This window comes from Mesorhizobium sp. B3-1-8, from assembly GCF_006439495.1.
In the GTDB taxonomy this organism is placed as follows: Bacteria; Pseudomonadota; Alphaproteobacteria; order Rhizobiales; family Rhizobiaceae; genus Mesorhizobium.
Genome location: NZ_VFTK01000001.1, coordinates 112,996 through 339,206, shown reverse-complemented (window position 1 = coordinate 339,206; position 226,211 = coordinate 112,996). Strand labels below are relative to the sequence as shown.

The 226,211-nt window shown below is 64.2% G+C and carries 211 protein-coding genes, 1 tRNA gene and 2 pseudogenes (2 of these 214 only partly in view); 121 read left to right on the top strand and 93 right to left on the bottom strand.

The annotated features are described in order from the left end of the window. Positions 1-12 carry the 3' portion of a DUF680 domain-containing protein gene (locus tag FJ424_RS01595; protein WP_140650746.1) on the top strand. It extends 222 nt beyond the left edge of the window, so the window shows 12 of its 234 coding nt (coding positions 223-234); its start codon lies beyond the left edge, outside the window; the stop codon is at positions 10-12. A gap of 94 nt (positions 13-106) precedes the next feature. Here the strand turns inward: FJ424_RS01595 and ugpC (FJ424_RS01590) are convergent, their stop codons facing one another. The 5 genes from ugpC (FJ424_RS01590) to FJ424_RS01570 form a co-directional block, all read right to left on the bottom strand. Next, positions 107-1,219 carry a sn-glycerol-3-phosphate ABC transporter ATP-binding protein UgpC gene (gene ugpC / locus FJ424_RS01590; protein ID WP_140650743.1) on the bottom strand — a complete coding sequence of 371 codons (1,113 nt, stop codon included), beginning with the start codon at positions 1,217-1,219 and terminating at the stop codon, positions 107-109. Positions 1,220-1,252: 33 nt separating this feature from the next. Beyond that, positions 1,253-2,917: an alpha-glucosidase gene (locus tag FJ424_RS01585; RefSeq protein WP_140650740.1), complete on the bottom strand. Its 1,665-nt coding sequence runs from the start codon at positions 2,915-2,917 to the stop codon at positions 1,253-1,255. 4 nt (positions 2,918-2,921) lie between these two features. After that, complete coding sequence (locus FJ424_RS01580) at positions 2,922-4,076, bottom strand: carbohydrate ABC transporter permease (RefSeq protein WP_140650738.1); 1,155 nt, start codon at positions 4,074-4,076, stop codon at positions 2,922-2,924. A 1-nt stretch (position 4,077) separates the two neighbouring features. Next, on the bottom strand, positions 4,078-5,091 hold the full coding sequence (locus FJ424_RS01575; RefSeq protein ID WP_140647153.1) for a sugar ABC transporter permease: 1,014 nt from the start codon (positions 5,089-5,091) through the stop codon (positions 4,078-4,080). Positions 5,092-5,257: 166 nt separating this feature from the next. Next, positions 5,258-6,613 carry an ABC transporter substrate-binding protein gene (locus tag FJ424_RS01570; protein WP_140650735.1) on the bottom strand — a complete coding sequence of 452 codons (1,356 nt, stop codon included), beginning with the start codon at positions 6,611-6,613 and terminating at the stop codon, positions 5,258-5,260. A gap of 357 nt (positions 6,614-6,970) precedes the next feature. Here FJ424_RS01570 and FJ424_RS01565 point away from each other — a divergent pair, with 357 nt between their 5' ends. Both FJ424_RS01565 and FJ424_RS01560 read left to right on the top strand, forming a co-directional pair. After that, positions 6,971-7,993 (top strand): substrate-binding domain-containing protein, encoded by a 1,023-nt coding sequence (locus FJ424_RS01565; protein ID WP_140650732.1) that lies wholly within the window; start codon positions 6,971-6,973, stop codon positions 7,991-7,993. Between the two features lie 136 nt (positions 7,994-8,129). Continuing rightward, positions 8,130-9,476: an FAD-binding oxidoreductase gene (locus tag FJ424_RS01560; RefSeq protein WP_140650730.1), complete on the top strand. Its 1,347-nt coding sequence runs from the start codon at positions 8,130-8,132 to the stop codon at positions 9,474-9,476. Positions 9,477-9,519: 43 nt separating this feature from the next. On the opposite strand, the gene FJ424_RS01555 is transcribed toward FJ424_RS01560, so the two are convergent. The 10 genes from FJ424_RS01555 to FJ424_RS01510 form a co-directional block, all read right to left on the bottom strand. After that, a complete protein-coding gene (locus FJ424_RS01555; protein WP_140650727.1) occupies positions 9,520-10,980 on the bottom strand; it encodes a S8 family serine peptidase in 1,461 nt (486 codons plus the stop codon). Then, a complete protein-coding gene (locus tag FJ424_RS01550; RefSeq protein ID WP_140647147.1) occupies positions 10,970-11,638 on the bottom strand; it encodes an anti-sigma factor in 669 nt (222 codons plus the stop codon). The genes FJ424_RS01555 and FJ424_RS01550 overlap by 11 nt, the downstream gene beginning before the upstream one ends. Beyond that, entirely contained in the window at positions 11,635-12,201 is a 567-nt protein-coding gene (locus FJ424_RS01545; protein ID WP_140650725.1) for a sigma-70 family RNA polymerase sigma factor, read from the bottom strand. Before FJ424_RS01545 ends, FJ424_RS01550 begins: the two co-directional genes overlap by 4 nt. A gap of 394 nt (positions 12,202-12,595) precedes the next feature. Further along, positions 12,596-13,447: an alkaline phosphatase family protein gene (locus FJ424_RS01540; RefSeq protein WP_181181945.1), complete on the bottom strand. Its 852-nt coding sequence runs from the start codon at positions 13,445-13,447 to the stop codon at positions 12,596-12,598. A 69-nt stretch (positions 13,448-13,516) separates the two neighbouring features. Further along, positions 13,517-15,106: an ABC transporter substrate-binding protein gene (locus FJ424_RS01535; protein WP_140650722.1), complete on the bottom strand. Its 1,590-nt coding sequence runs from the start codon at positions 15,104-15,106 to the stop codon at positions 13,517-13,519. A 114-nt stretch (positions 15,107-15,220) separates the two neighbouring features. Further along, positions 15,221-16,906: an ABC transporter ATP-binding protein gene (locus FJ424_RS01530; RefSeq protein WP_140650719.1), complete on the bottom strand. Its 1,686-nt coding sequence runs from the start codon at positions 16,904-16,906 to the stop codon at positions 15,221-15,223. Further along, a complete protein-coding gene (locus tag FJ424_RS01525; protein ID WP_140647142.1) occupies positions 16,906-17,727 on the bottom strand; it encodes an ABC transporter permease in 822 nt (273 codons plus the stop codon). Before FJ424_RS01525 ends, FJ424_RS01530 begins: the two co-directional genes overlap by 1 nt. Before the next feature lie 58 nt (positions 17,728-17,785). Further along, a complete protein-coding gene (locus FJ424_RS01520; protein ID WP_140647141.1) occupies positions 17,786-18,745 on the bottom strand; it encodes an ABC transporter permease in 960 nt (319 codons plus the stop codon). A 100-nt stretch (positions 18,746-18,845) separates the two neighbouring features. Then, on the bottom strand, positions 18,846-20,435 hold the full coding sequence (locus FJ424_RS01515; protein ID WP_140650717.1) for an ABC transporter substrate-binding protein: 1,590 nt from the start codon (positions 20,433-20,435) through the stop codon (positions 18,846-18,848). A 147-nt stretch (positions 20,436-20,582) separates the two neighbouring features. Further along, positions 20,583-22,568: a CocE/NonD family hydrolase gene (locus FJ424_RS01510; protein ID WP_140650714.1), complete on the bottom strand. Its 1,986-nt coding sequence runs from the start codon at positions 22,566-22,568 to the stop codon at positions 20,583-20,585. A 186-nt stretch (positions 22,569-22,754) separates the two neighbouring features. Between FJ424_RS01510 and FJ424_RS01505 the strand changes: the two genes are divergently transcribed. Both FJ424_RS01505 and FJ424_RS01500 read left to right on the top strand, forming a co-directional pair. Next, positions 22,755-23,009: a BrnT family toxin gene (locus tag FJ424_RS01505; RefSeq protein ID WP_140647138.1), complete on the top strand. Its 255-nt coding sequence runs from the start codon at positions 22,755-22,757 to the stop codon at positions 23,007-23,009. Next, on the top strand, positions 22,996-23,307 hold the full coding sequence (locus tag FJ424_RS01500; protein ID WP_140647137.1) for a BrnA antitoxin family protein: 312 nt from the start codon (positions 22,996-22,998) through the stop codon (positions 23,305-23,307). The genes FJ424_RS01505 and FJ424_RS01500 overlap by 14 nt, the downstream gene beginning before the upstream one ends. A gap of 10 nt (positions 23,308-23,317) precedes the next feature. Here the strand turns inward: FJ424_RS01500 and FJ424_RS01495 are convergent, their stop codons facing one another. The 4 genes from FJ424_RS01495 to puuE are packed head-to-tail and all read right to left on the bottom strand — an operon-like array spanning position 23,318 to position 26,715. Next, complete coding sequence (locus FJ424_RS01495) at positions 23,318-23,911, bottom strand: nucleoside deaminase (protein WP_140650711.1); 594 nt, start codon at positions 23,909-23,911, stop codon at positions 23,318-23,320. Positions 23,912-23,921: 10 nt separating this feature from the next. After that, positions 23,922-24,413 (bottom strand): ureidoglycolate lyase, encoded by a 492-nt coding sequence (locus FJ424_RS01490; protein ID WP_140650709.1) that lies wholly within the window; start codon positions 24,411-24,413, stop codon positions 23,922-23,924. Continuing rightward, positions 24,410-25,270, bottom strand: a complete 861-nt coding sequence (locus tag FJ424_RS01485) for a bifunctional allantoicase/(S)-ureidoglycine aminohydrolase (RefSeq protein WP_140650707.1) — start codon at positions 25,268-25,270, stop codon at positions 24,410-24,412. The genes FJ424_RS01490 and FJ424_RS01485 overlap by 4 nt, the downstream gene beginning before the upstream one ends. A gap of 20 nt (positions 25,271-25,290) precedes the next feature. Then, the gene (gene puuE / locus FJ424_RS01480) at positions 25,291-26,715 is read right to left on the bottom strand and encodes an allantoinase PuuE (RefSeq protein WP_140650704.1); all 1,425 of its coding nucleotides are present in this window, start codon (positions 26,713-26,715) and stop codon (positions 25,291-25,293) included. A gap of 168 nt (positions 26,716-26,883) precedes the next feature. On the opposite strand from puuE, the gene uraH reads away from it, so the two are divergent. The 4 genes from uraH (at position 26,884) to xdhC (ending at position 32,157) form a co-directional block, all read left to right on the top strand. Further along, positions 26,884-27,258, top strand: a complete 375-nt coding sequence (gene uraH / locus FJ424_RS01475; protein WP_140647132.1) for a hydroxyisourate hydrolase — start codon at positions 26,884-26,886, stop codon at positions 27,256-27,258. A 3-nt stretch (positions 27,259-27,261) separates the two neighbouring features. Then, positions 27,262-28,737, top strand: a complete 1,476-nt coding sequence (gene xdhA, locus FJ424_RS01470) for a xanthine dehydrogenase small subunit (RefSeq protein ID WP_140650701.1) — start codon at positions 27,262-27,264, stop codon at positions 28,735-28,737. Next, positions 28,737-31,100 carry a xanthine dehydrogenase molybdopterin binding subunit gene (xdhB, locus tag FJ424_RS01465; RefSeq protein WP_140650698.1) on the top strand — a complete coding sequence of 788 codons (2,364 nt, stop codon included), beginning with the start codon at positions 28,737-28,739 and terminating at the stop codon, positions 31,098-31,100. Before xdhA ends, xdhB begins: the two co-directional genes overlap by 1 nt. A 154-nt stretch (positions 31,101-31,254) precedes the next feature. Next, positions 31,255-32,157 carry a xanthine dehydrogenase accessory protein XdhC gene (xdhC, locus tag FJ424_RS01460; RefSeq protein ID WP_140650695.1) on the top strand — a complete coding sequence of 301 codons (903 nt, stop codon included), beginning with the start codon at positions 31,255-31,257 and terminating at the stop codon, positions 32,155-32,157. Positions 32,158-32,187: 30 nt separating this feature from the next. Here the strand turns inward: xdhC and dps are convergent, their stop codons facing one another. Continuing rightward, complete coding sequence (dps, locus tag FJ424_RS01455) at positions 32,188-32,676, bottom strand: DNA starvation/stationary phase protection protein Dps (protein ID WP_140650693.1); 489 nt, start codon at positions 32,674-32,676, stop codon at positions 32,188-32,190. Between the two features lie 219 nt (positions 32,677-32,895). Between dps and FJ424_RS01450 the strand changes: the two genes are divergently transcribed. Continuing rightward, positions 32,896-33,726 carry a PhzF family phenazine biosynthesis protein gene (locus tag FJ424_RS01450; RefSeq protein WP_140650690.1) on the top strand — a complete coding sequence of 277 codons (831 nt, stop codon included), beginning with the start codon at positions 32,896-32,898 and terminating at the stop codon, positions 33,724-33,726. 94 nt (positions 33,727-33,820) lie between these two features. Here the strand turns inward: FJ424_RS01450 and FJ424_RS01445 are convergent, their stop codons facing one another. After that, on the bottom strand, positions 33,821-34,741 hold the full coding sequence (locus FJ424_RS01445; protein ID WP_140545059.1) for a LysR family transcriptional regulator: 921 nt from the start codon (positions 34,739-34,741) through the stop codon (positions 33,821-33,823). 138 nt (positions 34,742-34,879) lie between these two features. Between FJ424_RS01445 and FJ424_RS01440 the strand changes: the two genes are divergently transcribed. The 4 genes from FJ424_RS01440 to FJ424_RS01425 all read left to right on the top strand — a co-directional run bounded on the left by FJ424_RS01440 (position 34,880) and on the right by FJ424_RS01425 (position 39,272). Further along, on the top strand, positions 34,880-36,106 hold the full coding sequence (locus FJ424_RS01440; RefSeq protein ID WP_140650687.1) for a urate hydroxylase PuuD: 1,227 nt from the start codon (positions 34,880-34,882) through the stop codon (positions 36,104-36,106). Between the two features lie 2 nt (positions 36,107-36,108). Continuing rightward, positions 36,109-37,422, top strand: coding sequence for a guanine deaminase (gene guaD, locus FJ424_RS01435; protein ID WP_140650684.1), 1,314 nt, complete (start codon positions 36,109-36,111; stop codon positions 37,420-37,422). Positions 37,423-37,497: 75 nt separating this feature from the next. Beyond that, positions 37,498-38,001: a heme-degrading domain-containing protein gene (locus tag FJ424_RS01430; protein ID WP_140650681.1), complete on the top strand. Its 504-nt coding sequence runs from the start codon at positions 37,498-37,500 to the stop codon at positions 37,999-38,001. After that, the gene (locus FJ424_RS01425; protein ID WP_140650679.1) at positions 37,998-39,272 is read left to right on the top strand and encodes a glycerate kinase; all 1,275 of its coding nucleotides are present in this window, start codon (positions 37,998-38,000) and stop codon (positions 39,270-39,272) included. The genes FJ424_RS01430 and FJ424_RS01425 overlap by 4 nt, the downstream gene beginning before the upstream one ends. Here FJ424_RS01425 and FJ424_RS01420 read toward each other — a convergent pair. The 5 genes from FJ424_RS01420 to FJ424_RS01400 all read right to left on the bottom strand — a co-directional run bounded on the left by FJ424_RS01420 (position 39,269) and on the right by FJ424_RS01400 (position 45,340). After that, entirely contained in the window at positions 39,269-40,042 is a 774-nt protein-coding gene (locus FJ424_RS01420; RefSeq protein WP_181181944.1) for a UdgX family uracil-DNA binding protein, read from the bottom strand. The two genes, FJ424_RS01425 and FJ424_RS01420, sit on opposite strands and share 4 nt — an antisense overlap. Before the next feature lie 48 nt (positions 40,043-40,090). Next, positions 40,091-41,497, bottom strand: a complete 1,407-nt coding sequence (locus FJ424_RS01415) for a glutamine synthetase family protein (RefSeq protein WP_140650673.1) — start codon at positions 41,495-41,497, stop codon at positions 40,091-40,093. An 11-nt stretch (positions 41,498-41,508) separates the two neighbouring features. After that, positions 41,509-42,885, bottom strand: coding sequence for an aspartate aminotransferase family protein (locus tag FJ424_RS01410; RefSeq protein WP_140650671.1), 1,377 nt, complete (start codon positions 42,883-42,885; stop codon positions 41,509-41,511). 141 nt (positions 42,886-43,026) lie between these two features. After that, entirely contained in the window at positions 43,027-44,001 is a 975-nt protein-coding gene (locus tag FJ424_RS01405) for a WD40 repeat domain-containing protein (protein WP_140650668.1), read from the bottom strand. 307 nt (positions 44,002-44,308) lie between these two features. Then, the gene (locus FJ424_RS01400) at positions 44,309-45,340 is read right to left on the bottom strand and encodes a GTP-binding protein (protein WP_140650667.1); all 1,032 of its coding nucleotides are present in this window, start codon (positions 45,338-45,340) and stop codon (positions 44,309-44,311) included. A gap of 386 nt (positions 45,341-45,726) precedes the next feature. Between FJ424_RS01400 and FJ424_RS01395 the strand changes: the two genes are divergently transcribed. Further along, positions 45,727-46,200, top strand: a complete 474-nt coding sequence (locus FJ424_RS01395) for a MarR family transcriptional regulator (RefSeq protein ID WP_040988911.1) — start codon at positions 45,727-45,729, stop codon at positions 46,198-46,200. Positions 46,201-46,419: 219 nt separating this feature from the next. Here the strand turns inward: FJ424_RS01395 and FJ424_RS01390 are convergent, their stop codons facing one another. Next, a complete protein-coding gene (locus FJ424_RS01390; protein WP_140650664.1) occupies positions 46,420-47,277 on the bottom strand; it encodes an AraC family transcriptional regulator in 858 nt (285 codons plus the stop codon). A 44-nt stretch (positions 47,278-47,321) separates the two neighbouring features. Here FJ424_RS01390 and FJ424_RS01385 point away from each other — a divergent pair, with 44 nt between their 5' ends. The 6 genes from FJ424_RS01385 (at position 47,322) to FJ424_RS01360 (ending at position 52,226) form a co-directional block, all read left to right on the top strand. Next, positions 47,322-47,729, top strand: coding sequence for a DUF2000 family protein (locus FJ424_RS01385; protein WP_140650662.1), 408 nt, complete (start codon positions 47,322-47,324; stop codon positions 47,727-47,729). Positions 47,730-47,906: 177 nt separating this feature from the next. Continuing rightward, a complete protein-coding gene (locus FJ424_RS01380; RefSeq protein WP_140644838.1) occupies positions 47,907-48,791 on the top strand; it encodes a DMT family transporter in 885 nt (294 codons plus the stop codon). A gap of 81 nt (positions 48,792-48,872) precedes the next feature. Continuing rightward, positions 48,873-49,895: a LacI family DNA-binding transcriptional regulator gene (locus FJ424_RS01375; protein WP_140644706.1), complete on the top strand. Its 1,023-nt coding sequence runs from the start codon at positions 48,873-48,875 to the stop codon at positions 49,893-49,895. Then, entirely contained in the window at positions 49,892-50,875 is a 984-nt protein-coding gene (locus FJ424_RS01370; protein WP_140650659.1) for a 2-hydroxyacid dehydrogenase, read from the top strand. Before FJ424_RS01375 ends, FJ424_RS01370 begins: the two co-directional genes overlap by 4 nt. Positions 50,876-51,048: 173 nt before the next feature. After that, on the top strand, positions 51,049-51,438 hold the full coding sequence (locus FJ424_RS01365) for a hypothetical protein (protein WP_140644708.1): 390 nt from the start codon (positions 51,049-51,051) through the stop codon (positions 51,436-51,438). A gap of 149 nt (positions 51,439-51,587) precedes the next feature. Then, the gene (locus FJ424_RS01360) at positions 51,588-52,226 is read left to right on the top strand and encodes an outer membrane protein (RefSeq protein ID WP_181175211.1); all 639 of its coding nucleotides are present in this window, start codon (positions 51,588-51,590) and stop codon (positions 52,224-52,226) included. Positions 52,227-52,265: 39 nt separating this feature from the next. Here the strand turns inward: FJ424_RS01360 and FJ424_RS01355 are convergent, their stop codons facing one another. Continuing rightward, complete coding sequence (locus FJ424_RS01355; protein ID WP_140650654.1) at positions 52,266-53,039, bottom strand: gamma-glutamyl-gamma-aminobutyrate hydrolase family protein; 774 nt, start codon at positions 53,037-53,039, stop codon at positions 52,266-52,268. 266 nt (positions 53,040-53,305) lie between these two features. On the opposite strand from FJ424_RS01355, the gene FJ424_RS01350 reads away from it, so the two are divergent. Continuing rightward, positions 53,306-54,415 carry a TRAP transporter substrate-binding protein gene (locus FJ424_RS01350; RefSeq protein ID WP_140644711.1) on the top strand — a complete coding sequence of 370 codons (1,110 nt, stop codon included), beginning with the start codon at positions 53,306-53,308 and terminating at the stop codon, positions 54,413-54,415. Positions 54,416-54,547: 132 nt separating this feature from the next. Here the strand turns inward: FJ424_RS01350 and FJ424_RS01345 are convergent, their stop codons facing one another. The 4 genes from FJ424_RS01345 to FJ424_RS01330 form a co-directional block, all read right to left on the bottom strand. Beyond that, positions 54,548-55,576, bottom strand: a complete 1,029-nt coding sequence (locus tag FJ424_RS01345; RefSeq protein WP_140650651.1) for a zinc-dependent alcohol dehydrogenase family protein — start codon at positions 55,574-55,576, stop codon at positions 54,548-54,550. A gap of 10 nt (positions 55,577-55,586) precedes the next feature. Continuing rightward, positions 55,587-57,371, bottom strand: coding sequence for a TRAP transporter large permease subunit (locus tag FJ424_RS01340; protein ID WP_140650801.1), 1,785 nt, complete (start codon positions 57,369-57,371; stop codon positions 55,587-55,589). After that, positions 57,371-57,976: a TRAP transporter small permease subunit gene (locus FJ424_RS01335; RefSeq protein ID WP_140650649.1), complete on the bottom strand. Its 606-nt coding sequence runs from the start codon at positions 57,974-57,976 to the stop codon at positions 57,371-57,373. Before FJ424_RS01335 ends, FJ424_RS01340 begins: the two co-directional genes overlap by 1 nt. Before the next feature lie 174 nt (positions 57,977-58,150). Continuing rightward, on the bottom strand, positions 58,151-59,056 hold the full coding sequence (locus tag FJ424_RS01330; RefSeq protein WP_140650646.1) for a branched-chain amino acid ABC transporter permease: 906 nt from the start codon (positions 59,054-59,056) through the stop codon (positions 58,151-58,153). A gap of 95 nt (positions 59,057-59,151) precedes the next feature. Here FJ424_RS01330 and FJ424_RS01325 point away from each other — a divergent pair, with 95 nt between their 5' ends. The 10 genes and pseudogenes from FJ424_RS01325 (at position 59,152) to FJ424_RS01280 (ending at position 71,405) form a co-directional block, all read left to right on the top strand. After that, positions 59,152-59,760 (top strand): CGNR zinc finger domain-containing protein, encoded by a 609-nt coding sequence (locus FJ424_RS01325; RefSeq protein WP_140650643.1) that lies wholly within the window; start codon positions 59,152-59,154, stop codon positions 59,758-59,760. Then, entirely contained in the window at positions 59,753-60,283 is a 531-nt protein-coding gene (locus FJ424_RS01320) for a hypothetical protein (RefSeq protein ID WP_140650640.1), read from the top strand. The genes FJ424_RS01325 and FJ424_RS01320 overlap by 8 nt, the downstream gene beginning before the upstream one ends. A gap of 204 nt (positions 60,284-60,487) precedes the next feature. Next, a pseudogene (locus FJ424_RS01315) lies at positions 60,488-63,967 on the top strand (indolepyruvate ferredoxin oxidoreductase family protein); the annotation flags it as partial. Between the two features lie 149 nt (positions 63,968-64,116). Next, a complete protein-coding gene (locus FJ424_RS01310) occupies positions 64,117-66,432 on the top strand; it encodes an EAL domain-containing protein (protein WP_140650634.1) in 2,316 nt (771 codons plus the stop codon). Between the two features lie 436 nt (positions 66,433-66,868). Then, positions 66,869-67,630: a hypothetical protein gene (locus tag FJ424_RS01305; protein ID WP_140644719.1), complete on the top strand. Its 762-nt coding sequence runs from the start codon at positions 66,869-66,871 to the stop codon at positions 67,628-67,630. Positions 67,631-67,724: 94 nt separating this feature from the next. Continuing rightward, on the top strand, positions 67,725-67,874 hold the full coding sequence (locus tag FJ424_RS01300; protein WP_127866594.1) for a DUF3096 domain-containing protein: 150 nt from the start codon (positions 67,725-67,727) through the stop codon (positions 67,872-67,874). Between the two features lie 149 nt (positions 67,875-68,023). Next, entirely contained in the window at positions 68,024-68,248 is a 225-nt protein-coding gene (locus FJ424_RS01295; protein WP_140650631.1) for an aa3-type cytochrome c oxidase subunit IV, read from the top strand. Between the two features lie 85 nt (positions 68,249-68,333). Next, complete coding sequence (locus FJ424_RS01290) at positions 68,334-69,578, top strand: Re/Si-specific NAD(P)(+) transhydrogenase subunit alpha (RefSeq protein WP_140650628.1); 1,245 nt, start codon at positions 68,334-68,336, stop codon at positions 69,576-69,578. After that, a complete protein-coding gene (locus FJ424_RS01285; RefSeq protein WP_140644722.1) occupies positions 69,578-69,997 on the top strand; it encodes an NAD(P) transhydrogenase subunit alpha in 420 nt (139 codons plus the stop codon). Before FJ424_RS01290 ends, FJ424_RS01285 begins: the two co-directional genes overlap by 1 nt. 1 nt (position 69,998) lies before the next feature. Further along, entirely contained in the window at positions 69,999-71,405 is a 1,407-nt protein-coding gene (locus FJ424_RS01280; RefSeq protein ID WP_140644723.1) for an NAD(P)(+) transhydrogenase (Re/Si-specific) subunit beta, read from the top strand. Between the two features lie 172 nt (positions 71,406-71,577). Here the strand turns inward: FJ424_RS01280 and FJ424_RS01275 are convergent, their stop codons facing one another. Continuing rightward, the gene (locus tag FJ424_RS01275; protein ID WP_140650626.1) at positions 71,578-71,868 is read right to left on the bottom strand and encodes a hypothetical protein; all 291 of its coding nucleotides are present in this window, start codon (positions 71,866-71,868) and stop codon (positions 71,578-71,580) included. A 230-nt stretch (positions 71,869-72,098) separates the two neighbouring features. On the opposite strand from FJ424_RS01275, the gene FJ424_RS01270 reads away from it, so the two are divergent. Further along, a complete protein-coding gene (locus FJ424_RS01270; RefSeq protein WP_140650623.1) occupies positions 72,099-73,646 on the top strand; it encodes a winged helix-turn-helix domain-containing tetratricopeptide repeat protein in 1,548 nt (515 codons plus the stop codon). Between the two features lie 203 nt (positions 73,647-73,849). On the opposite strand, the gene gyrB is transcribed toward FJ424_RS01270, so the two are convergent. Beyond that, positions 73,850-76,321, bottom strand: coding sequence for a DNA topoisomerase (ATP-hydrolyzing) subunit B (gyrB, locus tag FJ424_RS01265; protein ID WP_140650620.1), 2,472 nt, complete (start codon positions 76,319-76,321; stop codon positions 73,850-73,852). Positions 76,322-76,561: 240 nt separating this feature from the next. Then, positions 76,562-77,134 carry an NADPH-dependent FMN reductase gene (locus FJ424_RS01260; protein ID WP_140650617.1) on the bottom strand — a complete coding sequence of 191 codons (573 nt, stop codon included), beginning with the start codon at positions 77,132-77,134 and terminating at the stop codon, positions 76,562-76,564. A 171-nt stretch (positions 77,135-77,305) separates the two neighbouring features. Here FJ424_RS01260 and FJ424_RS01255 point away from each other — a divergent pair, with 171 nt between their 5' ends. Then, positions 77,306-78,676 carry a cytochrome P450 gene (locus FJ424_RS01255; protein WP_140650614.1) on the top strand — a complete coding sequence of 457 codons (1,371 nt, stop codon included), beginning with the start codon at positions 77,306-77,308 and terminating at the stop codon, positions 78,674-78,676. Positions 78,677-78,683: 7 nt separating this feature from the next. Here FJ424_RS01255 and FJ424_RS01250 read toward each other — a convergent pair whose 3' ends face one another. The 6 genes from FJ424_RS01250 to FJ424_RS01225 form a co-directional block, all read right to left on the bottom strand. Beyond that, the gene (locus tag FJ424_RS01250; protein WP_140644729.1) at positions 78,684-79,667 is read right to left on the bottom strand and encodes a complex I NDUFA9 subunit family protein; all 984 of its coding nucleotides are present in this window, start codon (positions 79,665-79,667) and stop codon (positions 78,684-78,686) included. A 379-nt stretch (positions 79,668-80,046) separates the two neighbouring features. Continuing rightward, entirely contained in the window at positions 80,047-81,048 is a 1,002-nt protein-coding gene (locus tag FJ424_RS01245; RefSeq protein ID WP_181181943.1) for an Ldh family oxidoreductase, read from the bottom strand. Positions 81,049-81,144: 96 nt separating this feature from the next. After that, positions 81,145-81,954 carry an ABC transporter permease gene (locus tag FJ424_RS01240; RefSeq protein WP_140650611.1) on the bottom strand — a complete coding sequence of 270 codons (810 nt, stop codon included), beginning with the start codon at positions 81,952-81,954 and terminating at the stop codon, positions 81,145-81,147. Further along, a complete protein-coding gene (locus tag FJ424_RS01235; RefSeq protein WP_181164852.1) occupies positions 81,954-82,664 on the bottom strand; it encodes an ABC transporter permease subunit in 711 nt (236 codons plus the stop codon). Before FJ424_RS01235 ends, FJ424_RS01240 begins: the two co-directional genes overlap by 1 nt. 148 nt (positions 82,665-82,812) lie before the next feature. Then, entirely contained in the window at positions 82,813-83,610 is a 798-nt protein-coding gene (locus FJ424_RS01230) for a transporter substrate-binding domain-containing protein (protein WP_140650605.1), read from the bottom strand. 57 nt (positions 83,611-83,667) lie between these two features. Continuing rightward, complete coding sequence (locus tag FJ424_RS01225; RefSeq protein WP_140650603.1) at positions 83,668-84,483, bottom strand: ABC transporter ATP-binding protein; 816 nt, start codon at positions 84,481-84,483, stop codon at positions 83,668-83,670. 210 nt (positions 84,484-84,693) lie between these two features. Here FJ424_RS01225 and FJ424_RS01220 point away from each other — a divergent pair, with 210 nt between their 5' ends. The 4 genes from FJ424_RS01220 (at position 84,694) to FJ424_RS01205 (ending at position 88,765) form a co-directional block, all read left to right on the top strand. Further along, complete coding sequence (locus tag FJ424_RS01220) at positions 84,694-85,566, top strand: dimethylarginine dimethylaminohydrolase family protein (protein ID WP_140644734.1); 873 nt, start codon at positions 84,694-84,696, stop codon at positions 85,564-85,566. Next, entirely contained in the window at positions 85,536-86,207 is a 672-nt protein-coding gene (locus FJ424_RS01215) for a TetR family transcriptional regulator C-terminal domain-containing protein (RefSeq protein WP_140650600.1), read from the top strand. Before FJ424_RS01220 ends, FJ424_RS01215 begins: the two co-directional genes overlap by 31 nt. Positions 86,208-86,281: 74 nt before the next feature. Further along, entirely contained in the window at positions 86,282-87,862 is a 1,581-nt protein-coding gene (locus FJ424_RS01210; protein ID WP_140650597.1) for a 5-guanidino-2-oxopentanoate decarboxylase, read from the top strand. A gap of 195 nt (positions 87,863-88,057) precedes the next feature. Then, positions 88,058-88,765, top strand: a complete 708-nt coding sequence (locus tag FJ424_RS01205; protein WP_140650594.1) for an SDR family NAD(P)-dependent oxidoreductase — start codon at positions 88,058-88,060, stop codon at positions 88,763-88,765. Positions 88,766-88,844: 79 nt separating this feature from the next. On the opposite strand, the gene rpsA is transcribed toward FJ424_RS01205, so the two are convergent. The 4 genes and pseudogenes from rpsA to aroA form a co-directional block, all read right to left on the bottom strand. After that, on the bottom strand, positions 88,845-90,542 hold the full coding sequence (rpsA, locus tag FJ424_RS01200) for a 30S ribosomal protein S1 (RefSeq protein WP_140644738.1): 1,698 nt from the start codon (positions 90,540-90,542) through the stop codon (positions 88,845-88,847). A 195-nt stretch (positions 90,543-90,737) separates the two neighbouring features. Continuing rightward, complete coding sequence (gene cmk / locus FJ424_RS01195) at positions 90,738-91,388, bottom strand: (d)CMP kinase (protein ID WP_140644841.1); 651 nt, start codon at positions 91,386-91,388, stop codon at positions 90,738-90,740. A 27-nt stretch (positions 91,389-91,415) separates the two neighbouring features. Then, positions 91,416-91,697: pseudogene (locus tag FJ424_RS34425) on the bottom strand (hypothetical protein); the annotation flags it as partial. Beyond that, positions 91,694-93,052 carry a 3-phosphoshikimate 1-carboxyvinyltransferase gene (gene aroA / locus FJ424_RS01190; RefSeq protein ID WP_140650592.1) on the bottom strand — a complete coding sequence of 453 codons (1,359 nt, stop codon included), beginning with the start codon at positions 93,050-93,052 and terminating at the stop codon, positions 91,694-91,696. The gene aroA and the pseudogene FJ424_RS34425, both read right to left, overlap by 4 nt. A gap of 196 nt (positions 93,053-93,248) precedes the next feature. Here aroA and FJ424_RS01185 point away from each other — a divergent pair, with 196 nt between their 5' ends. From FJ424_RS01185 to FJ424_RS01175, 3 genes are all read left to right on the top strand, one after another. After that, the gene (locus FJ424_RS01185) at positions 93,249-93,644 is read left to right on the top strand and encodes a TIGR02300 family protein (RefSeq protein ID WP_140650589.1); all 396 of its coding nucleotides are present in this window, start codon (positions 93,249-93,251) and stop codon (positions 93,642-93,644) included. 161 nt (positions 93,645-93,805) lie between these two features. Beyond that, a tRNA-Ala gene (locus tag FJ424_RS01180) sits at positions 93,806-93,881 on the top strand. 135 nt (positions 93,882-94,016) lie between these two features. Then, positions 94,017-94,373: a hypothetical protein gene (locus FJ424_RS01175; protein WP_246677107.1), complete on the top strand. Its 357-nt coding sequence runs from the start codon at positions 94,017-94,019 to the stop codon at positions 94,371-94,373. 124 nt (positions 94,374-94,497) lie between these two features. On the opposite strand, the gene FJ424_RS01170 is transcribed toward FJ424_RS01175, so the two are convergent. Then, positions 94,498-95,604, bottom strand: coding sequence for a lactonase family protein (locus FJ424_RS01170; RefSeq protein ID WP_140650586.1), 1,107 nt, complete (start codon positions 95,602-95,604; stop codon positions 94,498-94,500). A gap of 204 nt (positions 95,605-95,808) precedes the next feature. Here FJ424_RS01170 and FJ424_RS01165 point away from each other — a divergent pair, with 204 nt between their 5' ends. The 10 genes from FJ424_RS01165 (at position 95,809) to FJ424_RS01120 (ending at position 104,272) form a co-directional block, all read left to right on the top strand. After that, on the top strand, positions 95,809-96,360 hold the full coding sequence (locus tag FJ424_RS01165) for a MaoC family dehydratase (protein ID WP_140650583.1): 552 nt from the start codon (positions 95,809-95,811) through the stop codon (positions 96,358-96,360). A gap of 3 nt (positions 96,361-96,363) precedes the next feature. Beyond that, positions 96,364-97,524 (top strand): CaiB/BaiF CoA-transferase family protein, encoded by a 1,161-nt coding sequence (locus FJ424_RS01160; RefSeq protein ID WP_140650580.1) that lies wholly within the window; start codon positions 96,364-96,366, stop codon positions 97,522-97,524. Positions 97,525-97,538: 14 nt separating this feature from the next. Next, positions 97,539-98,666 (top strand): extracellular solute-binding protein, encoded by a 1,128-nt coding sequence (locus tag FJ424_RS01155; protein WP_140650793.1) that lies wholly within the window; start codon positions 97,539-97,541, stop codon positions 98,664-98,666. 26 nt (positions 98,667-98,692) lie between these two features. After that, positions 98,693-99,877: a substrate-binding domain-containing protein gene (locus FJ424_RS01150; RefSeq protein ID WP_140650577.1), complete on the top strand. Its 1,185-nt coding sequence runs from the start codon at positions 98,693-98,695 to the stop codon at positions 99,875-99,877. A 158-nt stretch (positions 99,878-100,035) separates the two neighbouring features. Continuing rightward, positions 100,036-100,773, top strand: coding sequence for an ATP-binding cassette domain-containing protein (locus FJ424_RS01145; RefSeq protein WP_140650574.1), 738 nt, complete (start codon positions 100,036-100,038; stop codon positions 100,771-100,773). Then, complete coding sequence (locus tag FJ424_RS01140; protein ID WP_140650571.1) at positions 100,766-101,503, top strand: ATP-binding cassette domain-containing protein; 738 nt, start codon at positions 100,766-100,768, stop codon at positions 101,501-101,503. Before FJ424_RS01145 ends, FJ424_RS01140 begins: the two co-directional genes overlap by 8 nt. After that, positions 101,500-102,441 carry an ABC transporter permease gene (locus FJ424_RS01135; protein ID WP_140650569.1) on the top strand — a complete coding sequence of 314 codons (942 nt, stop codon included), beginning with the start codon at positions 101,500-101,502 and terminating at the stop codon, positions 102,439-102,441. The genes FJ424_RS01140 and FJ424_RS01135 overlap by 4 nt, the downstream gene beginning before the upstream one ends. A 5-nt stretch (positions 102,442-102,446) precedes the next feature. Further along, positions 102,447-103,412: an ABC transporter permease gene (locus tag FJ424_RS01130; RefSeq protein WP_140644760.1), complete on the top strand. Its 966-nt coding sequence runs from the start codon at positions 102,447-102,449 to the stop codon at positions 103,410-103,412. 183 nt (positions 103,413-103,595) lie between these two features. Next, entirely contained in the window at positions 103,596-103,838 is a 243-nt protein-coding gene (locus FJ424_RS01125; protein WP_140650566.1) for a type II toxin-antitoxin system Phd/YefM family antitoxin, read from the top strand. Then, positions 103,838-104,272, top strand: coding sequence for a type II toxin-antitoxin system VapC family toxin (locus FJ424_RS01120; RefSeq protein ID WP_140650564.1), 435 nt, complete (start codon positions 103,838-103,840; stop codon positions 104,270-104,272). The genes FJ424_RS01125 and FJ424_RS01120 overlap by 1 nt, the downstream gene beginning before the upstream one ends. Before the next feature lie 24 nt (positions 104,273-104,296). Here FJ424_RS01120 and FJ424_RS01115 read toward each other — a convergent pair whose 3' ends face one another. Together FJ424_RS01115 and FJ424_RS01110 are read right to left on the bottom strand one after the other, a co-directional pair. Further along, a complete protein-coding gene (locus FJ424_RS01115; RefSeq protein WP_140650561.1) occupies positions 104,297-105,136 on the bottom strand; it encodes an amidohydrolase in 840 nt (279 codons plus the stop codon). Positions 105,137-105,303: 167 nt separating this feature from the next. Then, positions 105,304-106,092, bottom strand: a complete 789-nt coding sequence (locus tag FJ424_RS01110; protein ID WP_140650558.1) for an IclR family transcriptional regulator — start codon at positions 106,090-106,092, stop codon at positions 105,304-105,306. Between the two features lie 165 nt (positions 106,093-106,257). Here FJ424_RS01110 and FJ424_RS01105 point away from each other — a divergent pair, with 165 nt between their 5' ends. The 11 genes from FJ424_RS01105 (at position 106,258) to FJ424_RS01055 (ending at position 116,356) form a co-directional block, all read left to right on the top strand. Further along, entirely contained in the window at positions 106,258-107,574 is a 1,317-nt protein-coding gene (locus FJ424_RS01105; protein ID WP_140650556.1) for a sugar ABC transporter substrate-binding protein, read from the top strand. Between the two features lie 119 nt (positions 107,575-107,693). After that, positions 107,694-108,590, top strand: coding sequence for a sugar ABC transporter permease (locus FJ424_RS01100; RefSeq protein ID WP_140650553.1), 897 nt, complete (start codon positions 107,694-107,696; stop codon positions 108,588-108,590). A gap of 2 nt (positions 108,591-108,592) precedes the next feature. Next, positions 108,593-109,459 (top strand): carbohydrate ABC transporter permease, encoded by an 867-nt coding sequence (locus tag FJ424_RS01095; RefSeq protein WP_140644767.1) that lies wholly within the window; start codon positions 108,593-108,595, stop codon positions 109,457-109,459. A gap of 4 nt (positions 109,460-109,463) precedes the next feature. Then, on the top strand, positions 109,464-110,561 hold the full coding sequence (gene ugpC / locus FJ424_RS01090; protein ID WP_140650550.1) for a sn-glycerol-3-phosphate ABC transporter ATP-binding protein UgpC: 1,098 nt from the start codon (positions 109,464-109,466) through the stop codon (positions 110,559-110,561). Between the two features lies 1 nt (position 110,562). Continuing rightward, on the top strand, positions 110,563-111,675 hold the full coding sequence (locus tag FJ424_RS01085) for a mandelate racemase/muconate lactonizing enzyme family protein (protein WP_140644769.1): 1,113 nt from the start codon (positions 110,563-110,565) through the stop codon (positions 111,673-111,675). A 10-nt stretch (positions 111,676-111,685) separates the two neighbouring features. Then, on the top strand, positions 111,686-112,015 hold the full coding sequence (locus FJ424_RS01080; RefSeq protein ID WP_140650547.1) for an L-rhamnose mutarotase: 330 nt from the start codon (positions 111,686-111,688) through the stop codon (positions 112,013-112,015). Beyond that, positions 112,008-113,081, top strand: a complete 1,074-nt coding sequence (locus FJ424_RS01075; protein ID WP_140650544.1) for a Gfo/Idh/MocA family oxidoreductase — start codon at positions 112,008-112,010, stop codon at positions 113,079-113,081. Before FJ424_RS01080 ends, FJ424_RS01075 begins: the two co-directional genes overlap by 8 nt. A gap of 9 nt (positions 113,082-113,090) precedes the next feature. After that, positions 113,091-113,537 (top strand): MaoC/PaaZ C-terminal domain-containing protein, encoded by a 447-nt coding sequence (locus tag FJ424_RS01070; RefSeq protein WP_140650541.1) that lies wholly within the window; start codon positions 113,091-113,093, stop codon positions 113,535-113,537. An 18-nt stretch (positions 113,538-113,555) separates the two neighbouring features. Next, positions 113,556-114,287: an SDR family oxidoreductase gene (locus FJ424_RS01065; protein ID WP_140650538.1), complete on the top strand. Its 732-nt coding sequence runs from the start codon at positions 113,556-113,558 to the stop codon at positions 114,285-114,287. A gap of 64 nt (positions 114,288-114,351) precedes the next feature. After that, positions 114,352-115,629: an L-fuconate dehydratase gene (locus tag FJ424_RS01060; protein WP_140650536.1), complete on the top strand. Its 1,278-nt coding sequence runs from the start codon at positions 114,352-114,354 to the stop codon at positions 115,627-115,629. Positions 115,630-115,696: 67 nt separating this feature from the next. After that, a complete protein-coding gene (locus tag FJ424_RS01055; RefSeq protein WP_140644775.1) occupies positions 115,697-116,356 on the top strand; it encodes a DUF2161 family putative PD-(D/E)XK-type phosphodiesterase in 660 nt (219 codons plus the stop codon). A 47-nt stretch (positions 116,357-116,403) separates the two neighbouring features. On the opposite strand, the gene dgoD is transcribed toward FJ424_RS01055, so the two are convergent. Next, the gene (gene dgoD, locus FJ424_RS01050) at positions 116,404-117,552 is read right to left on the bottom strand and encodes a galactonate dehydratase (RefSeq protein ID WP_140650533.1); all 1,149 of its coding nucleotides are present in this window, start codon (positions 117,550-117,552) and stop codon (positions 116,404-116,406) included. A gap of 14 nt (positions 117,553-117,566) precedes the next feature. Beyond that, positions 117,567-118,256, bottom strand: coding sequence for a FadR/GntR family transcriptional regulator (locus FJ424_RS01045; protein WP_140644844.1), 690 nt, complete (start codon positions 118,254-118,256; stop codon positions 117,567-117,569). A gap of 266 nt (positions 118,257-118,522) precedes the next feature. On the opposite strand from FJ424_RS01045, the gene FJ424_RS01040 reads away from it, so the two are divergent. The 13 genes from FJ424_RS01040 (at position 118,523) to FJ424_RS00980 (ending at position 132,328) form a co-directional block, all read left to right on the top strand. Further along, entirely contained in the window at positions 118,523-119,515 is a 993-nt protein-coding gene (locus FJ424_RS01040) for an arabinose ABC transporter substrate-binding protein (RefSeq protein ID WP_140650530.1), read from the top strand. Positions 119,516-119,582: 67 nt separating this feature from the next. Further along, positions 119,583-121,094 carry an L-arabinose ABC transporter ATP-binding protein AraG gene (araG, locus tag FJ424_RS01035; protein WP_140650527.1) on the top strand — a complete coding sequence of 504 codons (1,512 nt, stop codon included), beginning with the start codon at positions 119,583-119,585 and terminating at the stop codon, positions 121,092-121,094. 10 nt (positions 121,095-121,104) lie between these two features. Beyond that, positions 121,105-122,055, top strand: a complete 951-nt coding sequence (gene araH, locus FJ424_RS01030; RefSeq protein ID WP_140650524.1) for an L-arabinose ABC transporter permease AraH — start codon at positions 121,105-121,107, stop codon at positions 122,053-122,055. Then, positions 122,052-122,816: an SDR family oxidoreductase gene (locus tag FJ424_RS01025; protein ID WP_140650791.1), complete on the top strand. Its 765-nt coding sequence runs from the start codon at positions 122,052-122,054 to the stop codon at positions 122,814-122,816. Before araH ends, FJ424_RS01025 begins: the two co-directional genes overlap by 4 nt. Before the next feature lie 370 nt (positions 122,817-123,186). Then, entirely contained in the window at positions 123,187-123,918 is a 732-nt protein-coding gene (locus tag FJ424_RS01020) for a FadR/GntR family transcriptional regulator (protein WP_140650522.1), read from the top strand. Next, the gene (locus FJ424_RS01015) at positions 123,915-125,117 is read left to right on the top strand and encodes a PLP-dependent transferase (RefSeq protein WP_140650519.1); all 1,203 of its coding nucleotides are present in this window, start codon (positions 123,915-123,917) and stop codon (positions 125,115-125,117) included. Before FJ424_RS01020 ends, FJ424_RS01015 begins: the two co-directional genes overlap by 4 nt. 25 nt (positions 125,118-125,142) lie before the next feature. Continuing rightward, positions 125,143-126,420, top strand: coding sequence for a sugar ABC transporter substrate-binding protein (locus FJ424_RS01010; protein ID WP_140644782.1), 1,278 nt, complete (start codon positions 125,143-125,145; stop codon positions 126,418-126,420). A gap of 232 nt (positions 126,421-126,652) precedes the next feature. Continuing rightward, on the top strand, positions 126,653-127,576 hold the full coding sequence (locus tag FJ424_RS01005; RefSeq protein WP_140650516.1) for a sugar ABC transporter permease: 924 nt from the start codon (positions 126,653-126,655) through the stop codon (positions 127,574-127,576). After that, positions 127,576-128,424, top strand: coding sequence for a carbohydrate ABC transporter permease (locus tag FJ424_RS01000; RefSeq protein WP_140650513.1), 849 nt, complete (start codon positions 127,576-127,578; stop codon positions 128,422-128,424). Before FJ424_RS01005 ends, FJ424_RS01000 begins: the two co-directional genes overlap by 1 nt. A 3-nt stretch (positions 128,425-128,427) precedes the next feature. Then, the gene (gene ugpC, locus FJ424_RS00995) at positions 128,428-129,495 is read left to right on the top strand and encodes a sn-glycerol-3-phosphate ABC transporter ATP-binding protein UgpC (RefSeq protein ID WP_140650510.1); all 1,068 of its coding nucleotides are present in this window, start codon (positions 128,428-128,430) and stop codon (positions 129,493-129,495) included. A gap of 201 nt (positions 129,496-129,696) precedes the next feature. Next, on the top strand, positions 129,697-130,182 hold the full coding sequence (locus tag FJ424_RS00990; RefSeq protein ID WP_140650508.1) for a hypothetical protein: 486 nt from the start codon (positions 129,697-129,699) through the stop codon (positions 130,180-130,182). A 115-nt stretch (positions 130,183-130,297) separates the two neighbouring features. After that, a complete protein-coding gene (locus tag FJ424_RS00985; protein ID WP_140650505.1) occupies positions 130,298-131,737 on the top strand; it encodes an aldehyde dehydrogenase family protein in 1,440 nt (479 codons plus the stop codon). A gap of 9 nt (positions 131,738-131,746) precedes the next feature. Further along, positions 131,747-132,328 carry a DUF1349 domain-containing protein gene (locus tag FJ424_RS00980; protein WP_140650502.1) on the top strand — a complete coding sequence of 194 codons (582 nt, stop codon included), beginning with the start codon at positions 131,747-131,749 and terminating at the stop codon, positions 132,326-132,328. A 7-nt stretch (positions 132,329-132,335) separates the two neighbouring features. Here FJ424_RS00980 and FJ424_RS00975 read toward each other — a convergent pair whose 3' ends face one another. Beyond that, entirely contained in the window at positions 132,336-133,115 is a 780-nt protein-coding gene (locus FJ424_RS00975) for a helix-turn-helix transcriptional regulator (RefSeq protein WP_140650499.1), read from the bottom strand. Between the two features lie 110 nt (positions 133,116-133,225). On the opposite strand from FJ424_RS00975, the gene FJ424_RS00970 reads away from it, so the two are divergent. The 8 genes from FJ424_RS00970 (at position 133,226) to FJ424_RS00935 (ending at position 144,042) form a co-directional block, all read left to right on the top strand. After that, positions 133,226-135,367 carry a hydantoinase/oxoprolinase family protein gene (locus tag FJ424_RS00970; protein WP_140650497.1) on the top strand — a complete coding sequence of 714 codons (2,142 nt, stop codon included), beginning with the start codon at positions 133,226-133,228 and terminating at the stop codon, positions 135,365-135,367. Between the two features lie 14 nt (positions 135,368-135,381). Further along, positions 135,382-137,577, top strand: a complete 2,196-nt coding sequence (locus FJ424_RS00965) for a hydantoinase B/oxoprolinase family protein (RefSeq protein WP_140650495.1) — start codon at positions 135,382-135,384, stop codon at positions 137,575-137,577. Between the two features lie 5 nt (positions 137,578-137,582). Continuing rightward, the gene (locus FJ424_RS00960; RefSeq protein WP_140650492.1) at positions 137,583-138,101 is read left to right on the top strand and encodes an acetone carboxylase subunit gamma; all 519 of its coding nucleotides are present in this window, start codon (positions 137,583-137,585) and stop codon (positions 138,099-138,101) included. Between the two features lie 52 nt (positions 138,102-138,153). Beyond that, the gene (locus tag FJ424_RS00955) at positions 138,154-138,948 is read left to right on the top strand and encodes an SDR family NAD(P)-dependent oxidoreductase (RefSeq protein ID WP_246677106.1); all 795 of its coding nucleotides are present in this window, start codon (positions 138,154-138,156) and stop codon (positions 138,946-138,948) included. Continuing rightward, positions 138,945-139,772, top strand: coding sequence for an SDR family oxidoreductase (locus FJ424_RS00950; protein WP_140650489.1), 828 nt, complete (start codon positions 138,945-138,947; stop codon positions 139,770-139,772). The genes FJ424_RS00955 and FJ424_RS00950 overlap by 4 nt, the downstream gene beginning before the upstream one ends. A gap of 83 nt (positions 139,773-139,855) precedes the next feature. After that, positions 139,856-140,794: an ABC transporter substrate-binding protein gene (locus FJ424_RS00945; RefSeq protein ID WP_140650486.1), complete on the top strand. Its 939-nt coding sequence runs from the start codon at positions 139,856-139,858 to the stop codon at positions 140,792-140,794. A 93-nt stretch (positions 140,795-140,887) separates the two neighbouring features. Further along, on the top strand, positions 140,888-141,949 hold the full coding sequence (locus FJ424_RS00940; protein WP_140650484.1) for a betaine/proline/choline family ABC transporter ATP-binding protein: 1,062 nt from the start codon (positions 140,888-140,890) through the stop codon (positions 141,947-141,949). After that, on the top strand, positions 141,946-144,042 hold the full coding sequence (locus FJ424_RS00935) for an ABC transporter permease subunit (protein WP_140650481.1): 2,097 nt from the start codon (positions 141,946-141,948) through the stop codon (positions 144,040-144,042). Before FJ424_RS00940 ends, FJ424_RS00935 begins: the two co-directional genes overlap by 4 nt. On the opposite strand, the gene FJ424_RS00930 is transcribed toward FJ424_RS00935, so the two are convergent. From FJ424_RS00930 to FJ424_RS00915, 4 genes are all read right to left on the bottom strand, one after another. Further along, complete coding sequence (locus tag FJ424_RS00930; RefSeq protein WP_140650478.1) at positions 144,043-145,326, bottom strand: O-antigen ligase; 1,284 nt, start codon at positions 145,324-145,326, stop codon at positions 144,043-144,045. Between the two features lie 41 nt (positions 145,327-145,367). Beyond that, on the bottom strand, positions 145,368-146,459 hold the full coding sequence (locus tag FJ424_RS00925) for an acyltransferase (protein ID WP_140650475.1): 1,092 nt from the start codon (positions 146,457-146,459) through the stop codon (positions 145,368-145,370). A gap of 120 nt (positions 146,460-146,579) precedes the next feature. Next, complete coding sequence (locus tag FJ424_RS00920) at positions 146,580-147,761, bottom strand: polysaccharide biosynthesis/export family protein (RefSeq protein WP_140644846.1); 1,182 nt, start codon at positions 147,759-147,761, stop codon at positions 146,580-146,582. Between the two features lie 186 nt (positions 147,762-147,947). Next, positions 147,948-148,625 (bottom strand): sugar transferase, encoded by a 678-nt coding sequence (locus tag FJ424_RS00915; RefSeq protein WP_140650473.1) that lies wholly within the window; start codon positions 148,623-148,625, stop codon positions 147,948-147,950. Between the two features lie 607 nt (positions 148,626-149,232). Here FJ424_RS00915 and FJ424_RS00910 point away from each other — a divergent pair. Then, positions 149,233-149,505, top strand: a complete 273-nt coding sequence (locus tag FJ424_RS00910) for an exopolysaccharide production repressor exox (RefSeq protein ID WP_140650471.1) — start codon at positions 149,233-149,235, stop codon at positions 149,503-149,505. Here FJ424_RS00910 and FJ424_RS00905 read toward each other — a convergent pair. The 6 genes from FJ424_RS00905 to FJ424_RS00880 form a co-directional block, all read right to left on the bottom strand. Beyond that, entirely contained in the window at positions 149,479-151,374 is a 1,896-nt protein-coding gene (locus tag FJ424_RS00905) for an ABC transporter ATP-binding protein (protein ID WP_140650468.1), read from the bottom strand. The genes FJ424_RS00910 and FJ424_RS00905 overlap by 27 nt on opposite strands. An 8-nt stretch (positions 151,375-151,382) precedes the next feature. After that, positions 151,383-152,363, bottom strand: coding sequence for a serine kinase (locus tag FJ424_RS00900; RefSeq protein ID WP_348640099.1), 981 nt, complete (start codon positions 152,361-152,363; stop codon positions 151,383-151,385). Beyond that, positions 152,360-154,270 (bottom strand): lasso peptide isopeptide bond-forming cyclase, encoded by a 1,911-nt coding sequence (locus tag FJ424_RS00895; protein ID WP_140650466.1) that lies wholly within the window; start codon positions 154,268-154,270, stop codon positions 152,360-152,362. Before FJ424_RS00895 ends, FJ424_RS00900 begins: the two co-directional genes overlap by 4 nt. Before the next feature lie 3 nt (positions 154,271-154,273). Continuing rightward, a complete protein-coding gene (locus FJ424_RS00890) occupies positions 154,274-154,690 on the bottom strand; it encodes a lasso peptide biosynthesis B2 protein (RefSeq protein WP_246672384.1) in 417 nt (138 codons plus the stop codon). After that, positions 154,674-154,973, bottom strand: coding sequence for a PqqD family protein (locus FJ424_RS00885; RefSeq protein WP_140650463.1), 300 nt, complete (start codon positions 154,971-154,973; stop codon positions 154,674-154,676). Before FJ424_RS00885 ends, FJ424_RS00890 begins: the two co-directional genes overlap by 17 nt. A gap of 156 nt (positions 154,974-155,129) precedes the next feature. Next, on the bottom strand, positions 155,130-155,282 hold the full coding sequence (locus FJ424_RS00880; RefSeq protein ID WP_127229803.1) for a lasso RiPP family leader peptide-containing protein: 153 nt from the start codon (positions 155,280-155,282) through the stop codon (positions 155,130-155,132). A gap of 500 nt (positions 155,283-155,782) precedes the next feature. Between FJ424_RS00880 and FJ424_RS00875 the strand changes: the two genes are divergently transcribed. The 9 genes from FJ424_RS00875 (at position 155,783) to FJ424_RS00835 (ending at position 165,456) form a co-directional block, all read left to right on the top strand. Next, positions 155,783-157,057, top strand: coding sequence for a nucleotidyltransferase family protein (locus FJ424_RS00875; protein ID WP_140650460.1), 1,275 nt, complete (start codon positions 155,783-155,785; stop codon positions 157,055-157,057). A 4-nt stretch (positions 157,058-157,061) separates the two neighbouring features. After that, a complete protein-coding gene (locus FJ424_RS00870; protein ID WP_246677105.1) occupies positions 157,062-158,102 on the top strand; it encodes a glycosyltransferase family 2 protein in 1,041 nt (346 codons plus the stop codon). Between the two features lie 124 nt (positions 158,103-158,226). Next, positions 158,227-158,604, top strand: a complete 378-nt coding sequence (locus FJ424_RS00865; RefSeq protein WP_140644806.1) for a hypothetical protein — start codon at positions 158,227-158,229, stop codon at positions 158,602-158,604. Positions 158,605-158,734: 130 nt separating this feature from the next. Next, a complete protein-coding gene (locus FJ424_RS00860) occupies positions 158,735-159,619 on the top strand; it encodes a glycoside hydrolase family 16 protein (RefSeq protein ID WP_140650457.1) in 885 nt (294 codons plus the stop codon). 133 nt (positions 159,620-159,752) lie between these two features. Next, complete coding sequence (locus FJ424_RS00855; protein ID WP_140650454.1) at positions 159,753-161,084, top strand: UDP-glucose/GDP-mannose dehydrogenase family protein; 1,332 nt, start codon at positions 159,753-159,755, stop codon at positions 161,082-161,084. Positions 161,085-161,174: 90 nt separating this feature from the next. After that, the gene (locus tag FJ424_RS00850) at positions 161,175-162,623 is read left to right on the top strand and encodes a GMC family oxidoreductase (RefSeq protein WP_140650451.1); all 1,449 of its coding nucleotides are present in this window, start codon (positions 161,175-161,177) and stop codon (positions 162,621-162,623) included. Positions 162,624-162,634: 11 nt separating this feature from the next. Beyond that, on the top strand, positions 162,635-163,078 hold the full coding sequence (locus tag FJ424_RS00845; RefSeq protein WP_140644809.1) for a hypothetical protein: 444 nt from the start codon (positions 162,635-162,637) through the stop codon (positions 163,076-163,078). Positions 163,079-163,112: 34 nt separating this feature from the next. Continuing rightward, the gene (locus FJ424_RS00840) at positions 163,113-164,333 is read left to right on the top strand and encodes a glycosyltransferase family A protein (protein ID WP_181181941.1); all 1,221 of its coding nucleotides are present in this window, start codon (positions 163,113-163,115) and stop codon (positions 164,331-164,333) included. Positions 164,334-164,376: 43 nt separating this feature from the next. Continuing rightward, positions 164,377-165,456 carry a glycosyltransferase gene (locus FJ424_RS00835; protein WP_140650446.1) on the top strand — a complete coding sequence of 360 codons (1,080 nt, stop codon included), beginning with the start codon at positions 164,377-164,379 and terminating at the stop codon, positions 165,454-165,456. Between the two features lie 4 nt (positions 165,457-165,460). On the opposite strand, the gene FJ424_RS00830 is transcribed toward FJ424_RS00835, so the two are convergent. Together FJ424_RS00830 and FJ424_RS00825 are read right to left on the bottom strand one after the other, a co-directional pair. Further along, positions 165,461-166,483 carry a phosphoribosyltransferase gene (locus tag FJ424_RS00830; RefSeq protein WP_140650443.1) on the bottom strand — a complete coding sequence of 341 codons (1,023 nt, stop codon included), beginning with the start codon at positions 166,481-166,483 and terminating at the stop codon, positions 165,461-165,463. Positions 166,484-166,529: 46 nt separating this feature from the next. Then, entirely contained in the window at positions 166,530-168,026 is a 1,497-nt protein-coding gene (locus FJ424_RS00825; protein ID WP_140650441.1) for a lipopolysaccharide biosynthesis protein, read from the bottom strand. A gap of 195 nt (positions 168,027-168,221) precedes the next feature. Here FJ424_RS00825 and FJ424_RS00820 point away from each other — a divergent pair, with 195 nt between their 5' ends. From FJ424_RS00820 to FJ424_RS00795, 6 genes are all read left to right on the top strand, one after another. Continuing rightward, complete coding sequence (locus FJ424_RS00820; protein ID WP_140650438.1) at positions 168,222-169,394, top strand: glycosyltransferase; 1,173 nt, start codon at positions 168,222-168,224, stop codon at positions 169,392-169,394. 23 nt (positions 169,395-169,417) lie between these two features. Next, a complete protein-coding gene (locus FJ424_RS00815) occupies positions 169,418-170,407 on the top strand; it encodes a glycosyltransferase family 2 protein (protein WP_140650784.1) in 990 nt (329 codons plus the stop codon). Beyond that, positions 170,407-171,345 carry a glycosyltransferase gene (locus FJ424_RS00810; protein ID WP_140650435.1) on the top strand — a complete coding sequence of 313 codons (939 nt, stop codon included), beginning with the start codon at positions 170,407-170,409 and terminating at the stop codon, positions 171,343-171,345. The genes FJ424_RS00815 and FJ424_RS00810 overlap by 1 nt, the downstream gene beginning before the upstream one ends. Further along, a complete protein-coding gene (locus FJ424_RS00805) occupies positions 171,335-172,321 on the top strand; it encodes a glycosyltransferase family 2 protein (RefSeq protein WP_140650432.1) in 987 nt (328 codons plus the stop codon). The genes FJ424_RS00810 and FJ424_RS00805 overlap by 11 nt, the downstream gene beginning before the upstream one ends. A 28-nt stretch (positions 172,322-172,349) precedes the next feature. Next, complete coding sequence (gene galU, locus FJ424_RS00800) at positions 172,350-173,246, top strand: UTP--glucose-1-phosphate uridylyltransferase GalU (protein WP_140650430.1); 897 nt, start codon at positions 172,350-172,352, stop codon at positions 173,244-173,246. 167 nt (positions 173,247-173,413) lie between these two features. After that, complete coding sequence (locus FJ424_RS00795) at positions 173,414-175,795, top strand: polysaccharide biosynthesis tyrosine autokinase (protein WP_140650427.1); 2,382 nt, start codon at positions 173,414-173,416, stop codon at positions 175,793-175,795. Positions 175,796-175,805: 10 nt separating this feature from the next. On the opposite strand, the gene FJ424_RS00790 is transcribed toward FJ424_RS00795, so the two are convergent. The 3 genes from FJ424_RS00790 to FJ424_RS00780 all read right to left on the bottom strand — a co-directional run bounded on the left by FJ424_RS00790 (position 175,806) and on the right by FJ424_RS00780 (position 179,781). After that, entirely contained in the window at positions 175,806-176,519 is a 714-nt protein-coding gene (locus tag FJ424_RS00790) for a metallophosphoesterase (RefSeq protein ID WP_246677103.1), read from the bottom strand. A gap of 150 nt (positions 176,520-176,669) precedes the next feature. Continuing rightward, positions 176,670-177,749 (bottom strand): acyltransferase, encoded by a 1,080-nt coding sequence (locus FJ424_RS00785; protein ID WP_140650421.1) that lies wholly within the window; start codon positions 177,747-177,749, stop codon positions 176,670-176,672. Between the two features lie 124 nt (positions 177,750-177,873). Then, positions 177,874-179,781, bottom strand: coding sequence for a propionyl-CoA synthetase (locus FJ424_RS00780; protein ID WP_140650418.1), 1,908 nt, complete (start codon positions 179,779-179,781; stop codon positions 177,874-177,876). 152 nt (positions 179,782-179,933) lie between these two features. Between FJ424_RS00780 and FJ424_RS33370 the strand changes: the two genes are divergently transcribed. From FJ424_RS33370 to FJ424_RS00760, 4 genes are all read left to right on the top strand, one after another. Beyond that, on the top strand, positions 179,934-180,227 hold the full coding sequence (locus FJ424_RS33370; protein ID WP_181181940.1) for a hypothetical protein: 294 nt from the start codon (positions 179,934-179,936) through the stop codon (positions 180,225-180,227). A 406-nt stretch (positions 180,228-180,633) separates the two neighbouring features. Continuing rightward, positions 180,634-180,921, top strand: coding sequence for a PqqD family protein (locus FJ424_RS00770; RefSeq protein ID WP_140650415.1), 288 nt, complete (start codon positions 180,634-180,636; stop codon positions 180,919-180,921). Then, a complete protein-coding gene (locus tag FJ424_RS00765) occupies positions 180,921-181,352 on the top strand; it encodes a lasso peptide biosynthesis B2 protein (RefSeq protein ID WP_140650412.1) in 432 nt (143 codons plus the stop codon). The genes FJ424_RS00770 and FJ424_RS00765 overlap by 1 nt, the downstream gene beginning before the upstream one ends. Then, the gene (locus FJ424_RS00760; RefSeq protein ID WP_140650410.1) at positions 181,349-182,332 is read left to right on the top strand and encodes a serine kinase; all 984 of its coding nucleotides are present in this window, start codon (positions 181,349-181,351) and stop codon (positions 182,330-182,332) included. Before FJ424_RS00765 ends, FJ424_RS00760 begins: the two co-directional genes overlap by 4 nt. 113 nt (positions 182,333-182,445) lie before the next feature. On the opposite strand, the gene FJ424_RS00755 is transcribed toward FJ424_RS00760, so the two are convergent. Then, positions 182,446-183,429: a formyltransferase family protein gene (locus FJ424_RS00755; protein WP_181181939.1), complete on the bottom strand. Its 984-nt coding sequence runs from the start codon at positions 183,427-183,429 to the stop codon at positions 182,446-182,448. A gap of 7 nt (positions 183,430-183,436) precedes the next feature. Then, on the bottom strand, positions 183,437-184,462 hold the full coding sequence (locus FJ424_RS00750) for a nucleotidyltransferase family protein (RefSeq protein WP_181181947.1): 1,026 nt from the start codon (positions 184,460-184,462) through the stop codon (positions 183,437-183,439). Between the two features lie 47 nt (positions 184,463-184,509). Here FJ424_RS00750 and FJ424_RS00745 point away from each other — a divergent pair, with 47 nt between their 5' ends. Next, entirely contained in the window at positions 184,510-184,707 is a 198-nt protein-coding gene (locus FJ424_RS00745) for a hypothetical protein (protein WP_140650404.1), read from the top strand. A gap of 36 nt (positions 184,708-184,743) precedes the next feature. On the opposite strand, the gene dhaK is transcribed toward FJ424_RS00745, so the two are convergent. The 14 genes from dhaK to FJ424_RS00675 all read right to left on the bottom strand — a co-directional run bounded on the left by dhaK (position 184,744) and on the right by FJ424_RS00675 (position 197,724). Continuing rightward, complete coding sequence (gene dhaK, locus FJ424_RS00740) at positions 184,744-185,730, bottom strand: dihydroxyacetone kinase subunit DhaK (protein WP_140650401.1); 987 nt, start codon at positions 185,728-185,730, stop codon at positions 184,744-184,746. A gap of 79 nt (positions 185,731-185,809) precedes the next feature. Further along, the gene (locus FJ424_RS00735; protein WP_140650398.1) at positions 185,810-186,241 is read right to left on the bottom strand and encodes a hypothetical protein; all 432 of its coding nucleotides are present in this window, start codon (positions 186,239-186,241) and stop codon (positions 185,810-185,812) included. Positions 186,242-186,248: 7 nt separating this feature from the next. Next, entirely contained in the window at positions 186,249-187,823 is a 1,575-nt protein-coding gene (gene ptsP / locus FJ424_RS00730) for a phosphoenolpyruvate--protein phosphotransferase (RefSeq protein ID WP_181181938.1), read from the bottom strand. 41 nt (positions 187,824-187,864) lie between these two features. After that, positions 187,865-188,167, bottom strand: a complete 303-nt coding sequence (locus FJ424_RS00725; protein WP_095766133.1) for an HPr family phosphocarrier protein — start codon at positions 188,165-188,167, stop codon at positions 187,865-187,867. 19 nt (positions 188,168-188,186) lie between these two features. Continuing rightward, complete coding sequence (gene dhaM / locus FJ424_RS00720; RefSeq protein ID WP_140650393.1) at positions 188,187-188,576, bottom strand: dihydroxyacetone kinase phosphoryl donor subunit DhaM; 390 nt, start codon at positions 188,574-188,576, stop codon at positions 188,187-188,189. Then, the gene (dhaL, locus tag FJ424_RS00715; RefSeq protein ID WP_140650390.1) at positions 188,576-189,175 is read right to left on the bottom strand and encodes a dihydroxyacetone kinase subunit DhaL; all 600 of its coding nucleotides are present in this window, start codon (positions 189,173-189,175) and stop codon (positions 188,576-188,578) included. Before dhaL ends, dhaM begins: the two co-directional genes overlap by 1 nt. 11 nt (positions 189,176-189,186) lie before the next feature. Further along, positions 189,187-190,827: a dihydroxyacetone kinase subunit DhaK gene (locus FJ424_RS00710; protein ID WP_140650387.1), complete on the bottom strand. Its 1,641-nt coding sequence runs from the start codon at positions 190,825-190,827 to the stop codon at positions 189,187-189,189. Between the two features lie 77 nt (positions 190,828-190,904). Beyond that, entirely contained in the window at positions 190,905-191,918 is a 1,014-nt protein-coding gene (locus FJ424_RS00705) for an ABC transporter ATP-binding protein (RefSeq protein WP_140650384.1), read from the bottom strand. Then, entirely contained in the window at positions 191,911-193,017 is a 1,107-nt protein-coding gene (locus FJ424_RS00700) for an ABC transporter ATP-binding protein (protein ID WP_140650381.1), read from the bottom strand. Before FJ424_RS00700 ends, FJ424_RS00705 begins: the two co-directional genes overlap by 8 nt. A 2-nt stretch (positions 193,018-193,019) precedes the next feature. Continuing rightward, positions 193,020-193,223, bottom strand: coding sequence for a hypothetical protein (locus FJ424_RS00695; protein WP_140650379.1), 204 nt, complete (start codon positions 193,221-193,223; stop codon positions 193,020-193,022). 214 nt (positions 193,224-193,437) lie between these two features. Then, positions 193,438-194,388: a carbohydrate ABC transporter permease gene (locus tag FJ424_RS00690; protein ID WP_041001244.1), complete on the bottom strand. Its 951-nt coding sequence runs from the start codon at positions 194,386-194,388 to the stop codon at positions 193,438-193,440. Continuing rightward, positions 194,385-195,332 (bottom strand): sugar ABC transporter permease, encoded by a 948-nt coding sequence (locus tag FJ424_RS00685; RefSeq protein WP_041008375.1) that lies wholly within the window; start codon positions 195,330-195,332, stop codon positions 194,385-194,387. The genes FJ424_RS00690 and FJ424_RS00685 overlap by 4 nt, the downstream gene beginning before the upstream one ends. A 108-nt stretch (positions 195,333-195,440) precedes the next feature. Next, a complete protein-coding gene (locus tag FJ424_RS00680; protein WP_140650376.1) occupies positions 195,441-196,772 on the bottom strand; it encodes an ABC transporter substrate-binding protein in 1,332 nt (443 codons plus the stop codon). A 253-nt stretch (positions 196,773-197,025) separates the two neighbouring features. Further along, positions 197,026-197,724 (bottom strand): PIG-L deacetylase family protein, encoded by a 699-nt coding sequence (locus tag FJ424_RS00675; protein WP_140650373.1) that lies wholly within the window; start codon positions 197,722-197,724, stop codon positions 197,026-197,028. Positions 197,725-197,745: 21 nt separating this feature from the next. On the opposite strand from FJ424_RS00675, the gene FJ424_RS00670 reads away from it, so the two are divergent. From FJ424_RS00670 to nhaA, 5 genes are all read left to right on the top strand, one after another. After that, a complete protein-coding gene (locus FJ424_RS00670; protein ID WP_140650370.1) occupies positions 197,746-198,636 on the top strand; it encodes a DMT family transporter in 891 nt (296 codons plus the stop codon). A gap of 56 nt (positions 198,637-198,692) precedes the next feature. Then, positions 198,693-201,155 (top strand): ATP-dependent helicase HrpB, encoded by a 2,463-nt coding sequence (hrpB, locus tag FJ424_RS00665; protein ID WP_140650367.1) that lies wholly within the window; start codon positions 198,693-198,695, stop codon positions 201,153-201,155. A gap of 380 nt (positions 201,156-201,535) precedes the next feature. Then, the gene (locus FJ424_RS00660) at positions 201,536-202,861 is read left to right on the top strand and encodes an ActS/PrrB/RegB family redox-sensitive histidine kinase (protein ID WP_140650364.1); all 1,326 of its coding nucleotides are present in this window, start codon (positions 201,536-201,538) and stop codon (positions 202,859-202,861) included. Positions 202,862-203,153: 292 nt separating this feature from the next. After that, positions 203,154-203,717, top strand: a complete 564-nt coding sequence (locus tag FJ424_RS00655; protein WP_140647361.1) for an ActR/PrrA/RegA family redox response regulator transcription factor — start codon at positions 203,154-203,156, stop codon at positions 203,715-203,717. A 319-nt stretch (positions 203,718-204,036) separates the two neighbouring features. Then, positions 204,037-205,227 (top strand): Na+/H+ antiporter NhaA, encoded by a 1,191-nt coding sequence (gene nhaA / locus FJ424_RS00650; RefSeq protein WP_140650362.1) that lies wholly within the window; start codon positions 204,037-204,039, stop codon positions 205,225-205,227. Between the two features lie 52 nt (positions 205,228-205,279). Here the strand turns inward: nhaA and FJ424_RS00645 are convergent, their stop codons facing one another. After that, a complete protein-coding gene (locus FJ424_RS00645; protein ID WP_164772367.1) occupies positions 205,280-205,780 on the bottom strand; it encodes an MmcB family DNA repair protein in 501 nt (166 codons plus the stop codon). A 114-nt stretch (positions 205,781-205,894) separates the two neighbouring features. Here FJ424_RS00645 and FJ424_RS00640 point away from each other — a divergent pair, with 114 nt between their 5' ends. Genes FJ424_RS00640 through FJ424_RS00625 form a run of 5 tightly spaced genes read left to right on the top strand, consistent with a single transcriptional unit; the run spans position 205,895 to position 208,722 of the window. Beyond that, on the top strand, positions 205,895-206,818 hold the full coding sequence (locus FJ424_RS00640) for an IS1595 family transposase (RefSeq protein WP_140650359.1): 924 nt from the start codon (positions 205,895-205,897) through the stop codon (positions 206,816-206,818). Continuing rightward, a complete protein-coding gene (locus FJ424_RS00635) occupies positions 206,815-207,513 on the top strand; it encodes a DUF433 domain-containing protein (RefSeq protein WP_140650356.1) in 699 nt (232 codons plus the stop codon). Before FJ424_RS00640 ends, FJ424_RS00635 begins: the two co-directional genes overlap by 4 nt. Next, positions 207,510-208,100: a hypothetical protein gene (locus FJ424_RS00630; protein WP_140650353.1), complete on the top strand. Its 591-nt coding sequence runs from the start codon at positions 207,510-207,512 to the stop codon at positions 208,098-208,100. Before FJ424_RS00635 ends, FJ424_RS00630 begins: the two co-directional genes overlap by 4 nt. Next, a complete protein-coding gene (locus FJ424_RS33365; RefSeq protein ID WP_181167166.1) occupies positions 208,075-208,242 on the top strand; it encodes a hypothetical protein in 168 nt (55 codons plus the stop codon). Before FJ424_RS00630 ends, FJ424_RS33365 begins: the two co-directional genes overlap by 26 nt. Then, positions 208,243-208,722: a hypothetical protein gene (locus tag FJ424_RS00625; protein WP_140650350.1), complete on the top strand. Its 480-nt coding sequence runs from the start codon at positions 208,243-208,245 to the stop codon at positions 208,720-208,722. It abuts the gene before it with no gap. Between the two features lie 75 nt (positions 208,723-208,797). Here the strand turns inward: FJ424_RS00625 and FJ424_RS00620 are convergent, their stop codons facing one another. Then, on the bottom strand, positions 208,798-209,013 hold the full coding sequence (locus FJ424_RS00620; RefSeq protein ID WP_140650347.1) for a hypothetical protein: 216 nt from the start codon (positions 209,011-209,013) through the stop codon (positions 208,798-208,800). Positions 209,014-209,163: 150 nt separating this feature from the next. Between FJ424_RS00620 and FJ424_RS00615 the strand changes: the two genes are divergently transcribed. Beyond that, positions 209,164-209,634 (top strand): nucleoside deaminase, encoded by a 471-nt coding sequence (locus FJ424_RS00615; RefSeq protein ID WP_140650344.1) that lies wholly within the window; start codon positions 209,164-209,166, stop codon positions 209,632-209,634. A 13-nt stretch (positions 209,635-209,647) separates the two neighbouring features. Here the strand turns inward: FJ424_RS00615 and cueR are convergent, their stop codons facing one another. Continuing rightward, the gene (gene cueR, locus FJ424_RS00610; RefSeq protein ID WP_140650341.1) at positions 209,648-210,037 is read right to left on the bottom strand and encodes a Cu(I)-responsive transcriptional regulator; all 390 of its coding nucleotides are present in this window, start codon (positions 210,035-210,037) and stop codon (positions 209,648-209,650) included. 226 nt (positions 210,038-210,263) lie between these two features. Here cueR and FJ424_RS00605 point away from each other — a divergent pair, with 226 nt between their 5' ends. After that, positions 210,264-210,881, top strand: a complete 618-nt coding sequence (locus tag FJ424_RS00605) for a L,D-transpeptidase (RefSeq protein WP_140650338.1) — start codon at positions 210,264-210,266, stop codon at positions 210,879-210,881. Positions 210,882-211,039: 158 nt separating this feature from the next. Here the strand turns inward: FJ424_RS00605 and FJ424_RS00600 are convergent, their stop codons facing one another. The 3 genes from FJ424_RS00600 to trpS form a co-directional block, all read right to left on the bottom strand. Next, a complete protein-coding gene (locus tag FJ424_RS00600) occupies positions 211,040-211,609 on the bottom strand; it encodes a NifU family protein (RefSeq protein WP_140650336.1) in 570 nt (189 codons plus the stop codon). Positions 211,610-211,793: 184 nt separating this feature from the next. Next, a complete protein-coding gene (locus tag FJ424_RS00595; protein WP_140647347.1) occupies positions 211,794-212,285 on the bottom strand; it encodes a universal stress protein in 492 nt (163 codons plus the stop codon). 102 nt (positions 212,286-212,387) lie between these two features. Beyond that, on the bottom strand, positions 212,388-213,455 hold the full coding sequence (trpS, locus tag FJ424_RS00590; protein WP_140650333.1) for a tryptophan--tRNA ligase: 1,068 nt from the start codon (positions 213,453-213,455) through the stop codon (positions 212,388-212,390). Positions 213,456-213,689: 234 nt separating this feature from the next. On the opposite strand from trpS, the gene FJ424_RS00585 reads away from it, so the two are divergent. Further along, positions 213,690-213,935, top strand: coding sequence for a type II toxin-antitoxin system VapB family antitoxin (locus FJ424_RS00585; protein WP_095766111.1), 246 nt, complete (start codon positions 213,690-213,692; stop codon positions 213,933-213,935). Continuing rightward, a complete protein-coding gene (locus FJ424_RS00580) occupies positions 213,935-214,339 on the top strand; it encodes a type II toxin-antitoxin system VapC family toxin (protein WP_140650330.1) in 405 nt (134 codons plus the stop codon). The genes FJ424_RS00585 and FJ424_RS00580 overlap by 1 nt, the downstream gene beginning before the upstream one ends. Here the strand turns inward: FJ424_RS00580 and murJ are convergent. Then, positions 214,314-215,921: a murein biosynthesis integral membrane protein MurJ gene (gene murJ, locus FJ424_RS00575; RefSeq protein WP_140650327.1), complete on the bottom strand. Its 1,608-nt coding sequence runs from the start codon at positions 215,919-215,921 to the stop codon at positions 214,314-214,316. The genes FJ424_RS00580 and murJ overlap by 26 nt on opposite strands. A gap of 40 nt (positions 215,922-215,961) precedes the next feature. Then, positions 215,962-218,763, bottom strand: coding sequence for a [protein-PII] uridylyltransferase (locus tag FJ424_RS00570; RefSeq protein WP_140650326.1), 2,802 nt, complete (start codon positions 218,761-218,763; stop codon positions 215,962-215,964). Positions 218,764-218,950: 187 nt separating this feature from the next. On the opposite strand from FJ424_RS00570, the gene FJ424_RS00565 reads away from it, so the two are divergent. From FJ424_RS00565 to FJ424_RS00555, 3 genes are all read left to right on the top strand, one after another. After that, positions 218,951-221,455 carry a heavy metal translocating P-type ATPase gene (locus tag FJ424_RS00565; RefSeq protein WP_140650323.1) on the top strand — a complete coding sequence of 835 codons (2,505 nt, stop codon included), beginning with the start codon at positions 218,951-218,953 and terminating at the stop codon, positions 221,453-221,455. Positions 221,456-221,496: 41 nt separating this feature from the next. After that, positions 221,497-221,886 carry a DUF305 domain-containing protein gene (locus FJ424_RS00560; protein WP_140650320.1) on the top strand — a complete coding sequence of 130 codons (390 nt, stop codon included), beginning with the start codon at positions 221,497-221,499 and terminating at the stop codon, positions 221,884-221,886. 104 nt (positions 221,887-221,990) lie between these two features. Next, positions 221,991-222,851: an aldo/keto reductase gene (locus FJ424_RS00555; RefSeq protein ID WP_140650317.1), complete on the top strand. Its 861-nt coding sequence runs from the start codon at positions 221,991-221,993 to the stop codon at positions 222,849-222,851. Between the two features lie 384 nt (positions 222,852-223,235). Here FJ424_RS00555 and FJ424_RS00550 read toward each other — a convergent pair whose 3' ends face one another. The 3 genes from FJ424_RS00550 to mutS all read right to left on the bottom strand — a co-directional run. After that, positions 223,236-223,805 carry a TetR/AcrR family transcriptional regulator gene (locus FJ424_RS00550; RefSeq protein ID WP_140650314.1) on the bottom strand — a complete coding sequence of 190 codons (570 nt, stop codon included), beginning with the start codon at positions 223,803-223,805 and terminating at the stop codon, positions 223,236-223,238. A 122-nt stretch (positions 223,806-223,927) separates the two neighbouring features. Continuing rightward, complete coding sequence (locus tag FJ424_RS00545) at positions 223,928-224,392, bottom strand: nuclear transport factor 2 family protein (protein WP_140650312.1); 465 nt, start codon at positions 224,390-224,392, stop codon at positions 223,928-223,930. Positions 224,393-224,482: 90 nt separating this feature from the next. Then, a protein-coding gene (mutS, locus tag FJ424_RS00540) for a DNA mismatch repair protein MutS (protein ID WP_140650309.1) crosses the window boundary here: on the bottom strand, positions 224,483-226,211 show its 3' portion. The gene runs 1,010 nt beyond the window's last position; the window shows 1,729 of its 2,739 coding nt (coding positions 1,011-2,739); the start codon falls outside the window, past its right edge — the gene reads right to left on this strand; the stop codon is at positions 224,483-224,485.

The following is a 226,211-nucleotide window of genomic DNA, read 5'->3' as shown; positions in this document are numbered from 1 at the left end:
TTCGGCCGCTAACAACTTTAGACGATATACGAACGAAGAACGGCGGGCCTTGGCCCGCCGTTCTTCTTTTCCGCAACGGCTATGCGTCAGCCGGAGCGGCTAACCGTCAGGCAGCCTTTGCTTCCTCGCGATGCAGCGTGAAGGAATGGCCGTCGGCGTCGAAGATGTGCAGATCGCCGCCGCTGGCGTTGAGCCGCAGGGTCTCGCCGCGCTTGACCTCGACATTGCCCGGCAGCTTGGCCACCAGCGGCAGGTCGGTGCGGCCGATATCGACATAGACAAGCTGAACCTCGCCAAGCTGCTCGATATAGTCGACCTTGCCTTCGAACAGATAGTCCGTGCCGGTCGCGATCGCGAGATCCTCCGGCCGCACGCCGAAGCTGACCGCGGCGCCATTCGCCGAGGCCGGCGTCGCGATCGGCACGGTCGCCTTGCGGCCGCCGACATGGCTGACCACGGTCGGATTTCCGGCCTTCTCGATCTTTGCCGGCAATATGTTCATTGCCGGCGAGCCGATGAACTGGGCGACGAACAAATTGCCCGGACGCTTGTAGAGCTCCATCGGCGTGCCGACCTGTTCGATATAACCTTCCTTCAGCACCACGATGCGGTCCGCCAGCGTCATCGCCTCGACCTGGTCGTGCGTGACGTAGATCATGGTGGTGTTCGGCATCGATTCCTTGAGCTTGGCGATCTCGATGCGGGTGGCGACGCGAAGCGCGGCGTCGAGGTTCGACAGCGGCTCGTCGAACAGGAACACCTTCGGGTTGCGCACGATGGCGCGGCCGATGGCGACGCGCTGGCGCTGGCCGCCCGACATCGCCTTGGGCAGGCGGTCGAGATATTTGGTCAGCTGCAGGATCTCCGCCGCCTGGCGCACGCGCTTGTCGATCTCGGCCTTGCTTTCCTTGCCGATCTTCATCGAGAAGGCCATGTTGTCGTAGACCGTCATATGCGGATAGAGCGCATAGGACTGGAACACCATGGCGATGCCCCGCTTCGACGGCGGCACGTCGTTCACCACCTCGCCGTCGATCTTCAGCTCGCCCGAGGTGATCTCCTCGAGGCCGGCGATCGACCGCAGCAAGGTGGATTTGCCGCAACCCGACGGCCCGACGAAGACGATGAACTCGCCCGATTTGATGTCGAGGTCGATGCCATGGAGAATGTTGAGGTTGCCGTATGATTTCTTCACCTGGTTCAGCGTGACATCGGCCATGTTTTCTCCTCCCAATGATTTCCGTTGCAATGTTCAGTCGACACGCCCGAACCAGGCGCCATAACCGCCGAGGCGGACCGGCCCGGTGCCAGTCTGTCCCGAAAAGCCGTGCCCCGGCAAGGGCTGCAGCGAGCCACGGCCGAGATCGACCTCGGCGGGCTTGCCGCCGAGGTTGAAGGCGCAGACGATCCGCTCATTGCCCTCGCGGCGCGTGAAGGCGACGGTGTCGCCATCGCTTTCGATAAAGGCGATGTCGCCCTTGGCCAGTGCCGGATGCTGGCGCCGGAAGGCGAGGAAGCGGCGGTAATGTTCGAGCAGCGAGCTTGCGTCGCCCTGTTGCACGTTGACGGCCTGCGACAGGTGCTTGCCCGGCACCGGCAGCCACGGCTTGGCGGTCGAGAAACCGCCATTCTTGGCGGCCGCGTCCCACACCATCGGCGTGCGGCAGCCGTCGCGGCCCTTGAACTCCGGCCAGAACCGGATGCCGTAGGGATCTTGCAGGTCTTCGAACTTCAACTCCGCTTCGCCAAGGCCGAGCTCTTCGCCTTGATAGATGCACACCGAGCCGCGCAGCGACATCAGAAGCGCCGAGATCACCTTCAGATAGCCGGGCGGATCCGCCTCGTTGGCGGCCCAGCGCGAGGCGACCCGCATCACGTCATGATTGGAGAAGGCCCAGCACGACCAGCCGTCGCTGGCGACCGTGCCGAAGGCCTCCAGCACCGCGCGCACTTTCGCCGCGCTGATCTTCTCCGGCGCCAGGAAGTCGAAGGAATAGCACATATGCACCCGCTTGCCGTCGGCGGTGTAGGCGGCGACCACTTCCAGGCCGCGCTGGGAATCGCCCACCTCGCCGACGGCGGCCTGCGCCGGATATTCGTCGAGAAGCGCGCGGAAGCGCTCCAGGAAGCCGAGGTTCTCCGGTCGGCTCTTGTCGTAGAGATGGTCCTGGTAGTTGTAGGGATTGACCGCCGGCGCCGTCTGGTCGTTGCGCTGTTCCGGCGGCAGCGGCGGATTGTCCTCCAGCCCCTGGCTGTGGAAGTAGAAATTGATCGTGTCCAGCCGAAAGCCGTCGACGCCGCGCTCCAGCCAGAAGCGGGTGATATCGAGCAGCGCATCCTGGACTTGCCGGTTGTGGAAGTTGAGGTCCGGCTGCTCGGCCAGGAAATTGTGCATGTAATATTGCTGGCGGCTGGTGTCCCACTGCCAGGCCGAGCCGCCGAAGATCGACAGCCAGTTGTTGGGCGGCGTGCCGTCGGGTTTTGCGTCCGCCCACACATACCAGTCGGCTTTCGGATTGTTACGGCTGGAGCGGCTTTCCTTGAACCAGGGGTGGATGTCGGCGGTGTGCGACAGCACCTCGTCGATCATCACCTTGAGGCCCAGCCGATGGGCTTCCGTCACCAGCGCGTCGAAATCGGCGAGCGTTCCGAACATCGGGTCGACGTCGCAATAATCCGACACGTCGTAGCCGAAATCCTTCATCGGCGATTTGAAGAAGGGCGAGATCCAGATGGCATCGACGCCGAGCGAAGCGATGTAGGGCAGGCGCCGCACGATGCCCTTCAGGTCGCCGATGCCGTCGTCGTTGGAGTCCTGGTAGGAGCGCGGATAGATCTGGTAGATCACCGCGCCCCGCCACCAGTCGCGGTCGACGGCGGGGTCTGGTCTCGAAGTCGCCTTCAAAGCCGATTGCATGTCTTCAACCTCCTTTCACCGAGCCGGCAAGCAGCCCGCGGACGAAATAGCGCTGCAGCGAGAAGAACACGATCAGCGGCACGATGATGGTGATGAACGCCGATGTCGTCAGGATCTCCCAGTTGCCGCCGCGCGAGCCGAGCAGCGCGTTGAGCTTGGCCGTCAGCACGATCTGATCGGGCGCCGTGCCAAGGAAAACCATTGCCACCAGGAGATCGTTCCATACCCACAGGAACTGGAAGATGGCGAAGGAGGCAAGCACCGGGAAGGACAGCGGCAGCACGATCTTGACGAAGATCTCGAAGTCGCTGGCGCCGTCGATGCGCGCCGATTCCATGATCTCGCGCGGCAGGCCGGCAATGTAGCTCCTGAGCAGGTAGATGGCGAAGGGCAGGCCGAAGCCGGTATGCGCCAGCCAGATGCCGAGATAGGTCTTGGATGGCACGCCGAAGAAGGTGCCGACGCCGTTGTAGAGCTTGAGCAGCGGAATCAGCGACATCTGCAGCGGCACGACCAGCAGGCCGATGATGACGGCAATCAGCAGCGCGCGGCCCGGAAAGCGCATCCAGGCCAATGCATAGGCCGCGAAGGCTGCGATGAGGATCGGGATGATCGTTGCCGGGATGGTCACCGTCAGCGAGTTCATGAACGAGCGGCCGATGCCTTCGGAAAACAGCACGGCATCGTAGTTGTCCGTGGTGAATTTCGGCGGCGCGGAGGAGGCGAAATAGACGCGTTGGCCGCGGTCGCCCTCGAAGGCTTTCACCGAGGAAAGGATAAACGTGCCGTCGGCGTTCATCTGCAAGGTGGCGCCATCATTGAGCTCGGCAACCGTCCCGGCCTTGTACTGTGTCGGCGCGGACGACTTCACGCCGAAGGCGCTGATCTCACGCTTGGGCCCGTCGCCGAAGATGTTGCCCTCGATGACGTATTTGCCGTCCTTCTGGGTTTGCGCCGAGGCTGCGGGAAGCCGCCCGGCCTCGCTCTGGCTGGAACTGGCAAAGGAGTTCCACCAGCCGGCGGCGACGATCTGGTCCTTGTCGCGCAGCGACGAGACGAGAATGCCGAGCGTGGGAATGGTCCAGATCACCACGAAGACGAGCACGGCGATGTGGACGCCGAAGCGGCCGGCGAAGGATTTTCCGGTCTTGGCGGCCATCTCAGTGCCCTCCCGTCTCTTTGTTGGCCTGGCGGATGTTCCAGACCATGATCGGGATGACCGCGATCATGATGATGATGGCGATCGTGGCGCCGCGGCCGAAGTCGCCGCCGCCGCGGAACATCCAGTCGAACATCAGATTGGCGAGCACCTGGCTGTTCCATTGGCCGTTGGTCATGGTCAGCACGATGTCGAACACTTTCAGCACCAGGATGGTGATGGTGGTCCACACCACTGCGATCGTGCCCCAGATTTGCGGCACCATGATCTTCCAGAAGATCTGGAACGGGTTGGCGCCGTCGATCACGGCCGCTTCCAGCGTCTCTTCGGGAATGCCGCGCAGCGCCGACGACAGGATGACCATCGCAAAGCCGGTCTGGATCCAGACCAGGATGATCATCAGGAAGAAATTGTTCCAGAACGGCAGCGATATCCACACCTGCGGCTGGCCGCCGAAATACTGGATGATGGCGTTGAGCAGGCCGATCTGCACCTGGCCCTCGCCGCGATACTCGTAGATGAACTTCCAGATCACGCTGGCGCCGACGAAGGAGATGGCGAGAGGCAGGAAGATCAGGCTCTTGGCGATCGTGCCCCACCAGATCTTGTCGGTGAGCACGGCGATGATCAGCCCAAGGAAGGTGCAGGCCGCCGGCACCACTGCCAGCCAAAGCACATTGTTCAGGATCGAATTGCGGAAATCGTGATCGCCGAGCGCCCATTCATAATTGGCGAGGCCGACGAAATTCTCGCCGCCGCGATCGAGGAAGGAGAGCCTCAGCGTCTCGATGACCGGGTAGATCAGATAGATGGTAAGGATGATCATCGCCGGGCCGACGAACAGCCAGGGCCGCACCAGTCCCTGCCGGCGCAAATTGTCGACGGCGGCGGTGCCCGAGACGCCGCGTGACGGGAAGACGAGATCGAGCAGTTTGTTGGCGCCCCAGAAATAGGCGACACAGCCGCCGACGCCGATGATGATGACGAATATGGCCGAGAAAATCTGAGTCGCCATGGGTCCCTCTCCCTGCGCATGACCGGCCAGCCAGGGCTGGCGATCGGATGCACCGACTTTCGGTTATTCGGAACAATCGAAACGCGAAGGCTTCCGGCGTTGACCGCCGGTCGGATCCGGACCGAGGCCCGGATCCAGGTGGAGGATTAGGAGGATTTCAGGATGCTTACTTGATGGCATCCCAGCTTTTCTGGATGTCGGCGGCGACGTCCTGCGCGGACTTGCCGCCGACCAAGTCGATCATGCCGGTCCAGAACGAGCCCGCGCCGACCTTGCCGGGCATCAGGTCGGACCCGTCGAAGCGGACAGTCGTGGCGCCGACCAGGATCTCGCCCTGCTTCTTCAGCGCGTCGCTGCCATAGGCGTCCTTGTTGGCTGACTTGAAGGGGGTGACGAAGCTCTTCTGCGCCATCCACAATTCATGCGCGAGCGGCATCTCAAGGAATTTGATGAACTCGCGCGAGGCCTTGGAATCCTTGGTGATCATCACCAGCGTGCCGGCCACTTCCAGCGGCGTGCCCAGTTCCGGCTTGGAGGCGTAAGGCGGGTAGGGGAAGAAGTCCGCGTCCTGGCCGAGCTTCACGTTTTCCGGGAAGAAGGAGGGGATGAACGATGCCTGATGGTGCATGTAGCACTTGGGCGGCACGGTGAAGAGGCCCTTCGGGCTGTCGCGGAAGTCGGTCGCCGCGACCGCCTTGGCGCCGCCGTCCACCATCTTGTCGTCGGTGGCGATCTTGCCGAAGATGTCGATGGCGTTGACCACGGCCGGGTCGGTGAACGGGATCTCGTTCTTCACCCACTTGTCGTAGACTTCCGGCGGCTGGGTTCTCAGCATGATGTCCTCGACCCAGTCGGTCGCCGGCCAGCCGGTGGCGCCGCCGGAACCGAGCCCGATGCACCAGGGCTTGCCGCCGTCGGCGATGATCTTCTTTTCGAGGTCGGCGAGTTCTTCCTGGGTTTTCGGCACCTTGTAGCCGGCCTCGTCGAAATTGTCGGGCGAGTACCAGACCAGGCCCTTCACGTCGATCTTGTAGGGGAAGGCGTAGAAGCCGGGCTTGCCGTCCTTGCCATTATAGGTGCCGAGCTTGGCCCAGGAGTCGCCGGCGGCGTAATTTTCCTTGATCCAGGCGGCGACGTCGTCGCCCAGCGGGGTCAGCACGCCCTTGGAAGCAAGATCCTGTATGAGGCCGGGCTGCGGCAGGACGGCGATGTTGGGCGGGCTGCCGGCCTGGGTGTCGATGACGATCTGCTGCTCATAGTTCTCGGACGAGGAATATTTCACCTCCGCGCCGGTGGCCTCGGCGAAATAGTCGAGGACCGAACGCACAAGCGTCTCGTCCTCGCCGCGCCACGGCCCGAAGATCGTCAGCGTCTCGCCCTTGAGGTCGACCTTTTTGAGGTCGTCGTAGTTCGCCCAGTGAAACTTCGGATCCTCGCCCGGCTTGAACTTCAGTTCGGCTTGCGCCGGCAGGCTGAGGGTGAGTGCCGCAAACGCCGCACCCAAGAGAAGCATTTTCTTCATCGCAAGTCCTCCCAGTGGTCACAAACAGGACGAAACCTCCATTTCGTCCGCCGACGCGCGCGGAACTGTGACTCAGCGAAAGGGCAACCGCAACCTTTCGAAGAGACTTCCAAAGCGCTTTGGCTATTTTGATCTCGCCATTGAATTGCTCGAGAGTCAAGTGGGAGAGTTTATAAATCGATTTAAATCTCCCGGGATAGAGGGAGAAAAGTGCACTGCAGCATAGTTTTTGGGCCGCAGCAGCAATTTTTGCTTCAAACGGCGCCTAGGGCCCTCTAAGGTCATCATGCTTGGCGATCTCGCCAACAATCGTCGGATCGATTCAATTTGAAAGCGCTTTGAGGCTGGAGGCCTCCGATGAACCTCAAGCAACTCTCGCATATGCTGTCACTCTCGCAGACCACGGTGAGCCGGGCGCTGAACGGCTATCCGGAGGTCAATGAGGAAACCCGGCGCCGGGTGATGGACGCGGCCAAGCGCCATGGCTACCGGCCGAACCCCAGCGCGCGCCGGCTCGCCACCGGCAAGTCGGGGATGATCGGCTATGTGCTGCCGACGGGCGCCGCCGTCGACATCGATCCGCACTTCGTCGAATTCCTCTCCGGCCTTGGCGACTATGCCCGCGCGCACGAGCTCGACCTCGTGCTTTCGCCTGCCGATGCCGACGACGAAGAAACGACCTACCGGCGCATCGTCGCCAACCGCCAGGTCGACGCCGTCTACCTGTCCTCGCCGCGGCCGGCCGACAAGCGGCTGGCGCTGGTCAACACGCTGGGCATCCCTTTCCTCGTCCATGGCCGCAGCGAAGGCTTCGACTTCGACTATCCCTATCTCGACATCGACAATGAGGGCGCCTTCCACGAAGCGTCGAGACTGCTGATCCAACTCGGCCACAAGCGCCTGGCGCTGATCAACGGCAACGACCGCGAGACCTTCGCCATCCACCGCGAGCGCGGCGTGCGCCGGGCGCTTGCCGCAAGCGGGCTGACGCTCGGCGAGCGCCACATCCGTTCGGTGGCGATGACCGAGGAGAACGGCTATCGCGCCGCCCGCCGCCTGCTCGAGGAGGCTGAGCCGCCGACGGCGATCGTCTGCTCCAGCCTGATCATGGCGCTGGGCGTCGTGCGCGCCGTGCGCGATCTGGGTCTCATCATTCCGGGCGACCTGTCGCTGGTCGCCCATGACGACGTCTTCCCCTGGCTGCGGCCGGAGAATTTCCCGGTGCCGCTGTCGACCACGCGCTCCTCGATCCGGCTTGCCGGCGCGCGTGTCGCCGAGCGCCTGGCGGCGCGCATATCGGGGCTGGAGGAGGGCGCGCGGGGAGAGGTCTGGCCGGTCGATCTGGTGGTGCGGGGATCGGTGGCGGGGGCGCCGGTATAGGGCCTGATCCAACAGCTTCGCCGCTGCCTCCTTCCGGGCAACTGTCGTGGGACAACGGTCCGCCTTCGGCTGCTCCTGATGTTTGACGGCGACAACCAGTAAGCCAGACCGTCAACCAGTTCCTCAGAGTGCGCCATTGCCCACATTCCCGTTCACCGAAGCGGATCCAATCCAATACCCTGGTCCTCCGCCGAACACTTCAGAAGTGGTGATCGTCGGTGGCGGTATTATCGGCGTGACGACGGCCCTTTTCCTCGCGGCCCGGAACATTCCGGTGACGCTGCTGGAAAAAGGCCGCGTCGCGGCCGAGCAGTCTTCGCGAAACTGGGGGTGGATCAGAAAGCAGGGACGAGACGCGGATGAACTGCCGATTGTCATCGAGGCTTCCCGCCTGTGGCGGCAACTGGCCGAGGAATGCGGCGAAGACATCGGGTTGAACCAGACAGGCGTGACCTACCTGGCGAATGCCGACAAGGACATGGCCAAGTTCGAAGAATTCATGAGGATCGCCGCGATCCATGAGCTCGACACGCGCCTTCTGGACGCCGACGAAACCGCAAAACTCATCAGCGGCATGTCGCGCAGGTTCAAGGGCGCGATGACGACGCCCTCCGATATGCGCGCGGAACCTTGGTTGGCGGTGCCGGCGTTAGCGCGGCTTGCCGTTCGAAAAGGCGCCAGGATCGTCGAGAATTGCGCTGCGCGGACCCTCGAACTCTCGGCCGGCAGGGTCAAAGGCGTGTGGACCGAGGCGGGATATATCGGGGCCTCCACCGTGTTGGTCGCGGGCGGCGCCTGGTCATCCCTCTTCTTGCAAAGACACGGCGTGGCCATCCCCCAGCTCAGCGTCAGGGTGACCACAGCTGCCACAGAACCCATGCCTGAGGTCTATTCAGGTGCGGCGGCCGACGACCACATCGCTTTCCGGCGCAGGCAGGATGGCGGATACACGCTCGCCGCAGGCGGCAGCCACTTGCTTTACCTGGGGCCTGACGCATTCCGGCACGCCACCCAATATCTTCCCGCCCTCAGGGACAATCCGTTCGGAACGCGCTATTTCCCGTTCGCTCCATCGGGCTACCCCGATGGCTGGTCGACCCCGCGCGATTGGGCGCCGGATTCCGCAAGCCCTTTCGAAAGAATGCGCGTGCTCAACCCAGCCCCTGAGCCGGCAAAGCTTCGCTCGATCGAGCGCAATTTCAAACAGCTTTTCCCCCGGTTCGAGACGGTTCGCCTGAAGGCCGGCTGGGGCGGTATGATCGACGCCATGCCCGACGTCGTCCCCGTTGTCGATCGGGTCCAGGCAGTCGGCGGTCTTTTCGTCGCGACGGGAATGAGCGGCCACGGATTCGGCATCGGACCTGGCATCGGTCGCGTCGTCTCCGACATGATCCAGGGAAATGAAACCGGCCACGACCTCAGCCGTTTTCGGCTGTCGCGTTTCTACGATGGAAGCCCCGTCCGGCTAGGTCCGGCTCTTTGAACCGGTCGCGCGCAGTCGGCAACAGTCGGTCGACTGCCCGGATTCACTCCTTCGCCGCCTCAGCCGCTTTCGTATCGATCAGCCCATAGCCAAAATCATTGTCCCGCCCCTTGGGCCCGAGATCCTTGGCCGTTGCCGCCAGCGCCTTCTCGATCTCGTCGGCCGAACGGTCGGGCGCGGCGTGGATCAAATTGGCGATGGCGCCGGACACGATCGCGGCGGCGAAGGAGGTGCCGGTCACCACGTCGGAGCCGGCGCCGCTCGGCGCCACCATCTCGACGCCTGGCGCCGAGATGAACACATAGGCGCCGCGATTGGCCTGCGGCATCAGCCCATCCTTGGCGTCGGTGGCGGTGACGGCGATGACGCCGTCGAAGGCGGCCGGATAGCCATAGGGAGCCTTCGGCCCGTTGTTGCCGGCGGCCGCGACCAGCACGATGCCGAGCGCCCGGGCGTTACGGCAGGCGGTGCCGAGCAGGTCGTTCTTCGGCCCGACGAAGCTCATATTGATGATGCGTGCGTCCTGTTCGGCGGCCCAGTCCAGCGCCGACAGGATGACATCCATGGTCGACTTGCCGCCTTCGAAGGCGCGCGCGTGATAGATCCTGGCGCCCGGCGCCATGCCTTCCAGCGGGCCGACGCCGGCTATCAGCCCGTCGACCGAGGTGCCGTGGTCGCGCTTCTCGATCGGCACGTTGGGCATCGCGTCGTATTGCTCTGCGATGACGCCGGCGAGCGCCGGATTGGTGTCGTCAATGCCGGTGTCGATGACGGCGACGCGCACATTCTCGCCGCTCGCCTGTTTTGAATCGAGCGCGATGCGGTCGAAGGCGTAATTCACGACGCCGGCCGCCTGCTGCAGCGTGTAGATGTGGTTCGGTTCGCGGCGCTGCGTGCGCCCGTCCGCGGCAAGCTGCGCCAGCACCACGCCGACGGGCCGCCCGTCGGTGATGCCGAAGCGCACCAAAGTGGTGCCGAGCAGCCGCGATTGGCGCTGCGAGCGCACCTGCAGGCCGAAGGAATTGGCGATCTGCTGCACCACGCCGGCATCGCCATCGACGGTCACCAGCACCTCGTCGGGCACGAATTCGCCGGCAATCGCACGCGGCGGCTCCGCCAGATTGAGGCCCTGAGGCACCGCGACGGGTCCGTTCGGCGTCGGCGCTGGCGGCGGCGTGTTGCCGGAACCGTTCGACGACGATGTTCCATTGGACGGCGCGGGCGTTTGCGGAGCCGCGCCGGCGGGCGTGTTCGGGAACAGGTCGACGATCAGCGCCGGCAGGAACACCGCGCCGCCTGTGGCGCCGCCAGCTCCCGGTTTCTCGCTATTATTCGCGGTGCCGCCGTTCTTGTCGCACCCGACGCCCGCCGCTGTCGTGCGGTTCAGGCAGTCGACCTGGGTCTGCGAAAGATTCGGATCGTTGGTCTGCGCAAACGCAGGGGCGGCGGCAAAGGCCGCCGCCGCGAGGAGTGCCGCATGCAGAATGACCGCCTTAGCCGCCATCGACCGGTTTCCTTCCCTGGATCACCGTATCGGCGAAAGGCTGGGCCGCAATAAGGCTGACGAGCTTGTCGTAATCGGCCGCACTGCTCACCGGAATGGTCAGGTGAAAGACGCCGTCGGCGGTCGGCCCGCCGGCAATCTTCAACCCGTTCTGGCCGAGGAAGGCGGCGATATCGGCCATCTTGGCATCCGGCTTGAACTTGACCAGCGCGAAAGGCAGCTTGGCGAGATCGTCCTGAGCGCCGGCCACTTCGAAATCGCTGCCCTTGCCGCCCGGCTGTTCGAACGATTGCACGATGACCAGCGCAAGCAGCGCCGCGGCCGCGGCCCAGGCGATGCCGGCAGGCATTGCCGTCACCCGGCCGAAAACCTTGGCGAGCCACGATTGGCCGGCCGGCGCGCGCGCCGGGCCGGCCTCGGCGTCCAGCGCCTTGGCGAACCGGCTGAGCGCGTCGGCGGGCGGCCGGACCGCCTCGTTGGCGGCGGCGGCACCGGAGAACTCGGCCTCCGCTTCGCCAAGCGCATTCATTGCCGCCGGATCGGTGGCCAGCCATTCCTCGACGGCCTCCAGCTCGGCGCCTTCCAGCGAGCCGTTCAGGTAGAACGGCAGCAGCGTTTCCATCTCGTCGCGGCGCGACATCTTTTCTGCGGCGCTCATGGCCAACCCCTGTCGTAACCGGCGGCCTTGAGGGCTTCGCCGAGTTTCTTGCGGGCGTAGAACATCCTGGTCTTGACGGTGGCGACCGGGATGTCGAGCACCTCGCCGATCTCGGTCACCGACTGGCCATGGTAATAGGCAAGGTCGATCACCGTGCGGTGTTCTTCCGGCAAGGCATCGATGAAGCGGCGCAAGGCGGCGGCTTTGTCTTCCTTCATGGTCACGACTTCCGGCGTGTCGGCGCCGTCGGGAACTTGCGCCGCGTCGTCGTCGTCGATCCAGTTTTCCTTCTTCTTGCGCAGCATGGACAGCCCCTTGAAGCGGGCGATGCCGAGCAGCCATGTGGAAACTTCAGAGCGCCCCTCGAAGCCGGGCGCCTGTTTCCACAGCTCCAGAAAGACCTCGTTCGCGATATCGTCGGCCATCATTTCCGATCCCGTCTGGCGCGCCACGAAGCGGTAGATCCGCGCGTGGTGACGCATGAACAGGAGCCGGACGGCGGCCCGGTCGCCCTTCGCGACCCGGTCAACAAGCGCGCGATCGGTTTCCGTCGCCGCGTTCATGGCCGGTCGAGCCGCCTGGCTCCTCGAAGCTCTGTCGCTGATCGGTCCAAAAAGGTTCATCCTCCGCCAAGGAATTTTCGGAGGCTAACCGAAGAGAGGGGAGGTTGCCAGAGGGGCGCTTCTCCTACTCCTTCCCGGCGATAGGCCGAGACGCCTATTGCTTCGTCATCCTAGGGCGAAGCAAGGAGCGAAGCGACGCGGCGCAGGCCCTAGGATCCATTCCGTGACGTCAAGGCATTGATCCCGTTGCAGAACTTTCTCAGTTGCACCCCTCGCGCGAGGTCACGGAATGGATCCTCGGGTCTGCGCGTCCGCTTCGCTCCCGCTCCGCCCGTGGATGACGAAGTTGCTTGGCCTTCGCCAATCTCCAACGTTGCAACGGGAGAAGGGGGAACTAAACCAAGAACACCTTCGCCTTCATCGTCTCCGGTATCGCCACCCCAAGCCGGCTCAGCACCGTCGGCGCGAGCTGCAGCTGATCGAGCAGCGTGTCGGCTTGAGGCCCCTTGGCCGGGCCGAAATAATAGAGCGCGAAATCCTGCATCTCGTCGTCATGGCCGCCATGATGGCCGCGGTCCGTCTGGCCATGGTCGGCCGTCACGATCACTTCATAGCCGGCTGCGCGCCATTGCGGCAGGAAGGCTGCCAGCATCGCGTCCATCGCGTAGCAGGCATGGTCCATCTCGTGACAGTCATGGCCGAAGCGATGGCCCATCGAGTCCAGCGTGCAGGTGTGGAGGATGCCGTAATCGATGCCGTGGCGCTTCGCCAGCATGGTCAGCGTCGCGAACAGGTCGACGTCGCTCGGCGTCATCTGGTTCTTGAGATTGTAGCCGGTCATGGTGTGGAAACGGCCATGCGTGATCGGCCCATCGGGCTCGTCGAACTCCATGTCCTCGACCAGGTCGAACGGGTACGAGCGGAAGAATTCCGACCAGTAGGAATGGGTCACCGCGCCCGTCCTGCCGCCGGCCTTGCTGACTTCCGAGAAGATATCCGGCTGCGTGACGCGAAAGCGGTTCTCGTTGGAAAGGATGCCGTGCACCTGCGGCGTGACACCGGTGTGGATCGAGGCGTAGCAGCAGGCCGAGGTCGACGGCAGCACCGAACGCATCTTCCAGACCTGCGCTTCGCCGGACTGCGCCCAGCCCTCGAGGTTGCCCATCAGCCGGCGCCAGTTCCGGTAGGGCACGCTGTCGAGGATGATGAGCAGCAGTTTGGATTTGAGCGCCACAGCGGTTCCCATGATCATGCATCGAAAACAGAAGCGCCGCGTGTCGCGCGGACACGCGGCGCTCTTTTGGATAGCCCGATATCAGGCGTTCAGCCAGCACTCGTTGAGCGCATAGCCGTCCATCATCTCGCCATTCGGGTTCTTCACCCAGCCGCTGACCTTCTTGGTGTTGGCGGCGTCGACGAACTGGTTGAAGAACGGCACGATCAGGCCGCCTTCGTCGCGCATCAGCATTGCCATGTCGCGATAGATCGCCTTGCGCTTGGCCTGGTCCAGCTCGGCGCGGGCCGTGTAGAGCATCTTGTCGAATTCGGGCCGCTTGAAGCGCGTGTCGTTCCAGTCGGCGGTCGACAGATAGCCGGTGGAATACATCTGGCCTTGCGTCGGCCGGCCGCCCCAGTAGGAGAGCGAGAAGGGCTGCTTGTTCCACACTTCCGACCAGTAGCCGTCGCCGGGCTCGCGCTTGATCTCTATCTTGATACCGGCCTTGGCGCAGCTTTGCTGGTAGAGCTGGGCGGCGTCCACGGCTCCGGGGAAAGCGACGTCCGAAGTGCGCAGCAGGACCGAGCCGCTATGGCCCGACTTCTTGTAGGCCGCGGCCGCCTTTTCGGGATCGAACTTGCGCTGCTCGATGTCGGAGGAAAACAGCGGATAGGCCTCGTTGATCGGGAAGTCATTGCCGACCGAGCCATAGCCGCGCAGGATCTTGTCCAGCATCTCCTCGCGGTCCATCGCCAGCTTCAACGCCATCCTGAGGTCACTGTTGTCGAAGGGCGCGGTGTCGCAGAACATGTTGAACGGATAATAGCCGCGCCCGGCGACGTTCTCGATGCTGACGCCCGGCATGCGCTTCACCAGGTCGACCACCTTGGGTTCGACGCGGTTGATGAGATGCACCTGGCCGCCCTGCAGCGCGGCAAGCCGGGCCGTCGGGTCGTTGATGACGACGATCTCGATCTGGTCGGCATGGCCGGCTTTGTCGCCGCGCCAGTAATTGGCGAAGCGCTCGCCGCCATGCTTCACGCCGGGCTGGTTGACGCTGACCTTGTACGGGCCGGCGCTGATGCCGGCATTCGGGTTGTCCTTGCCGCCATTCGGCTGGATGACCAGATGGTAGTCGGCCATCAGATAGGGGAAGTCGGCATCGGCGTCGCCGAGCGTCACCACCACGTCCTTGCCATCGGCCTTGATGGTCTTGATGTTCTTCAGAACGCCGAGCGCGCCGGATTTCGACTTCTCGTCGGCGTGGCGCTCGAGCGTCGCGACAACGTCTTCCGCCGTTACCGTCTTGCCGTTGTGGAATTCGATGCCGTCGCGGATCTTCATCGTCCAGGTCTTGGCGTCGGCCGAGGCGCCGATCTCCTCGGCGATCAGGTTCTCGACGCCGCCTTCCGGGGTCAGGCGGACGAGGAATTCGCCCCACTGCTTGCAAAAATTGTAGGTCACCTGGCTGAGGTTCAGCGCCGGATCGAGGCTGTTGGTCGATTCGCCGCCCTGCAGGCCGGCCTTGATGATACCTCCCTTCACCGGCGTCGCGGCAAAAGCCTTGCCAGCCAGCGTCGTAGCCAGCGCCGCCGAGGCGCCGAGCGCCGCCGCGCGGCCGAGGAAATCGCGCCGCGAGATCCTGCCCTTGCCGGCGAGTGCGGCGAGATGGTCGAGTTCGGTCTGCATGTCCTGCCCCCTTTTGAGATTGGTTTGCTGCGGGCTCTACCCGCCCGCGGCCGATCTTTCCTGCTGCGCATTGCAGCCGCATGACAGCTTCTGGTTCGGGCTGACTTTCGTGGGCTAATTTCCGGCGCTCGCCATGCGCCGGCCCTTGATCGCCTTCTCCAGCCAGCCGATCTCCATTTCCGGCACGGAGGACAGCAGCAGGTCCGTATAGGCGTCGAAGGGCGGCGTCAGCACCTTGCTCCTGGAGCCGTAGCGCACGACCTCGCCGCGATACATCACCGCGATCGAATCGGCGATCGACTTCACCGTCGCCAGGTCATGCGTGATGAACAAATAGGCGACCTTTTCGTGCTGCTGCAGGTTCAGAAGCAGCTTCAGGATGCCGTTGGCGACCAGCGGGTCGAGCGCCGATGTCACCTCGTCGCAGATGATCAGCTTCGGCTTGGCGGCGAGCGAGCGGGCGATGCAGACGCGCTGCTTCTGGCCGCCGGACAGCTCGGCCGGGTAGCGGTCGACGAAACCCTTGCCCATCTCGATCTCGTCGAGCAGTTCGGCGACGCGCTTGTCGCGCTCGCGTCCCTTCATACCGAAATAGAACTCCAGCGGCCGGCCGATGATGGTGCCGACCGTCTGGCGCGGGTTCATCGCCACGTCGGCCATCTGGTAGATCATCTGCAATTGACGCAGATCCTCCTTCGGCCGGTCGGAAAGCCGGTTGGCCAGCGGGCGCCCATCGAAGGTCACCGTGCCTTGCTCGGGCGGCAAAAGCCCGGTGATGGCGCGCGCCAGCGTCGACTTGCCGGAGCCGCTCTCGCCGACGACGGCCAGAGTCTGGCCGGGATAGATGTCGACCGAGACGTTCTTCAGGACCTTCACATGGCCGCCGCCATAGGCGGCGGTGACATTCTTCACCGACAGGAACGGCGTTGCGCCGGGCTGCTGTTCCTGGTGCTCGATCTCATGCACCGAAACCAGCGCGTTGGTATATTCCTGGCGCGGTTCCTTGATGATCTGCTGCGTGCCGCCCCACTCCACCAGCCGGCCGTGGCGCAGCACCATGATCTCGTCCGAGACCTGGGCGACGACAGCAAGGTCGTGGGTGATGTAGAGCGCGGCCACATGGGTATCGCGGATGGCGTCCTTGATCGCCGCCAGCACGTCGATCTGGGTCGTCACGTCGAGCGCCGTGGTCGGCTCGTCGAAGACGATGAGGTCGGGCTCCGAGCAGAGCGCCATCGCCGTCATCACGCGCTGCAATTGGCCGCCGGAGACCTGGTGCGGGTAGCGCTCGCCGATCGTCTCGGGGTTGGGCAGGCTAAGCTTCTTGAACAGCGCAATGGCCCGCTTCTCGGCCTCGGCGCGGTTCGCGGTACCATGCAGCAGGGTCGCCTCGACCACCTGGTCGATCAGCTTGTGCGCCGGGTTGAACGCCGCCGCCGCCGACTGCGCGACATAGCACACCTCGCGTCCGCGCAGCGCCCGCACGCCTCTTGGTCCGACCTTCATGATGTCGCGGCCGTTGAGGATCACCTCGCCGCCGGTGATGCGCACGCCGCCGCGGCCATAGGCCATGGACGATAGGCCGATGGTCGATTTGCCGGCGCCGGATTCGCCGATCAGGCCGAGCACCTTGCCCTTTTCCAGCGTCAGCGAGACATCGTGGACCAGCGTGATGGTCTTCGGCGTCTCGCCCGGCGGATAGACGGTCGCCTCGATGCGCAGGTTGCGGATGTCGAGGAGCTTGCCCGAGCTTGCCTGCCCGGACTTCGCCTGCCCGGACCTTGCTTGATTGCCAGCCATCAGCCACGTCCTCCCTTCAGGCTCGTCGTGCGGTTGAGCACCCAGTCGGCGACGAGGTTGACCGAGATCGCCAGCACCGCGATCGCCGCGGCCGGGATCAGCGCCGCCGGAATGCCGAACACGATGCCGTCCTTGTTTTCCTTGACCATGCCGCCCCAGTCCGAATCCGGCGGCTGCACGCCAAGCCCGAGGAAGGACAGCGCCGACAGGAAGAGCACGGCGAAGATGAAGCGCACGCCAAGCTCCGCCACCAGCGGCGACAGCGCATTGGGCAGGATCTCACGGAAGATGATCCAGGCCTTGCCTTCGCCGCGCAGCTTGGCCGCCTCGACGAAGTCCATGACGTTGATGTCGACGGCGACGGCGCGTGACAGGCGATAGACGCGGGTGGAGTCCAGAATGCCCATGACCAGGATCAGCGTCAGCGTGGTCGTCGGCAACACCGATAGCACGACGAGGCCGAAGATCAGCGTCGGGATCGACATCAATAGGTCGACGAAGCGTGACAGCAGCGTGTCGAACCAGCCGCCGAACACCGCGGCCGTGAAGCCGAGGATCGAGCCCAGGGAGAAGGACAGCGCGGTCGCCGCCACCGCGATCTCCATGGTGATGCGCGCGCCGTAGATCATGCGCGAGATAAGGTCGCGGCCGAGATTGTCGGTGCCCAGCCAATGGGCGGCCGACATCGGCTCCCAGACGTCGCCGACGATCTCGCCATTGCCGTGCGGCGCGACCCAAGGCGCGAAGATGGCGCAGAACGCAAAGAAGCCGGTCAGGATAAGCCCGACCCAGGCGGTGAACGGGATTTGTCGTAGCGCCATTCGCCTCAGTTCCCCCTTTGGTCGTCTCGCATCCGGCCCGTCATTTCGGATGCCCTCGTCATTTCGGATGCCTAAGCCGCGGATTGGCCACGATGGCGGCGATATCGGCGACGATATTGAGCGTGATGTAGACCGCGGCGAAGATCAGGCCGACCGCCTGCACCACCGGCACGTCGCGCTTGGCGACATGGTCGACCAGATACTGTCCCATGCCCGGATAGACGAAGATCACCTCCACCACCACGACGCCGACAATAAGATAGGCGAGGTTGAGCATGACGACGTTGACGACCGGCGCTATCGCGTTCGGGAAAGCATGCTTGCGGATGATGTCGAAGGCCTTCAGCCCCTTCAATTCTGCCGTCTCGATATAGGCCGACTGCATGACGTTGAGGATCGCCGCGCGCGTCATGCGCATCATATGGGCGAGCACCACCAGCGTCAGCGCGGTCGCGGGCAGCACGACGGCCTGCAACCTTTCGAGGAAGGGAGTCGAGTCATCCACCGTCGAGATGCTGGGGAAGATCTGCCATTTCACGGCGAAGAAATAGATCAGCACATAGCCGATGAAGAATTCCGGGAAGGAGGTCGAGGCCAACGCCAGCCCGGAGATCAGCTTGTCGACGAAGCCGTTGCGGTAGCGCACCGCGATCAGACCGAGGACGATCGCCAGCGGCACGGCGACGATCGCGGCGCAAGCGGCCAGGAACAGTGTGTTCTTCAGCCGGGTGCTGATCGAGGTCGCGATGTCCAGTCCGCTCGACTGCGCCGTGCCGAAGTCGCCATGCAGGATGCCCCAGAGCCAGTGCACGTAGCGCAGCCACGCCGGATCGTTCAGCCCGAGCTGTTCGCGCAGGTTCGCCAGCGCCTCCGGCGTCGCCGACTGGCCGAGGATCGCCTGGGCGACGTCGCCCGGCAGAATCTGCGTGCCGGCGAAGATAAGCACCGAAACGGCCAAAAGAAGAACCAGGCCCAGCAAGACGCGCTGAGCGACCAATCTCAGGATCGGAGACGACATCGGCTACCTGCAACGGTGAAGAAGGGACGACGCCCGCCTTTCGGGCGGGTCATGAAAACGGGGAAGGGCCGGCCTGCGCCAGCCCTTCCCTGATCCTTCATCAGGCCTGCAGCCAGCACTCGATCAGGGCATGGCCGTTGCTGAGTTCCTGCGCCGGATTGTCGACCCAGCCTTCGACGCCCTTGCCGGTCGCGTCGACGAACTGGTTGAAGAACGGCACGATCAGGCCACCTTCGTCACGCATGACCTCGCCCATGTCGCGGTAGATCTTCTTGCGCTTGGCTTCGTCGAGCTCGCCGCGCGCCGCAAGCACCATCTTGTCGAAGTCCGGGCGCTTCCAGCGGGTGTCGTTCCAGTCGGCGGTCGACAGATAGGCGGTCGAATACATCTGGTCCTGGGTCGGACGGCCGCCCCAGTAGGAGAGCGAGAAAGGCTGCTTGTTCCAGACTTCGGTCCAGTAACCGTCGCCCGGCTCGCGCTTGATCTCGATCTTGATGCCGGCCTTGGCCGCGCTCTGCTGGTAAAGCTGGGCCGCGTCGACCGCGCCCGGGAAAGCGACGTCGGAGGTGCGCAGCAGGATCGAGCCGCTATGGCCCGACTTCTTGTAAGCCGCGGCCGCCTTTTCGGGGTCGAACTTACGCTGCTCGAAATCGCCTGCGAACAGCGGGTAGGCCTTGTTGACCGGCATGTCGTTGCCAACCTCGCCGTAGCCGCGCAGGATTTTGGTCAGCATCTCCTCGCGGTCCATGGCGAGCTTCAGCGCCATCCTGAGATCGTTGTTGTCGAAGGGCGCAGTGTCGCAGAACATGTTGAAGGGATAGAAGCCGCGGCCCGAGGCGGCGCGGATGGTGACGCCGGGCAGCCGCTTGACCAGGTCGACGATCTTCGGCTCGACGCGGTTGATCATGTTGACCTGGCCGCCCTGGAGCGCGGCCATGCGCGCCGTCGGATCGTTGACGACGACGATCTCGACCTGATCGGCATGGCCGTATTTGTCGGGCTGCCAGTAGTGGTCGAAACGCGCGGCGGTGTGCTTCACGCCGGGCTGGTTGCCGGTGATCTTGTACGGCCCGGTGCCGATGCCGGCGTCCGGCTTGTCCATGCCGCCATTCGGCTGGATGATCAGGTGATAGTCCGCCATCAGGTAAGGCATGTCGGCATTCGGGTCCTTCAGCGTGACCACGACATTGCCGCCATCGACCTTGATGGTGTCGATGCTCTTCAGGACGCCGAGCGCGCCGGATTTTGACTTCTCGTCGCTGTGGCGCTTCAGCGTCGCCACGACGTCGTCCGGCGTTACTTCCTTGCCGTTGTGGAACTGGACGCCCTTGCGGATCTTCATCGTCCAGGTCTTGGCGTCGTCCGAAGAGCCGATTTCTTCGGCGATGAGGTATTCGACGCCGCCGCCCGGCGCGAGCTCGACCAGCGTTTCGCCCCAGCATTTGCCGAAGGCGAACGGAACCTGGCTAAGGAAAGTCGCCGGATCGAGACTGTTGGTGGATTCACCGCCCTGCAGGCCGGCCTTCAACGTGCCGCCTTTGACCGGGCCCGCCGCACGAACGGCCTTGGAGAGCAGCGAGTTGGCAACGGTGGCGGCGATGCCGAGCGCCGCGGCGCGGCCAAGAAAATCGCGACGGCTAAGTTTTCCGGCCGCGACTCGCCGGCTGAGATAGTCGAGTTCGTTGGACATTACGGTTCCTCACTCTGGATATCCGACCTTAGGGTCGTTTCTTGCTATTGGAGGAGATAATGACCGTAAGGGAAAGCGGCAGGCAAGACCGAATGCGACATACCGTGGCGTAAATCGCACGTCGCATTTGGCCCAATCTGCCCTGGCTCAAACCAGGGCGCGGGGAATCGCCTGCTCGAAGCCGCGCTCGAAGACCAGTTTTTCACCCTCATAGGCTTCGATTCTGGCGCTGACGATGAAGTTGCCGGCGTCCGATCGCATCTCGGCAAAAGTTTCAGTCCGCACCGACCATTCATTGCGCGACAATGTCTGCGTCCAATGCGTGGCTCCGGTGGCCGACAGCGGGTCATCGGGATGGATCGTCCATGTCTCGCGCACGATGCTGCCATTGACCAGCCCATGGTCGAGGTCGCGCACCTCGCCGAAATCGTCGATTATGGAAAGCGTGACAAGACCGGTCTTCTCGTCGCGGCCGACATGGCGTTCGGAATTCGCCGGGCGGATCGTCTCGGTCGCCCAGGGTGTCGCGCCTTCCGGCTCTGGAAACGAAACCTCATTGCCTTTCGCCAGCGGGCGCAACGGCAGCTTCAGCGTCGCCGTCGCGAGATCGAGCCGCACCGACTCCGGCGAGGGCCAGATCATCGGCCAATAGGCGGTCGAAACGGCGACGCGCAATTTGTGGCCGGCCGGCACCCGGTAGGCGCATTGGTCGAGCACGACGCGCGCCGAAACCGTCTCGCCGGGAATTAGCGCTTGCGGAAATTCATGCGAGTTTCGGTGCGTGAGATTGAGCACACCATAGGAGATCAGCTCCGAGGCCCCATCGGGATGCACGTCGCAGAGGCGAACCGCGATGTTGGCCTGGGGTCGATCGGAAGCAACCCGGACCTCGAGCTCCGGCGCCCCGACGATGTCGATCGCCTCGCCGAGTTCAGGCTGGTCGAAACAAACCGAAAGCGCGTCATCGGGACGCTGGTCGCCCGGCAATTCCGGTCCGAAGGTGAAGGGAAAATACTCGCCGCCGGCAAGCCCGCAGGTCTGCGGCGACGCGACGATCGAAGGCTTTGCGCCCGCGGAAATGAGTTCAATCGCCTCGACCTTGATGTTTGAGGACGGCCATTCCTGTTCCGCGACCCAGCGGCCCGGCCGCTCGGGATGCCAGCGCGCCGGCCGCACACTGTCCATGACATAGGCGCGATAGTCCGGATCGGCCTCGACGCCGGTCTCCGCGCCCTTCAGCCAGTGGTCCCACCAGCGCAACGCCTCCTGCAGGAAGCCGATGGCCGGATTGGGCCCGGCGTAATGCGGGTATTTGTGGATCCAGGGGCCGACGATGCCTTTGACCGGCGATTGGATGCTGGAGACCAGATTGGAGATGGTGTTGCGGTAGCCGTCATGCCAGCCGCCGATCGACAGCACGGCCGCTTTCATCGCCGAAAAATCCTCGCAGATCGAGCCGCGCTTCCAATAGGCGTCGCGATGCTGGTGGCTGAGCCAGAGCGGCAGGAGAAAAGACTGGTTCTCCAGCCGGCTGAGCCACAGGTCGCGCCAGCGATTGCCGCCGGCGATCGCCGGGTCCGGCGGCCGCGACGAATAGGACAGCATCGTCGAGGCCCAGCCGAAATTTTCCAAGAGCACGCAGCCGCCCTTGTAATGGATGTCGTCGGCATAGCGGTCGACGGTCGAGCACAGGCTGATCACCGCCTTCAGCGCCGGCGGCTGCTTCGCCGCCACCTGCAGGCAGTTGAAGCCGCCCCAGGAAATGCCCATCATGCCGACATTGCCGTTGCACCAGGGCTGCGCGGCCGCCCAGGCGATGACGTCGCAGGCATCCTGCAGTTCCTGCTCGGAATATTCGTCGTCCATCAGCCCTTCGGAATCGCCATTGCCGCGCATGTCGACGCGGATCGAGGCGTAGCCGTGCCCGGCGAAATAGGGATGGGTGAGCTGGTCGCGAAAAATGGTGCCGTCGCGCTTGCGGTAGGGCAGGTGCTCGAGGATCGCCGGCACCGGTTTGTCGGCCGCGTCCTCGGGCATCCAGATGCGCGCCGACAGCCGGCAACCGTCCGGCATGGCGATGCCCATATCGGGAAATTCGACGACTTTTCGGGGGAATTCGGTGACGGTTTTCATGGGGCGCATAACGCCCCGCTGCGCTGCGACTTTCAATCGCCATTCGCGACTGGAGCAGCGAAATATGCGACCTGGGTCGTTAGCGAACGCACCCTCCGATCATCCAGCTTATTCTTGTGTCTCTCGATTAATTTGTGTATTACGTTTATTCACGTGGCCTGACGCAGACACACTGGATGATCTCGCCTGAAAATCGTTTGGGATGAGCCAAAACGGGTGACGAACCTCGCAAACCGGGGTCTCGACTTCTCCGATCTCGATATCGAGTTTTTTGCCACGTCAATCGTCCTCCCGGCCAAGGCCGGTCGGCTGAAGGCGATTGGAGAATTTGGAGGGATCATTCTCGCCGTGATCTTCAAGCCGCTTGGTTCCGAAGCGATCTCGGTGATCTCGATGCGTCATGCCAGCCGAAAGGAAAGGTCCGTGTATGAGCAACACTAAGTCACACATTCGGCGGCTTACCGATGCCGAGGAAGCCGAAATTCAAAGACAGATTGCTGCTGATCCCGAGGACGGGGAGGCGACCGACGAACAGCTGACACAAGCCAAGCCTTTCGCGGAAGTGCTCCCGGAGCTTTTCGAGAGCATAAGGCGTTCCCGTGGCCGACCGACCCTGGAGAAACCAAAGCAAGTCGTCTCCATCCGCCTGGACCAGGATGTCGTCAGAAAATTCAAGGCGACCGGCAAGGGCTGGCAGGCAAGGATAAATGAAGTGCTGAAAAACGCGAAGGTAAGGTAGGCTATACGCGTCAGTTCAGCGGAATGTCGTTCTCGGTCTTGCTGGCCTGATAGGCGCCTGACAGCTCGTCATAAAGCGTCGAAATCCTGCCGATGCGCGCTTCCAGACGGTTGCGTTCGGCCTCGGGCAAAGCCCGCACCAGCCTGCGGATGGAGAAACTTTTCCAATAGGCGTTCTCGGCATTGTAGCCGCCTGGGTCGAGGGTGAAGACCTCTTTCAGGATCTTGAGGTCGTGCGGGATTGCAAAATTGTCGCGTGAATCCTCATGGCTGAACAGGTAGTAGAAATTGTCGAAGCCAGTCCAGGTGATTGCCGATAGGCAGAGCGAGCAGGGCTCATGCGTTGTCAGGAAGATCGCATCCTTCGTGTCGACGCGCTCGGCCTTGGGCATTTCGTAGAAGCGCTTCAGGCAATGCACCTCGCCATGCCAGAGCGGGTTTTCGATCTCGTTGTTGGTCTCGGCCAGCATCAGCGAGCGGTCGTCTTTCCGCAGGATCGCGGCGCCGAACAGCTTGTTGCCATGGGCGACGCCTTCGGCGGTCTTGGGCACGATGTCGTGCTCGATCACGTCGAGCAGGCGGTCGATCAGCGAAATGTCGGTCATGGGAAAGCTTTCAGGGGAGGTGGATCTCGTAAGGGTGCGAGAAATGGAATTCTTCGAGATTGGAACCCTCGCCGCCGCGGTCGACGATGAGGAAATCCTGTTCCTCGCCGATCGGGGTGAGCACGCCGTGCCACAGGTTGCGGCGGTAATTGATGCCCTGTCCGGGGCCGGCGAGAAAGGCATGCGGCTCACCCGGCCCATCCTTGGTGTCGTGGCAGACGACGACCAGGAACGGGCGTGGCGACAGCGGGATGAAGGCTTGGCTGCCGAACGGATGGCGCTCGACCATGGTGAGCTTCAGCGGCATTTCGTAAGGCGTACCGCGCACCATCGAAATCAGCACGCGCGCATTCGGTCCGGCGGCCTCCGCAGTGGCGAGGTCGTGATAGCGCATCGCCCGGCCGCCATTGATCGGGTAGCTGTTGTCGCCACCCATGTCGATGACGTCGCCGAAGGGCGCGAAGTTCTCGCGGGTCAGCGGTCGGGCGACGATGCGGCTCACCGCGCCTTGCCCCCAAGATAGCCGCCAAGCCTGGCATGACGGTTGACGTCCTTGTACAGCAGATAACGGAAATTACCGGGGCCGCCGGCATAGCAGGCCTGCGGACAAAAGGCGCGCAGCCACATGAAGTCGCCGGCTTCGACCTCGACCCAGTCCCGGTTGAGGCGGTAGACCGCCTTGCCTTCGAGCACATAGAGCCCGTGCTCCATGACATGCGTCTCGGCGAAGGGGATGACCGCGCCCGGCTTCAGCGTCACAATGGTGACGTGCATGTCGTGGCGCATGTCGGCTGGGTCGACGAAGCGGGTCGTTGCCCAGCGCCCCTCCGTGCCCGGCATCGGGCTCGGCGCCACATCCTGGTCACTCGAGAAGAAGGCTTCCGGCGCGTCGAGGCCGTCGACAGCCTCATAGGCCTTGCGGATCCAGTGGAAGCGGGCAACAGCGCCGCTTTTGTTGCGCACCGTCCAGCCACTGGATGGCGGCAGGAAGGCGAAGCCGCCGGGAGCAAGCACGTGTCCTTTGCCGGCAAGCGATACGGTGAGTTCGCCCTCGACGACGAACAGCACGCCCTCGGCGGCGGCATCGAGTTCCGGCCGCTCGCTGCCGCCGCCGGGCAGAACCTCGACGATGTATTGCGAAAAGGTCTCGGCGAAGCCCGACAGTGGCCTTGCGATGATCCAGGCCCTCGTCTTGTCCCAGAACGGCAGCGGACTGGTGACGATGTCCTGCATCACGCCCCTGGGGATGACCGCATAGGCCTCGGTGAAGACGGCGCGGCCGGTTAGAAGCTCGTTCTGGCCGGGATGGCCGCCATGCGGGGCGTAATAGGTTCGCTCGGCAGTCTTGATCATATCCATGGGTCCTGGCCCTCAAAACATTACAATGGAAGCATGTCTTTCAGCCGAAGCAGGGCGATGCGTTCGACCTGTCTGCAGGCGGTTTCGAACTCGGTGCCGCGGCTGTTGCCGATCCGCGCCTCGAACTCCGTCAGGATTTCGTCCTTGCTCTTGCCCTTGACCGCGATGATGAAGGGGAAGCCGAAGGTGGTGACGTAGGCGGCGTTGAGTTTCGAGAACAGCTCGCGCTCCTTGTCGGTCAGCGCGTCGAGCCCGGCGGAGGCCTGTTCCTTGGCTGATTCCACTGTCAGGCGCCTGGCCTTGGCCAGCTTGCCGGCGAGGTCCGGGTGGGCGTTCAGCACGGAAAGCCGTTCGGCTTCGCTCGCCGCGCGGAAGACGCGGCAGAGCGCGTTGTGCAGGCCGCCGGCGCTGTCATGCGCAGGGCCGAGCTCCAATTCGTAGGCGCGCTCGGCGATCCAGGGCGAATGCTCGAACACGCCGCCGAAGGCATGCACGAATTCCTCGAATTCCATCCGCGACGGACGCAGCGCCGGCGCCTCGTAGGGGTGCGTTTCGCGCCAGTGTTTGGCGATGTCGACGCGCCGCGTCAGCCATACCTTGTCGTGCGACTTCACATAGTCGACGAAGCGCTTCAATGCCGCCAGCCGCCCGGGACGGCCGACCAGCCGGCAGTGCAGGCCGATATTCATCATGCGCGGCCGGCCTGCCTTGCCCTCGGCATAGAGCGTGTCGAAACTGTCCTTCAGATAGGCGAAGAACTGGTCGCCCGAGTTGAAGCCCTGCGGCGTCGCAAAACGCATGTCGTTGGCGTCGAGCGTGTAGGGGATGATGAGTTGCGGTTTCTCCAGCCCGTCGCGGTCGAACCAATAGGGCAGTTCGTCGTCATAGGTGTCGGAGACATAATCGAAGCCGCCTTCCTCGGCGACGAGCCGCACCGTGTTGACCGAGGTCCGGCCGGTGTACCAGCCGGTCGGGCGTGCGCCGGTGACCTCGTAATGCAGCTTGATCGCCTCTTCGAGATCGCGCCGCTCGTCCTCGGCCGCATGGTCGCGATAGTCGATCCATTTCAGCCCGTGCGAAGCGATCTCCCAACCAGCCTCCTGCATGGCGGCCACTTGGTCGGGCGAGCGCGCCAACGCCGTGGCGACGCCGTAGCAGGTCACCGGCACCTGCGCTTCGGTGAACAGCCGATAGAGCCGCCAGAAGCCGGCCCGCGCGCCATACTCGTAGATCGATTCCATGTTCCAGTGGCGCTGGCCGAGCCAGGGAGCCGCCCCAACGATCTCCGAAAGGAAGGCCTCCGAAGCCTTGTCGCCGTGCAGCACGCAGTTCTCGCCGCCTTCTTCATAGTTGACGACGAACTGCACCGCGACATGCGCGCCGGCGGGCCATTTCGGGTCCGGCGGATTGGCCCCATAACCGCGCATGTCCCGATCGTAACGCATTGCCACTCCTGCCCGATGGTTGAGATGAAGATATCGAAAGGAGTGCGCACGCATTCCCCCGAAAATTTTTGAAAGTGCTTTTTGCCGCACTCCGCTCGACCGGGGCTTATGCATCGCCTTTAATTGGCGCACAATCGACCTGAAACGTATCGGGATGGGAGGCGGCCAGTGGCAGAAACGTCGAAAGCCGATGGCGGGCGTCTGACGACCCACGTGCTTGACACCGCGACCGGCCGGCCGGCAAAAGGACTATCGATCGAGCTTTTTCGCATCGAAGGCCAGAGCCGCACGCGTCTCAAGACCGTGACCACCAATGACGACGGCCGCTGCGACGCGCCGCTGCTGGCCGACGCCGATTTCCTTACCGGCGAATATGAGCTGGTCTTCGCCGCTGGCGACTATCTGCGCGGCCAGGGTATCGACCTGCCCCAACCCGCCTTTCTCGATATCGTGCCGATCCGCTTCGGCATGGCGGAGCAGCGGCATTATCACGTCCCGCTCTTGATTTCGCCCTATGGCTACTCGACCTATCGGGGGAGCTGAGACATGGCTGAGACCCGCAATCAAATACGCTTTATCCTGAACGGCAACGACGTGGCTCTGAAGGACGTCGCGCCCGATGCGACGCTGCTCGACTGGCTGCGGCTCAACCGCTCGCTGCGCGGCACCAAGGAAGGTTGCGCCGAGGGCGACTGCGGCGCCTGCACGGTGTTAGTCGGCAAGCTCTCCGCCGAAGGTCTCGTCTACGAAAGCGTGAATGCCTGCATCCGCTTCATGGGCTCGCTCGACGGCACGCATGTCGTGACTGTGGAACACCTGCGCGGCGACGGTGAGAAACTGCATCCGGTGCAGCAGGCGATGGTCGATTTCCACGGCTCGCAATGCGGCTTCTGCACGCCGGGCTTCATCATGTCGCTCTATGGGCTCTGGATGAAGACCCCCGATCCGTCCAACGCCGCGATCGAAAAGGCGCTGCAGGGCAATCTCTGCCGCTGCACCGGCTACGAGGCCATCATGCGCGCCGCGCACGCCATTTCGAGCTACGGCAAGGCGTCGAAGGACCCGCTGGCGGTGGAGCGCAAGGACATCACCGCGCGTCTGAGCGTGTTGCGTGATGGCGCCAGGGTCGAGATCGGGTCGGGCAAGGCGCGATTGATCGTGCCGGTCAGCGTCGACGATTTCGCCGCTTTGCTCGAAAAGGAACCGGGCGCCACCATCGTCGCCGGTTCGACCGATGTCGGCCTGTGGGTCACCAAGCTCATGCGCGACATCTCGCCGGCGATCTTCATCGGTGGCCTCGACGGCTTGCGTACGACGTCGGAGAAGGATGGCGTCATCACCATCGGCGCAGGCGTCACCTACACCGAAGCCTTCGAGACGCTGTCGAAGCGTATCCCGGCATTGGGACCGCTCGTCGACCGCATCGGCGGCGCGCAGGTGCGCAACATGGGCACGATCGGCGGCAACATCGCCAACGGCTCGCCGATCGGCGACACGCCGCCGCCCTTGATCGCTCTCGGCGCGCAGCTGACGCTCCGCAAGGGCAAGGCGCGTCGCACGATACCGCTCGAAACCTTCTTCATCGCCTATGGCAAGCAGGACCGTCAACCCGGCGAATTCGTCGAATCCGTGCATGTGCCCGTGCCGGCAAAAGGAACGAAGTTTGCCGTCTACAAGGTCACCAAGCGCCGGGACGAGGACATCACGGCGACGCTCGGCGCATTCTACCTGACTTTGGCCAAGGATAGCACGGTGGTCGACATCCGCATCGCCTATGGCGGCATGGCGGCGACGCCGAAGCGCGCCGCGGCGGTCGAGAAGGCGCTGATCGGCAAGGTCTGGAACGAAGAGACCGTGGAGGCCGCTATGGCCGAATATGCCAAGGACTTTACGCCGCTGACCGACATGCGCGCGACCGCCGAATACCGGGCGCTCGCGGCAAAGAACCTCTTGCTGCGCTTTTATATCGAGACGACCGGAACGAAGGCGCCGTTCCAGATCTCGCGCAACGAGGCGGCCTGATGAACAAGCACGCAACTCCCAATCTCAAGGCGGAAAAAATCGCCGGCGGGGTCGCCACCGACCAGCGGCACGATTCCGCGCACAAGCATGTCAGCGGCGCCGCCGTCTATATCGACGACATGCCGGAGCCTGCCGGCACGCTGCATGTTGGCCTCGGCCTCTCCAAGATCGCGCACGGCACGCTAAAAAGCGTCGACCTGACGGCGGTGCGCTCGGCGCCCGGCGTGATCGATGTGCTGACCTATGCCGATGTCCCCGGCGAGAACGATGTCTCGCCGAGCAACATGCATGACGATCCGGTGCTCGCCGAAGCCAACGTGCAGTTTTACGGGCAGCCGATCTTCGCAGTGGTTGCCGAGACGCGCGAGGAAGCGCGCCGCGCCGCGCGTCTCGCAAAAATCGAGTATGACGAGCTTCCGGCCGTCATCGACATCTGGAACCTCGATCCGGTCAAGGACAGGCAGGTCACCACGCCGCTGACCCTGAAGCGCGGCGATGCCGCCGCGGCGATCGCGGCGGCTCCCCGCCGCATCAAGAACCGCATGTGGCTCGGCGGCCAGGACCACTTCTATCTCGAGGGCCAGGTTTCGCTGGCAATCCCTGGCGAGGACGACGAGGTGATCGTCTATTGCTCGACGCAGGGCCCGAGCGAGACGCAGCATCTGGTCGCGCATGCGCTCGGCGTGCCGAGCCATGCTGTCACGGTCGAAGTGCGCCGCATGGGCGGCGGCTTCGGCGGCAAGGAAACCCAGGCCAACCAATGCGCGGCGATCGCCGCCATTGCCGCCAAGAAATTGAAGCGCGCGGTCAAGATCAGGCTCGACCGCGACGAGGACATGACCGCCACCGGCAAGCGGCATGATTTCGCCATCGATTATGAAGTCGGCTTCGACGATGAGGGCAACATCCTCGGCGTCGACTTCACCTATGCGCTGCGTTGCGGCTTTTCCGCCGATCTGTCCGGTCCGGTCGGCGACCGCGCGCTGTTCCACTGCGACAACGCCTATTTCTATCCGGCGGTGCACGCCAAGTCGGCGCCGCTCTACACCAACACCGTCTCCAACACCGCCTTCCGCGGCTTTGGCGGCCCGCAAGGCATGGTCGGCGCCGAGCGCGTCATCGACGAGGTGGCCTTCGCCGTCGGCAAGGACTCGCTCGAAATCCGCAAGCTGAACTTTTACGATCCCATGGAGGCGATCGGCGAGCGCAGCATCACGCCCTACCACCAGAAGGTCGAGGATTGCATCATCCAGCGCATCGTCGCCGAACTGGAGGAAAGCGCGAACTATGCGCGGCGCCGCCGCGAGATCAGCGCCTTCAACAACAACAGCCGGTTCGTCAAACGCGGGCTGGCGATGACGCCGGTGAAGTTCGGCATCTCATTCACCAAGACAGAGGCCAACCAGGCCGGCGCGCTGGTGCATGTCTATGCTGACGGTTCGGTCCACCTGAACCATGGCGGCACCGAGATGGGCCAGGGCCTGCATCTCAAGGTGGCGCAGGTCGTGGCGGAAGAATTCCAGATCGATCTCGACCGGGTCAAGATCACCGCGACCACCACCGCCAAGGTGCCGAACACCTCGCCGACGGCCGCGTCTTCCGGCGCCGACCTCAACGGCATGGCGGCGCAGGACGCCGCCCGCCAGATCCGCAAGCGGCTGACCGACTTCGCCGCGGACAAATACCAGGTGCCGCACGACCAGGTCGTGTTCCTGCCCAACCGGGTGCGCATCGGCAATCAGGAAGTGGCCTTCAACGATCTGGTCAAGCAGGCCTATATCAACCGCATCCAGCTCTCGGCGGCCGGTTTCTACAAGACGCCGAAGATCCATTGGGACCGTAGCAAGGGCCGCGGCCATGCCTTCTACTATTACGCCTATGGCGCGGCCTGCTCGGAGGTCTCGGTCGACACGCTCACCGGCGAGTATGTCGTCGAGCGCACCGACATCCTGCACGACGCCGGCCGCTCGCTGAACCGGGCGATCGACCTCGGCCAGATCGAGGGCGGGTTCATCCAGGGCATGGGCTGGCTGACGACGGAGGAATTGTGGTGGGACGATAGCGGCCGGCTGCGGACGCATGCGCCGTCGACCTACAAGATCCCGCTCGCTTCCGACCGTCCAAAGATCTTCAACGTCAAGCTGACCGACTGGTCGTCGGCCTATGAGCCGACCATCCATCGCTCAAAGGCCGTGGGCGAGCCGCCGCTGCCGCACGGCATGTCGGTGCTGCATGCGCTGTCGGACGCGGTCGCGAGCGTGGCCGACCATAAGATCTGTCCGCGCCTCGACGCGCCGGCGACGCCGGAGCGGGTGCTGACGGCGATCGAGCGGTTGAAGCGGGAAGCCGAAAAGCCGGCCTAAAACGTGCAATTCGGCCGAAAAACACTATATTTTGGCGCTAGGGCATGATCCCGAAAAGTGGGAACCGGTTTTCGGAGAAAGATCATGCTCCAACGAAGCGTTAGATCGTGAGGGCGGTTCAACGAAACGCCATCACGATCTAGGAATGCAGACGATGAACTCGAAAGTGCAAAGCCTGAAGACGTTTTTCGGCCAAGCTGGCCGGGTCGCTCTCGTCGAGGTGGCGGCCACCAAAGGCTCGACACCGCGCGAGGCCGGCGCCTTTATGCTTGTCTCTTCGTCATCGATCTTCGGTACGATCGGGGGCGGTCAGCTCGAATATATGGCGATCGACAAGGCGCGGCAGATGCTGCGCTCCTCGCCTCGCGACAATGGGGAGGGTGAACAGGCCCGCATAGAGGTCGATGAGGTCTGCGCCACGCTCGACGTGCCGCTCGGGCCGGAAATCGGCCAATGCTGCGGCGGACGTGTCGAGGTACTGATCAGATTGGTCGATAGGACAATCGAAGAAAGGCTGATCGCCAACGCTGAATCGGAAGAGGCGCATCTTCCGCATGTCTATATCTTCGGCGGCGGCCATGTCGGCCAGGCGCTGGCCGCGTCGCTGGCATTGCTGCCGATCCATGTCGTCGTCGTCGAGACCCGCGCCGAGGCGCTGGAAGGCATGCCGGAAACGGTGGAGACCCGGCTGACGCCGATGCCCGAAGCAGTAGTGCGCGAGGCGCCGGCTGGGTCGGCCTTCGCCATCCTAACGCATGACCATGCCTTGGATTTCCTGATCGTTGCCGAGGCGCTGAAACGCGACGACACCGCCTATGTCGGCATGATCGGTTCGAAAACCAAGAAAGCCACCTTCCGGAACTGGTTCCTGAAGTCGGCCGAGGGCAGCGAGGCCGAATTCAATCGCCTCATCTCGCCGATCGGCGGCAATGCGATGAGGGACAAGCGGCCGCCGGTGATCGCCGCGCTTGCCGCCGCCGAGATCATGACCGCGCTGGTGTCGCGTGCCTCGGATACGCCAAGCGCAGCCAGTGCTGAAAAGGCGATGGCCGGCTGATCCGGCCGGCCAAGCAAGAACAGTTCCCGGTTATTCCTTTTCCTGCGTGTGCGCCTCGAGGAACCACAGCAATTTATCGAGCGAGCGAGAATAGGCGGTAAAGATATCGGCGGTGTCGGCATCGCCGGCGTCGTCCGCCTCGTCGATCGCTTCGCGGGTCAGCTTGGCCGCCGCCGCATAGCGGTCGATCAGCGCCGCCAGATGATCCTTGGTCTTGTGGATGTCGGTCGGATAGGGTTTTAGCCTGGTCGTCTTCGACACGTCCTGCGAGGTGCCATGCGCGGTGCCGCCGAGCTGGACGGCGCGCTCGGCGACGATGTCGACATGGCCGTCGATCTCCTCGCGGAATTCATCGAGCATCTCATGGATGGCGATGAATTGCGGGCCTTTGACGTTCCAGTGCGCTTGCTTGGTGATCAGGGCCAGGTCGATGGCGTCGGCAAGCCTGGCGTTGAGCAGGTCGATCGATTCCTTCTTGGCATCGGATTTGAGGTCGTTCTTGGTGACGATGGCGTCCATGGTCGGCTCCCTGTCGCGGCTGCGTCGGTTGATGAAAGCTGAAGGCGGCCCGAGCGACCGCCAATCGTCAGAACGACGATGACCAGAAATTCGTTCCGCATTGGATTGAGGAGCCTGATTGCAGCTGTGACTGGCGCTCACCGCTGCTCGCCGCTTTCTTCATTTCCCAAAACGCTCCCAAGCGTGTTTGTTGCCCCTTGCGAAAACGGGGTCAGGACCATGGATGTATTGAAGATCGCAGCATTTTCAGACGGCAACACCGGCGGTAATCCGGCCGGCGTGGTGATTGGCGAAGCCTTGCCCGATGCGGCCGACATGCAGCGCGTCGCGGCCGAAGTCGGCTTTTCGGAAACCGCCTTTGCCGCGCCCGAAGGCGATCAATGGCGCGTGCGCTACTTTTCGCCGGAATCGGAAGTGCCGTTCTGCGGCCACGCAACGATCGCGCTGGGCGCGGCGCTGGTCAGGAAATTCGGCGACGGCGTCTTCAAGCTGATCCTCAATCAGGCCGACATCACCGTCGAAGGCTTTCGCGATGGCGCAAACTTTGCCGCCGCCCTGCAATCGCCACCGACGCGCAGCAAGGCCGCATCGTCGGAACTGGTCGGCGAAGCGCTCGCCTTGTTTGGCTATCAGCCGGGCGATCTCGACCCTGCCATTCCGCCGGCGCTCATCCATGGCGGCGCCGATCATCTCGTGCTGGCGCTGAAGTCGCGCGAGGCGTTGGCCGCCATGGCCTATGACTTGAAGCAAGGCCAGTCCTTCATGCGGCGCGAGGACCTAGTCACCATCCTGCTTGCCTATGCCGAGACGCCGCGCCTCTTTCACACGCGCAACCCCTTCGCGTCCGGCGGCGTCTACGAGGACCCGGCGACGGGTGCCGCGACCGCTGCCTTTGCCGGCTATCTGCGCGATCTCGGCTGGCCGCATGGCGGCGCTATCGACATCGTCCAAGGCGAGGACATGGGCATGCGCTCGCGCCTTCATGCCGATATTCCGCCCGCGCCGGGCAGCTCGGTCAGGGTGTCTGGAACGGCCAGGCTGATGGACTGAGCTGAAGCAATTCCAGAAAAGATGTGCCGCGGTTAGGCTCGGGTGCCTTCGCAGCAGCCTTCCGTCCGGAATCGCGACGCAACGCTACCGGCCCTTACTTTCCGGCCAGGAGGTCCTTGATCAGCCGCTGGCAGCGCTCGGCCATGAAGTCGAGCAACAGCCGCACCTTCGGATCCTGCAGCTTCTTGTGCGGATAGACGGCGGCGAACTGCACCGGCGTCGGCGGCGCCTGGGGAAGGATCACCTTCAAGCGCCGGTCGCGGATGAACGGCTCGACCTCGAAACGCGGCTTGTTGATGATGCCGCGCCCCGACAGCGCCCAGCCGGTCAGCACGTCGCCGTCGTCCGTGTCGTAGGGACCATGCACCTCGAACTTCTGCGGACCGTTCGGCGTCTGCAGCGTCCAGACATATTCGCGCGCGCCGGCATAGCGCAGCATCAGGCAGTCGTGCTTCTTGCCGATCAGTTCCTGCGCCTCGGCAGGTTCGCCGCGCGCTTCCAGATATTTTGGCGCCGCCACCAGCACGCGTTCGCATTCCATGATGCCGCGCATCCTGAGGCTCGAATCCTCGATGATGCCGAGCCGGAAGGCGACGTCGATGCCTTCCTTCATGATATCGACATTATGGTCGGAAAGCCGAAGCCGCACCTCGATATCGGGATATTTGTCGTGAAAATCCGGAATGCCGGAAGCGATCAGCCGGCGGCCGAGGCCGAGCGGTGCCGTAACCCTGATCGTGCCGCGCGGCTGGCCGGAAAGTGCTGCGACCGCGGCTTCCGCCTCGGTGATCGCATCCAGCACCTGCTTGGCGCCGGTGTAGAACACCGTGCCGTGCTCGGTCGGCATCAACTGCCTTGTCGTGCGGTTGAACAGCCGGACGCCCAGATGTTTTTCCAGTTCCTTGATGCGGTTGGAGGCGACCGCCGGCGAGATTCGCATGTCGCGCCCCGCCGCCGACAGATTGCCGAGCTCGACGACACGGACGAAGACGGCAATGTTGTCGAGATAGGCCATGCGGGTTTCGTCGTTTCAAGCGGTTGCGAAAGGCAACCCTAGTATTTTCCATTTTTTTTTGAAAGTCATCGCGCACCTCGCCTCTTTTCGTTTGCGCGCCAGACCGTAAAGTCGCTCTCATCGGCAGGGACGAATGCAATGATGGATTTCGCGATTTTCTGGGACTGGCTGAGCTTCGCGGTCCGCTGGCTGCATGTCATCACCGGCATCGCCTGGATCGGCTCGTCCTTCTATTTCGTCGCGCTCGATCTCGGCCTGCGCCAGCGGCCCGGCCTGCCCGCCGGCGCCTTCGGCGAGGAGTGGCAGGTGCATGGCGGCGGCTTCTACCACATCCAGAAATATCTGGTGGCGCCGGCCGAGATGCCGGAGCACCTCACCTGGTTCAAATGGGAATCCTACGCCACCTGGCTGTCTGGCTTCGCCATGCTCTGCGTGGTCTATTATGCCGGCGCCGATCTCTTCCTGATCGATCCCAACGTGCTCAACATCTCGGTGCCGGTCGGCATCCTTCTGTCGCTGGCCACCATCGGCGTCGGCTGGATCGTCTACGACCTGCTTTGCCGGTCGCCGCTGGGCAAAAGCGACACCGGGCTGATGCTGGTGCTCTATTGCGTGCTGGTGTTCATCGCCTGGGGGCTTACCCACCTCTTCACCGGCCGCGCCGCCTTCCTGCATCTCGGCGCCATCACCGCCACGATCATGTCGGCCAATGTCTTCATGGTCATCATCCCCAACCAGAAGATCGTCGTCGCCGACCTGATCGCCGGCCGCAAGCCCGACCCGAAATACGGCAAGATCGCCAAGCAGCGCTCGCTGCACAACAACTACCTGACCTTGCCGGTCCTGTTCCTGATGCTGTCGAACCACTACCCGCTGGCCTTCGGCACTGAGTTCAACTGGGTCATCGCTTCGCTGGTCTTCATCATCGGCGTTCTGATCCGGCACTATTTCAACACGATTCATGCGCGAAAGGGCAACCCAACCTGGACCTGGCTGGGCGCTGCCGTGCTGTTCATGATCATCATCTGGCTGTCGACCGTGCCGAAAGTGCTGACCGGCGAGCCGAAGGCTTCCGCCGCGTCGGCCGCCGCCCAGGTCTACATCGCTTCGGCCCACTTCCCGGCCGTGCGCGACACCGTGCTCGGGCGCTGCTCCATGTGCCATACGGAAGAGCCGGTCTATGAAGGCATCTACCATGCGCCGAAGGGCGTGCTGCTCGACACCGACGAGCGCATCGCCGAGCATGCGCGCGAGATCTATATCCAGGCTGGCCGGGCGCATGCCATGCCGCCCGCCAACGTCAGCCACATAACCGACCAGGAACGGGCCCTTCTGGTCGCCTGGTTCGAAGGCGCCGGAAAGTGAGCATGACATCGAAACTTCTGCGCGGCCGCACGCTGTCTTTCCTGCGCTGGCCCGAAGCGATAGACGACCATTCCGCCTGGCGCTACGAGGAGGACGGCGGGTTGCTGATCGACAACGGCAAGATCGTTGCCGCCGGCTCCTATGCGGAGGTCTTGAAGAAGGCGGGCGCCGGTGTCGAGACGATCGACCATCGTCCGCATCTCATCCTGCCGGGCTTCCTCGACGCCCATGTGCATGTGCCGCAGATGCAGATCATCGCCTCTTACGGCGCCGAGCTGCTCGACTGGCTGAACAAATACACGTTTCCGGAAGAATCGAAATTCCAGAACGCGCAGCACGGGCGCCGCATCGCCAGGCTGTTCCTCGACGAGATGTTGCGGCATGGCACGACGACGGTCGCTGCCTATTGCTCGGTGCACAAATCTTCCGCCGAAGCCTTCTTCGCCGAGTCGCATGAACGCAACATGCTCAACATCGCCGGCAAGGTGATGATGGACCGCAACGCGCCGGACGGCGTGCTCGACACGCCTCAGACCGGCTATGACGATACCAAGGCGCTGATCGCCGAATGGCACGGCAAGGGCCGCCAGCTCTATGCCATCACGCCCCGCTTTGCGATCACCTCCTCGCCCGAGCAGATGGAGATGGCCGGCGCGCTGTGCCGCGAATATCCCGATCTCCACATGCAGACGCATCTGTCGGAAAACCACGCCGAGATCGCCTTCACCCAGGAGCTCTATCCCTGGTCGCGCGACTACACCGACGTCTATGAACATTATGGCCTGCTCGGTAAGAAGAGCCTGTTCGGCCACTGCATCCACCTGTCGGAACGCGAAGCCGATGCGCTGTCGCGATCCGGCTCGGTCGCGGTGTTCTGCCCGACCTCCAATCTCTTCCTCGGTTCCGGCCTGTTCGACTATCAGCGTTATCGCCGGCGCGAGGCACCGCTCAGGATCGCGGCCGCCACCGATGTCGGCGGCGGCACCAACTATTCGATGCTGCGCACCATGGATGAAGGCTACAAGGTCATCGCGCTGAACGGTGAGAAGCTCAACCCTTTCCAGTCCTTCTGGCAGCTGACGCGCGGCAATGCCGAGGCGCTGTCGGTGGCCGACAAGGTCGGCACGCTGGACGAAGGCACCGATGCCGATCTCGTCGTGCTCGACGCTCACGCCACGCCGGGCATGCGGCTCAGGATGGAGACGGTGGAAACGCTGGCGGAAGAACTCTTCCTGCTGCAGACGCTGGGCGACGACCGCGCCGTGCGCGAGGTCTATGTGGCGGGGCGGCCGGCGAAGAGCGCCATTGCGGCGTGAGGTTTGATGCGCTCTCGGCTTGACCCGGCGTCGGTCATCGGCCAAAGCGTGCCTCGACGCTGACAGGGGAACGCCATGGCCACCGCCGACGACATCGCTCTGATCAAGAAACAGGAAGCCACGCTGGTCTTCCCGGCCTTCGACGAGGCCGTCGCTTTCAAGATCGGCTCTGCCATCAGGGATCGGGCGCTAAAGGAAAACCTGCCTGTTATCGTCGACATCAGGACCTTCGACCGGCCGCTCTTCTACGCCGCGATGCCCGGCTCGAATGCTTCCAATCCCGACTGGGCGCGGCGCAAGATCAACGTCGTGAAGCGCTATTTGAGAAGCACCTATCGCCTGGTGCTGGAGCAGCAGCGACCGGACCGCACCTTCAAAATCGGTGAAGGCCTGGATATCGCCGACTATGTGCTGGCCGGCGGCGGCTTCCCGGTCACGGTGAAAGGCGCCGGCGTCATCGGTGTCATCGCGGTCTCGGGCCTGCCGGAACGCGAGGATCATGGCGTCGTCGTCGACGCGCTTTGTGCTCATCTTGGCATCGATGCGAGCGGGCTCGCGCTGCCGCCGGAAGAAAAATGACCGACCCGAAAAGCTTCCTGACGTCGATCTTCAACGCCGCCGTCGCCGCCGCCGACCCGGAAAGGACGATCCGCAGTCATTTGCCGGCGAAGCCGAAGGGCCGCACCATCGTCATCGGCGCGGGAAAAGGCTCGGCGCAGATGGCGGCAGCCTTCGAGAAGGTCTGGGACAGTCCCGTCGACGGCCTTGTCGTCACCCGCTACGGTTACGGTGCCAGATGCGAGCGTATCGAAATCATCGAGGCGGCGCATCCGGTGCCGGATGCCGCCGGCCTGGAAGCCTCGCGCCGGCTGCTTGAGAAGGTACAGGGCTTAACCGCTGACGATCTGGTGGTAGCGCTGATCTCCGGCGGCGGCTCGGCTCTGCTGCCGTCGCCCGCTGCCGGATTGACGCTCGCCGACGAGATCGCCGTCAACGAGGCGCTGCTTGCCTCCGGCGCGCCGATCGCGGCGATGAACACCATCCGCAAGCATGTCTCGACCATCAAGGGTGGACGCCTGGCCGCGGCCGCTCATCCGGCACGCCTGGTGTCGCTGGTTGTCTCCGACATCCCGGGCGACAACCCGGCGCTGGTTGCTTCGGGACCGACCATTCCCGACACAGGCAGCCGCGAGGATGCGCTGGCGTCGATCGCCGCCTATGGCATGAAGCTGCCGGCTTCGGTGATGGCGCACATTCAGTCGCCGGCCGCTGACGCGCCGCGTCCCGACGATCCGCGCTTCGCCGGCAACGAGGTGCACCTGACCGCCTCGGCCGGCGTGTCGCTGGAAGCGGCTGCCGCCGAAGCGAAGCGGCAAGGCATCGAGGCCGTCATCCTGTCGGATTCGATCGAAGGCGAGGCGCGTGAGGTCGGCGGCGTGCATGCCGCGATCGCGCGCGAGGTGGCGACCCGCAACCGCCCCTTCGCCAAGCCCGTGCTCATCCTCTCCGGCGGCGAGACCACTGTGACCTTGCGCGCCAAGGGCAAGGGCGGCCGCAACTCGGAATTCCTGCTTGCCTTCGCCATCGGCATCGACGGCGTGAACGGCATACATGCGTTGGCCGCCGACACCGACGGCATCGACGGCTCCGAGAACAATGCCGGCGCCTTCGCCGACGGCTCGACCGTGGCGCGCATGCGGGCGGCAGGCGCCGACGCCAAGGCGATGCTCGCCGGCAACAATGCCTGGACGGCTTTCAATGCGGTCGGGGATCTGTTCGTGCCGGGCCCGACCGGAACGAACGTGAATGATCTGAGGGCGATTCTGATCAGTCACATAGCGAAGGCCTAAGCAGCCATCAACTGCTTTACCTTCCGCATATCCTGCAAAAACCGGTCCCTCTCCGCCTCCTTGTCCTCCTGATCGCGGATGCGCAGGATGAAGGAGGGGTGGATGGTCACAAACACGCGCAAGCCATCCTCGCGCTCGATCACATCGCCGCGCATCTTGGTGATCGGCACGGCCTTGCCGAGCAGCGACTGCGCCGCCGTCGCGCCGAGCGCCACCACGAGGTTCGGCTTGACGAGGTCGAGCTCCTTGTCCAGCCACCAGCGGCAGGCCTGGATTTCGCCGGCATTGGGCTTCGAATGGATGCGCCTCTTGCCGCGCGGTTCGAATTTGAAGTGCTTCACCGCATTGGTCACATAGACCTTGCGGCGATCGATTTCGGCGTCGTCCAGGGTGCTGTTGAATATTCTGCCGGCCGGGCCGACAAATGGCTTGCCGGCCAGATCCTCCTGATCGCCGGGCTGTTCGCCGACGAAGACCACGTCCGCGCTTTCCGGTCCTTCGCCGAACACGGTCTGCGTTGCGTCATGCCAAAGCGGGCAGCGGCGGCAGCCTTTCGCCTCTTCGCGCAACTCCGGAATGTCTTCGGCTTCAGGCGCCACCACATCGGCCGGCTCGGGCGTCGGCCAATGCTTGACCTTCACCTTGGCATGGTGCGGTGCTGGGGTGGTTGGCATCCGGGCGATCATCTCTGACGCGGCTCTGTCTGCTCCTGCTATCAAATCTGGAATGAGCGAGGCCACGGGAAGGTTCCGCCAATATTTCTTCGGCATCTCCTGCCGTCGCCAAAGCGCGATCGCCGCGCCTGTCAGGCCCTGTGCTCAAACCTCGTGCAGATAGAGATGATAATCCAGCTCGCTGACGGTGCGGGCGACACGCAGATATTCCGCCTGCTTGATCGCCACGAAGGTGCGATGCAGGTCGGCGCCGAGCGCTGATTTCAGGAAATCAGAGCCCCTGGCCGCCTCGATCGCGGCGCGCCAGTCGGCCGGCATGATCGACTTCTCCGGGGCCTGCTCGTAGCCATTCCCGGTCGTCTCGGGGCCAGGGTCCAGACCCTCATCCAGGCCTTTGACGATGCCGGCCAGCACCGTTGCGGCGATCAGGTAGGGATTGGCGTCGACGCCCGACGGCCGGTGCTCGATGCGGCGGTTCTTGGCGTCGCCCGCCGGCACGCGCAGCGCCACCGAGCGGTTGTTGACGCCCCATGTCGGCGCCACCGGCGCGTAGGATTGAGCGACGAAGCGCCGCCATGAATTGGCATGCGGCGCAAACACCAGCATCGATTCCGCCATGGTGTGGATGAGGCCGCCTAGCGCATTGAGCAGTGTTGGCGACCACTTTTCACCGGCGGCCTCGGTGAAGACGTTCCGGCCCGCATCGTCCTGCAGCGAGACATGGAAATGCATGCCCGAGCCGGCATAGGCCTCGATCGGCTTGGCCATGAAGCACGCGGTAACGCCGTGCCGGCGCGCCTGTGCCCTTACCAGCCGCTTCAGCATGACGAGGTCGTCGGCCGCCCGCATCACGTCCTTGCGGTAGTTGAGCGTCAGCTCGTACTGGCCGGGCGCGTATTCGGAGATCACCGTCTCGGCCGGAATGCCTTGCGCCTTGGCGGCCGCGTAGATGTCGGAAAACAGCGGCTCCATGCCATGCAGATGGTCGACCGAATAGACCTCGGTCTTGGCCGAACGGCGACCGTCGAGCACCGCGCGGGCGGCTTGCACCTTGCCGTCCGCGTCGCGTTCGTTGGCAAGGAGAAAAAATTCGAGTTCGAAGGCGCCGGCCGGATGCAGGCCGCGTGCCGCCAGCAGTTCCACCTGCCTTGCCAGCACCAGCCGTGGGTCTGAGGTCATCGGCTCGCCGTCGAGATGGTGCATCGACATCAGCACCTGGCCGCGCGGCGGTTTGGTGCCGAAGAGCGGCGCCAACGTGCCTGGGATCGGCCATGCGCGCAGGTCGCCGTCGCCGGTGTCCCAGACCAGCCCGGTTTCGTGCACGTCCTCGCCGGTGATGTCGAGGCCGAGGATCGAGATCGGAAGATGCCGGCCGCTCTCGAAAATGCCCATCAGCTCGTGCCGGCGCACGATCTTGCCGCGACCGATGCCGTTGGCGTCGGTAAGCACGATGTCGAAAGCCTCGATCCCGGGATGCGCGTCGAGAAAGGCCTTCGCCTCGGCGGGCGTCGAGCCGGAGGGCGAAGTTGTTACGGCGTTCGGATTGTCCATCGCCGCTTTTCTCACGCCGTAAGCCTTGCCGCAACCGCGGCGAAGGCGGCGATCAGCCGGCTCACTTGCCCTGAGGTCGTTGCCGGCGAGATAAGCATCATGTTGTGGAACGGCGCGATCAGCACGCCGCGATTGACCAGCGCCACATGGATTGCGGCCTCCAACTCAGGCGCATGCGCCTTCTCGGCCTCGCCGCCGTTTTGCAGCGGCCCGGGCGCGCAGATGAACTCGACGCGGGCGCCGACCCGCGCGACATGCCAGGGCAGCCTGTTGCGCTCGATGACGGCGGCGAGCCCCGCATCGAGCCGGCGCGCCAGCCGGTCCATATGCCCATACGCCTCCTCGGTCATCACCTCTTCCAGCGTGGCGCGCATCGCCGCGAATTGCAGCGGGTTGGCCGACAGCGTCGTGCCCATGCCGGAATAGCCGGGCTCCTTGGTCTGGTTGTAGGCGCCATAGCGCGTGGCGACCTCCTCGCACATGCCCCAGATGCTCGCCGGCACGCCGCCGGCCACCGGCTTGCCGAGCACGAACAGGTCCGGCTCCAGCCCGTATTTGCTCGTATAGCCGCCCGGGCCGGTCGAGATCGTGTGCGTCTCGTCGATCAGCAGCAGCGTGCCGGCCGCGCGGGTCAGGCGGCGCAGCGCGTCGTGGAAGCCGGGTTCCGGCAAAACCATGCAGGAATTGGTGAGCACCGGCTCGGTGATGACGCAGGCGACGTCGCGGTCGGCAAGCGCTGCCTCGAGCGCGGCAATGTCGTTGAACTCGACGACCTTGGCCGCCCGTGTCAGGTCGCGGAATTCGCCGGCTAAGCCCGGCCGGTTCACCGGCTTGCCGTCGATCAGCCGCACCATCGTCTCGTCGACCGAGCCGTGGTAGCAGCCGTTGAAGACCAGGATCTTCTCGCGCCCGGTCACGGCGCGGGCGACGCGCAGCGCGAAGCGGTTGGCATCGGTTGCGGTGGTAGCGATCTGCCAGTAGGGCAGGCCGAAGCGCTGCTGCAGGAGCGGGCCGATCGCCAGCGCATCCTCGCTGGGCAGCATATAGGTCAGACCCCGAGCGGCCTGCCGGCGGATCGCGCGGGCGACCGCCGGCGGCGAATGGCCGAGCATCGAGCCGGTGTCGCCGAGGCAGAAATCGTCGAGCTTGTTGCCGTCGATGTCGGTGATGGTGGCGCCTTTCGCGCCCTCGACCAGGATCGGGAACGGCGTCGGCCAGTCGGTCATCCAGTGCATCGGCACGCCGCCGAGAAATCCGGCGATGCCGTTGCCCGGCTTCGCCTCGGATTTCGGCCGTGCCTTACGGAAGGCGGCCGCTTCTGTCTCGCGCAATTCGGCGATGCGGGCGACGTCGATGCCGCCGATGGAAGTTTGGTCGATTGAATGCATGAAGTCCCCCCTCAGGCAGTAGGGCAGTAGGGCAGTAGGGCAGTAGGGCAGTAGGGCAGTAGGGCAGTAGGGCAGTAGGGCAGTAGGGTGGCTTTCAACGCTATTTCCCTATTCCCTTACTGCCCTACTGCCTTACTCCCCTTAAGCCGTGATATCGATCACGCCGCAGTCGCCGGCAGCACTTCCGAAGACGATGCGGCGTTCTTCCTTGTCCCACATCATCGATGTGATGGCACCCTTGCCGGGGCGACGCAGCAGCACCTCCTTGGCGTCGGCGAAGCGCGCCGCGATCACCATGCCGTCTTCGTAGCCGATCGCCACGACATCCTGGCTCGGATGGCAGGCGACTGAAGTCACCATCGTATTGCCGCGCGTGCCGAGCTCGAGCGGCGCCTTGCCCATCGGTCCGTCTTTGCTGGCGAACGGCCACACGATCGCCGCAGGCGCGCCGGAGCTCGCCAGCCATTTGCCCTTTACGCTCCAGGACAGGCTTTTCACCTTGCCGGGATAGCCGCTCATGCGCATGTGCTTGCCGTCGGCAAGCTTCCAGCCATGCAGCGCATTCTCCTGCATGGTGGTGACCAGAAAGGCGCCGTCCGGTGAAAAGGTGATGCCGGTATGGGCGCCGGCCCATTCGAGCTCCACCGGTTTGCTCTCGGCGGCCGGGAAATGCAGCGTCGCGCCATTGTAGCGGGCGACGCCAAAGCGCATGCCCTTGGGCGAGAAGGCGAGCCCCTCCACCGAACGCGGATGGCTAAATTCCTTGATCTTGCCGTCGGCGAAACGCACGAAGGCGGTCTTGCCCGAGGCATAGGCGATCGCGCCTTGCGGCCCCGCGGTGACGCTGGCGATCCACTTCCTGCCGGCGCTGGCCAACTCGCTCACCTCGCCGCCGGCCTTAACGGCAAACACCTTGCCGTCCTCGCCGCCGGTGATCAGCCGGTCGTTGGCCGCGTCATGGAAGGCGGCAAGCAGGCCGTCATTGGCCTGCACCGTCTTGTGCCCGTTATCCAACCGGTGGATTGAACCGTCGGCAAGTGCGAAATGCGGCACGTCGTTCAGGAAGACGGCGGCAACGCAATGGCCTTCGAGATCAAGCGGGGCGACTGTGGGCATTATAGATTGGTCCATTCGAGATTGCTGCCATTCCCATAAGGGGTCGAGCCGCAGGTCTCAACCCATGCGTGGAATCGCTATGCGGGAAGGGGCGCTGGCGTGCGGTTCTCCCTTCTCCCCTTGTGGGAGAAAGTGGCCTCGCGAAGCGAGGTCGGATGAGGGGTGTTCCAGGGAACGCCGTCGTCTCACTCCGCTGGAACACCCCTCAACCGTCTCGGCGCTATGCGCCGATCCACCGCCCGGGGCGAGCCACGGATCTCGCCCGTCCTTCGGACCCCACAAGGGGAGAAGGAAGAAGGCGCGGAAATCAAGCCGCCTGACAGGCTTCAAAGCTCTTCCTGAGCCGCTCGGCGTCGAGGTCGCGGCCGATGAAGACCAGCCGGCTCTCATGTTTTTCGCCGTCCTTCCAGGCGCGCTGGTGGTCGCCTTCGAGGATCATGTGCACGCCCTGCAGCACATAGCGGTCCTCGTCGCCCTTGAGCGCGATGATGCCCTTCAGCCGCAGGATGTTGGGTCCCTCCATCTGGGTCACCTTCTCGATCCAGGGGAAGAACTTCTTCGGGTCCATCTCGCCGCCGCGCAGCGACACCGACTTCACCGTCACGTCATGGATGTCGGAAGCATGGTGGTGATGGTGATGATCGTGACCGTCATGATCGTGATCATGATCATGGTCGTGATCATGCGCGTCGAGGAAATGCGGATCGTTCTCCAGCGCCCGCGACAGGTCGAAGGCGCCGCGGTCGAGCACTTCGTCAAGCGCCACGCCGGAACGCTGGGTGCGATGGATCCTGGCTGCCGGGTTGATGGCGCGGATCGTCGCTTCGACCTTTTCAAGCTCTTCGGGCGTGACGAGGTCGGTCTTGTTCAGCAGCACCACATCGGCAAAGGCGATCTGGTCCTCGGCTTCCTTGGAATCCTTCAAGCGCAGCGGCAAATGCTTGGCGTCGACCAGCGCCACCACCGCGTCGAGCTTGGTCTTGGTGCGCACGTCGTCGTCCATGAAGAAGGTCTGCGCCACCGGCACCGGATCGGCGAGGCCCGTGGTCTCGACGACGATGGCGTCGAAGCGGCCGGGGCGTTTCATCAGGCCCTCGACGACGCGGATCAGGTCGCCGCGCACCGTGCAGCACACGCAGCCATTGTTCATCTCGTAGATTTCCTCGTCGGATTCGACGATCAGGTCGTTGTCGATGCCGATCTCGCCGAACTCGTTGACGATGACGGCGTAGCGCTTGCCGTGATTCTCCGACAGGATGCGGTTGAGCAGCGTCGTCTTGCCCGCGCCGAGATAGCCGGTGAGAACGGTTACGGGGATTTGCGTCTGTGTATCGCTCATGGTTTGCCTCGAAAATCTTGGCCTCGAAAATCTTGGATTGTCGGCCTCATATAGGATGGGTGCCGCGCTTTTGCACGCGCCAAACCGATGGACCAGGCCGGCCTCCAGGCGGGATGGCGCCAAGCGCGGATCAGCGGCGGCCGAGGCGGGCCAAACTCAGGAGCCGCGCGGGCGCCCAATGGCCTTCACCAGCGTCCGCTGTGAATCTCTCCGGCGCAAAAGTCGTTTGTCATCTAACTGAAATAAAGATCTGGCATCACCTGCGCGGGCACCGCAATGCTTGCCGGCAAAGCGTTCTGCAAGCCGGACTCTTTAGATCGTCATTTGCCAGCCGTCGGACAGCCTCTATGCTTGCCCGCGCCGGTTCGGCCGAAGAGGGAACGACCATGGCCAAGGCGGACAAGACAGCGACAATGAGCCGGCTGCATTCGGCGGCAAGGCTGGCGCGCACGGCGCTCGCCGCGCGGCTTCTGGCGCACGGCTTCTACGCCGGCCAGGACCAGATCATGCTGGCGCTCGACCGCGAGGACGGCCAGACCCCAGGCAATCTCGCCGGCCGGCTCGGCGTGCGCCCGCCGACTATCACCAAGACCATCAACCGGCTGCAGGCCCAGGGTTTCCTCGAAAAGCGCGCCTCCAACGCCGATGCCCGGCAGGCCCATATCTTCCTCACCGAGTCCGGCCGCGAAACCATCCGCGCCATCGAGAAGTCGGTCAAGAAGACCGAGAAGCAGGCGCTGAAGGGCCTCGACAAGAAGGACCAGAAAGCGCTGTTCAAGCTGCTCGCCCGTATCGAGGCGAACCTGTCGAACGAAGACCTAGTGCTTATGGACGACGACGCGGAGTTGGACGAAGCGTAAGCGCGACGCGCAGGCGTCGTCGCTCAACCGCGCGGCGTCGGTGATCCACGAGCGACGCTATAGCGTCGTCTCGAGCGACCTAAGCGCGATGCGCAGCATCGTCGCTCCACGCACCACCCAAGCATCGGCGGCTTAGCGGAAAGGCGACGATGCTGCGCATCGCGCCTGAGGGCCATCACCGCACGTCTCGCCGTTGAGCGACGATGCTGCGCATCGCGCTTACGCGCTTACCAGCGCCGCCCAGCGTCCTGGCGTCAATCCAAACGCCTTCTTGAAATGCCGGTTGAAATGGCTCTGGTCGCTGAAGCCGGCGGCAGCGGCGATCTCCGCCAGCGACTCTCCCTCGGCGATCATGCGGCGCGCACGCTGCAGCCGGCGCATCAGCAGGAAGCGATGCGGGCTGGTCGAATAGGTCGCGCGAAAATGGCGCGACAGCGCGTAACGGTTGAGGCCGGTGACGGCTTCCAGCTCATCGGAGCGCACCGGCCGCTCGGCATTTTCCTCGAGATAGCCGCGGGCAAGCGCGGCGGCGCGGAATGCGGTCTTGCCCGTCGACTTTGCCGGCTGTCCGGCGTGGCGTTTCAGCTGTTGCGCCAGCTGCGCAACGAAATCCGCCACGAACAGGTCGCCGAGCGCTTCGTCCAGCGGCGCCAGCGCCGACAACAGCGTGTCGCGCAGCGCCGGATCGTCGACTACGGCGTCACGGACGAAAGGCAGCGGCTCGCCGCCGAGGCAGTCGAGCAGCAGGGACGGCTCCAGATACAGGATCCTGTAGCGCAGGCCGTCTTCCGTTCCGGCGCCGCCATCGTGCAATTCGTCCGGGTGCAGCACGATCGCCTGGCCCGGCAGGCTGTGTTGCAGCGCGCCGCGATAGTGGAAGCGCTGCACGCCGTGCAACGTCACGCCAATGGCATAGGTGTCGTGCCGGTGCAGCTCGAAGGCATTGCCGTGGAAGCGCGCCTCGATGCGCTCGAGGCCCGAGCCGCCCGGCGCCGAAACGATGCGATCGCCGTTGGCCGCATCCGCGCACGAACGTTCAAGACCTGCTTTCGCTTCTTCGCCTAGAGCCTGCGCCATCGCCTTTCCCGTCCGTCACGGGCCGTCTCGGAGTCTCAATCTTGGTGTTCGATACGAAAATTGCAATTGTCCTGAGAGAGGACCTGCCGGTGTGGCAGAAGCTCAACGTCACCGCGTTCCTGACCAGCGGCATCGTCGCGCAGTTCCCCGAAATCATCGGCGAGCCCTATCGCGACCGCGCCGGCAACCTCTACAACCCGATGTCGATCCAGCCGGTCATCGTCCTCTCCGCCGATGCGGCGACGCTGGGCACGATCCATCGCCGGGCATTGGAGCGCGGCGTGACGATGTCAGCCTATGTCGAGGAGATGTTTTCGACCGGCCATGATGTCGCCAATCGCGCCGTCTTCGCCGAATTCGCGCCGGACGATGCCAGGATCGTCGGCATCGCCTTGCGCGGCGACAAAAAGCTAGTCGACAAGATAACCAAGGGCGCCCGCATGCATGGCTGAACGCCGGGGCGTTGTCGCAGTGGCCGCTTTTGGTCCGGCCACGTCGGACAATTGCCTTGCCGGCAGGCTTTGATTGCCGCAAAGGTGGGCTTCCGCCTTTGTTTTCCTTTCGGCCTGAATTTGTCTGTTTCCCGAACCCAAGACGACAGCGCAACGCCGCCCGCGGCGATGCTTCTGATGCTTTGCGTCTATGTCTGCTTCACCTTTCTCGACACCTCCAGCAAATATCTGGTGCTGGCCGGCGTCTCGGCGCTGATCGTCGCCTGGACCCGCTTCACCGTGCATGTGCTGTTGGTCGGCCTTTTCCTGCGCGGCTGGCGCGAGCCGGCACGTTTTCGCGCCAACAACCTGCCGGCGCATATCTTGCGCGGATGCATGCTTTTCGGCTCGACCATGTTCAACATCCTGGCACTCAAGACGCTGCAGCTGGCGGAGACCACGTCGATCTATTTCTTCGGCCCGATGGTCATCACCGCGCTTGCCGGGCCGCTGCTCGGCGAATGGGCGGGCTGGCGGCGCTGGCTGGCGATCCTCGCCGGCCTTGTCGGTGTTCTGATCATCACCCGGCCCGGCGTGGGCGTGTTCGGCATCGGCCATCTATTCGCGCTCTGCTCGATGCTGTCGAACAGTTTCTACGTCATCATGACGCGGCGCATGTCGGCGACGGAAACGTCGGAAAGCCTGATCCTGTTCTCGGCGCTGGCGCCGTCGGTGCTGCTGGCTCCGATGCTTGCCTTCTCGCCTGCGCTGCCGCACGGCGGCTTTCAATGGTTCGTCGTCCTGATGCTGGGCGTCTTCGGGGCGGGCGGCCACTATTTGCTGGTCCGGGCCTATCGTCTGGCGACCACGACGCAGCTTGCGCCCTATCCCTATTCGCAGATGGTGTGGATGATCATTTCCGGCTGGCTGATCTTCCACCAGTTCCCCGATCGCTGGACGTTGCTGGGTGCCGCCATCATCGTTGCCAGCGGCCTCTACATCATCCACCGCGAGCACCGGCTTCGCGTCCGCAACTCCGCCTCGCTCGACACCGAAGCCGAGGCGCTGGCGAAAAAACTTTGATTTGCGCCGAATCCGGTGGCATAAGGCCGTTTTAAAAAATTTAAAGATTTTGAATCCAAGGACCCTGGGGAGCGAAGGGCACTGGCACAGAAGATCAAGCTTTCGACGATCGCGGATGCGCTCGGCGTCTCCACGGCAACGGTATCGCTGGCGCTGCGCGACAGCCCGCTGGTCGCCGGCGCCACGCGCGAGCGCATCAAGGAGCACGCCCGCGCCATCGGCTATATCTACAACCGCCGCGCCGCCTCGCTGCGCACCTCGCGCTCCGGCATCGTCGGCGTCGTCGTGCACGACATCATGAATCCGTTCTTCGCCGAGATCCTGCGCTCGATCGAAAGCGAGCTCGACCGCAGCCGCCAGACCTTCATCCTGTCCAACCACTACGACCAGTTGGAAAAGCAGCGCACCTTCATCGACACGCTGCTGCAGCTCGGCGCCGACGGCGTCATCATGTCGCCGGCTATCGGCACGCCGGCCGAGGACATCATCATGGCCGAGGAAAACGGCCTGCCGGCGGTGCTGATCGCGCGCACCGTCGCCGGCGCCGACGTGCCTGTGTTCCGCGGCGACGATGCCTATGGCACCGCTCTTGCCACCAATCATCTGATCTCGCTCGGCCACAAGCGCATCGCCATGGTCGGCGGCACCGACCAGACCTCGACCGGCCGCGACCGTTACCAGGGCTATCTCAACGCGATGGAGGCGGCCGGCCTGGAGGTGAAGCCGTCCTGGCGCATTCCCGGGCCACGCACCAAGCAGGCGGGTTTCGAGGCCGCGGGGCAGTTTCTGGCGCTGAAGGACAGGCCCACCGCCGCCTGCTGCTGGAACGATCTGGTCGCGATCGGGCTGATGAACGGCATCGCGCGCGCCGGCCTCGTGCCGGGCGTCGATATCTCCGTGACCGGCTATGACGATCTCGAGGAGGCGGCGATCGCGACGCCGGCCCTGACCACGGTCTGGAACGGTCAGCGCGAGGTCGGCCGCCGCGCCGCGAGCGCCTTGCTCGACAAATTGAACGGGCAGGCGGTGCGGCCCTCGCAGGAACTGATCAAGCCGGAACTGCACGTGCGGCAGTCGACCGGCAAGCCGGTGGAGCGTGCATGACCAAGGCCGAAGGAAAATTGCCGGTCGCCATCCTGGTGCCGGGCGATTTCAACGACCATGCCGTTGGCCGCATCGACGAGACGTTCAAGCTTGTGCGGATCGAACGCGCCGACCCTGGGCTGGTGACGGACGAGATGCGCGCCACGGTGCGTGGTATCGCCTCCTATGCAGGCATCGACGCGGCGATGATCGACGCGCTGCCCGATCTCGAGATCATCGCCAGCTTCGGCGTCGGCTATGATTCGGTCGACGCCAATCATGCGGCGAAGCGCGGCGTCATGGTCACCAACACGCCCGATGTCTTGACCGAGGAGGTCGCCGACACCGCCATCGGCCTTTTGATCAACACCGTGCGCGAGCTCTACGCCGCGGAGAAATGGCTGCGCGACGGCGACTGGGTGGAGAAGGGCAATTATCGCCTGAGCCGGCTTACCTTGCGCGGCCGCAGCATTGGCATTTTCGGCATGGGCCGCATCGGCCGTGCCGTCGCCCGTCGCCTTGAAGCCTTCGGCCTGCCGATCGCTTACCACAACCGCCGCAAGGTCGAAGGCCTGCCTTACGAATATCATGCCACGCTGAAAGGCCTCGCCGAAGCCGTCGACACGCTGATCTGCATTGCCCCGGGCGGGGCCGCCACGGAGAAAGCGATCAATGCCGCGATCCTGTCGGCGCTGGGTTCGAACAGCGTTTTCGTCAACATCGGCCGCGGCTCGACGGTGGATGAGGCGGCGCTGGCCGCCGCCCTCACGAGCGGCACCATCGCGGCCGCCGGGCTCGACGTCTTTGCCGATGAGCCGAACGTGCCGCAGGCTCTGCTCGACGCTCCCAACACCTCGCTTCTGCCGCATGTCGGCTCGGCGTCGGACCACACCCGCCGCGCCATGGCCGATCTGTGCGTCGACAATCTCGTCGCCTGGTTCACCGAGCGCCGGCCGCTGACGTCGGTGCCTGAGACGCTCAACGTCAAGGCGCGCGTCTGAAGCGTTTCGCCGTTTCATGGAAACGGCGAACGGCCTATCTCTTTGTTTTGGTGCAATTCCGGACGGAAACCCGACCTGGAATTGCTCCAATCCGCACACGTCGCCACATCTATTAACGCCCAGTTAACCCTTTGGAATGATTCTGCATATCTGGTTATGTGCGGAGAGACAGGGTGAAGCTGTTCGTTGGCTTGGTGGCGTCGGTCGCGTTGTTCGGGGGCGTTCAGTTCCTGCATGGCGGCAACGGCCAAAGCGTGGCCACGGAAGTTGCCCCGACAAACACTTACCGGCTGACCGCCAATGGCGATGAGGCGGCCTGCGCCATCCACCGCGGCGCCGAAGTCTCGGACGGTCTGTCGTTGCTTTCCGTCGCCCCGAACTGCCGCAAGCTGATGCCTGGCATCGAGCACGCGAAATTCTGGCGCGAACAGACCGACGGCTCGGTCGCCTTCAGCGAGAACGGCATCGATCCGATCGTCGCCTTCGGCGTTGCCGATGGCGACGGTTATGAATCCTACGCGCCGGCCGCGCCGCTTCTGGCGCTGACAGGTGACGGCCGGTAATCCCAAGGCGTGGTCTTTTTGCAACTTCGGATAGGAAAGCATCCCAGATGTGCTTGCCTGTCTTGCAATGCAACCAAAGTGGAATAAGTTCGTCGTGGCTTTGGGGTGCTTAAATGAAGTCCTTTCTTCTCGCTTCGACCATTATCGCCTTGTTTCCGGCCAGCGCTTTCGCCGCCGACGTGCTTTCTCCTGCTGCTCCGGCAGCTTATGAGTGGAGCGGTTTCTATGCCGGTGTTCAACTTGGCTATGGCTGGGGAAAAGTCGATAGTCACGATTCCTCGATAGCCACTGGCGCTTCTGACTGGGCCGACTCCTGGAACAGCAACGGCGTCCTCGGCGGTATTCATATCGGCTACAACCAGGCTTACGATCAATTCGTTCTTGGCGCCGAAGCCGACATCGAAGCCTCGGGAATGAGCGGCTCGGTGGATTCGGCCTTTGCAGGCAACATCAAGACCAGGATCGACGTGCAGGGGTCGCTGCGAGCGCGCCTTGGCTATGCGATGGGGCCGGCCCTCCTTTACGCCACGGGCGGTCTCGCCGTCGCTCACTTCGACACCAAATATGATGATGGCGGAACGACTGACAGCTCATCCAACACCAAGGCCGGGTGGACGGTGGGCGCTGGCGTCGAATATGCATTCGCACCGAACTGGACGACGCGCGTCGAGTATCGCTACAGCGATTTCGGCAAATTCACCGACAATCCGGCAACCGATAGCAGCTTCCTGTACCCGACGCATGTGACTACAAACGCCGTGCGCGTCGGCTTCAGCTACAAGTTCTGATCTGAATGGTGGAAGGCGGCGCTTCAAGCGCCGCTATCTCTATTCTGCTGCGGCGCGGGCGCCTGCCCTTGCTGCCGCATGCAGGCGCGCGGCATCGCCGAAAGCCTTGAAGATCTTGGCGGAATTGCTGTCCGACTTCACCCAGTATTCGGGGTGCCATTGCACGCCGACCGCGAAGGCGCGGGCATCCTTGACGGAGACAGCTTCGATCGTGCCGTCGCTAGCCAAAGCCTCGACCTGGAGCCTGGGGCCTAGCAGGTCGATCGCCTGGCGATGCAGGGAATTCACGTTGATTTCACCGGCGCCGAACACGCCGGCAAGGCAGCTTCCGGGCTTGATCGAAATCGTCTGGTGGATGCCGAAGCGCTCGTCCTGATTGTCGCTCACCGGCGCGCGGTGGTCGAGCGAGCCCTCGCGCTCCTGGATCTCGGTGCCCAGCGTGCCGCCGAGCGCGACGTTCAGCTCCTGGATGCCGCGGCAGATGGCTAAAAGCGGCACGCCGCGCTCGAGTGCCTTGCGGATCAGTGGCAGCGTGGTGGCATCGCGTGCCGGATCGTAAGGACCGTTGGCCTCGCTCGGGTCCCCGCCATAGAGCGAGGGATGCACATTGGACTTCGAGCCGGTCACCATGACGCCGTCGACCGAGGACAGCAATTCGTCGAGGTCGAGCCGATCGCCGAAGGACGGCACCAGCAAGGGAAACACGCCGGCGCCCGCGACTGCGGCTTCCAGATATTGCTGGGGGGCTGCGTGCCAGGTGTAATTGTCGAACTGGCGGACGTCGGTCGAGACGGCGACGAGCGGCTGCTGCATTTTGGGTTTGGTTTCCATCAGGCCAAGGAATTGTTCTGCCTATAAAATAAGCGATCCGTCGCGGCTTTTCCATGGCAAGTTTGGCCGCCTCGCATAGGCCAGCGAAGAGAACGTTAGACTATAGTTGCAGGCGGTTGCGGAATGGCGGCAACCTCGGCCCGCGGCGCTGGACTCGACTTCTTGCCTGTGTATGTTTCTCCCCCAACCGATCCGGGCACCGAGGATGCCCTCGCATCGGTCAGCTGATCCGCAAGGGAGGAAACTTAATGGATCGTCGTTCGTTCATTCGCAAGGCCGGCGCGTCCGGCGTGGGCGCCGCCGCAGCGGCCGCGGCACTTGCCACGCCGGCCATTGCCCAGTCCAACCCGAAAGTGACCTGGCGGCTTGCGTCATCCTTCCCGAAGTCGCTCGACACGATCTATGGCGGCGCTGAAGTCTTCTCCAAGATGCTGTCTGAGGCGACCGACGGCAATTTCCAGATCCAGGTCTTCGCTTCGGGCGAGCTGGTGCCCGGCCTGCAGGCCGCCGACGCTGCCGCCGCCGGCACCGTCGAGGCGGCGCATACGGTCGCCTATTATTACTGGGGCAAGGATCCCACCTGGGCGCTCGGTGCCGCCGTGCCGTTCTCGCTCAACGCGCGCGGCATGAATGCCTGGCACTATCATGGCGGCGGCATCGACCTGTTCAACGAATTCCTCGGGGCGCAAGGGTTGTTCGGCCTGCCGGGCGGCAACACCGGCGTCCAGATGGGCGGCTGGTTCCGCAAGGAAATCAACAGCGTCGCCGATCTGTCGGGCCTCAAGATGCGCATCGGCGGCTTTGCCGGCAAGGTCGTCGAGAAGCTCGGCGTGGTGCCGCAGCAGATCGCCGGCGGCGACATCTACCCGGCACTGGAAAAGGGCACCATCGACGCCGCCGAATGGGTCGGCCCCTATGACGACGAGAAGCTCGGCTTCTACAAGGTCGCGCCCTATTACTACTATCCCGGCTGGTGGGAAGGCGGCCCGACCGTTCACCTGCTCTTCAACAAGGCAAAATACGAAGAACTTTCGCCGACTTACAAATCGCTGGTGCGCACCGCGGCGCAGGCCGCGGATGCCAATATGCTGCAGAAATACGACTATGTGAATCCGCCGGCGGTGCGGCGGCTGGTGGCGGGCGGCGCCAAGCTAAGGCCATTCAGCCAGGAGATCATGGCCGCCTGCTTCGAGAAGGCCAACGAGGTCTACGCCGAGATGGAATCCAACAACGCGCCGTTCAAGAAGATCTGGGAGTCGATCAAGGCCTTCCGCAAGGAGCACTATCTCTGGGCCCAGGTCGCCGAATACAATTACGACACCTTCATGATGGTGCAGCAGCGCAACGGCAAGCTGTAATAGGCCCAATCCCTTGTCCCCGTCACTATACGGGGACAAGGTCCCGGCAGGAGGATGAGGGGCGGCGCCGGCTTCGGCAGTTTAGAAATTCCCCCTGCAGAGAGGCGCTGGGGGCACAAACGATGGAAGGTCTTACCCTCGGTCCGGCACCACCAGCACCTTGACTTCGCCCGGCGCCGGCGGGTTGGCGATCACGTCCGGTGCTTCTTCGAGACTGACTTGCCTCGAGATCAACCGGTCGATCTCGATCGCGCCGGAGGCGATCAGCTGAGCCGCCCAGCCATGCGTGAACGGGTTGAGGAAGGAACCCAGCACTTTCAACTCCCGGAACAGAAGGTCGAACGGCTCGATCTCCACCTTCATGCCCTGCGGCACGACGCCGACGATGACGACCGTGCCGCCGGCACGAGCCATCCGCAGCGACTGCTCCACCGTGTCGCGCACGCCGGCGCATTCCAGCACCACGTCGACGCCGCCGGGCGCCAGGCCGGTCGGTCCGGCGATGGCCGCGATTGGATCGCTGGCGCTTGGATCGATCGTCGCGGTCGCGCCAAGTTGTTCGGCCAGCGCTCGGCGCGAGGCCTGCCTGGTCGACAGGATGATGGTCGTCGCCCCCGCGAGCTTGGCCAACTGAACGACAAGCAGGCCGATGACGCCGCCGCCGAGCACCGCCACCGACGAACCCGGCCGGATCGCGGCAAGGTCGATGCCGTGCAGGCAGCAGGCCAGCGGCTCGCAGAAGGCGCCATGCGTCGGCTTGAGATTTGCCGGCAGCCGAAAAGCCTGCTTCTGCGGCATCAGCACATAGTCGGCAAAGCCGCCGTCGCGGTGGATGCCGATGGCCCTGAGATTGCTGCACAGATTGACGCGGCCGGCATGGCAGTGGGCGCAGCGCCCGCAGGCGATGTTGGGATCGCCGGTGACGCGGTCGCCGACGGCAATGCCTGACACCGCCTCGCCGACGGCTTCGACGATGCCGGAGAACTCATGGCCGAGCGTCACCGGCGGCGTGCAGGGAAACTCGCCATGGAAAAGGTGCCGGTCGGTGCCGCAGACGCCGCAGGCCTCGATGCGCACGAGAACGTCTTCCGGCCCGGGAATGGGTTTGGGGACCTCTCGCAACCCTATGCTGCCCACTGCCTCCAACCGTATGGCTCTCATGGCGATAACCTCAATTGAATTTGGGCGGCTGCGAGAGATCGGGCGCGGGGGCCGGCTTGGCCGGCGCGTCGCCGAAGCTCGGCGGTTGCGACAGGTCGGGCGTGCCGGGTGCCGCCGGCGCGCCGCCATTGGCCGGAGCCGCGCCATTATCCGCCGGCGGCGTGCCGAGCGGCGACAGCGAAGGCATGTCCGGCAGCTTGAGATCGATGGTGCTGGGCTCCACCGCGGGACCTTTATAGCGCATGACCATCTGCGGGAAAGCGATGGTGAGCCCGATCATGATCACCTGGATCAGGACGAACGGCACGGCGCCCCAATAGATCTGGCCGGTGGTAACCGGCGCGACCTGCTTGCCGGTGATCCGGTCGAGGTACGGCACGCGGGCTGCGACCGAGCGCAGGTAGAACAGCGCGAAGCCGAAGGGCGGATGCATGAAGCTCGTCTGCATGTTGACGCCAAGCAGCACGCCGAACCAGATCAGGTCGATGCCGAGCTTGTCCGCGGCCGGCGCCAAGAGCGGCACGATGATGAAGGCGAGCTCGAAGAAATCGAGGAAGAAGGCAAGCACGAAGACCAGGATGTTGACGCCGATCAGGAAGCCGGTCTCGCCGCCAGGCAGCGAGGTCAGCAGATGCTCGACCCAGATATGGCCGTTGACGCCGTAGAAGGTGAGCGAGAACACGCGCGCGCCGATCAGGATGAACAGCACGAAGGCGGAAAGCCGGGTCGTCGAGGCCAGCGCCTGATTGACGACGTCCCTCGTCAGGCGGCCCTTCATCGCCGCCATGATGAGCGCGCCGACGGCGCCCATGGCGCCGCCTTCGGTCGGCGTGGCGATGCCGAGGAAGATCGTGCCGAGCACCAGGAAGATCAGCGCCAGCGGCGGGATCAGCACGATCACCACCTGCTGCGCCAGCTTCGACATCACGTTCAGTCCGAGCCGCTGATCGGCGATGGCGACGACATAGATGACGATGACGCCGACGGCGAAGCCGAGGATATCGGCATTGTCGCCGTGGTTCGGCGCAAGATAGCGATAGGCTGCGTAGGAAATCGCGCCCGTCACCAAAAGTGCCACCAGCAGAGATATCACGCCATGACCGAGGGTACGGGCTTCGAGCGGCAGCGCCGGCATCGAGTTCGGCCGGACGATCGACATGATCAGGATGTAGAGCATGTAGATGCCGGTCAGCACGAGGCCAGGGATCAACGCGCCGGCATACATGTCGCCGACCGAGCGTCCCAACTGGTCGGCGAGCACGATCAGCACCAGCGACGGCGGGATGATCTGCGCCAGCGTGCCGGAGGCAGCGATGACGCCGGAAGCCACGCGGCGGTCATAGCCGTAGCGCAGCATGATCGGCAGCGAGATCAGTCCCATGGCGATGACGGAAGCGGCGACCACGCCGGTCGTGGCGGCAAGCAGCGCGCCGACAAAGACCACCGCATAGGCAAGGCCGCCGCGGATCGGCCCGAACAGCTGGCCGATCGTGTCGAGCAGGTCCTCGGCCATGCCGGACCGTTCGAGCACGATGCCCATGAAGGTGAAGAAGGGTATCGCCAGCAGCGTGTCGTTGGACATCACCCTGGTGCCGTAGAAATTGTCCGGCAGCGCATGCAGCAGCGGCCAGGCAAGGTTGATCGACCCGCCTGAATAGGGCGAGACCAGCACGCCGATGAAGAAGAACAGCAAGCCGTTGGCGGCGAGCGAGAAGGCGACGGGGTAGCCGATCAAAAGAAAGATGACCAGCGAGGCGAACATGATCGGCGCCATGTTCTGCGCGATGAATTCGATCACGGACGGACCTCGCCCGCGATCGCCTTGGCCTCTTCGGCCAGCGCTTCGGCCTCGAGCTTGGCCTGGTCATGCGCCGACACGAAGGGATTGGGATCGTCCATGTCGCCGCGCATGATGGCGATCTTCTTGATGATCTCGGAAACTCCTTGCAGCGCGAGCAGGAAGAAGCCGACCAGAAGGATGGCCTTGGCCGGCCACACGATCAGCCCGCCGGCATTGGTCGACATCTCGCCGCTGCGGAAGGACAGCGACACATAGGGTACGAAATAGATCACCATCAGCACCACGAAGGGCATCAGGAAGAACAGGTGGCCGAGCAGGTCGATCCAGTGCTGCACGCGCCGCGAGAGCATGCCGTAAACAATGTCGATGCGGATATGGTCGTTCTGCTTCAGCGTGTAGGCGGCGGCCAGCATGAAGGCTCCGCCGAACAGGTACCACTGCAACTCCAGCCACGCGTTGGAGGACGTGTCGAACACCTTACGGATGACGGCATTGCCGGCGCTCACCAGGATCGCGAGCAGGATCAGCCAGGAAACCCAGCGGCCGATGAACTCGTTGATGCGGTCGATCGTCCTGGATAGAGCGAGCAGCCCTGCCATGCATATCCTCCCTGGCCATGCGGCGCGCCCGATTCCCCCTCCGGTGTCGCGTCGCTTGGCCCAACGGTATGCAGTGCGTGGTCCGGCAGGTCAACATGACAGGCAGGACGAAACGGGCACGGCGGCGGAAACCCCGCAGGCTCACCGAACGTCATGCAACCAAAGTCTGATGGTTCAGGCGATCTTGGCCTGGTCGCGTCCGGCGCCGATCAGCACCAGCATGGCGACGAGGAAGAGATAGATCCAGGCGTCGCGCCATTCGAGCGGGAAATAGCCGGCCCAAAGCGATTCCGCCATGCCGAAAGCCGCGGCGCCAAGCGCCGCTTTGAGCGGCGACAGATAGCCCCCGACCGCCGTCACGAACAGGATCTTGAGGCCGTAGATCAGCCCGGTGCCGAAGGAGACATTGCCGTAATAGAGGCCGGCAAGCACGCCGGCCAGGGCGGCGCATAAGCCGCCGAACAGCACGGCAAGGCGGAACACAGCGCGCACATCGACACCGCACATCGCCGCCGCTTTCGGATCGTCGGAGACGGCGCGCCAGGCACGGCCGAAGCGCGAATGCGAAAACAGCCAGGCCGCCAGCGCCACCACCGCGATCACGCCCGCGCAATCGAGCAACTGGATGACGGTGAGCGTGACCTTGAAGCCGTCGCCCTCAGCGAAGATCACGGGGTTGGCGAGCATCGGCGGCAGCCAGAGATCGTGCGTGTCGGCGGCGATGCGGCTCGCCTCCGACAGGAAGAGCAGGATGCCGAGCGTCGTCACCACGATGGCGTTGGGCGAGCGGTCGGCGAGCCTCTCGAAAACGCTGCGCGACAACACGTGGCTGATCAGCGCCGCATAGAGAACAGCCGCGACCACGCCGAGCGCCACCGCGGCGGCCAGCGTCAGCCACAGCGCCTGGTAGCCGAAAGCGGCGGTCAGGATCATCGTCTGGCCGCAGAAGGCGAACAACGCGCCATAGGCGAGGTTGGTCCGATGCAGGATGCCGTTGGTCAGCACATAGCCGAAGGCGAGCAGCGCATAGAGCGCGCCCGAATGCAGCCCGTTCAGCACCTGCTGGAAGAAATAGAGCATGCGGCATCCCACGGGTCGCATGACGCGACCCTGCATGGACCGTTGCATTCGGAATCTAACTTGTCAAATGCGTTTTATCGGTTAGATTCCCGCGCATGACAGTCTCCTGGACCCCGCACCGTTTCACCGGTGGCATCCTTGCGCTCGATACGGCGAACACCGTCGTATTGCGCAACGATCCGGAAAAAACCTTCGACCGTTTCGACGACCCGGCCGAGATCGCCCGTTTCGCCGAGGCGGCGAGCGGCTTTCGCGCCGCCGAGCTCGGCGGCCGGCGGCTGCGGGCGCCGGAGCCGGGCGCGATAAAGCAAGCCGTCATCTCGATCCGTGAAGCGACCGATCGGCTGTTTCGCCACGCCGTGTCGAACGGCGCACTTGCGACCAGCCACCTGCCGGATTTCCTCACGGCCTGCGCCGGCGGCCTGTCCGGCAGCGAGACCGAGATCGGAACGCCTGGCCAGCCTTTCGGCGATCCGCAAACACCGATCGCCTTCGAGGCGGCTTTGGCCGTTTCGGCCCTGTCGCTGCTGCGCGACGAAACGGTGGCGAGGCTGAGGATCTGTCCCAATTGCAGCTGGCTGTTCGTCGACCGCAGCCGCAACGCTAGCCGCCTCTGGTGCGACATGGCCGTTTGCGGCAACCGCCAGAAGGCAAACCGCTATTACCGCCGCCGTACAGCGGCCAGGGAGGTCAGCAATGCTTAGGAAATTGTCGCGTTCGGCTCTGGTCGGCGCCGCCTTGATCGCGGCATTCGCGCTCGGCGCCTGCCGCGACACCGGCAACGACCAGCTCTTTGCCATCTCCGGCAAGCTGTTCGAGTTCAATTACCGGCTGGCCATCGCCACCTATGTCATCACGCTGAAGCCGCTGCGCCCGATGGTAGACGGCCAGGTCGCGGTGGTGAGCTTCCAGAACCCGGCCGGCGGCGACCCGCTCATCGTCAATCAGAAGATCTGGCCGAAGCTGCCCCACATCACGCTCACCAGTCCACCGCTCTCCTGCGTGGTCAAGGACAAGCCCTACAGCGTCTCGATCCGCATTGAGGATGCGAGCGGCACGTTGCTGCAGAGCATCGACACCACCATGACCTCGTCGGAGGACCAGACCATGCTGCCGGACCGGCCGCTGGTGATCGGGCCGAACTACGAGCTGAATTCCGATCTGGCCGGCCATCCCGACGGCAGGCTGCCGGGCGAGCCGAAGCCGGATTGCTCGAAAGCGACCTGAAACGCCGGCGCCCGCGCGAAATTTTTATTCCTCAGGAAGCGGTTAGCATGATCTTGTATGCGCCGCCGGCCACTCGCCAGACCGTTTGTTGCGTGTTATCTGGCTCCTGCGATTTTGTTTGACCTCTCCCGCAAGGGAAGAAAGACTGCGGCGTGCCACTCCGACGTTGGCTGCCTGATTTGAGGCGCGCCTCCGCAGAGGAAATACCTGATGACGCTGCACGACGTCGCGCTCGACGACAAGTTCGACCTTGGCAAGGAGAGCGTCTTCCTGTCCGGCGCGCAGGCGGTCGTGCGCATGCTTCTGATGCAGCGCGAGCGTGACCGCCGCGCCGGCCTCAACACGGCAGGCTTCGTCTCCGGCTACCGCGGCTCGCCGCTTGGCGGCCTCGACATGCAGCTGTGGCGGGCCAAGAAGCAGCTCGCGCAAGCCGACATCGTCTTCCAGCCCGGCCTTAACGAGGAGCTCGCCGCCACCGCCTGCTGGGGCTCGCAGCAGACCGAATTGCTCGGCGAGGGCACGCATGACGGCGTCTTTTCGGTCTGGTACGGCAAGGGGCCGGGCGTCGACCGTTCCGGCGACGTCTTCCGCCACGCCAATCTAGCCGGCTCGTCGAAGCATGGCGGCGTGCTCGCCCTGATGGGCGACGACCATATGGCCGAATCCTCGACCAACGCGCATGCCACCGAATTCCTGTTCGTCGACACCATGGTGCCGATCCTCAATCCGGCCGGCGTCCAGGAGATCATCGACTACGGCCTCTACGGCTTTGCCATGTCGCGCTTTGCCGGCACCTGGGCGGCGATCAAATGCGTCAAGGACAACATCGAATCGACGGCCTCGGTCGACGCCTCGATCGAGCGTCTGGGCATCGTCATTCCCGAATTCGACATGCCGCCGGGCGGGCTCAACATCCGCCACGAGATCGATATGCTCGGCCAGGAAGAGCGGCTGCATGAGTATAAGCGCGCCGCCGCTTCGGCCTTCATCCAGGCCAATGGTCTCAACCGTGTAGTCTATTCCGGCGGCCGCAATCCCAAGCTCGGCGTCATCACCATCGGCAAGAGCTATCTCGATGTCCGCCAGGCGCTGGAGGATATCGGCATCGACGAACAGGCCGCCAACCGCATCGGCATCCGCCTGTTCAAGGTCGGCTGCCCGTGGCCGCTCGATTTCCAGCATATCGCCGAGTTCGCCCGCGGCCTCGACACCATCGTCGTCGTAGAGGAAAAGCGCTCGCTGATCGAGGTGCAGCTGCGCGAGAGCCTCTACGGCACCGCCACGCAGCCGGTGATCGTCGGCAAGAAGGACGAGCGCGGCGACTGGCTGTTTCCGGCCAAGGGCGCGCTCGATCCGAACGAGATCGCCATCGCGCTCGGCGAACGGATCCTGCGCACCATCGGCCCGTCGGAAGAAATCGCCGCGCGGGTGGCGAAGCTGCGCCAGTTCCAGGCGATGCTCGCCGACACCGTCGATATCGGTTCGCGCACGCCCTTCTTCTGCTCGGGCTGCCCGCACAATTCCTCGACCAAGGTGCCGGACGGCTCGATCGCCGCCGCCGGCATCGGCTGCCATTTCATGGCGCTGTGGATGGACAGGAACACCGTCGGCTTCACCGCCATGGGCGGCGAGGGCGCGCAATGGGTCGGCCAGGCGCCATTCTCGAAGCGCGGCCACATCTTCCAGAACCTCGGCGACGGCACCTACAACCATTCCGGCGTGCTGGCGATCCGCTTCGCGCTGTCCTCCGGCGCCAACATCACCTACAAGATCCTCTACAACGATGCGGTGGCGATGACCGGCGGCCAGCCGCATGAGGGTGGCCTGACCGTCGACATGATCGCGAGACAAGTGCGAGCCGAGGGCGTCGACCGCATCGCAGTCGTCACCGACGAGCCGGACAAATATGCCGGCAAGGCCGATTTCCCGGCCGGCAGCAGCATCCATCATCGTGACGACCTCGATCTCGTCCAGCGCGAATTGCGCGACGTGCAGGGCGTTTCGGTGCTCATCTACGACCAGACCTGTGCCGCCGAAAAGCGCCGGCGCCGCAAGCGCGGCACCTTTCCCGATCCCGACAAGCGCGTCTTCATCAACGAACTGGTCTGCGAAGGCTGCGGCGATTGCGGCGTGCAGTCGAACTGCGTCTCCATCCAGCCGGTCGAGACCGAATTCGGCCGCAAGCGCCGGATCGACCAGTCGAGCTGCAACAAGGATTTTTCCTGCCTCAACGGTTTCTGCCCGTCCTTCGTCACCGTGCATGGCGGCAAGATCAGGAAGGCCGAAGGCATTGCCGGCAGGGCCGATCCTCTCGACGGCGTGCCGGCGCCGGCCGAGTTCCGCATGGGCAACCAGGGCTGGGCGGCGATCATCGACGGGGTGGGCGGCACCGGCGTCGTCACCGTCGGCGCGGTGCTTGGCATGGCCGCGCATCTGGAAGGCAAGGGCTGCGGCATGATCGACATGGCGGGCCTCGCCCAGAAGGGCGGCTCGGTCTTCACCCATGTCCGCATCGCCCCGACGCCCGAGGACATCCACGCCATTCGCGTTTCAGCCGGCAAGGCCGACCTCGTGCTCGGCTGCGACCTCGTCGTCTCCGGCGCCAAGAAGGTGCTGGGCGCGGTGCGCGAGGGCCACACCATCTTCCTCGCCAATACTGCCGAGATCATGCCTGGCGAATTCACCCGTTCCGCCGACTTCTCGCTGCCGGTCGAGCGGCTGAAGAAGGCGATCCGGGCGGCTGCCGGCGACGACAAGGCGCATTTCTTCGATGCAACCCGCACCGCGACGGCCTTGTTCGGCAATTCGCTCGGCGCCAACATGTTCATGCTCGGCTTCGCCTTCCAGCATGGCGGCCTGCCGCTCTCGGCCGAAGCCGTTGAAAAGGCGATAGAATTGAACGGCGAAGCGGTGGCGATGAATATCGCCGCCTTCCGCTGGGGCCGCCGCGCCGCGCACCAGCCCGATTTCGTGCGTGGCCTGGTCAGCCAGACGGGCAAGCCGGCGTCCCGACCGGCCGAGACGCTGGACGATGTGATCGCCCGCCGCGTCGCCTTCCTTACCGCCTATCAGAACGCCGCCTATGCCAGGCGCTACGCCGACCGCGTGGCGACGTTGCGCGCCGCCGAAGGCAAGGCCGTGCCCGGCTCGTCCGTGGTGACCGAGGCCGTCGCCAGGAACCTCTTCAAGCTGATGGCGATCAAGGACGAGTATGAGGTGGCGCGACTCTACACCGACGGCACTTTCGCCGCCGACCTCGCCAAGCAGTTCCAGAGCTACGACAAGCTCGAGTTCCATCTCGCGCCGCCGATCGTCGGGCGGCGCGGCAATGACGGCAAGCCCCGGAAATCGAGCTTCGGCCCATGGATGATGAAGGGCTTCCGGCTGCTGGCGGCGATGAAGGGCCTGCGCGGAACCGCCTTCGACCTTTTCGGCTACACGGCCGAGCGGCGCATCGAGCGGCAGTCGCTGAGGCAGTACGAGGCCGATCTTGACCTGATCGCCGGCGCGCTGGCGCCGGGCAGGGTGGAAGCCGCGACGGCTCTGGCCTCCGTGCCGGCGCTCATCCGCGGCTACGGCCACGTCCGGCAGGCCAGCGCCGACAAGGCGGCGGGCGAGCGCTCGCGACTGATCGAGCGTCTGGCCCAGGCTCCGGCGGAGCCGGCGCTTCGGGCAGCGGAATGATCGCGCCGGCGCGTTGACGCCGCGCCAAACCCCCTGAATTTTCCGATCTGTCCCGTCTGCCGCAATCCTCTGCAACCGGGGTGGAGCGCCGTTCTAAGCCTTTCTTAAGGCAGGTGTGGCATGACAAGGCGTAGTGTTGGGCCAACGGCATGGGTAGAACAAAGACCGAGAACATCCCGGCGGATGTTTATATCCAGTTTGTGCGGTCGTTGTTCGACAACGCGCACATGCTGGTGATCGGTGGCGTTTGCTACTGGATCCTCGGATTCATGATCTATTGGCGGACGCACAATCCGCTGTTTCTGGCCTTTTCTTTCGGCCTGCTCTCCATCAGCCTTTTCCGTTACTTCGGCATTCGCACCTTCCTGAAGGCGGGCGGCACCATAGCCAATGTCGAAGAGGCCAGGCGGTGGGAGCGCATCTATATCCTCAAGGGCAGCCTGCAGGGCCTGGGCCTGGGTTCGCTGTGCTTCATATCGATCTACGTTTACCCCGATCCCTTCGCCGAGCTGGCCGCGACGTCGCTGACGATCGCGACCCTGGTCACGGTTGTCGGCCGCAACTACGGCTCCCCGCAGATGGTACGGATTTTCTCCGTGACCTTCATCGGTCCGGCCGCGCTCGGGCTCCTGCTGCGCATGGATTTCCCGTCGGTCCTGCTCGGCCTGATGATCATCCCGCTGACCTTTATCACCATCAACAGCGCCGACCATGTCCGCAACGTGCTCTTCTCCGCCGTCATCGGCCACAAGCAGGCCAGGAACCTGACGCGCCGGTTCGATCGCGCGCTCAACACCATGTCGCACGGCCTGGTCATGCTGGGGCCGGACGGGCGCGTCGCGGTGGCCAATGCCGAAGCCGCCCGCCTGATGTCGCTGAAATCGGGCGATGCCTTGCTCGGGCGCTCGATCCACGGTCTTTTGATGCGCGGCGTCGCCGGTGGCATGCTGGCGCCGAAAGACTGCCGCTACATCGAGGCGCAGCTGACGCGCGCCTTGCGCGAAGGCCGCGACCGCAAGGTGCTCGTTTCGCTGGCCAACGGCCAGCACTACGAATTCTCCGCCCGCGAAGGCAGCCAGGAACTGGGCGTCATCACCTTCGAGGATGTGACGGCCCGCGTCGAGGCGGAGGAAAAGATCCGCTTCATGGCGCGCTACGACAATTTGACCGGGCTGCCGAACCGCGCCTATTTCCACGAACTGGTCGGCGAGGCGATGGCCTCTGGCGACCAGGACCGGCTGTGCGGCCTCGCGGTGCTCGATCTCGACGACTTCAAGAGCGTCAACGACACGCTCGGCCATCCGGTCGGCGACGGGCTGATCTATGCCGTGGCCGAGCGCCTCGCGGCGATTGCCGGACCGGGCATCACCGTCAGCCGCTTCGGCGGCGACGAGTTCATGATCTTCTTCGACCGTGTCGAGGACGAGAGCCATCTCAGCACCCTGCTCGACCAGATTTTCGCGGACCTGCAGGGCGAGGTGGACGTTGCCGGCCACGGCTTGCGCATCCAGACCAGCGGCGGCGCGGTGCTTTCCAGGGTCAAGGACACCGACGCGGACGCCATGATCGTCAAGGCGGACCTTGCCCTCTACAAGGCCAAGGAACTCGGCAAGAACAGCTGGCGGCTGTTCGAGGCGGCCATGGATGCCGCCTTCCGCAATCGCCAGTTGATGAAGGCCGACCTGCGCAATGCCGTGCAGGCCAGGGAATTGCGCGTCGTCTACCAGCCGATCGTGGCTGTCAGCACCATGCGCATCGCCAGTTGCGAGGCGCTCTGCCGCTGGGACCATCCCGACCTCGGCCCGATCTCGCCCAGCGTCTTCATCCCGCTCGCCGAGGAGATGGGCATCGTTTCCGACATCAGCACTTTCGTGCTGGAGGCCGCGTGCGCCGAATGCGCCAAATGGCCGGCCCAGACCAGCGTGTCGGTCAACCTGTCGGCCAAGGATTTCCGCAGTCGCGACATCGTCCAGAAGGTCAGGGACGCCTTGGCCAAGTCGGGACTGGCGGCGCACCGGCTCGAAATCGAGGTCACCGAGACCGCGCTGCTCGACGACAAGTCGCTGACGCGCGAGTCGATCGAGGAACTGAAGGCGCTCGGCGTGCGCATCGCGCTTGACGACTTCGGCACCGGCTACTCCAGCCTGAGCTATCTCCACAAGCTGCCGCTCGACAAGATCAAGATCGACCGCTCGTTCCTGGTCGATGTGAACCAGAACCGGCAGTCGCTCGATCTGCTGAAGGGCATCGTCAGCCTGTCCAGGACGTTGGGTCTTTCGGTCACTATCGAAGGGGTTGAGACCTTCGAGCAGCTGAAGACGCTGGTTCATTTGGTCAAGCCGGACTTCGTGCAGGGCTTTCTCTTCGGCGCCGCGCTCAGCGCGTCGGGCATCGAGACGATGTCGAGCGTCACATGGCCGTTTGCCGCGGACCTTCACATCGCCGGCAAAAGAACAGCCAGCTAGAAGCAAATCCAGGAAAAGTGCGAAGCGGTTTTCCGTCCGGAATTGCGTCAAACAAGAGAAAATCCATGAAAAGTGCGAAGTGGTTTCCCGTCCGGAACTGCGCTGAAATAGAGAGCAATCGCAGAAAAAATGGAATCCGGATTTCCGTCTGGAGCGGATATGCGCTCCGTGAAACGATAGCCGTTCCGGCGTAGTATAATTCTGTGATGCACTGACGCTTTCAAGCTCTGGATACGGATTGATCTTGATGACCCGCCGTCAGGCCGGATCAGACAATTGCTGGCTGCGGTATTTGTTTTTTCGCGTGTAAGATCGATGAAAACGATCGCAGCTATTAAGGTTAACAGACGGTAAATCAGCAATCTCGAATTTTCAGCTTGTGTCTCATTTCAACTCGAATAGCTTGTCCTCAGGCGGAATTCGAGGACGGACAATAATGGAAGCTGCGGCTAAGGGTGCGTCGGCTGGCGCCAGCTCAAAAGCTGATTCCCTGCTCAACCGAACGATGATGCAGCTCCTGGAGCACGTCGAATATCGCCTCATCACCGGGGGCGAGGATCTGGAAGCGATCTACCGGCTTCGATATCAGTCCTACCTCAAATCAGGCATGTGCGGTCCGATCGCCAGCGGGATGTTCGAGGATCGCTGGGATAATCTTCCCAACTCCTACCGCTTCGGCGTCTATTGTTACGGCGAATTGGTCAGCACATTGCGCTTTCACTATATTTCCAGTGAACAGCCATACTCACCTTCGGTGGACGCCTATCCCGAAGTGTTGCTCCCGCGGCTCGCCCGGGGGGAAACCTTCATCGACGGCACCCGCTTCGCAACTGATCCCGATGCCGCGCCGGCGCCCGGCGTTCTGCCTTTCCTGACGCTCAGGATCGCCATGGTGGCCTCCAATTATTTTGGCCAGGACTCGGTGCTGACCCCGGTCAAGGTCGAGCATTCTCATTTCTATGCCCGGTTCTTCAATGCCGTGCAGAAGAGCGAAGCCAAGCAGTTCCCGGGCGTTCTTGCTCCGATCGCGCTGTTCGAGATCCCTGCCGGCGAGAATATGCGCCGCACGCTCGAGCGGTTCCCGTTCTACAATTCGACGCCGATGGAGCAGCGGCTGATGTTCGGCAATCCGGCCATCAACCGGCTGACGCCCCTCTCCATTCTGCCGACGGCGAAATACTATCGCGCCGCTGCCTGAACGCAGGCCATGAACCTTTCGCCGGCTGCTCCGTTATCAAGGTCGCAGCCCGGTCTGCCAGGCGATCGCGCCTGTCACAGGAAAGGATCCCCGCATGACCATCCACTCGCTCGCGCTGACGCCGCTGATCTCGCTGATCGCCGGCGTACTGATCCTGGTGATGCCGCGGCTCCTCAACTACATAGTCGCGCTTTACCTGATCGTTGTCGGTCTGCTCGGCCTTTTTCCCCACCTCGCCAGCTGAATCCCGCGCCGGCCGCGTGGACACAGCTGCGGCATTCAATTTCAACTTTCGTTTGAGGCTGTTGTCGCCGGCTGTGCGGCAATAGCGCCATTGCTCTTGGTTCGGCTTTTCGCTATGTGCCTCAAAGGCATTTTCGAAGGGGTACTTCCATGGCTGATCACACGCCGACCGGTCCTGTCGAGCTGGGCGCGCAAATGGACTATGCCGAGCACGACCGTACCTACAAGGGCTTCCTCGGTCTTGCCAAATACGGCTCGCTGTTCTGTGCCGCCATCCTTATCGCAATGGCCTTCGGCTTCTTCGTCGGCGGCTTCTTCTCGGCGACCGTCCTGTTCATCCTGATCATGGCCGTCGGCACTCTCATTCTGCGGTAGACTTCCCAAGCCCATTGCCCTCGACGTCGCCGGACGTCCGGCCGACGCCTTGCGCAATCAAGGTTCCAGCCGAAAGGATCATCCGGTGGGACAAATAGTATTCATCCCTCGTGAGGTTGACCCGAACGAGCCGCGTGTCGCGGCCTCGCCGGAGACGGTCAAGCGCCTGACGGGTCTCGGCTTCGACGTGATCGTCGAGAAGGGTGCCGGCCTCGGCTCCCGCATCCCCGACCAGGATTTCACTGCTGCCGGCGGTGCGATCGGAACGGCGGCCGACGCCAAGAAGGCCGATGTCGTGCTGAAAGTGCGCCGGCCGACGGATGCGGAGCTCAAGGGCTACAAGTCGGGCGCCGCCGTGATCGCCATCATGGATCCCTACGGCAACGATGCCGCGGTGGCCGCGATGGCCAAGGCCGGCATCACCGCCTTTTCCATGGAGTTCATGCCGCGCATCACCCGTGCGCAATCGATGGACGTGCTGTCCTCGCAGGCCAACCTCGCCGGCTACCAGGCGGTGATCGATGCCGCCGCCGAATATGACCGCGCGCTGCCGATGATGATGACGGCGGCCGGCACCGTGCCGGCGGCAAAGACCTTCATCATGGGCGTCGGCGTCGCCGGCCTGCAGGCCATCGCCACCGCGCGCCGCCTCGGCTCTGTCGTCACCGCCACCGACGTGCGCCCGGCGGTGAAGGAGCAGGTGCAGTCGCTCGGCGCGAAATTCCTGGCGGTCGAGGACGAGGAATTCAAGGCGGCCGAGACCGCCGGCGGCTACGCCAAGGAAATGTCGAAGGAATACCAGGCCAAGCAGGCGACGCTCACCGCCGAGCATATCGCCAAGCAGGACATCGTCATCACCACCGCGCTGATACCGGGGCGTCCGGCGCCGAAGCTCATCTCGGCTGCCATGGTTGCCTCGATGAAGCCGGGCTCGGTGATCGTCGACCTCGCCGTCGAGCGCGGCGGCAATGTCGAGGGCGCGGTGCCGGGCAAGGTCGTGACGACGCAGAACGGCGTCAAGATCGTCGGCCACCTCAACGTGCCGGGCCGTGTCGCCGCATCCGCCTCGCTGCTCTACGCCAAGAACCTCTACGCCTTCCTCGAGACGATGGTCGACAAGGCGGCGAAGCAGCTTGCCATCAAGCGCGACGATGAGCTGGTCAAGGCGACCATGCTGACCGACGGCGGCAAGGTGGTGCATCCGAACTTCGCCAAGGCGGTCGAGCAGCCGCGCACCGAGCCGGCGGCCATTCCGGCGACGAGCATGGTCGCCGACGCCAGACCGGCGCCGAAGAAGAAGTCCGCAGCCAAGCCTAAGGGGACCGCGTGATGGACGCCTTGCAGAAAGCCCTCGACCAACTCGATCAGGCGACTGCCGCCGTTCGCCTTGCGGTGCAGGATCTTGCCAACGCGCCCGCAGGCGAGGCTGCCGGTAACGCGGCGCACGCGCTGTCCGGTGGCGCCGTCGATCCCTTCGTCTTCCAACTCGCCATCTTCGTGCTGGCGATCTTCGTCGGCTATTATGTCGTCTGGTCGGTGACGCCGGCGCTGCACACACCGCTGATGGCCGTCACCAACGCCATTTCATCGGTCATTGTCGTCGGCGCGCTGCTCGCCGTCGGCATCTCGGCCTCCGGGCTCGCCGCCGGCTTCGGTTTCGTCGCCCTGGTGCTGGTCTCGGTCAACATCTTCGGCGGCTTCCTGGTCACCCAGCGCATGCTCGCCATGTACAAGAAGAAGGAAAAGTGACGTGACCGTCAATCTGGCTTCCTTCCTCTATCTCGTCTCCGGCATCCTGTTCATCCTGGCGCTGCGCGGGCTGTCGCATCCCACCACCAGCCGGCGAGGCAATCTCTTCGGCATGATCGGTATGGCGATCGCTATCGCCACCACGCTGGCATTGGCTTTGCCTTTGGCTCCCTCGGTCGGCCGTTTCGGCTGGATCGTGCTCGGGCTGGCCATCGGTGGCGGCATCGGCGCGGTCACCGCGCGCCGCATCGCCATGACCTCGATGCCGCAGCTGGTCGCCGCCTTCCACTCGCTCGTCGGCTTCGCCGCCGTGATGGTGGCGGCTGCCGCCATGTACGCGCCGGAGAGCTTCGGCATCGGCACGGCGGGCGACATCCATGCGCAGGCGCTGGTCGAAATGAGCCTGGGCGTAGCCATCGGCGCCATCACCTTCACCGGCTCGGTCATCGCCTTCCTCAAGCTCGACGGCCGCATGTCCGGCAAGCCGATCATGATCGGCGGCCGACATCTCATCAACATCGCGCTCGGCATCGCGTTGGTGGTGCTGATCGTGCTGTTGGTCACCACGGAATCGAAGCTCGTCTTCTGGCTGATCGTCGCCGCCTCGCTGGTGCTCGGCGTGCTCTTGATCATCCCGATCGGCGGCGCCGACATGCCGGTCGTGGTGTCGATGCTGAATTCCTACTCGGGCTGGGCGGCTGCCGCGCTTGGTTTCACCCTCGGCAATCTGGCGCTGATCATCACCGGCGCGCTGGTCGGCTCGTCCGGCGCGATCCTGTCCTACATCATGTGCAAGGGCATGAACCGCTCCTTCATCTCGGTCATCCTCGGCGGCTTCGGCGGCGAGACGGCCGCGGTTGCCGACGACGGCATCGAGCGCACCGTCAAGCAGGGCTCGGCCGATGACGCCGCCTATCTGATGATGAACGCGCAGAAGGTCATCATCGTGCCCGGCTACGGCATGGCGGTCGCCCAGGCGCAGCACGCGCTGCGCGAGATGGCCGACAAGCTCAAGGCCGCCGGCGTCGAGGTGAAATACGCCATTCACCCGGTCGCCGGCCGCATGCCCGGCCACATGAACGTTCTCTTGGCCGAGGCCAACGTGCCTTACGACGAGGTGTTCGAGCTGGAGGACATCAACTCCGAGTTCGCGCAGGCCGACGTCGCCTATGTCATCGGCGCCAACGACGTCACCAACCCGTCCGCGCGCGACGACAAGTCCTCGCCGATCTACGGCATGCCGATCCTCGACGTCGACAAGGCCCGCACCTGCCTGTTCGTCAAGCGCTCGCTCGGCTCCGGCTATGCCGGCATCGACAACACGCTGTTCTACAAGGACGGCACCATGATGCTGCTCGGCGACGCCAAGAAGATGACCGAGGAAATCGTCAAGGCGTTTGATCACTGAGGCGACCGTGGCCGACTGACCGAAACAGAAAAGCCCGGCAGCGACAGGCCGTGGTTTTTCGTTGATCGGATGGCCTCGGTGCCGATGCGTCACGAGCAGCCCACGGCGCAGACACTCAGGTCTACTCCGTGGCGAATGCTCAAGGCGCAGCCGAAACCTGGCCGCTCTCCAATCAGTGTTCGCGGCGAAGGCGGCGGTCTGTCACCACCTGCGCCAGCATTTCTGTCGGGTCGCGGTCGACCGGCAAGGCAAAGGCGTTCTCGAGATCGCGGCTGGTAAGGCCGATATCGCGACGCTCGCATTCGCTCATGGCGGCCAGACATGCGAGCTGGCTGCGCGCCTTCCAGAACCGTGGCAGCCACAACAGCGTCCATTTCACCGCCTCGTACATCCGGAAAAGCGAGACGAGAGCGTGCCGCCGGTAGCCGGTTTCGGCACCAATCGAATGATCGGTCGTTGTCATGGCGTTTGTCTCCGTGCTCGACATGGTTGCCTCCTGTTGCGATCGCCGGCATTCGGCGCGGCCTTGGCCTGCGCACCGGTTGCAGCGATCTTGCCCACGCGTTGCGGCTTGGGTTTCTTGCCACCTTCATCGTTGAGTGCGAGATTGCGCCGTTTCGAGATGCTTGTCCGGAAGGCGGCCTGAAAGAGTACTGACGAAGCTCTGAAAATTCTGAGGATCAGACAGTCGCGATGAACGTCGAGCCACAGCCGATCTACAGCTTCGCCGGCTTCAGCCTCGACACGCGCGCCGGAGTGTTGCGCGACGGTTCGGGCGAGATCGCGCTGCGACCGAAATCGCTCGATCTGCTGATTTTTCTTATCCGCAACGCCGGCCGGCTGGTGCCGAAGGACGAGCTTCTGCATGCGGTGTGGAGCGACGTGATCGTCACCGAAGATTCGCTCACCCAATGCATCAGCGACATCCGCCGCGCGCTAGGCGACAAAGCGCAGACGCTGATCCGCACCATGCCGCGCCGCGGCTACATGTTCCCCGGCGAAGTGCTGGAGGGACCGCCAGCCGTCGATGCGCGTCCGTCGCCTCAGCTCCCCGACAAGCCGTCGCTCGTCGTGCTTCCATTCGAGAACCTGTCATCGGACCCCGAGCAATCCTACCTCGCCGACGGCACGGTAGAGGAGATCACGGCGGCGCTAGCGCGTATTCGCGGCCTGTTCGTCATCTCGCGCAACTCGGCCTTTGCTTACCGAGGCCAGGCGCTTGATCTGCCGCGCATCGGCCGCGAGCTCGGCGTCCGCTACGTGCTGGAAGGAAGCGTGCGCCGGCATCTCGACCAGATCCGCATCTCGGCGCGGCTGGTCGAGGCGGAGACCGGCAGTCTAATCTGGGCGGAAGGTTTCAAAGGTGACATCGCGGATGCGTTCGCGCTGCAGGACAATGTGACGGCGGGTGTCGCAGGCGCGATTCTGCCGTCAATCCAGATGGCGGAAATCGAGCGTGCGCGCCGCAAGCGGCCGGGCGACCTGCAAACCTACGATCTGGTGATGCGCAGTCTGCCGCATGTCTGGGCGCTCGGCCGCCAGGACAACGCGATCGCCATCGAGACGCTTGAGAAGGCTTTGCTGGGCGATCCCGATTATCCGCTGGCTCTGTCCCTGCTGTCCTGGTGTCATGCGCAGCGCAAGATCTACAGTTGGTCGACCTCGCCAGAGGCCGACCGGCGCCGTGCGCTGGGGCTGGCGGAGCGATCTGCCGAACTCAACGGTGACGATCCATTTTCCCTGGCCGTGCTCGGCGCTGCCCACACCGTGTCGGGCAATTTCGTCACCGCAGGCGCGCTGCTTGAAAAGGCGTGTTCGATCGATCCCAATTCGGCCTTCGCCTGGAACAGGAGCGGGTGGGTTGCAGCCTACAGAGACGAGGTTGAGCGGGCGGCGGAATGCTTCGAGCGGTCGCTGCGACTGGGGCCGTTCGATCCCATGGTTTATACCTGTCACTTGGGCCTGGCTGTCGTGCATTTCAGCGCCAGGCGGCCCGGTCAGGCGGCGGACCTGTATCTGCGTATCCTGGCGGAGCATCCGAATGCCTTGTGGATACTGCGTACGCTGATGCCGGCCCTTGTCGAAGCGGGACGCCTCGACGAAGCCCGGCAGCAAATGGTGCGTTGTCAGCGCGAATATCCGGAGCTCACCTTGCGGGCGGTTCGCGACTCGATGCCCTTTAGAGCTGAAATTCTCGACCGACACGAAAACGCGCTGAGAAGCCTTGGAATGCCGGAATAGAGGACCACTTGCCGGATCGGTGGCCGGAACAGACAGCCGGAAGGAGGCCATGAGGCTATTTCATCGCCTGGAGCCCCTGGCTAGAATCGCCGCATCGGCAACGGTGCGACCAATTTCACGAGCTATATCGTCGGAGTGGATCGTGGTCAGGCGGCGCTGCTGAACGCCGCTTTGGCAAGCTTCTTTAGAGCATCGCTACGGTCTCAAATATCCAGATTGGCGACCGACAGCGCATTGTCCTGGATGAACTCGCGGCGAGGCTCCACCTCGTCGCCCATCAGCCGCGAGAACAGCGAGTCGGCGTCGGTCGCGTCATTGACCTTGACCTGCAGCAGCGAACGCACATTCGGATCGAGCGTCGTTTCCCAGAGCTGCTCGGCGTTCATCTCGCCAAGGCCCTTGTAGCGCTGCATGGTCAGCCCCTTGCGGCCGGTGGCGAACACTGCGTTGAGCAGCGCCAGCGGTCCCGAAAGCAGCTCGGAGCTTTCCTTGCGGCGCAAGGTCGGCTGCTCGCCATAGACTTCCGCCAGGCGCGAGGCATAGCGGTCGAGCTGGCGCGCATCGGCCGAAGCGATCAGCCCGGCATCGAGCTGCGCCACGTCCTTCACGCCGCGCACGGTGCGCTCGAACACATAGCCGCCGGAGCCGTCATTGGAGGCCGATAGGCGCCCGGTCCAGCCGCGCTCGGTCTCTTCGGCGATCATATCGAGCCGCCCGGCGACGCGCTCGGCCATCGCATTGGCGCGGCCGAGATCGGCAAGCACGTCGGCGTTGAGCGCGCCGGCGATCGCCGCCTGCTCGACGACGCTGCGGTTGTAGCGCGTGTGCAGCCCGTTGATCAGCTGGCGCACGGCAATTGCGTCGTCGATGGCGCTGCGCAGATCCTGGCCTGTCCGCACCTCGCCGGAGGCGAGCGTCAGCGAAGCCTCGTCCAGCCCGGACTCGATCAGGTATTCCTCATAGGCGTTTTCGTCCTTGAGGTATTGCGAGCTCTTGCCCCGGGTCACTTTGTAGAGCGGCGGCTGGGCGATGTAGAGATGGCCGCGCTCGATCAGCTCCGGCATCTGCCGGAAGAAGAAGGTGAGCAGCAGCGTGCGGATGTGGGCGCCGTCGACGTCGGCGTCGGTCATCAGGATGATCTTGTGGTAGCGCAGCTTGTCGGCGTTGAACTCGTCCTTGCCGATCGAGGTGCCGAGCGCGGTGATCAGCGTGCCGATCATGTCGGAGGAGAGCATGCGGTCGAAGCGCGCGCGCTCGACATTCAGGATCTTGCCGCGCAGCGGCAGGATCGCCTGGTTCTGGCGCGAGCGCCCGCCCTTGGCCGAGCCGCCGGCCGAGTCACCCTCGACGATGAAGATTTCGGACTTGGCCGGGTCGCGCTCCTGGCAGTCGGCAAGCTTGCCGGGCAGCGAGGTGACGCCGAGCGAGCTCTTGCGCGTGATGTCGCGCGCCTTGCGCGCGGCCTCGCGCGCCGCGGCCGCCTGGATCACTTTCTCGACCACGACCTTGCCTTCGGCGGGATGTTCTTCGAGCCAGGTGCCGAGCGCCTCGTTGACCAGGCTTTCCACCACCGGGCGCACTTCGGACGAGACCAGCTTGTCCTTGGTCTGCGAGGAGAATTTCGGATCCGGCACCTTGACCGAGAGGACCGCGGTCAGGCCTTCGCGGCAATCATCGCCGGTCAGCGATACCTTTTCCTTCTTGGTCTGGCCGGACGATTCGCCGTAGCCGGTGACCTGCCTGGTCAGCGCCGCGCGGAAGCCCGCCAGATGCGTGCCGCCGTCGCGTTGCGGGATGTTGTTGGTGAAGGCCAGCACATTCTCGTGGTAGCTGTCGTTCCACCACATCGCGACTTCGACGGTGATGCCGTCGCGCTCGGCGCGGATGGCGATCGGCATCTCGATCAGCGGCTTCTTCACCCGGTCGAGATATTTGACGAACTCCTCCAGACCGCCGTCGTAATGCAGCTCATGGCGCACGATGTCGGCATGGCGGGCGTCGGTCAGCACGATGCGCACGCCGGAATTGAGGAAGGCAAGCTCGCGCAGTCGATGCTCCAGCGTGCTGTAGTCGAACTCGACCATGGTGAAGGTCTCGGCCGACGGGAAGAACGTGATTTCGCTGCCGCTGCGGCCCTCATAGGTGCCCGGGCGCTTGTCCTGCTCGTAGCTTCCGGTCACCTTCAGCGGTGCGTCGGCATTGCCGTGCGTGAAGCTCATCTCGAAGATCTCGCCGTTGCGGCGGACCTTGATCTTCAGCCATGCCGAAAGCGCATTGACCACCGAGACGCCGACGCCGTGCAGGCCGCCCGAGACCTTGTAGGAGTTCTGGTCGAATTTGCCGCCGGCATGCAGCTGCGTCATGATCACTTCGGCCGCCGAAACGCCCTCTGAGGGGTGGATATCGGTCGGAATGCCGCGGCCATTGTCGATCACGGTGACGGAACCGTCTGGGTTGAGCGTCACCGAGACGAGGTCGGCGTGGCCGGCCAGCGCCTCGTCGATGGCGTTGTCCACCACCTCATAGACCATGTGATGCAGGCCCGAGCCGTCATCGGTGTCGCCGATATACATGCCCGGCCGCTTGCGCACGGCATCCAACCCCTTCAAAACCTTGATGGAATCGGCGCCGTACTCGGCTTCCGCGCCATTGGCGCTTTCGATCTGGTCGCTCATGAAAACCTGTCTGATTGATGCCGCTGGTACAGCGCCGAAAAATGGCCCCGAATCGCGCCGTTTTGATGTCCTAGATATAGGCGCAAACGGTTGCTTTTCCAAGGTTTGCGGCCATTTTGCCGGCTTGGCGAGCGACCCCGTCACGTCCGCGCGAGATGCTGGCGAGCGCATTGGGGCGTCCGACAGTGAAAGCCGTGCCGAAGCGCGGCCTCGCAAGTGTCTTCGCGGGGAGCCTCGCGCCTATCCGGCGGCACGCAACGTTTTCAGCGCCTCGCTCCATCGGGACAGTTCGTCCAGCATCGTCCTGGCGCCTCCCTGCACCTGTTCGCTCGGATGAAATGCACGGTTCTGGTCGAGCAACGTCGCATAGGCGGGCAGCGCCACGCCCTCCGGGATCGGCATGACGCCGACGGAGGCGAGCAACGGCTTCAAGGCCTGCGCCGCGCGCAGGCCGCCTGACACGCCGCCATAGCTGAAGATCGCCGCCGGCTTGTAGCGCCATTCATGGACCAGGTAGTCGATGGCGTTCACGATCGCGGGCGCCACGAAGTAGTTATACTCCGGCGCGACGAACACGAAGGCATCGGCGGCATCGATCGCCTTCGACCAGGCCTTGGTGTGGTCGTTCTCGTATTTGCGCAGGCGCGGATGGTGCGGCTCGTCGAGCATCGGCAGGTTGAACGCCGCGATGTCGGTCAGCACCGGCTCGAACTTGCCGTGCTCGCGGGCGAAGCCCTCCAGCCATTCGCCGAAGATCGGGCCGGCGCGTCCCGGCCGCGTGCTGCCGATGATGATGTCCAGGCGTTGCTTCACTTGGGGCTCCTTGCTTGACGGTATCCGTTGGTGACTAAAGCAAGCCTCCACCCACAACAAGCAGGCATCGGCGGACGTCGTTCACATTCCGGCGAGGCGCCGGGCCGCTCGGTCACATGGACGTCCGCTTCGTCGGACACTACATTCGGCGCTGTCAGCGGAGCACGCTTCATGGACACCAAGCCCGCCCCCTTCGTGCCGCCGGCGCCGACGCCGCGCACAAAGCCGCCTTCGACGCTGGAGATGATGCGCATCATCTACCGCAACCCGCTCGAATTATGGGGCGAGCACACTTACAACGAGCCCTGGATTTCGGTGACCGGCGTCGGCGGGCCGCTGGTGGTCGCCAATGATCCGGGCCTTATCCGCCATGTGCTGGTCGACAACGCCAGGAACTACAAGATGGCGACCGTGCGCCAGCTGGTGCTGCGGCCGATCCTGCGCGACGGACTGCTGACCGCCGAGGGCGAGGTCTGGAAGCGCTCGCGCAAGGCGATGGCGCCGGTGTTCACGCCGCGCCACATCTTCGGCTTCGCCGAGCCGATGCTGAGACGCACGCTGGAATTCGCCACCCGCTACGAGGCCGGCGGCACGACCGATGTCGCCCACGACATGACGCTGCTCACCTATGACATTCTGGCCGAGACGCTGTTCTCCGGCGAGATCGCCGGCGAGCCCGGCAGCTTCGCCAAGGAGATCGATCGCCTGTTCGAGACGATGGGCCGCGTCGATCCGCTCGACCTGTTGCGCGCGCCGGAATGGCTGCCGCGTCTCACCCGCATCCGCGGCCGCAAGACCATGGCCTATTTCCGCAACATCGTCGCCGGCACGGTGAGGATGCGCGAAGAGCGGATGAAGCGCGATCCCGACGGCGTGCCGCAGGATTTCCTCACGCTTCTGCTGCGCGCCGAGGGGCCGGACGGACTGACGCGCGCCGAAGTCGAGGACAACATCATCACCTTCATCGGCGCCGGCCACGAGACGACCGCGCGGGCGCTGGGCTGGACGATCTATTGCCTCGCCGGGGCGCCCTGGGAGCGCGACAAGGTCGAGCGGGAGATCGACGCCGTGCTGGCGCGCGAGCCGGATCCGACCAAGTGGCTGGATGCCATGCCGCTCACCCGCGCCGCTTTCGAGGAGGCGCTGAGGCTCTACCCGCCGGCACCTTCGATCAACCGCGAGCCGATCGAGCCGGAGACCTGGAACGGGTTGTACATTCCGAAATACGCCGCCGTACTGGTGATGCCGTGGGTCGTGCATCGCCACCGCAAGCTCTGGGACAGGCCGAACGCCTTCCTGCCGGAGCGCTTCCATCCGGAAAACCGCGACCGGATCGACCGGTTCCAGTACCTGCCGTTCGGCGCCGGGCCGCGCGTCTGCATCGGTGCCAGCTTCGCCATGCAGGAGGCGATCATCGCCCTGGCGATCCTGCTGTCGCGCTTCCGGTTCGACGTGACTCCTGAGACCCGGCCATGGCCGGTGCAGAAGCTCACCACGCAACCGCAGGGCGGCCTGCCGATGCAGGTCTCCCGCCGCGCCTGAGCTTTTGTCAGCGATCGGCGATAGGCCGGCGCTGCTGGAACTGGCCGGCCGCGCGGAAGCGCCAGAGATAGCTGGGCAGGATCGTGGCGATCGCCTGCGGCTGGATGCCGAGGCCGGTCAGGGTCCTGGCGGCCTTGGCGGCGTCGTCCGAAACGACGTTGTGCTCGCGCAACTGCATGACCTGGTCCTTGGTCAAGAGCGGATTGGGCAGCAGCTGCAGGATCGAGGCCTGGATGTTCGCCACCCAGAACGGCACCGGCACCAGGAGGCGGCGGCGTTCGACGACCATCAGCAGCTCTTCCATGCATTGCTTGAAGGTCAGCACCTGCGGCCCGCCGAGCTCGTAGATCTGGCCGCCCTCGATCTTGCCGTCGACCGAACGCGCCACCGCTTCGGCGACGTCGCCGACATAGACCGGCTGGAACTTGGTCTGCCCGCCGCCGATCAGCGGCAGCACGGGCGAATAACGCGCCATGTTGGCGAAGCGGTTGAAGAAACCGTCCTCCGGCCCGAAATTGATCGACGGCCGCAAGATGACGGCATCGCCGATCGTGTCGAACACGGCTTTTTCGCCGAGCGCCTTGGTGCGGGCATAGTCGGACGGCGACTTGAGATCGGCGCCGAGCGCCGAGATGTGGGTGAGGCCGGCGCCGACCGAGCGCGCGGCTTCGGCGACGGCGCGCGCCCCGAAATCGTGCACGGCGCCGAATTTCTGGCGGCCGGTCTCATGCAGAATGGCGACGAGGTTGACGACATGGTCGGCGCCCTGCACGGCGCGGTCTACCGACCAGCGCACGCGCACATTGGCCTGCACCGGCTGGATCTGGCCGACATTGCCGAGCGGCTGCACATGGCCGGCAAGGTCGGGCCGCCGGCAGGCGACCCGGATGCGGTAGCCGCGCTTGGCCAGCGCCCGCACGACATGGCGACCGACGAAGCCCGAGCCGCCGAAGACGACGACGAGCTTGGGGGTCTGCAGGATTTCGGTCATGACTGGCTCCGCGCGAGTGCTTGGCTGAAGCCGTTTCTTAATCCGTTTCTTGCCAAAGGCAAAGAGCGACCGGAGGTCGCCATTGCGTTGTTTTCGGACTTGCCCAGAATGCCCCTCCTGCTGCGTTCGAAGAAAACGGAAAACCCCGCCGAAGCGGGGTTTTCCGGGCAGCGTCCGCGCCGAAACAGGGTCCAACGAGGCGGCCAGACCTGAGACGGTATCAAGGTGGCGCGAAGCAAGCACGCACGCCCCGCCCTAAACGCTCGGCGCGGCGCCGCCAACCGCGAGCCAAACGAAGCCAACCGGACGGCTCGCGGCGTGGGATGCCCGGAGATTGGTCGTTGCAGGGCGAGAAAAGGTTCACTCGCGGAGAGGAAAATCAGGCCGAGTAACGCTCGGCGAATTCCGAAATGCGCTGCACGACCGCCCTGGACGTGGTGATGCCGCGCGCCTTTGCCTTCTCCGCGGCTTCGGCGCGGGAGCGGCCGGGGATATGCACGCCATAGCGCCGCCGCAGCCGGTCGAGCTGGTCCTTCATGCGCTGCTCGAATTCTGGGTCGAGCAGCTTGGGTTCGATGGCGAGAACGAAAAGGCCGGTGCCGGGGCTGTCCGGCCCGCCGGTGAACCAGGGCGCGTCGAGCGACCAGTTGGCGCCGGAAATGCCGGCGGCCAGCACCTCGACCATCAAGGCGATGTTGGCGCCGCGCTGGCCGCCAAAGGCAAGCATGGCGCCCTTCATCGCCGCCGCCGGATCGGTGGTCGGGTTGCCGCTGGCATCCAGCGCCCAGCCTTCGGGGATGTTCTTGCCGTCCTCGGCCGCCTTGCGGATGTTGACGAAAGCGGTGGCGCTCGACGACTGGTCGATAACCAGCGGCGGCCCGTCGGCGGCGGGCGATGCAAAGGACATCGGATTGGTGCAATAGACCGGCTTGACCGAACCTGAACCGGCAAGCACCGCCGGCCCGTTGGTGGCGGCGAAGGAAACCAGCCCCTGCTCGGCGAGCCGCCCGGTGAAATAGCCGAGCGCGCCGCATGTATAGGAATTCTTCTGCGAGAAGATCGAGACGCCGAACAGTTTTGCTGCCTTGACCAGATCATCGATCGTGCGGTCGAAGCCGGTATGGGCAAGTCCGCCGCGCGCATCCGAAAGATAGACGGCGAGCGCTGGTCGGGTGATCGCCGGATCGGCGTTGCCGTCGATGCGGCCGGCTTCGAGCGCTTCCAGATAATCGATGAAATGCGACAGCCCCACCGTCGACAGGCCTTCGGCCTCCGCGGCGATGATCGAGGCGGTTAATGACTGCGCCGCTTCTTCGTTGGCGCCGGCGCCGAGCGCCGCCATCCGGCATAGGCCTGTTGCCTGGTCGAGAGTGAGTTGCATCAGGGCTGCTCCTGAGTGAGTAGGAAAGTAGGGAGTAGTCAGTAGGGGAAAACCAGCAAGCAGCCCACTGCTCACCACTCACTATTCACGACTCACTTACCCGATCTTGACCGGAATCCGAGCCTCGATCCGACTGAAGACGAAGACCAGGATGCCGGTGATCGTCATATAGATCAGCGCCAAGAGCAGCAAAGGCTCATAGGTCAGGTAGGTGTCCTGGCGCACCTTGGAGGAGACGGCGAAGATATCGATGACGCTGATCGTCGCCACCAGCGGGGTCGACTTCAGCTGCAGCACGGTCTCGCCGGTCAGCGTCGGCAGCGCCCGGTAGAAAGCCTGCGGCAACCAGATGCGCCGGAAGATTTTCCAGCGGCTCATGCCGAACGCGCGGGCGGCCTCCAACTGTCCGCGCGGCACGCCGGCGAAGGCGCCGCGCATCACTTCACCCTCATAGCCGGCGAAAGACAAGGTCAGCGCCACCACGCCATACGGCCAGGCCTGCCTGAGATACGGCCAAAGCCAGGATTCACGGATCCACGGATATTGCGGAAAGATCGAGCCGAGGCCGTAATAGAGCAGCCAGAGCTGCAGGAGCAGCGGCGTTCCCCGGATGATGGTGCAGAAGACCTTCGCCGGTGCCGAGAACCAGATCGGCCCGCCTGCCTGGGCGAGCCCGAGCGGCACGGCCAGCGCAAAGCCCAGCGCGCAGGTCACGGCGAGGATCCAAAGCGTCCGCCAGATGCCCATCAGGCCCATTTCCCAATATTGCGGCAGCCAGTCCCAGCGCATGAAGAAGGCGGCGCACAGAACCAGCGCCAGCCCGATCAGGATCAGCACGATGCGGTGCGGCTTGAGCCAGATCGAGGCGCGCGCCGCCATGTGGATCGCGGAGGCTTCGGCGGACATCAGCGCGCCTCCCTGACGGAGGGCATGCCGCGCCGCGACCAGGCCTCGACGCGGCCGATGATCAGGTTGGAGAACAGCGAGAGCGCGAGATAGAGCGCGCCGGCCGCAAGGTAGAAAAGAAGGTAGGCCTTGGTCACTCCGGCCGCCTGGCGCGTCGCCAGCGTCAGTTCGAAGAAGCCGACGACGGCAAGCAGCGCGGTGTCCTTGGTGGCGATGAGCCACAGATTCGCCAGGCCGGGGATGGCGAAGGGCAGCATGGCCGGCACAGTGATGCGTCGCAGCATCAGGCCCGGCGACATGCCGTAGGCGCGGGCGGCCTCGATCTGGCCTTGCGGGATGGCGAGGATGGCGCCGCGGATGACTTCGGTCGAATAGGCGCCCTGGACGAAACCCAGCACGAAAATGCCGGCCGCGAGCCCGCTGATGTCGACACGGCTGTAGCCGATCGCAGTCAGCACCTGGTTGATGAGGTCGGTGCCGGCGTAATAGAGCAGCAGGATCAGCACCAGTTCCGGCACGGCGCGCACGACAGTCGTGTAGACCGCGAGCAGATCGCGCGTCACCGGGCCGCCATAGAGCTTGCCGAAGGCGCCGGCGGTGCCGATCATGAGGCCGAGGCAGGTGGCGCCGATGGCGATCTCGACCGAATGCAGCAGGCCGACCAGCAGCGTGCCGCCCCAGCCGGGCGCCACGGGCGACAGGAGTTCCATGAAGCCGGCCGCGGAGGCCGGAAGAAAGACGTCGATCAGCTTCGCCCCCGGATTGCTGGCAAGCCACCGAGGGCAAGGTCGGCGGCGCGCATGCGTGGCAAGGTCGGGCATGGCGCGGACGCCATGCCCTCACTCATTGCAAGAGGACTCAGTTCGACTGCGTGGCGCCGCCATAGATGTCGAAGTCGAAATACTTCTTCGAGATCTCGTCATATTTGCCGTTGGCGCGGATCGCCTTGATGCCGGCGTTGAATTTTTCCTTGAGCGCGGTGTCTTCCTTGCGGATACCGGCACCGACGCCCGGTCCAAGCACCTCATCGTCCGGGGCCACCATGCCCTTCAGGTCGCAGCAGGCCTTGCCCTGGTCCGACTTCAGGAACTCGCCGAGCGCGATCGAGTCGGCCTGCACCGCGTCGATACGGCCGGCGGCCAGATCCTGGTTGGCTTCGTCCTGGGTCTGGTATTCCTTGATCTCCTGTGCGCCGGTGAAATGCTTCTTGGCGTACACGGCATGCACGGTCGAGACCTGGACGCCGATCACCTTGCCCTTGAGATCGTCCGGCGTGGAGCCGAACTTCTGGTCCTTCGGTCCGATGATCGCGGTCGGGGTGTTGTAATACTTGTCCGAGAAGTCGATCGTCTTCTTGCGCTCGTCGGTGATCGACATGGAAGAGACGATGGCGTCGATCTTCTTGGTGGTCAGCGCCGGGATGATGCCATCCCAGGCAACCGGCGTGATGACGCAGTCGAGTTTCTCTTCGGCGCAGACGGCGTCGACGAAGTCGATCTCCCAGCCCACCCATTTGCCCGAGGCGTCGGGCGAGGTGAAGGGCGGATAGGGTTCGGCGGCGACGCCGATCTTGACCTGCTCGGCCTTGGCCACGCCACCCATCGCCGCGACGCCGAGAAGCAGTGCGGCGGCGAATGTCTTGACAACAGTCTTCATTTCAGGACTCCCAGTTTGTTGTTGTTCCCGGTTTTTCGCTCCGCTTGATGCCGGCACCTAGCCGACATTGCGGAGGAATTGCTTGAGCCTTTCGGATTTTGGCGCGCCGAACAGCTGTTCCGGCGGACCTTCTTCCTCGACCAGCCCGTTGTAGAGATAGACGACATGCGTCGCGACCTCGCGGGCGAACTTCATTTCATGTGTCACCAGCACCATGGTGCGCCCCTCGCGCGCCAGGTCGCCGATGACTTTCAGCACCTCGCCGACCAGTTCGGGATCGAGCGCGGACGTCGGTTCGTCGAACAGCATGACGCGCGGATTGATCGCCAGCGCGCGGGCGATCGCGGCCCGCTGCTGCTGGCCGCCGGACAGGAAGGCCGGATAGACGTCGCGCTTCTCCGCCAGCCCGACGCGGGCGAGCAGCTTCTCGGCCTGGGCGATCGCTTCGTCGCGCTTGACGCCGAGCACATGCACCGGAACCTCGATGACGTTCTCGATCAGCGTCATGTGGCTCCACAGGTTGAAATTCTGGAAGACCATGCCGAGCCTCGAGCGGATACGCTCGATCTGCCTGCGGTCGGCCGGAACGGTATGGCCGTGGCTGTCGGCCTTGAGCCTGATCTCCTCGCCATTGACCCGGATGATGCCGCTGGTCGGGTTCTCCAAACAGTTGATGCAGCGCAACAGCGTCGACTTGCCGGAGCCGGAGCCGCCGATGATGGCGACCACCTCGCCGTCGCGCGCCGACAGCGAAACGCCCTTCAGCACGTGCAGCTGGCCGAATTTCTTATGCAGGTTTTCGACATGGATGGCTTCGGCGGCGCTGTTCTGCGCCTTGCCGGACTGGACTGCGGCAGCGTCCGCCACGCTCACCGGGCGACCTTTCTACGGTCGAAGGCAGGTCGTCGAACGTCCATCCGGCTAATCAACATACGCTGTCCTGCCCGCTCCAGACTTCAGCATGGACCCGACAGCGCGAGCCCGTCAATCCCGCTCATTACGGCACTTGCGGCCTTGTTGCGCAAGTGTATAAATAGCCTTTCATGAAATTTTCACGATTTTTTTCATCTTAAAAGGACATCGATGAGCGCTTTCGGATCACAGTCCATGGCAGCGCCGCTGCGGCGCGTGCTGATGCGGTCGGCGGCCAACGCCATGCGCGACGCCGACAGGGCTGCCTGGCACTATGGCCCGGGATTCAACCCGGCGAAGGCCGCTTCGCAGCATGCGCTCCTTGCCGAGCTGGTGGCGGCTTCCGGCGCCGAAATCGAATGGATCGAGGACACGGCCGACGGCCTTTCGGATTCGGTGTTCACGCATGACCCGTCGCTGATGACCGACCGCGGCGCGCTGATCCTGTCCATGGGCAAGCCACTGCGCGCCCGGGAGCCCTCGCTGCATGAGGAAACCTACAAGCGACTGGGCATTCCGGTCCTCGGCCGGGTCGAGGCGCCTGGTCAGGTCGAAGGCGGTGACTGCGTATGGGTGGATGCCCGCACGCTGGCGATCGGGCGCGGTGTGCGCTCCAACCAGGAAGGCATCCAGCAGGTTTCCAACCTGCTGACGCCGCTGGGCGTTTCCGTCTACGGCTTCGATCTGCCGCTGTGGCAGGGCGAAGAGGCGTGCCTGCATCTGATGTCGGTGATCAGCCCGCTGGCCGACGACCTTGCCCTGGTCTATTCGCCGCTTCTGCCGGCCCCGTTCTATCAGATGCTGAAGGCGCGCGGCATCCGGCTGGTCGAAGGCGACGCCGAAGAGTTCGCCGCTTCCAACGGCCTCAGCCTGAACGTGCTGCCGACCAGCCCGCACAAGGTCATCGCCGTTGCAGGTTTTCCCAAGACCAAGGCCGCGATGGAAGCCGCCGGCTGCACGGTTGAGATATTCGAGGCGGACGCGCTCTGCATCGCCTGCGAAGGCGGGCCGACATGCTTGACGCGGCCGATCCTGCGCCAATGAATGCGCGCCGCAAGTTCCGCCGCGAGGGCGAGGAGCGGCGGCGGCAGGATCTGATCGATGCGACGCTCGACAGCGTGGCGGAACATGGCCTTCAGGGCGCCACCTTGCGTACCATCGCCTTACGCGCCGGCGTCACCGCCGGGCTGATCCGGCACTATTTCCCCGGCAAGGAAGAATTGCTGCAGGAAGCCTATACGGCGCTGGTCGGCCGCATGACCGAACAGGCGAAAGCGGCATTGGTCATGGAAGACGCCTCGCCGCGCCAACGCCTCGCGGCTTTCGTCACCGCCAACCTCAATGCGCCGATCATCGACCAGCGGGTGTTTTCGCTCTGGGCAACCTTCCTAGGCCGCGCCAATGCGGATCCGACGCTCGCCCGTGCCCACCGCGAAGGCTACCTTGGCTTTCGCAACGAGGTGGAAGCGGTCGTGGCCGAAGTGCTCGCCGCCGACCGGCGCAAGCCGGATGCAGGCAAGCTGCGCCACCATGCCATCGCGATCAACGCGATCATCGACGGGCTCTGGATCGAAGGCTGCCTGGCCGGCGAGATGTTCTCGCCCGGCGAGCTGGCGGCGATCGGCATCAAGGCCGTCGAGGCCGAACTCGGCCTCGCGGCGCTGGAGCAATTCCAGGAAAAATGAGAAGCGGTTGGGTTCGGCACTTCGCCGTAACTTTCCGTCCGCAATTGCGTAAGAAACAAAAGGAAGGAAATGCGATGACTACCATCGGCGAAGCGCTCATCACCCTGCTCGAAGCGCATGGCGTCGACACCGTCTTCGGCATTCCAGGCGTGCATACGGTCGAGCTCTATCGCGGCCTGGCGCGCTCGAGGATCCGCCACGTCACGCCGCGCCACGAGCAGGGGGCAGGCTTCATGGCCGATGGTTATGCGCGCGCCGGCGGCCGGCCGGGCGTCGCCTTCGTCATCACCGGACCGGGGCTGACCAACACCATCACCGCCATGGGCCAGGCGCGCGCCGATTCGGTGCCGATGCTGGTGATCTCCGGCGTCAACGCAACCGATACGCTGGGCAAGGGGTTGGGCTTCCTGCATGAGCTGCCGGATCAGCGCGGCATGATGGAAAAGGTCGCGCTGTTTTCCGAGCGTGTCATCGAGGCCGGGCAACTGCCGGGCGCTCTCGCCCGCGCCTTCGCCGTTTTCTCCTCCTCACGTCCGGGTCCGGTCCATATCGAGATCCCCACCGACGTCATGGTGAAGCCCGCCGACGATATCGCGGCAGCGCTGAGCAACGCCGCGCCGCCCGCCCCGGCCCCTGCGGCGACTGCCGAAGCGGCAAAGCTCATCAAGGCGGCGCGCCGGCCGCTGATCCTCGCCGGTGGCGGGGCAAGGAAGGCCGACGCTGGGCTGCGGCGCCTGGCCGAGACGCTTGGCGCGCCGGTCGTCGAGACCGCCAATGCGCGTGGCCTGCTGCATGGCCATCCGCTCTGCGTGCCGGCCAGCCCAAGTCTGAAGGCAGTGCGCGCGTTGATGGCGGACGCTGACCTGGTGATTGCCGCCGGCACGGAGTTCGGACCGACCGACTATGACGGCTATGGCGACGGCGGCTTCGTGCTGCCGAAGAACCTGATCCGTATCGATATCGGCGCCGACCAAATCGCGCGCCGGCCGGTGACGGTCGGCATCCAGGCGGATTGCGCCGAAGGGATCGAGGCTCTGCTTGCGGCGATCGGGCTCGGCCATGCTGCGGCAAGCGATGGCGAGGCTCGTTCGGCTGCCGCGCGGAAGGCAGCGCTAGCCGAATTGAAGCCCGACTATCTGGCGCAAGTTCATGCCGTGGAAACGATCCGCGACGCGCTGCCGGGCGCCATCATCGTCGGCGATTCGACCCAGCCGATCTATGCCGCAAACCTCTATTACGACCACGACCGTCCGGGCGGCTGGTTCAACGCAGCGACGGGCTTCGGCGCGCTGGGCTACGGTCCGCCGGCGGCGATCGGTGCGGCACTTGCGGTGCCCGAGGCGCCGGTGGTGTGCCTCACCGGCGACGGCGGCTTCCAGTTCACCTTACCGGAGATCGGCGCCGCGCTCGACGCCGAAGCGCCCGTGATCTTCGTCGTATGGAACAACCGCGGCTATCGCGAGATCGAGACCTCGATGCTCGATGTCGGCGTGGAGCCGGTCGGCGTGTCGCCGGCGCCGCCGGATTTCTGCAAGCTCGCCGAGGCCTATGGCATCGAGGCCGAGCGGCTGGCCGGGACCGGTGGTCTTGCCGAGGCGCTGAGGCGCGCCCGGGCGGCAGGCGAGCCGCGCGTCATCGAAATCACCGTCGACTGAAGACTGGCGCGTCTGCCAGTAGGCCCATTCCGGCGCCGGCAGATTGATGTCGCCTGCCAAGTTCCGACGCATGCAAAGACGCTGCGCCTGCCATGTCGATATTTCAATTGAGTGACGACGCGAAAGGCGCGACGTTCGAGCCTGGGGCGGCATAACCCAAGATATAATCAAAAAAATGACAGGAGCGGTCGAAGGATGACGGAAACGCTTAATGGCAGGCATGTCGTGGTGACGGGCGGTACTGGGGCGCTCGGCGGCGCGGTTGTCGGCAGATTGCTGGAGCAAGGCGCGATCTGCCACGTGCCCAATGCCCACGCGGCAGCCCCGCCGCATTTTCCTTACGCAGCCCATGCCAGCGTGCATCTGGCGCATAATGTCGACCTGTCGGATTCGGCCAAGGTCGAGGCCTTCTACCATCAGGTGCCCGCGCTCTGGGCTTCGATCCACCTTGCAGGCGGCTTCACCATGGCGCCGGTGGAAAAGATCGAGTCGGCCTCTTTCGCCGAGATGATGGAGACCAACGCCCGCACGGCCTTCCTGTGCAGCCGCGCCGCTGTGCGCTCGATGCTGGCGTCCAATACGGCCGGCCGCATCGTCAATGTCACCGCGCGCGCCGGCCTCGAGCCGAGGCGCGGCTCCGGCATGGTCGCCTATGCCGCGAGCAAGGCGGCGGTCGCGGCGATGACGGTGGCCATGGCCGAAGAGCTGAAACACAAGAGCATCCTGGTCAACGCCGTGGCGCCCTCGACGCTCGACACGCCCGCCAATCGCGCCGACATGCCCGACGCCGATTTCGCCAAATGGGTCAGTCTCGAAGCCGCCGCGGAAGCGATCGCCTATCTCGCCTCGCCCGCCAACCAGGCCATGAGCGGCACACTGGTTCCGTTGTACGGCCGCGCCTGAACTCGATATCCCGACAAAAGAAAAACCCGCCGGATCGCTCCGGCGGGTTTTTGCAGTTCGTCAGTTGAAGAGGCCTGGCTTAGTTGCCCTGCTTCTTCAGCGCCGCGCCCAGGATATCGCCCAGCGAGGCGCCGGAGTCGGTCGAGCCGTACTGGGCGACCGCTTCCTTTTCCTCGGCGATTTCCAGCGCCTTGATCGAGACCTGCAGCTTGCGGGTCTTCTTGTCGAAGGCGATGACGCGGGCGTCGACCTTCTGGCCGACGGTGAAGCGCTCGGGGCGCTGCTCGTCGCGGTCGCGCGAAAGGTCCGAACGCTTGATGAAGGTCTCGATGCCGCTGTCGACCAGCCGCACGTCCAGACCGCCATCCTTCACGCCGATGACCTCGCAGGTGACGACGGCGTTCTTGCGCAGCTCGCCGCTGTTGGCCGCTTCGCCGACAGTGTCACGGGCCAGCTGCTTGATGCCGAGCGAGATGCGCTCCTTCTCGATGTCGACGTCGAGCACCTGCGCCTTGACCACGTCGCCGCGATTGTACTCTTCGATGACCTGCTCGCCCGGACGGGTCCAGTCGAGGTCGGAAAGGTGCACCATGCCGTCCACGTCGCCTTCCAGGCCGATGAACAGGCCGAACTCGGTCTTGTTCTTGACCTCGCCCTCGACCTGGCTGCCGACCGGATGGCTCGAGGCGAAAGCCTGCCACGGATTTTCCAGCGTCTGCTTGAGGCCGAGCGAGATGCGGCGCTTGGCCGGATCGACCTCGAGCACCACCACGTCGACTTCCTGCGTCGTCGACAGAATCTTGCCGGGGTGCACGTTCTTTTTCGTCCACGACATTTCCGAAACGTGGATGAGGCCCTCGATGCCCGGCTCCAGCTCGACGAACGCGCCGTAGTCGGTGATGTTGGTGACGGTGCCCTTGATCTTCTTGCCGATCGGGAACTTGGTGCCGATATCCGACCACGGATCCGACTCGAGCTGCTTCATGCCGAGCGAGATGCGGTGGGTTTCCTGGTTGATGCGGATGATCTGCACCTTGACCGTCTGGCCGATGTTGAGGATCTCGGTCGGATGGTTGACGCGGCGCCATGCCATGTCGGTGACATGCAGCAGGCCGTCGATGCCGCCGAGGTCGACGAATGCACCGTAGTCGGTGATGTTCTTGACCACGCCTTCGACCACCTGGCCTTCCTCGAGGTTCTGCACGATTTCCGAACGCTGTTCGGCGCGGCTCTCCTCGAGCACGGTGCGGCGCGACACCACGATGTTGCCGCGGCGGCGATCCATCTTGAGGATCTCGAAGGGCTGCGGGTTGTGCATCAGCGGGGTGACGTCGCGGATCGGGCGGATATCGACCTGGCTGCGCGGCAGGAACGCCACGGCGCCGTCGAGGTCGACGGTGAAGCCGCCCTTGACCTGGTTGAAGATGACGCCTTCGACGCGCTCACCCTTGGTGAACTTCTCTTCGAGACGCACCCAGCTCTCCTCGCGGCGAGCCTTCTCGCGCGACAGCATGGCCTCGCCAAGCGCGTTCTCGATGCGCTCGACATAGACTTCGACGGTGTCGCCGACCTTGAGGGAGGATTCCTTGCCCTTGGCGCCGAATTCCTTCAGCGGCACGCGGCCTTCGACCTTGAGGCCGACATCGATGATGGCCATGTCCTTTTCGATCGCGGTGATCGTGCCCCGGACAACCTGACCCTCGCCGGAATGGCCGGCGGTGAATGATTCTTCGAGCATGCTCGCGAAATCGTCGCGAGACGGATTAGCAGCTGACATTGTTTCTCCTGGAATGCTCCGCTTCTGTCGCGGAGCGGGCGCCGTGGGTTAGCGTTGCGTGAGCCTGCCGGCGTTCCGGGCTGAAGAGCCCTTGGCCGCTGTTCAGGCGGCAAGTCCGGCGCATGAAGAATGCTGGCAGGCTGGTTCGTGCCCGATATGGGTATTTTCGCCGCCAACGGCAATCGAAAAACCTGATCAGGCCTTGTTTCTCTTGGCAAGGACGTCGTCAACGATCGCCATCGCCGCCAGAAACGCGGCTTCTATAGCCATTTCGCTGGTATCAAGCAAGTGCGCGTCGGCAGCCGGCTTGAGCGGCGAGTCGGCGCGGCCCATGTCGCGCTCGTCGCGGCGCTGGATATCGGCGAGGATTTCGCCGAAATCGGCCGTGCCGCCCATGCTCTCGATTTCGTTCAGCCGGCGTCGCGCCCGCACCTCGGCGCTGGCGGTCACATAGAGTTTTATCTCGGCGTCGGGGCAGACGACGGTGCCGATGTCGCGGCCGTCGAGCACCGCGCCCGGCGGCATCTTTGCGAAGTCGCGCTGCTTTTCGACCAGGATGCGCCGGACCGACGGGATGACGGCCACTTTCGAGGCGGCTTCGCCCACCGCATGCGCCGACAGCACCGAACGGTCGAGCCGCGTCAGGTCGACCTGGCGCGCCGCGGTTTCCGCCGCCGAGACATTGTCGAGCGGCAGCCCGACCTGCAGCAGCGCATGGGCGACTGCGCGATAGGTCAGCCCGGTGTCGAGCAGGTTCAGCCGGTAGTGGTCGGCCAGCCGCCGGGCCAGCGTGCCCTTGCCGGCCCCGGCGGGACCGTCGATGGCGATGGTGAAGGTCGAGGTCATTCGATGCCTTGACGCAAGCGCCTTGCGCCACTGGCGGTCGAATTCGGCCGCTGTGACCGGCAAGGCCTCGAAATCAGGACCCGAGTTGATCTCTTCGATATCGGGAAAGCCTTCGGTGGAATTTCGTGTCCCTCCGATTTCAAGGTCGTCTGATCCGTCCGGGGCATCACCGCGAATGGCGAAGCCAACCGACCCATCAGCATAGAACTCTATTGTCCGGTTTTGGAAATTGTCGTCTGCGATTTCATACCAGAGGTGAGATGGCTCTTCCGCGATCTCATGCTTCCAGTGAACGTAGACGTATTTCATACAATCTCCGCGCCCAGCCCCTTCATCAGTCCCATGAACTCCGGAAAACTCGTCGCGATCATCGCCTGGTCGTCGATCGTCACCGGCTTCTCGGTCGCCAGCCCCATGACGAGAAAGCTCATGGCGATGCGGTGGTCGAGATGCGTCTGCACGGTCGTGTCCTGGCCATTCGGATGGCCGCCCAGGCCCTTGCCGCCTGGCCTGCCGCGCACGGCAAGCGAAGCTTCGCCTTCCGTGCAGTCGACGCCGTTGAGCTTCAGCCCGTTGGCGACCGCCGACAGCCGGTCGGATTCCTTGACGCGCAATTCCTCCAGCCCCCGCATCAGCGTCTCGCCCTCGGCGAAGCTCGCGGCAACCGCCAGCACCGGATATTCGTCGATCATCGACGGCGCCCGCTCCGGCGGCACGGTGACGCCTTTCAGTTCGGAATAGCGCACGCGCAGGTCCGCCACGTCCTCGCCGCCGGCATTGCGCGGGTTGAGAATGTCGATCCGGCCGCCCATCTCCTGCAGCGTCAGCAAAAGCCCGGTGCGGGTCGGGTTCATCAGCACGTTCTCGATCGTGATGTCGGAGTCCGGCACGATGAGTGCCGCGACCAGCGGGAAGCCGGCCGAGGACGGGTCGCCCGGCACCGCGATGGTCTGCCCGGTGAGCTTGCCCTGGCCTTCGATGAAGATATGGCGCACGCCGCGCTCGTCGGTCTCGACGCTCAGATTGGCGCCGAAGCCTTTGAGCATCTTTTCGGTGTGGTCGCGCGTCATCACCGGTTCGATCACCGTGGTGATGCCGGGCGTGTTCAAGCCGGCAAGCAGCACCGCCGACTTCACCTGCGCGGACGCCATCGGCACGCGATAGGTGATGGGCGCGGCGTGTTTCGGGCCGCGCAGCGTGATCGGCATGCGGTCGCCGGGCGCTGCCTTCAGCACCTGCACGCCCATCTGGCGCAGCGGGTCGAGCACGCGGCCCATCGGCCGGCCGGAAAGCGAGGCGTCGCCGATGAAGGTGGTCTCCATGTCATAGGTGCCGACCAGCCCCATGGTGAGGCGCGAGCCGGTGCCGGCATTGCCGAAATCGAGCGGGCCTTCCGGCTGCAGCAGCGCGCCGTTGCCGGTACCGCGGATCACCCATTCGGCGCCCTTCTTTTCGACATGCGCGCCCATTGCCTTCATGGCGGCGCCCGTGCGCATCACGTCCTCGCCTTCGAGCAGGCCGGTGATGCGGGTCTCGCCGGAGGCGAGGCCGCCGAACATGAAGGAGCGATGCGAGATCGATTTGTCGCCCGGCACGCGCGCGGTGCCGGCAAGGGCAGGGGATTTGCGGGCCGTGGCTGGCTTAGCGGCGGCGGAATGAGACATCCTTGTCTTCCAAATGAAATGCCGGCTGGCCGGCTCGGTTCGTCATGCTGCGGCGGTCTCGTATCACGGTGCGTCGCAATGGTCATCCCCTTGCGCGAGGCCTTCGAATACGAGCATTTTACAATGCCGGCTTTTGGCTTTGACAGCGCTCAAAACTGCGGTTATGGGGTCCACTCTTTTATTGACGAGGCCTACTGTGGCAAAAGCTGAACTTGGCACCAAGCGTGTCGACCCCGAAACGGGTCGGAAATTCTACGATCTCAACAAGGATCCGATCGTCTCGCCCTATACCGGCAAGAGCTATCCACGCTCCTATTTCGACGAAGGCAAGATTTCCGCTGTCGAGGAAGATGAGGAAGTCGCCGAGAAGGAAGTGGACGCCGACGAAGAGGAAGGCGCCGAAGTCGTCTCGCTCGAGGAGGCCGATGACGAGGCCAAGGGCGGCGGCGACGATCTTCCCGATCTTGGCGATGATGAAGAAGATGTCGATCTCGGCGACGATGAGGACGACACCTTCCTTGCCGACGAAGAGGAAGAGGACGATGACGTCGCCGATATGATCGGCGTCGGCGACGACGATGACGAAGTCTGATTTCGTTTGCCGGCCATTTTGGCCTGTGACGAAAAAGCGGCTTTTCAAGGCTTGATCTTGACCGAAGGCGGCGCTAGAAGCCGCCAGCACTAAACGACGGCGCGGTTCCCAACCGCGCCGGATCTCTTCGCCGGAAACGGCGCCGGCCGACTGCCGGGAGTGGGGCCATAGCTCAGTTGGGAGAGCGCTTGAATGGCATTCAAGAGGTCGTCGGTTCGATTCCGATTGGCTCCACCAAACAGTCTGTTGCTCACGCTTGGCGTCGCGCTATTCGCGCTTGCTGCTTGCCAATCGACTCCAGACACACAGCCTGTTGCCGACCCGCAACCCGCCCCGGCCGCTGTTCCCGCTCCGGCCTCGCTGAATTCGGCCGTGCTGGATCAGACAGTCGCGGTCGTTCCGCCCGGCAAGGGCGTTCCGGCGAGATACGCCGCCTTCTCCGGCATCTGGGCGGGGCAGCTCAACGGCATGTATGATGGCAAGCTCGCGGTGCTGACGGTGTCCCCGGGCGGACAGGTGACGGCCAGCTACGCATGGGGCGACTTGGCCGACAACAAGCCGGGCGTCGCCGACGGCTCCGGCAGGATTTCCGGCAACACGCTGAAGTTCAGGCGGCTGCCGAACGGCGCCGACATCACGGCCACGTTGCCGTCGCCAGGAACACTCAACGTTACCTACGCGCTTGCCGGCCAGACCTATACCGGCTCGTTCGCCCGGGTCGGCCAGTGAGCAAAGTCAGCCGCTAAAGCGCGTCGCGCTGAAATGGATTTAGACGACGCGCTTTTAGGTCTTTGTTTTGATGCATGTCGTTGTCCCAGAACCGCTGCGCACTTCTGGGCGACATGCATTAGGATCAAAGCGGGTCCCGCGTGATCCGCACGCACATCGGCGTTCCGATTTCGATGGCGTGGCCGGTGTCAGTCAGCCGGCCGCTCGTCTCGTCGCGGGCGAAGATCGAGATGCGGTCGGCGTTCTGGTTGGCCGAAAACAGATGCCTGCCCGATGGCGTCAGCGCGAGGTTGCGCGGTGTCGCGCCGCCGCAAGGCGCGAAGTCGACCAGCTCCAATTTCCCAGACAGCTGGTCGACGGCGAAGATGGCGACGCTGTCATGGCCTCTGTTGGAGCCGTAGAGAAAGCGGCCGTCGGGCGAGAGCTGGATATCGGCGCAGTGATTATGCGCGCGCGCCTCTCCGGGAACCGCCGGCTTGGTATCGATGAGTTCAAGCCTGCCTGAAGACGGCTCAAGCGCCAGCGACACCACCGTCGAGTCCAGCTCGTTCATGACGAAGACGAAGCGGCCGTTCGGATGCAGCGCGACGTGACGCGGCCCGGCGCCGGGCGCCAGCGCCGAGGAAGCGAGCTTCATCAGCGTGCCGTCGGGCTCTATCCGGTAGGAGACCAGCTGGTCGATGCCGAGATCGGCGACGATGGCAACGCCGCCCTCAACGGTTTCGGTGACGCTGTGGGCGTGCGATTGCTCCTGCCGGTCGGCATTGGGGCCGGTGCCGGAATGCGCCACGCTCGCCAGCGGCGCGGTCAGGCCGCCGTCGGCCGCGAAGCCGAACACAGCGACCGCCTTGTCGGGGCCGCCGCTTCCCATGCCGTAATTCGCGACCAGCAGCTTGCCGCCGTCGCGGGTGATCGTGTTGTGCGCGGTGATGCTGCCAAGCGACGGCTGCTTGTTGATATAGGCGAGTGAATTGGTCGCGCGCTCGAAGCGATAGGCCGTGACCGTTCCCTCGCGCCAGGCGAAGACTTCCGAATTGGCATAGATGCGCGCCCCGTCCGGCGTCACCGACAGGAAGGTCGGGTTGTCGACCTCGTCGGTCTCGGCAAGCTTTTGCACGGCAAGCGTCGCCTCGTCGAAGGCGTAGACACCGAGGCCGACGCCGCGCGCCCCCTGGAAATAGGGAGCCTCGCGGTTGAGGCTGCCGACAAAGACAAGACACGCGCTTTGCATCGATCTTCCTCCCATCGCCGACGCTGCTGCGCTCGTGCCGGCTTTCCAAAAATTTCGCCGATCGTCGCTTGCAAGGCAATCCCATATGTGAAAATATTATTCACAAAAGAAAATTGACGGGAGGAAAAGCGACATGCGTCTCGCAATCCGGCTTCGTGCCCGGAACCGCCTTGCAGACCGCGCCGGAAGCTTCCGGAGAGGATCATGAGCGCGTTCGCGCCGACCATCGGCGTCGCCTCGACGCATCCTGCCGACATGCCTGAGGCGCATGCCGAAATCCCCGTCTGGAATTCGGAAAACTGGTTCTACGAGGACTGGCAGGTCGGCCACAAAATCCGCTCGCTCCGCCGCACCCTCGCCGAGGGCGAAAGCCATATGTTCAATGCGCTGGTGTTGGACATCCATCCTTACGTGCAGGACCAGATGTTCGCCGAGAAGGAAGGCATTTTCGGCCGGCGGCTGGTGGCGGGCGCCTTCGTCTTTTCGGCCGGGCTCGGCCTGGTCGCCACCAATTGCATCAACGCCTTTTCCTATGGCTATGACAAGCTCAGATTCATCAAGCCGGTCTTCATCGGCGACACCATCTATTCGATCCGAACCAACCTCGACAAAAAGCCGCGCTACCAGGACATGGGCCTGATCCGCGCCAGCTATGAAGTCTTCAAGGGTGAAGGAGAGCTGGTGCTCTACTGCGAGCATCTGCAGACGGTGAAATACAAGAACCCGGCCGATTTCGTCGGCAAGACAGAGAAGTGAACCGTGGCCGCTGAAAACGAACTTCCGCTGACCGGCCTCGTCGTCGTCGACATGAGCCAGTTCCTGTCGGGACCCTATTGCTCGCTGCGCCTGCTCGACCTCGGCGCGCGCGTCATCAAGATCGAGCGGCCGGATGGCGGCGACCTGTCGCGCCGGCTCTATCTCAGCGACACCGAGATCGGTGGCGATTCCACCATTTTCCACGCCATCAACCGCGGCAAGGAGAGCCTGGCCGTCGACCTCAAGAACGAGGCCGATCTTGCGATGTTGCGCGCGCTGATCGCCAGGGCCGACGTGCTCATCCAGAATTTCCGGCCGGGTGTCATCGAGCGGCTCGGCCTCGACTATGAGCATGTGAGAACGATCAACCCCCGGCTCGTCTACGCCTCGATCAGCGGCTATGGCGAGGACGGTCCCTGGGTCAAGCGCCCAGGGCAGGATCTGCTCGCCCAGGCCCGTTCCGGCGTGATGTGGCTGAACGGCGACGAGGAGCAGGGGCCCGTGCCGTTCGGCCTGGCGATCGCCGACATGCTGGCGGGCGCTGCCTGCGCGCAAGGCATCCTCGCCAAGCTGGTGCGGCGCGGCATCACCGGTGTGGGCGGCCATGTCGAGACCAGCCTCCTCGAGGCGCTGATCGATTTCCAGTTCGAGGTGCTGACCACGCATCTCAACGACGGCCGCCGTCTGCCGAAGCGCTCGTCCTTCCGCAGCGCCCACGCCTATCTGTCGGCGCCCTACGGCGTCTATCCGGCCAAGGACGGCCATCTGGCGATTGCCATGACGCCGATCCCGAAGATTGCCGACCTGCTCGAACTGCCCGAGCTCGACCCGTTCCGCGACAAACCTGCGACCTGGTTCACCGCCCGCGACGAGATCAAGGCGATCATCGCTAGGCGCATCGCGGAAAAAACCATCGACGAATGGCTGGCCGTGCTGGAGCCCGCCGATGTCTGGTGCGCCAAGGTGCTAACCTGGCCGGAACTGATGGAAAGCGACGGCTTCAAGACGCTCGACATGCTGCAGACCGTGACGCGCGAGGACAACGTCTCGATCCTAACCACCCGCACGCCGCTGCGCGTCGATGGGGCGCGCGCCAAGGTGGATCGCGCCGCCCCACGCATCGGCGAGCACAGCGACAGGATTCGCGCGGAGTTCGGCCTGTGATCCGGCTGAAAGGCATGACCTGGAGCCATCCGCGCGGTTACGATCCGATGGTGGCGTGCTCGGCGCTGTGGAAGGAAAAGACCAGCGTTTCGATCGAATGGGAAAAGCGCACGCTGCAGGATTTCGAATCCTTCCCGGTGGAAGAACTCGCTCGCGCCTATGATCTGATCGTCATCGACCATCCGCATGTCGGCCAGATCACCGCCGAAAAGTGTCTGGCGCCGCTCGATGTGCCGGGACGCGAGGCGGAACGCAAGGCACTCGCCGCCGGAAGTGTCGGCCAATCCTACCCGAGTTACATCTGGCAGGGTCGGCAATGGGCGTTTCCGATCGATGCCGCGACCCAGGTTCAGGCCTGGCGGCCGGATCTGATCGAAGCCGCGCCGGCGATCTGGACCGAAGTGCTGGCGCTTGCCGAGCAGGGCCGCGTTCTCTTGCCGCTCCGGCCGCCGCATTCGCTGATGTGCTTCTACACATTGGCCGCCGATCTTGGCCGGCCGTGCATCGTCGACGGTTCGGTCGACCTTATCGATGGCGAGACCGGCGAAACCGCCTTCGAGATGCTGCGCGAGATCGCGGCGCTCGTCGATCCCGCATGCCTGACCATGGACCCGATCGCGGTGTTTGAAAGGATGGCGGAAGCCAATTCCCGCATCGCCTGCGCGCCACTGATCTACGGTTATGTTCCCTATGCAGTGGCGGGTTTCCGACCGCACAGTCTTGCCTTCGCCGACATGCCGGTCGCCGGCGGCAACGGCCCGATCGGCTCGGCGCTTGGCGGAACCGGTATTGCCGTCTCGGCCTTTTCCGCCGCGCGCGAGGCGGCGATCGACTTCGCCTACTGGATCGCCAGCGGCGACGTGCAGCGCGGGCCTTACGCAGCCGCCGGCGGCCAGCCTGGCCATGCCGCGGCCTGGGAGGACGATGCCGTCAACGCCGCGACCGGCGACTTCTACCGCGACACGCGTGCGACGCTCGAAGGCGCCTGGGTCCGCCCGCGCCACGACGGCTACATGGCGTTCCAACAGCAGGCTTCGGACCGCATCAATGAAGGCCTTGCCGGCAGGCAGGACGCCGGCCAAGTCGTCGCCGACATCAATCGCCTGTTCAGGGAAAGTTTCGCGCCGGCCGCCGCCGGCTAGTTTCTGGTGCACCAAGGGAGGAAAAAATGACCAGCCTGATACGCGGCCTGCTCGCTGCAACCGCCATAGTCTCGATCCCGTTCGCCGCCCATGCCGCCGACGTGAAGTCGGTGATCGACGGCCTGCCTGCCGATCTCAAGGCGCAGTATGACGGCGCGCCGCAGAAAGTGCTGCCCTCGGCCTGGGATAATTTCACGCCGCCGGCCAAGCCGTGGAAATGGTGCCACTCGGAAAGCTACCAGGGCAATCCGTGGCGCGTATCGGTCACCAAGGAGCTGAAGCGGCTGGTCGAGGGCCTGATCGCCGACGGCACGGTATCGAGCTTCGAAGTGTCGGATTCGAACAACGACCCGAGCCAGCAGATCAACCAGATCCGCGCCTTCATCGACAAGAAATGTTCGATCATCACCTCGATCCCGGGCTCGGCGACGGCGCTCGACGATGCCGTGGATGCCGCTGCCAAGGCGGGCATCCCCTTCATTACGGCCGCGGGCTCGATCACCAGCCCCAACGCCATCAATGTCGATTCCAACTATGCCCGCTGGGGCTATGACATGATGACGGCGATCGGCAAGGCAAAGCCCGACGCCAGCGTGCTGGTGGTGGAAGGCATCGCCGGCCATCCGATCGTGGTCCAGGAAAAGCAGGGCGCCGACAAGGCGCTTGGCGAGAACAAGGGCCTCAAGGTCGCGCGCACCGTCAACGGCAACTGGACGGCCAACGTCACCAAGACCGTGGTGCTGCAGGCCATCGCCACCAATCCCGCGCCGATCGACGCGGTGTGGACGACCGGCTCCGAAAGCCGCGTCGTGGCCGAAGCCTTCGCCGAAGCCGGTCGGCCGGCGCCGCTGATCACCGGCTCGATCACCGGCGACGCGCTCGGCTACTGGAAGGCCAATCCCGACAAATACCGCTTCGAGGGCCATGCCGTGCTGCCGGGCTGGACCGCGCAGACGCTGTTTCGCGTCGGAGAGCGCATGCTCGACGGGCAGAAGCCGAAGCTCAACACGCTGCTGATCCCGATCCCGCCGGTGCATGCCGCCGAGCTCGACAAATGGTACAAGGACTGCATGACGCCGGATGCCGTTTCGGTCTTCCCGGTGCCGCCGACCGACCCGATGCCCGAGGACGTGCTCGACGCCTATTTCACCAATCCCGCGCCGACCAAGGGCTGGGATTATTCCAAGGTGCCGGACGCCTGCGCCAAGTGATGTTTTGCGAAGCCGGCTCTCGCTAAAGCAATTCCAGGAAAAGTGTGAAACGGTTTTCCGTCCGAAATTGCGTCAAAACGAAAAGATAGAGCGGTTTGCCGTTTCCGTGAAACGGTGAAACGCTCTAAGGGCCGGCTTCTCTGTTTTTGGAAAGAGACATGCTCGAAGTCCAAGGCGTTTCCAAGCGCTATGGCGAAACCGTCGCGCTGGCCGAGGCGTCGATCGCCTTCCGTCCAGGCACGATCCATACGATCCTCGGTGAGAATGGCTCGGGCAAGAGCACGCTCGTGAAACTGTTGTCCGGCATCGTGCAGCCGGATAGGGGTGCGATCCTGCTGGGCGGCAAAGCGTTTTCCGGCACGCAGCCCGCCGCCTTCCAGGCCGCCGGCTTTGCTACCGTCTTCCAGGAGGTGCTGGTCGCGCCCGATCGTTCGGTGACCGACAACATCCTGCTTGGCCTTGACGGCCTTTGGCGACGAGGCGTGCCGCGTGGCGACCGCCGCGCCCGGGCGCAAGCCGCGCTCGGCCGCTTCGCGGTGACGCCGATCGATCTCGACCGGCCATGCGGCGAGCTGCCGCTTGCCGCGCGACAGCTTGTCGTGCTTGCCCGCGCCGTCATCCGCAACCCGCGTGTCCTGATCCTCGACGAGGTGACGGCGGCGCTCGACTTCGCCGACCGCGAGTCGGTCTTCGCGCTTATGCGCGCGATGGCCGGGGCGGGCACGCTGATCCTGTTCATCACGCACCGCATGGACGAGGTAACGGCTTTGTCCGACCGGATATCCATCCTGCGCGCCGGCCGGGTGGTGAAGACCGAGGAGCGCGGTGTTTCGACGCCGGCCGAGCTTCTGGCGGCGATGGCGCCGCAGACGGCCGCGGAGCTGGCGCATGGCTGATGCAAAGGCCCTCCGTGTGCGGGAGCTCGTCATCGCTCCCGGTGTCGATCCGATCAGTCTGACGATCGCGGCGGGCGAGATTGTCGGTCTTGCCGGCCTCGACGGCCATGGCCAGGAACGCTTCCTGCGCGCGCTGGCCGGGCTCGAGCGGCCAGTCGCCGGCGAGATCGCAGTCGACGGCAAGGCGGGGTCGATCACCAGCTTCCGCAAGGCCGTCGCCGGCGGCATCGCCTATCTGCCGCGCGACCGCCGCTCGACCGGCATTTTCCCGACGCAGTCGGTGCTCGACAATTTCGCCATCTCCACCGTGTCGAACGACCGCCGCTTCGGCTTCTTGAGCTTCGCGGCACGCCGTCGTCGCTATGAGGCTTACAGGCAAAAACTCAGCATCGTCGCGCCGCGTCCGGATGCGGCCATAACGACGCTGTCCGGCGGCAACCAGCAGAAGGTGCTGCTCGCCCGCGCCTTGGCCCTGGAGCCGAACTTCCTTCTGCTCAACGATCCGACGCGCGGCGTCGACGTGGCGACCCGTCATGTGCTTTATGACGTCTTCCGTGGCCTCGCCGCCGAGGGCATGGCCTTGGTGATCCTGTCCAGCGAGATTGAGGAGATATTGCTTCTCTGCCACCGTGTGCTGGTGTTCCGCGAGCAGCGCGTGTCGGCCGAGTTCGCGGGCGCGGAGATGACCACCGACACGGTGATCGCCGCCATGTTCGGGCGCGCCGCATGAGCCCGGTCCTTCGCAAGCTCCGTGGCGTCGGATTTGCCGCGGTGATGCTCGTCGTCCTGCTCGTGCTCAACGTCACGCTCAACCCGGCGCGCTTTCAGCCTTCGTCCTGGGGCACGCTGCTGGGGCTGGCCGCACCGCTGATCGGCGCGGCCGTCGCCTCTGCCCCGGTCATCCTGGCGGGACGCGGCGGCATCGATATCTCCGTCGGTCCGCTCATGGGCTTCGTCAATGCTTTGGTCATCCAGGTGCTGTTCCTCAACCTCGGCATCTCGTCACCGTGGATCATTGTTCCCGCGGCTCTGCTGGTTGGCGCGGCGGTCGGCGCCGCGAACGGTGTGCTCGCCACGATCCTGCGCATTCAACCGATCGTGGCGACGCTCGGCACCTATCTGATCCTGACCGGCGTCACGCTCACCATCCTGCCGGCGCCGATCGGCCCCGCGCCGGACTGGCTGAAGGCGATGGCCGGGCCGCTCTCGATCCTACCGCTGGCGCTGATCGGCCTGTGCTGGCTCCTGGTGCGCCGAACGCCCTATTACGACCTGCTGATGGCCGTTGGCAGCGACGACCGCGCCGCCTATACCGCCGGAGTGCAGGTGACCAAGGTGCGGCTCATCGCCTATGTCCTGACCGGGATCTTCGCCGCCGCGGCTGGGCTGATGCTCACCGCGCTGATCGGCTCGGCCGACCCCAATATCGGCCCGACCTACACGCTGATTGCGATTGCCGCCGTGGCGCTCGGCGGCGTCAGCCTCGCCGGCGGGCGCGGCGGGCTTGGCGGCGCCGCGATCGGCGCCATCGACATCTTCCTGCTGCAGAGCCTGCTCACAACCTTCAACGTTTCAACCTATGTGCTGCAGATCGCCTATGGCCTGATCCTCGTTATCGCCGTGGTGCTGACGGCGGTGCAGGAACGGCTGTCGAGGCGGAAAGGCTGACCGGGATGATAAGCAACTGGTTCCAGTCCACCAATGCCCGCATCGCCGGTGCCTTCCTGATGGCGCTGCTGCTGCAGATCGTCGGCACGCTGCTCATCCCCGGCTATTCGGCGCCCTTCGCCATCCGCGCGCTGCTGGTCATCGCCTCGCTGCTGGCGGTGGCTTCGATCGGCCAGACGCTGGTCGTCATCCTCGGCGGCATCGACCTGTCCATCCCCTTCGTCATCGGCTTCGCCAATGTCGTGGCGGCCCAGCTTTACGGCCAGGGCTGGAACTTCGCCCTGGTCTGCGTTGTCGTCGGTGTCCTTGCCGTCGCCATCGGCGCGCTGAACGGGCTGATCTCGCGCGGGCTCAACATCCATCCGCTGATCGTCACGCTCGGCATCGGCATGATCGTCCAGGGCGCCGTACTGTTGTGGACCGGCGGTTTTCCATCCGGCTCGGCGCCGCAGGCCGTGTCCAGCTTCGTCTCGATCGGCGGCTCGGTCGGTCCCTTGCCCGTGCCCTTGCTGGTGCCCTGCCTCGTGGTACTGACGGCGCTGATCGTGCTGGTGCTTGCCCGCACGCCCTATGGCCGCCGGCTCTACGCGGTCGGCAGCAACCCGGAGGCAGCGCCCCTGGCGCTGATCGATCCGTTGCGCATGTGGGTCGTCACCTATGCGGCCAGCGCCTTCTTCGCGGCTGTCGCCGGCGTGTTGCTGCTCGGCTTCACCGGCTCGGCCTATGGCGATGTCGGCCAGCCCTATCTCTTCCAAACGATCGCCGCCGTCGTGGTCGGCGGCGCGGCGCTTGTCGGCGGCCGCGGCAGCTATCTCGGCACCATCGCCGGCGTCCTGGTGCTGACCGAAATCAACACGCTGCTGATCGGTCTCGGCTTCCGGCCGTCGACGGTGCAGGCCGCGCTCGGCCTGGTCATCCTGCTTCTGGTCTCGCTCTACGGCCGCGAGCGCCACGTTCGCACGACGGTTTAGATCGAGCGGCAAGCTGTTTGATTCCTGGTCGCCCTCGTAAAATGTCGCACTTGGGCGACTTAGCGTACGACACCTTGGGGTTACAGAGGCTGGTCCAGCCGTCAGTTGATCGCAGAGAAGTATCGTTCTGGAATTGTCCAGCCCGATGCGCTATATGACTATCTACATGGTCAGGAGTGTGACATGAATGCGATCAATCTCGCCGATGCCAAGGCCCACCTCAGCGAACTGGTCGACCGGGTCGAGGCGGGCGATTCGATCGACATCACTCGCCGCGGCAAGCCGGTCGCACGACTCACTGCCGTAGTCGGGCCGCGCAAACCGATCGATATCGCGCTGCTTCGCTCGCTGACGGCAGCGATGTCGGCCCAGTCCCAGGGCGCCGCCGATCTCGTCCGGTCGATGCGGGATGGCGATCGCTACTGATGCTCTATCTCGACACGTCGCTGATCGTGGCGGCTCTCTCGAACGAAACGATGACGCCGCGTGTGCAGGCTTGGCTGACGGAACAGGAGCCGGCGCAGCTTCTCATTAGCGACTGGACCGTCACCGAGATGTCGTCCGCCATGGCGATCAAGCTACGCACAGGACAAATCAGCCTGGAACAGCGCGCCGCCGCGCTTGCCGTGTTTAATAGGCTTGTCGCGGAGAGCTTTACCGTCCTGGGCGTGACGGGCGGGCAGTTCCGAGCGGCAGCGAGGTTTGCCGATCGGCACGATCTTGGACTTCGAGCAGGGGACGCGCTGCATCTCGCCATCGCATCGGAGCATGGCGCCACGATATATACGCTTGATCAGCGGCTCGCCGACGCCGGGCCAGAACTCGGTGTGCCGGCGCAAATGCTCGCTGACAGCGATTAGTTTGCAGGCGAGCTCTTTTTTTGCCTATCCAAGCCGCCACAACTGGCGCGCATTGCCCGAAAGCAGGCGGGCTCGCTCCGCCTCACTCGTGCCGGCAAGCAGTGCATGGGTGGCGGCAACCCAGGTCGTCAGCCCGCCGCCCAGCGTGCAGACCGGCCAGTCGCTGCCCCAGATCACCCGATCCCAGCCGAAGCAATGGATTGTGTGCTCGACATAGGGCCGGAGCGTCTCGACCGTCCACGTCGCCGGGTCGGCATAGGCGACGACGCCGGAGATCTTGGCCGTGACATTCGGCCGCTTGGCGATCGCTTCCATATGCTCGCGCCACGGATGCTCGGCATTGCCCTTGATGTCAGGCACGCCGCAATGGTCGAGGACGAACTGGACGTCGGGCGCGAGGTCGGCAAGCGCGATCGCCTTCGGGATCTGATGCGGCAGCACCACAAGATCGAAGGTCAGGCCGGTGCCGGCCAGCCGCTTGATGTTCCGGCGAAACAGCGCGCCTTCCGAGAGATCGTCGGGCACGACGTGCAGCACGCGGCGGAAACCCTTGACGAAGGGCTCGGCCTTGACCGCTTCCAGATAGGCCTCGAAACCGGCCTCCTCGGGCCGGCAGGAGGCAATCGCTCCACGAAGCAGGCTCCCGGCCCGGCTGGCGACCGATTTCACATAGGCCGTCTCGGCGGCGATATCGGCGGGGTCGACATCGACCTCCATATGCAGGACGCCTTCGATGCCTGAGCGCCGCGCGTCGGCGGCATATTCCTCATAGGAGAAATCGCGGCTGAGCGCCGGCGCGCCGGCCAGCCACGGATAGCGGAGCGCGCTCTGGTCGATGAGATGCAGATGCGTGTCGATGATCATGGCGATGTATCCTCCGTGGCCCGGAGAATGATCCCGAAAAGTTGCAGACTTTTCGGACAAGATCATGCTCCAAAAACAAGGCGTTAGAGCGGGATGACCGGCTGCTTTTGAGCTCATCCCACTCTAAGACACTATCCCGCCGAAAAATCCATTATTCAAATAAGAAATTACTGCGACTGCGGCACATCGGATCCGGCGAGCTGCGAGAGCCTGGCGGCGGCGCCTTGCAGATGCCGAATCGTCAGCGTGATGTCCGGCGCCGTCGGCGCGTTAACCAGGGTGATGTAGGGAATGGTCAGTGCCGCGATGGCTCTGCCGTCGGGGCCTAGCACCGGCGTCGAAAGATTGTAGACGCCGGCGGTCTGCAGCGATGCCATCATCTCGTAGCCCCGGTCGCGCACCTGGTCGAGGCGGGCGAAGAACTCCGGCGTCAGGTTGAGCTGTTCGGTGCTCTGGAGATGCTCGGCGATCATCATCTTGCGCTCTTCGGGTGAGCGGAAGGCGAGCAGCACATGGCCGGAACCGGTGTCGAACAGGCTGATATGCGAGCCGACACGGATCGAGATGCCCCAATAGCGCGGCGCCTCCTGCTGCGCGATGACCACGGCGGCGCCGCGGTCGAACACCACCAACTGGTTGGCCTGCCATGAGGTTTCGGCCAGTTCCCGCATGATCGGCGTCGCGTAGGACACCAGCCTGCGCACAGGGGCGTGCAGCTGCGCCAGCCCGAACAGCTTGAGCGTCAGCGAATACCGGTCGCCGTCGATCTTGGTGACATAGCCGCGCCGCACCAGCCGGTCGAGCATCCGGTAGAACTCGTTCGGGCTGCGGTCGAGCCGCTTGGCGATCTCCGCCTGTGTCAGCCCGCCATCCACGCTCGACAAGAGCTCGAGGATGTCCAGGCCCTTGTCCAGCGCCGGCGCGCGGTAGCGGTCCCCATCTTCTTCCTCTGCCACCTGCCCCTCCAGTGAATTTCGATCTGCATATATGCATGAACTTCATTCCGCTGGAAGCATAATCATCTTGACCCGGGAATGAAAATGCTATTTGCATATGAATGAAGCTCAAGCGATCGGTCACGCACTCGGCGGGCCGTCGCTGCGAGCCCATGGGAGGAGAACATGACGAGACTGGTTCTAGGCATTTCCGCCGGCCTGGCTGGCCTGCTGCTAAGCGGCACGGCGTTTTCGGCCGATCTGCCCGGCAAATTTCCGGGCGTGACGGTCGACGTGAAGCTGATCGGCGGCCAGCAATATGAAAAGCTCTACGAGCGCATCCCCGAATGGGAGAAGGCGACCGGCGCCAAGGTCAACATCCTGACCAAGAAGAACGGCTTCGACATCGACAAGGAATTGAAGTCCGACATCGCCTCGGGCAGCACCAACTGGTGCGTCGGCTGGAACCATTCGTCCTTCGCGCCGCAGTATACGGGCCTTTACACCGACCTCAGCAAGCTCTTGCCGAAGGAAGAGATCGACGCTTTCGTGCCGTCGACGATCAAGGCCGCGACCATCGACGGCAAGCTGGAAATGCTGCCGCGCGCGCAGTTCGACGTCTCGGCGCTCTACTACCAGAAGAGCCTCTACGAGAATGCCGACAACAAGACCAAGTTCAAGGCCAAATACGGCTATGACCTTGCGCCGCCCGACACCTGGAAGGAAGTCACCGACCAGGCCGAGTTCTTCGCCAACCCGCCCAATTTCTACGGCACGCAGTTCGCCGGCAAGGAAGAGGCGATCAACGGCCGCTTCTACGAGATGGTGGTCGCCGAGGGTGGCGAATATCTCGACAAGGACGGCAAGCCCGTCTTCAACTCCGAGGCCGGCATCCGTGCACTCGACTGGTTCGTCAACCTTTACAAGGCCAAGGCGGTGCCGGCCGGCACGACCAACTATCTCTGGGACGATCTCGGCCAGGGCTTTGCCTCGGGCACCGTGGCGATCAACCTCGATTGGCCGGGCTGGGCCGGTTTCTTCAACGATCCGAAGTCCTCGAAGGTCGCCGGCAATGTCGGCGTGAAAGTCGCGCCCAAGGGGTCTTCCGGTAAGCGCACCGGCTGGTCCGGTTTCCACGGCTTCTCGGTGACCGAGAACTGCGCCAACAAGGAAGCCGCCGCCTCCCTGGTCTGGTGGCTGACCAACGAGGACAGCCAGAAGCTGGAAGCCGCCGCCGGCCCGCTGCCGACCCGCACCGCGGTTTGGGACTGGGACTTGAAGCAGGCTGAAAACGATCCTTACAAGAAGGAGGTTCTCTCCGCCTTCCAGGAGGAAGCCAAGCACGCCTTCGCCGTGCCGCAGACGCCGGAATGGATCGAGATCTCGAACGCCGTCTACCCCGAACTGCAGGCGGCGATCCTCGGCGACAAGACGTCCAAGCAGGCCCTGGACGAGGCTGCCGCCAAGGCGACACAGATCCTCCAGGACGCCGGCAAGCTCTAGGCATCGCGCTCGCAAATCGCCTCCCCGGCAAACCGGGGAGGCTGCAGCCTTTGCGGTTGCCCAAATCTCCCCCAGGCTTCGGCCGGGGCTGGCTCAGTCGTTTCTTTCACAGGGTCCCGATGAAGGGCTTCAAGCCATCCGCGCCGTTCCTGCTGCTGCTCCCGGCCATCGTCGTGCTGGCGGCGGTCGTGGTGCTGCCGTTGATCCTGTCGCTCTATTCCAGCTTCACGCCGTTCCGCCTGACGCGGCCCGAGACGTTCTTCGTCTTCGTCGGCTTTCGCAACTATCTGTCGATCCTGTCCAATGCGGATTTCTGGTGGGCTTTCGGCCGCACCGTGCTCCTGCTCACCATCGCGCTGAACCTCGAAATGCTGCTCGGCCTCGGCCTGGCGATGCTGGTGGAGAAGGCGACGCGCGGCCAGCGCATCCTGCGCACGCTGATGATGTTCCCCATGATGTTCTCGCCGATCCTGGTCGGCTTCCAGTTCAAATTCATGTTCAACGACAATATCGGCCTGGTGAACAACGCGCTGCAGTCGCTGGGCATCACGCAGGATGCCATCCCGTGGCTGATCGAAGGCCATCTCGCCTTCATCGCCATCTCGATCGCCGAGATCTGGTCGTCGACCTCGATCTTCGCCATCCTGATCCTGGCCGGCCTGCTCGCCATGCCCAAGGAGCCGATCGAGGCGGCGCGCGTCGACGGCTGCACGCCCTGGCAGACCTTCCGCTATGTCACCTGGCCCTTCGTCATGCCCTTCGCCTATATCGCCATGACGATCCGCTCGCTCGACGTCGCGCGCGCCTATGACATCGTCAAGATCATGACCGACGGCGGCCCGGCCGGCCGCACAGAGCTGTTGTGGACGCTGATCGGGCGCACCGCCTACAGCGACGCCCGCATGGGCCTCGCCAACGCCATGGCTTATTTCTCGATCCTGCTGTCGATCGCCTTCACCGTCTATTTCTACAACAAGCTCGCCGCGGCGCGCGCGCAGATCGGCGCGGAGTGGTGACGATGGACGAGAACGCCTCCGCCCGCCTCACGCGCCGCGCGCTGACCGTCGCGCACCGTGTCGGCCTGTTCCTCGCCATGCTGCTCATCTGCCTGCCGGGCATCTGGATCGTGCTGTCGTCGCTCAGGCCCACGGTCGAGATCATGGCCAAGCCGCCGGTCTGGATCCCGCAAGAACTCTCCTTCGATGCCTATGTCGCGATGTTCAGCGGCATCGGCAAGGGCGGCATCCCGGTGCTCGACTATTTCCGCAATTCGCTGATCATCTCGGTCACCTCGACGGTGATCGCGGTGGCCATCGGCATGGCCGGCGGCTACGCCTTCGCGCGTTACCGGTTCCGCGGCAAGTCGGGCATGTTCCTCGGCCTGATGCTGACGCGCACCGTGCCCGGCATCGCGCTCTCGCTGCCCCTGTTCTTCCTCTATGTGCGGCTGGGCATCATCGACACCCATATCGGCATGATCCTGGCTTATGTCGCGCTCAACGTGCCCTTCACCATCTGGCTGATCGACGGCTTCTTCCGCCAGGTGCCGAAAGACCTCGCCGAAGCCGCGCAGATCGACGGCTGCACGCGCTGGCAGGCTTTCTGGCAGGTCGAATTCCCGCTGGCGCGTCCGGGCATCGCCTCGGCCGCGATCTTCGCCTTCCTCACTTGCTGGAACGAGTTTGCTCTGGCTTCGCAGCTGACCCGTTCCGTCAACTCCAAGACGCTGCCCGTCGGGCTGCTCGACTACACGGCCGAGTTCACCATCGACTGGCGCGGCATGTGCGCGCTGGCCGTGGTGATGATCATCCCGGCGCTGACCCTCACTTACATCGTCCAGAAACACCTTGTCGGCGGTCTCACCTCCGGCGCGGTGAAAGGTTGACTTCATGGCAACGGTTTCGCTGAAAAAGCTCACCAAGCGCTACGGCAACATGGAGATCGTGCACGGCATCGATCTCGACATCGCCGACCGCGAATTCATCGCGCTGGTCGGTCCGTCCGGCTGTGGCAAGTCGACGACCTTGCGCATGATCGCTGGTCTCGAAGACATCAGCGGCGGCACGATCGACATCGGCGGCCGCGTGGTCAACGACCTGGCGCCGCGCTCGCGCAACATCTCCATGGTGTTCCAGTCCTACGCGCTCTACCCGCATATGACGGTGCGCGAGAACCTCGGCTTCTCCTTGAAGATCGCGGGTGCGGCCAAGGACGACATGGACCGGCGCGTTGCCGAAGCCTCCGCCATCCTCGGCCTCGACGAACTGCTCGAGCGCCGTCCTTCGCAGCTCTCCGGCGGCCAGCGCCAGCGCGTCGCCATGGGCCGTGCCATCGTGCGCGATCCTGATGTCTTCCTGTTTGACGAGCCGCTCTCCAACCTCGATGCCAAGCTGCGCACGCAGATGCGCACCGAGATCAAGAAGCTGCACGCCAAGGTCAAGTCGACGGTCATCTACGTCACCCACGACCAGGTCGAGGCGATGACGCTTGCCGATCGCATCGTCATAATGCGCTCTGGTTACATCGAGCAGGTCGGCACGCCGGACGAGGTGTTCAGCCGACCCGCGACCCACTTCGTCGCCGGCTTCATCGGCTCGCCGCCGATGAATCTGCACGAGGCGACGGTGAGCGATGGCAAGCTTGTTTTCAGCGGCGGCGACAGCCTGCCGCTGCCCGGCCAGTTCAAGTCGAAGACGGCGGCTGGCGACAAGGTCGTGTTCGGCATTCGTCCAGACGACTTCTATCCGACCGGTCACGGTCTGAGCTCCGGCGGCGAAACAGAAGTCCACCGCGTCGAGCTGCCGGTCAGCATCACCGAACCGCTCGGCAACGAAACGCTGGTCTTCGCCGAGTTCAACGGCGCCGACTGGGTGTCGCGCATGCTCAATCCGAAACCGTTGAAAGCGGGCGACCGGATCGGCATGAGCTTCGATCTGAGCCGCGCGCATCTGTTCTCCGCTGAAACCGGCAAGTCGCTGAGGAACTGACATGGCGAAAATCGAGAAAATCGAACTGCGCATGGTCGACCTCGTGCCGAAGGTGAAGCGCACGGACGCGATCCAGAGCTTCGTCAGCCAGGAGACGCCGATCGTCACCATTACGGATGCCGACGGCGCGTCGGGCACCGGCTACAGTTATACGATCGGCACCGGCGGCTCGTCGGTGATGCGGCTTCTCGCCGACCATCTGGCGCCGCGCCTGATCGGCCGCGACGCCGACCAGATCGAGGCGATCTGGCACGATCTCGAATTCGCCACCCACGCCACCACCATCGGCGCCATCACCGCGATAGCGCTGGCTGCGGTCGACACGGCGCTTTGGGACCTGCGGGCGAGAAAACAGAACCTGCCGCTCTGGAAGCTCGCCGGCGGCGCCAAGGACCGCTGCCCGCTCTACACCACCGAAGGCGGCTGGCTCCATATCGAGACGCAGGCATTGGTGGACGATGCGCTGGCTGCGAAGGCAAAAGGCTTCACCGGCTCGAAGGTCAAGATCGGCAAGCCACACGGCTCCGAGGACGTCGCGCGGCTCTCGGCCGTGCGCAAGGCGGTCGGCGACGGCTACGAGATCATGACCGACTGCAACCAGGGCTTTTCGGTCGATGAAGCGATCCGACGCGCCGAGCGGCTGCGCGAGCTCGACCTCGCCTGGATCGAGGAGCCGCTGCCGGCCGACGACATCGACGGCCATGTGCGGCTGTCGAATTCGACGCCGACGCCGATCGCCGTCGGCGAATCACTCTATTCCATCAGGCACTTTCGCGAGTACATGCAGAAGGGCGGCTGCAACATCGTCCAGGTCGATGTCGGCCGCATCGGCGGCATCACCCCCTGGCTGAAAGTGGCCCATGCGGCCGAGGCCTTCGATATGCCGGTCTGCCCGCATTTCCTGATGGAGTTGCATGTCAGTCTGGTCTGCGCCATCCAGAACGGCAAATATGTCGAGTATATTCCGCAGCTCGATGAGTTGACGGGCGCCAAGATGCGCATCGAGGATGGTCATGCGCTGGCGCCCAGCGAGCCCGGCATCGGCATCGACTGGGACTGGGACGCCGTGAAGGCAAGAAGCATCGCCGAATTCACCACGGCGATCGTGAAATAGGGAGGCGGATATGCAGCGCATGGGAATGGTGCTGGGCTTGAAGCCCGAGAAGGTCGAGGAATATGTCCGCCTTCACGCTGCTGTCTGGCCTGATGTTCTCGCCATGATCTCGGCCTGCAACATCAAGAACTACTCGATCTACCTGAAGCGGCCGGAGAACTTGCTTTTCTCCTATTTCGAATATCACGGCACCGACTACACCGCCGACATGGCCAAGATGGCGGCCGACCCTAAGACGCAGGAATGGTGGTCGGTCTGCATGCCTTGCCAGGAGCCGCTGCCGACCCGCAAGGAAGGCGAGTGGTGGGCGACGATGGAGGAGGTCTTCCATCATGACTGATGCCTTCGATCCGGCATCGCTGGCGCAGGCCTGGCCGAAGCCGTCGAAGCCGCGCCCGATCGTGACGTTTGGCGCCGGCTCGATCGTCGGCGATGCGCATTTCCCGGCCTATAAGAAGGCAGGATTTCCGGTTGCCGGCCTCTACGATCCGGACCAGGCGAAGGCGCAAAAACTGGCCGACACATGGGGCGTGACGGCGTTCCGCTCGGTCGAGGAAGCAGCGGCGGTGAAGGACGCGATCTTCGATCTCGCCACGCCGCCCGGCCGGCACGCCGAGGTGCTGAAGGCCCTGCCGGACGGCGCGGTGGCGCTGATCCAGAAGCCGATGGGCAACTATCTCGGCGAGGCGACCGAGATCCTCGAAATCTGCCGCGCCAAGCACCTGAAGGCCGCGGTCAATTTCCAGCTTCGCTTCGCGCCGATGATGCTGGCGCTGAAGGACGCCATCGCCAAGGGCTGGCTGGGTGAGGTCGTCGATTTCGACGCGCTTCTGGCCCTCGACACGCCCTGGCAGTTGTGGGAATTCCTGCTCAAGGCGCCGCGTGTCGAGATCGCCATGCATTCGATCCATTATCTCGATCTGATTCGCCAGCTTCTCGGCAATCCGCTGGGTGTGCACGCCAAGACGCTCGGCCATCCCAACCACAAGGTCGCGCAGACCCGCACCAGCGCCATCCTCGACTATGGCGACACGGTGCGTTGCGGACTTTCCATCAATCACGACCACAAATTCGGCCGCCGCTACCAGGCCTGCGAGTTCCGCATCTGCGGCACCGAAGGCGCGGCTTACGTCAAGCTCGGCCTCAATCTCGACTATCCGCGCGGCGAGCCCGATATTCTGGAAATCCATCCCAAGGGCGGGTCGGATTGGGTCAGCGTGCCGCTCGCCGGCGAATGGTTCCCCGATGCCTTTGTCGGCCGCATGGCCAATGTCCAGCGTTTTGCTTCCGGCGAGGACGCCGAGCTTGTCAGCTCCGTCGAGGATGCCTGGCACACCATGGCATTGGTTGAGGCCGCCTACAAATCCAGTGCCGCGCCGGCGACGCCGCTGGCCGCAAAGCCGTAGAAGCGCGTCATGGAACAGACCACTTATTTCGAGGACTATGAGATAGGCTCGTCGCGCCTCACCAGTGGCCGCACGATCACCGAGACCGATTTCGTCGTCCATGCCGGCCACACCGGCGACTTCTTTCCGCATCACATGGACGCCGAGTTCATGAAGACGACGCCCTTCGGCCAGCGCATCGCGCATGGCACGCTGGTCTTCTCGGTCGGCGTCGGCTTGACGGCAAGCGTCATCAATCCCGCCGCCTTCTCCTACGGCTACGACCGGCTGCGCTTCATCAAGCCGGTTTTCATCGGCGACACGATCCGCACGCGCACCACCATCGCCGCCAAGGAGGATGACTCCAAGCGGCCAAACGCCGGACGTGTCATCGAGCGTGTCGAGGTTTTGAACCAGCGCGACGAGGTCGTGCTGGCGGCGGATCACATCTACATCGTCGAGCGACGGCCCGGCTGAAGACGGAGACAAAAGAACATGGCTGATATCACAGGCAAGGTCGTGGTCGTCACGGCGGCCGCGCAAGGCATCGGACGGGCAAGCGCACTGGCTTTCGCCAAAGCCGGCGCCATCGTCCACGCCACCGACATCAACGAGGCGGCCCTGGCCGACCTCGCAAAGACGCCCGGCATTACCACGCGAAAACTCGATGTGCTGAGCGACGACGCGGCGACGGCGGCTTTCGCCGAGATCGGCCGCGTCGATGTGCTGTTCAACTGCGCCGGCTTCGTCCATGCCGGCTCGATCCTCGAGATGAAGGACGAGGATCTCGACTTCGCCTTCAATCTCAATGTGCGGGCCATGATCCGCACTATCCGCGCCGTGCTGCCCGGCATGCTGGAACGCGGCGATGGCTCGATCATCAACATGGCGTCGGTGGCGGGCGCCCCGAAGGGCGTGCCGAACCGTTTTGCTTATGGTGTGACCAAGGCCGCGGTCATCGGTCTGACAAAATCGATTGCCGCCGATTATGTCGCCAAGGGAATACGCTGCAACGCCATTTGCCCGGGTACCGTCGAGAGCCCCTCGCTTCAGGGCCGCATGCAGGCGCAGGGCGACTATGAGGCGGCCCGCGCCGCTTTCATCGCCCGCCAGCCGATGGGCAGGATCGGCACGCCCGACGAGATCGCCGACCTCGCTGTCTATCTGGCCGGTGCGACCTACACGAGCGGGCAGGCTTATAACATCGACGGCGGCTGGTCGATCTGAGGCCGTTCCGGCAGCCAGCGGCGGCGGCAATCCAGCTACGAGGCAGCCCAGTTAAGAGGCAGGCATGACCAAGATCACGGACCTCAGAACCTTCGACCTGCGCTTCCCGACATCGCAAAGCCTCGACGGCTCCGACGCGATGAATCCGGATCCGGATTACTCGGCCGCCTATGTCATCCTCGACACCGATGTCCCATCGCTGAAGGGCCATGGCCTCACCTTCACCATCGGCCGCGGCAATGAGATCTGCTGCGCGGCGATCGAAGCGCTGCGCCACCGCGTCGTCGGGCTCGACCTCGACTGGGTGAAAGAGGACCCCGGCCGTTTTTGGCACCATGTGACCGGCGACAGCCAGCTGCGCTGGATCGGCCCGGACAAGGGCGCCATGCATCTTGCCGTCGGAGCCGTGGTCAACGCGGTCTGGGACCTGTGGGCCAAAGAGGCCGGCAAGCCGGTCTGGCGCCTGGTCGCCGAGATGAGCCCGGAAGAGATCGTGCGCATCGTCGATTTCCGCTATCTCACCGACGCCATCACGCCGGCTGAGGCGCTGGAGATCCTGAAGAAGGCCGAGGCCGGTAAGGCCGGGCGCATCGCCGCGCTCGAGCGCGAGGGATATGCCTGCTACACCACCTCGGCCGGCTGGCTCGGCTATCCCGACGACAAGCTCAGGCGCCTCTGCCAGGAAGCGGTCGACGATGGGTTCAACCACATCAAGCTGAAGGTCGGCCGCGACCGCGCCGACGACATCCGCCGTCTCAGGATCGCCCGCGAGGTCATCGGCCCGGACCGCTATCTGATGATCGACGCCAACCAGGTCTGGGAGGTCGACCAGGCGATCGACTGGCTGAAGGACCTTGCCTTCGCCAAGCCCTTCTTCATCGAGGAGCCGACCAGTCCGGACGATGTCGCCGGCCACGCGAAGATCCGCAAAGCTATCGCGCCGATTAAGGTCGCGACCGGCGAGATGTGCCAGAACCGCATCATGTTCAAGCAGTTCATCGCCGGCGGCGCGATCGACGTCGTGCAGATCGATTCCTGCCGCATGGGCGGGCTGAACGAGGTGCTGGCGGTGCTGCTGATCGCCGCCAAGTTCGGCCTGCCGGTCTGGCCGCATGCCGGCGGCGTCGGCCTTTGCGAATATGTCCAGCATCTGTCGATGATCGACTATGTCGCCGTGTCAGGCAGCAAGGACGGACGCGTCATCGAATATGTCGACCACCTGCACGAGCATTTCCTGGAACCCTGCGTGATCCGCGATGCCGCCTATATGCCGCCGGCTGCGCCCGGTTTCTCGATCGAGATGAAGGCTCGGTCGATCGAGGATTACCTGTATCACGCCTGAAGCATCGGCGCTGCAAACCGTGCCGCGGCACGCGACCGGACCGCCGCGAATCGGCTATGCCTGTCGCATGCAGGAAACATCCCTCTACGAGCCGGTGAAGCGGTTCCTCGAGAGCATGGATTTCGCCGTCAAGGGCGAGATCGGCGGCTGCGACGTGGTCGGCGTGCGCGCCGGCGAGCCGCCGGTTGTCGTCATTTGCGAATTGAAGCTGCAGTTCAATCTCGAGCTTGTTTTGCAAGCCGTCGACCGCGCGGCGGCCTGTGACGAGGTCTGGCTGGCTGCTTTGATGTCGGCGCGCGGCAAGGGCAGGGAGCACGACCGCCGCTTCCGCGCGCTGTGCCGCCGTCTCGGCTTCGGTCTGTTGGGCGTCGGCAAGAAGGGCGAGGTCGAGCTGCTTCTCAGTCCCGCCGCCCTGCCGCCGCGCCGCGATCCCAGGCGGCGCTCGCGCCTGGTCGAGGAACATCACCGCCGCAAGGGCGATCCGTCCGTCGGCGGCAGCACGCGCAGGAAGCCGATCATGACTGCCTACCGGCAGGAGGCGCTGGCCTGCGCCGCCGCCATGGCCGACGGCCCGAAACGGCCGCGCGACCTCAAGGCGCTTTCGCCGCGCGCCGCGACCATCCTGCAGCATAATTACTATGGCTGGTTCGCCCGCGCCGAGCGCGGCATCTATGCACTGACAGAAGCCGGCCTTGCCGCGATCACACCCGCGGCGGTGGTCTTATAAGCTATTGGGTGACGAAAAATTCGCCGGCTTACCACTCGGCGCCCGGCTTACCATTCGGCGAACGAACCGTCCTTGTGGCGCCAGACCGGGTTGCGCCAGCGATGCCCTTCCTTGGCGCGCTCCTTCACATAGTCCTCGTCGATCTCGACGCCCAGGCCCGGGCCGTCGGGAATGGCGACATAGCCATCCTCGTAACGGAAGACATCCTTATTGGCGGCATAGTCGAGCAGGTCGTTGCCGGCATTGTAGTGGATGCCCAGGCTCTGCTCCTGGATGAAGCAATTGTAGCTCACGGCGTCGAGCTGCAGGCAGGCGGCCAGCGCGATGGGCCCAAGCGGACAATGCGGCGCCACCGCCACGTCATAGGCTTCCGCCATCGCCGCGATCTTGCGGCATTCGGTGATGCCGCCGGCATGCGACAGGTCTGGCTGGATGATGTCGACGACAGCTTCCTCGAACACCGATTTGAAATCCCAGCGGCTGTAGAGCCGTTCGCCGAGCGCGATCGGCGTCGAGCCGAGCGCGGCGATCTCCTTCAGCGCCTCGCGGTTCTCGCTCAGAACGGGCTCCTCGATGAACATCAGCCGGTAGGGCTCCAGTTCCTTGACCAGGATGCGCGCCATCGGCCGATGCACGCGGCCGTGAAAGTCGACGGCGATGCCGATATCGGGGCCCACCGCCTCGCGCACCATGGCAACCCGCTCGACCGCGGCATCGATCCTGTTATGGCTGTCGAGGATCTGCAGTTCCTCGGTGCCGTTCATCTTGAGCGCCTGGAAGCCGCGCGCCACGACATCCCTGGCGCCGGCGGCAACTTCGGCCGGCCGGTCGCCGCCGATCCACGAATAGACCTTGATCGTCTCGCGCAGCTTGCCGCCGAGCAGTTCATGCACCGGCACGCCGAGCGCCTTGCCCTTGATGTCCCATAGCGCCTGGTCGATGCCGGCGATGGCGCTCATCAGGATCGGCCCGCCGCGATAGAAGCCGCCGCGATACATCACCGTCCAATGATCCTCGATCAGACGCGGATCCTTGCCGATCAGATAGTCGGCCAGTTCCTTGACCGCCGCTTCGACCGTCAGCGCCTTGCCTTCGACCACCGGCTCGCCCCAACCGCTGATGCCGGCATCGGTCTCGATCTTGAGGAACAGCCAGCGCGGCGGAACGATATAGGTGGTCAGAGCGGTGATCTTCATGCGGTCGGCCGGTCTCAGTTGTTTTTCAGTTTCTTGGCGCTGACGAGGTCGCGTGCGGCGAGATCGAGTATCTTGTTGGCCGCGTTTCGCGCAGCGACAGCGTCGCGCATCCGCAGCGCCTCGACCACCTCGCCGTGAGCCGCCGCCGCTTCTCTGCGCCTGACCGGCGAGATCGTCGCCGTGGCTTCCAGCGAAAACAGCAGCGCCGTGTCGATCAGCTTGCCGATCTGGCGGAAGATCGGGTTGTGGCTCGCGCCATAGACGATCTGGTGGAAGACGATGTCGGAGCGCGAGAATTGCGTCAGGTCCTCGCCGGCGCCGGCCATGCCTTGCCAGGCTGCTTCCAGGTCGGCGATCTCCTGCAACGTCGCGCGCGTTGCCGCGAGTTCGGCGACCAGCGGCTCGATGGCGCGGCGGGTTTCGAGGATCGCGTCGAACAATTTGTCGTCCAGCGCATGCGGCGCATGCCAGGCCAGCACCTGCGGATCGATGATGTTCCATTTGTCCTGGTCGCAGACGACCGTGCCGACGCGTGGCCGGGACAGCACCAGCCCCTTGGCCGCCAGCACCTTCAGGGCTTCGCGTATGACGGTGCGGCTGACGCCATATTCGATGCCGAGATCGTTCTCGGTCGGCAGCGACGATCCGGCCGGATAGCGGCCCGAGAAAATGTCGGAGGCGAGCGCTCTTGTCACATCCGGCATGACGCGCGGGCGACGCGCCGTCTCGCGCGCCTCCGTTGCCTCGTCAGCCTTCTTCGGTGTCTCGTTCACCTCAGCCCCTCCTCCAAGGCAGCGAACCCTGGTTTGCGCGCTCGGCCCGGCCTTAGCGGATACCGGTGATTTGCGCTAGCGCTACTGAGCGGACTATTTAAATCATTTATCATACCAGATCAATTGACGTGTATGATGAAATTGATTAATGACGGGAGGCCCGGGCTCGGCGCCCGGCCGTTCGCTGGGAGGTAAACATGCGACTTTTGAAAACCGCGCTCGTCGCGGGCGCTCTCGCCGTCTTGTCGGTCACGACAATCGCGTCTGCCTATGCGCAGGACACCAAGATCGGCTTCATCGTCAAACAGCCCGAGGAACCCTGGTTCCAAGACGAATGGAAATTCGCTGACCAGGCTGCCAAGGAAAAGGGCTTCACCCTCGTCAAGATCGGTGCCGAAGACGGCGAGAAGCTGATGTCGGCGATCGACAATCTCGGCGCCCAGGGCGCGCAAGGCTTCGTCGTCTGCACGCCGGATGTGAAGCTCGGCCCGGGCATCGTCGCCAAGGCGGCCGCCAACAATCTGAAGCTGATGACGGTGGACGATCGCCTCGTCGGCGCTGACGGCAAGCCGCTCGAAGACGTGCCGCATATGGGCATCTCCGCCACCAAGATCGGCGAGGCGGTGGGTCAGGCCATCCTCGACGAGATGAAGACGCGTGGCTGGAAGATGGACGAGGTCGGCGCGATCCGCGTTTCCTATGACCAGCTGCCGACTGCCGTCGACCGCGTCGAGGGTGCGATCTCGGTGCTGAAGGCCGCCGGCTTCAAGGCGGAAAACATCTTCGACGCACCGCAGGCCAAGACCGATACGGAAGCCGCGCTCAATGCCGCGACCGTGGTGCTCAATGCCCATGCCGACATCAAGAAGTGGATTGCCTTCGGCCTCAATGACGAGGCGGTGCTGGGCGCCGTGCGCGCTTCCGAAAGCGTCGGCATTCCGGCCGACGGCATGATCGGCGTCGGCATCGGCGGCGCGGAATCGGCGATCAACGAGTTCAAGAAACCGGCCGCGACCGGCTTCGTCGGCACGGTGATCATCTCGCCGAAGCGCCATGGTTACGAGACGGCGCTCAACATGTATGACTGGATCGCCAACAACAAGGAGCCGGCAAAGCTTACGCTGACCTCCGGCGCGCTGGCCAAGCGCGACGACTATCAGAAGGTGCGCAAGGACCTCGGCATCGAATAGCCTTCCCTGTACAAACAGGCGGCGGCTTGATGCTGCCGCCCGTTTGGCATGCTCAAGGATCTAGGCCGTGTCCTTTCTCCAATTCTCCAACATCAGCAAGACCTATCCGGGCGTCAGGGCTCTGTCCGGCGTGTCGTTCGGCGTCGAAAAGGGCGCCGTGCACGGATTGATGGGCGAGAACGGCGCCGGCAAATCCACCCTCATCAAGATCCTGTCCGGCGACCAGCATGCCGATGCCGGCGAGATAAGCATCGACGGCAAGGTCCAGGCCTATGCATCGACCAGGAATGCCTTCGACAACGGCGTCATCGTCATCCATCAGGAATTGCAGCTGGTGCCCGAGCTGACCGTCGCCGAAAATCTCAGCCTCGGCCGGTTTCCGGCGAGCGGAGGCGTCATCGCCCGCCGCCGCATGCTCGACGATGTCGGCGCCAAGCTGAAGTCGGCCGGCATCGACATCGACATGCGCCGCAAGGTCAAGACGCTCTCGATCGGCGAACGCCAGATGGTCGAGATCGCAAAGGCCGTGATGCTCGACGCCCGCGTCATCGCGCTCGACGAGCCGACCTCGTCGCTGTCCTCGCGCGAAAGCGAGATCCTGTTTAAGCTGATCGACCGGCTGCGCGGCGAGGGCAAGGTCATCGTCTATGTCTCGCACCGCCTCGACGAGGTGTTCCGCCTCTGCGACAGCCTGACGGTGCTGCGCGACGGCAAGCTCGCCGCGCATCACGCATCGCTGAAAGATGTGACGCGCGATCAGGTCGTTGCCGAGATGGTCGGTCGCGAGATTTCCGACATTTGGGGTTTTCGGCCGCGAAAGCCGGGAAAGGTTCGCCTCAAGGCCGATAATCTGAGCGGCGCCAGGCTGCGCACGCCGGCAAGCTTCGAAGCTCGCGCCGGCGAGATCGTCGGCTTCTTCGGCCTGATCGGCGCCGGACGCTCGGAGCTGATGCGGCTGGTCTTCGGCGCCGATCCGCGCTCGGGCGGCACGATCGCCGTCGACGGCAAGGTGATTGCCGCCGCCAGCCCGCATGACGCGATCCGCGCCGGCATTGTGCTCTGCTCCGAGGACCGCAAGCATGACGGCATCATCCAGGGCCGCTCGATCGAGGAGAACATCAACATCTCGTCCAGGCGCCATCACACGCGCTTCGGGGTGCTCAGCCGCGCCAGCGAGATCGCGACGGCTGAAACCTTCATCAAGAAGCTCAAGGTGCGCACGCCTTCGCGCAGGCAGGACATCGTCAACCTGTCCGGCGGCAACCAGCAGAAGGTCATCCTTGGCCGCTGGCTGTCCGAGCAGGGCATACGCGTTTTGATCGTCGACGAGCCGACGCGCGGCATCGATGTCGGCGCCAAGTCGGAGATCTACGAGCTGCTCTACCAGCTCGCCGAGGACGGCATGGCGATCGTCGTCGTCTCCTCCGAGTTGCCGGAAGTGATGGGCATTTGCGATCGCATCCTGGTGATGTGCGGCGGGCGCATCAGCGCCGAGCTCACGCGCGGCCAGTTCGCCGAAAGAGCGATCCTGGCCGCGGCCCTCCCAGACAAGAAAACCCCCGACGCGATCGCATCCTGAGGACACCGCCATGACCGACCCGTTGAAGAAGATACTGCTCGGCGAGCAGGGCCTCGTCGTCATCTTCATCGTCGCCTTCGCGCTGGTGTCGCTGCTGGTGCCGAACTTCCTCACCGACCGCAACATGCTGGGCCTGCTGCAATCGGTGGTCACCGTCGGCATCGTCGCCTGCACGATGATGTTCTGCCTCGCCGCGCGCGACTTCGATCTGTCGGTCGGCTCAATCGTCGCCTTCGCCGGCATGGTCGCGGTGATGGCCTCGAACGCCACAGGTTCGATCCTGCTTGGCCTTATCGCGGCGATCGCTTGCGGCGCCGTCGTCGGCTGGGTCAACGGCGTCGTCATCGCCAAATTCCGCATCAATGCTCTGATCACCACCTTGGCCACCATGCAGATCGTGCGCGGTTTCGCGCTGATCTCGTCGGACGGCCGCGCCGTCGGCATCAACAGCCCGGACTTCTACCAGCTTGCCTTGTCGAAGCTGCTCGGCATACCGACGCCGATCTGGGTGCTGGCGGTGCTCTTTGCCATTTTCGGCTTCGTGCTCAACAGCACCGTCTTCGGCAAGAACACGCTGGCCATCGGCGGCAATCCGGAAGCCTCGCGCCTTGCCGGCGTCAATGTCGACAGGACGCGCATCTGGATCTTCACGCTGCAGGGCGTGGTCTGCGGCATCGCCGGCATCCTGCTTGCCTCGCGCATCACCTCGGGCCAGCCCAACGCCGCGGTCGGCCTCGAATTGTCGGTGATCTCGGCCTGCGTGCTCGGCGGCGTCTCGCTTGCCGGCGGGCGCGCGACGATGTCGGGCGTCATCGTCGGCGTGCTGATCATGGGCATCGCCGAGAACGCGATGAACCTGCTCAACATCCCGGCCTTCTACCAATATATCGTCAGGGGCGTGATCCTGCTTCTGGCGGTCCTGCTCGACAATCTGCGTTCCTCGGCATTGGGCCGGCGCTGATGGCACGTCTGAAGGGAAAACGCATCTTCCTCACCGGCGCGGCGCAAGGCATCGGCTACGCCATCGCCGAAGCCTGCCTGCGCGAGAAGGCCGAGCTGTTCCTCGTCGACCGCGACGCGGACCTGCTTGCTGAAAGCGCTGCCCGTTTGGGCAAGGTCGCCCATGCGGCGGCCGATATCGCCGACGCCAAGGCAATCGACGCCGCGATGCAGGCGGCGACGAAGGCCATCGGCCCGGTCAACGCCGTCATCAACAATGCCGGCATGAACGTCTTCTCGACGCCGCTCGCGGCCACCGAGGATGACTGGACGCGCAATCTCGACGTCAATGTGAAAGGCGCCTGGCACTGCGCCAAGGCGGCGCTGCCGGGGATGATCGGGCAGGGCGGCGGCGTGATCCTGAACGTCGCCTCCACGCACGCCTTCACCATCATCCCGCACACCTTTCCCTATCCCGTCGCCAAGCATGCTTTGCTCGGCCTGACAAAATCGCTGGCGATCGAATATGCCGGCAACAATGTCCGCGTGAACGCGCTGGCGCCCGGTTATGTCGCCACCCAGAAGGTCATCGACTACTGGAACAGTTTCGACCATCCGGAGGCCGCGCGCGCCAAAACGCTGGCGCTGCATCCGGGTGGGCGCATCGCCACACCGCAGGAGATCGCCATGGCGGCGGTCTTTCTGGTCTCGGAGGAATGTCCCTTCATCAACGCCGCCTGTCTCGTCGCGGATGGCGGCCTGAGCGTGCTTCACCACCCCTGAAACAAGCCATGAACCATTGATATGCCGCGGGAACTCAAAACCACCGCAATCCGGCATCAAGGGCTGACGATGGCCGGCATCGAGCTCGCCGGCGACCGCCTCCGCTATGTCATGCAGTGCGACGAGGGATACGCCATGTCGAAGGTCGCGGAAGTCTGTCCACGAGAGGCTGAGGTCACATAGGACCCTGCAAGCTCCGCTCCAGGTGGTTGCGTATCAGCCCATGCCGGCGCGCGCATCCGCGCCTGAGACGGCGGGGCTGAATGGCGCATGCCCGCGCCGTTCAGCCCAGCTCATTTCGACTGTTGACTCATCTTTCCGCCTGTGCAGAAATTGGTTGGACCATTGAACCATTTTAGGCTCGGCCGGCGTGACCGATTTCCTGCCTCCCATCCAGACCACGGCCCGCGACGACGCGGTTCTGAAGGCGTTGGCGGGTTTCGTTCGGCAGGAGGCTCTGGAGCCCGGTGAAAGACTGCCGACAGAGCGCATCCTGGCTGAACGCCTCAAGGTCAGCCGCAACACGGTGCGTGAGGCGCTGACGCGCTGGGAGGGCCTCGGCCTCGTCGAACGGCGGCAGGGCTCGGGGACATATCTCAAGGCCGCCGTTTCGCCCGACATGCTGCACATGCCGCTGACGCTTGCCGGCGGCAACGATTTCGCCGGCCTGATGCGCACACTGGAGATCCGGCGTGCGCTGGAGGCCGAGGCGGCGGCGCTTTGCGCCATCCGCGCCGGCAAGGCCGAGATCGCCGCGATCGAGCGCAAGCTCGACATCATGGAAGAAGCTTTCCGCAGCCGCGCCGGCATGTCCTCGGAGGAGGATTGGGAATTCCACCAGGCGGTCTACCGTGCCTCGGGCAATCCGCTGTTCGAGCAGATCATCAGTGCCATGCACGAGCTGTTCCACCGCTTCTGGGAGCATCCGCTCGGCGTGCGCGACTTCGGCCATGCCAGCTTTCCTTATCACCGGACCATCTTCAATTGCATCGCTGCGCGTGACCCCGATGGCGCTCGCGCCGAGGCGCTAAAACTCATCGCCACCGTCGAGGACGATCTGAAGCGCGGCGCTGCCAACCTCAAACTTTCGGACCGCAGATGAACGAGCAGCCCAACACCTTCGACCCGGCCTCGATGGCCAGCGACTATCTCGGCGAGGCGGCGACGCTGCTGGCGCATGACGATCCGTTCCCGGGCGGCGCCGTGGTGCCGCCGATCTACCAGACCTCGCTGTTCACCTTCGCCAGTTACGCCGACATGGCCGACACCTTCGCCGGCAGGAGAAAGCAGCCGATCTATTCGCGCGGCGACAATCCGACGGTGATGGAGTTCGAGGCGCGTGTCGCCGCCTTGGAAGGCGCCGAGGCGGCGCGCGGCTTTTCCAGCGGCATGGCGGCGATCAGCGCCACGCTGCTCGCCTTTGTCGGCGCCGGCGAGCGCATCGTTGCCGTGCGCAACTGCTATGGCGACGCTTACCGGCTGTTCGAGCGGCTGTTTCCGCGCTTGCAAATCAAGGTCGACTATGTCGACGGCGCCGACCCCGACGCGGTTGCCGCCGCACTTCCTGGCGCCAAGCTGCTCTACCTCGAAAGCCCGACCTCGATGCTGTTCGAGCTGCAGGACCTGGAGCATCTGACACGGCTGGCCAAGGAGCAGGGCATCGTCACCACCATCGACAATTCCTGGGCGACGCCTGTCTTCCAGAAGCCGATTTCGCATGGCGTCGACCTGGTGCTGCATTCGGCCTCGAAATATCTGAGCGGCCACAGCGACACCGTCGCCGGCGTGGTGGCCGGCTCCGCCGCGCATATCAAGCACATCAACGAGCAGACCTATTCGCAGCTCGGCGGCAAGCTGTCGCCCTTCGAAGGCTGGCTCTTGCTGCGCGGGCTGCGCACGCTGCCGCTGCGCTTGCCGCATCACATGAAGAGCGGACTTACGATTGCCGAGCGGCTGAAGGCGCATGGCAAGGTCGAGCGCGTCAACCATCCTGCCTATTCGAACCACCCCGGCAAGAAGACGCTTGCCGGCTATGCCGGGCTGTTCTCCTTCGAGGTCACCGAGGATGTCGACATCCCTGCCTTCGTCGATGCGCTGAAGTTCTTCCGCATTGGCGTCAGCTGGGGCGGCCATGAAAGCCTGGTCGTGCCGGCCAAGGCCTCGCTCGAACAGACGCCGGGCATCAATTCGATGGCGCGCTTCGGCGTCAGCCCCCGAACCATCCGCTTCAACGTCGGATTGGAAAATGTCGAGCACCTCTGGGCCGACGTCGCCCAGGCCTTCGACAAGTCAAAAAAATAACGGATCAAAAATGGGAGTCCTGAACATGAAAAGACCGACCTTCATGCTCGCCGCCGTCGCCGGCCTGGCGATTTCCGCCAGCGGCGCGCTGGCCGACACCACCATCAAGCTGGTCGAAGTCATCACCAGCCCGCCGCGCACCGAATTCCTGAAGAAGCAGATCGCCGAATTCGAGACCGCCAATCCGGGCATCAAGGTCGAGGTGGTCTCGCTGCCCTGGGGCCAGGCCTTCGAGAAGTTCCTCACTATGGTGCAGGCCGGCGATACGCCCGACGTCGTCGAGATGCCGGAACGCTGGATGGGCCTCTATGCCAACAATGCCCAGCTCGAGGATCTCGGCCCTTACATGGCCAAGTGGGACGACGCCAAGACGCTCGGCGACCGCGCCAAGCAGTTCGGCTCGACCGTCAACAACACCCAGTTCATGATCCCCTACGGCTACTATGTGAACGCGCTGTTCTGGAACAAGAAGCTGTTCAAGGAAGCTGGTCTCGACGGCCCGCCGGCAACGCTCGATGAGTTCGTCGCTGATTCCAAGAAGATCTCGGCCATCCCCGGCAAATATGGCTACTGCCTGCGCGGTGGTCCCGGCGCCTTCAACGGCATGCACATGTTCATGAACATCGCCGACGGCAAGGGCGGCTACTTCACCGACGACGGTGTCTCGACCATCAACGACGAAGGCTCGGTCAAGGGACTGCAGATGCTGGCCGACATGTACAAGAACGGTCTGGCGCCGAAAGATTCCGTGAGCTGGGGCTTCAACGAAACGGTGACCGGCTTCTATTCCGGCACCTGCGCCATGCTCAACCAGGACCCGGACGCGCTGCTCGGCATCGCCGACAAGATGAGCGCCGACGACTTCGCCGTGGCTCCGCTCCCCGTCGGCCCGAGCGGCAAGTCCTATCCGACGCTGGGCTATGCCGGCTGGGCGATGTTCGCCAATTCCCAGCACAAGGACGAAGCCTGGAAGCTGATGGCGACACTGCTGTCACCAAAGGACAATCTGGAATGGGCCAAGGAAGTCGGCGTCGTGCCGATCCACAACGGCGCCGACCAGGACGCGCATTTCAAGACCGAGCAGTTCAAGGGCTGGTTCACCGAGCTCAACGACAGCTCGAAATATGAAATGGTGACGCCGCCGACGCATCTGGAAAACCTCGGCAACTTCGTCGACCAGGTGGCGATCAAGAATTTTCAGGAAGTGCTGCTCGGCCAGAAGCCGGCCAAGGAGGTGGCCGATGAATGGGCCAAGTTCCTGACCAAGGAACAGCAGGACTGGCTGGCGAAAAACAAGAAGTAAGGCGCAGGCCTTTTTCCTTCGCCCCGTTTACGGGGAGAAGGTGGCCCGATAGGGCCGGATGAGGGGTAGCGCCGAGTTCTGAGAAGCTAGCGCCGCCCCTCATCTGCCTGCCCGTCCTTCGCAGCAGCTGCGCCGCTGCTACGGAGGGTGAACCGGCATCTTCCCTCGTTCACGGGGAGAAGGACGCTGTCGCCGTCCCCGGCACCCAATCACCACCGTAGAGCCAGAACGTATGACCTACGCAGTGTCCGAAATCCGATCCGCCGCCGCGCCGCGCAAGCGGCGCCTCAGCAAGGCCGCGATCGAGCCGTGGCTTTATCTTTCGCCGGCTATCGTCCTGCTGGTCGTCGTGCTCCTGGTGCCGCTGATCATCGGCATCAGCTATTCGTTCCGCAAATTCTCCGCCTTCAAGTCGGAATATGTCGGGCTCGGCCAGTACCAGGCGATGCTCTCCGACCAGGTGCTCGGCCAGGCGCTCGTCAACACGCTGTGGTGGACGGTGGCCAGCCTGTTCTTCCAGTTCTTTCTGGGCTTGGGTCTCGCATTGCTGCTCGACAAGCCGTTCTTCGGCCGCAAGCTCGTGCAGGCAGTTGTGTTCCTGCCCTGGGCGGTGCCGTCCTTTCTTTCAGGCCTCACTTGGGCCTGGCTGTTCAACCCGATCATCGGGCCGCTGCCACATTGGCTATTCGCCCTTGGCCTGAAGGCCGAGCCGACCAATGTGCTCTCCGATCCCGCCACCGCCATGTGGGGCCCGATCGTCGCCAACATCTGGTTCGGCATTCCCTTCTTCGCCATCACGCTGCTGGCGGCGCTGAAGTCGATCCCCTCGGAATTGCATGAGGCTGCAGCCATCGACGGCGCCTCGCCCTGGCAGCGCTTCACCAAGGTGACGCTGCCCTTCCTGGCGCCGACCATCGTCATCACCGTGATGCTGCGCACCATCTGGATCGCCACCTTCGCCGACCTGATCTTCGTCATGACCGAGGGCGGGCCGGCCGGCTCGACCAGCACGGTGCCGGTCTACATCTATGTCAGTGCCTTCAAGTCGCTCGACAAGGGCTATGCATCGGCGGTGGCGGTGCTGCTTCTGGTGCTGCTCATTGTCTACGCCATCGGGCTGATCGCTATCCGCCGCACCCTGGTGAGGCACGTCTGATGATCGCCGGTCGCTCCATTTCCTCGCGCATTTTCGGCGGCGTCGGGCTCTACGCTGCGGTCGCGGCTTACGTGATCTTCGCGCTGTTCCCGATCTTCTGGACGCTGAAGATCTCGGTGACGCCGGAGCGCCTGCTCTATTCGGAAGGCATCACCTTCTGGCCGTCGCAGACCACCTTCCAGAACTTCGTCACCGTGCTCGAAGCCTCCGACTTTCCACGCTATTTCCTCAACAGCGTCATCGTCTCGGTGTCGACGGCCGCCTTTGTCACCGTCATCGCCACGCTTGCCGGATACGCCATGTCGCGCTTCACCTTCCGCGGCAAGGCGACGCTGGCCATCTTGCTATTGCTGACCCAGACCTTCCCGCTGGTCATGGTCATTCCGCCGATCTACCGGATCATGGGCGATCTCGGCCTGACCAACAGCCTGATAGGACTGATCATCATCTACACAGCCTTCAACACCGCCTTCGCCACTTTCCTCATGCAGTCCTTCTTCGACGGCATCCCGAGGGATCTTGAGGAGGCGGCGATGATCGACGGCTGCACCCGCGCTCAGGCGATGCGCCGGGTGATCGTGCCGCTGACCTTGCCGGGAATGGGCGCCACACTGGGTTTCGTCTTCACCGCCGCCTGGAGCGAGCTTCTGTTCGCGCTGATGCTGATCTCCAGCGACGAGCAGAAGACTTTCGCCGTCGGCCTGCTCACCTTCATCGGCAAGTTCGCCGTCGACTGGGGGCAGATGATGGCGGCCTCGATCCTGGCGCTGATTCCGGTCTGCGTCTTCTTCGCCTTCCTGCAACGCTATCTCGTCACCGGCCTCACCGCCGGCGCGGTCAAAGGATAATCGATGGCTTCCGTCACGCTGCAAAACGTCGAGAAGGATTATGGCGCGCTGCGCATCCTGCATGGCGTCGACCTCGAGATCGCCGATGGCGAGTTCGTCGTGCTGGTCGGCCCGTCCGGCTGCGGCAAGTCCACGCTCTTGCGCATGATCGCCGGCCTCGAAGAGGTCACCGGCGGTGAGATCCATATCGGCGAGCGGCTGGTCAACGATGTAGCGCCGAAGGATCGCGACATCGCCATGGTGTTCCAGTCCTACGCGCTCTATCCGCATATGGACGTCTCCTCGAATATGGGCTTCAGCCTGCTGCTGAAGAAGGCCGAGAAGACGACGATCGACGGCAGGGTCGGTGCTGCCGCCAAGCGGCTTGGCCTCGATCCCTACCTCGGGCGCCTGCCGCGCCAGCTCTCCGGCGGCCAGCGCCAGCGCGTCGCCATGGGCCGCGCCATCGTGCGCGATCCGAAAGTTTTTCTGTTCGATGAGCCGCTGTCCAACCTCGACGCCAAGCTGCGCGTCCATATGCGCGCCGAGATCAAGGCGCTGCACCAGCAGCTCAAGACCACGTCGGTCTACGTCACCCACGACCAGGTCGAGGCCATGACCATGGCCGACCGCATCGTCGTCATGCACGACGGCTATGTTCAGCAGGTCGGCCGTCCGCTCGAGCTTTACGACCGGCCGGCCAACACTTTCGTCGCCGGCTTCATCGGCTCGCCCGGCATGAATTTCCTGCCGGCGAAGGTCGCCAGGGGCGGCAAGGTCGATGCCGTGCTCGCCGACGGCCAGAAGCTTGGATTGCCGGATGGTCTGCCGCTGCAGGACGGCGATGCGCTCACCATCGGCCTGCGGCCCGAGCATATCAGACTGGCCGATGACGGAGCGCTGAAGGCCGAGGTCAAGGTGGTCGAACCGCTCGGCCTGTCGACGCAGTTCTATGTCCGGCTGGCCAACCAGCAGATCTGCGTCTTCGGCATGGGACGCAGCGACGTCAGGCCGGGCGATACCATCCGCCTCGCCGCCGATCCGGCGGCGCTGCATCTCTTCGATCCAAAGAGCGGCGTTCGGATCGGCTAGCTGGCCAACAGCGACGCGTCATGGATGGCTTCGCCAGCAACGCACCGGCGGCAGATGTGGGTGTTCAACTCGGGCACGGTCGTTGCGCTGGTGATGGCGACAATTTGATCGCTCAAGGGTCGGCGCCTTCGAGAATATCGACAGGTGAATTGCGGATTTTGATTGCTAGACTCCTGCTGATTCGTCTCGACAGGAAAAGGCATGAGCAAGGCCCTCGGCACATTCGCACTGATCACGGTTTTGAGCGCCTTGCTGATGGCGCTGTCATTGGCCGTGGCGAGACACGGCTATCCCTATGGCGCCTACGGTGTGAAGCGTCTCGACGGCATCGCCGACGCCGGCTCGTTCCTGGCGATCGCCGCCATCTATTTCTTCGGCGCGATGCTGCTGATGATCCTTCCCATCCGCGCCGCCGGCATCGTGCTGACCCATGCCGCCGACGCGATTTTCTGGGCGACGATCATGCTCTTCGCGACGATCGTCGGCTCGCTGGTTGCCAGATGGGCCTTCGGCCAGCACGAGGTGCTTTGGGCGCTGTTCAACTGGCGCTTCCTGTTCGTCGCGGCGATCGTGGCGGCGCATCTCACCATGAACGAGCTTCGCCGCAACATCCTGCTCAGAAGCCTGTTCTTCGTCGCCTTCGGCGCGGTCACGCTCGCCTGCCTGTTCTGGTCGTTCTCGACCTGAGTCCTAGCTTTGTCGCATATGGCTGGTAGACCTCCTGCCAGGCAATGGCTATATCATTTGTCTGACAATTGACCCGGTCGAAGGCCGCCGCGACCAAAACCCAAGGAAAAACAAGATGACCGTGCTGCGTAAGAACCTGATCGACGGCGAGTGGCTTGGCGAGGCCGGCTCGCGCAACATCAACCCGTCGAACACCAACGATGTCCTCGGCGAATATGCTTCGGCCGGGCCGGAGCAGGCAAAGCAGGCCATCGCGGCCGCCAAGGCGGCCTTTCCGGCCTGGTCGCGCTCAGGCCCGCTGGCCCGCCATGCGGTGCTGAAGAAAACCTCCGACGAGATCATGGCGCGCAAGGACGAGATCGGCCGCTCGCTGGCCCGCGAGGAGGGCAAGACGCTGGCCGAGGGCGTCGGCGAGACGATCCGGGCGGCGCAGCTCTTCGACTTCTTCGCCGGCGAGACGCTGCGTCTGTCGGGCGAGATGGTGCCGAGCGTCAGGCCTGGTGTCGGCGTCGAGATGACCCGCGAAGGCGTCGGCATCGTCGGCATCATCACGCCGTGGAATTTCCCGATCGCCATCCCCGCCTGGAAGATCGCGCCGGCGCTGGCCTACGGCAATACCATCGTCTTCAAGCCGGCCGAGCTGGTGCCTGAAAGCGCCTGGACCATCGTCGACATCCTGCATCGTGCCGGTCTGCCCAAGGGTGTACTCAACCTCGTCATGGGCAAGGGCTCGGTGGTCGGCCAGGCGATGCTCGACAGCCCCGACGTCAACGCCATCTCCTTCACCGGCTCCGTCGGCACCGGCAAGCGCGTCGCTGCCGCAAGCGTCGAGCACATGCGCAAGTTCCAGCTCGAAATGGGCGGCAAGAATCCGCTCGTCGTGCTCGATGACGCGGATCTTGGCACGGCCGTCGATTGCGCCGTCAACGGCGCCTATTTCTCGACCGGACAGCGCTGCACGGCCTCCTCGCGTCTGATCGTCACCGAGGCCATCCACGACCGCTTCGTCGACGCGATCAAGGAGCGGCTGGACAAGCTCGTCATCGGCGATGCGCTGAATGCCAAGACCCAGATCGGCCCGGTCGTCGACCAGACCCAGCTCAAGCAGGACGAGGATTATATCGCCATCGGCCGCCAGGAAGGCGCCGAGCTTGCCTTCGGCGGCGACCGGCTGGAGCGCGAGACGCCCGGCTTCTATCTGCAACCGGCGCTGTTTGTTGGCTCCACCAATGCGATGCGCATCTCGCGCGAGGAGATTTTTGGTCCTGTCGCCAACGTCATTCGAGTCAAGGATTATGACGAAGCCCTGGCTGTCGCCAACGACACGCCGTTCGGCCTCACCTCCGGCATCTGCACCACCAGCCTGAAGCACGCGACCCATTTCAAGCGCAATTCCGAAGCCGGCATGGTGATGGTCAACCTGCCGACGGCGGGCGTCGACTTCCACGTGCCGTTCGGCGGCCGCAAGGGTTCGAGCTACGGCCCGCGCGAGCAGGGCCGCTACGCCATGGAGTTCTACACCACGGTGAAGACCGCCTATACATTCGCCGGCTAAGAGGGATCGATGGCGTCAACCCTGGACGACATGACATGGCTCAACCCGCCGCCGCGCCACACGGTCGGCGACGGCACGCTCACCGTTCGGACGGGCAAGGACACCGACTTCTGGCGCGAGACCTTCTACGGCTTCTGGCGCGACAACGGCCATTTCCTCTACCGCCCGGTCGAGGGTGATTTCAGCGCCGAGGTCACCGTCCAGGGCGACTACAAGGTGCTCTACGATCAGGCGGGGCTGATGCTGCGCCTGAGCGAAACGCACTGGATCAAGGCCGGCATCGAATACACCGACGGGCTGGCCTACTTCTCCGTCGTCGTCACCAGCGACACCTCCGACTGGTCGCTGGTCGCCATTGCTGCCGGCAAGGACGGCGTCCGGATCCGGATGACCCGTCACGCCGAGGCGATCCGCATCCAGTATCTGGACGTCTCGAACGGTCACTGGAAGCCGGTGCGGCTGGCCTATTTCCCGATCTCGAAAACGGTCGATGTCGGCATGATGTGCTGCTCGCCGCAGCGCGAGGGCTTTGAGGTCACCTTTTCGGACTTCACCGTCGGGGCGCCGATTTCGCGGGACCTGCACGACTGACGCGGCGCTACCCGTTCATCCGGTGCTGGAAGAATTGCAGGAACAATTCGCGCTCCGTGGTGATGTCCAGCTTCTCATAGATGCGGCGGCGATGGTTCTTCACCGTGCCGACGGTGATGCCGAGGCGCTCGGCGATGTTGGCGGTCGGATGGCCGGCGAGGATCAGCTGCACCAGCTCGCGCTCGCGTGAGGACAGCTCCGGCCACAGGTTTTGCGGGATGCTGGGTTTCTGCTGCGGCGAGGCGCCGGGACCGCTCGGCGCCGAGGTGCGTGAAAAGTCTGAGCCGCGCGCCTTGATATCGAGCGCATGCAGCGCCTCGAACACCGGCAGCCGCTCGGTCAGCAGCGCGATCTCGCTGTCCTTGAACGATACGGTCGAGCGGTCGAGGAATATGCCCAGGCACCAGTCGCCGCCGTCGGCGAGCAGGATGCCGACCTCGTCGCAGATTTCCGACTGCGCCAGGAAACCGGCAATGTATTGGCCGCGCTTGGCCTCCTCGTCGGCCAGTCCCTTGAGCGGCATGATGCCGAGCCGGCGCTCGCGCCGCCACGAGGCATAGAAGGGATCGAAGACGTAGTAATTGTCGAGATAGCGCCGCACCATCTCGTCCGAGAAGCGCCGGTGCTTGACGAATTCCGGTGTCCTGGTCGCCGAATAGCGCGTCACCGTCACCAGGTCATGCGCGATGTCGGCGCCGATCAGGTCGATCAGGCAATCGACATGCCGGTCGGTGCCGGTGGCGGCGATCGCCTTGGCCAGCGGCGCCCAGATATTGCCCATGCGCATGCCCTTTTCTCGGCGAACCGCGCCGCGCGGTCATTGTGTCTTTAGGCATATGGCGCGATCCGGCTCAGGGAATCTAGCCTGTGGTCATTCTCGGCAAGGGAAAGCGACCCGTGGACCAGATCACCACCAATCCAATCGTCATCGGCATCGACGCTGGCGGCACCATGACCGACACGATCCTTGTGGATCAGGACGGCCACTTCAAGATCGGCAAGTCGGCGACGACGCCGAAGAACGAGGCTGAAGGCTTCCTCGCTTCGGCCGAGGATGCGGCGGACGCCTGGGGTATCTCGCTGCAGGATCTGTTCTCCGGCGTCAACGTGGTGCTCTATTCCGGCACCGGCATGCTCAACACGCTGTTGTCGCGCACCGGCCGCAGGCTCGGGCTGATTACCACCAAGGGCCTTGAGGACATGATCCTGATGGGCCGCGGCCTGCAGGCCTGGGCGGATTATTCCTATGCCGACCGCCTGCACGCGGTCACCCACCATCATCCCGATCCTCTGGTGCCGCGCCGCCGCACGCATGGCGTGACGGAGCGCGTCGACCAGTTCGGCGACGTCATCCTGCCGCTCTACGAGCACGAGGTGCATGCCGCCGCCAAGAAGCTCATCGCCGACAAGGTCGAGGCGATCTGCATCATGACCGTCTTCTCGCACGTCAATCCGGCGCATGAGAAGCGCATCGCCGAAATCTGCCGCCAGGAGATCGCCGCCGCCGGCGCCGACATCCTCGTCTACACCAGCCACGAGGTGCGCCCGGTGATCCGCGAGCAGTCGCGGCTGAACTCGGTGCTTATCGAGGCCTACGCCACCTCGCGCGGCCGCAAGCAGTTGAAGGGCATCGAGGACATCTCGAAGAAATACGGCTTCAAATACGGCGTGCAGACGCTGCTCTCCTTCGGTGGCCTGACCTCGATCAACCATCCGCGCCTGCACGAAACGATGATCTCCGGGCCGATCGGCGGCATCCTGGGCGCCGCCTATGTCGGCAAGCTGATCGGCAACGACTCGCTGATCTGCTCGGACATGGGCGGCACGTCCTTCGACATGGGCGTCATCACGCGCGGCCAGACACGTATCGAGAACGAGCCGCTGATGGACCGCTTCAAGCTCAACGTGCCGACGTTGCATCTCGACACGATCGGCGCCGGCGCCGGCATGATCCTCAAGGTCGATCCGCTGACCAAGAAGGTCTCGCTCGGGCCGGAAAGCGCCGGCTCCGATCCCGGGCCGATCTGCTTCGCCAAGGGCGGCACCGAGCCGACCATCGCCGATTGCGATGCCATCCTCGGCCGCCTGAACCCCCACTACTTCCTTGGCGGCAAGGTCGTGCTGCAGGTCGAGAAGGCGAGGAAAGCGTTCGAGGAAAAATGCGCCCGGGTGCTCGGCGTCGGCGTCGAGGAGGCGGCCGAGGGCATGATCGACATGCTGGAGGCCGACGCGAACAACGCGCTGCGTCGCGTCATTTCTGGCCAAGGCATCCATCCTTCGGAATTCACGCTTTTGTCCTATGGCGGCTCGGGGCCGCTGCATCTGGCCGGCTGCTCCAGGGGCATCGGCTTCAAGGACATCATCACCTTCCAGTTCGCCGCCGCCTTCTCGGCCTTCGGCTGCACCACCGCCGATTTCATGCGCCGCCATTCGGTATCGACCCAGATCGACATCGGCGCGCGGGCAAGCGATGACGAACTGGTTGCCTTCGGCAAGAAGGTCACCAACGTCTGGGCTGACCTGACCAAGGCCGCGGTCGACGAAATGGTCGCCGACGGCCACGCGCTCCCCAAGATCAAGACCGTGCCGTTCCTGATGATGCGTTACACAGGCCAGTTGGAAGACGTCGAGGTGATGGCGCCGCTGTCGGCGATTCACTCCGCCGACGACATGCGCAAGATCATCGCCGAGTTCGAGGCGGTCTACGCCAAGGTCAACCATCGCGTCTCGCGCTATGGCGAGGCCGGCTTCTCGATCACCGAGCTCGGGTTGATCGCCACCGCCGACAAGGTGAAGCCAACTTTGGTCAAGCGTCCGCTCGGCAAGTCGGATCCGGCGTCTGCCCATAAGGGCGTGCGCGAGGCCTATATCGGCGGCCGCTGGCACAAGGCCAATCTCTACGAGATGGACCTGCTGCAACCCGGTCACGAGGTCATCGGCCCGGCCATCATCGAACATCCGGCGACGACGCTCGTCGTCCATCCGCAGGACCGGGTCCATGTCGACGAATGGACGCTGCTCCACTACACCCACGCTTGAGAAGGGCGAACGCCATGCTGGACAAACCCGCCTCTGCGCTGCGCATCCGCGAACGGCTGATCGAATCCGAACGGCTGATGGAAGAGACCGGCTGCTATGACGGCATCACCGAGCTTCAGCTGCGCAACCAGGACCCGCTGAAATTCGAGACGCTGCACACCAAGCTGCGCGCCTACTGCGTCTCGGCGCGCGAGATGGCGCGCCGCATCTCCGCCTCGCCCGGCGTGCGCGAGGTCGGCGAGATGGTCGTCGCTATCTACACGCCGGAAGGCGACGCGATCGCGCTTTCCAACGGCATTATGGTGCATGTGCACACGATGAGCCGCTTCATCAAATGGATGATCCGCAACGGCTACGAGGAAAATCCGCAGATCCGCGACGGCGACATCTTCGCCAACAACGACGCCTTCATCGGCACCGTGCAGGTGCCGGACGTGATGGACGTCGTGCCGATCTTCCATTCCGGTAAGCTCGTCGGCTGGGCCGGCGCCGTCTGCCACGAGCTCGAAGCCGGCGGCATCACGCCAGGCGGCGACGTCGCGCTGGCGCAGGAGCGCTTTACCGAAGGCCTGTTCGTCTGCGCCGAAAAGGTCGGCCAGAACGACGAACTGCGGCGCGACTACGTCATCCGCTGCGAGCGCAATCTCAGGATGCCGATCTACTGGGTGCTCGACGAGAAGGCCAAGGTCGCCTCCTGCATCGACATGCGCGAAAGCGTCAAGGCGCTGATCGACGAGATTGGCCTCGACTACTGGATGCAGGTGTCGAAGGAGTTCATCGAGGAAGGCCGCCGCGCCCAGCTCGCCCGCACGCGCCAGCTCACCGTGCCCGGCATCTACCGCGGCCACACTTTTTACGGCCACGTTACCAAGGGCAAGCCCGGCTACCAGCCGCTCGGCGATCCCGACTGGCTCTACAACATCCCGATCGAGATGGAGATCACCAGCGACGGCAAGATCAAGATGGACTTCGAGGGCACGCAGCCCTGGGGCTATCATTCGATGAACTGCACGCCGGCCGGCATGGATGGCGGCATGTTCGTGACGCTGACGCAGCACATGAACTTCGAGGGCCTGGTCAATGACGGCGCATGGATGGCGACCGAGCTGAGGCTGCCGCACGGCACCTGGACCAATCCCGACAACGAGATGGTGGCGACCGCCACCTCCTGGGCGCTGTTGCTGCCCGCCTATGGCGTCTTCCAGCGACTCTTGTCGCGCTCCTTCATCGCGCGCGGCTTCGTCGAGGAAGCCTTTGTCGGCCAGGTCAACAGCCCGATGATCGAGATGGGCGGCACCAGCCAGTACGGCACGCCCTTCGGCATGGCGCATTTCGAATGCGCCGCCGCTGGCTCGGGCGCCTTGGCCATCAAGGACGGGCTGGACACAGCCTATGTCGGCTGGAATCCGGAATCCGACATGGGCAACATCGAGATCTGGGAACAGAACATGCCGATGCTCTATATTGGCAGGTCGATCGTTCCCAATTCCGGCGGCGCCGGCAAATATCGCGGCGGCTGTTCCTTCCTGTCGACCTGGCTGGTTTCCAAGACCGATCATCTCAGGCTGGTGACCTCCGAGCATTCCTCGCGCGTCTTCGACAATGGTGGGCTGTGCGGCGGCTATCCAGCGCCGACCTGCCAGAAGCATCGCGCGGTGCGGGACTCGAACATCTTCGAGCTGGCCGAAAATGGCGCGCCGCTGGCGCACCACACCGGCACCAATCCCTACCGCTCGGAGCTGGAAATGCGGCTGGAAGGCGAGCATGTGACGCTTGAAGGGCCGTACATCACTGCGCCGCACAAGACCGGTGACGTCTTCACCCACTCCTATAATGGCGGCGGCGGTTACGGCGACGTGCTGGAGCGCGATCCCGTCAAGACCGCCTGGGACGTCGAAAACGGCTTCCTCACCAGGGAAGCGGCCGAAGGCATCTTCGGCATCGTGCTCGACGAGGACGAGGAGGGCTTCCCCGTCGCCAATCTGGAAGCCACCAAGCGCCATCGCGCGGAAATGCGGGCGAAGCGCCTGGCGCACGCCAGGCCGGTTTCGGAATGGATGGCCAAGGAGCGCGAGCGGGTGAAGGCGGCCGGTTTCGCACCCGAGGTGAAGAAGATGTATGCCAGCGCCATCAAGCTCTCGCCGCGCTTCACCAAGGACTTTTCGGCCTTCTGGGATGTCGATGCCAAATCGACCTTCGGCGTGGAGTAAGGACCATGACCTCATACAGCAAGGAAGTCATCGCCGATCTGGTTGCCGGCACGCTGCCGTGGCCGCAGACGCGCCGCATCATGAGCGCCTACAAGGACGACGACCGTTTCTTCAAATATGTCGCGGTGCTGCAAGACCGCGTCGGCTGGAAGGATCCGATCCTGCTCCCGGTCGGCGACCATCTTTTCATCTGCCAGAGCGGCGACGAACGGGTGACGAAATGCGAATGCGGCCACTCCTTCGGCGACTACCGCAGGAACTGGAAGCTGAAGGCCGCGATCATCGTGCGCGACACAGAGAAGACGCTGCGCGAGATCTACCCCAACAGCGACCTGCCGGATCCGGATTGGATGGAAATCCGCGAATTCATCTGCCCTGAATGCGGCACGCTGCATGAGGTGGAAGCGGCTGCGCCCGGCTATCCGATCGTTCACGATTTCGAGCCGGACCTCGAAGGGTTCTATCGCGACTGGCTGGGCAAGCCGCTGGAGTCGTCAACGAGAGCAATTCCAGGAAACGTGTGAAGCGGTTTTCCGTCCGGAATTGCGTCAACAGAGTGGGAGGCTGATGCCGCAGATGGGTCGCGTCGCAGGCAAGGTGGCGCTCGTAACCGGGGCCGGTCTCGGCCTCGGGCGGGCGTCTTCGCTCCTTCTGGCGTCGGAAGGCGCGAAGTTGGTCGTCAGCGACATCGACGAGAGGCTCGCCGGCGATACGGCGGCGGACATCGTCAAGGTTGGCGGCGAGGCGCTGGCGTTGCGCCATGATGTGTCGAAGCCCGAAGACTGGCCCGCCGTCATGGCGGCGATCGAGCAGCGCTTCGGCCGGCTCGACGTGCTGGTCAACAATGCCGGCATTGCCATTGCCCGGAACATCGAAGACACGACTTTAGCCGAATGGCGGCGCACCATGGCGATCAACCTTGACGGCGTCTTCCTCGGCTGCCAGGCAGGCATCAAGTTGATGAAGAAATCCGGCGGCGGATCGATCATCAATCTCTCCTCCATAGACGGCATCATCGGTGAGGCGGATCTTGCCGCCTACTGCGCCTCCAAGGGTGGCGTGCGCACCCTGACCAAGGCGGTCGCCGTGCATTGCGCCGAGCAGCGCTACGGCATCCGCTGCAACTCGATCCATCCCGGCTATATCTGGACGCCGCAGACGGAAAACTACCTGCGCGATCTGGGCACGCTCGAGCAGGAGAAGGCCAAGGCCTTGTCGCGCCACCCCATTGGCTTTCTCGGCGAACCCAACGACATCGCCTTCATGGTCCTCTCTATCTCGCCTCGGACGAATCCAAATTCGTCACCGGCTCCGAAATGGTGGTCGACGGAGGCTATCTTGCAGTGTGAACGCGGAGACCGCTTGCGATGACCAACCTCACCGGCCGCGGCGCCATCGTCACCGGCGGCTTTTCGGGCATGGGTTTTGCCATCGCCACGGCGCTCGCCAAAGCAGGCGCCAATGTCGCCGTCGGTTCCTATGTGGCGCCTCCGCAGCCGGGCAGGGCGGACGCCGCTTATTATCCCGGCACCGACGAGATCGAGCGCGTGAAGTCGACGCTTGCCGCTTACGGCACCAAGGTGCATGCCGCCCATCTCGACGTGCGCGACAGCGCGCTCACCAACCTTTTCTTCGCCGAAGCCCAGTCGGCGGTCGGCCAGGCAGATATCCTGGTCAACGCCGCCGGCACCACGGCAGAGCAGCCGGTCTGCGGCCATTCCGACGAACTGTGGGACAAGATCGTCGACACCAATCTCACCGGCGCGTTCCGCGCGACGCGCGCCGTCCTGCCCGGCATGATCGAGCGCGGCTGGGGCCGGATCGTCAACGTCGGCTCGACGGCGGCTTCCGTCGGCTGGAAGGACAATCCCGCCTATTGCGCCTCCAAGGCCGGCCTGCTTGGGCTCACCCGTTGCGTCGCGCTCGAAGGCGCAGCGCATGGCGTCACCTGCGTGATGATCAGTCCGACCTGGGTTGAGACCGAGCTGATGCGCCGCAATGTGGCGCAGGTCGTCGAGCGCGAAGGCAAGGGCCGCAGCGCCGAGGAATTGATGGACGAATTCAGGAAAGGCAACCCCCAGGGGCGCATGATGCAGCCGGAAGAGATTGCAGCACTTGCGGTCTTCCTCTGCACGGACCTGGCCAAGGGGATCACCATGGAAAACATCCAGATCACTGGCGGCGCATTGTGGTAGCGTCGGGCAGGGGAGTGGATCCCGGCCTTCATGGGAGGAAGCCGGCGTAGAAGAAGGGCTATCAACCAGCTAGGGGAACTGACATGAGAATGAAAACTGCCTTGAAGGGGGTCGGTCTCGGCCTCGCGCTGATGTTTGCCGCGACGACGGCCGGCCAGGGCGCCGATCTCGGCGCCAAGGACGAGCCGATCAAGCTCGCGATGTTGGAATGGACGGGCGCGCATGTTTCGACCCACATCGCCGGGCAGCTTCTGGAGAAGCTCGGCTATCACGTCGAATACGTCACTGCCGGCAACTTCCCGCAATTCTCGGGGTTGGCCGACGGCTCGCTCAGCGCCTCGGTCGAGATCTGGCTCAACAATGTCGGCGACATCTATCCGAAGGTGCTGGCGGAGAAGAAAATCGAGGACATCGGCAAGCTCGATTTGAAGACGCAGGAAGGCTGGATCTATCCGAAATTCATGGAGAAGGTCTGCCCCGGCCTGCCCGACTGGACCGCGCTGAACAAGCCAGAATGCGTGCAGGCGCTGGCGACGCCCGAGACGGCGCCCAACGGCCGCTTCCTTGATTATCCAGCCGATTGGGGTTCGCGCGCGGCCACCATCCTAGCCGACAACAACATGCCCTACACCGCTGTGCCATCCGGTTCCGAAGGCGCGCTGGTCGCCGAGTTGGAAGCGGCCGAGGCGGCCAAGACGCCGCTGATCATGATGTTCTGGGGCCCGCATTACGCGCTGGCCGAGAGCGATGTGGGTTGGGTGACGATGCCGCCCTGCAAGGAACAGACTAACGAGCACTGCATCACGCCTCCGGACGTCGACAAGATCGTCTGGTCGGGCTTCGGCGCCAAATGGCCGGCAGCCTACGCCTTCCTGAAAGCCTTCAAGATGGATGCGACCGAACAGCAAAAGATGATGCTGGCCGTCGACAAGCAGGGCAAGGACCTCGACGCTGTCGTCAAGGAATGGATCGACAAGAACGAGGCGGTGTGGAAACCTTGGCTCGACGCCGCCAAGGGATAATTCGCCGATGTGCCTGACAAAGGCCAAGGGCAACACGGGCCCGGTTTCCGCAATGCGCGGAGCCGGGCGGGCGATCGGCACGGGTCGATAAGAATGGACACTGCCGCGCGCCCGGTCAAGCTTGCCTGCCGCAATGTCTGGAAGGTCTATGGCCGACGCCCGGGCTACTATTTCGACTCGCGCGGCTATGTCATCGATCCCGACGCGCTGGCCGAGCGCTTGCGTGCGGAGGCGCATCTGCCGGCCGTGGTCGACGCAAGTTTCGAAGTGGCGACCGGCGAGATATTCGTCATCATGGGCCTGTCCGGCTCCGGCAAGTCGACCCTGGTGCGCTGCCTGTCGCGCCTGGTCGAGCCGAGCGCCGGCGAGATCCTGCTCGACGGCAGGAACCTGCTCGCCGCCAGCGGCAAGGAACTCATCGAACTGCGCCGCCACGCCATGGGCATGGTGTTCCAGAATTTCGGCCTGCTGCCGCATCTGAGTGTATTGGGCAATGTCGCCTTCCCGTTGAAGATCCAGGGCAAGTCGGCGAAGGAACGGGAGACGCGCGCCCGCGAGATGATCGCGCTGGTCGGGCTCGAAGGCCGCGAGGCGTCCCTCCCGCATCAGCTCTCCGGCGGCCAGCAGCAGCGCGTCGGCATCGCCCGCTCGCTCGCCGTGGGCCCGGAGCTCTGGTTCCTCGACGAGCCGTTCTCGGCGCTCGATCCGCTGATTCGCAAGCAGATGCAGGACGAGTTCCTGCGCCTGCAGCGCATGCTGAAGAAGACCATCATCTTCATCACCCACGACATCGCCGAGGCCTTTCGCCTGGCCGACCGGCTGGCGATCATGCGCGCAGGCAAGATCGTGCAGATCGGCCGACCGGCCGACATCGTGCTCAATCCGGCCGACGATTATGTCGCGCAGTTCACCGAGGACATGCCGCTGCTGCGCGTCATCACGGCCGGCGACATCGCCACATCAGCCAATGGCGCCGCGCTACCGGAGCGGAGCATCGCCGCCGACACCAGCCTCGAGGCGCTTATCCCGCAGCTCGCCTCCGGCGTGGCTGCCTTCGCGGTGCCCGCCGCCGGCGACGGCCCGCCGGCGGTGCTCAGCGCCGGCGCGGTGCTTGCCGTGCTGGAGCGCGAGCAGGCAAGACGCACGCGCTCATGACGGCCCCGGCCGCGATCGCACCACCCCCGCAAAGGATCGCCATCGCGCCGGCCCTTGTCCCCTGGTGCGGCCTGGCCGTGCTGACGGTGCTTTGCCTGCTGCTGAAAACCGAGCTTCCCTGGCTGGTCAGTTTCCCCAAGGAATGGACGCTGCCGCTGGCCACTTACATCAACGCCGTGACCGACGTTGTCGTCGCCGTCATCCAGCCCGGGTTCCGGGCGCTCTCCGCCTTGCTCGATGCGCCGATGCGCGGCGCGCGGTTGGCGCTCGCCTGGTTGCCCTGGCCGGCGGTGATGCTGGCTGTCGCCGCGCTGGCGCTGAAATCGAGCGGCGAGCGGCTGGCGCTCTTCGCGCTCGCCACGCTCGCCTATATCCTGCTTGCCGGCTACTGGCCGCAGAGCATGAACACGCTGGCGCTGGTGCTGCTTGCCGTGCCGATCTCGACCGTGCTCGGCTTCCTGCTTGGCGTTCTCGGCTACGCTCGCCCGCACTGGCGTCCTGCGCTGCTCGGCGCGCTCGACCTGATGCAGACGGTGCCGGCTTTCGCCTACCTCATCCCGCTGCTGCTTCTGTTCGGCTTCGGCCCGGTGGTGGGCCTGATCGCCTCGGCAATCTACGCGACGCCGCCGATGGTCCGCAACACCATGCTCGGCCTCGACCGTGTGCCGGCGGCGATCAGCGAGGCCGGCCTGATGAGCGGCTGCACGCGCCGCCAGCAATTCTGGCAGGTCGAGGTGCCGACGGCGCTGCCGCAGCTTCTCGTCGGCTTCAACCAAACGACGATGGCGGCGCTGTCGATGGTCATCGTCGCCGCCATCATCGGCGGCTTCGAGGATATCGGCTGGGAGGTCCTGTCTTCCATGCGCAAGGCCGAGTTCGGCCAGAGCATCCTCTCCGGCCTGGTGATCGCGCTGCTCGCCATCCTCATCGACCGTCTCACCATCGGCTTCGCCAAGGCGCCGGAGACCGGGCCGACGCGGGCCATGCGCTGGATGACGCCGCGCCGGCTGGCTGTGTCGCTGGCGGTCGCGCTGGCTCTGGCCGTGGTCATCCGGCTTGCCGCGCCCGATGCGACGCTCCTGCCGGAAACCGGGCTGCGCATGCAGATGGGCGCCGTCAACCAGTGGCTGCTGGGACTCGTGCGCGACTATGCCTGGTTCTTCAACGGCGTGCGCAATGCCGTGCTCTATTGCCTGCTTTTGCCGATGCGCGTCGGCATTTCGGGCGCGGCGACGCCTGCAATATGGGGCTTCACCCTGCCGCCGTCGGTACTGGCCGTCTATGTGGTTTTGGTGGCGGCCTTGGCTGGGTTGGCCCTGTGCCGTTTCGGCTGGCGGGCAGCGGTCGCCGTGGTCGCCGCCGGCCTTGTTCTCTACACCGGCTTTCTCGATCTGCCCTGGCCCGTCTTCATCCTTGCCGTCGCCTTGCTTGCCGGTCAGGTGGCGGGCTATCGCCTCGGTATCTTCGCGCTGGCCGGCTTCGGGCTGATCCTGGTCAACGGCCTGTGGCCGCAGCTGGTGCAGTCGCTCTATCTCTGCACGCTGGCGGTCCTGCTTTGCCTTCTGGTCGGTGGCGCCCTCGGCACATGGGCGGCGCACAGCGACCGCGTCTCGCGCATCCTGAAGCCGATCTGCGACGCGCTGCAGACCATGCCGCAATTCGTCTTCCTCATCCCGGCGCTGATGTTCTTCAAGGTCGGCGAGTTCACGGCGCTGATCGCCATCATGCTTTACGCCATCGTGCCGCCGATCCGCTATGTCGAGCATGGATTGCGGCATGTGCGCGCCGATGTCGTCGAGGCGGTCGAGCAGATGGGCGCGACGCCGATGCAGACGCTGCTGCAGGCCAAGCTGCCGCTGGCGCTTCCCGTCGTCATGCTCGGCCTCAACCAGACCATCATGGCGGCGCTCTCGATGCTGGCGATCGCCGCCCTTGTCGGCACGCGCGATCTTGGCCAGGCGGTCTATGTCGCGCTCGGCAAGGCCGATGCCGGCATGGGCCTCATCGCCGGCCTGTCGATTGCCTTCCTGGCGATCCTGGCCGACCGGCTCATCCAGGCCGCGGTCGCGCGTTCGGCCGTTGTTTCCCGCTGATCAGATGGGCGCCGGCATGCGGCCGCTGGCATGCCTCTCGTCCTCGGCGGGAATGGCCACTCTGCGGCGCCGGAAAGCCGGCAACGGGGTCAGGCTGAACAGGCCATAATAGACGATGAAGGATGCCATGAAGTAGGGGCCGAGCATCTCGACCTCGAAGAAGGAGCGGATCAGCATCAGGCCGATCGCGCCGGCAAGCACCACCGAATCGGCGCTCCAGTCGCCGAACACCACTTTCGACACGTGGCCGTAGAAAGAACGCAGGATGACCAGCGCCAGCAAGGTGACGCCGATAAAGCCGATTTCAACCAGTGTCTCGACATAGGTGTTGTGGAAGTGGAAGCCGGAGCGGGTCGAGATGTAGAATTCCGCCCACAGCCGCTCCGGATCGGCAAAGCCTTGCACCCAATAGGCGGCATAGCCATAGCCGAGCAGCGGATGCTGCTGCGCCGCCTCCCAGCCCTGCTCCCACAGATAGGTGCGGCCGGTGAGCGTCGAATCCTTGCCGAAGATGCCGAGCACGACATCCAGCAGGCCGAGGTTGAGAGCCGCGACCACCCCTGTCACCAGCGCGCCGGCGCCGACGATGAACAGCACGCGGCGATAGCGCAGCGACAGCACCTTGGTCATGCTGAGCAGCGCCACGATGCCGATCACCGCCGGCAGCGAGGCCACCGACGTTGCCGAATGGGCGATGGCCAGCATGTAGACCGACAACAGCATGATCGGCGCGGTCCAGACGAAGCCCAGCCAGTTGCGCCGGTAGAAGGCCAGGAACGCAAGGCAGAAGAAGATGCCGAGCGATGAGAAGAAGCCGATCTGGTTCTTGGAGCCGAAGGCGCCGACGAAATTGACCGTGCCGTCGATCGTGTCGAGCGCGTAAGCGCCGACTTTCAGGGAATAGAGCAGAACGAAGAAGATGCCGATCAGCGAGCCCACCACCAGCGTGCGCACGTTGATGGTGCGCGCCGCGACATAGGCGCAGACGATATGCGAGGAATATTGCACCGCCGCGCGCGCGCTGATGCCCGCTGCCTGGGACCAGAACACCGAGAAGCAGACATAGGCCGCAAGCAGAATGGGCAGCCAGGCGCTGGAGAGCTTCCAGGTGAAGCGTCGGTAATCGACGAACAGCAGCGGCAGCCAGACGGCGTAGTAGGCGAGGATCAGGATCTGGCCGAAATTGGGCGAGTAGGCGAAGGCGAGCATGGAAACCGCGACGGCGAAAGTGCCGTAGGTCTCGTTGCGATCGGGATCGATCAGAATGGATTTCGGAATCTTCATACCGGATTTTGTCCGTTGAGCCCTTCTTGTGCGACGAACCGCTACGCCACGGCCCGGGCGCGCTGCATCTGCCGCTGCAGGAAGCGCCGCACCGGCTCGTCATAGATGCGCGTGGCGATGTCGGCGATGACGACGACCGAGGCCGCCATCACGATGCCGAACCAGGGATGATGCGCGAACGGATCGATCGAGAAGGCCTTGCCGGCCCCGGCGATGATCATCAGCATCGGCGTATGAATGATGTAGATCGGGTAGGAAATCCGCCCGAGCCAGCCATAGAAGCTTGATAGAAGCGGCGCGGTCGGCGCCACCGCGCCGGTCATCACCATGAGCGGGAAGACGATGACGATGGCGGCGAGGTCGTAGACGACGCGCGCGCCGCCGGCCGGAGCGATGGCGAAGACGGCAAGCGTGAGCAGGATCGCGCCTTCGACCCACAAGCCGCGCCGCAGGAAGCCGAGGCTGCCCTGCCAGCGCGCCATCGATCGGCAGAGCAGCACGCCCAGGAAGAACGAGAAGGTTACGCGCGGCAGGCCGCTGAGGATGGTCTTGCCGGTCATGCCGAAATCGAGCGTGCCGGCGAAGATCGAGGCGACGACGAGCAGCACGAGGCTGGCGCCGACGATCCCCGTCAGCACCCGCCGCGAAAGGAGCGCGAAGACCGCGACATAGGCGATGTTGACGATAAGCTCGAAGAACAGCGACCACGAAGCGGGATTGAGCGGAAAGATCGTGTGATAGGCGTCGCTGACCAGCGGGATGAAGAGCATGCCGGTCGTCAGCTGCATGCCGATCTCGGACAGCGGCATGTATTCGGCCGGCATGAGTCTGTTCTTGACCAGCAGGTAGAAGAAGCCGAGCAGCGTGCCGGCGAGATAGAGCGGATAGAGCCGGATCAGGCGGATGGCCACGAAGGAGCCGAAGCCCATGCCGTTCTCGATCTTGCGGTCATAGGCATGCGCGATGACGAATCCGCTGAGCAGGAAGAACAGATCGACCGCGAGATAGCTCGACGGCAGCACCTTGCCGTCGGCCAGGAACGGCGAGAAGTGGTAGAGCATAACGCTGATCGCCGCCACGCCGCGGATGGCGTCGAGATTCAGGTAGACGTGACGCAGGGCTGCGGGCTGCATGTTATGCCTTCAAGCGGTCCAAAACAGATCGCCCGCCCGCGCCGCAACGCGAACGAGCCTGGCTTGTCCCTCCCGCCTCCGGTTCCCGGCTCGCTTCGGGCAAGCCTCGGTCCGGCGGCGCTACTGGCTGGCCGTCGGCGCCAGCTTCACCTTGATCACGTCGCCCGGCAGGACAGGCGTGTCTTCCTTGGCTTCGATCTCGCTCGTCTTGCCGTCGGCAACCCGCACTAGCGAATAGAGCAGGGCCGGCTCCTCATCTCCGGTGATGCTGGCCGCCGTCGCGGGGTCCGACGCCTGCGCGATCAGACCCTTCTGCATGCCGGCCTTCAACGTCGCCTCGTTCAGGTCGGCCTCGGCCTGCTGACGGTTGGCGGTGAGGGTGGAATTCAGCGAGTTCCTGGCATCGATGGCGTCCTGCTCGGCCTTGCTGATCGACTGCTTGGCGGTGAGGATGGCCGTCTCGTAATCCAGGATCTTGCCCTGCAGGTCGGTGACCGACTGCTGCGAGGAAAGCAGGCGCGCATTGGCAACCAGGCCCTTCTGCGCCAGTGGACCGATGCTTTCGGCCTGCTTCTCGGCCAGATCGACCTGCTTCTGCTGGTTGGCGATCTTCTTTTGCAGCGATTCGATTTCCGACTGTAGAACGCCCTTCAAATCGTCGAGCGCATCGAGCTTCAGCTTCAGCGATTTCTGGTCGGAGACCAGGATCGCCGTTTCGTCGGCGACGATGGTCGCCAGTTTCGGATCGCCCCCCTCGATTTCCTTGGGCACCTCGAAAGTCGTCTTGCCTGCGAGGTCGGCATCGATCCTGGCTCGTTTGACGAGCAGGCGGATGCGCTGATCGTCATAGATATCGAAGCTGCCCTTGGCGGTAACCAGATCCTTCCCGAGCTGCGGGCCGTAATCGGCGTTGCGCCTTATGCCGCCGGCGATGCTGACTGCCTTGAGCACCGTCAGATCGGGCACGAAGGGAAACTGGCCGGGGTTCTGGACTTCGCCGGAAATGTAGAACGGCCGGAACTGCGCCATCTCGACCGAGGCTTCCGGCTTGTCGGGCAGCGCCAGCTTGCGCTGTAACGCCAGCCCGATCGCCGAAGCGACTTCCGCCGTCGTCTTGCCGGCGGCCTGCATGTCGCCGACGAACGGCACCGAGAGCGTCCCGCTCGGGCCGACCGAATATTCGCCATTGAGGGCTGACCAGTCGCGGAACGTGCCGTCGACCGTCTGCCATTCGGCGACGCGGATGTTGAGCTTGTCCTGTGGGCCAAGCTGATAATCGCCGGCGGCGGCCAGCTGCGGCATGGCGAGCGACGCCGCAACAAACAACGCGCCCGCGAAGCGGGCCGTCGTCTTGGACAGGAGACTGCAGGCGTAAGACAGTCCGAAGGGGTTTTTTGTCAAATACGTTTCCGATTCGCTTTGGCCCCATCCGCCCGATGAGATCACTGCCGGATGCCTGCCCCGAATCTGGCGGAGCAGGCCCGTCGGTCAATAGCTGCCGCGTGACATCCACACGGCAGGAACGGTCTTGAAGATGATGCGAATATCCTCGGACAAAGACCAGTTCTCGACATAGTGGCGATCGAAGGCGACGCGCGTGTCGTAGGATACGTCGTTGCGGCCGCTCACCTGCCACAGCCCGGTCAGCCCCGGACGCGACTTCAGGTAATAGACCGCGGCGCTGCCATAGATCTCCAATTCGTCGCGCACGACCGGGCGCGGGCCGACAAGGCTCATGTCGCCCTGCAGGATGTTGAGGATCTGCGGCAGTTCATCGAGGCTGAGCTTGCGAAGCACCTGCCCGACGCGCGTGACGCGTGGATCGTTCTTCAGCTTGCGTGTCGCGATCCATTCGGCGTTGGCATCGGCATTGGCCGCCAGATACGCAGCGAGCACGCGCTCGCCATCCGGCACCATGGTGCGGAATTTGAGGCAGGAGAAAATCCTGCCGCCGCGGCCGATGCGCTTGTGGCCATAGAAGATCGGACCGTTGTCCGAAAGCTTGACCAGCAGCGCGACCATTAGGAAAAGCGGGCTGAGCAGGATCAGCCCGGCCAGGGAACCGACGATATCGAAACTGCGTTTGAGCAGACCGCCGATGGGGGGTGGAAAATCAACGCCGACCTGCGCAAAACCCGCATTAGCCGACTTGGCGACGTCCCTCATGCAGAAGCTCCATACGTTGAACGGATGGTTTACGACAAGATATCAAAAAAATGCTGCAGCGCAACACACAATTTCCCATCGGACTGAAATGCTCACGTCATGAATTGACTAAATAATAAACCTGCCCTGCCCAAATTTTCACCTTTGTGGCACGTTTATGACAAGGTGAGAGCGAACCAGGAAAATGTAGTCCGCCTTTTAGGCCATTTTTGGACAGTGCATTCTTTGCTGCAGAAGAAACGCGGTTGCGCGCCGTCGGAAGCACTCGCCATGGTAAGTTATTCAGATAAAATACTAATCAAAGTGGCGAGTTTTACTGAAGCGGCAGGCGGCTAATTGAATAGCTGCCGGAGCCAGAGTGTGCGACGCAGCATGGCAGAGTCGATCTCGTAAAATCGTTGGAAACCATACCTGCACGGCCTTGCTCCGGCCGACCCGCCTTAATAGAGTCGCAAATTGTTCCTGTCATAGTCTGCATGGGTAAGGAAGGTCGGAAGCAACCGGCCGGATAGGGCAGCCAGAAAAAGCTCTTTGGCGCAACGGGGAGTTACGCGGGTGGGTAAGTCGCAGCTTCTGCATGCTCGTCTCGGTTGAGAGGCCGGCGAACATGTCTCTGCCAAAATTCATCGTCGGGATGATCTTCGCGCTCGCGATCGTCATCGGCTGGTCTTATTTCGATGGCGCGTCGGCGGGCACCATCCTCCTTCGCGCCGTCGTCTGTGCCGTCATCATCCAGGCCGGCTATTTCCTCCTCGTCTTTGCCATGATTGGCGGAACCACGCCGACATCGGCCGACAAGGCCCGCGAGGCTGACCGCGGCACGATCCTGAACAAGGTCGCCGACGGCGAAAAGCTAAGCGCCAGACGCAGCCTCCACTGAACGTTCGACCGGCGCCGGGACCAGTCCCGTCTCGACCGATGACGCGCTTTCGCGCTCGGCCTGCTCGCCGGACAGCATCCTGGCAAGGCGGCTGCCGGCCTTTGCCTTCAGCCGCCGATATTGTCCGACCTCGACGATGCGTCCGTTCTCGATGGCCACCACCCAGTCGGCGAAGGCAATCATCGACGGCCGGTGCGCGATGGTCAAAATCGTCATTTGGCCGCGCAGCGCCTCGATCGATTGGGCGATCAGCGACTGATTCTGCCAGTCGAGCGCGCTCGTCGCCTCGTCGAGGATGAGCAGCGAAGGCTTGCGCAGCAGCGCCCGCGCCAAGGCGATGCGCTGCCGCTCCCCGCCGGAAAGCCGGACGCCGCGGTCGCCCACCACCGTCTCCAGCCGCAATGCCAGGCGCTCCACGAAATCGGCCGCATGGGCGTTGCGCAAGGCCGCCCATAGTTCTTCGTCGCTGGCCGCGGGCGCGGCAAGGCGCAAATTGGCGGCGATCGTGTCATGCAGCAGGAACACGTCCTGCGGCACATAGGCGACCCGATCGCGCCAGGCCCTGCGATTTTGCGCCGTGATCTCCACGCCGTCGGCCAGGATGCGTCCCGCGGTCGGTTCGAGCAGGCCGAGCAGCATGTCGGCGATCGTGCTCTTGCCGGAACCGGAAGGGCCGATCAGCGCCGTCACCTTGCCGGCCGGCAGGCCGAAGGTGATATCGCTGACCACCGGCTTGCCGTCGCCCTCGCCATAGGCGAATGCCACATCGCGGATGTTGAGGCCGGTCTCGAGAGACAGTCTTGCCCCTTGTTCGGCCATGCTTTCTTCCGGCTCGCGCTCGGCATCGAAGCGGGCCTGAAGGCTTTTCATCGAAGCATAGGCCGGCAGGTTGATCAGCACCTGCTGGGTCTGGAGCTGCATATCCATGAAGCGCGGCGCGACCCGCATGAAGACCAGGAGCAGCACGACGATCTCGGCCAGCGACAGGTGGAAACGGACCAGCGCGACATAGATGAAGAGGCTGAGCCCGATCACGCTCGTAACCTGGAACAGGGCGGTGCCGAGCGAACTGTTGCGGACGAAGGCGATGTTGTCGGTCTTCATCTTGTCCAGCGTCGCGCCGAGCTCGGCAAAATAGCTTGCCTCGACATTCAGGCTCTTGGCGACCTTGATGCCGCCGAGGAACTCGGAGACCGTGCGGTACTGATCCTGGCGATTGCCGGTCAGGGTGCGGCCATAGGCGCTGGCGCGCGCCCTGAACGGCTGCAGCGCAACCAGCAGCACCAGGCCGATGAAAATGGCGAAGGACGTCATCACCGGCGAGATGAACAGCGAGACCACGAGATAGCCGGTGAGAAGCAGCGTCGCCTGGGTCAGCATCAGCAGCGAGAAGGCGGCCACCTGCACTCGGTCGACATCGCCGTTCAGCGCATGGTCGAGATCGGAGCCGCGGATGCGGGTGAAAACGCCCCAGCGCGCCTTGCCGACGCTCTCGAACAGGTTCATGCGCACGCGGTTGACGAAGTCGTAGAGCAGCCGAGCCATGTAGACCGACTTGAAGCGGTTGAACGTCGCTTGCAGCGCCACCAGCGCGACGAGCAGTGAGAGCACGGTCGCGAGCGACAGCGTTCCGCCGGGCACCAGCCAATGCAATGCCTCCGGCACCCGCACCGCATAGTCCTGGTCGGGCTTGCCGATCAGGCGCAGCAGCGGAACGAGCAGCAGGATCGAGATGCCTTCGGTGAGACTGCCCAGGATCAGGAAGGCAAGCGCCGTCGCCGTGCGCCGTCCGCCGACATGCGCCACCATGGCGCCGAAACCGGCGACATCGCGCAAAAGCGACAGGCGAAACTTCGAGGACCAGCCCATGCCCTGGCTCACCTTGTTCCGGACGCCAGGTCGGTTTCGATCGCGGCGACCGCTTCATCGAGCCTGGCGAGTCCGGCCGGCACTTCGAGGCGATTGACGCCGATCAGCCCGGCGATCTGCGCGCATTGGCTGAGATGCGTGGCGGCGAGATCGCCGGTCAGCGCCTGCCGGCCGAAGCGCGTGATGTACGAGAATTTGATGATCGCCGGCAGCGCGGCGACACCGGCAAGCGGCGAGATCGCCGCGCGACCGCCGCGCTCGAGCACATAGATGCGCGATACCGGCACCGCCTCAGTGGCAAATCCGTTGTGCAGCCGATGCTGCGCCTTGTCGATTTGCGGATGTACCTGCGGGCGCACTTCCGCCTGCTCGAGGCGAATGGCGCCGGCCGCGTCCGCGGCCAGCTTGAGCTGCGGAAATCCGGGCAGGATCATCGGCCGTCCAGGGTCGGACAAATCCAGCGCGACGACGTCGTCGGTGAGCAGCCGATGGCCGGCGCGGATCATCGCGCCCGCTGTCGTCGACTTGCCGGCGCCCTTGTCGCCCATGAAGATCACGCTCTTGCCGCCGACGGCAATGGCGCTGGCATGCAGGACGAGCAGCCCGCGCCGATGCAGGGCAAGAGCCATCACCGGCCCGAGCAGCGGAAAGGCGAGCAGCGGGTCGTCGATCCCCGGCGCCGGATCGACATCGATCCGGTTGGCGTCGCTGATCATGAAGGCGCCGACCGCGTGCCATGAAAGATATTGGCGGGTCGGCTCGAAACGAAAGGCCGTGGCGCCATGCGATGCGCCGTCGGGAAAGTCGATCGGCCCGACCGCGATCTCCAGGTCCGGTGTCGCCGGCGCCGTCGGCGTCAGTTCCGGCAAGGCCACGTCCGAGCTGACGATCAGCCCGTAGGCCCTGTAGAAATGGCGGACGCGTCCGCCCGGCGCCATCGTCTCGGTGGCGGGCGGGGGCCGCGCGACGGAAGCGATCGGGAGATTCATGCGGGGTTTCCTTGGACTTGCCGCAGCCACAGCGACAGCGAAACCGAGCGCCAGACATGCTGGACGTCGGGCAGCGTCGCCTGCTCGGGCTGGCGCAGCAGGCGCTCATAGACCGCGTTCACCTCAGGCAAGTTGACATAGGGCGCGATCCGCTCACTGTCCGATATCAGCAGCCTGTCCAGAAGCTCGCGGTGGTTGCCGAGCATGCCCTTGACCAGGTTGGCGGTGAAATCGATCTTGTCGCGCCGCCATTGCACGGCCGGCGGCAGCACGCCTTGCATGGCCCGGCGCAGCACGTGGCGGCCAAATCCGTCCCTGAGCTTTTCCTCGCCGGGCAGCGCCAGGCAGAATTCGACGAGCGGCTTGTCCCAGAACGGATAGCGGGGCTCGACGCCGGAATTGGCGGCGGCCTTGTCGAGCACTTCGAAGGCGTGCGGCACCAGCCCGGTGGACAGCAGCCAGCGATGCGTCAGCGCTTCGCTGGCGCTCACGGCGGCGGGCATGTAGCCGCTGCGATGAAAGCGCTCGGCAAGATCGGTGCGCCTGGCAAGATCCGGATTGACCAGGCCTGCCCAGGCGCGCGGCGCCGATGCCGGCCTCTGCCGCACCTTGCCGACAAGGCGTCTGGCCATCGATCTCATCCGGGCGATCCGCCAGGCCGGTCCGTAAATGGTCAGGAACTTGAAATAGAGGGAGAACATGCCCTCGCCATAGGTGTTGGCGGCGCTGTGCAATTCGCGCCATAGCTCGAGCCAACGACCGGCATTGGCGAGCTCATGAAGGTGTCCATGGCCCTGCGAGACGACCTCGTCGCCGCCATGCCCGTCGAGAAGCACCTTGACGCCCTTTGCGCCCGCGGTGCGGTAAAGGTCACGGGTCAATGACAAACCGGGTGCCAGGAACGTGGCTTCCTGCTCCTCCAGAATACGCTCGAACTCGGCGAAGGGCGCGTAATTGCTCACCGCAATCAGCGTGGCGTCGAGCGGATTGCCGTCGAGCACCGCATCGATGAACGGCTTCTCGTCCATCGACGAGCCTCTGTCGAACACCAGCGAGAAGGTCTTGAGCCTCGGGTTGCGCCTCGCCGCCGCGCGAAGACCGGCAACGCAAGCGATCGAGGAGGAATCGAGCCCGCCGCTCAGCATGGCGCCGACGGCCGGCGTGCCGCGCATTCGGTTCTCCACCGATTGCGCGAAGAGATGCCTGAATTTTTCGGCCGCGTCCGAGCGCGGCGGCCGCTGCGAAGGCTCGATCTGCCAGTAGCGCTGCAGCACCACCCGGCGGTCGGCGACCGTCATGCTGTGCCGCGCCGGCAGGCGGAAGATTTCGGCATAGGGCGTGGCCTGCGGATCGTCCGTCAAGCCGGCGAGGAAGCCGGAAATCTGGTGTTCGCTGAGCCGCCTGCCGACGCCGTCCAGCGAAAGGATCGGCCCGATCTCCGAGGCGAAGGCGAAGCGCCTGCCGGTCGAATGATAGTAGAAAGGTTTGACGCCGAAATGGTCGCGCGCGCAAAACAGCGCCCGGCGCTCGCCATCCCATATGGCGAAGGCGAAATCGCCCTGCAGATAGGTCGGGCAGGCCTCGCCCCATTTGAGGTAGGCGCGCATGATAAGCACCGCGTCGGCGACCGACCGGTCCCGCATGCCGAGCCGCGCCAGAAGCTCGTCGCGATTGTCCAGCCGGCAGTCGGCGGTGATGGCGAGCTTGCCGCCGGCCATCGTCAGCGGGCCGGGACCGTTCTCGCCGGTCGTGTCGAGCCACGCGTGGCCGAGCGCGACGCTGCCGTCCGCCCACCATGAGCTGCCGTCGCGGGCGCGGTGGCGCATGCGCGAAAGCATCTGCTGGATATCGCCGGCCGCGGCGGGCCGGCCGCTGTCGCTGAGCACGATTCCAGCGACGCCGCTCATCGCTCACGACCCATGGTCGACCAGATGGGCAAATCCTTTGATCGAGCCGCCAAGCACGATGTGGTTGCCGCTCATCAGCCAGGCATGCGCCTTGAGCTCGCTGCCCGTTCCTTTCTCGATGCCGATGCTGATCTTCGAGGCGCTGCCCTGGCGCGCGAGCAGATACTGTCCAGCCAGCGCCTGGGTAAGGCAGCTGGCGCCCGGCACGAGCCGCGCCGCGGCGGCGACGCCCCATGCGACACGCCGCAGGTCGGCGATGCTGGCATCGCGTCCGGCGTCCAGCCGCGTCACCAGGCTGCGGACACGGTTGTAGGAAGACAGCGTCAGCGCAAGCCGTACCGCGCTCACTACCGTCAGGCAGCGCGCCAGAAACAGCATTTCCTGGCCGCTCAGCGAGCGGAGCCTAGACCAGTTCCTCACTGTAGAGCCTCGCAAGCCCTGCTTCGCTCAACCCCTTGAGCAAGCCCTCGACATCGGCCTTGCAGCGTTCGGCGTCGACATTGTAGCGCGCAAGCACGGCGCTGCGGATATCGAGGACCGTTCGCGGCTCCTGGATCTGCTCCCAGATGAAGGCGCCGACGCCGTTCAGGCTGTAATAGACATTGGATTTCAGGTGGAGCAGCGCCAGTCCGGCGCCGAATTCACAAGCCACCGCCTCGTTGGTCGCGACGACGCGGTCATCGTCCGAAGGGTTCCAGTGCATCCTAAAACCTCGTTGCTGGCCCGCCGCGCCGTCAGACGTTGCTGTGGATCGGTTGCCGTCGATCCCCGGCAGGAAGCCGGGGGACAAAAGCCCCCCGGGCTCACCTGTTGGAGAACACCCGGAGCCCCAACTTCGACTCCCGGATGCCTGTAAGCTTTAGGAGAAAGTCAGCTCGCCGATCGGCGTGTGCGCGGGAAAGCTCGCGTCGAGCGCCGTCGTGCCAGCACCGCCCTGCGTGATCGTTTCAATCGAACCATGAACCGTCAGGCTGGGGGTTTCGTACTCATGCTTTTCAACATTCTGTTCCATTTTACTCTCCAATTAAGGACTGGAAGCGGCTGCAGGCTGCCGCCAGCATATCGCTATGCTGCAATGCGATTGCTGCACGGCACCATCCATGAGTCAAGCCTGATTTACCAAGCATTAATCAATTCTTGGTTGCGCTCGCCTTCGTTGGTAATCAAGGTGTAGGCGCCGTCATCCTAAACCTCAGCCGTCCACGAATTCAACCGTAGGTCTTTGCCGTTTAAATAAGCATCTGATTTAATTATGATAATTTGCTAGGCGAGAAATTCATTTCGCAAATGCGAAGAATTTGCTGCAAGAAATCGCCACGTTCCGGCTCGCGTTGGCATATCCGGTTTTGTCTTCAAAAGTGATTGAGCGTGCAGCGGTTTTAAACGCTGCGGTTGCAGTCGCGAGCCGGCCTCTGCCCGCTTTCGGGCGATCTCGTCAATTTTCTCGATGCTTTTCTTCGCAGGTGCGGTATAAACCGCGCGGGCGGCATTTTGCGGAGAACGACATCGGGCATGGCGATGCAGGATGGCTCCTATGAAAGGCTGCGTGCCGCCGGCTGCGCTGACGAAGTCGCCTATGTGCAGGCCTGCCTGAGGCTGTTTTTCGCGCCAGGCGTCGACATCACGGGCGGCCGGGCCGACATGCCCGCGCCGACAATCTCGTCGGCCCCGGCAATCTCAGCGACCCCAACAATCTTGACAGCCCCAACAATCTCGGCAGCCCCAACAATCTCGGCGGCCAATGTCGCCGACATCGCCAGGTTGAACAAGGTCGCCGTCTTCCTGCTCAAGGCGCTCGCGCATACGCCCGGGAATGCTGCGCCAGCGGAGTTGCCTGCCTGGCTCGACGGCTACCGCCGGCGCACCATGTCGATGAATGCCGCCTGCATCGGCGATTCGATGGCCATCGATCGCGTGCTGCGCGAGAGCCGGGTCGATTTCGTCTTCCTCAAGGGGCCGCTGCAGCAGCATCTGCTCTATGGCGACCATTTCATGAAGCCATCCGGCGATGTCGACATACTGGTTTCGCCGACCGGTTTCGCCAGGGCCCGCGATGCGTTGCGCACGATCGGCTATGAGGTTGCCGGCAAGTCGCGCTCGGTCTGGTGGGTGCGCTTCCTCGGCGAGCAGCATATGGTTCGCGAAGACGGCACGAGGGCCTCGACCGTCGACCTCCACCACCGGCTCCAGCAGCCGGGGTCGCCCAGCCCCCGCGACATCGACGGCTTCCTGCGCCGCAAGCGCGAAGTCGCGGTCGCCGGTGCCGCCATGCCGATCATCTCGGCGGCCGACACCTTGCTTTTGTCCGCGATCAGCGTCGCCAAGGCCTTTTTCAACCGCGAGCCCTGCGCCGGCTATGTCTGCGACGTCAGGGCCAGCGCCAGCCGCCTGAGCGAAGCCGAGCAGCGGATGGTTCTCGACCACGCCGCCGAGCAGGGCCTGGCGGACACGCTGCTCTTGGGGTTGCGTGCCGCCGACGTGCTGCTCGGCACCGCCGGCACGCTGCTTTCGGATCGCGCCGCCCGCATTCTGGCGCGCATCGACAACGCCGATCTCTTCCACATGGTGGTCGCGCCCTGGCTCGCGTCGCTGCGCTGGCCGCAGCGCCGCCATGTGCTGTGGGAGCTCTGCGGCCGCGAGCCGGTCCGTTACCTGGCTGAAGCCGGCTGGGCTGCCTCCGCCGACCTCAGCCGGCGCATCTTCGAGCGCCCGGCCACGATTGAGCCGGCACGGAGCGAAATGATCAAAATCGTGGGCGGGGCGGCCACTCATGCAAGCGAAAGGTGAGCCCATGCCCGTGACGACGCCTGTGACGAGCCCGATGGCGACCTTGGGGGTCTGCGTCATCATCGCCGCCCGCAATGCGGCGCGCACGATCCCCGCCGCCATCGCTTCGGCGCTGCGCGAGAGGGAGGTCGCCGAAGTCGTCGTGGTCGACGACGCTTCCACCGACGACACCCGTGACGTGGCTTTGGCCGCCGACGACGGCAGCGGCCGGCTTGCCGTCGTCCGCCTCGACGTCAATCGCGGTCCTTCCGCCGCGCGCAACGCCGCTATCCGGGCTTCCAAATCGCCTTTCATCAGCATTCTCGACGCCGACGATTTCTTCCTCGAAGGCCGCTTCCGCCGGCTTTTCGCCAGCACCGACTGGGATTTCGCGGCCGACAACATCATGCTGATCCGCGACGATGCCGCGACAGACTTTGCCAAGGTCGCCGCGCCGTCTTTCGCGGCCGATCCGGAATTTCTCGATTTCGAGCGCTTCATCGACGGCAACATTTCGCGCCGCCGCGTCCTGCGCGGCGAGCTCGGTTTCCTGAAGCCGGTAATCAGCAGGGCTTTTCTCGAACGGCATAGGCTGGCTTACGATGAAAGCTTGCGTCTTGGCGAAGATTACGAACTCTATGCGCGCGCTGTCGCCCGCGGGGCGCGCTTCAAGGTCATCAAGTCCTGCGGCTATGGCGCGATCGTCCGCGCCGATTCGCTGAGCGGTCGCCATCGAACGCAGGATCTGAAGCGTCTTGCCGATGCCGACCTGGCGCTGCTGGCCCTCGACAACCTTCCGGAGCGCTCGAAGGCCGCGTTGCGGCGCCACGAGCGCCATGTCCGCGACAAATACCGGTTGCGCAATTTCCTCGACGTCAAAGCCGAGCGTGGGCTGGCGTCGGCCGCGGCTTATGCCTTCGCCAGCCAGTCGAATCTGATCCCGATCGTGCGCGGCGTCGCCACCGACAAGCTCGACGCGCTGTTCCGCCGCGCCGGGATTGCTGCAAAGCAACAAATACCGCCGACGCGCTTCCTGATGGCGGCGACGAGCGCCGCGAACGAATGATCCCGCATCACGCCGCAAGCCGTCATCCCTCAAAAAATCCGCATTCGCAAAACTATGATATTGCCTAGTCGCCGCGGTAGTGGCAGTCTATGCTGCAATGCAGCAATTTCGAAAGGCCGACAGGATGGCTTCGATTTTTGGCTTCAGATCCCGGGATCCGGCTCGCGACCGCCAGACCGATCTCCAGCGTTTCGACCGGCTCGCGAAGCTGTTCGACCAGATCGCTGCCGAGATCGAGGCGGAGAAGACCGGGCTGGAGAATCGCTACAGGTCGACGGCCGCCAACGCGGCCTTTCTGGTCGAGGCGATGGAGAATGGTTCGGCGTCGACCAGCAAGGGCTCGGATGTCAGCGCGATGACGAATTCGATCCTGAACTGCGAGCGGCGCATTGCGGAGCTCGTTCGCCAAAAAGGCCTGGTGAAGGAACTGCGTCATTCGCTCGACGCGATCGTCGAGGATGGTGCCGATCGGTCTGCACCGCAGTCCGCGGCAAGAGGCTGACGGCGCCTTCGGGTGTCGTCATCGGTACGAGACATTAGAGGAGTTCAAGAGGGCGAAGGATCGGAAGCGGCTCGCTCGCGCGGGCCAAGGAAGACTTTGGGTTGGGCGGACAACACAAGGTGAGTTTGTTATGAACGCAGATCCCAGCAACACCTCCACCATGGCGGTGTGCGACAAGTCGCATACGCCCGGGAACGGATTAAACAGCCTGCGGCTCGGTGTGGTCGGCGCCTTGTTCGCCATCGCAGCGACCCTTGCGGCGAGCCCGCATCCGGCGCACGCGCAAGGGGCGCAACAGGAGCTGCAAAGCGCGCCGTCCTTCGTCGACAATTTCTCCAATTTCGACCGGTCCCGCTGGTTCGTCTCGGACGGCTGGACCAATGGCGCCCATCAGAATTGCACCTGGTCGAAGGATCTCGTGCGGCTTTCCGACGGCGTGCTGTCGCTGGGCTTCGAAAAGCGCAAGCTGAAGGATCGCGATTTCGCCTGCGCCGAGATCCAGACCAAGCAGCGCTACGGCTACGGTGTCTACGAGGCGCGCATGAAGACCGGCACCGGCTCAGGCCTCAACGCCGCCTTCTTCTCCTATATCGGTCCGCAGGACAAACAGCCCTGGGACGAGATCGACTTCGAGGTCCTCACCAAGGATCCGTCGAAGGTGCAGGTCAACAGCTACATCCAGGGCAAGCCGAAGAACGGCAAGCTGGTCGACGTCGAAGGCGGCGCCGACAAGGGTTTCAACGACTACGGCTTCGTTTGGGAGAAGGACCGGCTGCGCTGGTATGTCAACGGCAAGCTCGTCCATGAAGTGACCAATCCCGACGAGTTGCCGACGCATTCGCAGAAAATCTTCTTCAGCCTCTGGGGCAGCGACAAGCTGACCAACTGGATGGGCGCCTTCGTCGATCCCGGCAGCAAGGTGACCCTGGAGGTCAAGCGCGTCGCTTTCACCGCTTTGGGCCAGCCATGCCAGTTTCCTGAATCGCTGGCATGCAGCATAAGTAACAGCAACTAGGCATGATCCCGAAAAGTGGGAACCGGTTTGCGGATTAAGATCATGCCGAACCAACTAGGCCGTTGGGCCTGAGGGACATCTGAACCGGCCGGACCACCTTTTGTGGCCCGGCCTTTGACAGGAATAGAACCAAATGAATTTGACGGTGTTTGGGATTGGCTATGTCGGTCTCGTCCAGGCCGCTGTGCTTGCCGAGGTCGGCCACGAGGTGGTGTGCATCGACATCGACGAGAAGAAGGTGGAGCGGCTCAACCAGGGCCTGATCCCGATTTTCGAACCGGGCCTGGAGGCCCTCGTCAAGGAAAACCACGCGGCCGGCCGCATCCGCTTCACCACGGACGCGGCAGCGGCGGTCAGGCATGGCCAGATCCAGATGATCGCGGTCGGCACGCCGCCGGGCGAGGATGGCTCGGCCGATCTGAAATATGTGCTCGCCGTCGCCGAAACCATCGGTCGTGAGATGGACAGCGCCAAGATCGTCGTCGGCAAATCGACCGTGCCGGTCGGCACCTGCGAAAAGGTGAAGGCCAGGATCGCCGAAACGCTGAAGAAGCGCGGTCGCGAGGATCTCGGCTTCGATGTCGCCTCGAACCCCGAATTCCTCAAGGAGGGCTCGGCGGTCGCCGACTGCATGAAGCCGGACCGCATCATCGTCGGCACGTCCAGCGAGGACACCGAGATGGTGATGCGCGAGCTCTACGCGCCGTTCAACCGCAACCACGAGAAGATGATCGTGATGGATGTGCGCAGCGCCGAATTCACCAAATACGCCGCCAACTGCATGCTGGCGACCAAGATCAGCTTCATGAACGAGATGGCCAATCTCGCCGAGCAGCTGGGCGCCGACATCGAGGAGGTGCGCAAGGGCATCGGCTCGGATCCGCGCATCGGCTACCACTTCATCTATCCCGGCCTCGGCTATGGCGGCTCCTGCTTCCCCAAGGACGTGCGCGCGCTTATCAAGACCGCCGAGGGCGTCAAGTTCGACGCCAAGCTGCTGCGCGCCGTCGAGGAGCGCAACAATGCGCAAAAGTCGGTCCTGTTCGACAAGGTCAACCAGTATTTCAAGGGCGCGCTCAGGGGCAAGACATTCGCCGTCTGGGGGCTGGCCTTCAAGCCCAACACCGACGACATGCGCGAGGCGCCGTCGCGCACGCTGATGGAAGCGCTGTGGGCGGCCGGCGCCAAGGTCCAGGCCTACGATCCCGAGGCGATGCAGGAATGCCAGGCGATCTACGGCCTGCGCGACGACCTGCTCTTGTGCGGCACCAAGGAGGCGGCGCTGCGCGGCGCCGACGCGCTGTTGATCTGCACCGAATGGAAGAGCTTCCGCGCGCCGTCCTTCGACGCGCTCAAGGATGCGCTGACGACGCCGGTCATCTTCGACGGCCGCAACCTCTACGATCCCAAGGTGATCGCGCGCTACGGCATCGAATATTTCTCGATCGGCAGGATGGCGGCATGACGATGGCCGCTTGCCTCGAGGACGATCGCTGCCGCGAACGACAACGGCGCCGACAATGACCATGCGCGTGAAGCAGGAGGGTTCGATCTGATGGTGCTCGACGTTCGGCCCGAACAAATCGCCAACGAGCATTTCGATCTCGTCGTCATCGGATCCGGCTTCGGGTCGTCCTTCTTCCTGCACGAATTCCTGAAGCGGCGCAAAGCCCGCGTCCTAGTGCTGGAATGGGGCCGCCACAACACGCATGAGTGGCAGCTCAGCCAGAACGCCAACACCGACATAGACGATGAAACCACCTACGATACTGACAATCCCGACAAGCCGTGGAACTACACGATCGGTCTTGGGGGCGGCACCAATTGCTGGTTCGCGCAGACGCCGCGTTTCCATCCCAACGACTTCAAGCTGAAGAGCACCTACGGCGTCGGTAATGACTGGCCGATCAGCTATGACGACCTCGAACCGTTCTATGGCGATGCCGAGGAGGTCATGTCGATCTCCGGCGATCCCGACATGGCGCGGATGCTGCCGCGCTCGCGGCCGTTCCCGCAGCCGCCGCATCGCATGTCGACGCCCGACCGCATGATGAAGGCGGCGCAGCCGGATCAGCATTTCGTCATGCCGACCGCCCGGGCGCGCGTGGCGACCTCGCAGCGCGCCTCATGCTGCGCCAATCTCAGATGCTGGCTGTGTCCGGCGGACGCCAAGTTCACCGTCAACAACGGACTGATGCATGTGTTCCAGCATCCGGACGTCTCGGTCTGTCTCGGCGTCGAGGTGCGCCGGTTCGATCATGCCGGCGGTGCGGTCCGCTCCGTCACCTTCGTCCACAAGGGCAAGGAATATTCGGTCGGCGGCGATCTCTTCATCCTCGGCGCCAATGCCATACAGAGCCCCGCGATCATGCTGCGCTCCGGACTTGGCGGCGAGTTCGTCGGCTTGGGCTTGCACGAATCCTATGGCTGGAATTACGAAGCCTATCTCGGCGGCGTCGACAATTTCGACGGCTCGACCATCACCACCGGCCTGAATTTCGGTCTCTATGACGGGCCGCACCGGGCCGAGCATGCGGCGGCGCTCGTCTATTTCGAGAACCGCTGGCAGCACGGCATGCGCGCCGAGAAGGGAAGGCTGCGGCAGGTGCTGCCGCTGGTCATCGTCACCGAGAACCTGCTCGACCCGGAAAACCGCGTCGTGCTCGACAAGGACGAGAACGCCTTCGTGACCTTCAGGGGCGCGTCGGACTACGCCACCAAGGGCATGGCGAAAGCGCTGGAAAGGTTGCCGGAACTGCTCAAGCCGCTGCCGGTCGAACAGATTTTCGATCGCGGCATAAGGCCGACCGAATCGCATGTGCAGGGCACGTTGCGCATGGGCACGGGCCCGGCCGATTCCGTGGTCGACCGCGACATGATTCACCACCAGCTCAGGAACCTCGTGGTCGTCGGCACCAGCACCTATCCGAGCTGTTCCTGCGCCAATCCAAGCCTGACCGCGGCTGCCCTGTCCTTGCGGGCGGCGGGTAAGCTGGCGGCATGAGGGAGGGGTCGATGAAGATCACGCGCCGCACCGCGCTGGCCATCGTCGCCGGCGGCATTGCCTCCACCGGCATCGCGGCCGCTGCCATCTCGTCCTTATCGGACGAGGATCTGGTTCGCGTCACGCTCGAAAAATATTTCGGGCCGCTCAACATGCGCATCGAGCACCTGCAGCAATTCGTGCTCGAATTCCAGAACCGCAACCCCTGGATATTCCCGAGCGCCAAGGTGGCCGATGTGGTGACGCTGGCGGAAACGGTGAAGCTCGGCAAGGCGCGCGAGCTGCTGCCTCAGGACAAGCGGCGCGACCTCCGCCATTTCGACCGCTGGGTCATCGCCGAGTTCCACATGCTGACCGATTATGCCTGGCGCAGTTCGCCCGACGATCCGATCCGCTTCACCGGCTGGCATCCGTGCACCAATCCCTTCGCCAATCTCGATCTGCAGAATGCGTAAGGCAGGCGGAACAGAAGACAGTATGAGGTCACCAATGGCTGCATCGCGGAAACCGACGGTCACCGTCATCGTTCCTACCTTCAACCGGGAAAAGTTCCTGCCCGAATCCATCGCCAGCCTCCTCCAGCAGACCGTGGCGCCGGATCAGATCCTGATCGTGGACGACGGCTCGACGGATAACACCAGCGCGGTGGCGGCCTCTTTCCCCGCGCCGGTGGAATATTACCGCAAGGAGAATGGCGGCAAATCGACGGCGCTGAATTTCGCCCTGAAGCACTGCACGGGAGATTTCGTCTGGATATTCGACGACGACGACGTCGCGCACGAGACGGCGCTCGAGCGGTTTCTCGCCGCCTTCGAGCGGGAGCCGGCCGCCGATTTCGCTTTCGGTGAATATGCGCGTTTCCAGCAGTCGGCTCAGATCCAAGAGCAGAATTACGAGATCGTCGCGTTCGGCCACGTCAGCCAGGACAATTTCTTTCCGTCCCACCTCGAATATTGCCACGTCCACCAGCCGGGTCTGCTGGTGCGCCGCAAATGCTACGACGAGGTTGGAGGCTTCAATGAAACCCTTGTCCGGTCGCAGGACTACGAGATGATGCTGAGGCTTGCGCGCCGGTTCAAGGGCGTCAGGGTCGACGGCCTCATGTTCTTCCAGCGCCAGCACGACATGGTCCGCGGCAGCACCAAGGTGGTGATTTCCTATACCGACCGGATCAAGGCCTGGGGCTCGTACGACCGGGTGATCATGGAAGAAGTCTACAAGTCGGTCGATCTGCATGAGTATCTCGACCGCTCGGAGCAGGCCTTGCCGAAGACGGCCGATCTCGAGATGCAGGCATTGCTGCAGCGTTCGAGCATCATGGCCAGGAAGGGTCTATGGCACCACGCGGCCGAAGACATCCGCCGCTACGCCCTGCTTGCCGAACGAGCCGGAAAGACCTCGCTTAGCGACAAGGAACGCGCCATCGTGCGGCGTACATTCGAAGCCTACGATACGGGCCTGGCATCCGCCCCTGCCGACGAATTCGTCTCGGCGGTGAAGGCATGGAAGTCGGGAGCGCTGAAGGCCGACATCGTCAGGGAATACATGCATTCGTTTCCTCACTACCTGGCGCAGGACTTGAAGGCGGGAAAGGTGATCCCGGCATCGAAGTTGTTGCGGGAGTACTCGACGCTGTCGCTTTCCGCCTCGGTCAGCCGCCTGTGTCAGGCAATGACTTCGAAGCTTCCATTGGCGCGCGGCGCAAGCTGATCGGCGCGCATGCTCATCCGCCGGGCCGGATAGGAGTCGAATGATGAAAGTGCTTTTTGCGAGCGGCAACGGATACATTCCCGAGTTCACCGGCGGCGTGCAATCCAACACCCACCATCTGGTCGAGCAGCTGATCGAGCACGGCCACCAGGCATCGGTCCTCGCCTCGCTGTTCGGCGACGGCATGTTCGGCCTCAAGGCGCGCGCCAAGATGAAGCTGTTGAGGCAGCCCGCAGTTGTCGACAATTTCCCCGGCTATCCGGTGATGCGCGCCTGGTACCCCTGGGAGGCGGCCGGCTTCGCCGTCGGGAAAACCAGACCCGATGTCGCCGTCGTGCAGTGCCACAAGTCGGTCCTGCTCGGAAAGGCGCTTCTCGCGGAGGGAGTGCCGCTGGTCGTCTATCTCCACAATGTCGAGTTTCACGAACTCGCCGGCGATCCGCGCGAACTCGGTTCGGCTATATACATCGCCAATTCGGAGTTCACGGCGCGCACCTACAAGGAAAAATTCGGCATCGAGTCCATCGTGCTTCCGCCGACCATCAACGACGCGCTCTATTGCACGCACACGACCGGCGAATTCGTCACCATGATCAATCCCCATGAGGAAAAGGGTTTCGATCTGGCGGTCAAGATTGCGGCCGCCTGTCCGGAGATTCCCTTCCTGTTCGTGGAAAGCTGGAAACTGGACGACGACCATCGCGCCCGCGTCGAGAAGACCATCGCGCCGCTCTCGAACGTTACGCTCGAAAACCGCACCAACGACATGAAGACGGTCTATGGCCGCACCAGGATCCTGCTTGCCCCGAGCAAATGGGAGGAAGCCTGGGGCCGCGTCGCATCCGAGGCGCATTGCAGCGGCATCCCGGTCGTCGGATCGAAGCGTGGCGGCCTGCCCGAAGCCATCGGGCCCGGCGGCGTGTTGCTCGACTACGACGATCCGGTCGCCGACTGGGCCGCGGCGGTCCGGCGCCTGTGGAACGACCGCCCGGAATACGAACGGCTTTCGGCCGCGGCTATCGCCTTCTCCAAACGCCCGGAGCTCGACCCCGCGCGGCAATTGGTTGTGTTTCTCGATCTTCTCGAAAGGGCGGCCCGGCAGGGCGTCCGCCGCGCCGCCTAATTTCTTATGCCGGGCGCTTCACCCGGTTCTTCAGCGCCTGGTAGCCGCGCTCGCCGAGCAGCGCGCGCGCCGTCGCCTTCACGGCCTGCTTTCGCCCGTCGAGTGAATTGATTTGTCTCAGCCGCGCCGGCAGGTTGCGCGCCGCCTGCTGCAGCGCCGGCAGCGACAGCGGATCGGGCAGGCTCACCATGTTGGTTTCGACGCACAGCACCGGCTTGCCGGAGAGCTTGGCGATCCTCTGCGCCTGCTCGTGCTCGCTCTCGATGAACAGGATGGCGTCCGACTTGCGGTAGAACTCGGCCTTGAAGCTGCCATGCGCGCCGAGCCGCTGCCGCTCTGCCTTGTTGGGCAGATCGAGCATGATGAGATGATCGTATTTGATGTCGCGGCTGGCGAGCCATGCCTCGGTCAGCTTGCGGTATTTTTCCAGCCGGCTCGTCACCAGCCAGCCGATCTTGCGGGTCGGCCCGAGCAGCGGCCGCGCCTCGGCCAGGAATTTCTCATAGGCCGGGCCGTCGTCGTTTTCTTCCTCGGTCGGATCGAGGCAAAGCACGCCGTCAATGTCGACGCAACATTGCTCGAGGAAGACATGGTGCATGAAATTCCACTGGAACATCCTGGGATGCGGCACGGCCTCGAAGACTATGTCGGTTTCCTCGTGCTGCAGCGACAGGCCGAACACGGCGGCGAAGATGAAATCGCCCTCGATGCCGCTGGCCGCGACCTTTTCGCGCGCATCGCGCATGGCGGTGCCGCCGATGATGCTGTCGTCGATCACCAGGATCTTGCGCATCTCGGAAGCCTGCCGGTCGAGGCCCGCCCAGCGTTTCGTGATCCCGGACGTGTAGATCCTGCCCGCCAGGAAACTGTCGAGATCGGTCATTGGGATGTTCGCGATCAGGCTGACCATGGTGCCGGCGAGGATGCCGCTCCTCGGCACGCCGACAACCAGGTCGATGTCGCGCGGCAGCCGGTGCAGGTTGCGCACGATCGCGTCGTTCATGTCTGAAATCGATCGGTAGTTCATGCGGTTATCCCTGTCCTGAAATCAGCATTTCGCGAGCAGGCCGGGCTCATTTGGCCCCGCTCGGGGCTGCGAGGACCCCTCGTGCCGGGATCAGCCGCAAGGCCTCGCGAAGTGCTTCGCGGCCGGCGCTGAAGGCAAGTGCGACGACAATGGTGGCGAGATAGGAGAGCGCCGCGCCGGCGGCCAGCGCAACGACGGGCGGCGCCTGCAGCATTGGTTTGGCGAGCCAGACCAGGCCGAACGCCAGATGCGCGCCAAGCACGAAAGGCAATGCCGCGTGAAGCACATGGCTGGCCTTCAGCGGTCCGTGCCTGCCGACATAGAGCCACAGGAAGGGCGTGCGCATATATTCGCTGATTGCGTAGGCGACCGCGACGCCCAGCGCCCCGTAGGGCAGGCCGATGGCGAAGGCCAGCACCGAGGTCACGGCGGTGACGATGCCCCAGCGCATGAAGTCGCCTGAGCGGCCCTGGCTTACGAACAGCCATCCCGCGGGGTTGTTGAGCGGCTGCAGCAATCCGGCAAAGCCTAGCGCCAAGAAGATCGGCGCGCTCCCCCGCCACTGCTCGCCGAGCACGAAGGGAATGAGCGTATCCGACATGGCGGTGGCGAAGGCGACACCCGGTAGCGCGACCAGAAGGATAAGCGGCATGACACGCAGATAGGCGCTGCGGTAGCGGTCCGGCTCGTCCTTCAATCGCGACAATGCCGGCACCATCACCTTCGACAGCGGGTTGGTGATCTGGCTGAGCGGGAAGAGCAAGAGCTTGTAGGCGCGGTCGTAAAGGCCGAGCTGTGCCTCGCCCCAGTATTTGCCGATCAGCACATTGTCGAGGTTGCGAGCGAAGAAATTGGCGAAGTTGAAGCCGGTGATGCCGGCGCCGAAATTGATCAGCGCGCCGATGCCTTCGACCTTGCGCGGCAGACCGGGGCGCCAGCGCGAAAAATACCAGTAGCACAGGGTCGGCAGCACCGCGCTCGCCAGCGTGCCGGCGAACAGCGCCCAATAGGAGCGATCGATGAAAGTCCAGGCGATCGAGACGACGACACCGACGATGGCGCTGGCGATGTCGATGATGGCCAGCCGCGTGAACTCCATGCGGCGCGTCAACAGCGCCACATGCTGGGCTCCCAGGCCATAGGCTACGATCTGCAGGCCGAAGGCGGCGACGAGGTCCGTCACGCGCGGCTCGCCATAGAAGGCGGCGACCAGCGGCGCCGAAGCCGCAAGCACGCAGGCCAGCAGCGCGCTCACCGCCACGTTGATCCAGAACAGGTAGTTGACCTCATCGTGGCGGATACCATTCTTCTGGATCGTCGCCTGGGTCAGGCCGAAATCCTGGAACAGCGCGATGAAGGCAAGCACCGGCGCGCACATCGCCACGACGCCGAAATCCTGCGGCGACAACAAGCGCGACAGCACGATGACGGAAATGATCTGCGTCGCCACCCGCACGCCTTGCGCGATCGCGGTGACGACCGCGCCGCGTCCGACCGATTTGCGCAGAGAGCCCTCAGGCGGATCGAATGCACTGGTTTCCAAATTCAGGATCCCTGATCTTGCATCGGTCCGACATCGTCGCGACCGGCGCCCGCCGCCATGCATAAGCTACCGCAAGATGTTTTTGCAGTGCAACAAAAAATCTGCTGGCGCTTGCTACGCCGCACCAAAATTGTTGCGATGCAGCAAAAGCTGTACTAGCATCCCGGATGGGTGGGCCAACAGCGGTCGAGTTACATGCTGCATGTCTTGTACCTTGTGCATGACGTATCCGACCCGGCGGTGCGCCGGAGGATTCAGATGCTCAAGGCAGGCGGCGCCAGGGTCACCTTGGCGGGCTTCCGCCGCACCACCGGTCCGGTCGCCGAAATCGAGGGTGTCGAGCCTGTCGACCTTGGCGCGACGCGCGACGGTCGATTCGCGCAGCGCATCGCCGCGGTCGCCAAGGCAGCCGTGTCGATCGGAGCGAAATTGGGCGCCGTGTCCAGGCCCGATCTCATCATCGCGCGCAATCTCGAAATGCTGGCGCTGGCCCGTCGCGCCAATGGCGCGCTCGGAGCGAGCGTGCCGATCGTCTATGAATGCCTCGATATCCACCGTCTGGTGCTGCGCGACGATTTCGTCGGCAGGACGCTGCGTGGCGCCGAACGTCATCTCGCCCGCGACGTGAGGCTTCTGGTGACGAGCTCGCCGGCCTTCATCGCCAATTATTTCGAGCCGTTCGGGCAGATCGGCGCGCCTGTCGAGCTGATCGAGAACAAATATTTCGAGGCGGCATCCGTTGTCGCCGCGCATTCTTTCGAGGACGACAGCCCGGCGACGCCGCCTTGGCGCATCGGCTGGTTCGGCGCGCTGCGCTGTCGCCGCTCGCTGGAACTGCTGGCCGATTTCACCCGTCGCCAGGCGGGCCGTTTCGAGGTCGTGCTGAGAGGCCGCCCGGCGCTGTCCGAATTCCCGGATTTTCACGGTTTCGTCGAGGCAGAGCCCTGGCTTTCGTTCGAGGGGCCTTACCGCAATCCGGAGGACATGGCGACAATCTATGGGCAGGTGCATTTCTCCTGGGCGATCGATTTCTTCGAAGCCGGCCAGAATTCCGAATGGCTGCTTCCCAACCGCCTCTATGAGGGCTGCCGCTTCGGCGCCGTGCCGATCTCGATGGCGGACACCGAAACCGGCAGGTTCTTGAAACGGCAAGACATCGGCGTGCTCCTGCCCGAAGCGACGCCCGAAGGCATCGAGGCGATCCTGAGCCGGATGGATCAGGATCGATATCGCGGCCTGAAGTCGCGCGTGTTGGCGCGCAACCCCAGAACCTGGAGCTACGACCGCAGCGATTGCGCGGCCTTCGTCGACAAGCTGCGCGGCCTTGCCGCAATGCCTTCAAATTTTGCGACGACGGAGGCGGCTTGATGGCAGGGGACTCACAAGAGCCGATGACGCAGGCCACCACATCGATCCTGATCGTCATTCCATGCCTCAACGAGGCAGCCCATATCGGCGGCCTGCTCGACCAGTTGCGGCCCGCTGCGGCGCGGCTCGGCGGCCGCATCGTCGTCGCCGATGGCGGCAGCACCGACGGCACGCAAGCCATCGTCGAAAAGATCGTGGCGAAGGACGCCCGGGTTGTCCTGCTCGCCAATCCGAAGCGCCTCCAGAGCGCTGCCATCAATCTCGCGGTGGCGACCCTTGGTGAAGACGCCGACTACCTCATCCGCATCGACGCGCATGGCGGCTATCCGGATGATTACTGCGAGCGGCTGGTCGAGGAAGCCCTTGCCACCGGCGCCGATTCGGTCGTCGTTTCGATGCTGACCGCCGGCACCGGCGCCGTGCAGAAGGCGGTCGCGGCGGCGCAGAATTCCAAGCTCGGCACCGGTGGCTCGAAGCACCGGCACATGTCCGAGGGCGAATGGGTCGATCACGGCCACCACGCGCTGATGCGCATCGCCGCTTTCAGGCATGTCGGCGGCTACGACGAGAGCTTCAGCCACAACGAGGACGCCGAGCTCGACTACCGCCTGCGCCAGGCCGGCTACCGCATCTGGATGAGCGGCAGGACGCAGATGGTCTACTATCCGCGCTCGACGCTGAAGAGCCTCTATTTCCAGTATCTCGGCTATGGCCGCGGCCGCGCCAGGAACGTCCTGAAGCATCGCATGGTGCCGAAGGTTCGTCAGATGATCCCGCTGCTGGTGACGCCCGTGGTGCTGCTCGCCCTGTTTTCCTTCGTCCACTGGACCGCGGCGGTGCCTTTCCTTTTGTGGATGGCCGTGTGCCTCGGTTACGGGCTGGTGACGGCGCTACGCCAGCGCAACGCCAGCATCGCGCTGGCCGGGGTCTCGGCGATGGTCATGCATTTTGGCTGGTCCGCCGGCTTCTGGCAGCAGCTTCTGGCGTCGCGCTCGCAGCGCAAGGTGGCGTGATGGCCAGCCGCTCGATCGACATCTGCATCTGCACCTTCCGCCGGCCGGAGCTGGCCGACACGCTGCGCTCGGTCGCCGCGCTGGAGAAGCCCGAGGGCGCGGTGATCGGCGTCGTCATTGCCGACAATGACGACGAGCCCAGCGCGCAGAAGCTGGTGAAGGCATTGGCCGAGGAGCTGAAATTGCCGGTCCGCTACCGCCACGCGCCGGCGCGCAACATCTCGATCGCCCGCAACGCCTGCCTCGACGCCAGCGTTTCGGATTTCGCCGCTTTTATCGACGACGACGAGACGGCGTCTCCCGGCTGGCTGGTCGAATTGATGGCGGCGGCCGACGCCACGGGCACCACGGCGGTGCTCGGACCGGTGCGGGCGCATTATCGCCAGGACGCGCCGGACTGGATGCAAAAGGGCGACTTCCATTCCACCTTGCCGGTTTGGGTGCGCGGCGAGATCCGCACCGGCTACACCTGCAACGTTCTGCTCAAAATGACCGATGCGAGCCTGCGCGGCCGGCGCTTCAGCCTGGCGCGCGGCCAGACCGGCGGCGAGGATACCGAGTTCTTCGATGCCATGGTCAAGGCCGGCGGCCGCATCGCCTTTGCACCCGAGGCTTTCGTCGACGAGGTCGTGCCGCGCGCCAGGGCCGCGTTCGACTGGCTGCGCCGCCGCCGCTTCCGCTTCGGCCAGACGCATGGCCACCTGATCGGTCGCGGCGCCGGCGGCGTGCGCCGCGCCGGCCAGGTCGGGCTGGCTGCGGCCAAGGCCGCCTATTGCTTCGGCATGGCCATTTTGACCGCGATCAGCCCGGTTCGACGGAACCGCAGCGTGCTGCGCGGCATTATGCACGTTGGCGTCATCAGCGGTTTGGTCGGCGTCCGCGAAATCCGCCAGTACGGCCTCACTTCGCCAGAACAAGGAAACAAGCGTGCAGCCTGACGTCAGCTTCGTCATCGCCGCCTATAACGCGGAGGCCACTCTCGACCGCGCCATCGCCGGCGCGATCGCGCAACTTGGCGTGACGGTCGAGGTCATCGTCGTCGACGACCAGTCGCGCGACGGCACGCTGGATGTGGCGCGCGCTTATCCGCAAGATATCGTCAAGGTGGTGGCGCTGCCCGCCAATCGTGGTCCTGGCGGCGCCCGCAATGCCGGCCTCGACCTGGCGCGCGGCCGCTGGGTGGCAGTGCTCGATTCCGATGACGCGGTCCTTCCCGACCGCCTGGCCACGATGATCTCGCGCGCCGAAGCGGCGGGTGCGCAAATTGCGGTCGACAATGTGCAGGTCGTGCGCGAGGACGGCACGCCCGACGACATCATGTTCCCGGCCGGCTATCTCGAAGGCCTACGCGAAATCTCGCTGGCCGACTACATCGCCGGCAATCTGGTCTTCGAATCGCGTTTCAATCTCGGCTATCTGAAGCCGATCTTCCAGCGCCGCTTCCTCGACGACAACAGGCTGCGCTACGACGAGAAGCTGCGCATCGGCGAGGACTACATCCTCCTGGCGAGCGCGCTGGCCAGCGGCGGCCGCTGCGTGGTTGAGCCGACAGTCGGCTATGTCTACCACATCCGCTCCGGCTCGATCTCGCGCGTGCTCGAATTGCATCACGTCGAGGCGATGACGCGCGCCGACGCCGCCTTCGCGGCGGCATATCCCATGGACAGCAGCGCAAAGGCGGCCTTCGCCAGGCGTGGCCGCAGCCTGCGCAAGGCGGCGTCGTTCCTGTCCCTGGTTCAGCATATCAAGGCGCGCGCCCCGCTCAAGGCGATCGGCGCGGCGCTCAGGGATCCGGCCGCGATCGGGCATATGTCGATGCCGATCGCGGTCCGGCTCAGAAGGGTTGCGGCGCAAGTTCGCCGTGGGGGTGGGGAGATGAAGCATGCGGGCGATTTGATAGCCGGCGATAGGTAGAAATCTTTTCTCTCAGAAGGAAGAGCAGATGCAGAAAGTCAGGAAGGCAGTCATCCCGGTGGCGGGGCTCGGAACGCGGTTCCTGCCGGCGACCAAGTCGATGCCGAAGGAGATGCTGCCCGTCGTCGACAAGCCTGTCGTGCAATATGCCGTCGACGAGGCGTTCGAGGCCGGCATCGAGCACATCGTCTTCGTCACCGGTCGTAACAAGGCGGTCATCGAGGACTATTTCGACCTGCATCCTGAACTGATCGGCACGCTGGAGCAGACCGGCAAAAAGGCGCAGTTGCAATCGCTGGAAAGCCTGTTGCCGGAGGCCGGCGCCACCTCCTTCATCCGCCAGCAGTCGCCGCAAGGTCTCGGCCACGCCGTCTGGTGCGCGCGCGACGTGATCGGCAATGAGCCCTTCGCGCTGCTGCTCCCCGACATGGTGTCCTTTGGTGCGCGCGGTTGCCTTGCCGAGACGGTCGATCTTTATCAGCGGACCGGCGGCAATGTGATCGCCGTCGAGCGCTGCGATCCCTCCGAAACCGGAAAATACGGCATTGTCGGCCGCGGCGCCGACGTGGCATCCGGCTTCGAAGTGACGGCGATGGTCGAAAAACCCGCGCCGGCCAATGCGCCGTCGAATTTCTACATCAATGGTCGCTACGTTCTGCAGCCGGAGATCTTTGCGCTGCTCGGCAACCAGCAGCGCGGCGCCGGCAACGAGATCCAGCTCACCGATGCCATGGTGCGGCTGGCCCAAAGCCAGCCTTTCTACGCGCGGCCTTTCGATGGCCGCATGTTCGACTGCGGCTCCAAGGAAGGCTTCATCGAGGCCACCATCGCCTTCGCCCTGGCGCGCGACGACATGAAGGGGCCTGTCCTCGAGATGCTGCAGCAATTCGTCCGGTCGCATGAGCGCCGGGAAGTAGCCGCATAATGCCCATCTTTCGGGTGCATATACGAACCCGCGATGGCGCGACAGCCACTCAAGCGCCAGGGCCTTCCGGCCCGGCGCATCCTGGCAACGACGTTGCGCGGTCTTTTCTGGTCACGACGCCGATCTACCAAGGCCGATAGCGCCTGCAACCTGGAATTGGACCGAAGATGAACTATGCCAACTTCCCTCTCGACAAGAGGATGCCGTTGCCCAGCACCGATCCGGAAAAGGGTGAAGACTTCATCGACATCGAGCGTCTGCTTGGCATGGCCGCCCGACAGGTCAAGGTGGTGGCGGTCTGCGCCATCATCGGCCTGTTCCTGGGCGTGATCTATCTGCAGACCACACCCAAGCAATATATGTCGGTGGCGAGCGTCCTGATCGATGAGGGCCTGAACAAGGTCGTCGACGATATCTCGGCGGCGTCGCAAACCATGCAGACCGACGCTTCGCTGCTCAGCCAGATCGAGATCCTGACGTCCGCGCGCCTTGCATCGGTGGTGGTCGACAAGCTGAAGCTCGACCAGAACGAAGCGTTCATGAACCCGCCGCAATCGGCTCTGGCCAAGGGCATCGGTTTCTTGCGCGGCGCGGTCGGCTATTTCCGCGGCAGTTCGGCCGATGACATCCCCGGCATGCAGAATGTCGACGAGGCGACGCGCCAGGCCATGATCAAGACGGCACGCCACGATTATGCCGTGCTGAAGCTGCAGAGCGAGGTGCTGGCGCAGCGCAACGGCCGCAGCTACGTCATTTCCATCGGCTACCAGGCGCCTGATCCTGCCTTGGCCACGGCCATCACCAAGGCGTATGCCGACGCCTATCTGGCCGACCAGCTCAATGCCAGCTTCGACGCCACCGAGCGCGCGGCCTTGTGGCTGCAGGGCCGGCTCACGGAGTTGCGCGAAAGCTCTCAGCAGGCAGCGATGGCCGTCGAGAAGTTCAGGGCCGAACATGGATTGTCCGCCAACAGCGACGGCCAGCTCTTGAGCGACAAGCAGCTCGCCGATCTCAACGCACAGCTCATCGTCGCCCAGGCCGATACCGCCAGAGCCAGCGCCCGCTACCAGCAATACAAGGCGATCGTCGACAGCGGCTCCGAAAGCGCCTTCAACGATTCGGCCATCGGCGCCGACCAGCCGAGCAGCTCGGTCATCATCGCGCTCAAGACTCGCTATCTGGCCGTCGCCAAGCGCCTGCAGGACGTCGAGACGAATTTCGGCAAGGATCACCCGCAGGCGATCGCGCTGGCCAAGGAAAAGGCCGATGTCTCGGCGCAGATCTTCGGCCAGCTGAAGCAGCTCACCGAAAGCTACCGCAACGATTTCGAGGTGGCGCAGGCGCGCGAGACGGCTTTGCGCGACAAGATTTCCACCGCCGCTGGCAAGAGCTCGATCGACAACCAGTCGCAGGTGAAGCTGAAGGAGCTCGACCAGCAGGCCCAAGCGCTCACCACGCTCTATCAGACCTTCCTCAGTCGCTATGAGGAAGCTTCGCAGCAGCAGTCCTTCCCGGTCGGCAAGGTCCGCATCATTTCCGACGCGACGATGCCGCTCGCGGCTTCCAGCCCGCGCACCTTGCGCGTGCTGGCGCTCTCGCTGGTGCTCGGCCTGATGCTTGGCGCCGGCTTCGGCGGCCTCAACGAGTTCAACGAGCGTTTCTTCAGGACGGGCGAGGACATTCGCGACCGCGTCGGCCTGAAATTCCTCGGTTATCTGCCGACGATCGGCGGCGGCAAGGCCAAGGATAGCAAAGCCGACGACCTGCCGGCCGACGGCAAGGTGGCCAGCCTTTCCGCGGCTGAGAGACGGGCGCGCATGCGCGTCAGCATCGACGCCCCGGCCTCGATGTTCGCCGAGACGCTGCGCAACGCCAAGATCGCCTTCGACGTGGTGATGGAAGACCGCGGCAGCCGGGTGATCGGCGTCATTTCGGTGCTGCCCGGCGAAGGCAAGTCGACGGTCGCCGCGAACCTTGCCGGCCTGCTCGCCGCCAACGGCGCCAAGACCCTGCTCATCGACGGCGACTTGCGCAATCCGGGCTTGAGCCGCAGCCTCGGCATGGAGGCCGAGCAGGGCCTGATGGAAGCGGTGGTCAACGGCCAGACCTGGCAGTCGGTCGGCAAGGTCGACCGCCAGACCAAGCTCGCGATCATTCCCGCCGTGCTGCGCGGCCAGTTCTCGCACACCAGCGAGCTTCTGGGCTCGGCCGGCATGCGGCGCTTCATCGATAACGCCAAGGAGACGTTCGAGTACATCATCGTCGACCTGCCGCCGCTCGGCCCCGTCGTCGACGCCAAGGCTTTCGCGCCGCTGGTCGACGGCTTCGTGCTGGTCACCGAATGGGGCCGCACGCCGCGCAACATGGTGCGCTCGATGTTGGAATCCGAGCCCTATATCGCCAACAAGGTGATCGGCGCGGTGCTCAACAAGGTCGATTTGAAGAAGCTGGCCAAATACGGCTCGCTCGGTGGCTCGGAAAGGTTCTTCGACCGCTATTCGACCTATTATCTGGACAAGTCGGAATCGCGCGCCAAACAGGCTGCGTGACGCGCCGTCTTCAATCTCTTGAAGACAGCAGCCGGCCGTATTTGCCGACGATCCTGAGCGCGGTCAGCCGCCCGGTTTGGAAGGCGCCGGTGTCGATGTCGAGCCGGCGCCCGTCGAGCGTCGGAATCTCCACGACCGTGTGTCCGTGCACCACCCAGCGGTCGAGACGGTGCGCCGCCTCGAAGAACTCCTCGCGGATGTTGAGGAGGTCGCCCTCGTCCTGCGCCTCGAGCGCGATACCGGGCCGGATACCGGCATGGACGAAGACGAAATGCTCGGAGCAGACCATTATGGGCAACGTGCGCAGGAAGTCGACATGGCCGGCGGGAATGGCCTCGCGTATATGCGCGTCCGTTCGTTCGCTGGAACCGTAGAGACTTGCCAGGCGATCCGGATCGACGCCGTAGGAGAACAAGGTCTCGCGCCCGCCATAGCCGAGCCAGGTCTCACGCGAGAGATGACCGTCCAGATAGAGGAGCAGCGCGACCTCGTGGTTTCCCACCAGGCAGACGCGCAGGAACCCTCTCGGCGGCGGCGCCATCAGATGTTCGACCACGCGCCGCGAGTGCGGCCCGCGGTCGATATAGTCGCCCAGCATGATGATGATCTTGCGGCCGCCGAACCGCTGCGCATCGAGCTGGATCTTTTGCTCCAGCGCGCGCAGTTCGTCGTGGCAGCCATGCACGTCGCCGATCGCGTAGACGACCGTGTCGCGCATGTCCATGACGAGGCGCTCGCGTGGCGCGGGTCGAGGGCGTCTCGATCGTTGGAAAAGATTCACGGATTGAGGCTCGGCTATTTGCACTGATCTGCGCCTCGATATCATGCCGAATGCAAACAATTCCACACCGGCGCGCGATCGGCAGTCGCGTCGTCAGGCGGCCTTCAACCGATAGCGGAACAGCGTGTAGTCCAAGAGCCGCCGGATCTGCGGCTCGGCCTCGGCCGCGATCAGCCAGCTCACCGCGATCATGGCAGCGCCGACAATGGGAATAGCGGCCAGATAGGGCACGCCGGCGCGCGTCAGGGCGCCGAGCATCGCCGCACCGACGACATCGTGGATGAGATAGAGCGGATAGGTCATCAGTCCGATCCGCCGCCAACCGCGCCAGGACAGGTCTAGGCGCAGCGACCACGCCATCAGCGCCACCGCCGCGAGGAAGACGACGATCGGCGCCGTGTAAGGCATCGCGGCTTCCACCTTGACGCTGTGCACGTCGACCGAGCTTGCGATCTGCAATGCGCCCCCGAACAGGAACAGGGCCGCGAAGGCAAGCCGCGGCAGGGTTACCGCCTTGAAGCGCATCAGCCACAGAAGCACGCCGACGGCGAAGAACGCGCCGTGATGCACCAAGGCCAGCTGCAGCCAGCGCGTCTCGGCGAGATCGGTCCAGCCGAAGGCGAAATAGGCGCACCAGAACAATGTGCTGGCGAGGCCGATGACGATGGCCACTATCTCCATCAGGTCGAATCGGCCGAACCGCAGCAGGACCCAGACGATGGCATAGAACGCAATCTCGATACCGAGCGTCCAGTAGACGCTGTCCACCCAGGGTTCGAAGGGCACGAACAGCCCGGTGCGGACGAGGCGGATCACGGCGTCCGTCGGCCAGGAGAGGCCGACAGCGAGCAGGACGATGGCGGAGATCGGCGCGCAGATCCAGACCGCCGGCATCAGCCGCCGGAAGCGCGCCTCGAAGAATTTCAGCGGCGTGGAATTCTCAGCGCTGAAGGCGATGACGAAACCGCTGATGACGAAGAACACCTGCACGCCGACCCAGCCGGAACCGGCGAAGGCCATTTCGGGATGCGGCGGGATGCCGCCGGTGGCGCGCGCTGAAACGCCGTCGGGGAAGGCCCAGACCCAGAAGCCATAATGATAGAACATCACCATGACGGCAGCCAGGAAACGCAGGATGTCGACACCGCCGAATGTCGTCTTGTGCTGAGCCATGCCGTGCCTTCGGTATGGCCCCCCAAACGCAAACTTTAAAGTCTATTGCTGCGCTGCACAACAAGCGATTGCAGTGCGGGACAAATTCGTGAATTCTTCCTTAACGCGGACGTCTGCTTGGCGACTACACCCCGATGCCGCGGCCCTTCAGCGCCGCCGTGATCTCGTCGAGAATGGCGGGATCGTCGATGGTCGCCGGCATTGTCCATTCCTCCTTGTCGGCGATCTTCTGCATCGTGCCGCGCAGGATCTTGCCGGAGCGGGTCTTGGGCAGCCGCTTGATCGTCACCACCGTCTTGAAGGCGGCAACCGGGCCGATCCGCTCGCGCACCAGCCCTACCACCTCGCTTTCGATCGCGCCGGTATCGCGTGACACGCCGGCATTGAGCACGACGAAGCCGAGCGGCACCTGGCCCTTCATGGCATCGGCAATGCCGATGACCGCGCATTCGGCGACATCGGGATGGGCCGCCAGCACCTCTTCCATGGCGCCCGTCGAGAGCCGGTGGCCGGCGACGTTGATGATGTCGTCGGTGCGGGCCATCACATAGAGATAGCCGTCCCCGTCCATCATGCCGGCGTCGGCGGTCTTGTAGTAGCCGGGGAACTCTTCGAGATATGCCTGGCGGAAGCGGGCATCGGCGTTCCACAGCGTCGGCAGGCAGCCGGCGGGCAATGGCAGCTTGACCACGACATTGCCGAGCGTGCCGCGCGGCACTTCGTGGCCGGCATCGTCGAGGATGCGGATGTCGTAGCCCGGCATCGGCACGCCGGGCGAGCCGTATTTCACCGGCAACAGCCCGAGCCCCGCCGGGTTGATCGTCATCGGCGAGCCGGTCTCGGTCTGCCACCAATGGTCGATCACCGGACGGTCGAGCTTCTGCTCGGCCCATTTGATGGTTTCGGGGTCGGCACGCTCGCCGGCCAGGAACAGGGTGCGGAATTTCGACAGATCGTATTTCGGCACGAACTCGCCCTTGGGATCCTGCCCTTTGATGGCGCGGAAGGCGGTCGGCGCGGTGAACAGCGCCACCACGCCATGCTCAGCGATCACCCGCCAGTAGGTGCCGGCATCCGGCGTGCCGATCGGCTTGCCCTCGAACAGCACGCTGGCGCAGCCATGCAGAAGCGGCCCGTAGACGATATAGGAATGACCGACCACCCAGCCGACGTCGGAGGCAGCCCAGAACACTTCGCCGGGCTTCACGCCGAACTCGTTGTCCATGGTCCATTTCAGCGCGACCATGTGGCCGCCATTGTCGCGCACGATGCCTTTCGGCTGGCCGGTCGTGCCGGAGGTGTAGATGATGTAGAGCGGGTCGGTGGCCAGCACCGGCACGCAGTCGACATTGGCGCCGGCCGCACGTTCACGCGCCACCGCGTCCGCATAGTCGAAGTCGTAATTGTCCTTCATCTCGCAGCGCAGCTGCTCGCGCTGCAGGATCAGGCAGGCGTCGGGCTTGTGCTTCGACATCTCGATCGCCTTGTCGAGCAGCGGCTTGTAGGCGACCACGCGGCCCGGCTCCAGCCCGCAGGACGCGGTGATGATCAGCTTCGGCTTGGCGTCGTCGATACGGGTGGCGAGCTCATGCGAGGCGAAGCCGCCGAACACCACGGAATGCACGGCGCCCAGCCTCGCGCAGGCGAGCATGGCGATCGCAGCTTCCGCCACCATCGGCATGTAGATGATGACGCGGTCGCCCTTGCCGATGCCGCGATGCCTCAGCACCGAGGCAAGCGCGACGACCTCGCGCTTCAATTCGGCATAGGTGAATTTCCGGATCGTGCCGGTGATGGCGCTGTCATGGATCAGCGCCAGCTGGTCGGCGCGTCCGCCGGCGACATGGCGGTCGATTGCGTTGTAGCAGGTGTTGCAGGTGGCGCCGATGAACCAGCGGCCATAGACGCCTTCCGCCGGATCGAAGACCTTTTCGGCTGGTGTGTACCAGTCGATCGCCTTCGCCGCCTCGGCCCAGAACCCTATGGGGTCGCTTTTCCAGCCCTCATAGACTTCGCGGTAGCGTGAGGCCATGTGGTCTTCCTCCCCAGGAATAGCTTTCATCAACCGGCAAATAGCCTAAGCCGGTTCCGCCGGCCATGTCTTCCTGCATTTTGGTTCCACTCCGCTCTCGCCTTGCCGGCCAATACGCGGCAGCATCGGGTTTCGGCCGAACGAGGGGGGAGATGAGAGATTTGCCTGCCGTGGCGCTCGGCCTGTGCGTCGTGTTTGCCGGCGCGGCGGCAAACAGCCGCGCGGCGCATCATCGGCTTCTCGCTGGATGCTGCAGAGTTAGGCAGGCCGATGAAGGTGCTGCACGAGGTCAAGGCCGTGCCTGGTTCGCGCGCACCTGCCTGACATCCTGCAGCCTGTCGGTGATCTATGAGTTCGCGCCCAAGGGCAAGCCGGTGGCGATTGTCGCGCTGGTCCAGCGCTCAGCCAGGGCTTCGAAGGCCGCGACCGCCGCTTCATGGCGGTGACGGGCCAACTGCCCTGATCGCCTGGTCCTGGTCGCTCAGACAAGGGCCAAACGATTCTTCCGCCCTCTCGCGAGCGCCGTCTATGCCTGGTCTGCGATATCAACCGGCTTAGAGCGGTAGCGCCGCCAGCATCAGCCCGACGCCGCCGGCGATCAAGATGGCCGCCGCAAGTGCCTTCCGATGGCGCTCGAACGCCGTCGGAGCCCGTTCCCAATTGTAACGCATGCACATCACTCCCCAAAGCCCGGCGGACTCATAGCTTACCCAAGGGCAGGAAGGCAAGACCTCGCTAATATTCGCCCGCGACGGGCAAAGGCTGCCGAGCTATCGTCCCCTTCGCCACCCCACAGCGATGGACAGCCTTGCTGTGCCGCGCTAATTGCTCTTCAGCGAAGGGAGCGGGCGGATGGCGGAAATCGGCTCTGAAACGGTGCTGCGCATGGCGGACGATTCGTCCGTGCAGCATGTCGGCGATGGCGCCGTCGTGCTCTTGGCGCGCAGCGGCCAGCTTTACACCTGCAACGATACGACCGAGGCTTTTCTCGACAAGGTGAACGGTGCGCGCAACCTCGACCAGATCGTCGACCTGCTGTCGGACGAGTTCGAGGTCGACAAGGCAACGCTCGACCAGGACATGGCCGAATTGGCCGCCGAACTGGTGGCCGAAGGCATTCTCGCCGACCCGGGCGCGTGATGGCCGACGGCCCTGCCCTGCGCGTCCTGTTCCGCGTCCATTTGTGGCTCAGCGCCCGGCTGATGCCGGTGCTGGTCGGGCGGCGCGATTTCGAAGGCGTGTTGAAACTGGCGCCGCTGCAGTCGCCGGCGCCCTATCGTGACTTGCCCTGGACCTACATCGTCCACCGCGTCAAGCGAACGGTGCGGCGTCCCTGGCTGATGCGCGACCGCAGGTGCCTTCGGGAAGGCCTGCTCGGTTTTCGCTTTCTGCGCATGGCCGGCCTTGATCCGGAGCTGCGTTTCGGCGTCGATGCCAAGTCGATGAACGAGCCTCGCCTGTCGGCGCATTGCTGGGTCTGCCTCGACGGCGAGCCGGTGGTCAGCGACAGCCAGCCCGGCATGGTGGAGATCTACCGCCACCCGGCCAGGATGAAGGCGCCAGCCGCTTGAGCGACCAGACTTTCCGCTACGACCTCAACGGTCAGGTCCTGAGCATCACCGCCGCGCGTGCCGATCTGTGGCCGAGCTTCGACCTGATGCTCGGCGCCCTGCGTGTGGACGAGCCTGTCCAGCCCGGCTTTCGCGTCGACATCGTCGAAACGCTTGAGTTGAACGAGAACCCCGAAGGAAAGCTGGCTTTCGACGGCGAAGTGCCGGTGGACGGCCATTGCCGCATGATCGACGCCGGAAGCGTCTTCCATCTCGTCTTCCCGGGCCAGCAGACCGTGTCGATCCACGACGGCGGGGGCCAGGCCGAAATCCGTCTTCATCCGGACAGCAAGATCAAGTGGACCCTGCTGATGATGGTGCTGGACGCGGCGCTCGACGCGGACGGCCAGCATATGCTGCACACCGCGGGCCTCACCTTGCCTGGAAAGGACGGCCTAGTTCTCATTCATGCGCCAAGCGGTACAGGCAAGTCGACCACATCGCTCGCGCTTGCGTCGCGGGGCTTCGGCCTCTGCTCGGACGACGTGATGATCCTCAACGCAAGCGGGCAGGGCATCACGGCCTGGGGCATGCCGCGCAGGGTGAAGGTCCACCGCAACACGGCGGCGATGCTGCCCTTCGTGGCGCCCTACCTGGGCGAAAAATGGGACACCGAGGGCGAGCAGTCCGTTTCGCTGGACCGCCTCGGCGAAATCATCCGCGTCGAGGATGTGCGCGCCAGACCCGTCGCCGCGCTCCTGCATCTTGCGCGTTCGGCAGGCACCGAGACCCGGCTGCTGCCGATGGCCAGGACCGACGCCATGGTGGCTTTGGCCACGGACAATGTGCGGACCGGCATGACCGGCCTGCTGTCGCTGCAGAAAAGGCGCATGGCGATGATCGCCGCCCTGGTGAAGACGGTGCCGACCTTCACGCTCGAAGTCGGGGCAAGTCCCGCCGATGCGGCCGCGTTGATCCAGGCTGCGCTTGAGGCTTGTTAGAGCAATTCCAGGAAAGTGTGAGCGGCTTTGCGTCCGGGAATTGCGACAAGCCTGGAGCATGATCCCGAAAAGTGGGAACCGGTTCTCGGAGAAGATCATGCTCCAACAAAGAGTTAGCTCTTCGCGCCGAAACGCCGGATGTGGAAGGATCGCTGTTCCCGCCGGGCCTGGCGGGGTTTCGACTGCCATCGCAACAACAGCCTGGACAGCTTGTTGTAGCCCAGATGGACGACGCGCGCGTCGGCGCAGTCGAACTCCACCAGTCCCCATCGGCATTTCGCCGCTTTGCCGCTGGGTGGTCCCAGGCGACGGACCGGCTGAGCCAACCGGACTGGTCTTCCATTGATCAGCACACTGACCGGAACACTCGACCCGACGATCCGGCACAGCCGGGCGACATGGTCGCTTGACGATTGCGTGCCGACGATCAACGGGCCCTGTTCGATCTGCGCCCAGACATATGCCCCATCCGGCTGGGGCAATCCGGCAAGCCCGCCACGGCAAAACTCGGGCACAATATCCGCCGCGAGCGCAGCCATCGCGTCGGCCAGGGCCCGGTTCACCGTTGCGGCCGAATGCCAGTCCTCTGCTGCAAAGCCAACCTGCGCGAGGATGTCGCCCTCGTCGAAGCCGGACGTCATCTTGTGCAAGGTCACGCCGCCATGGGCTTCATGCATCTGGTCGATAACCAGCCGGTGAATCGGATGCGGGCCGCGATAGTGCGGCAGAAGCGCGGGATGCAGGTTGAGGCCGCCGTTTGGAAACAGCTCCAGCACGGTTCGCGGAATCAGCTTGCCATATCCGAAACAGATCAGAAGATCGGCGCCGAGCACGTCGAGGTCCCGCCCGAGCGTATCCCAGTCGTAGGGCGGGCTGAATTCGATCAGCCGGGGCATGGCGTGTCTGGGATGAGATATCAACGCAAACCGTCGCCGCAGGCGACGGCGCAGGACACTGAAGCTGAAGCGTTTGCCGGCACGTGGGCCCGGCACGACCACGGCGGCGATGCCGTGGCCGCCATTTGCCCAGCGCGCAAGCAGGGGCGCGGTAACGGGAGAAACCTCGGTGACGAACACGGCCGAGAGCGGTTTCTCCATCCCAGGCTCAGGCTGGATATGGCCGCGGCCGTGCCAGCCTCTGCACCCAGCGGAAGGCATCGCGGCTGAGGCGTGAGCGCAGCTTTTCGCGGGAATTGACCCGAAGCAGCATGTTGCCGGTGATGAGCCATTTCGCCAGCCGTATCGAGAGGTCCGGCTTGATGCGGTTGGCAAGCTCGATCGCGCGTGGCGCGTCGAACAGGCGTCCGGTGACGTTGAGGACCGTGGCCAGCTCAAGCTCGATGCCGGTCATGCGGGCGGCCTTGAGCAGCCGCGTTTCCTCCTCCGGCGATTTCAGCCCCCGCACGCCTTGCAGCACGTCGACGCAGAGCTGCAGCCGGTGGAATTTGTGGCCGCCGGCGGCATGGACGATGGCGATGGTGAGCAGCGCGGCCGGCGTGTCGGTTTCGCCGTCGTCGATCGCCTGCAATTCCCGAAACCCGAGCGACAGGCGCCGGCGCATACCGGTGTCGTGCACCAGATCGCCATGCAACTCGATCAGCAGGCTGGAGTTCTCTTTCTCCAGCCATTTGAACTCCTGCAATTCATGCGACTCGGCCTCGTCGCTGCCGAGCTCGAAGCCGCATTCGCCGATGGTCTTGTTGGCTTCCTCGATGCTGGCCGGGTCGACGAGAATGTCGATGTCGGTGAAGGGACGGTCCGCAACCTGGCGATAAAGCTTGCGTGCGAACACCGGTCCCTTGACGATCCGGGCCGGCACGCCTTTCGCCGCCAATGCCTTCATGATGCGGTCGCCATGGTACTGCAACAACATCGACTGACCGGTCGCCATCGTCGCTTCATCGCGCAACTCCGACAATTTCCGCTGCAAGGCTGTGTCCTGCGGCAGTTGAGCGTCGCCGATTTCCCTCAGTTTGCGCAGCATGATCGGCAGCACGCCATGAAACTCCGCATTGGCGAGCAGCGCCAGCAGGGTTTTGGCCGCAAGGCCATTGCCCGCGGCGGCCGGTGCCTCGGGGTCGGCGAAGGTCAGCAGCAGTTTCTCATCGGCAGGCGCAAGAGAAGGCAGCATCAATCTGGTCAAGATTCGTCCATGGAAGACAGATATGGCGAACATGGTTGCAGAAAAGCATCAGGGATGCCAGCAGCGCAAGGGCAAACCCCGCGCATGAATTGACAGTGCGAATAACTTTGCCGCATTCTCACAAGCTGGAGTCGGAGGGCACGAAAATGACCAAGAAGCAATATCAAGCACCGGTGCTGCGCAAGGTGGGCAAGCTGTCCGCTGTCGTCGCTGGCCCGTCAAAGGTGGTCTAGGCCATCAATCCGCAGCTTCAGCTCGGCTGAAACCGCTTACATCCCCCAGCGCAGCGTCGCCGTGTGAACCGGCGCGTCCCAAAGTGCTGACGTTTCGTCGTCGAGTATGGTCAGCGTGATCGAGCATCCCGCCATGTCGAGCGACGTCACATAGGATCCGACGAGCGAGCGGACAACCGTCACGCCCTGTTTCTCGAACATTCTGCGGGCGCTGTTGTACATCACGTATAGCTCCATCGACGGCGTGCCGCCGAAGCCGTTGACGAACAGCAGCGCCGGCCCTTTGGCCCGTTCGCCGAGGTCGCCGGCAATCGCGGCGCAGACCTCGTCGGCGATGGCATCGGCGCTCTTCAGCGTGTCGCGCCGTCGGCCGGGCTCGCCATGGATGCCGACGCCGAATTCCATCTCGCCGTCGCCGATCTCGAAGGTCGGCTTGCCGGCGGCGGGCACCGTGCCGCTGGTCAGCGCCACGCCCATCGAGCGCGTCGCGGCGTTGACGCGGTCGCCCAGCGCCTTGAGCGCGGGCAGCGGCATGCCTTGCTCGGCCGCCGCGCCGACGATCTTTTCCACCACCAGCGTGCCGGCGACGCCGCGCCGCCCGGTCGTATAGGACGAGTTCTCGACCGCGACGTCGTCATTGGTCACCACCTGCAGCACGCCGTCCGCCATCTCGGCCGCTATGTCGAAATTCATCACGTCGCCTTCGTAGTTCTTGACGATGAACAGGCAGCCGGCGCCGGTGTCGACGGCCTCAACGGCCGCGAGCATCTGGTCGGGCGTCGGTGAGGTGAAGACCTGGCCGGGGCAGGCGGCGTCGAGCATGCCATGGCCGACAAAGCCGCCATGCAGCGGCTCGTGGCCGGAGCCACCGCCCGAGATCAACGCCACCTTGCCTGGCTTCAGTTCCCTGCGGCGGATGAATTTGTGCTCCTCGCCGAGCACGAGGATATCGGCATGGGCCGCCGCGAAGCCATCGAGGCTCTCGGTCAGGACCGTGTCCACCGAATTGATGAATTTCTTCATGGCAGTCCTCCCGACGGTCTTTAGTTTACGCAATTCCGAACGGAAAACCGCCACACACTTTTCCTGGAATTGCTTTTGCTCAGCCGCTGCCCTTGCCGGCGATGCTGGTTATCTTCTGGATGAATTCGTTGATCGCCCGGTCGAGCGCGGCGTTTTGCCTGTCGTCGCCGAAATCCGGCACGATGAGCGAGACATGGCGTGTCTTGCGCGGACCGGAGGCCGCGGGCACCTTGCCGGGATGCGCCTGGTGATAGGCGGCCATGAACTGGTCGCGCTCGGCCTGGCTGAAGTGGCAGACGGAAAAGATGGCCGGCAGATGCTTTGACGGGATCGGGATCGAATAGGCCGGGCTGGAAATTTGCGTGACGAAGCTGCGGTGCTTGCCGAGCGCATCGGCAAGGCGCTGGCGCATGCCCGAAGGTCGCTGGTCGATGACCTGCGACAGGATCGTCTTGTAGGCGCGGATCGCCTCTTCCGAGCCTGTTTCCGGTATCTTCTCGGTCCTGGCCATGCCGCGCCTACACCGGCACGTCCGCGATGGCCGCCTTGGCCATGGCGAGTTGCGCGGGAGCGACCGACAGGTCGCGCAGGCCCGCTTCGAGCAGCGCCGGGATGGCTGCCGGATCGCCGCCCGCGTCGCCGCACAGGCTGACCGGGATACCTCTTTCCCGCCCGAAGGCGGTGACCGCAGCGATCAGCCGCAGCACCGCCGGGTGACGGACGGAGTTGAGATGCGCCACGGCTGCGTTGTCCCGCGCGGCCGCCATCACATACTGCGTCAGATCGTTGGAGCCGATCGAGAAGAAGGCGACATCGGCGAAGGCTTCTGGCGCCAGTGCGACGGACGGCACCTCGACCATGATGCCGAGCGGCGGCAGCTTGTGCGCCACGGCCTGCGCAGCAAGCGCCGCCTGTTCCCCGGCGAACAGCGTGGCGGCTTGGCTGTACTCGTCGGGCGTGGCGATCATCGGGAACATCACCTTCAGATTGCCGTGGATGGCGGCGCGCAGCAATGCCCGGATCTGTACGCGGAAAATATCGCGCCGCGCCAGCGACAGCCTTATGCCGCGCAAGCCGAGAAACGGATTGGTTTCCTCGACCGTGAAACCCGGTATCGGCTTGTCGCCGCCGGCGTCCACGGTGCGGATGGTCACCGGCTTGTCGCCGGCCCAGTCCAGCACCTTGCGGTAGGCACGGTATTGCATCTCCTCGTCCGGCAATGTCTTTCCGAACAGGAATTCGGTCCGCATCAGGCCGACGCCGTCGCAGCTTGCGATATCGATGCCGTCGACGTCGGACGGGTAAGCGATGTTGACCTGGACACGCACGGTGGTGCCGGCCTTGGTCACCGCCGGCTCCGTCAGGAATGTCCGCGCCGCGCCCTGCCGGTCGGCGAAGGCGGAGGCGGATTGCCGGAAGGCTTCGATCTCGGCGGGCGACGGCGAGAAAACGATCCCGCCGCGCTCGGCATCGAGCAGCGCCGCGCCGGTGAGCGGTCCAGCCGGGATGTCGAGACCGACGACCATCGGCACGCCGCGCGAGCGCGCCAGCATGGCGACATGGCTGGCGGTGCTGCCACGCTTGAGCGCAATGCCGCCGCCTTTGCTCCAATCGGTTTCGAGAAAACGCGTCGGCGCGATGTCCTCGCCATAGAGGATCGCGCCCGGGGGCGCCGCGGCCTCGCTGTCCTCGCTCAGCGCCCGCAGCACCTGATCGCGAATGTCGCGTAGGTCCGCAGCGCGGGCGCGGAAATAGTCCTGGTCCGACGCTTCGTAGCCGGCAACCTCGCCGTCCAGCGCCGCGCGCCAGGCGGCGTCCGCCGCCTGTCCGGAACCAATCGCCGCGAAGACCGGACCGCTCAGCGCGTCGTCCTCCAGCATGGCGATGTGGAATTCGAGGATGTCGGCGGCGTCGCCATCGGCGGTTTCAGTCAACGCAGCCAGCCGGCCGACGGCCTTGCTGATCGCCCCTTCCAGCGCGGCTTTCTCCTCGGCCGCGTTCGCCTTGGCTTCGTAGCCGGCCGGAGGCTGGTCGAGATCGAACAGCGGGCCTTCGGCGTAGCCGGGTGAGGCGGGGATACCCTCAACCCGCATGGCTCGCATTCCTTACGGGCCTGGCGACATTTAGATCGGTCTCAAGCGGACCGGGCATGATCCGCGTCCTCGTCGAAGTCACGCTGCACCAGATCGACCAGTGCTTTCACCGCCTGGGTCGCGCCATCGCCCTTGGCGCGGATATGCAGCATGGTCCCTTTCGGCGCCTTGGCCGCCATCACCTTGACGATGCTCTTGGCGTCGAACCACGGACCGTTTGCCGCCACCGCCACTTCCACCTCGGCCGCGAACGACTTGGCAAGCTTGGTGAACTTCACCGAAGGGCGCGCGTGCAGTCCCACCGCGTGGGTGATCAGGACCGTTGCTTCGGCGGATGCGGACATTCAGTCGGTTCCCGTTCGTTCACGACGGCGACAATTCATGCGCCGTCGCCACTACTTCCTTGAGCGAGGCGCCGCCGGAGGATTCGGTTGCCGCCATCACCGCGCCCTCGACGATCGGCGCGTTGCAGACGACTATTCTGTGGGAGCGCGGCTCGCCGATCATCTCGACCGCCATCTCCGAGTTGGTCTCGGCGCCACCGAGATCGACCAGTATGGCGACACCCGCTTCCGACCAAGCCTTGTCGATGGCGTCCATGATCGCCTCGACGCTGGTGCCGAGGCCGCCATGGCCGTTTCCGCCGCACCATGCAAGCGGCACTTCGTCGCCCACCATCTGGCGCACCATATCGGCCGTGCCCTCGGCGACCAGGGGGGAATGCGACACGATGACGATCCCGACATTGCTCATCAAATACCCTCTATCGCTTCCGCGACTGCGCGCACCAGCAGCGCGGTCGAGCGCGCTCCGGCGTCCATATGCCCGATCGAGCGCTCTCCCAGGAAGGAGGCGCGTCCGCGCAGGGCCTTCATCGGCACCGTGGCTTCCGCCGCCTTGTCGGCCGCATCGACGATTTCGGTGGCCGTCTTGCCTTGCGTCAGCGCCTCATACACCGGCTGCAGCACGTCGAGCATGGTTTTTTGCCCCGGCTGAGATTTGCCGCGCGCCGCGACCGCCTCGATCGCCTTGCCCAGCGCCGCGGCCAGCCCGTCTCGATCGGGTGCTGCCGGCATGTCCTTGCCGAGCGCCATGAACAATGTGCCGAACAGCGGCCCGGAGGCCCCGCCGACGGTCATCACCAGCTTGGTGCCGACCGCCTTCAGCGCCTCGGGCAGCGGCTTGGCCGAAAAGGCGTCCGCCTCGGCGCGCACGGCCTCGAAGCCGCGCTTCATGTTCAGCCCGTGGTCGCCGTCGCCGATCGCCTGGTCGAGCGCGGTCAGTTCCTCGGCATGCGCCGCGATCGTATCGGCCGCCGCCGCGATCAGTCTGGAGAAATCGGCTGCGGCCATTTTTCTGCCCTTCATGCCGGGGCAAACAGCGCCGCCACGGCAGCGAAGACTTCGGCCACCGCGAAGGCGCCGGGATCCGCAACGTCGAGCTGTCTTCCGATATAGGCGGAACGGCCGGCCTTCGCCTTCCGCATCGCGGCGGTTGCCTCGGCGCCTTGCCGTGCCGCTTTTGCCGCCGCTTCCAGTCCGGTCGCGTCGAGAGCCCGCAGCGCCGGCTCCAGCGCATCGACCATGGTGCGGTCGCCGACCTTGGCGCCGCCATAGAAGGTCATCCGGTCGAGTCCGGCGAGCAAGGCTTTGCTGACCGACGCGCCGGCGCCGAGAGACTGCGACGCGGCGGTGAAGAAGATCGACAACAGCACGCCGCTGGAACCGCCCATCGACGTGCCCAGCGTATCGCCGATCGCGGCGGCGGTCGCGGCGCGATCGGCAAGCGGCAGCGTCTCGATGCGCTCGAGGATGCTGCGCGCCCCGGTCGCCACGGTCGAGCCGGTGTCGCCATCGCCTGCCTTGGCGTCGAGCGCGTTGAGCGGCTCTTCCAGCGAGATCAGCCTTTGGCAGACGGCTCTGATCAGCCGCTCTCCGGCCGCATCGTGGCTAGCTGGCTTTGTGGCTGTGCCGATAGCAGGTCTTGCCATCGCCACGATGACCGGCGCGCGAACCGGCTTCGCCGGCAGCCAGGCATGCGGGCCGACGGGCGCCAGCAGCGCCGCCTCGCGCTCGGCGTCCAGCTTGATCAGCGACAGCGAGAAGCCGTTCATGTTGAGCGCCGTCATCAGATGGCCGGGGCCGATCGTCAGCGCCACGGCCTTGGCGAGCGGCGAGGCGAGCACCGCATTGGCGATCAAGGACATTTCGAGCGGCGGCACCGAGCCGAGATTGTTGATCAGCAAGGCATAGCGGCTGCCGGTGTCGAGCCGCGCGGCGAGGCGCTCCGCCATGATGGCGACGAATGCACCGGCGCTCTGCAGGGCGATGCGCTCGACGCCCGGCTCGCCATGGATGCCGAGGCCGAGCTCGCCGTCTTCGGCGCCGAAGCGCTCCTCATGCGCCTGTCCGGGGATCGAGCATGAGGACAGCGAGATGCCGAGCGAAAAAATGTCCTTCGCCGCCGCGCGCGCCGCGGCCGCGACCGACGCCAGGTCACCGCCGCTTTCGGAAAGATGCCCGGCGATCTTGTGCACGAACAGCGTGCCGGCGACCCCGCGCGGCTGCGCGATCTCGGGCAGCGCGATATCGTCGCCGACGATCGCCATCTCGACCGCCAGACCCTCGGCGCGCGCCTTCTCCGCGGCCAGCCCGAAATTGAGCCGGTCGCCGGTGTAGTTCTTGACGACCAGCAGGCAGCCGGCGGGGCCGGTCGTGGCGCGGATCGCCGCCAGCACCGCCTCGACGCTCGGCGAAGCGAAGATCTCGCCGGAGACGGCCGCCGTCAGCATGCCGGCGCCGACGAAGCCGGCATGCGAGGGTTCATGCCCGGCGCCACCACCGGAAACGATCGCCACCTTCGTCTTGTCCCAGTCGGCGCGCAGCACGACCTTGATCTCGGGATAGCCGTCGAGGCGGGCGAGCGCGCCCGATCCCACCGTGGCGAGGAAGCCGTCGAGCGCTTCGGTGACGATCGTGTCCTTGCGGTTGAAAAAGTGCTTCATGGATTTCGTCCAGTCCGTATCTGCGGTCGTCGATAGGTGTGCCAATAAGGCGCGAGGCGGCTACATCAGTCCCCCCGCTACATCAATCTTTGCCCGTCCGAGCCGAAATAGAGCGGCGCCATGTAGCGGATCGTCACCTTGTCCCCCTTTGCGAGCGGCGTGTCGGGATCGGTCAGCGTTACCAGCTTCTTCGCTCCCACGGTCACATGCAGATGGTTCTGGTCGCCGAGATGCTCGACCCAGTCGACCACGCCGTCGGCATGGCCGTTCATCGCCTTTTCGATCGCGAGATGCTCGGTGCGGGCGCCGATTGTCGCCGTTCCGGTCGGCGCGCCGCCATCGGGCAGCAGTCCGGCCGGCAGGAGGTTGATCGCCGGCTGGCCGAGGCGCGCCGCGACATGAAGGTTCGCCGGCTCCGAATAGATCGCGCGCGGCGTGCCGATCTGCACCAGCATGCCGTCGGCGAGGATGCCGATGCGGTCGGCCATGGTCATCGCCTCGATCTGGTCGTGCGTGACATAGAGCATGGTGGCGCCGAGCTCGGACTGGATGCGCTTCAACTCGAGTCTGAGATCGGCGCGCAGCTTGGCGTCAAGCGAGGACAGCGGCTCGTCCATCAGGTAGATCGCCGGCTTGCGCACCAGGGCGCGGCCGATGGCGACGCGTTGCATCTCGCCGCCCGACAGTTTCGTCGAGCGGTTGTCGAGCTTGTGGTCGATGCGCACCATGCGCGCGACTTCCTCGACGCGCCGCCGCACCGCCTCTTCCGGAAACCGCCGCGCCGGAGAGCGCAGCGGGAAGGCGAGGTTGTCGAACACCGAAAGATGCGGATAGAGCGAATATTGCTGGAAGACGAAAGCGGTGTCGCGCTCGGCCGGCGACAGCGCGGTCGCGTCATGGCCGCCGATGTGGACCGTGCCGCTGTCCGGCCGCTCCAGCCCGGCGACCAGCCTCAGCGTCGTCGTCTTGCCGGCGCCGGTCGGACCGAGCAGCACGACGAACTCGCCGTCCTTGATGGCAAGGTCGAGATCGTTGATCGCGACGGTGTCGCCGAAGCTCTTGGTCACGCCCTTGATATGGACATCAGCCATGGCGCGCCTCCACTGCTTGATCATGCATGGCGGTCCTGACCGCACGTCCGGAGCCCTTTTCGAACAGCGACAGCCGGGCGCTGCTCAAGGCCAGTCCGACTTGTTCGCCGGGGCTGAGATGGATGCCGGCCGGCACCCGCGCCTTGATGATGCCGTCGGCCGTCTCGACCGCGACGATCTGCGTGGTGCCGAGATATTCGGTGCCGTAGATGGCGCCGCGCAGCTTCGAGGCATCGTCGAAGCGGATGTGCTCGGGCCGGATACCGAGCGCCATGTCGGCGGGTTCGATGTCCTCGCGGACTTCCGGCACCGTCACCTTGGCGCCCTGCACGACGATCTCCTTCGCGCCCCTGGCAAGCCCGCCGCCGAATTTCAGGAAATTCATCGGCGGCGAGCCGATGAAATCGGCGACGAACATCGTCGTCGGCCGGTCGTAGATCTCGCGCGGCGTGCCGAACTGCTCGATGACGCCGTGGTTCATCACCGCTATTTTGTCGGCCATGGACATGGCTTCCATCTGGTCGTGCGTGACATAGACGGTCGTGGCGTGGATGCGGTTGTGCAGCTCGCGCAGCTCATGCACCATCAGGTCGCGGAACTCGGTATCGAGCGTGCCGAGCGGCTCGTCCATCAGGAAGCATTTCGGCCGCCGCACGATGGCGCGGCCGAGCGCGACGCGCTGGCGGTCGCCGCCGGCGAGGCCGGAGACCGACTTGTCCAGCAGATGGTCGATACGCAGCAGCTTGGCGGTCTCCTCGACGCGGCTGCGGATCTCGGCCGACGCCATGCCCTGCGCCAGCAACGGAAAGCCGATATTCCGGCGCACGTTCATATGCGGGTAGAGCGCGAAGAGCTGGAAGACGAAGGCGATGTCGCGCTCGCGCGCCCGGCGCATACTGACGTCCTCGCCGCCGAGCAGGATCTTGCCGCCGGTCGGCAGCTCGAGGCCGGCGATCATGCGCAGCGTCGTCGTCTTGCCGCAGCCGGACGGCCCGAGCATGACGAAGAACTCGCCGTCCTCGACGACGAAATTGGAATCCTGCACGGCGACGAATGCGCCGAAGGCTTTCCTCAGGTTCTGAACACGGATCTCGGCCATCGTTATTCCGGGAATTTCGAGACGATGATGAACATGACCGTGCCGGCAAGCATGGTGACGAAGGAATAGGTGTAGAGCGACAGCGCGAAGGGCTGGAACAACATCAGGAAGCCGATCGCGATGACCGCGGTCGCGATGTTTTCCATCAGGCCGCGCCTTGCCCAGCGGGGCCAAGAGGAGCGCTTGGAGACAACGGTGCGGCTCATGCGTTCCTCCCTTCCTTCTCGTTCAAGGGGAGAGATGATTGCCAGGTGGTTCCCCCACTCCGTCGCTGCTTCGCAGCGCCACCTCTCCCCCCTCCGGAGGGAGAGGAAGGGAGCTTGGCTGAATGAAGTTCGCGCCCTTCCTCTACCCCGTCGATCGGGGGAGAGGTGTCGAGCGAAGCTCGACGGAGTGGGGGTCGACTTATTCCCACACTGCTCATTTGCGCACCGCGCCGAAGGTGATGCCGCGCAGGAGCTGCTTGCGGAGCAGGATGGTGAAGACGAGGATCGGCACCAGGAAGATGGTCGTGCCCGCCGCCACCGCCGGCCAGTCCTGGCCACCCTCGCCGATGATGGTCGGGATGAAGGGCGGCGCTGTCTGCGCCGTGCCGGAGGTCAAGAGCGCTGCGAATGCATATTCGTTCCAGGCAAAGATCAGGCAGAAGATGGCGGTCGCGGCGATGCCGGTGGTCGCCTGCGGCAGCACGGTGCGCCAGAAGGCTTGCAGCCGCGTATAGCCGTCGATCATCGCGGCCTCCTCGTATTCGCGCGGGATCTCGTCGATGAAGCCCTTGAGCAGCCAGACCGCCAAAGAGACGTTGACCGCGGTGTAGAGCAGGATCATGCCGAGCGCGGTGTCGGAGAGGCCGAGTTCGCGATACATCAAGTAGATAGGGATCGCCACCGCGATCGGAGGCATGAAGCGCGTCGACAGGATGAAGAACAGAAGGTCGTCGGCTAGAGGCACCTTGAAGCGTGAGAAGCCATAGGCCGAGAGCGTGCCGAGGAACACCGCGCAGAAGGTCGAGCCGAAGGCGATGATCAGCGAGTTGACGAAGCGCGGCAGGAAGTTCGACGGCCCGGCGATCACCATGTTGCGCTTGCGCACCGTCTCGTCGCAGAAGCCGGTCGCCGGCCCGAGCGAGTTGATGTATTCCGGCGTCTGCCGGGTGCGGGTCGTGAACAGGTTGCAATAGCCCTCGATGCTCGGCTGGAAGACGATCTTCGGCGGGTAGGCGATCGAATCCGGCGGCGTCTTGAAGCTGGTGGCGAAGATCCACAACAGCGGCACGATCGAGATCAGCGCATAGGCTATGATGATCGTGCCGGCGATCAGCTTCGCGTTCGACGAGGGTGCTACGACGGAATGGGCGGTGGTCAGGCTCATCTCTGCTTCACCTTGTTGAGCGCCTTGACGTAGATGTTGGCGAGGCCGAACACCGCGACGAACAGGATGATGGCGAAGGCCGAGGAATAACCGGTGCGCCAGCTCTCGAAGGCCTGCCGCTTCAGCGTGATCGAGGCGACTTCCGTGGTCGAGCCGGGTCCGCCGCCGGTCAGCAGGTTGACCATGTCGAACATCTTGAAGTTCTCGATGCCGCGGAACAGCACGGCCAGCATGATGAAGGGCAGCGCCATTGGCAGGGTGATCGACCAGAACTGGCGCCAGTTGGAGGCGCGGTCGACCTCGGCCGCTTCATAGATGTATTCGGGAATCGAGCGCAGGCCGGCGAGGCAGATCAGCATGACGTAAGGCGTCCACATCCAGGTGTCGACGATGATGATTGCCCATGGCGCCAGTTCGACATTGGACAGCATCTGGACATTAGTCGGCGGAATACCGGTGACGAAGGAGACGACATAGGAAAACAGCCCGATCTGCGGCTCGTAGAGGAAGCGCCAGAAATTGCCGACCACCGCTGGCGACAGCATCATCGGCACCAGGATGATGGTGGTCCAGAAGGCGTGGCCACGGAACTTGCGGTCGATCAGCCAGGCCAGCGTGAAGCCGATGACGGTCTGCAAGAGGATCGTCCAGAAGACAAAATGCGCCGTCGTCTGCATGGCGATCCAGATGTCCTGGTCGCCGAGGATGCGCTGGTAATTCGACAGCCCCAGATTCTTCACAACCTCGTTGGGCCGGTTGGCGCGGTAATTGGTGAAGGAGAGATAGATCGCCCAGAACAGCGGGAAGATGTTGATGGCCAACAGCAAAAGGATCGTCGGCGAGATGAACAGCCAGGCGAGGCCCTTGTCGCTGATGCCCCGGATCTTCTTGGCCAACGGCTCCGGCGTCGCCCGGGCAACGTTGTCCGCAGTCCGATTGAGCATGGTAAGTCCTGCTTCGGTCACGGGTAAGTCTCGGCTATGGAATTTATCTGAACTGCGTCCCGTGCCAAGGGCGGCACGGGACGCGTCGATGTTGCTCGGGAGGAGCGGTTACATCTTGCCGTCGTCCTGGAATACCTGCGTCCAGTCCTTGACCAGACCGTCGAGCGCGTCCTTGGCCGAGCCCTGGCCGGCCACGACATAGTCATGGAAGCGCTTCTGCGAGGCCTGCAGCAGCGGCGCGTAGCTGGGTTCGGCCCAGAAGTCCTTCACGATGGCCATCGAGTCAAGGAAGGCCTGCGCATAGGGCTGGCTGGACGGGAATTTCGGGTCCTTGACCACCGAGTTCAGGCAGGAATAGCCGCCGAGCGACCACCACTTGGCCTGCACGTCCTTGTTGGCGAACCACTTGATGTATTTCAGCGCCGATTCCTGCTTGTCGGAGTAGGAAACCACCGAGATACCCTGGCCGCCGAGCTGCGCGAACTGGTCGCCGTCGGGACCCTTCGGATTGACGAAATAGCCGATCTTGTCGCCGCCGACATTCTCGTCCTTCTGCAGGCCGGGCCAGGTGAAGGCGAAGTTCATATGCATCGCCACCTGGCCGGATTTGAAGGCGTCGACGCCTTCGCCCATGTAGCTGTTGGAGGCGCCGGGCGGCGTGCAGCAGTCATAGAGCGCTTTGTAGAATTCCAGCCCCTTCACCGATTTCTCGGAATTGACGAAGCCTTCCATCTCATAGGGCTTCTTCGGGTTCTCATACTGGAAGCCGTAGCTGTAGAGCACGTCCATGGCGCCCATGGTGATGCCTTCCGAGCCGCGCTCGGTGTAGATCGAGGCGCCATAGACGGTCTTGCCGTCGATCTGCCGCTTCTGGAAGAATTCGGCGATCTGCTTCAACTGGTCGAAGGTGGTCGGCGGGGCGAGGTCCCAGCCATACTTTTCCTTGAATTCCTTCTGCAGCTCGGGCTTGGAGAACCAGTCCTTGCGATAGGTCCAGCCGACGACGTCGCCCATGGCCGGCAGCGCCCAGTAGTTCGGCGTGTTCTTCGGCCATTCGGAATAGCCGACCACGGTTGCCGGCACGAAATCGTCCATGCTGATGTTCTCCTTGTCGAAGAAGTCATTCAGCTTGACGTAATGGCCGTTCTCGGCGGCGCCGCCGATCCACTGGCTGTCGCCAATGATCAGGTCGCAGAGCTTGCCATGCGAGTTGAGCTCGTTGAGGAAGCGGTCGGCGTAATTGGTCCACGGCACGAACTCGAACTTCATGCCGATGCCGGTTTCCTTGGTGAAGTCCTTGGACAGTTCCACGAGCGCGTTGGCCGGATCCCAGGCCGCCCAGCACAGCGTCAGGTCTTCCGCATGCGCGACGTTCGAGACGGCTGTCGACGCAAAGATCGCCGAGGCCAGTCCCAACGCCAGTTTCAAGGTCGATTTCATGCCTTACCTCCCATTTGCGAAACGCGTCCGGATGACGGTTTCAAGAGCCCCTCAACCCTCGCTCCTCCGAGGGCCTGAACACGGCGCGCTATGCGTCGCTATGGTGCGCGATGCGCCGCCGATGTTTAGTAATTTGTTTAGTGATGCCATTTTTACTAAACAACGCAAGCGAATTCGTTGCTGCGCCGCAGCATGGCGAAACGGGTGATTGAAATCGTTGGGAAATGGTCGCCGGACGTTGCACCCGCCGCGGTCAGCCGGCCCGGTCGGCGGGGCCAGGGCTTGCCGTTATCGGCCGGATCGGCGGCGCCGGCGGTAAGAGCGCGCGTATGTCGGCGAAGGGGAAGGTCGGCTCGAAGCGGAAGGCCTCGGCCCGTGCGCCGGCGGCGCCGTTGCACTGGCCGGCGCGAAACTCGTTCTGGAGGCGTGCCCTGTGCACATAGTGCTCCGGACCTTGCGACTGGTGCGCGCGGATCGCCTTCGCCTTGATCTCCCAGTGATGCGAGATCTCGACATAATGCGTCGGCGAAAAGCCGGTGCCGCCGAGAGTATCGGCATGCAGCACAGGGACGGCGAAGGATGCGGCTATGCGCACGCCATCGGACAGGGCGCGATGGTCGCCGTGGTAGTCGTAGGGCGCATGGGTGATCGCGAGGTCGGGTTTCACCTCGCCGATCAGCGCCTTCAGCACCGAAATCAACGCTGCATCGGCAATGAGCGCGCCGTCGGGAAAGTCGAGGAAACGCGGATCGACGCCGAGCAGCCCCGCCGCCTTGGCCGCTTCCTCGCGCCGCAGGCGGGCAAGCGCCTTCGGGTCGCCCTTGCCGCCCTTGGCACCGTCGGTGGCTATCGCAAAAGTCAGCTCTGCGCCTTGCGCCGCATAGGCGGCCAGCGTACCGAACATGAATATCTCGATGTCGTCGGGATGTGCCCCCAGCGCCAGTATCTTCACGTCTTCTCTCCCGGAAATGGTATGCCGAACGGAATCCTGCTCGCCCTGATCGCCTATGCAAGCTATTCGTTCAGCGACGGGGTCATCAAGAGCCTGGGCGGGCAGTTCACCGTCTTCGAGATCGGCTTCTTCTCGACCTTGTTTGCCGGCTGCTTTCTGTTCTTCACCAAGCCCAATGACGAACGCTGGCGCGATTTCTGGCGCACCAAAAGGCCGTGGGCGGTGCAGGCGCGCGCCTTGGCCGGCATCGCGTCGGGTGTGCTCAGCGTTTATTCCTTCACCACCATTCCGCTGGCGGAAGTCTACGCGCTGATCTTCCTGGCGCCATTGCTGGTCACCATCCTGTCGACGGTCATCCTGAAGGAAAAGGTCGGTCCCTGGCGGTGGCTGGCCGTGGTCGCCGGCTTCTTCGGCGTCATGCTGGTGGTGCGGCCGGGCTTTCGCGAATTGCATCTCGGCCATCTCGCCGCCTTCGCCAACGCCTTCCTCGCCGCCACCAGCGTCATCCTGATGCGCTCGCTCGCCAAGCAGGAAAAGCGCACGACGATTCTCGGCGCCCTGGTCGGCTATGGCCTTGTCTTCAACGGCGTCGGCGCGGCCGCGACGTCGTTCTCGCTCCCCAATCTCGGGCAATTGGTCTGGCTGATGCTGGCCGGTGTCTTCACCGCCGGCGGACAGCTGCTGCAGCTGCTTGCGGTCAAATACGCGCCCGCGAACCGCATCGCGCCGACGCATTACTCGCAGATCGTCTGGGCGGTCATCCTCGGCGCGCTGTTCTTCCAGGAATATCCCGACTGGCTGTCATTGGTCGGCCTGGCGGTGGTCGGCGCCTCCGGCCTTCTGACGATGGTGCGCGAAGAGGTGAGGCTCGGCACCGTGCGCTGGAACCCGTTTTCGCGCACCAGGCTTTGACCGCGCACCGGTCTGGCAAGTTGCATGGCGACTGCGACCGCTGATATGCGGGCCAGATGACGACGAAACCCCTGCCGGAGCTTCCGGTCACTGCCGTGCTGCCGGCGCTCGGCGAAGCGCTCTCGCAGCGCAGCAGCGCCGTGCTGGTGGCGCCGCCCGGCGCCGGCAAGACGACGCTGGTGCCGCTGGCGTTGCTCGACGCGCCCTGGCTGGGCAAGGGCCGGATCGTGCTGCTCGAACCGCGCCGGCTGGCCGCCCGCGCCGCTGCCCGCCGCATGGCCGAGCTGCTCGGCGAGGAACCCGGCGGCACAGTCGGCTATGCCATGCGCATGGAGAACCGCACGTCGGCGCGGACAAAAATCCTGGTCGTCACCGAAGGCGTGCTCTCCCGCATGATTCTCGACGACCCGGAACTGCCCGGCGTTTCGGCGGTGATCTTCGACGAATTCCATGAGCGCTCGCTCGACGGCGATTTCGGCCTGGCGCTGGCGCTCGACGTGCAGGGCGCGCTGCGGCCTGACCTGCGTCTGCTGGTCATGTCGGCGACGCTCGACGGCGCCCGCGTCTCGAGGCTTCTGGCGCAGGCACCGGTGATCGAAAGCGAGGGCCGCGCTTATCCGGTCGAGGTCCGCTACGACGAACGGCCGGCCGGCCTGGCGATCGAGGACGCGATGGCTAGGGCCGTGCGCGCGGCCCTGGCCGGCGAGCAGGGCAGCGTGCTCGCCTTCCTGCCCGGACAGCGCGAGATCGAGCGCACCGCCGAGCGGCTTCAGGGCAGCGTCTCCGCCGACACCGACATCGTTCCGCTCTACGGCCAGCTCGACAACCGGGCGCAGGATCAGGCGATCAGACCGGCGCCGGCCGGCCGCCGCAAGGTGGTGCTGGCGACCTCGATCGCCGAGACCTCGATCACCATCGACGGCGTGCGCGTCGTCATCGATTCCGGCCTGTCGCGCCTGCCGCGCTACGAGCCGGCGAGCGGCATGACCAGGCTTGAGACGGTGCGCGTCAGCAAGGCCTCGACCGACCAGCGCGCCGGCCGCGCCGGCCGCACTCAAGCCGGCGTGGCGGTTCGCCTGTGGCGGGCCGAGCAGACCGCGTCGCTCCCCGCCTTCACGCCGCCGGAAATCCTCGAGGCCGATCTGTCCGGACTGCTGCTTGACTGCGCCGCCTTCGGCGTCGCCGATCCGTCCAGCCTTTCGTTCCTCGATCCGCCGCCGGCCCCGGCGCTCAGCGAGGCGAGGGTGCTGCTGAAGGCGCTTCATGCCATCGACGATGCCGGCCGGCTGACGAAGGCGGGTGCTGCCATGCGCAAGCTGGCATTGCCGGTGCGGTTGGCGCATATGGTGGCCGAAGCGGTGAGAGGCGGTCATGCGCAGGAAGCGGCGACACTTGCCGTATTGCTGACCGAGCGCGGATTGGGCGGCGACAGCGCCGATCTCGAACGCCGCCTGATCCGCTTTCGTGGCGAGAAATCGCCGCGCGCCAACGCCGCCAGGCAGCTCGCCGAGCGTTTGGCCAGACAGGCCGGCGGCGGGCAGGGTGGCGAGGCGGGCTCCGCCGGCTCGCTCCTGATCCATGCCTGGCCGGATCGGGTGGCGAGGGCGCGCGGCGAGCGCGGCCGCTTCGTGCTCGCCAACGGCTCGGGCGCCATGGTCGAAGCCGCCGATCCGCTCGCCAATGAGACCTGGCTGGTGGTCGCCGACCTGCAGGGCAAGGCGCAGAACGCCCGCATCACCGCCGCCGCGCCGGTCGTCGAAGCCGATATCCGCGCCGCTCTTGCCGATCGCATCGAGACGAAGCGCGAGACGACCTTCGACCGCGAGCGCCGCGCCGTGCGTGTGCGCGAGACCGCGCGGCTCGGCGCCATCACCTTGTCCGAGCGTATGCTGCCGGCGCCGTCGGGCGCCGCTGCCGATCAGGCTATCCTCGACGCTTTACGGGAGCACGGTCTGGCTCTGCTCGATTGGGGCAAGGATGCCGAGACGTTGCGGCAGCGGCTCGGCTGGCTGCATCGCGGCCTTGGAGCGCCCTGGCCCGACATTTCGGATGAAGCGCTGGTCGAGGGCCTCGACGATTGGCTCCTGCCGTTTCTGTCCGGCGATGCCTCTTTCGCAGCCATCAAGCCGGCGACTTTGTCGTCGGCACTCATGGCCTTGGTCCCGCACGACCTGCAGCGCAAGGTCGACGCGCTGGCGCCGACCCATTTCGACGCGCCGTCGGGTAGTCACGTGCCGATCCGCTACGACGGCGAATGGCCGGTGCTTGCGGTCCGCGTGCAGGAGCTGTTCGGCCTCGACCGTCATCCGGCGATCGCGGGCGGCACCGTGCCGCTGACGCTGGAGCTTCTCTCGCCGGCGCACCGCCCCATCCAGACGACGCGCGACCTCCCCGGCTTCTGGCGCGGTTCCTGGGCGGATGTGCGCGCCGACATGCGCGGCCGCTACCCCAAGCATGTCTGGCCGGAAAATCCGCTGCTGGCCGCCGCCACCAGCCGTGCCAAGCCCCGCGGAACGTAGGCTTGCCCAGAAGTTTTGGCGAGCCTCGCGTTAACGGACGGCATATGTTGGCGATTGGCGCAAACGCCCATCACTTCGTCATCCACGGGCGGAGCAAGGAGCGAAGCGACGCGCGCAGACCCGAGGATCCATGCCGCGATGTTGGAGCGTTGCGACGGTTCAGATTTCCGCTCCGCTGCGCTCTACGATCGAGGTAACGGAATGGATCCTCGGGTCTGCGCTCCGCTTCGCGTCGCTCCGCCCGTGGATGACGAAGTCGCGACGGCCCCGGCCAACCACCAAGCGCTCATGATGGTGAACCGAAACACGGCTGCCAATCGCTCAAGTCGCCTTTACAGCGCTACTAGCGCTTACCCTCCCGCGGTTATAATCGTAAGTCGATGATCAACATCCTGCGCGCGCCCGATTCCCAGCAAAGCCAGCGGCTGCGGCTCAACACGCTGATCCGCCTGCGCTGGCTGGCCATCGTCGGCCAGAGCCTGACCGTGCTGGTTGTCGCCTATGGCTTGAAATTCCCGCTGCCGGTGTCGATGTGCTTCGCGCTGATCGCCTGCTCGGCCTGGATGAATCTGTGGCTGACCTTCCGCTATCCGGCGGCGCACCGCCTGACCCCGCTTTCGGCCTTCGCGATTCTCACCTTCGACGGCATCCAGCTCACCGGCCTTCTCTACATGACCGGCGGCCTGACCAACCCGTTTTGCGTGCTGCTTTCGGTCCCGGTCGTCATCTCGGCCGCTTCGCTGCCGCTGCCCATGACCGCGGTGCTGGGCGCGCTGGTCATGATAGCCGCCACGTTGCTGGTGTTCTTCCACCTGCCACTGCCCTGGTATGAGGACGCGCCGCTGCCGATGCCGTTCATCTATGTCGCCGGCATGTGGATGGCGGTGTTCGCCTCGATCGCCTTCACCGCCATCTATGCCTTCCGCGTCGCGGCGGAGGCGCGCCTCCTCGCCAACGCCCTGGCCGCCACCGAACTGGTGCTGCAGCGCGAGCAGCATCTGTCGGCGCTGGACGGGCTGGCGGCGGCGGCCGCGCATGAGCTCGGCACGCCCTTGGCGACCATCACCGTCGTCGCCAAGGAGATGGAGAAGGCGCTCGGCAAGGACCCGAAATACGGCGAGGACGTGAAGCTCCTGCGCTCGCAAAGCGAGCGTTGCCGCGAGATCCTGAAGCGGCTGACCAGCCTTTCGTCGGAAGGCGAAGCGCATCTGTCGCGCATGCCGCTCACCTCGCTGGTCGAGGAGGTGACGGCGCCGCATCGCGATTTCGGCATCTCGATCCAGCTGCGGCCCGGCGAGTGTATCGGCCCTGAGCCCGTCGGCCAGCGCAGCCCCGGCGTCATCTACGGGCTCGGCAACCTGGTCGAGAATGCCGTCGATTTCGCCCGCAAGTCGGTCACTGTCAGCTGGAGTTGGGACAATGACAAGGTCATCTTCTCGATCATCGATGACGGGCCGGGCTTTCCGGCCGAGATCATCGACCGCATCGGCGAGCCCTATATGTCAACGCGCCAGGGCACGGAGGCCGGCGGCGGCCTGGGGCTAGGACTGTTCATCGCCAAGACCTTGCTGGAACGATCGGGCGCCACCATCGATTTCCGCAATTCGAGCGGGCTTGGCGAAGGCGCGGTGGTGCAGATCGCATGGCCGCGCGGCGTCTTCCTCAACCAGGACCAGGCGTCGGCCACCATGTTCGACAATGCCTAAAGCAATTCCAGGAAAAGTGCCCAGCGGTTGGGCTCGGCGACTTCGCCGTAGTTTTCCGTCCGGAATTGCGAAACGGTGAAAAGCCCTGCAATTACTGCATGGCAGCTCTGTTGCCGGCTGTAAAAAATTGGACATTGCCCTTGCGGGACTGTATCTGCGTAAAAGTGAGGCATGCCGCCCAAAACCGTGCAGCTTTCTTGGCAAACGGCGTGCCCGGAAACAAGGACTTAAGGCGCATTCGCTAGAATTCGTTCCGGGGCGAGGTGGTTCAAGTCAGTAGGATGCCGATAAGATGAGCGGAGACGAAACGACTGTTGCAATGGTGGAGGGCGAGGACACCTCGCTGCTCATCGTCGAGGACGACAAGCCGTTCCTCACTCGGCTCGCCCGGGCGATGGAGACCCGGGGCTTCGTGGTCGAGACGGCGGAGAGCGTGGAGGAGGCGGTCGCCAAGGCGCGCGCCCATCCGCCGGCCTATGCGGTGGTCGACATGCGGCTCGGCGACGGCAATGGCCTCGATGTCGTTGCCGCCATTCGCGAGAGACGCGACGACGCCCGCGCGATCATCCTGACCGGCTACGGCAACATCGCCACCGCGGTGACAGCGGTGAAGCTCGGCGCCATCGACTACCTCTCCAAGCCCGCCGATGCCGACGACGTCTTCGCCGCGCTTACCCGTACTTCAGGCGAGCGCGCGGCGCCGCCGGAAAACCCGATGTCGGCCGACCGCGTGCGCTGGGAGCACATCCAGCGCGTCTACGAAATGTGCGACCGCAACGTGTCCGAGACGGCGCGCCGGCTGAACATGCATCGGCGCACCCTGCAGCGGATCCTCGCGAAGCGGGCGCCGCGCTAGGCAAGCGTCGTCATCCACGGGCGGAGCGGGAGCGAAGCGGACGCGGAAACCCGAGGATCCATGCCGTGACCTTGGCCGGAGGATGCAGCGGAGCAGAATTCTGCGCCGTCGGCACCGCTCCGATGTAACGGAATGGATCCTCGGGTCTTCGCTGCGTCGCTTCGCTCCTTGCTTCGCCCGTGGATGACGAAGAGACGGACGTTTCGGCCAATTTTCGAAGCATCGGCTGCGGTGTCGCCCGTAAGCCTTGCATCGCCACTGACGTTGCGCATCATTGGACCACAGATTCCCGGCCAACAGGCTAGGTTAGCGAGGCACCATGCAAGACGAACGGCCGAAATCGATCCTGCGTGAATTCCTCGACGGCGAGGCCGCTGGCGGCATCATCCTGATGGTGGCTGCAGCCCTTGCGCTGATCGTCGCCAACTCGCCTTTGGCCACAACCTATTTCGCCGTCCTGCACGCCTATCTCGGACCGCTCAGCGTCTCGCATTGGATCAATGACGGGCTGATGGCTGTGTTCTTCCTGCTGGTCGGGCTGGAGATCAAGCGCGAGATGCTGGATGGTCAGCTCTCGACCTGGCCGCGCCGGGTGCTGCCCGGCATCGCCGCCGCCGGCGGCATGCTGGTTCCGGCGCTGGTCTACGTCGCCGTCAATCGCGACAATGCGGCCGCGCTTTCCGGCTGGGCGATCCCGACCGCCACCGACATCGCCTTCGCGCTCGGCGTGCTTTCGCTGCTCGGCAGCCGCGTGCCGGCCTCGCTGAAAGTCTTCCTCACCGCTCTCGCCATCATCGACGACCTCGGCGCCGTCATCATCATCGCGCTGTTCTACACCAGCGGCCTGTCGCTCGCCTATCTGGCCGCCGCCTTTGTCGTCATCGCCTTGCTGGTCGTGCTCAACCGCATGCGGGCCATGAAGCTCTGGCCGTATCTGGTGCTCGGCGCGCTGCTGTGGGTGCTGGTGCTGAAGTCGGGCGTGCACGCCACGCTCGCCGGTGTGGCGCTGGCGCTCACCATCCCGCTCGAACGCTCTCCCGGCATCAGCCACGATCTCGAACAGTCACCGCTCCACCGGCTGGAGCACGGCCTGCACAAGCTGGTGCCCTTCCTCGTCATCCCGATCTTCGGCTTCGCCAATGCCGGCGTCTCGCTCGGCGGCCTGAGCTTTGCGGCCCTTGTCGAGCCGCTGACGCTCGGCGTCGCCGCCGGCCTGGTTCTCGGCAAGCTGGTCGGCGTCTTCGGCTCCTCGGCGCTCGCGATCCGCTTCGGCCTCGCCGACCTGCCGGTCAATGCCGGCTGGCTGCACATGCTGGGCATTTCGCTGCTTTGCGGCATCGGCTTCACCATGAGCCTGTTCATCGGCCTGCTCGCCTTCGCCAGCGACCCGGCGCTGCAGGACGCGGTGAAGGTCGGCATCCTTGCTGGCTCGTTGGTTGCCGCGCTGCTGGGCGCCGCCATCCTGCTCATGGCGCCGGCGGGCAGCGGAGTGGAAGAAGAAGTGGAATAGGTCAGCTGCAACGCCTATTTCCTCTCCCGCCTAGTGCGGCGAGGAACAGGCGCTACTCGCTCTCGCCATCCAGCGCCGGCACCGCGACGCCGGCAAGCTCGGCCGCCAAGAGCCGCGCGGCGCCCGCGCGGGCAATCCGCAGCATCAGCGCCTTGCGCGTCGCAGCCGCCATGCGGTGCTCTGGTGCATCGCGCAGGATCTCCGCGCCATAGCCGTCGGAAAGGATGAAGCCGCATTCCTCGGGGAAGATGTCCTGGGGAACGCCGGGATGGGTGGCGAAGAAGAAGCGGTCGGAATGCAGCCGGTAGTCCGGCCATTTGCGGTCGACCCTGAAATCCTCGATCGAGGATTTGATCTCGATGATCCAGATATCGCCCTGCCTGGTCAGCGCGACGAGATCGGCGCGCCGCCCTGTGGCCAAAGACAGCTCCGGCAGCACATGCGCCCCCATTTCGGTCAGCAGCCGCTGCACGCCGCGCCGCACCAGCATGGCGCGCTCCGACTGGCGGCCGTCGATCAAAGGGTTGAGGGGAATCGGGGATACGATGGGCATGGATGGCACCATGCCAGATTTTGTTCACGGTTTGAACCCGTTTTCTATGGGCTATTATGTACTTTACAAACACGGGCGGTGTGATACACTGATTTCACGCTAGGAAATCAGTGTATGAGCGTCCTTTCCGAACCGCACTTTCACAACGAAGAAGCTGCTTTCGAGCGGCTAGAAGCGATTGTGTGGCCGGAAGGTCCAGTTTGCCCGAAGTGCGGTAACTGCGATCAGCAACGGATTACGCGCGTCACCGGCGAGACGGCGCGGATCGGCCTCCGCCGCTGCTTAGAGTGCAAAAAGCAGTTCACTGTGAAGGTAGGAACGGTGTTTGAGTCCAGCCATGTACCGCTGCACAAGTGGTGGCAGGCGGCGCACCTTCTGGCGTCTAGCAAGAAGGGTATCAGCGCTCACCAACTGCATCGGACGTTGCAGGTCACTTACAAGACCGCGTGGTTCATGTTCCATCGGTTACGCGAGGCCATGCGCGATGGCGTCCTTTCCCCAATGGGCGGCGAAGGCAAACAGGTCGAAGTTGACGAAACCTACATTGGCCGCCTGAAAGGCACTCCGGTGAAGCGCGGCGGCGGCGCTCACAAGAATTCTGTCGTTACGCTGGTCGAGCGCGGCGGCCGCGCCCGTTCCTTCCATGTCGATACCGCTCGCATCGGCACCGTTATGCCGATCGTTCGCGACAATATCGCCAAGGAAAGCGCGTTGATGACGGATGAGGCTCAAATGTATCGCCGCGTGGGCCAGGAATTTGCCTCTCACGATTTCGTCACACATTCCAAGGATGAATACGTTCCCGGCAGCGTTACGAACACGGTCGAAGGCTATTACAGCATCTTCAAGCGCGGCATGAAGGGCGTTTACCAGCATTGCGGCGAGCAGCACTTGCACCGCTATCTGGCAGAGTTCGATTTCCGCTACAGCAATCGCATCGCGCTTGGCGTCGATGACAACAACAGGACGGTAAAGGCTATGGCTGGCATCGTTGGAAAGCGGCTGAAGTACCGGGACTCGTCGGTAGGCGTCCCGTGACCATACACACCCATACCCCTGATCTCCTTGTCGGCGGAATCTTTACCGTTCCAGAGACGGCAGGCTTGGTGGACGCCCCTCAGGCGGACGTGCGGATTTGGGTGAACGGCAAGAAGGGACGCCAGCAGCCCGTCATCGAAAATCAGCTTGGATTGGTGAACGGCAAGGTAGCTGTCAGCTTTACCAATCTGATGGAACTCCGTTTTGTCGCGCGGTTTTCCAACGCTGGTGTTCGCCTAAACGAAATTCGCTCCATCATGCAGGAAGCGCGGGATACGCTCGAACATCCGCATCCGTTTGCGGCCAGGATTGTGTTCCAGACTGATGGCAGGAGGATAGTTGCGACCATCACTAGAAAGCGCGGCGTCGAGCTTATCTATGAGGATCTGAAAACCAAGAATTTCGAGCTGCCAGCGATCATTGCGCCCTCCTTGAAAGAGGACGTGATGTTCGATCCGCTCGGCAACATGATCGCTTGGTATCCTCGCAAGCATATTGCACCGAACGTCATCGTTCACCCGCGCTTTTCTTTCGGAAAACCAGTCCTACAGGATAGCCGCATTCCGACCGAAACCTTGGCGGTTGCGGTCAAGGCGGAAGGCAGTGTCCGCGCGGTCGCTGATCAGTTCGAGATACCTGAAAAGCAAGTCAGGGAAGCTGTACGCTTCCAAGCTGACTTGCGGCAGGCGGCTTGAAGGTCGCCTTTGATGAAAATATGCCAGCCGCAATGGTGCGGGTCTTCCGGTCATTCCACAAAGAACGCAGCCTAAAGCACATAGTGCAGGGCGTTGTAATCGAGAGCGCGAAGGACTACACGCCGCAGCCGGGTGACGCGGACCATGAGCGTAAAAGCGATGTGCCTTGGATCAGGCGCTACGCCGCTGCCGGTGGAAAGATCATTGTATCTGGCGATACCAAGATGACGACCGTTCCGCACGAACGGCTGGCCTTAGTCCAAGAGGGAATGGTCGTCGTGTTCTTCGCCCCTAAGTGGGGCAACTGGCCTTTCTGTCGGAAGGCCGCTCTCTTGCTACATTGGTGGCCGGCTATCCTCAAACACGTGAGGAAGGCTAAACCTGGTTTCTTTGTAGTGCCATGTGCATGGCCAGACGACGATAAGAAGGTAAAGCTTCGCGAGATTTCGACAGACGACGCGAAGCTGGTTAAGATGCAGCAGCAGATTGCAGAGACGCAGCCGAAGAGAGATGCGCGCAGATTGAAGCGAGAGGCGCCCGACCAAATAGGTATGAAATTCGATGAAACCCAAGAAGAAGCAAGCTGATCAATCTGCAGAGTTCATCCGCGTTGCGCGCGAGCATGGCGCGGACGACGAGAAATCTGCCGCCGACACTCTAATGGGTAAGCTGGCGCGAACACCGCCAGCCCCGAAGCACAAGCCGAAAGAGAAGGCGGGCAAGCGCTAGATGCTCGTCACGAGGTTTAATTGCATAGTGACGGCGATGGCTGCTTGTCTTCCTACGGCCGCAGCGAGTGGTTCCGAAGCCGCGCCCGCCCAGCTCGTAGAGACCTATATCAACCTCTCGGTCGAAAATCCCGAGCAGGCCAAGACGCTCCTGGTGCCGGATGCAGCCGCCATCATATTTGACTACGGTTCGCCTTTGGCAGAGCTTTTCCCAGAATTCGTTAAACTTCTTCCCGGGTCGGATTGTTCAAAGCCGCTCATTCAAACTGAGGGAAAAGCCGCACACGCCACCGGCGTTAATGCAGACGCTGTCATTGTCAGAGTTGAATGGCAGTGCACCAAGCCAACGGAGTTCGTGCTAACGTCAAACGTGTTGCGCTTCGTCGTTGCCCAGCAAAAAATAGCAGCGGTAGCATTTGAAGACCCGCCCGGCTATCCGCCCAGGTTGAACAGTGGGAACGCCAATCCAAACGGTCGCTAGCCGCGATCCTTAAGCGTGAGCCGAGTCCCTCTGTTTGTAAAGTACATAATCGCCTTTCTATGGGCTTCGCTGCACTTATTGCGAGTCGCCCGCCCGGAATTCATCCGCCAGAAGCCTGGCCAGGTGGTCGCGGCTCAGGCTCAATGTCTCTTTCAGGAACCACAGGAAGTTGCGCGGGCCGTCGGTCGGCAAGCCGCTTTCCTCGGCCTGGGTGATAACCGCGCGCTGGCGCTCGATCCGCTGTTCAATCTCGCGGATATGCTGCTCGACCCGTTCGATGTCTTCCTGCATGCCCATGGCCCCAGCAATCTCATTGTGCGGTTGTCAAAATAGCACCAAACCGGAAATGGTCGGAGTTCAAAGCCAAGCGGGAGGCTCAAGAGAAGTTTAGTTCTTGCTAATCAAATCCCCTGGCAGCAATCTCACCGTGGAGGAATTCCCATGACCCGCGATCAGATGCTCGCCCACCTCCGGTCCGCTGACGCCGTCGCGCGCGAGGCGGCGGCGCATGGCCATCATCCGTTCGGTTGCGTGCTTGTCGGGCCGGACGATCGTGTTTTGATGCGGCAGGGCAATCTCGACACGGTGCGCCATGCCGAGACGGAGCTCGCCCGCCGCGCCGCAGCGGCCTATGAGCCGGAGTTCCTGTGGCAATGCACGCTGGTCTCGACCGGCGAACCCTGCGCGATGTGCGCCGGCACGATGTATTGGGCGAGTATCGGGCGGCTGGTCTACGGCTTCGAGGAGACCGATCTCCTGGCACTCACCGGGGATCACGCGGAGAATCCGACGATGAACCTCGCCTCGCGCACCGTATTCGACGCCGGCCAGAAGAAGATCGAGGTCTTCGGCCCGTTCCCCGAAATCGCGGACGAACTGCTCGCATCGCACCGCCATTTCTGGAAGCGCTGACAGGCCTCGGACCTCAGGCTGCTCCCGCCATGTCGTCCAGGATCGGGCAGTCCGGCCGGTCATCGCCATGGCAGGCGTGGATCAGTGTCTGCAGCGTCGAGCGCATCGACTGCAATTCGCGCAGCTTCTCCTCGATCGCCCTGACATGGGCGGCGGCGATCTCGCGCACGTCGTGGCTGGCGCGGCCGCGGTCCTGATAGAGCGCCATCAGCTGCCTGCAATCGTCGATTGAGAAGCCGAGATTGCGCGCACGGCGCAGGAAGGCGAGCCGGTGGATATCGTCGCCGGAGTAATCGCGATAGCCGTTCTCGGCCCGCGCCGGACGGATCAGGCCGATCTCCTCATAGTAGCGGATGGTCTTGGCCGGCAGGCCGGAACGCTCGGCGGCATCACCGACATTCATGGCGCTCTCCTCGAACCCAGGCGGCTCTATGAGCCGCCTCATTGATTTTGTTTCACAATCCTGTGAGGCCTGTTGCGGAAATGCCGCAGTTCGGCACTTACCCGCGTGCAAGGTCTTGCATATAGGCAGTGCGCGCTTGGCAAGCAAAAGAAATGCCAGCATGAATGATGACAACAAAGCGGCCGACTCGTGCCGCTGGCATCCAGGCGGGGCATCGGACCTTTTCATGCGCTTGAAGTCATTTGCAATCCTTGCCGCTCTTGCGTTGTCGACCGCGATCAGCGGGTGCAGCACCATCGGTGGGCAAATGTTCACCAACAACTATGGCGCGATGACCGATGCCGGCTATCAGCTGCCGCGCATCCCGATCGAGAAGGTCCCCGCCAGGTACCACCGCCAGGAAGTGCGGTATGACTCGCCGGAGAAGCCGGGCACCATCATCGTCGATACGCAGAACAAGTTCCTCTATTTCATCGAGGGCGACGGCATGGCGATGCGCTACGGCATCGGCGTCGGCCGCGAGGGTTTTGAATGGCACGGCACCGCCCATATCGCGCTGAAGCGCGAATGGCCGACCTGGACGCCGCCCTCGCAGATGATCAAGCGCCAGCCCGAGCTCGCCAAATTCGCCGGCGGCATGGAGCCGGGCCTGAAGAACCCGCTCGGCGCGCGCGCCATGTATCTCTTCAACAAGGGCGGCGACATGGGCTACCGCCTGCATGGCAGCCCGGAATGGTTCTCGATCGGCAAGGCGATGTCGTCGGGCTGCATCCGGCTGATGAACCAGGACATTATCGACCTCTACGACCGCACGTCGGTCGGCGCCAAGGTCATCGTGATGTGATCACGAAGGCCGAGGCCAAAAGCTTTCGCAAGCGGACCGTCTAGGCAACAACAAGACGTCCAAAAACAGAAAACCGGGCTGTTGGGGCCCGGTTTTTTGTTTTTGCGTCTTGGATCGGATTTCGCGTCGCCGCCCTGCGCGGCCGGCGAAGTGGATTCTCAGGCGACCTGCTCGACCTGCTGGACTTCCGGAACAAAGTGGCGAAGCAGGTTCTGGATGCCGTGCTTCAGCGTTGCCGTCGACGACGGGCAGCCGGCGCAGGCGCCCTTCATGTGCAGGAACACGGTGCCGTTCTCGAAGCCGCGGAAGGTGATGTCGCCGCCGTCCTGGGCAACGGCCGGGCGCACGCGCGTGTCGAGCAGTTCCTTGATGGTCAGCACCAGCTCTTCGTCGGCCTTGTCGTAGAACTCGCCGGTCTCGCCGGCTTGGCTCGCCGGAGCGGTCGTGGCCATGACCGGCGCACCGGACATGAAATGCTCCATGATGGCGCCCAGGATCGCCGGCTTCAGGTGCTGCCAGTCCGGACCGTCCTTGGTCACGGTGATGAAATCATAGCCGAAGAAGACGCCGGTGACGCCCGGGATCTCGAACAGACGGCCGGCCAGCGGCGAGGCCTCCGCCGCGGCTTCGGCGTTGCGGAAATCGGCTGTGCCTTCGCCCAGCACTTCCTTGCCCGGCAGGAATTTCAGCGTCGCCGGGTTCGGCGTCGATTCGGTCTGGATGAACATGGGTATCTCCAGGCCCTTCCCGGGCCGATAGTTTGGAATAATTCTAAATAGGCTCTATCGGCTGGACATTCAAGCGAAACGCGTCGCCCGAACGGCTGGCTGGCGGAATGTTTTTACCGGGTCCGTCACGGCTTTTGAAATGGTTGCAGTGATCAGGTCGGCGGAGGCCGGGGATTGAGGTGGCTTAAGCTAAGCTGTCGATCTCCTCGTCGGACAGATTCTGCGGCACCACCGTGACTGGAATGGGGAAGGCCGCTCCCCGGCCCGCAACCGCGCTGACCAGTGGTCCAGGGCCTTCCTTGCCGGCGCCGGCTGCCAGCACCAGGATGGCGATGTCCTGGTCTTCCTCGATCAGCTTGTGGATTTCTTCCGTGGGCTTGCCTTCGCGCACGACCAGCTCCGGTTCGATGCCGAGCTTCTGGCGCACCTTGTTCGCATAGCCGTCGAGCGCTGCGCGCGCCGTTGCATTCGCTTCCTCGCGCATGATCTTCTCGACCCCCAGCCAATGCTGAAAATCGTCCGGCACGATGACATAGAGCAGCACCAGCACGCCGCTGGTGCTTTGCGCCCGCTTCGAGGCATAGGCGACTGCGCGCTCGCATTCCGGCGTATCGTCGATGATCGTCAGGAATTTCCTGCGATGGCCGGCTTCGCGGCTGAGGCGTTTGGAGACCATGTCTATCTGCTCGGTATGGTTCGGCCGCAATCTGCCACTGCGGCCGACCGGCGGCAAGCCGCCGGCTGGCGCGGCAATGGTCCTATGGGACCAACTCGTCGGTCAGTCCTGCAACAGGCCGATAATGTCACGCACCGTCTTCATCGTGCCCTCGGCGATGGCGCGGGCGCGGTCGCCGCCATCCTTGAGCACGGCGTCGACATAGGCGCGGTCGCCCTCGATGCGGCGCATCTCGGAAGCGATCGGCGCCAGCTTCTCCACGGCAAGGTCGGCCAGAGCCGGCTTGAACACGGAGAATTGCTGACCGCCATATTCCTTCAGCACGTCTTCCTTCGAGATCTCGGCGAGACCGGCATAGATGCCGACGAGGTTTTCGGCCTCGGGCCGGCTTTCCAGCCCGTCGATCTCGCTCGGCAAGGCCTCCGGGTCGGTCTTGGCCTTGCGGATCTTCTTCGAGATGGTGTCGGCATCGTCGGTCAAATTGATGCGCGAGAGATCCGACGGATCCGACTTCGACATCTTCTTCGAGCCGTCGCGCAGGCTCATGATGCGCGCCGCCGGACCACCGATCACCGGCTCGGTGATCGGGAAGTAACCGTTCACCGTCTCTTCGCCGACCTGCATTTCGACGCCGACGCCGAGCGCTGCGATCTTCTCGGAGAAGTCGTTGTTGAATTTCTGCGCGATATCGCGGGTGAGCTCCAGATGCTGCTTCTGGTCCTCGCCCACCGGCACATGGGTGGCGCGATAGAGCAGGATGTCGGCAGCCATCAGGCTCGGATAGGCGAGCAGGCCGAGCGAGGCGTTCTCGCGGTCCTTGCCGGCCTTGTCCTTGAACTGCGTCATCCGGTACATCCAGCCGATGCGCGCCACGCAGTTGAAGATCCAGGCGAGCTCGGCGTGCTGCATGACCCGCGACTGGTTGAAGACGATGTGCTTCTTCGGGTCGATGCCGGAGGCCAGGAACGCCGCGGTGATCGACCGCGTCTGGTCGCCCAGGTCCTGATGCACCAGCTGCGCCGTCAGCGAATGCAGGTCGACGACGCAGTAGATGCAGTCGGACTGTTCCTGGAGAGCGACGAATTTCTTGATGGCGCCGAGATAGTTGCCGAGATGCAGGTTGCCGGTCGGCTGGACGCCCGAAAAGACGAGTGGCTTGAAGGCGGACATGAATTCCTCATGGCTTGTGGAGGGCCGTATAAGCATGATTCCAAAAAGTTGCAGACGTTTTGGAGCCAATCACACGGCTGGAAACCGCGCGCGGCGAAAGTCTTGCGACGGCGCGCTTATGGACGAAGCCGGCCGCGCGATCAAGAGGCGCGGACCGAGCTGGCATGGCTCATCGGTACGTTGACATTGCCACGCATAAGCTACATCTTTCTAACTACATAAAGGAATGTAGCGATGACTATCAACATCAACAACAAGGAAGCCGACAGGCTGACGCGCGCTTTCGCCAAAGCTGAAGGGGTAGGCATCACCGAGGCAATCGTGATTGCCATGCGCGAGGCCCTGGAGCGGCGGCGCAATCGCGAGACGCCACTGGAAACGGCGGCGCGACTGCGAGCCGAGTTTGGAATCAAGCTTAGCGAACAAGCGCGCAAACCGTTGCCGCAGTCCGTTTATGATGAACTTTCCGGCGACGACTGATGTTTGTCGACGCAGCAGCCATCGTCGCGATCCTGAGCAACGAGACGGAAGCCGAGCGATGCGCGCAGGCCGTCATGGAGGCATCGGCACCGTTCACGTCGGCGATAGCCGTTTGGGAGGCCGCGATGGCGCTCGCGCGACCAGAAAAGCTGGCGATTCCGGTCGCAAGAAGCGCGGAGATTGTAGCTCGCTTTCTAGAAGAGCGGGCAATTGCCTTGCGCGAGCTTCCGCCTGCACCCGAGGCAACATCCCTATCCATCGAGGCCGCTTCGCGGTTTCGCAACAATGCTGTCCGCCTAAACATGGCGGACTGCTTCCACTACGCTTGCGCGCGATACTACGCCGTTCCGATGCTTTCCACGGCCAATGAATTCCGGCTCACGGATCTGGAGACTGTTCCCTGACGGGTGGTGGCGCCTTGGGTGAACGACGTTTCACATTGCGCCGGACCATGCCGAAATCGGCGCCGCCGGTGCCGAAGGCGGCGATGAAGTAGAGCGCGGCGCCCCCGGCGACAAGGCCAAGCACCGTCGTCGCCTTCACCACGAGCGGCGAGCCAGGTCCAATCTGTATGGCAAAGTGGCGCTCCGCGAAGTAAAGCGCCACGGCCATGATTACGGCGGAGAGCACCAGCCGGGGAATGCGTCTCAAGAGCGGCACGTCGCGGCCCCAATGGCCGCGCCTGATCAGCATGCCGAGCAGCATCAGCGCGTTGACCCAGCCGGCGACGGCCGAGGCCACCGCGATGCCAGGCGCGCCCATCGACGGGAACAGGGTCAATGCCGTGGCGACATTCACGCCGACCGAGATGGCGGCAAAAATCATCGGTGTCCGGGTGTCCTCGCGTGCGAAATAGCCGGGCGTGAACGCCTTGATCAAAACGAAGGCGGGCAGGCCGAGGCCGAAGATCGCCAGGATCGAGGCGACGATCGGCGTCGAGTGGTTGGCGGCGAAGGCGCCGCGCTCATAGACCAGCCGCACGATCGGTTCCGACATCACCCAGAGCGCGGCTGCCGCCGGCAAGGTCATGAACAAGGTGAACTCGACCGAGCGGTTCTGCAGATTGGCGGCCTCGATCAGATTGCCCGATTTCAGCGCCCGCGACAGTTCCGGCAACAGCACGATGGCGACGGCCACGCCGACGACGCCGAGCGGGAGCTGGTAGATGCGATCGGCATAGGCGAGCGACGACACCGCGCTGTTCTGCGCCGAGGCGATCGCCGTGCCGATCAGCTGGTTGATCTGGGTGATGCCGCCGGTGATCGCCGCCGGCAGCGCCAGGATCAGCAACCTCTTGACGTTGGGCGTCATCTTCGGCCAGCGGAAGCCGATCGAGATGCCGGCATTGCGCACCGCTATCCAGACGATGGCAAGCTGCACGATGCCTGCGGCCAGCACGCCCCAGGACAAGCCGAAACCGACATCACGCGCGTCCAGCCCGTGATACCAGGCATAGGCGAGCACGCCGATCAGGATGATGTTGAGGAAGGCGGGCGCGATCGCCGCCGCGAAATAGCGGCGCAGCGAGTTCAGCATGCCGGCCATCATGGCGCCGAGCGACATGCAGATCAGGTACGGGAACATGATCGTCGCAAGCCGGACGGTCGTCTCGAACTTGCCTGGAATGCCGGCAAAGCCCGGCGCCACCAGGTAGCGCACGATCAGCGGCATCGCCAGTTCCATCGCGATTGTCAGTGCCAAAAGCGCCGAAAACAGCACACCGAACACTTCCTCCGAAAAGCGCTTGGCGCCTTCGGTGCCATGCTGCTCGATCTCTTTGGCGAACAGCGGCACGAAAGCGGCGTTGAAGGCGCCCTCGGCAAACAGCCGGCGGAAGGTGTTGGGAAACTGGAAGGCGGCGTTGAAGGCGTCGGCGACCGGTCCGGTGCCGAGTGCCGCCGCCATCAGCATCTCACGGCCGAAACCCAGCGCGCGGCTCATCAGCGTGCCGGAAGCGACGGTGGCGAATTTCTTGACAAGGCTCATGCTGGGGACGACTGCCAGAAAAATTGCGTCAAATGGATGGTCACTCGGCCGCTGCCTTGGCCTTGCCGTTGCGTTCGGACGAATTGCCTTCGAGCGTATCGATCAGCCGCTTGTGGATGGTGGCGGTGCGCGTCGGGCTGTCGATCTTCAGTCCGGTCAGGTCGGTGACGTAAAACGTGTCGATGACCTTCTCGCCGAAGGTGGTGATATGCGCCGAGGCGATGTCGAGCGACAGGTCCGACAGCGTCCCGGTGATCTCGGACAGCAGGCCCGGCCGATCCAGCCCCTCGACCTCGACCACCGAAAAGCGGTTCGACAGCGTGTTTCGGATCTCGGCGCGGGGCGGAATCCTGAAAGCCTTGGCGCCGCGCTTCGGCTTGGTGCGCTTCTCGATCATCTCTGGCAGCCAGCTCTTGCCGGACAGCACGTCCTCGATCAGCCGGCCGACCCGCTCGGCGCGCCGGCGCTCGTCCTCGTCGAGGTCGAATTCCCTCGAGATCAGGATGGAGTCCAGCGCCCGCCCGTCCGAGGTGGTGAAGATCTGCGCGTCGACGATGTTGCCGCCGGCCGCGGCACATGCCCCGGCGATGATCGAAAGCAGGCGCGGATGGTCCGGCGCCAGCACGGTGATCTCGGTCACCGCTTCGAACTCATGCGTCTTGACCATGGTGGCGAGCTTCTTGCCTGCCGCATCCGCCTCGCGGACGAACTCGGCGTGCCGCAACTGGTCGGGCAGATCGACGGTGAGCAGATAGTTCTCGTAGTGCAGGGCGACGTAGCGTTTGCGCTCCTTCGCCGGCCATGCCGCCAGCGCCTCGGCCAGCCGCTCGCGCGCCGCCGTCGTGCGCTCGGCGCGCGACACCTCGGAAAAGCCGCCGGTCAAAAGCAGCTCAGTCTCGAAATAGAGTGTGCGCAGCAGCTGGCCTTTCCAGCCATTCCACACGCCCGGCCCGACGCCCCTGATGTCGCAGACGGTGAGGATCAAAAGCAGCTTCAGCCGCTCGACCGACTGCACGATGGAGGCGAAATCCTCGATCGTCTTGCGGTCGTTGAGGTCGCGCGTCTGCGCCGTCATCGACATCACGAGATGGTTCTCGACCAGCCAGGCGACGGTCTCGGTGTCGGCCGCCGACAATCCCATATGCGGACAGATGCGCCGCGCGATCCTGGCCCCGGCTTCCGAATGGTCCTCCGGCCGGCCCTTGGCGATGTCGTGCAAAAGCACGGCGACATAGAGCGCCTCGCGGCTCTTCTTCAGTCCCGGCATCAGCGTATGCGACAGCGGATGCACCTTCGCGCCGTCGCCGCGCTCGATCTCGGCCAGCACGCCGATGCAGCGGATCAGATGCTCGTCCACCGTATAGTGGTGGTACATCGAGAACTGCATCATGGCGACGATCTTGCCGAAGTCCGGGATCAGCCTGCCGAGCAGCCCGGCCTCGTTCATGCGCCTGAGATTGAGCTCGGCATTGCGGTCCGAGGTTAGGATGTCGAGGAACAGCCGGTTGGCTTCCTCGTCGCGCCGGAGCGACTTGTTGACGAGCCCGAGCGAGCGGGTGAGCAGCTTCAGCGCGTCGGGGTGGAACTCCAGCCCGTGCTTGTCTGCGAACCAGAACAGCCTGAGCAGGTTGACCGGATCACGCTCGAACACGCTGTCGTCGGCGATGTTGATGCGGTGGTTGTCGACGATGAAGTCGGAGGTACCGGCAAGCTTGCGCTTGCGCCGCGAGAAGGTGAGGAAGATGCGGTTGAAGCCCGGCACGTGCTTGGCCTGCTCTTCCTCGAGCGCCGCGCAGAAGATGCGGGTGAGGTCACCGACATCCTTGGCGACGAGGAAATAGTGTTTCATGAAGCGCTCGACCGCCGACAGGCCGGGATGCGTCGTATAGCCCAGACGCTCGGCGATCTCGCGCTGGATGTCGAAATGCAGCCGCTCCTCCGCCTTGCCGGTGAGGAAATGCATGTGGCAGCGCACCGCCCACAGGAAATCCTCGGCCTTCTGGAATTCGCGATATTCGGCCTCTGTGAAGACGCCCTTCTCGACCAGCTCCTCGCCGGTGCGCACGCGATAGAAATATTTGCCGATCCAGAACAGCGTCTGCAGGTCGCGCAGGCCGCCCTTGCCGTCCTTGACATTGGGTTCGACCAGGTAGCGGCTTTCGCCGGCCTTGGCGTGGCGCTCGTCGCGCTCGGCAAGCTTGGCCTGCACATATTCCGGCCCGGTGGTGCGCACCACTTCGTGGTCGAAGCGGGTGAGCAGCTCTTCATAAAGCTTCTGTTCGCCCCACAGAAAGCGCGCCTCGAGGATCGAGGTGCGGATGGTGATGTCGCTGCGCGAGAGCCTGAGGCACTCGTCGATGTTGCGGGTGGCGTGGCCGACCTTCAGCCCCATGTCCCACAGCATGTAGAGCATGTATTCGACGATCTGCTCGCCCCATGGGGTCTGCTTGTAGGGCAGCAGGAAAAGCAGGTCTATGTCGGAGCCCGGCGCCAGCGTGCCGCGGCCGTAGCCGCCGACGGCAACGACCGCCATGCGCTCGGCCGCGGACCGGTTCTTGACCCGGTAGACATGGGTGGCGGCGAAATCATAGAGCGCCCGGATCAGCTCATCCATCAGATGCGAGAGCCGCTCGGCGCAGGCATTGCCGCCGCCATCCTGCTTGAGCATGGCTTCGGCGATCTTTCGCCCTTCCGCCATCCTGGCCTTGAGCAGCTGGAGGACGGCCGTGCGAACAGCCGGTCCTGAACCGTCGCCGGCGCTCGCCGCCGTCAGCGCGGTCAAGTCGCGGCGCAAGGCGTCGCCATCGATGATTTCGTCGAGTTTGAGGGAGATCTTTGCCATTCGGCGGCGTCTATAGCCTGTTTTCGCGGCGCTGTGTATGGGGCCGGCCGCCGCGTTTTCAGCGGTGAGCAATAGCCAGGATACGCGGCTGCAAGACCAAAGCCGCAAAAGTCGAAACCGGCTCTTGACCTTCCAGTTACTGGAAGGACTACCTCCGCCTCAATTCGAGAATTCCGAGGTATTGCTGATGACCCATTCCGACCACCACCACCATCATGCGCATGGCGGCTGCTGCTGCTCTGCGAAGAATGTCGCGCCCGACACCGAAGCGGTGATTCGCGACCCTGTCTGCGGCATGACGGTCGATCCGGCGGCCGGCAAGCCGACGGCTGAGCATGGCGGCCGCACCTTTCATTTCTGCAGCGAGCGCTGCCGCACTAAATTCCAGGCCGAGCCCGAGGGCTATTTGACGGCCACGGACCCCGTCTGCGGCATGAGCGTCGACCGCGCGAGCGCGAAGCACTTCGTTCGCCATGAAGGGCAGGGCTTCTATTTCTGCTCCCCCGGTTGCAAGGCCAAATTCGAGGCGGAGTCGGCAAAATACCTCGCCGGCCGGCCCGAGCCTCAGCCGATGCCGAAGGGCACGCAGTACACCTGCCCGATGCACCCCGAGATCGTCCGCGACAAGCCCGGTTCCTGCCCGATCTGCGGCATGGCGCTGGAGCCGATGGGCGTGCCGACAGGCGAGGAAGGCCCGAATCCCGAGCTCGTCGACTTCACCCGCCGGTTCTGGGTAAGCGCGGCGCTCTCCGTGCCCCTCCTGACCATCGCCATGGCGCCGATGCTGGGCTTCAGCTTCGAAAACCTCGTCGACGGCCGCGCCAAGACCTGGGTCGAGCTGGCGCTGGCGAGCCCGGTGGTGCTGTGGGCGGCGTTTCCGTTCTTCCATCGCGGTTGGGAATCGATCCTGAACCGCAGCCCCAATATGTGGACGCTGATTTCGCTGGGCGTCGGTGCTGCCTATCTCTTCAGCCTGGTCGCGACGCTGTTCCCGGACGTCTTCCCGCATCAGTTCCGCGGCCATGACGGCGCCGTGCCGGTCTATTTCGAGGCCGCCGCCGTCATCGTGGCGCTGGTCTTTCTCGGCCAGGTGCTGGAGCTCAGGGCCCGCGAGCGCACCGGATCGGCCATCAGCGCGCTGCTCGACCTCGCGCCGAAGACCGCGCGGCTGATCGGCGCCGACGGCGCCGAGAAGGACGTGCCGCTCGACAGCGTCAAGACCGGAGACAAGCTGCGCATCCGCCCCGGCGCCGCCGTGCCCGTCGACGGCACGGTGCTGGAGGGACACTCGGCTATCGACGAATCCATGATCACGGGCGAACCGCTACCGGTCGAAAAGACGGAAGGCGACACGCTCACCGGCGGCACGCTGAACAAGAACGGTTCGCTGGTCATGCGCGCCGAGAAGGTCGGCGCCGAGACCACGCTGTCGCGCATTGTCGAGCTGGTCGCCAAGGCGCAGCGCTCGCGCGCGCCGATCCAGGGTCTCGCCGACCGCGTGTCCTTCTATTTCGTCCCGGCCGTCGTGCTGGTGGCGACCCTTGCCTTCATCGCTTGGGCGATCCTCGGTCCCGAACCGAGCTTGATCTTCGCCATTGTCTCGGCGGTGTCGGTGCTGATCATCGCCTGTCCCTGCGCGCTCGGCCTTGCGACACCGATGTCGATCATGACCGCAACCGGGCGCGGGGCGCATGCCGGCGTGCTGATCAAGGAAGCGGCGGCGTTGGAGCGTTTTGCCTCGGTCGATACGCTGATCGTCGACAAGACCGGCACGCTGACCGAGGGCAAGCCGCGGCTTACCGATGTCGTCGCGGCCGACGGCATCGACGAGAACGAGCTGCTGGGCCTCGCCGCCGCGCTGGAAAAGGGCTCCGAGCATCCGCTGGCCGAGGCGATCGTCGAGGGCGCCGCCGCGCGCGGTCTGAAGCTGGCCGACGCGGTCGATTTCCAAGCCATCACCGGCAAGGGCGTTTCGGGCACGGTTTCGGGCAGGAAGGTCGCGCTCGGCAATGCCGCAATGATGGCGGACCTCGGCGTCGGAACTTCGGCGGCCAATGCCGAAGCGATGCAGGCCGAAGGCAAGACGGCCATGTTCGTGGCCGTCGCCGGCAGGTTCGCCGGCATCGTCGCTGTCGCCGACCCCGTTAAGGCAACGACAGCCGAAGCGATCAAGGCCCTGCATGACAAGGGCCTGCGCATCATCATGGCCACTGGCGACAATGAGCGCACGGCAAAAGCGATCGCCGGCAGGCTCGGCATCGACGAGGTCCGCGCCGGGCTGCTGCCGGACGAGAAGGGCGCGCTGGTCGAGGAATTGCGTGCCAAGGGTGCCGCCGTCGCCATGGCCGGCGACGGCGTCAACGACGCGCCGGCGCTGGCCAGCGCCGATGTCGGCATCGCCATGGGCACCGGCGCCGATGTCGCGGTCGAAAGCGCCGGCATCACGCTGATCAAGGGCGACCTCAACGGCATTGTGAGGGCACGTACGCTGGCTCAGGCGACGATCGGCAATATCCGCCAGAACCTGTTTTTCGCCTTCCTCTACAACGTGCTTGGCGTGCCGGTGGCGGCCGGCGTCCTTTACCCGCTCACCGGCATGCTGCTGTCGCCGATGCTCGCGGCGGCGGCGATGAGCCTGTCGTCGGTGTCGGTCATCGCCAATGCCTTGCGGCTGAGAACATTGAAACTGTGAGCAAAGCCCCCAGATACGCTATCCAACAGAAGGAGACCTGAATGACCTTGGCCAAGAAAATCGTGCTGCTGCTGATGGCCGCAGGAATGCTGCTTGCCGTCTTCCTCGAAAGCGTGCCGGCTTCGTCGGAAGAGATGAAGCATGACATGTCCAAGATGGCGATGGGTGCCCAGAGCCCGGCCACCGTCGGCTACGAGGCCGCGATGAAGAAGATGCACAAGGACATGATGATCAAATACACCGGCAATGCCGATGTCGATTTCGTCCGCGGCATGATCCCGCATCATCAGGGCGCCATCGACATGGCCAAGGTCGTGATCGCCAACGGCAAGGATCCGGAAATCCGCAAGCTCGCCGAAGGCGTCGTCACGGCGCAGGAAGCCGAGATCAAGGAGATGCAGGACTGGCTCGCCAAGCATCCGGCGAAGTAGCCGCTGCGGAAATCCGGGCGGCCAGGTATCCAGGCGGCCACGAGCCTTCGGTCTGGATTTCCGGCCACGGCTGTGCTGCGGTCCGGCCTCACGCGGAGAAAGCCATGCCCCCGTCAATCAACCGCTCGTCGATCAGAACCCTGAAGCTGCCGTCCGGCGAAGCCGTTCCGGTGCTCGGCCAAGGCACATGGAAAATGGGCGAGGATCGACGGCGCCGCGCCGATGAGGTGGCGGCGTTGAAGCTTGGGCTCGATCTCGGCATCACGCTGATCGACACCGCCGAAATGTATGCCAGCGGCGGCGCCGAGGAAGTGGTGGCCGAGGCCATCGTCGGGCGCCGCGACGAGACCTTCCTGGTCTCCAAGGTGCTGCCCTCCAACGCCTCGCGCGCCGGCGTGAAGCGCGCCTGCGAGAACAGCCTGAAGCGGCTCGCCACCGACCGCATCGATCTCTATCTGCTGCATTGGCCGGGCAGCGTGCCGCTTTCGGAAACCGTGGAGGCGTTCGAGGCGCTGAAAACGGAAGGCAAGATCCGCCACTGGGGCGTCAGCAATTTCGACACCGACGAGATGGAGGAACTGGTCGGCTTGGACCATGGCGGCGACGTCCAGACCAATCAGGTGCTCTACAATCTGTCGCGGCGCGGCCCCGAATTCGATCTGGCCCCCTGGTGCGCGGAGCGCGGCATACCGTTGATGGCCTATTCGCCGGTCGAGCAGGGCGCGCTGGCTCACAATACCCGGCTGGAAATCGTCGCTGCCCGCCACAACGCCACCGCCGCGCAGATCGCGCTTGCCTGGGTGATGATGCAGGACGGCGTCATCGCCATCCCGAAGGCCGGTCGCCAGGAGCACGTGCGCCAGAACGCCGCCGCGCTTGACATCAAGCTGACGCCGCAGGATTTCGCCGATCTCGACCGCGCCTTCCCGCCGCCGACGCGTAAGCGTGGGCTGGAAATGATCTAGTTCCCTTGAACAGGCATTTTGATCGGTCACCTCTGTTTGCGTTCGCAGACGGCATACCTTGGAGATTGGCCGAAACGCCCATCGCGATCGTCATTCTAGGGCGGAGCAGGAGCGAAGCTCCGTCGCGAAGACCCAAGAATCCATGCCGGTACCTCAGCCGAAGAATGCAGCGGAGTAGAAGTTCTGCACCGTGAGCGGCGCTCTCACGTCACGGAATGGATTCTATGGTCTGCGCCGCGTCGCTTCGCTCCTTGCTCCGCCATAGAATGACGAGGCTGGGACGGTGTCAACCAAACCCCGGCGTTTGCTGATTTCACGCAAATCAACGGAAAATCTTGCACCAGGGCAAACGGCAACCCTTCAAAATCCCTGGGAGGATCCGCCCTAGACCTTGGCCGGAATCCCAAGCCGCGTGCGCAGTCGCCGCAATGCCCTTGAAAACACATCGAGGTCATTGGCGGCGCGGGCCAGCGTGAGCGCGCCCTGAATGGCGGCGACGGCTTCCTCGGCCAACTCGCTGGCCTCGCCCGGTCGGTGCCCGGATCGCGCCAGCGCATCGGCGAGATGCGTGACCCATCGGCCGAAATAGTCTCTTATCTGGTCGACGAACAGGTCGCGCGATTCATCCAGCGCGAAGGCGCCGATCAGGCAAACGCGCCGTCCCGAGCGGAAATAGCTGTCCGTCGCCGCGAGCATCCGTTCGATCCCTGCCAGCGGATCGGTGCTGTCGCGCAACGGCGCGAAGACATTGTCCTCGAACCAGCCGTCGATATGGGCAATGACAGCCCTCGCCATCTCCTCCTTGCCGCCGGGGAAGAAGTGGTAGAGGCTTCCCTTGCCGAGCCCCGTCGCCTCGCCGATCAAGGACAGGCTGGCGCCTTCATAACCATGCTCGCGGAAAACTTCCGCAACGACCCCCAGCAGCTGATCGCGATCTGGCGCGATGCGCCGCATCCATTCGCCCCCTAGTGCCGGATGATTTCAGGTCGAATCGACCTGAAATCATCCGGCTCTACATCAAAGAGATAGAGCATGATGTCGCCCGAAAACCGCTTCACACTTTTCGGCATCATGCTCTAGAGCCCGAGTTCCGAAAGGCCGGGATGGTCGTCCGGCCGGCGGCCGAGCGGCCAATGATACTTCCGCTCGCTTTCGGTGATCGGCAGGTCGTTGATGCTCGCCACGCGCCGGCGCATCAGCCCGGCTTCGTCGAACTCCCAATTCTCGTTGCCGTAGGAGCGGAACCAGTGCCCGCTGTCGTCGCGCCATTCATAGGCGAAGCGCACCGCGATGCGGTTTCCGTTCCAGGTCCAGACCTCCTTGATCAGGCGATAGTCCAGCTCGCGCGACCATTTGCGCTTGAGGAAATCGACGATTTCGCCGCGGCCGGAGACAAACTCGGCCCGGTTCCGCCAGATGCTGTCCTCGGTGTAGGCGAGCGAGACCCGCTCAGGATCGCGGCTGTTCCAGGCATCCTCGGCAAGGCGCGCCTTTTGCGCCGCTGTCTCGGCCGTGAATGGCGGCAATGGCGGACGGCTCATGAGATCTCCTGTCGGTTTCGATCGTCGATAACCGACATTGTACCGATCGGTACAATGAGTCAATGGCCAGAGTGACGAGCGGGACAGGTGCTATCGCTTTGTCGCCAGCCCCTTCAGCCGGTAGAGCGCCTCCAGCGCCTCGCGCGGCGTCATCTCGTCGGGATTGATGGCGCCGAGCGCGTCGTCGAGCGCATCGCTTTTCGCCGGTTTCGGGGCTTCGCGCTTCACCGCCACAGAAAACAGCGGCAGGTCATCGACGAGCCGATTTGTCTTGCCCGAGACTTCGCCCTCTTCGAGTTGGTGCAGCACTTCCTTGGCGCGGGCGACGACCGCTTCCGGCAGGCCGGCCAGCCGTGCCACCTGCACGCCGTAGGAACGGTCGGCCGCGCCCTTGCCGACCTCGTGCAGGAAGACGACATCGCCTTCCCATTCCTTGACCCGCATGGTGACGTTGTGAAGCCGGAGCAATTTGCCGGCCAGCGCCGTCATCTCGTGGAAATGCGTGGCGAAGATCGCCCGGCAGCGGTTCTTCTCATGCAGATATTCCACCGCCGCCCAGGCGATCGACAGTCCGTCGAAGGTCGCGGTGCCGCGGCCGATCTCGTCGAGGATAACCAGCGCCCGCTCGCCCGCCTGGTTGAGGATCGCCGCCGTCTCGACCATCTCGACCATGAAGGTCGAACGTCCCCGCGCCAGATCGTCCGAGGCGCCGACGCGCGAGAATAGCCGGTCGACGACGCCGATATGGGCGCTTTGCGCCGGCACGAAGGAGCCGGTCTGGGCGAGGATGGCGATCAGCGCATTCTGCCTGAGGAATGTCGATTTGCCGCCCATATTGGGGCCGGTAAGCAGCCAGATCGCGCCGGCCTTGGCGCCGCCGTCGGGCGAGAGGTCGCAATCATTGGCGACAAACGGGCCTTCGCCCGAGCGCCTGAGCGCCTGTTCGACCACCGGATGTCGCCCGCCGGCAATGTCGAAGGCGAGGCTGGCATCGACCGTAGGCCTGCACCAGTCTTCGCTTTCGGAGAGCAGCGCCAGCGCCGCCGACACGTCGAGCACGGCCAGCGCCTCGGCGCCGGCGCGGATCTTGTCAGCCTCGCTCACCACCTCGGCCGTCAGCCGGTCGAATGTCGCGAGCTCGATGCTCAGCGCCTTGTCGGCGGCATTGGCGATCTTCGATTCCAGCTCCGCCAGTTCGGTCGTGGTGAAGCGCATGGCGTTGGCCATGGTCTGGCGATGGATGAAGCGCGCCTTGGCGGCGTCGCTGCCGGTCATGATCGCGTGATGGTTGGCGGTGACCTCGATGTAGTAGCCGAGCACATTGTTGTGCCGGATCTTCAGCGAGCGGATGCCGGTCTCCTCGATCAGCGACCGCTCCAGCCCGGCGATCACTTTTCGCGATTCGTCGCGCAACGCCCGCATCTCGTCGAGCTCGGCATTGTAGCTCGACCGCACGAAGCCGCCGTCGCGCTTGATCAGCGGCAGCTCGTCGTCGAGCGCTTCGCTGAGGTGACGGGCGAGCGCCTCGGGCAAGGCGTGGATCGAGGCAAGCGCGGCGGTGAGCTCGGCGGGCAGGGCGGCTGCCGCGAACAATTCGGCGATCGCGCCAGCCGCCTCGAAGCCGGCGCGCAGGGCGCCGAGATCGCGCGGGCCGCCGCGGTTGAGCGCCAGGCGGGAGAGCGCTCGCGGCATGTCGGCGACGCTTTTCAGGCTCGCCCGCAAACCCTGGCAAAGCCGCGTCTCGGAGCGGAAAAAGGAGACCGAATCCAGTCGCGCCGCGATCGTCGCCGGATCGGTCAGCGGCGCCATCAGCCGGTCG

What these genes read in the sequence shown, in the direction of transcription:
- ugpC (WP_140650743.1), bottom strand. Translation starts at nt 1,219, where the DNA reads ATGGCCGATGTCACGCTGAACCAGGTGAAGAAATCATACGGCAACCTC.
- FJ424_RS01285 (WP_140644722.1), top strand. Translation starts at nt 69,578, where the DNA reads ATGGACGCCTTGCAGAAAGCCCTCGACCAACTCGATCAGGCGACTGCC.
- FJ424_RS01270 (WP_140650623.1), top strand. Translation starts at nt 72,099, where the DNA reads ATGAACGTCGAGCCACAGCCGATCTACAGCTTCGCCGGCTTCAGCCTC.
- FJ424_RS00545 (WP_140650312.1), bottom strand. Translation starts at nt 224,392, where the DNA reads ATGAGCCGTCCGCCATTGCCGCCATTCACGGCCGAGACAGCGGCGCAA.
- xdhB (WP_140650698.1), top strand. Translation starts at nt 28,737, where the DNA reads ATGAACAAGCACGCAACTCCCAATCTCAAGGCGGAAAAAATCGCCGGC.
- FJ424_RS01120 (WP_140650564.1), top strand. Translation starts at nt 103,838, where the DNA reads ATGCTCTATCTCGACACGTCGCTGATCGTGGCGGCTCTCTCGAACGAA.
- FJ424_RS01060 (WP_140650536.1), top strand. Translation starts at nt 114,352, where the DNA reads ATGACCAAGATCACGGACCTCAGAACCTTCGACCTGCGCTTCCCGACA.
- FJ424_RS00895 (WP_140650466.1), bottom strand. Translation starts at nt 154,270, where the DNA reads ATGAGCGGCGTCGCTGGAATCGTGCTCAGCGACAGCGGCCGGCCCGCC.
- FJ424_RS00930 (WP_140650478.1), bottom strand. Translation starts at nt 145,326, where the DNA reads ATGAAGATTCCGAAATCCATTCTGATCGATCCCGATCGCAACGAGACC.
- FJ424_RS00780 (WP_140650418.1), bottom strand. Translation starts at nt 179,781, where the DNA reads ATGGCCTCACGCTACCGCGAAGTCTATGAGGGCTGGAAAAGCGACCCC.
- FJ424_RS01395 (WP_040988911.1), top strand. Translation starts at nt 45,727, where the DNA reads ATGGCCAAGGCGGACAAGACAGCGACAATGAGCCGGCTGCATTCGGCG.
- FJ424_RS00955 (WP_246677106.1), top strand. Translation starts at nt 138,154, where the DNA reads ATGGGTCGCGTCGCAGGCAAGGTGGCGCTCGTAACCGGGGCCGGTCTC.
- FJ424_RS01295 (WP_140650631.1), top strand. Translation starts at nt 68,024, where the DNA reads ATGGCTGATCACACGCCGACCGGTCCTGTCGAGCTGGGCGCGCAAATG.
- FJ424_RS00700 (WP_140650381.1), bottom strand. Translation starts at nt 193,017, where the DNA reads ATGGCCGAGATCCGTGTTCAGAACCTGAGGAAAGCCTTCGGCGCATTC.
- dhaK (WP_140650401.1), bottom strand. Translation starts at nt 185,730, where the DNA reads ATGAAGAAATTCATCAATTCGGTGGACACGGTCCTGACCGAGAGCCTC.
- FJ424_RS01140 (WP_140650571.1), top strand. Translation starts at nt 100,766, where the DNA reads ATGGCTGATGCAAAGGCCCTCCGTGTGCGGGAGCTCGTCATCGCTCCC.
- FJ424_RS00815 (WP_140650784.1), top strand. Translation starts at nt 169,418, where the DNA reads ATGACGCAGGCCACCACATCGATCCTGATCGTCATTCCATGCCTCAAC.
- murJ (WP_140650327.1), bottom strand. Translation starts at nt 215,921, where the DNA reads ATGAGCCTTGTCAAGAAATTCGCCACCGTCGCTTCCGGCACGCTGATG.
- FJ424_RS01330 (WP_140650646.1), bottom strand. Translation starts at nt 59,056, where the DNA reads ATGCTCTATTTCTTCCAGCAGGTGCTGAACGGGCTGCATTCGGGCGCG.
- FJ424_RS01070 (WP_140650541.1), top strand. Translation starts at nt 113,091, where the DNA reads ATGGAACAGACCACTTATTTCGAGGACTATGAGATAGGCTCGTCGCGC.
- FJ424_RS00580 (WP_140650330.1), top strand. Translation starts at nt 213,935, where the DNA reads ATGTTTGTCGACGCAGCAGCCATCGTCGCGATCCTGAGCAACGAGACG.
- nhaA (WP_140650362.1), top strand. Translation starts at nt 204,037, where the DNA reads ATGCAAGACGAACGGCCGAAATCGATCCTGCGTGAATTCCTCGACGGC.
- FJ424_RS01450 (WP_140650690.1), top strand. Translation starts at nt 32,896, where the DNA reads ATGGATGTATTGAAGATCGCAGCATTTTCAGACGGCAACACCGGCGGT.
- xdhA (WP_140650701.1), top strand. Translation starts at nt 27,262, where the DNA reads ATGGCTGAGACCCGCAATCAAATACGCTTTATCCTGAACGGCAACGAC.
- FJ424_RS01325 (WP_140650643.1), top strand. Translation starts at nt 59,152, where the DNA reads ATGACAGTCTCCTGGACCCCGCACCGTTTCACCGGTGGCATCCTTGCG.
- FJ424_RS00620 (WP_140650347.1), bottom strand. Translation starts at nt 209,013, where the DNA reads ATGCAGGAAGACATCGAACGGGTCGAGCAGCATATCCGCGAGATTGAA.
- dgoD (WP_140650533.1), bottom strand. Translation starts at nt 117,552, where the DNA reads ATGAAGATCACCGCTCTGACCACCTATATCGTTCCGCCGCGCTGGCTG.
- FJ424_RS01510 (WP_140650714.1), bottom strand. Translation starts at nt 22,568, where the DNA reads ATGAAAACCGTCACCGAATTCCCCCGAAAAGTCGTCGAATTTCCCGAT.
- FJ424_RS01080 (WP_140650547.1), top strand. Translation starts at nt 111,686, where the DNA reads ATGCAGCGCATGGGAATGGTGCTGGGCTTGAAGCCCGAGAAGGTCGAG.
- FJ424_RS01580 (WP_140650738.1), bottom strand. Translation starts at nt 4,076, where the DNA reads ATGGCCGCCAAGACCGGAAAATCCTTCGCCGGCCGCTTCGGCGTCCAC.
- FJ424_RS01210 (WP_140650597.1), top strand. Translation starts at nt 86,282, where the DNA reads ATGACTACCATCGGCGAAGCGCTCATCACCCTGCTCGAAGCGCATGGC.
- FJ424_RS00865 (WP_140644806.1), top strand. Translation starts at nt 158,227, where the DNA reads ATGGCTTCGATTTTTGGCTTCAGATCCCGGGATCCGGCTCGCGACCGC.
- FJ424_RS01215 (WP_140650600.1), top strand. Translation starts at nt 85,536, where the DNA reads ATGCTTGACGCGGCCGATCCTGCGCCAATGAATGCGCGCCGCAAGTTC.
- guaD (WP_140650684.1), top strand. Translation starts at nt 36,109, where the DNA reads ATGACATCGAAACTTCTGCGCGGCCGCACGCTGTCTTTCCTGCGCTGG.
- FJ424_RS00765 (WP_140650412.1), top strand. Translation starts at nt 180,921, where the DNA reads ATGGCCGACGGCCCTGCCCTGCGCGTCCTGTTCCGCGTCCATTTGTGG.
- FJ424_RS01310 (WP_140650634.1), top strand. Translation starts at nt 64,117, where the DNA reads ATGGGTAGAACAAAGACCGAGAACATCCCGGCGGATGTTTATATCCAG.
- FJ424_RS00950 (WP_140650489.1), top strand. Translation starts at nt 138,945, where the DNA reads ATGACCAACCTCACCGGCCGCGGCGCCATCGTCACCGGCGGCTTTTCG.
- FJ424_RS00750 (WP_181181947.1), bottom strand. Translation starts at nt 184,462, where the DNA reads ATGCTGCCTTCTCTTGCGCCTGCCGATGAGAAACTGCTGCTGACCTTC.
- FJ424_RS00705 (WP_140650384.1), bottom strand. Translation starts at nt 191,918, where the DNA reads ATGGCTGATGTCCATATCAAGGGCGTGACCAAGAGCTTCGGCGACACC.
- rpsA (WP_140644738.1), bottom strand. Translation starts at nt 90,542, where the DNA reads ATGTCAGCTGCTAATCCGTCTCGCGACGATTTCGCGAGCATGCTCGAA.
- FJ424_RS01230 (WP_140650605.1), bottom strand. Translation starts at nt 83,610, where the DNA reads ATGAAGACTGTTGTCAAGACATTCGCCGCCGCACTGCTTCTCGGCGTC.
- FJ424_RS00640 (WP_140650359.1), top strand. Translation starts at nt 205,895, where the DNA reads ATGAGCGTCCTTTCCGAACCGCACTTTCACAACGAAGAAGCTGCTTTC.
- FJ424_RS00835 (WP_140650446.1), top strand. Translation starts at nt 164,377, where the DNA reads ATGAAAGTGCTTTTTGCGAGCGGCAACGGATACATTCCCGAGTTCACC.
- FJ424_RS00615 (WP_140650344.1), top strand. Translation starts at nt 209,164, where the DNA reads ATGACCCGCGATCAGATGCTCGCCCACCTCCGGTCCGCTGACGCCGTC.
- cueR (WP_140650341.1), bottom strand. Translation starts at nt 210,037, where the DNA reads ATGAATGTCGGTGATGCCGCCGAGCGTTCCGGCCTGCCGGCCAAGACC.
- FJ424_RS01515 (WP_140650717.1), bottom strand. Translation starts at nt 20,435, where the DNA reads ATGTCCAACGAACTCGACTATCTCAGCCGGCGAGTCGCGGCCGGAAAA.
- FJ424_RS33365 (WP_181167166.1), top strand. Translation starts at nt 208,075, where the DNA reads ATGAAACCCAAGAAGAAGCAAGCTGATCAATCTGCAGAGTTCATCCGC.
- FJ424_RS01240 (WP_140650611.1), bottom strand. Translation starts at nt 81,954, where the DNA reads ATGTCCGCCGAAGCCTCCGCGATCCACATGGCGGCGCGCGCCTCGATC.
- FJ424_RS01275 (WP_140650626.1), bottom strand. Translation starts at nt 71,868, where the DNA reads ATGACAACGACCGATCATTCGATTGGTGCCGAAACCGGCTACCGGCGG.
- FJ424_RS01320 (WP_140650640.1), top strand. Translation starts at nt 59,753, where the DNA reads ATGCTTAGGAAATTGTCGCGTTCGGCTCTGGTCGGCGCCGCCTTGATC.
- FJ424_RS00725 (WP_095766133.1), bottom strand. Translation starts at nt 188,167, where the DNA reads ATGTCCGCATCCGCCGAAGCAACGGTCCTGATCACCCACGCGGTGGGA.
- FJ424_RS00680 (WP_140650376.1), bottom strand. Translation starts at nt 196,772, where the DNA reads ATGAAATCGACCTTGAAACTGGCGTTGGGACTGGCCTCGGCGATCTTT.
- FJ424_RS00960 (WP_140650492.1), top strand. Translation starts at nt 137,583, where the DNA reads ATGACCTCATACAGCAAGGAAGTCATCGCCGATCTGGTTGCCGGCACG.
- FJ424_RS01550 (WP_140647147.1), bottom strand. Translation starts at nt 11,638, where the DNA reads ATGAGCGCCGCAGAAAAGATGTCGCGCCGCGACGAGATGGAAACGCTG.
- FJ424_RS00900 (WP_348640099.1), bottom strand. Translation starts at nt 152,363, where the DNA reads ATGAATCTCCCGATCGCTTCCGTCGCGCGGCCCCCGCCCGCCACCGAG.
- FJ424_RS00560 (WP_140650320.1), top strand. Translation starts at nt 221,497, where the DNA reads ATGACCTTGGCCAAGAAAATCGTGCTGCTGCTGATGGCCGCAGGAATG.
- FJ424_RS00600 (WP_140650336.1), bottom strand. Translation starts at nt 211,609, where the DNA reads ATGTTCATCCAGACCGAATCGACGCCGAACCCGGCGACGCTGAAATTC.
- FJ424_RS00795 (WP_140650427.1), top strand. Translation starts at nt 173,414, where the DNA reads ATGAACTATGCCAACTTCCCTCTCGACAAGAGGATGCCGTTGCCCAGC.
- xdhC (WP_140650695.1), top strand. Translation starts at nt 31,255, where the DNA reads ATGAACTCGAAAGTGCAAAGCCTGAAGACGTTTTTCGGCCAAGCTGGC.
- FJ424_RS00555 (WP_140650317.1), top strand. Translation starts at nt 221,991, where the DNA reads ATGCCCCCGTCAATCAACCGCTCGTCGATCAGAACCCTGAAGCTGCCG.
- FJ424_RS01575 (WP_140647153.1), bottom strand. Translation starts at nt 5,091, where the DNA reads ATGGCGACTCAGATTTTCTCGGCCATATTCGTCATCATCATCGGCGTC.
- FJ424_RS00910 (WP_140650471.1), top strand. Translation starts at nt 149,233, where the DNA reads ATGTCTCTGCCAAAATTCATCGTCGGGATGATCTTCGCGCTCGCGATC.
- FJ424_RS00565 (WP_140650323.1), top strand. Translation starts at nt 218,951, where the DNA reads ATGACCCATTCCGACCACCACCACCATCATGCGCATGGCGGCTGCTGC.
- FJ424_RS00860 (WP_140650457.1), top strand. Translation starts at nt 158,735, where the DNA reads ATGAACGCAGATCCCAGCAACACCTCCACCATGGCGGTGTGCGACAAG.
- FJ424_RS01100 (WP_140650553.1), top strand. Translation starts at nt 107,694, where the DNA reads ATGAAGGGCTTCAAGCCATCCGCGCCGTTCCTGCTGCTGCTCCCGGCC.
- FJ424_RS00975 (WP_140650499.1), bottom strand. Translation starts at nt 133,115, where the DNA reads ATGCGCATGGGCAATATCTGGGCGCCGCTGGCCAAGGCGATCGCCGCC.
- FJ424_RS00710 (WP_140650387.1), bottom strand. Translation starts at nt 190,827, where the DNA reads ATGAAGCACTTTTTCAACCGCAAGGACACGATCGTCACCGAAGCGCTC.
- FJ424_RS01555 (WP_140650727.1), bottom strand. Translation starts at nt 10,980, where the DNA reads ATGGCGGCTAAGGCGGTCATTCTGCATGCGGCACTCCTCGCGGCGGCG.
- FJ424_RS00685 (WP_041008375.1), bottom strand. Translation starts at nt 195,332, where the DNA reads ATGCTCAATCGGACTGCGGACAACGTTGCCCGGGCGACGCCGGAGCCG.
- FJ424_RS00885 (WP_140650463.1), bottom strand. Translation starts at nt 154,973, where the DNA reads ATGCACTGGAACCCTTCGGACGATGACCGCGTCGTCGCGACCAACGAG.
- FJ424_RS01015 (WP_140650519.1), top strand. Translation starts at nt 123,915, where the DNA reads ATGAACGAGCAGCCCAACACCTTCGACCCGGCCTCGATGGCCAGCGAC.
- FJ424_RS00770 (WP_140650415.1), top strand. Translation starts at nt 180,634, where the DNA reads ATGGCGGAAATCGGCTCTGAAACGGTGCTGCGCATGGCGGACGATTCG.
- FJ424_RS01420 (WP_181181944.1), bottom strand. Translation starts at nt 40,042, where the DNA reads ATGCCGAAGAAATATTGGCGGAACCTTCCCGTGGCCTCGCTCATTCCA.
- trpS (WP_140650333.1), bottom strand. Translation starts at nt 213,455, where the DNA reads ATGTCCGCCTTCAAGCCACTCGTCTTTTCGGGCGTCCAGCCGACCGGC.
- FJ424_RS01130 (WP_140644760.1), top strand. Translation starts at nt 102,447, where the DNA reads ATGATAAGCAACTGGTTCCAGTCCACCAATGCCCGCATCGCCGGTGCC.
- FJ424_RS00870 (WP_246677105.1), top strand. Translation starts at nt 157,062, where the DNA reads ATGCCCGTGACGACGCCTGTGACGAGCCCGATGGCGACCTTGGGGGTC.
- FJ424_RS00735 (WP_140650398.1), bottom strand. Translation starts at nt 186,241, where the DNA reads ATGGCCAGGACCGAGAAGATACCGGAAACAGGCTCGGAAGAGGCGATC.
- FJ424_RS00830 (WP_140650443.1), bottom strand. Translation starts at nt 166,483, where the DNA reads ATGAACTACCGATCGATTTCAGACATGAACGACGCGATCGTGCGCAAC.
- FJ424_RS00810 (WP_140650435.1), top strand. Translation starts at nt 170,407, where the DNA reads ATGGCCAGCCGCTCGATCGACATCTGCATCTGCACCTTCCGCCGGCCG.
- FJ424_RS00850 (WP_140650451.1), top strand. Translation starts at nt 161,175, where the DNA reads ATGGTGCTCGACGTTCGGCCCGAACAAATCGCCAACGAGCATTTCGAT.
- FJ424_RS01400 (WP_140650667.1), bottom strand. Translation starts at nt 45,340, where the DNA reads ATGAGCGATACACAGACGCAAATCCCCGTAACCGTTCTCACCGGCTAT.
- FJ424_RS00655 (WP_140647361.1), top strand. Translation starts at nt 203,154, where the DNA reads ATGAGCGGAGACGAAACGACTGTTGCAATGGTGGAGGGCGAGGACACC.
- FJ424_RS01220 (WP_140644734.1), top strand. Translation starts at nt 84,694, where the DNA reads ATGAGCGCTTTCGGATCACAGTCCATGGCAGCGCCGCTGCGGCGCGTG.
- dhaM (WP_140650393.1), bottom strand. Translation starts at nt 188,576, where the DNA reads ATGAGCAATGTCGGGATCGTCATCGTGTCGCATTCCCCCCTGGTCGCC.
- FJ424_RS00915 (WP_140650473.1), bottom strand. Translation starts at nt 148,625, where the DNA reads ATGAGGGACGTCGCCAAGTCGGCTAATGCGGGTTTTGCGCAGGTCGGC.
- FJ424_RS01535 (WP_140650722.1), bottom strand. Translation starts at nt 15,106, where the DNA reads ATGCAGACCGAACTCGACCATCTCGCCGCACTCGCCGGCAAGGGCAGG.
- FJ424_RS00790 (WP_246677103.1), bottom strand. Translation starts at nt 176,519, where the DNA reads ATGGACATGCGCGACACGGTCGTCTACGCGATCGGCGACGTGCATGGC.
- FJ424_RS00845 (WP_140644809.1), top strand. Translation starts at nt 162,635, where the DNA reads ATGAAGATCACGCGCCGCACCGCGCTGGCCATCGTCGCCGGCGGCATT.
- FJ424_RS01125 (WP_140650566.1), top strand. Translation starts at nt 103,596, where the DNA reads ATGAATGCGATCAATCTCGCCGATGCCAAGGCCCACCTCAGCGAACTG.
- FJ424_RS01250 (WP_140644729.1), bottom strand. Translation starts at nt 79,667, where the DNA reads ATGACCGAAATCCTGCAGACCCCCAAGCTCGTCGTCGTCTTCGGCGGC.
- FJ424_RS00985 (WP_140650505.1), top strand. Translation starts at nt 130,298, where the DNA reads ATGACCGTGCTGCGTAAGAACCTGATCGACGGCGAGTGGCTTGGCGAG.
- FJ424_RS01440 (WP_140650687.1), top strand. Translation starts at nt 34,880, where the DNA reads ATGATGGATTTCGCGATTTTCTGGGACTGGCTGAGCTTCGCGGTCCGC.
- FJ424_RS00875 (WP_140650460.1), top strand. Translation starts at nt 155,783, where the DNA reads ATGGCGATGCAGGATGGCTCCTATGAAAGGCTGCGTGCCGCCGGCTGC.
- FJ424_RS01055 (WP_140644775.1), top strand. Translation starts at nt 115,697, where the DNA reads ATGCAGGAAACATCCCTCTACGAGCCGGTGAAGCGGTTCCTCGAGAGC.
- FJ424_RS01430 (WP_140650681.1), top strand. Translation starts at nt 37,498, where the DNA reads ATGGCCACCGCCGACGACATCGCTCTGATCAAGAAACAGGAAGCCACG.
- FJ424_RS00840 (WP_181181941.1), top strand. Translation starts at nt 163,113, where the DNA reads ATGGCTGCATCGCGGAAACCGACGGTCACCGTCATCGTTCCTACCTTC.
- FJ424_RS00605 (WP_140650338.1), top strand. Translation starts at nt 210,264, where the DNA reads ATGCGCTTGAAGTCATTTGCAATCCTTGCCGCTCTTGCGTTGTCGACC.
- FJ424_RS01305 (WP_140644719.1), top strand. Translation starts at nt 66,869, where the DNA reads ATGGAAGCTGCGGCTAAGGGTGCGTCGGCTGGCGCCAGCTCAAAAGCT.
- FJ424_RS00595 (WP_140647347.1), bottom strand. Translation starts at nt 212,285, where the DNA reads ATGGTCTCCAAACGCCTCAGCCGCGAAGCCGGCCATCGCAGGAAATTC.
- FJ424_RS00755 (WP_181181939.1), bottom strand. Translation starts at nt 183,429, where the DNA reads ATGGAGAAACCGCTCTCGGCCGTGTTCGTCACCGAGGTTTCTCCCGTT.
- FJ424_RS00880 (WP_127229803.1), bottom strand. Translation starts at nt 155,282, where the DNA reads ATGGAACAGAATGTTGAAAAGCATGAGTACGAAACCCCCAGCCTGACG.
- FJ424_RS01585 (WP_140650740.1), bottom strand. Translation starts at nt 2,917, where the DNA reads ATGCAATCGGCTTTGAAGGCGACTTCGAGACCAGACCCCGCCGTCGAC.
- FJ424_RS00980 (WP_140650502.1), top strand. Translation starts at nt 131,747, where the DNA reads ATGGCGTCAACCCTGGACGACATGACATGGCTCAACCCGCCGCCGCGC.
- FJ424_RS01065 (WP_140650538.1), top strand. Translation starts at nt 113,556, where the DNA reads ATGGCTGATATCACAGGCAAGGTCGTGGTCGTCACGGCGGCCGCGCAA.
- FJ424_RS00690 (WP_041001244.1), bottom strand. Translation starts at nt 194,388, where the DNA reads ATGAGCCTGACCACCGCCCATTCCGTCGTAGCACCCTCGTCGAACGCG.
- FJ424_RS00785 (WP_140650421.1), bottom strand. Translation starts at nt 177,749, where the DNA reads ATGGCTCAGCACAAGACGACATTCGGCGGTGTCGACATCCTGCGTTTC.
- hrpB (WP_140650367.1), top strand. Translation starts at nt 198,693, where the DNA reads ATGACGACGAAACCCCTGCCGGAGCTTCCGGTCACTGCCGTGCTGCCG.
- FJ424_RS01500 (WP_140647137.1), top strand. Translation starts at nt 22,996, where the DNA reads ATGAGCAACACTAAGTCACACATTCGGCGGCTTACCGATGCCGAGGAA.
- FJ424_RS01085 (WP_140644769.1), top strand. Translation starts at nt 110,563, where the DNA reads ATGGCGAAAATCGAGAAAATCGAACTGCGCATGGTCGACCTCGTGCCG.
- FJ424_RS01150 (WP_140650577.1), top strand. Translation starts at nt 98,693, where the DNA reads ATGACCAGCCTGATACGCGGCCTGCTCGCTGCAACCGCCATAGTCTCG.
- FJ424_RS00645 (WP_164772367.1), bottom strand. Translation starts at nt 205,780, where the DNA reads ATGCCCATCGTATCCCCGATTCCCCTCAACCCTTTGATCGACGGCCGC.
- FJ424_RS01345 (WP_140650651.1), bottom strand. Translation starts at nt 55,576, where the DNA reads ATGAGAGCCATACGGTTGGAGGCAGTGGGCAGCATAGGGTTGCGAGAG.
- FJ424_RS01255 (WP_140650614.1), top strand. Translation starts at nt 77,306, where the DNA reads ATGGACACCAAGCCCGCCCCCTTCGTGCCGCCGGCGCCGACGCCGCGC.
- dps (WP_140650693.1), bottom strand. Translation starts at nt 32,676, where the DNA reads ATGGACGCCATCGTCACCAAGAACGACCTCAAATCCGATGCCAAGAAG.
- FJ424_RS00905 (WP_140650468.1), bottom strand. Translation starts at nt 151,374, where the DNA reads ATGGGCTGGTCCTCGAAGTTTCGCCTGTCGCTTTTGCGCGATGTCGCC.
- FJ424_RS00570 (WP_140650326.1), bottom strand. Translation starts at nt 218,763, where the DNA reads ATGGCAAAGATCTCCCTCAAACTCGACGAAATCATCGATGGCGACGCC.
- FJ424_RS01235 (WP_181164852.1), bottom strand. Translation starts at nt 82,664, where the DNA reads ATGGAACTCCTGTCGCCCGTGGCGCCCGGCTGGGGCGGCACGCTGCTG.
- FJ424_RS01410 (WP_140650671.1), bottom strand. Translation starts at nt 42,885, where the DNA reads ATGCATTCAATCGACCAAACTTCCATCGGCGGCATCGACGTCGCCCGC.
- ptsP (WP_181181938.1), bottom strand. Translation starts at nt 187,823, where the DNA reads ATGCGGGTTGAGGGTATCCCCGCCTCACCCGGCTACGCCGAAGGCCCG.
- galU (WP_140650430.1), top strand. Translation starts at nt 172,350, where the DNA reads ATGCAGAAAGTCAGGAAGGCAGTCATCCCGGTGGCGGGGCTCGGAACG.
- FJ424_RS01540 (WP_181181945.1), bottom strand. Translation starts at nt 13,447, where the DNA reads ATGGGAACCGCTGTGGCGCTCAAATCCAAACTGCTGCTCATCATCCTC.
- gyrB (WP_140650620.1), bottom strand. Translation starts at nt 76,321, where the DNA reads ATGAGCGACCAGATCGAAAGCGCCAATGGCGCGGAAGCCGAGTACGGC.
- FJ424_RS01115 (WP_140650561.1), bottom strand. Translation starts at nt 105,136, where the DNA reads ATGATCATCGACACGCATCTGCATCTCATCGACCAGAGCGCGCTCCGC.
- FJ424_RS33370 (WP_181181940.1), top strand. Translation starts at nt 179,934, where the DNA reads ATGAGAGATTTGCCTGCCGTGGCGCTCGGCCTGTGCGTCGTGTTTGCC.
- FJ424_RS01485 (WP_140650707.1), bottom strand. Translation starts at nt 25,270, where the DNA reads ATGGATATGATCAAGACTGCCGAGCGAACCTATTACGCCCCGCATGGC.
- FJ424_RS00695 (WP_140650379.1), bottom strand. Translation starts at nt 193,223, where the DNA reads ATGAGCCGCACCGTTGTCTCCAAGCGCTCCTCTTGGCCCCGCTGGGCA.
- FJ424_RS00935 (WP_140650481.1), top strand. Translation starts at nt 141,946, where the DNA reads ATGACGGCCCCGGCCGCGATCGCACCACCCCCGCAAAGGATCGCCATC.
- FJ424_RS01045 (WP_140644844.1), bottom strand. Translation starts at nt 118,256, where the DNA reads ATGCCGGATGTGACAAGAGCGCTCGCCTCCGACATTTTCTCGGGCCGC.
- FJ424_RS01390 (WP_140650664.1), bottom strand. Translation starts at nt 47,277, where the DNA reads ATGGCGCAGGCTCTAGGCGAAGAAGCGAAAGCAGGTCTTGAACGTTCG.
- FJ424_RS01170 (WP_140650586.1), bottom strand. Translation starts at nt 95,604, where the DNA reads ATGCAAAGCGCGTGTCTTGTCTTTGTCGGCAGCCTCAACCGCGAGGCT.
- FJ424_RS01495 (WP_140650711.1), bottom strand. Translation starts at nt 23,911, where the DNA reads ATGACCGACATTTCGCTGATCGACCGCCTGCTCGACGTGATCGAGCAC.
- FJ424_RS01380 (WP_140644838.1), top strand. Translation starts at nt 47,907, where the DNA reads ATGCTTTGCGTCTATGTCTGCTTCACCTTTCTCGACACCTCCAGCAAA.
- cmk (WP_140644841.1), bottom strand. Translation starts at nt 91,388, where the DNA reads ATGACCTCGACCTTCACCATCGCCATCGACGGTCCCGCCGGGGCCGGC.
- FJ424_RS01545 (WP_140650725.1), bottom strand. Translation starts at nt 12,201, where the DNA reads ATGAACGCGGCGACGGAAACCGATCGCGCGCTTGTTGACCGGGTCGCG.
- FJ424_RS01300 (WP_127866594.1), top strand. Translation starts at nt 67,725, where the DNA reads ATGACCATCCACTCGCTCGCGCTGACGCCGCTGATCTCGCTGATCGCC.
- FJ424_RS01525 (WP_140647142.1), bottom strand. Translation starts at nt 17,727, where the DNA reads ATGGCGCTACGACAAATCCCGTTCACCGCCTGGGTCGGGCTTATCCTG.
- FJ424_RS01445 (WP_140545059.1), bottom strand. Translation starts at nt 34,741, where the DNA reads ATGGCCTATCTCGACAACATTGCCGTCTTCGTCCGTGTCGTCGAGCTC.
- FJ424_RS01205 (WP_140650594.1), top strand. Translation starts at nt 88,058, where the DNA reads ATGACGGAAACGCTTAATGGCAGGCATGTCGTGGTGACGGGCGGTACT.
- FJ424_RS01350 (WP_140644711.1), top strand. Translation starts at nt 53,306, where the DNA reads ATGGATCGTCGTTCGTTCATTCGCAAGGCCGGCGCGTCCGGCGTGGGC.
- FJ424_RS00660 (WP_140650364.1), top strand. Translation starts at nt 201,536, where the DNA reads ATGATCAACATCCTGCGCGCGCCCGATTCCCAGCAAAGCCAGCGGCTG.
- FJ424_RS00990 (WP_140650508.1), top strand. Translation starts at nt 129,697, where the DNA reads ATGAGCAAGGCCCTCGGCACATTCGCACTGATCACGGTTTTGAGCGCC.
- aroA (WP_140650592.1), bottom strand. Translation starts at nt 93,052, where the DNA reads ATGTCTCATTCCGCCGCCGCTAAGCCAGCCACGGCCCGCAAATCCCCT.
- FJ424_RS01355 (WP_140650654.1), bottom strand. Translation starts at nt 53,039, where the DNA reads ATGCAGCAGCCGCTCGTCGCCGTCTCGACCGACGTCCGCCAGTTCGAC.
- FJ424_RS00670 (WP_140650370.1), top strand. Translation starts at nt 197,746, where the DNA reads ATGCCGAACGGAATCCTGCTCGCCCTGATCGCCTATGCAAGCTATTCG.
- FJ424_RS00550 (WP_140650314.1), bottom strand. Translation starts at nt 223,805, where the DNA reads ATGCGGCGCATCGCGCCAGATCGCGATCAGCTGCTGGGGGTCGTTGCG.
- araH (WP_140650524.1), top strand. Translation starts at nt 121,105, where the DNA reads ATGACCGACCCGTTGAAGAAGATACTGCTCGGCGAGCAGGGCCTCGTC.
- FJ424_RS00625 (WP_140650350.1), top strand. Translation starts at nt 208,243, where the DNA reads ATGCTCGTCACGAGGTTTAATTGCATAGTGACGGCGATGGCTGCTTGT.
- FJ424_RS01530 (WP_140650719.1), bottom strand. Translation starts at nt 16,906, where the DNA reads ATGGCTGGCAATCAAGCAAGGTCCGGGCAGGCGAAGTCCGGGCAGGCA.
- FJ424_RS01570 (WP_140650735.1), bottom strand. Translation starts at nt 6,613, where the DNA reads ATGAAGAAAATGCTTCTCTTGGGTGCGGCGTTTGCGGCACTCACCCTC.
- dhaL (WP_140650390.1), bottom strand. Translation starts at nt 189,175, where the DNA reads ATGGCCGCAGCCGATTTCTCCAGACTGATCGCGGCGGCGGCCGATACG.
- FJ424_RS01405 (WP_140650668.1), bottom strand. Translation starts at nt 44,001, where the DNA reads ATGCCCACAGTCGCCCCGCTTGATCTCGAAGGCCATTGCGTTGCCGCC.
- FJ424_RS00940 (WP_140650484.1), top strand. Translation starts at nt 140,888, where the DNA reads ATGGACACTGCCGCGCGCCCGGTCAAGCTTGCCTGCCGCAATGTCTGG.
- FJ424_RS01520 (WP_140647141.1), bottom strand. Translation starts at nt 18,745, where the DNA reads ATGTCGTCTCCGATCCTGAGATTGGTCGCTCAGCGCGTCTTGCTGGGC.
- FJ424_RS01105 (WP_140650556.1), top strand. Translation starts at nt 106,258, where the DNA reads ATGACGAGACTGGTTCTAGGCATTTCCGCCGGCCTGGCTGGCCTGCTG.
- FJ424_RS01095 (WP_140644767.1), top strand. Translation starts at nt 108,593, where the DNA reads ATGGACGAGAACGCCTCCGCCCGCCTCACGCGCCGCGCGCTGACCGTC.
- FJ424_RS00585 (WP_095766111.1), top strand. Translation starts at nt 213,690, where the DNA reads ATGACTATCAACATCAACAACAAGGAAGCCGACAGGCTGACGCGCGCT.
- FJ424_RS01040 (WP_140650530.1), top strand. Translation starts at nt 118,523, where the DNA reads ATGCGACTTTTGAAAACCGCGCTCGTCGCGGGCGCTCTCGCCGTCTTG.
- FJ424_RS01155 (WP_140650793.1), top strand. Translation starts at nt 97,539, where the DNA reads ATGACCTGGAGCCATCCGCGCGGTTACGATCCGATGGTGGCGTGCTCG.
- puuE (WP_140650704.1), bottom strand. Translation starts at nt 26,715, where the DNA reads ATGCGTTACGATCGGGACATGCGCGGTTATGGGGCCAATCCGCCGGAC.
- FJ424_RS00945 (WP_140650486.1), top strand. Translation starts at nt 139,856, where the DNA reads ATGAGAATGAAAACTGCCTTGAAGGGGGTCGGTCTCGGCCTCGCGCTG.
- FJ424_RS01145 (WP_140650574.1), top strand. Translation starts at nt 100,036, where the DNA reads ATGCTCGAAGTCCAAGGCGTTTCCAAGCGCTATGGCGAAACCGTCGCG.
- FJ424_RS01005 (WP_140650516.1), top strand. Translation starts at nt 126,653, where the DNA reads ATGACCTACGCAGTGTCCGAAATCCGATCCGCCGCCGCGCCGCGCAAG.
- FJ424_RS01245 (WP_181181943.1), bottom strand. Translation starts at nt 81,048, where the DNA reads ATGCAACTCACTCTCGACCAGGCAACAGGCCTATGCCGGATGGCGGCG.
- FJ424_RS01165 (WP_140650583.1), top strand. Translation starts at nt 95,809, where the DNA reads ATGAGCGCGTTCGCGCCGACCATCGGCGTCGCCTCGACGCATCCTGCC.
- ugpC (WP_140650550.1), top strand. Translation starts at nt 109,464, where the DNA reads ATGGCAACGGTTTCGCTGAAAAAGCTCACCAAGCGCTACGGCAACATG.
- FJ424_RS01010 (WP_140644782.1), top strand. Translation starts at nt 125,143, where the DNA reads ATGAAAAGACCGACCTTCATGCTCGCCGCCGTCGCCGGCCTGGCGATT.
- FJ424_RS01075 (WP_140650544.1), top strand. Translation starts at nt 112,008, where the DNA reads ATGACTGATGCCTTCGATCCGGCATCGCTGGCGCAGGCCTGGCCGAAG.
- FJ424_RS00925 (WP_140650475.1), bottom strand. Translation starts at nt 146,459, where the DNA reads ATGCAGCCCGCAGCCCTGCGTCACGTCTACCTGAATCTCGACGCCATC.
- ugpC (WP_140650510.1), top strand. Translation starts at nt 128,428, where the DNA reads ATGGCTTCCGTCACGCTGCAAAACGTCGAGAAGGATTATGGCGCGCTG.
- FJ424_RS01565 (WP_140650732.1), top strand. Translation starts at nt 6,971, where the DNA reads ATGAACCTCAAGCAACTCTCGCATATGCTGTCACTCTCGCAGACCACG.
- FJ424_RS01415 (WP_140650673.1), bottom strand. Translation starts at nt 41,497, where the DNA reads ATGGACAATCCGAACGCCGTAACAACTTCGCCCTCCGGCTCGACGCCC.
- FJ424_RS00820 (WP_140650438.1), top strand. Translation starts at nt 168,222, where the DNA reads ATGCTGCATGTCTTGTACCTTGTGCATGACGTATCCGACCCGGCGGTG.
- FJ424_RS00855 (WP_140650454.1), top strand. Translation starts at nt 159,753, where the DNA reads ATGAATTTGACGGTGTTTGGGATTGGCTATGTCGGTCTCGTCCAGGCC.
- FJ424_RS01135 (WP_140650569.1), top strand. Translation starts at nt 101,500, where the DNA reads ATGAGCCCGGTCCTTCGCAAGCTCCGTGGCGTCGGATTTGCCGCGGTG.
- FJ424_RS00965 (WP_140650495.1), top strand. Translation starts at nt 135,382, where the DNA reads ATGCTGGACAAACCCGCCTCTGCGCTGCGCATCCGCGAACGGCTGATC.
- FJ424_RS00920 (WP_140644846.1), bottom strand. Translation starts at nt 147,761, where the DNA reads ATGCCGCAGCTGGCCGCCGCCGGCGATTATCAGCTTGGCCCACAGGAC.
- FJ424_RS01335 (WP_140650649.1), bottom strand. Translation starts at nt 57,976, where the DNA reads ATGGCAGGGCTGCTCGCTCTATCCAGGACGATCGACCGCATCAACGAG.
- FJ424_RS01000 (WP_140650513.1), top strand. Translation starts at nt 127,576, where the DNA reads ATGATCGCCGGTCGCTCCATTTCCTCGCGCATTTTCGGCGGCGTCGGG.
- FJ424_RS01370 (WP_140650659.1), top strand. Translation starts at nt 49,892, where the DNA reads ATGACCAAGGCCGAAGGAAAATTGCCGGTCGCCATCCTGGTGCCGGGC.
- FJ424_RS01425 (WP_140650679.1), top strand. Translation starts at nt 37,998, where the DNA reads ATGACCGACCCGAAAAGCTTCCTGACGTCGATCTTCAACGCCGCCGTC.